Source organism: Streptomyces lothianensis, assembly GCF_047779955.1.
Classification (GTDB): domain Bacteria; phylum Actinomycetota; class Actinomycetes; order Streptomycetales; family Streptomycetaceae; genus Streptomyces.
The window spans coordinates 1-228017 of the sequence record NZ_JBLMKT010000074.1 but is presented as its reverse complement, the minus strand read 5'-3'; the positions used below and the strand labels follow the sequence as shown (position 1 = coordinate 228017).

At 71.4% G+C, this 228017-nt stretch carries 193 protein-coding genes, 3 tRNA genes, 2 pseudogenes and 1 riboswitch (1 of these 199 running past the window's edge); of the genes and pseudogenes, 117 read left to right on the top strand and 81 right to left on the bottom strand.

Features of this window, described 5'->3' with window-relative positions; translation table 11 throughout:
- From ACLF6P_RS26745 to ACLF6P_RS26730, 4 genes are all read right to left on the bottom strand, one after another.
- Window positions 1–206, bottom strand: the start of a protein-coding gene (locus tag ACLF6P_RS26745; RefSeq protein ID WP_415953656.1) for a TetR family transcriptional regulator. Its footprint begins 610 nt before the window's first position; 206 of the gene's 816 nt are visible here — the first part of the coding sequence; it begins with the start codon at window positions 204–206; the stop codon falls past the left edge of the window.
- 172 nt (window positions 207–378) lie between these two features.
- The gene (locus tag ACLF6P_RS26740; protein WP_415953654.1) at window positions 379–2169 is read right to left on the bottom strand and encodes a 3-hydroxyacyl-CoA dehydrogenase family protein; all 1791 of its coding nucleotides are present in this window, start codon (window positions 2167–2169) and stop codon (window positions 379–381) included.
- 437 nt (window positions 2170–2606) lie between these two features.
- Entirely contained in the window at window positions 2607–3188 is a 582-nt protein-coding gene (locus ACLF6P_RS26735) for a HEAT repeat domain-containing protein (protein ID WP_415953653.1), read from the bottom strand.
- Between the two features lie 228 nt (window positions 3189–3416).
- Window positions 3417–5021 carry an alpha/beta hydrolase gene (locus tag ACLF6P_RS26730; RefSeq protein ID WP_415953651.1) on the bottom strand — a complete coding sequence of 535 codons (1605 nt, stop codon included), beginning with the start codon at window positions 5019–5021 and terminating at the stop codon, window positions 3417–3419.
- An 827-nt stretch (window positions 5022–5848) separates the two neighbouring features.
- Here ACLF6P_RS26730 and ACLF6P_RS26725 point away from each other — a divergent pair.
- From ACLF6P_RS26725 to ACLF6P_RS26710, 4 genes are all read left to right on the top strand, one after another.
- On the top strand, window positions 5849–6112 hold the full coding sequence (locus tag ACLF6P_RS26725) for a hypothetical protein (RefSeq protein ID WP_415953649.1): 264 nt from the start codon (window positions 5849–5851) through the stop codon (window positions 6110–6112).
- Between the two features lie 85 nt (window positions 6113–6197).
- Window positions 6198–7526, top strand: a complete 1329-nt coding sequence (locus ACLF6P_RS26720) for a hypothetical protein (protein WP_415953648.1) — start codon at window positions 6198–6200, stop codon at window positions 7524–7526.
- Window positions 7523–9991, top strand: coding sequence for a lanthionine synthetase LanC family protein (locus tag ACLF6P_RS26715; RefSeq protein WP_415953646.1), 2469 nt, complete (start codon window positions 7523–7525; stop codon window positions 9989–9991). Before ACLF6P_RS26720 ends, ACLF6P_RS26715 begins: the two co-directional genes overlap by 4 nt.
- A gap of 293 nt (window positions 9992–10284) precedes the next feature.
- On the top strand, window positions 10285–10764 hold the full coding sequence (locus tag ACLF6P_RS26710) for a hypothetical protein (RefSeq protein WP_415953645.1): 480 nt from the start codon (window positions 10285–10287) through the stop codon (window positions 10762–10764).
- Window positions 10765–10807: 43 nt separating this feature from the next.
- On the opposite strand, the gene ACLF6P_RS26705 is transcribed toward ACLF6P_RS26710, so the two are convergent.
- Window positions 10808–11071: a hypothetical protein gene (locus ACLF6P_RS26705; RefSeq protein WP_415953643.1), complete on the bottom strand. Its 264-nt coding sequence runs from the start codon at window positions 11069–11071 to the stop codon at window positions 10808–10810.
- A 272-nt stretch (window positions 11072–11343) separates the two neighbouring features.
- Here ACLF6P_RS26705 and ACLF6P_RS26700 point away from each other — a divergent pair, with 272 nt between their 5' ends.
- From ACLF6P_RS26700 to ACLF6P_RS26655, 10 genes are all read left to right on the top strand, one after another.
- Complete coding sequence (locus tag ACLF6P_RS26700; RefSeq protein WP_415953641.1) at window positions 11344–11796, top strand: SRPBCC family protein; 453 nt, start codon at window positions 11344–11346, stop codon at window positions 11794–11796.
- 380 nt (window positions 11797–12176) lie between these two features.
- The gene (locus tag ACLF6P_RS26695) at window positions 12177–14741 is read left to right on the top strand and encodes a SpoIIE family protein phosphatase (protein ID WP_415953639.1); all 2565 of its coding nucleotides are present in this window, start codon (window positions 12177–12179) and stop codon (window positions 14739–14741) included.
- A gap of 199 nt (window positions 14742–14940) precedes the next feature.
- A complete protein-coding gene (locus tag ACLF6P_RS26690; RefSeq protein WP_415953637.1) occupies window positions 14941–15678 on the top strand; it encodes a class I SAM-dependent methyltransferase in 738 nt (245 codons plus the stop codon).
- Between the two features lie 154 nt (window positions 15679–15832).
- On the top strand, window positions 15833–17047 hold the full coding sequence (locus ACLF6P_RS26685; RefSeq protein ID WP_415953636.1) for an XdhC family protein: 1215 nt from the start codon (window positions 15833–15835) through the stop codon (window positions 17045–17047).
- Window positions 17048–17143: 96 nt separating this feature from the next.
- Complete coding sequence (locus ACLF6P_RS26680; RefSeq protein ID WP_415953634.1) at window positions 17144–17977, top strand: M55 family metallopeptidase; 834 nt, start codon at window positions 17144–17146, stop codon at window positions 17975–17977.
- Window positions 17970–19400, top strand: coding sequence for a M20/M25/M40 family metallo-hydrolase (locus ACLF6P_RS26675; protein WP_415953632.1), 1431 nt, complete (start codon window positions 17970–17972; stop codon window positions 19398–19400). Before ACLF6P_RS26680 ends, ACLF6P_RS26675 begins: the two co-directional genes overlap by 8 nt.
- A 4-nt stretch (window positions 19401–19404) precedes the next feature.
- The gene (locus tag ACLF6P_RS26670) at window positions 19405–21402 is read left to right on the top strand and encodes a dipeptidyl-peptidase 5 (RefSeq protein WP_415953630.1); all 1998 of its coding nucleotides are present in this window, start codon (window positions 19405–19407) and stop codon (window positions 21400–21402) included.
- Window positions 21399–22379 carry a S66 peptidase family protein gene (locus tag ACLF6P_RS26665; RefSeq protein WP_415953628.1) on the top strand — a complete coding sequence of 327 codons (981 nt, stop codon included), beginning with the start codon at window positions 21399–21401 and terminating at the stop codon, window positions 22377–22379. The genes ACLF6P_RS26670 and ACLF6P_RS26665 overlap by 4 nt, the downstream gene beginning before the upstream one ends.
- 128 nt (window positions 22380–22507) lie before the next feature.
- Complete coding sequence (locus ACLF6P_RS26660; protein WP_415953627.1) at window positions 22508–22747, top strand: lipopolysaccharide assembly protein LapA domain-containing protein; 240 nt, start codon at window positions 22508–22510, stop codon at window positions 22745–22747.
- Between the two features lie 89 nt (window positions 22748–22836).
- Window positions 22837–23382 (top strand): GNAT family N-acetyltransferase, encoded by a 546-nt coding sequence (locus tag ACLF6P_RS26655; protein ID WP_415953626.1) that lies wholly within the window; start codon window positions 22837–22839, stop codon window positions 23380–23382.
- A 117-nt stretch (window positions 23383–23499) separates the two neighbouring features.
- On the opposite strand, the gene ACLF6P_RS26650 is transcribed toward ACLF6P_RS26655, so the two are convergent.
- Window positions 23500–23751 (bottom strand): hypothetical protein, encoded by a 252-nt coding sequence (locus tag ACLF6P_RS26650; RefSeq protein ID WP_415953625.1) that lies wholly within the window; start codon window positions 23749–23751, stop codon window positions 23500–23502.
- On the opposite strand from ACLF6P_RS26650, the gene ACLF6P_RS26645 reads away from it, so the two are divergent.
- Window positions 23750–24655 (top strand): arginase family protein, encoded by a 906-nt coding sequence (locus ACLF6P_RS26645; RefSeq protein WP_415953624.1) that lies wholly within the window; start codon window positions 23750–23752, stop codon window positions 24653–24655. The two genes, ACLF6P_RS26650 and ACLF6P_RS26645, sit on opposite strands and share 2 nt — an antisense overlap.
- Window positions 24656–24682: 27 nt before the next feature.
- Here the strand turns inward: ACLF6P_RS26645 and ACLF6P_RS26640 are convergent, their stop codons facing one another.
- Window positions 24683–25039: a VOC family protein gene (locus tag ACLF6P_RS26640; protein WP_415953622.1), complete on the bottom strand. Its 357-nt coding sequence runs from the start codon at window positions 25037–25039 to the stop codon at window positions 24683–24685.
- 85 nt (window positions 25040–25124) lie between these two features.
- On the bottom strand, window positions 25125–25934 hold the full coding sequence (locus tag ACLF6P_RS26635) for a class I SAM-dependent methyltransferase (protein WP_415953620.1): 810 nt from the start codon (window positions 25932–25934) through the stop codon (window positions 25125–25127).
- Window positions 25935–26129: 195 nt separating this feature from the next.
- Between ACLF6P_RS26635 and ACLF6P_RS26630 the strand changes: the two genes are divergently transcribed.
- The 4 genes from ACLF6P_RS26630 to ACLF6P_RS26615 all read left to right on the top strand — a co-directional run bounded on the left by ACLF6P_RS26630 (window position 26130) and on the right by ACLF6P_RS26615 (window position 30864).
- Window positions 26130–27749: an ABC-F family ATP-binding cassette domain-containing protein gene (locus tag ACLF6P_RS26630; protein WP_415953619.1), complete on the top strand. Its 1620-nt coding sequence runs from the start codon at window positions 26130–26132 to the stop codon at window positions 27747–27749.
- A gap of 146 nt (window positions 27750–27895) precedes the next feature.
- Complete coding sequence (locus ACLF6P_RS26625; RefSeq protein WP_415953617.1) at window positions 27896–28540, top strand: hypothetical protein; 645 nt, start codon at window positions 27896–27898, stop codon at window positions 28538–28540.
- Window positions 28541–28573: 33 nt separating this feature from the next.
- On the top strand, window positions 28574–29821 hold the full coding sequence (locus ACLF6P_RS26620) for an aminotransferase class I/II-fold pyridoxal phosphate-dependent enzyme (protein WP_415953615.1): 1248 nt from the start codon (window positions 28574–28576) through the stop codon (window positions 29819–29821).
- Entirely contained in the window at window positions 29818–30864 is a 1047-nt protein-coding gene (locus tag ACLF6P_RS26615) for an MBL fold metallo-hydrolase (RefSeq protein WP_415953613.1), read from the top strand. The genes ACLF6P_RS26620 and ACLF6P_RS26615 overlap by 4 nt, the downstream gene beginning before the upstream one ends.
- Before the next feature lie 97 nt (window positions 30865–30961).
- Here ACLF6P_RS26615 and ACLF6P_RS26610 read toward each other — a convergent pair whose 3' ends face one another.
- Together ACLF6P_RS26610 and ACLF6P_RS26605 are read right to left on the bottom strand one after the other, a co-directional pair.
- The gene (locus tag ACLF6P_RS26610; RefSeq protein ID WP_415953779.1) at window positions 30962–31600 is read right to left on the bottom strand and encodes a DedA family protein; all 639 of its coding nucleotides are present in this window, start codon (window positions 31598–31600) and stop codon (window positions 30962–30964) included.
- Between the two features lie 2 nt (window positions 31601–31602).
- Window positions 31603–32370 (bottom strand): MBL fold metallo-hydrolase, encoded by a 768-nt coding sequence (locus tag ACLF6P_RS26605; protein WP_415953611.1) that lies wholly within the window; start codon window positions 32368–32370, stop codon window positions 31603–31605.
- A gap of 202 nt (window positions 32371–32572) precedes the next feature.
- Between ACLF6P_RS26605 and ACLF6P_RS26600 the strand changes: the two genes are divergently transcribed.
- The 3 genes from ACLF6P_RS26600 to dnaK all read left to right on the top strand — a co-directional run bounded on the left by ACLF6P_RS26600 (window position 32573) and on the right by dnaK (window position 37280).
- Window positions 32573–34687, top strand: coding sequence for a phage holin family protein (locus ACLF6P_RS26600; RefSeq protein WP_415953777.1), 2115 nt, complete (start codon window positions 32573–32575; stop codon window positions 34685–34687).
- An 89-nt stretch (window positions 34688–34776) separates the two neighbouring features.
- A complete protein-coding gene (locus ACLF6P_RS26595) occupies window positions 34777–35205 on the top strand; it encodes an OsmC family peroxiredoxin (RefSeq protein ID WP_415953610.1) in 429 nt (142 codons plus the stop codon).
- Window positions 35206–35393: 188 nt separating this feature from the next.
- On the top strand, window positions 35394–37280 hold the full coding sequence (gene dnaK / locus ACLF6P_RS26590; RefSeq protein WP_415953608.1) for a molecular chaperone DnaK: 1887 nt from the start codon (window positions 35394–35396) through the stop codon (window positions 37278–37280).
- Between the two features lie 7 nt (window positions 37281–37287).
- Here dnaK and ACLF6P_RS26585 read toward each other — a convergent pair whose 3' ends face one another.
- Window positions 37288–38265, bottom strand: coding sequence for an ArsR/SmtB family transcription factor (locus ACLF6P_RS26585; protein ID WP_415953606.1), 978 nt, complete (start codon window positions 38263–38265; stop codon window positions 37288–37290).
- 137 nt (window positions 38266–38402) lie between these two features.
- The gene (locus ACLF6P_RS26580; RefSeq protein ID WP_415953605.1) at window positions 38403–38573 is read right to left on the bottom strand and encodes a hypothetical protein; all 171 of its coding nucleotides are present in this window, start codon (window positions 38571–38573) and stop codon (window positions 38403–38405) included.
- A 109-nt stretch (window positions 38574–38682) separates the two neighbouring features.
- Here ACLF6P_RS26580 and ACLF6P_RS26575 point away from each other — a divergent pair, with 109 nt between their 5' ends.
- Window positions 38683–39084 carry an MFS transporter gene (locus ACLF6P_RS26575; RefSeq protein WP_415953603.1) on the top strand — a complete coding sequence of 134 codons (402 nt, stop codon included), beginning with the start codon at window positions 38683–38685 and terminating at the stop codon, window positions 39082–39084.
- On the opposite strand, the gene narI is transcribed toward ACLF6P_RS26575, so the two are convergent.
- The 4 genes from narI to ACLF6P_RS26555 are packed head-to-tail and all read right to left on the bottom strand — an operon-like array spanning window position 39033 to window position 45652.
- A complete protein-coding gene (gene narI, locus ACLF6P_RS26570; protein ID WP_415953602.1) occupies window positions 39033–39758 on the bottom strand; it encodes a respiratory nitrate reductase subunit gamma in 726 nt (241 codons plus the stop codon). The genes ACLF6P_RS26575 and narI overlap by 52 nt on opposite strands.
- A complete protein-coding gene (gene narJ, locus ACLF6P_RS26565) occupies window positions 39755–40324 on the bottom strand; it encodes a nitrate reductase molybdenum cofactor assembly chaperone (RefSeq protein ID WP_415953600.1) in 570 nt (189 codons plus the stop codon). The genes narI and narJ overlap by 4 nt, the downstream gene beginning before the upstream one ends.
- Window positions 40321–41967, bottom strand: coding sequence for a nitrate reductase subunit beta (gene narH, locus ACLF6P_RS26560; RefSeq protein WP_415953599.1), 1647 nt, complete (start codon window positions 41965–41967; stop codon window positions 40321–40323). Before narH ends, narJ begins: the two co-directional genes overlap by 4 nt.
- Before the next feature lies 1 nt (window position 41968).
- The gene (locus tag ACLF6P_RS26555; protein ID WP_415953598.1) at window positions 41969–45652 is read right to left on the bottom strand and encodes a nitrate reductase subunit alpha; all 3684 of its coding nucleotides are present in this window, start codon (window positions 45650–45652) and stop codon (window positions 41969–41971) included.
- A 335-nt stretch (window positions 45653–45987) separates the two neighbouring features.
- Here ACLF6P_RS26555 and ACLF6P_RS26550 point away from each other — a divergent pair, with 335 nt between their 5' ends.
- Window positions 45988–46422: a hypothetical protein gene (locus tag ACLF6P_RS26550; RefSeq protein ID WP_415953597.1), complete on the top strand. Its 435-nt coding sequence runs from the start codon at window positions 45988–45990 to the stop codon at window positions 46420–46422.
- A 36-nt stretch (window positions 46423–46458) separates the two neighbouring features.
- On the opposite strand, the gene ACLF6P_RS26545 is transcribed toward ACLF6P_RS26550, so the two are convergent.
- Window positions 46459–47238 carry a helix-turn-helix domain-containing protein gene (locus ACLF6P_RS26545; RefSeq protein WP_415953595.1) on the bottom strand — a complete coding sequence of 260 codons (780 nt, stop codon included), beginning with the start codon at window positions 47236–47238 and terminating at the stop codon, window positions 46459–46461.
- Between the two features lie 110 nt (window positions 47239–47348).
- On the opposite strand from ACLF6P_RS26545, the gene ACLF6P_RS26540 reads away from it, so the two are divergent.
- From ACLF6P_RS26540 to ACLF6P_RS26520, 5 genes are all read left to right on the top strand, one after another.
- On the top strand, window positions 47349–47654 hold the full coding sequence (locus ACLF6P_RS26540) for a 4a-hydroxytetrahydrobiopterin dehydratase (protein WP_415953593.1): 306 nt from the start codon (window positions 47349–47351) through the stop codon (window positions 47652–47654).
- On the top strand, window positions 47655–48410 hold the full coding sequence (locus ACLF6P_RS26535) for a class I SAM-dependent methyltransferase (protein WP_415953592.1): 756 nt from the start codon (window positions 47655–47657) through the stop codon (window positions 48408–48410).
- 223 nt (window positions 48411–48633) lie between these two features.
- Window positions 48634–49545, top strand: a complete 912-nt coding sequence (locus ACLF6P_RS26530) for a class I SAM-dependent methyltransferase (RefSeq protein ID WP_415953590.1) — start codon at window positions 48634–48636, stop codon at window positions 49543–49545.
- Between the two features lie 209 nt (window positions 49546–49754).
- Entirely contained in the window at window positions 49755–50381 is a 627-nt protein-coding gene (locus ACLF6P_RS26525) for a ClpP family protease (RefSeq protein WP_415953588.1), read from the top strand.
- Window positions 50382–50383: 2 nt separating this feature from the next.
- A complete protein-coding gene (locus ACLF6P_RS26520; protein ID WP_415953586.1) occupies window positions 50384–50989 on the top strand; it encodes a ClpP family protease in 606 nt (201 codons plus the stop codon).
- Between the two features lie 54 nt (window positions 50990–51043).
- On the opposite strand, the gene ACLF6P_RS26515 is transcribed toward ACLF6P_RS26520, so the two are convergent.
- The 7 genes from ACLF6P_RS26515 to ACLF6P_RS26485 form a co-directional block, all read right to left on the bottom strand.
- Entirely contained in the window at window positions 51044–51517 is a 474-nt protein-coding gene (locus ACLF6P_RS26515) for a helix-turn-helix domain-containing protein (protein WP_415953584.1), read from the bottom strand.
- A 201-nt stretch (window positions 51518–51718) separates the two neighbouring features.
- Window positions 51719–52552: an aldo/keto reductase gene (locus ACLF6P_RS26510; RefSeq protein ID WP_415953583.1), complete on the bottom strand. Its 834-nt coding sequence runs from the start codon at window positions 52550–52552 to the stop codon at window positions 51719–51721.
- Between the two features lie 241 nt (window positions 52553–52793).
- Window positions 52794–53567, bottom strand: coding sequence for an ABC transporter ATP-binding protein (locus ACLF6P_RS26505; protein WP_415953581.1), 774 nt, complete (start codon window positions 53565–53567; stop codon window positions 52794–52796).
- Entirely contained in the window at window positions 53564–56380 is a 2817-nt protein-coding gene (locus tag ACLF6P_RS26500; protein ID WP_415953579.1) for an ABC transporter permease subunit, read from the bottom strand. Before ACLF6P_RS26500 ends, ACLF6P_RS26505 begins: the two co-directional genes overlap by 4 nt.
- Window positions 56381–56391: 11 nt before the next feature.
- On the bottom strand, window positions 56392–57654 hold the full coding sequence (locus ACLF6P_RS26495; protein WP_415953577.1) for an ABC transporter substrate-binding protein: 1263 nt from the start codon (window positions 57652–57654) through the stop codon (window positions 56392–56394).
- 164 nt (window positions 57655–57818) lie between these two features.
- Window positions 57819–59645 carry an AMP-dependent synthetase/ligase gene (locus ACLF6P_RS26490; RefSeq protein WP_415953576.1) on the bottom strand — a complete coding sequence of 609 codons (1827 nt, stop codon included), beginning with the start codon at window positions 59643–59645 and terminating at the stop codon, window positions 57819–57821.
- 221 nt (window positions 59646–59866) lie between these two features.
- A complete protein-coding gene (locus ACLF6P_RS26485; RefSeq protein WP_415953574.1) occupies window positions 59867–60751 on the bottom strand; it encodes a LysR substrate-binding domain-containing protein in 885 nt (294 codons plus the stop codon).
- A gap of 214 nt (window positions 60752–60965) precedes the next feature.
- Here ACLF6P_RS26485 and ACLF6P_RS26480 point away from each other — a divergent pair, with 214 nt between their 5' ends.
- Window positions 60966–62072, top strand: coding sequence for a bile acid:sodium symporter family protein (locus ACLF6P_RS26480; protein WP_415953572.1), 1107 nt, complete (start codon window positions 60966–60968; stop codon window positions 62070–62072).
- Here the strand turns inward: ACLF6P_RS26480 and ACLF6P_RS26475 are convergent.
- Window positions 62008–63252, bottom strand: coding sequence for a DUF4185 domain-containing protein (locus ACLF6P_RS26475; RefSeq protein WP_415953571.1), 1245 nt, complete (start codon window positions 63250–63252; stop codon window positions 62008–62010). The two genes, ACLF6P_RS26480 and ACLF6P_RS26475, sit on opposite strands and share 65 nt — an antisense overlap.
- 289 nt (window positions 63253–63541) lie before the next feature.
- Here ACLF6P_RS26475 and ACLF6P_RS26470 point away from each other — a divergent pair, with 289 nt between their 5' ends.
- On the top strand, window positions 63542–65578 hold the full coding sequence (locus ACLF6P_RS26470) for an NAD(+) synthase (RefSeq protein ID WP_415953570.1): 2037 nt from the start codon (window positions 63542–63544) through the stop codon (window positions 65576–65578).
- A 29-nt stretch (window positions 65579–65607) separates the two neighbouring features.
- Here ACLF6P_RS26470 and fdhD read toward each other — a convergent pair whose 3' ends face one another.
- Window positions 65608–66471 carry a formate dehydrogenase accessory sulfurtransferase FdhD gene (fdhD, locus tag ACLF6P_RS26465; protein WP_415953568.1) on the bottom strand — a complete coding sequence of 288 codons (864 nt, stop codon included), beginning with the start codon at window positions 66469–66471 and terminating at the stop codon, window positions 65608–65610.
- A 7-nt stretch (window positions 66472–66478) separates the two neighbouring features.
- A pseudogene (locus ACLF6P_RS26460) lies at window positions 66479–66618 on the bottom strand (2Fe-2S iron-sulfur cluster-binding protein); the annotation flags it as partial.
- A gap of 162 nt (window positions 66619–66780) precedes the next feature.
- Here ACLF6P_RS26460 and ACLF6P_RS26455 point away from each other — a divergent pair.
- The 17 genes from ACLF6P_RS26455 (at window position 66781) to ACLF6P_RS26375 (ending at window position 89473) form a co-directional block, all read left to right on the top strand.
- Window positions 66781–67971 (top strand): ROK family transcriptional regulator, encoded by a 1191-nt coding sequence (locus ACLF6P_RS26455; protein ID WP_415953567.1) that lies wholly within the window; start codon window positions 66781–66783, stop codon window positions 67969–67971.
- Window positions 67972–68470: 499 nt separating this feature from the next.
- Complete coding sequence (locus ACLF6P_RS26450) at window positions 68471–69961, top strand: sugar ABC transporter ATP-binding protein (protein ID WP_415953775.1); 1491 nt, start codon at window positions 68471–68473, stop codon at window positions 69959–69961.
- Window positions 69958–71004 (top strand): ABC transporter permease, encoded by a 1047-nt coding sequence (locus ACLF6P_RS26445; RefSeq protein WP_415953565.1) that lies wholly within the window; start codon window positions 69958–69960, stop codon window positions 71002–71004. The genes ACLF6P_RS26450 and ACLF6P_RS26445 overlap by 4 nt, the downstream gene beginning before the upstream one ends.
- Before the next feature lie 137 nt (window positions 71005–71141).
- Window positions 71142–72188 carry a substrate-binding domain-containing protein gene (locus ACLF6P_RS26440; RefSeq protein ID WP_415953563.1) on the top strand — a complete coding sequence of 349 codons (1047 nt, stop codon included), beginning with the start codon at window positions 71142–71144 and terminating at the stop codon, window positions 72186–72188.
- A gap of 62 nt (window positions 72189–72250) precedes the next feature.
- Window positions 72251–73555 carry a Gfo/Idh/MocA family protein gene (locus ACLF6P_RS26435; RefSeq protein ID WP_415953561.1) on the top strand — a complete coding sequence of 435 codons (1305 nt, stop codon included), beginning with the start codon at window positions 72251–72253 and terminating at the stop codon, window positions 73553–73555.
- A 31-nt stretch (window positions 73556–73586) separates the two neighbouring features.
- Window positions 73587–74588, top strand: coding sequence for a sugar phosphate isomerase/epimerase family protein (locus ACLF6P_RS26430; RefSeq protein ID WP_415953559.1), 1002 nt, complete (start codon window positions 73587–73589; stop codon window positions 74586–74588).
- 335 nt (window positions 74589–74923) lie between these two features.
- A complete protein-coding gene (locus ACLF6P_RS26425) occupies window positions 74924–78646 on the top strand; it encodes a ThuA domain-containing protein (RefSeq protein ID WP_415953557.1) in 3723 nt (1240 codons plus the stop codon).
- A 202-nt stretch (window positions 78647–78848) separates the two neighbouring features.
- Window positions 78849–80039, top strand: a complete 1191-nt coding sequence (locus tag ACLF6P_RS26420; RefSeq protein WP_415953556.1) for an inositol-3-phosphate synthase — start codon at window positions 78849–78851, stop codon at window positions 80037–80039.
- A complete protein-coding gene (locus ACLF6P_RS26415; protein WP_415953555.1) occupies window positions 80036–81151 on the top strand; it encodes an SCO3242 family prenyltransferase in 1116 nt (371 codons plus the stop codon). Before ACLF6P_RS26420 ends, ACLF6P_RS26415 begins: the two co-directional genes overlap by 4 nt.
- Window positions 81148–82107 (top strand): sugar phosphate isomerase/epimerase family protein, encoded by a 960-nt coding sequence (locus ACLF6P_RS26410; protein ID WP_415953553.1) that lies wholly within the window; start codon window positions 81148–81150, stop codon window positions 82105–82107. Before ACLF6P_RS26415 ends, ACLF6P_RS26410 begins: the two co-directional genes overlap by 4 nt.
- Window positions 82104–82811 carry an EboA domain-containing protein gene (locus ACLF6P_RS26405; RefSeq protein WP_415953551.1) on the top strand — a complete coding sequence of 236 codons (708 nt, stop codon included), beginning with the start codon at window positions 82104–82106 and terminating at the stop codon, window positions 82809–82811. Before ACLF6P_RS26410 ends, ACLF6P_RS26405 begins: the two co-directional genes overlap by 4 nt.
- On the top strand, window positions 82811–83659 hold the full coding sequence (locus ACLF6P_RS26400; protein WP_415953550.1) for a TatD family hydrolase: 849 nt from the start codon (window positions 82811–82813) through the stop codon (window positions 83657–83659). Before ACLF6P_RS26405 ends, ACLF6P_RS26400 begins: the two co-directional genes overlap by 1 nt.
- 3 nt (window positions 83660–83662) lie before the next feature.
- Window positions 83663–84832 carry a metabolite traffic protein EboE gene (gene eboE, locus ACLF6P_RS26395; RefSeq protein WP_415953549.1) on the top strand — a complete coding sequence of 390 codons (1170 nt, stop codon included), beginning with the start codon at window positions 83663–83665 and terminating at the stop codon, window positions 84830–84832.
- 22 nt (window positions 84833–84854) lie between these two features.
- On the top strand, window positions 84855–86324 hold the full coding sequence (locus tag ACLF6P_RS26390) for an alkaline phosphatase family protein (RefSeq protein WP_415953547.1): 1470 nt from the start codon (window positions 84855–84857) through the stop codon (window positions 86322–86324).
- An 80-nt stretch (window positions 86325–86404) separates the two neighbouring features.
- Window positions 86405–87481 (top strand): sugar phosphate isomerase/epimerase family protein, encoded by a 1077-nt coding sequence (locus tag ACLF6P_RS26385; RefSeq protein ID WP_415953545.1) that lies wholly within the window; start codon window positions 86405–86407, stop codon window positions 87479–87481.
- A 233-nt stretch (window positions 87482–87714) separates the two neighbouring features.
- A tRNA-Leu gene (locus tag ACLF6P_RS26380) sits at window positions 87715–87802 on the top strand.
- 384 nt (window positions 87803–88186) lie between these two features.
- The gene (locus ACLF6P_RS26375) at window positions 88187–89473 is read left to right on the top strand and encodes a phosphatase PAP2 family protein (RefSeq protein ID WP_415953773.1); all 1287 of its coding nucleotides are present in this window, start codon (window positions 88187–88189) and stop codon (window positions 89471–89473) included.
- Window positions 89474–89504: 31 nt separating this feature from the next.
- Here the strand turns inward: ACLF6P_RS26375 and ACLF6P_RS26370 are convergent, their stop codons facing one another.
- Complete coding sequence (locus tag ACLF6P_RS26370; protein ID WP_415953543.1) at window positions 89505–90053, bottom strand: HAD domain-containing protein; 549 nt, start codon at window positions 90051–90053, stop codon at window positions 89505–89507.
- 88 nt (window positions 90054–90141) lie between these two features.
- Here ACLF6P_RS26370 and ACLF6P_RS26365 point away from each other — a divergent pair, with 88 nt between their 5' ends.
- The 3 genes from ACLF6P_RS26365 to ACLF6P_RS26355 all read left to right on the top strand — a co-directional run bounded on the left by ACLF6P_RS26365 (window position 90142) and on the right by ACLF6P_RS26355 (window position 92738).
- Window positions 90142–90708, top strand: a complete 567-nt coding sequence (locus ACLF6P_RS26365) for a GNAT family N-acetyltransferase (RefSeq protein WP_415953541.1) — start codon at window positions 90142–90144, stop codon at window positions 90706–90708.
- Between the two features lie 36 nt (window positions 90709–90744).
- A complete protein-coding gene (locus ACLF6P_RS26360) occupies window positions 90745–91875 on the top strand; it encodes a winged helix DNA-binding domain-containing protein (RefSeq protein ID WP_415953539.1) in 1131 nt (376 codons plus the stop codon).
- 137 nt (window positions 91876–92012) lie between these two features.
- Window positions 92013–92738 carry a class I SAM-dependent methyltransferase gene (locus ACLF6P_RS26355; RefSeq protein ID WP_415953538.1) on the top strand — a complete coding sequence of 242 codons (726 nt, stop codon included), beginning with the start codon at window positions 92013–92015 and terminating at the stop codon, window positions 92736–92738.
- 98 nt (window positions 92739–92836) lie between these two features.
- Here ACLF6P_RS26355 and ACLF6P_RS26350 read toward each other — a convergent pair whose 3' ends face one another.
- The 5 genes from ACLF6P_RS26350 to ACLF6P_RS26330 all read right to left on the bottom strand — a co-directional run bounded on the left by ACLF6P_RS26350 (window position 92837) and on the right by ACLF6P_RS26330 (window position 98405).
- Window positions 92837–93619 carry an N-formylglutamate amidohydrolase gene (locus ACLF6P_RS26350; protein ID WP_415953536.1) on the bottom strand — a complete coding sequence of 261 codons (783 nt, stop codon included), beginning with the start codon at window positions 93617–93619 and terminating at the stop codon, window positions 92837–92839.
- A gap of 99 nt (window positions 93620–93718) precedes the next feature.
- Window positions 93719–94828, bottom strand: a complete 1110-nt coding sequence (locus ACLF6P_RS26345; protein WP_415953534.1) for a DUF3048 domain-containing protein — start codon at window positions 94826–94828, stop codon at window positions 93719–93721.
- A 225-nt stretch (window positions 94829–95053) separates the two neighbouring features.
- A complete protein-coding gene (locus tag ACLF6P_RS26340) occupies window positions 95054–96043 on the bottom strand; it encodes a DUF3048 domain-containing protein (RefSeq protein ID WP_415953532.1) in 990 nt (329 codons plus the stop codon).
- A gap of 183 nt (window positions 96044–96226) precedes the next feature.
- Window positions 96227–97216, bottom strand: a complete 990-nt coding sequence (locus ACLF6P_RS26335) for an aldo/keto reductase (RefSeq protein ID WP_415953531.1) — start codon at window positions 97214–97216, stop codon at window positions 96227–96229.
- A 100-nt stretch (window positions 97217–97316) separates the two neighbouring features.
- The gene (locus ACLF6P_RS26330; protein ID WP_415953529.1) at window positions 97317–98405 is read right to left on the bottom strand and encodes an ATP-dependent DNA ligase; all 1089 of its coding nucleotides are present in this window, start codon (window positions 98403–98405) and stop codon (window positions 97317–97319) included.
- Window positions 98406–98566: 161 nt separating this feature from the next.
- On the opposite strand from ACLF6P_RS26330, the gene ligD reads away from it, so the two are divergent.
- The 3 genes from ligD to ACLF6P_RS26315 all read left to right on the top strand — a co-directional run bounded on the left by ligD (window position 98567) and on the right by ACLF6P_RS26315 (window position 101310).
- Window positions 98567–99583, top strand: a complete 1017-nt coding sequence (ligD, locus tag ACLF6P_RS26325; protein WP_415953527.1) for a non-homologous end-joining DNA ligase — start codon at window positions 98567–98569, stop codon at window positions 99581–99583.
- 143 nt (window positions 99584–99726) lie between these two features.
- Window positions 99727–100386 (top strand): pyridoxamine 5'-phosphate oxidase family protein, encoded by a 660-nt coding sequence (locus ACLF6P_RS26320; protein ID WP_415953525.1) that lies wholly within the window; start codon window positions 99727–99729, stop codon window positions 100384–100386.
- 138 nt (window positions 100387–100524) lie between these two features.
- The gene (locus ACLF6P_RS26315) at window positions 100525–101310 is read left to right on the top strand and encodes a VOC family protein (protein ID WP_415953524.1); all 786 of its coding nucleotides are present in this window, start codon (window positions 100525–100527) and stop codon (window positions 101308–101310) included.
- Between the two features lie 20 nt (window positions 101311–101330).
- On the opposite strand, the gene ACLF6P_RS26310 is transcribed toward ACLF6P_RS26315, so the two are convergent.
- The 3 genes from ACLF6P_RS26310 to ACLF6P_RS26300 all read right to left on the bottom strand — a co-directional run bounded on the left by ACLF6P_RS26310 (window position 101331) and on the right by ACLF6P_RS26300 (window position 104568).
- Entirely contained in the window at window positions 101331–101576 is a 246-nt protein-coding gene (locus tag ACLF6P_RS26310) for a WhiB family transcriptional regulator (RefSeq protein WP_415953522.1), read from the bottom strand.
- A gap of 165 nt (window positions 101577–101741) precedes the next feature.
- Window positions 101742–102716, bottom strand: a complete 975-nt coding sequence (locus ACLF6P_RS26305) for an acyl-ACP desaturase (RefSeq protein WP_415953521.1) — start codon at window positions 102714–102716, stop codon at window positions 101742–101744.
- A 211-nt stretch (window positions 102717–102927) separates the two neighbouring features.
- Window positions 102928–104568 carry an ABC-F family ATP-binding cassette domain-containing protein gene (locus ACLF6P_RS26300; protein ID WP_415953520.1) on the bottom strand — a complete coding sequence of 547 codons (1641 nt, stop codon included), beginning with the start codon at window positions 104566–104568 and terminating at the stop codon, window positions 102928–102930.
- 416 nt (window positions 104569–104984) lie between these two features.
- Between ACLF6P_RS26300 and ACLF6P_RS26295 the strand changes: the two genes are divergently transcribed.
- Window positions 104985–105812, top strand: coding sequence for an isocitrate lyase/PEP mutase family protein (locus tag ACLF6P_RS26295; protein ID WP_415953519.1), 828 nt, complete (start codon window positions 104985–104987; stop codon window positions 105810–105812).
- 54 nt (window positions 105813–105866) lie between these two features.
- On the opposite strand, the gene ssgD is transcribed toward ACLF6P_RS26295, so the two are convergent.
- Window positions 105867–106283, bottom strand: coding sequence for a spore wall synthesis regulator SsgD (ssgD, locus tag ACLF6P_RS26290; RefSeq protein WP_415953518.1), 417 nt, complete (start codon window positions 106281–106283; stop codon window positions 105867–105869).
- A gap of 414 nt (window positions 106284–106697) precedes the next feature.
- On the opposite strand from ssgD, the gene ACLF6P_RS26285 reads away from it, so the two are divergent.
- From ACLF6P_RS26285 to ACLF6P_RS26270, 4 genes are all read left to right on the top strand, one after another.
- A complete protein-coding gene (locus tag ACLF6P_RS26285; protein WP_415953517.1) occupies window positions 106698–107906 on the top strand; it encodes a beta propeller repeat protein in 1209 nt (402 codons plus the stop codon).
- A 72-nt stretch (window positions 107907–107978) separates the two neighbouring features.
- The gene (locus tag ACLF6P_RS26280) at window positions 107979–108830 is read left to right on the top strand and encodes an inositol monophosphatase family protein (protein WP_415953515.1); all 852 of its coding nucleotides are present in this window, start codon (window positions 107979–107981) and stop codon (window positions 108828–108830) included.
- 41 nt (window positions 108831–108871) lie between these two features.
- Window positions 108872–109624: an endonuclease V gene (locus ACLF6P_RS26275; RefSeq protein ID WP_415953513.1), complete on the top strand. Its 753-nt coding sequence runs from the start codon at window positions 108872–108874 to the stop codon at window positions 109622–109624.
- An 82-nt stretch (window positions 109625–109706) separates the two neighbouring features.
- Window positions 109707–110483, top strand: a complete 777-nt coding sequence (locus tag ACLF6P_RS26270) for a GNAT family N-acetyltransferase (RefSeq protein ID WP_415953511.1) — start codon at window positions 109707–109709, stop codon at window positions 110481–110483.
- Here ACLF6P_RS26270 and ACLF6P_RS26265 read toward each other — a convergent pair.
- Together ACLF6P_RS26265 and ACLF6P_RS26260 are read right to left on the bottom strand one after the other, a co-directional pair.
- A complete protein-coding gene (locus ACLF6P_RS26265) occupies window positions 110465–110605 on the bottom strand; it encodes a hypothetical protein (protein WP_415953509.1) in 141 nt (46 codons plus the stop codon). The genes ACLF6P_RS26270 and ACLF6P_RS26265 overlap by 19 nt on opposite strands.
- A gap of 73 nt (window positions 110606–110678) precedes the next feature.
- Window positions 110679–111872, bottom strand: a complete 1194-nt coding sequence (locus ACLF6P_RS26260) for a saccharopine dehydrogenase family protein (RefSeq protein WP_415953507.1) — start codon at window positions 111870–111872, stop codon at window positions 110679–110681.
- A gap of 287 nt (window positions 111873–112159) precedes the next feature.
- Between ACLF6P_RS26260 and ACLF6P_RS26255 the strand changes: the two genes are divergently transcribed.
- From ACLF6P_RS26255 to ACLF6P_RS26240, 4 genes are all read left to right on the top strand, one after another.
- Complete coding sequence (locus ACLF6P_RS26255; RefSeq protein ID WP_415953506.1) at window positions 112160–113365, top strand: CaiB/BaiF CoA transferase family protein; 1206 nt, start codon at window positions 112160–112162, stop codon at window positions 113363–113365.
- Window positions 113366–113388: 23 nt separating this feature from the next.
- Window positions 113389–114531, top strand: coding sequence for an acyl-CoA dehydrogenase family protein (locus ACLF6P_RS26250; protein WP_415953771.1), 1143 nt, complete (start codon window positions 113389–113391; stop codon window positions 114529–114531).
- 73 nt (window positions 114532–114604) lie between these two features.
- Window positions 114605–115819: an acetyl-CoA C-acetyltransferase gene (locus tag ACLF6P_RS26245; protein WP_415953504.1), complete on the top strand. Its 1215-nt coding sequence runs from the start codon at window positions 114605–114607 to the stop codon at window positions 115817–115819.
- Between the two features lie 177 nt (window positions 115820–115996).
- Window positions 115997–118189: a 3-hydroxyacyl-CoA dehydrogenase NAD-binding domain-containing protein gene (locus ACLF6P_RS26240; RefSeq protein WP_415953502.1), complete on the top strand. Its 2193-nt coding sequence runs from the start codon at window positions 115997–115999 to the stop codon at window positions 118187–118189.
- Window positions 118190–118265: 76 nt separating this feature from the next.
- On the opposite strand, the gene ACLF6P_RS26235 is transcribed toward ACLF6P_RS26240, so the two are convergent.
- Both ACLF6P_RS26235 and sph read right to left on the bottom strand, forming a co-directional pair.
- On the bottom strand, window positions 118266–119078 hold the full coding sequence (locus tag ACLF6P_RS26235; RefSeq protein ID WP_415953500.1) for a MerR family transcriptional regulator: 813 nt from the start codon (window positions 119076–119078) through the stop codon (window positions 118266–118268).
- A 309-nt stretch (window positions 119079–119387) separates the two neighbouring features.
- Window positions 119388–120392 (bottom strand): sphingomyelin phosphodiesterase, encoded by a 1005-nt coding sequence (gene sph, locus ACLF6P_RS26230; RefSeq protein WP_415953498.1) that lies wholly within the window; start codon window positions 120390–120392, stop codon window positions 119388–119390.
- Window positions 120393–120567: 175 nt separating this feature from the next.
- Here sph and ACLF6P_RS26225 point away from each other — a divergent pair, with 175 nt between their 5' ends.
- Window positions 120568–121893 carry a M14 family metallopeptidase gene (locus tag ACLF6P_RS26225; RefSeq protein ID WP_415953496.1) on the top strand — a complete coding sequence of 442 codons (1326 nt, stop codon included), beginning with the start codon at window positions 120568–120570 and terminating at the stop codon, window positions 121891–121893.
- Between the two features lie 25 nt (window positions 121894–121918).
- Here ACLF6P_RS26225 and ACLF6P_RS26220 read toward each other — a convergent pair whose 3' ends face one another.
- The 3 genes from ACLF6P_RS26220 to ACLF6P_RS26210 all read right to left on the bottom strand — a co-directional run bounded on the left by ACLF6P_RS26220 (window position 121919) and on the right by ACLF6P_RS26210 (window position 126705).
- Window positions 121919–122842 (bottom strand): FAD-dependent oxidoreductase, encoded by a 924-nt coding sequence (locus tag ACLF6P_RS26220; RefSeq protein ID WP_415953494.1) that lies wholly within the window; start codon window positions 122840–122842, stop codon window positions 121919–121921.
- 262 nt (window positions 122843–123104) lie between these two features.
- Window positions 123105–125558 carry a Tex family protein gene (locus tag ACLF6P_RS26215; RefSeq protein WP_415953493.1) on the bottom strand — a complete coding sequence of 818 codons (2454 nt, stop codon included), beginning with the start codon at window positions 125556–125558 and terminating at the stop codon, window positions 123105–123107.
- Between the two features lie 283 nt (window positions 125559–125841).
- On the bottom strand, window positions 125842–126705 hold the full coding sequence (locus tag ACLF6P_RS26210; RefSeq protein WP_415953492.1) for an SCO6745 family protein: 864 nt from the start codon (window positions 126703–126705) through the stop codon (window positions 125842–125844).
- A 111-nt stretch (window positions 126706–126816) separates the two neighbouring features.
- On the opposite strand from ACLF6P_RS26210, the pseudogene ACLF6P_RS26205 reads away from it, so the two are divergent.
- From ACLF6P_RS26205 to ACLF6P_RS26195, 3 genes and pseudogenes are all read left to right on the top strand, one after another.
- A pseudogene (locus tag ACLF6P_RS26205) lies at window positions 126817–127899 on the top strand (GlxA family transcriptional regulator); the annotation flags it as partial.
- 59 nt (window positions 127900–127958) lie between these two features.
- Window positions 127959–128594, top strand: a complete 636-nt coding sequence (locus tag ACLF6P_RS26200; protein WP_415953769.1) for a DJ-1/PfpI family protein — start codon at window positions 127959–127961, stop codon at window positions 128592–128594.
- A 149-nt stretch (window positions 128595–128743) separates the two neighbouring features.
- Complete coding sequence (locus tag ACLF6P_RS26195) at window positions 128744–129355, top strand: DJ-1/PfpI family protein (protein ID WP_415953490.1); 612 nt, start codon at window positions 128744–128746, stop codon at window positions 129353–129355.
- A gap of 22 nt (window positions 129356–129377) precedes the next feature.
- Here the strand turns inward: ACLF6P_RS26195 and ACLF6P_RS26190 are convergent, their stop codons facing one another.
- Window positions 129378–130133: an enoyl-CoA hydratase/isomerase family protein gene (locus tag ACLF6P_RS26190; RefSeq protein WP_415953489.1), complete on the bottom strand. Its 756-nt coding sequence runs from the start codon at window positions 130131–130133 to the stop codon at window positions 129378–129380.
- Between the two features lie 290 nt (window positions 130134–130423).
- Between ACLF6P_RS26190 and ACLF6P_RS26185 the strand changes: the two genes are divergently transcribed.
- The gene (locus tag ACLF6P_RS26185) at window positions 130424–130999 is read left to right on the top strand and encodes an HdeD family acid-resistance protein (RefSeq protein ID WP_415953767.1); all 576 of its coding nucleotides are present in this window, start codon (window positions 130424–130426) and stop codon (window positions 130997–130999) included.
- A 131-nt stretch (window positions 131000–131130) separates the two neighbouring features.
- Window positions 131131–131631, top strand: a complete 501-nt coding sequence (locus tag ACLF6P_RS26180) for an ATP-binding protein (RefSeq protein ID WP_415953487.1) — start codon at window positions 131131–131133, stop codon at window positions 131629–131631.
- A 131-nt stretch (window positions 131632–131762) separates the two neighbouring features.
- On the opposite strand, the gene idi is transcribed toward ACLF6P_RS26180, so the two are convergent.
- Window positions 131763–132356 (bottom strand): isopentenyl-diphosphate Delta-isomerase, encoded by a 594-nt coding sequence (gene idi, locus ACLF6P_RS26175; RefSeq protein WP_415953486.1) that lies wholly within the window; start codon window positions 132354–132356, stop codon window positions 131763–131765.
- A 133-nt stretch (window positions 132357–132489) separates the two neighbouring features.
- Window positions 132490–133425, bottom strand: a complete 936-nt coding sequence (locus tag ACLF6P_RS26170; RefSeq protein ID WP_415953484.1) for a cation diffusion facilitator family transporter — start codon at window positions 133423–133425, stop codon at window positions 132490–132492.
- Window positions 133426–133910: 485 nt separating this feature from the next.
- On the opposite strand from ACLF6P_RS26170, the gene ACLF6P_RS26165 reads away from it, so the two are divergent.
- The 18 genes from ACLF6P_RS26165 (at window position 133911) to ACLF6P_RS26080 (ending at window position 154559) form a co-directional block, all read left to right on the top strand.
- Complete coding sequence (locus ACLF6P_RS26165) at window positions 133911–135725, top strand: DUF5941 domain-containing protein (protein WP_415953765.1); 1815 nt, start codon at window positions 133911–133913, stop codon at window positions 135723–135725.
- On the top strand, window positions 135722–136459 hold the full coding sequence (locus ACLF6P_RS26160) for a phosphocholine cytidylyltransferase family protein (protein ID WP_415953483.1): 738 nt from the start codon (window positions 135722–135724) through the stop codon (window positions 136457–136459). The genes ACLF6P_RS26165 and ACLF6P_RS26160 overlap by 4 nt, the downstream gene beginning before the upstream one ends.
- A complete protein-coding gene (locus tag ACLF6P_RS26155; protein WP_415953481.1) occupies window positions 136447–137511 on the top strand; it encodes an iron-containing alcohol dehydrogenase family protein in 1065 nt (354 codons plus the stop codon). Before ACLF6P_RS26160 ends, ACLF6P_RS26155 begins: the two co-directional genes overlap by 13 nt.
- Complete coding sequence (locus ACLF6P_RS26150) at window positions 137489–138268, top strand: CDP-alcohol phosphatidyltransferase family protein (RefSeq protein WP_415953479.1); 780 nt, start codon at window positions 137489–137491, stop codon at window positions 138266–138268. The genes ACLF6P_RS26155 and ACLF6P_RS26150 overlap by 23 nt, the downstream gene beginning before the upstream one ends.
- A gap of 44 nt (window positions 138269–138312) precedes the next feature.
- Complete coding sequence (locus ACLF6P_RS26145; protein ID WP_415953763.1) at window positions 138313–139158, top strand: glycosyltransferase family 2 protein; 846 nt, start codon at window positions 138313–138315, stop codon at window positions 139156–139158.
- Window positions 139159–139283: 125 nt separating this feature from the next.
- Entirely contained in the window at window positions 139284–140231 is a 948-nt protein-coding gene (locus ACLF6P_RS26140; protein ID WP_415953477.1) for an ABC transporter permease, read from the top strand.
- On the top strand, window positions 140224–141018 hold the full coding sequence (locus ACLF6P_RS26135) for an ABC transporter ATP-binding protein (protein WP_415953476.1): 795 nt from the start codon (window positions 140224–140226) through the stop codon (window positions 141016–141018). Before ACLF6P_RS26140 ends, ACLF6P_RS26135 begins: the two co-directional genes overlap by 8 nt.
- Before the next feature lie 421 nt (window positions 141019–141439).
- Window positions 141440–142339 (top strand): squalene synthase HpnC, encoded by a 900-nt coding sequence (gene hpnC / locus ACLF6P_RS26130; protein ID WP_415953475.1) that lies wholly within the window; start codon window positions 141440–141442, stop codon window positions 142337–142339.
- Window positions 142336–143286: a presqualene diphosphate synthase HpnD gene (hpnD, locus tag ACLF6P_RS26125; protein WP_415953473.1), complete on the top strand. Its 951-nt coding sequence runs from the start codon at window positions 142336–142338 to the stop codon at window positions 143284–143286. The genes hpnC and hpnD overlap by 4 nt, the downstream gene beginning before the upstream one ends.
- Before the next feature lie 139 nt (window positions 143287–143425).
- Window positions 143426–144826: a hydroxysqualene dehydroxylase HpnE gene (gene hpnE / locus ACLF6P_RS26120; protein WP_415953472.1), complete on the top strand. Its 1401-nt coding sequence runs from the start codon at window positions 143426–143428 to the stop codon at window positions 144824–144826.
- A 179-nt stretch (window positions 144827–145005) separates the two neighbouring features.
- The gene (locus tag ACLF6P_RS26115) at window positions 145006–146088 is read left to right on the top strand and encodes a polyprenyl synthetase family protein (RefSeq protein ID WP_415953470.1); all 1083 of its coding nucleotides are present in this window, start codon (window positions 145006–145008) and stop codon (window positions 146086–146088) included.
- A gap of 468 nt (window positions 146089–146556) precedes the next feature.
- A complete protein-coding gene (gene shc / locus ACLF6P_RS26110; protein ID WP_415953469.1) occupies window positions 146557–148539 on the top strand; it encodes a squalene--hopene cyclase in 1983 nt (660 codons plus the stop codon).
- Window positions 148539–149189 (top strand): phosphorylase family protein, encoded by a 651-nt coding sequence (locus ACLF6P_RS26105; RefSeq protein ID WP_415953468.1) that lies wholly within the window; start codon window positions 148539–148541, stop codon window positions 149187–149189. Before shc ends, ACLF6P_RS26105 begins: the two co-directional genes overlap by 1 nt.
- Before the next feature lie 5 nt (window positions 149190–149194).
- Entirely contained in the window at window positions 149195–150217 is a 1023-nt protein-coding gene (gene hpnH / locus ACLF6P_RS26100; RefSeq protein WP_415953466.1) for an adenosyl-hopene transferase HpnH, read from the top strand.
- A gap of 177 nt (window positions 150218–150394) precedes the next feature.
- Window positions 150395–152284, top strand: coding sequence for a 1-deoxy-D-xylulose-5-phosphate synthase (gene dxs / locus ACLF6P_RS26095; protein WP_415953465.1), 1890 nt, complete (start codon window positions 150395–150397; stop codon window positions 152282–152284).
- Entirely contained in the window at window positions 152281–153690 is a 1410-nt protein-coding gene (locus ACLF6P_RS26090; protein WP_415953463.1) for an aspartate aminotransferase family protein, read from the top strand. Before dxs ends, ACLF6P_RS26090 begins: the two co-directional genes overlap by 4 nt.
- A gap of 75 nt (window positions 153691–153765) precedes the next feature.
- Entirely contained in the window at window positions 153766–154404 is a 639-nt protein-coding gene (locus ACLF6P_RS26085; RefSeq protein ID WP_415953462.1) for a helix-turn-helix domain-containing protein, read from the top strand.
- A complete protein-coding gene (locus ACLF6P_RS26080) occupies window positions 154401–154559 on the top strand; it encodes a DUF6126 family protein (RefSeq protein ID WP_415953460.1) in 159 nt (52 codons plus the stop codon). The genes ACLF6P_RS26085 and ACLF6P_RS26080 overlap by 4 nt, the downstream gene beginning before the upstream one ends.
- Before the next feature lie 52 nt (window positions 154560–154611).
- Here ACLF6P_RS26080 and ACLF6P_RS26075 read toward each other — a convergent pair whose 3' ends face one another.
- Window positions 154612–155409 carry a tyrosine-protein phosphatase gene (locus ACLF6P_RS26075; protein WP_415953458.1) on the bottom strand — a complete coding sequence of 266 codons (798 nt, stop codon included), beginning with the start codon at window positions 155407–155409 and terminating at the stop codon, window positions 154612–154614.
- 494 nt (window positions 155410–155903) lie between these two features.
- Window positions 155904–156065, top strand: a riboswitch (cyclic di-AMP (ydaO/yuaA leader).
- Window positions 156066–156069: 4 nt separating this feature from the next.
- On the opposite strand from ACLF6P_RS26075, the gene ACLF6P_RS26070 reads away from it, so the two are divergent.
- Both ACLF6P_RS26070 and ACLF6P_RS26065 read left to right on the top strand, forming a co-directional pair.
- Complete coding sequence (locus ACLF6P_RS26070) at window positions 156070–157170, top strand: M23 family metallopeptidase (RefSeq protein WP_415953456.1); 1101 nt, start codon at window positions 156070–156072, stop codon at window positions 157168–157170.
- A gap of 185 nt (window positions 157171–157355) precedes the next feature.
- Window positions 157356–158165, top strand: coding sequence for an SGNH/GDSL hydrolase family protein (locus ACLF6P_RS26065; RefSeq protein WP_415953454.1), 810 nt, complete (start codon window positions 157356–157358; stop codon window positions 158163–158165).
- Here ACLF6P_RS26065 and ACLF6P_RS26060 read toward each other — a convergent pair.
- The gene (locus ACLF6P_RS26060) at window positions 158162–158581 is read right to left on the bottom strand and encodes an STAS domain-containing protein (protein ID WP_415953452.1); all 420 of its coding nucleotides are present in this window, start codon (window positions 158579–158581) and stop codon (window positions 158162–158164) included. The two genes, ACLF6P_RS26065 and ACLF6P_RS26060, sit on opposite strands and share 4 nt — an antisense overlap.
- A 114-nt stretch (window positions 158582–158695) precedes the next feature.
- A complete protein-coding gene (locus ACLF6P_RS26055) occupies window positions 158696–159640 on the bottom strand; it encodes a pentapeptide repeat-containing protein (protein ID WP_415953450.1) in 945 nt (314 codons plus the stop codon).
- Between the two features lie 365 nt (window positions 159641–160005).
- Here ACLF6P_RS26055 and ACLF6P_RS26050 point away from each other — a divergent pair, with 365 nt between their 5' ends.
- Complete coding sequence (locus tag ACLF6P_RS26050) at window positions 160006–161157, top strand: MBL fold metallo-hydrolase (RefSeq protein ID WP_415953761.1); 1152 nt, start codon at window positions 160006–160008, stop codon at window positions 161155–161157.
- A 232-nt stretch (window positions 161158–161389) separates the two neighbouring features.
- The gene (locus tag ACLF6P_RS26045) at window positions 161390–163072 is read left to right on the top strand and encodes an alpha/beta fold hydrolase (protein WP_415953448.1); all 1683 of its coding nucleotides are present in this window, start codon (window positions 161390–161392) and stop codon (window positions 163070–163072) included.
- Between the two features lie 10 nt (window positions 163073–163082).
- Here ACLF6P_RS26045 and ACLF6P_RS26040 read toward each other — a convergent pair whose 3' ends face one another.
- Window positions 163083–164627, bottom strand: coding sequence for an HD domain-containing phosphohydrolase (locus tag ACLF6P_RS26040; RefSeq protein WP_415953447.1), 1545 nt, complete (start codon window positions 164625–164627; stop codon window positions 163083–163085).
- A 566-nt stretch (window positions 164628–165193) separates the two neighbouring features.
- Between ACLF6P_RS26040 and ACLF6P_RS26035 the strand changes: the two genes are divergently transcribed.
- The 5 genes from ACLF6P_RS26035 (at window position 165194) to ACLF6P_RS26015 (ending at window position 169310) form a co-directional block, all read left to right on the top strand.
- On the top strand, window positions 165194–167179 hold the full coding sequence (locus tag ACLF6P_RS26035; protein ID WP_415953445.1) for an ATP-binding protein: 1986 nt from the start codon (window positions 165194–165196) through the stop codon (window positions 167177–167179).
- A 167-nt stretch (window positions 167180–167346) separates the two neighbouring features.
- Window positions 167347–167775 carry a roadblock/LC7 domain-containing protein gene (locus ACLF6P_RS26030; protein WP_415953443.1) on the top strand — a complete coding sequence of 143 codons (429 nt, stop codon included), beginning with the start codon at window positions 167347–167349 and terminating at the stop codon, window positions 167773–167775.
- A 2-nt stretch (window positions 167776–167777) separates the two neighbouring features.
- A complete protein-coding gene (locus tag ACLF6P_RS26025; RefSeq protein ID WP_415953441.1) occupies window positions 167778–168155 on the top strand; it encodes a DUF742 domain-containing protein in 378 nt (125 codons plus the stop codon).
- Window positions 168133–168744 (top strand): GTP-binding protein, encoded by a 612-nt coding sequence (locus ACLF6P_RS26020; protein WP_415953439.1) that lies wholly within the window; start codon window positions 168133–168135, stop codon window positions 168742–168744. Before ACLF6P_RS26025 ends, ACLF6P_RS26020 begins: the two co-directional genes overlap by 23 nt.
- Window positions 168741–169310, top strand: a complete 570-nt coding sequence (locus ACLF6P_RS26015) for a GAF domain-containing protein (RefSeq protein ID WP_415953437.1) — start codon at window positions 168741–168743, stop codon at window positions 169308–169310. The genes ACLF6P_RS26020 and ACLF6P_RS26015 overlap by 4 nt, the downstream gene beginning before the upstream one ends.
- Before the next feature lie 200 nt (window positions 169311–169510).
- Here ACLF6P_RS26015 and ACLF6P_RS26010 read toward each other — a convergent pair whose 3' ends face one another.
- Window positions 169511–170785: an acyl-CoA dehydrogenase family protein gene (locus tag ACLF6P_RS26010; RefSeq protein WP_415953435.1), complete on the bottom strand. Its 1275-nt coding sequence runs from the start codon at window positions 170783–170785 to the stop codon at window positions 169511–169513.
- Between the two features lie 789 nt (window positions 170786–171574).
- On the opposite strand from ACLF6P_RS26010, the gene ACLF6P_RS26005 reads away from it, so the two are divergent.
- Both ACLF6P_RS26005 and ACLF6P_RS26000 read left to right on the top strand, forming a co-directional pair.
- Window positions 171575–171648: transfer RNA gene (locus tag ACLF6P_RS26005), tRNA-Pro, on the top strand.
- 166 nt (window positions 171649–171814) lie between these two features.
- Window positions 171815–172558, top strand: a complete 744-nt coding sequence (locus ACLF6P_RS26000; protein ID WP_415953433.1) for a cobalt-precorrin-6A reductase — start codon at window positions 171815–171817, stop codon at window positions 172556–172558.
- A 93-nt stretch (window positions 172559–172651) separates the two neighbouring features.
- On the opposite strand, the gene cobF is transcribed toward ACLF6P_RS26000, so the two are convergent.
- Both cobF and ACLF6P_RS25990 read right to left on the bottom strand, forming a co-directional pair.
- Window positions 172652–173416: a precorrin-6A synthase (deacetylating) gene (gene cobF / locus ACLF6P_RS25995; RefSeq protein ID WP_415953431.1), complete on the bottom strand. Its 765-nt coding sequence runs from the start codon at window positions 173414–173416 to the stop codon at window positions 172652–172654.
- A 4-nt stretch (window positions 173417–173420) separates the two neighbouring features.
- Window positions 173421–173909 (bottom strand): DUF309 domain-containing protein, encoded by a 489-nt coding sequence (locus tag ACLF6P_RS25990; protein ID WP_415953759.1) that lies wholly within the window; start codon window positions 173907–173909, stop codon window positions 173421–173423.
- Between the two features lie 111 nt (window positions 173910–174020).
- On the opposite strand from ACLF6P_RS25990, the gene ACLF6P_RS25985 reads away from it, so the two are divergent.
- Window positions 174021–174094 (top strand) — tRNA-Pro (locus tag ACLF6P_RS25985).
- Window positions 174095–174180: 86 nt separating this feature from the next.
- Here the strand turns inward: ACLF6P_RS25985 and araA are convergent.
- The 3 genes from araA to ACLF6P_RS25970 form a co-directional block, all read right to left on the bottom strand.
- A complete protein-coding gene (gene araA / locus ACLF6P_RS25980) occupies window positions 174181–175674 on the bottom strand; it encodes an L-arabinose isomerase (protein WP_415953429.1) in 1494 nt (497 codons plus the stop codon).
- 288 nt (window positions 175675–175962) lie between these two features.
- A complete protein-coding gene (gene araB / locus ACLF6P_RS25975) occupies window positions 175963–177654 on the bottom strand; it encodes a ribulokinase (protein WP_415953427.1) in 1692 nt (563 codons plus the stop codon).
- Window positions 177655–177783: 129 nt separating this feature from the next.
- Window positions 177784–178770: a LacI family DNA-binding transcriptional regulator gene (locus tag ACLF6P_RS25970; RefSeq protein WP_415953757.1), complete on the bottom strand. Its 987-nt coding sequence runs from the start codon at window positions 178768–178770 to the stop codon at window positions 177784–177786.
- A 402-nt stretch (window positions 178771–179172) separates the two neighbouring features.
- Here ACLF6P_RS25970 and ACLF6P_RS25965 point away from each other — a divergent pair, with 402 nt between their 5' ends.
- The 4 genes from ACLF6P_RS25965 (at window position 179173) to yjfF (ending at window position 183870) form a co-directional block, all read left to right on the top strand.
- Window positions 179173–180141, top strand: a complete 969-nt coding sequence (locus ACLF6P_RS25965) for an ABC transporter substrate-binding protein (protein WP_415953755.1) — start codon at window positions 179173–179175, stop codon at window positions 180139–180141.
- Window positions 180142–180284: 143 nt separating this feature from the next.
- Window positions 180285–181832, top strand: a complete 1548-nt coding sequence (locus ACLF6P_RS25960; protein ID WP_415953426.1) for a sugar ABC transporter ATP-binding protein — start codon at window positions 180285–180287, stop codon at window positions 181830–181832.
- Window positions 181833–181846: 14 nt separating this feature from the next.
- Window positions 181847–182860 (top strand): ABC transporter permease, encoded by a 1014-nt coding sequence (locus tag ACLF6P_RS25955; protein ID WP_415953424.1) that lies wholly within the window; start codon window positions 181847–181849, stop codon window positions 182858–182860.
- Window positions 182857–183870, top strand: a complete 1014-nt coding sequence (gene yjfF / locus ACLF6P_RS25950) for a galactofuranose ABC transporter, permease protein YjfF (protein ID WP_415953422.1) — start codon at window positions 182857–182859, stop codon at window positions 183868–183870. Before ACLF6P_RS25955 ends, yjfF begins: the two co-directional genes overlap by 4 nt.
- A gap of 144 nt (window positions 183871–184014) precedes the next feature.
- Here yjfF and araD read toward each other — a convergent pair whose 3' ends face one another.
- The 13 genes from araD to ACLF6P_RS25885 all read right to left on the bottom strand — a co-directional run bounded on the left by araD (window position 184015) and on the right by ACLF6P_RS25885 (window position 197185).
- A complete protein-coding gene (araD, locus tag ACLF6P_RS25945) occupies window positions 184015–184740 on the bottom strand; it encodes an L-ribulose-5-phosphate 4-epimerase AraD (RefSeq protein ID WP_415953420.1) in 726 nt (241 codons plus the stop codon).
- A gap of 271 nt (window positions 184741–185011) precedes the next feature.
- Window positions 185012–186205 carry a 4-hydroxybenzoate 3-monooxygenase gene (locus tag ACLF6P_RS25940; protein WP_415953418.1) on the bottom strand — a complete coding sequence of 398 codons (1194 nt, stop codon included), beginning with the start codon at window positions 186203–186205 and terminating at the stop codon, window positions 185012–185014.
- A 6-nt stretch (window positions 186206–186211) separates the two neighbouring features.
- On the bottom strand, window positions 186212–187546 hold the full coding sequence (gene pcaDC, locus ACLF6P_RS25935; RefSeq protein ID WP_415953417.1) for a bifunctional 3-oxoadipate enol-lactonase/4-carboxymuconolactone decarboxylase PcaDC: 1335 nt from the start codon (window positions 187544–187546) through the stop codon (window positions 186212–186214).
- Window positions 187543–189039 carry a 3-carboxy-cis,cis-muconate cycloisomerase gene (gene pcaB / locus ACLF6P_RS25930; protein ID WP_415953753.1) on the bottom strand — a complete coding sequence of 499 codons (1497 nt, stop codon included), beginning with the start codon at window positions 189037–189039 and terminating at the stop codon, window positions 187543–187545. Before pcaB ends, pcaDC begins: the two co-directional genes overlap by 4 nt.
- Before the next feature lie 34 nt (window positions 189040–189073).
- A complete protein-coding gene (gene pcaG, locus ACLF6P_RS25925; RefSeq protein ID WP_415953751.1) occupies window positions 189074–189652 on the bottom strand; it encodes a protocatechuate 3,4-dioxygenase subunit alpha in 579 nt (192 codons plus the stop codon).
- Between the two features lie 8 nt (window positions 189653–189660).
- Window positions 189661–190422 (bottom strand): protocatechuate 3,4-dioxygenase subunit beta, encoded by a 762-nt coding sequence (gene pcaH / locus ACLF6P_RS25920; protein ID WP_415953416.1) that lies wholly within the window; start codon window positions 190420–190422, stop codon window positions 189661–189663.
- 65 nt (window positions 190423–190487) lie between these two features.
- A complete protein-coding gene (locus tag ACLF6P_RS25915; RefSeq protein ID WP_415953749.1) occupies window positions 190488–191693 on the bottom strand; it encodes a thiolase family protein in 1206 nt (401 codons plus the stop codon).
- Between the two features lie 2 nt (window positions 191694–191695).
- Window positions 191696–192340 (bottom strand): CoA transferase subunit B, encoded by a 645-nt coding sequence (locus ACLF6P_RS25910; RefSeq protein ID WP_415953414.1) that lies wholly within the window; start codon window positions 192338–192340, stop codon window positions 191696–191698.
- 37 nt (window positions 192341–192377) lie between these two features.
- Window positions 192378–193142: a CoA transferase subunit A gene (locus ACLF6P_RS25905; RefSeq protein WP_415953413.1), complete on the bottom strand. Its 765-nt coding sequence runs from the start codon at window positions 193140–193142 to the stop codon at window positions 192378–192380.
- Between the two features lie 17 nt (window positions 193143–193159).
- Complete coding sequence (locus ACLF6P_RS25900; protein WP_415953412.1) at window positions 193160–193627, bottom strand: MaoC family dehydratase; 468 nt, start codon at window positions 193625–193627, stop codon at window positions 193160–193162.
- A gap of 97 nt (window positions 193628–193724) precedes the next feature.
- Entirely contained in the window at window positions 193725–195362 is a 1638-nt protein-coding gene (locus tag ACLF6P_RS25895; RefSeq protein WP_415953411.1) for an acyl-CoA synthetase, read from the bottom strand.
- A gap of 10 nt (window positions 195363–195372) precedes the next feature.
- Window positions 195373–196272, bottom strand: a complete 900-nt coding sequence (locus tag ACLF6P_RS25890; RefSeq protein ID WP_415953410.1) for an amidohydrolase family protein — start codon at window positions 196270–196272, stop codon at window positions 195373–195375.
- Window position 196273: 1 nt separating this feature from the next.
- Window positions 196274–197185, bottom strand: a complete 912-nt coding sequence (locus tag ACLF6P_RS25885; RefSeq protein ID WP_415953409.1) for an SDR family oxidoreductase — start codon at window positions 197183–197185, stop codon at window positions 196274–196276.
- A 136-nt stretch (window positions 197186–197321) separates the two neighbouring features.
- Here ACLF6P_RS25885 and ACLF6P_RS25880 point away from each other — a divergent pair, with 136 nt between their 5' ends.
- Window positions 197322–197735 carry a MarR family winged helix-turn-helix transcriptional regulator gene (locus ACLF6P_RS25880; RefSeq protein ID WP_415953408.1) on the top strand — a complete coding sequence of 138 codons (414 nt, stop codon included), beginning with the start codon at window positions 197322–197324 and terminating at the stop codon, window positions 197733–197735.
- On the opposite strand, the gene ACLF6P_RS25875 is transcribed toward ACLF6P_RS25880, so the two are convergent.
- Genes ACLF6P_RS25875 through ACLF6P_RS25855 form a run of 5 tightly spaced genes read right to left on the bottom strand, consistent with a single transcriptional unit; the run spans window position 197728 to window position 203084 of the window.
- Window positions 197728–198552 (bottom strand): ABC transporter ATP-binding protein, encoded by an 825-nt coding sequence (locus tag ACLF6P_RS25875; protein ID WP_415953407.1) that lies wholly within the window; start codon window positions 198550–198552, stop codon window positions 197728–197730. The two genes, ACLF6P_RS25880 and ACLF6P_RS25875, sit on opposite strands and share 8 nt — an antisense overlap.
- Complete coding sequence (locus tag ACLF6P_RS25870; protein ID WP_415953405.1) at window positions 198552–199613, bottom strand: ABC transporter ATP-binding protein; 1062 nt, start codon at window positions 199611–199613, stop codon at window positions 198552–198554. The genes ACLF6P_RS25875 and ACLF6P_RS25870 overlap by 1 nt, the downstream gene beginning before the upstream one ends.
- A gap of 5 nt (window positions 199614–199618) precedes the next feature.
- The gene (locus ACLF6P_RS25865; RefSeq protein ID WP_415953404.1) at window positions 199619–200488 is read right to left on the bottom strand and encodes an ABC transporter permease; all 870 of its coding nucleotides are present in this window, start codon (window positions 200486–200488) and stop codon (window positions 199619–199621) included.
- A complete protein-coding gene (locus ACLF6P_RS25860) occupies window positions 200485–201438 on the bottom strand; it encodes an ABC transporter permease (RefSeq protein ID WP_415953402.1) in 954 nt (317 codons plus the stop codon). The genes ACLF6P_RS25865 and ACLF6P_RS25860 overlap by 4 nt, the downstream gene beginning before the upstream one ends.
- Complete coding sequence (locus tag ACLF6P_RS25855; RefSeq protein ID WP_415953400.1) at window positions 201435–203084, bottom strand: ABC transporter substrate-binding protein; 1650 nt, start codon at window positions 203082–203084, stop codon at window positions 201435–201437. Before ACLF6P_RS25855 ends, ACLF6P_RS25860 begins: the two co-directional genes overlap by 4 nt.
- Window positions 203085–203224: 140 nt before the next feature.
- On the opposite strand from ACLF6P_RS25855, the gene ACLF6P_RS25850 reads away from it, so the two are divergent.
- On the top strand, window positions 203225–204385 hold the full coding sequence (locus tag ACLF6P_RS25850) for a LacI family DNA-binding transcriptional regulator (RefSeq protein WP_415953399.1): 1161 nt from the start codon (window positions 203225–203227) through the stop codon (window positions 204383–204385).
- Window positions 204386–204480: 95 nt separating this feature from the next.
- Here the strand turns inward: ACLF6P_RS25850 and ACLF6P_RS25845 are convergent, their stop codons facing one another.
- A complete protein-coding gene (locus ACLF6P_RS25845; RefSeq protein WP_415953397.1) occupies window positions 204481–206115 on the bottom strand; it encodes an amidohydrolase in 1635 nt (544 codons plus the stop codon).
- Between the two features lie 112 nt (window positions 206116–206227).
- On the opposite strand from ACLF6P_RS25845, the gene ACLF6P_RS25840 reads away from it, so the two are divergent.
- Together ACLF6P_RS25840 and ACLF6P_RS25835 are read left to right on the top strand one after the other, a co-directional pair.
- Window positions 206228–207049 (top strand): TetR/AcrR family transcriptional regulator, encoded by an 822-nt coding sequence (locus tag ACLF6P_RS25840; RefSeq protein WP_415953396.1) that lies wholly within the window; start codon window positions 206228–206230, stop codon window positions 207047–207049.
- Between the two features lie 129 nt (window positions 207050–207178).
- Complete coding sequence (locus ACLF6P_RS25835) at window positions 207179–208573, top strand: NAD(P)/FAD-dependent oxidoreductase (RefSeq protein ID WP_415953394.1); 1395 nt, start codon at window positions 207179–207181, stop codon at window positions 208571–208573.
- A gap of 56 nt (window positions 208574–208629) precedes the next feature.
- On the opposite strand, the gene fusA is transcribed toward ACLF6P_RS25835, so the two are convergent.
- From fusA to ACLF6P_RS25820, 3 genes are all read right to left on the bottom strand, one after another.
- Window positions 208630–210633 (bottom strand): elongation factor G, encoded by a 2004-nt coding sequence (gene fusA / locus ACLF6P_RS25830; protein ID WP_415953393.1) that lies wholly within the window; start codon window positions 210631–210633, stop codon window positions 208630–208632.
- A gap of 466 nt (window positions 210634–211099) precedes the next feature.
- A complete protein-coding gene (locus ACLF6P_RS25825; protein ID WP_415953391.1) occupies window positions 211100–211627 on the bottom strand; it encodes a hypothetical protein in 528 nt (175 codons plus the stop codon).
- A 103-nt stretch (window positions 211628–211730) separates the two neighbouring features.
- Window positions 211731–212858, bottom strand: a complete 1128-nt coding sequence (locus ACLF6P_RS25820) for a mechanosensitive ion channel family protein (RefSeq protein WP_415953389.1) — start codon at window positions 212856–212858, stop codon at window positions 211731–211733.
- A 628-nt stretch (window positions 212859–213486) separates the two neighbouring features.
- Here ACLF6P_RS25820 and ACLF6P_RS25815 point away from each other — a divergent pair.
- Both ACLF6P_RS25815 and ACLF6P_RS25810 read left to right on the top strand, forming a co-directional pair.
- Window positions 213487–215793 (top strand): ATP-binding protein, encoded by a 2307-nt coding sequence (locus ACLF6P_RS25815; RefSeq protein WP_415953388.1) that lies wholly within the window; start codon window positions 213487–213489, stop codon window positions 215791–215793.
- Window positions 215790–216188, top strand: a complete 399-nt coding sequence (locus tag ACLF6P_RS25810) for a hypothetical protein (protein ID WP_415953387.1) — start codon at window positions 215790–215792, stop codon at window positions 216186–216188. Before ACLF6P_RS25815 ends, ACLF6P_RS25810 begins: the two co-directional genes overlap by 4 nt.
- A gap of 43 nt (window positions 216189–216231) precedes the next feature.
- Here ACLF6P_RS25810 and rho read toward each other — a convergent pair whose 3' ends face one another.
- Entirely contained in the window at window positions 216232–217452 is a 1221-nt protein-coding gene (rho, locus tag ACLF6P_RS25805) for a transcription termination factor Rho (RefSeq protein WP_415953386.1), read from the bottom strand.
- A 392-nt stretch (window positions 217453–217844) separates the two neighbouring features.
- Here rho and ACLF6P_RS25800 point away from each other — a divergent pair, with 392 nt between their 5' ends.
- From ACLF6P_RS25800 to ACLF6P_RS25775, 6 genes are all read left to right on the top strand, one after another.
- Window positions 217845–219731 carry an ABC transporter ATP-binding protein gene (locus tag ACLF6P_RS25800; RefSeq protein WP_415953385.1) on the top strand — a complete coding sequence of 629 codons (1887 nt, stop codon included), beginning with the start codon at window positions 217845–217847 and terminating at the stop codon, window positions 219729–219731.
- Between the two features lie 158 nt (window positions 219732–219889).
- On the top strand, window positions 219890–220438 hold the full coding sequence (locus ACLF6P_RS25795) for a 2'-5' RNA ligase family protein (RefSeq protein WP_415953384.1): 549 nt from the start codon (window positions 219890–219892) through the stop codon (window positions 220436–220438).
- A 37-nt stretch (window positions 220439–220475) separates the two neighbouring features.
- Window positions 220476–221180, top strand: coding sequence for an RNase H family protein (locus ACLF6P_RS25790; protein ID WP_415953383.1), 705 nt, complete (start codon window positions 220476–220478; stop codon window positions 221178–221180).
- Window positions 221181–221417: 237 nt separating this feature from the next.
- Window positions 221418–222080 (top strand): DUF998 domain-containing protein, encoded by a 663-nt coding sequence (locus ACLF6P_RS25785; protein ID WP_415953381.1) that lies wholly within the window; start codon window positions 221418–221420, stop codon window positions 222078–222080.
- 645 nt (window positions 222081–222725) lie between these two features.
- The gene (locus ACLF6P_RS25780; RefSeq protein WP_415953380.1) at window positions 222726–223088 is read left to right on the top strand and encodes a hypothetical protein; all 363 of its coding nucleotides are present in this window, start codon (window positions 222726–222728) and stop codon (window positions 223086–223088) included.
- Complete coding sequence (locus ACLF6P_RS25775) at window positions 223085–223744, top strand: nucleotidyl transferase AbiEii/AbiGii toxin family protein (RefSeq protein ID WP_415953379.1); 660 nt, start codon at window positions 223085–223087, stop codon at window positions 223742–223744. Before ACLF6P_RS25780 ends, ACLF6P_RS25775 begins: the two co-directional genes overlap by 4 nt.
- A 724-nt stretch (window positions 223745–224468) precedes the next feature.
- Here the strand turns inward: ACLF6P_RS25775 and ACLF6P_RS25770 are convergent.
- Window positions 224469–225857 carry a hypothetical protein gene (locus ACLF6P_RS25770; protein ID WP_415953377.1) on the bottom strand — a complete coding sequence of 463 codons (1389 nt, stop codon included), beginning with the start codon at window positions 225855–225857 and terminating at the stop codon, window positions 224469–224471.
- Between the two features lie 478 nt (window positions 225858–226335).
- Between ACLF6P_RS25770 and ACLF6P_RS25765 the strand changes: the two genes are divergently transcribed.
- Complete coding sequence (locus ACLF6P_RS25765) at window positions 226336–227589, top strand: IS256 family transposase (protein WP_415953376.1); 1254 nt, start codon at window positions 226336–226338, stop codon at window positions 227587–227589.
- Between the two features lie 23 nt (window positions 227590–227612).
- Window positions 227613–227966 (top strand): hypothetical protein, encoded by a 354-nt coding sequence (locus ACLF6P_RS25760; protein ID WP_415953375.1) that lies wholly within the window; start codon window positions 227613–227615, stop codon window positions 227964–227966.
- Window positions 227967–228017: the final 51 nt, after the last annotated feature.

Genomic DNA, 228017 nt, shown 5'->3' with positions numbered 1-228017 from the left:
AAGAAGGTGCGGCGCGCGACCCCGGCCCGCGCCGCGATCTCGTCGACCGTCGTCGCCTCGTACCCCTTGGCCGCGAACAGCTCCATCGCCGCGGCCGCGAGCTCCCTGCGCATCTTCAGCCGCTGGGCGGCGGCACGACTGCCTGCGGGCGTTTCCGGCGCGTCCGCTGCGGAGGCGGACCTGGGCGTGTTGGCGGTACTGGGCATGGACCGAACGTACTGCATGGGCTCGGTCCGCTGCGCGGGAGATGGGTGAGGCTGCACGGGGGCCGCTCGGTGAGCGGCCCCCGCACCAGGGCGCCCGGAGGGCGGATTCCCGGCCGGATCGAGCAGCCCGCCCCAGTCGGTACCGACCTCGGAAGCCGTCGACGACGGCTTCTCAGCGCCGGGCATATTCGCGGAAGCCGCGGCCCGTCTTACGGCCGAGACAGCCCGCGGCGACCAGGTGCTCCAGGAGCGGCGCGGGGGCCAGGCCCGGGTCGCGGAACTCGCGGTGGAGCACCTTCTCGATCGCGAGCGAGACATCGAGGCCGACGACGTCGAGCAGCTCGAAGGGCCCCATCGGGTAGCCGCCGCCGAGCTTCATCGCCGTGTCGATGTCGTCGAGGCTCGCGTAGTGCTCCTGGACCATCTTGACCGCGTTGTTCAGGTACGGGAAGAGCAGCGCGTTCACGATGAAGCCGGCCCGGTCCCCGCAGTCCACCGGGTGCTTGCGGATCTTCGTGCAGACCTCGCGGACCGTGGCGTGCACGTCATCGGCGGTCAGCACCGTCCGCACCACCTCGACCAGCTTCATGGCGGGCGCCGGGTTGAAGAAGTGCATCCCGATCACGTCCTGCGGGCGCGAGGTGGCGCGGGCGCAGGCGACGACGGGCAGCGAGGAGGTGGTGGTGGCGAGCACCGCACCCGGCTTGCAGACCTTGTCGAGCGCGGCGAACAGTTGCTGCTTGACCTCCAGGTCCTCGGCGACCGCCTCGACCGCGAGGTCGACGTCGGCGAAGGCCTCGTAGGAGCCCGCGGGCGTGATCCGGGCGAGCGTCTCGTCCCGCGCCTCGGCGCTCATCCGTCCCTTGTCGACAGAGCGCGAAAGCGACTTGGCGATACGGGACTTCGCCTTCTCCGCCTTCTCCTGGCTGCGGGCGGCCAGCACGACCCGGTAGCCGGACTTGGCGAAGACCTCGGCGATCCCGGAGGCCATGGTCCCGGAACCCGCGACCCCCACGGAGTCGACACCGCGGCTCCCACCGGCCGCCGCGTCCGGGAGCGGCGTCAGGGCGTCGCGCACGACCTCGCTGCTGCCCGGCGCCTCGTAGGTGTAGAAGCCGCGGCCCGCCTTGCGCCCGGTCAGGCCCGCCTCGCTCAGCTGCTTGAGGATCGGGGCCGGGGCGTGCAGCCGGTCCCGGGACTCCGAGTACATCGCGTCCAGGACCGTACGGGCGGTGTCGATGCCGATCAGGTCGAGCAGGGCGAGCGGACCCATCGGGAGGCCGCAGCCCAACCTCATCGCGGCATCGATGTCCTCGCGGCTCGCGTAGTTCGCCTCGTACATGGCGGCGGCCTGGTTGAGATAGCCGAAGAGCAGCCCGTCCGCGACGAATCCGGGCCGGTCGCCGACCGAGACCGGCTCCTTGCCGAGCTCGTGGGCGAGCGAGGTGACCGCGGCCACGCAGGCCGGGTCGGTCAGCACCGAGGAGACCACCTCGACCAGCTTCATCGCGGGCGCGGGGTTGAAGAAGTGCAGCCCGAGGACCCGCTCCGGCCGGGTGGACTCGGCGGCGAGCCGGGTCACGGACAGGGCGTTGGTGCCGGTGGCCAGGATGGTGTCCGGGCGCACGATCGTGTCCAGCTCGCGAAAGAGCGCGCTCTTGAGCTCGTACGACTCGGGGATCACCTCGATGACGAGGTCGGCCTCGGCCGCGGCGGCGAGCTCGGTGAAGGTTCGGAAACGGGCGAGCAGCCCGGCCCGCTCCTCGCGGGAGATGCGCTCGCGCTGCACCGCGCGCTCGGTGGACGTCTCCAGCGCGGTGACGGCCTGCACGGCACTGGCCTCGCTGATGTCGATGCCGATGACCTCGCGGCCGGCGCCGGCGAGCACCTCGGCGATGCCGGTGCCCATGGTGCCGAGTCCGATGACGGCGATGGTGCGCAGAGTGGGTTCGGGACGGTCCATCGAGGACTCCAGAGAGGGTGAGTGACGACTGAGGGCGGCGTACGCGCTCTCGCCGAAGGGCGTGTGGCGTACGGGAGTTGTGTCGTGGTGTCCGGCCTGCCGCGCGCGGGCGGGGGCCGGTTGATCCGGACCGCGCGCACAACACGGGACCGGTGGGATCCGACGGGCCCTGTCCCGGGGCCGCGTCGTGAAGATGTACCGAACCGACAAGCTCTCGCCGACTGCGTCACCAGGTCGACGGGAGTGGATGCGGGGTGTGACCCGCTCGTCTGAGCTTAACCGGCGAGTAACGAGCGCGCCAGCCCCTGGTGTTTGTGGGCTGCCTCACGCGGAGAACCAAGGGCTCATGCGGAGAATCACGAGCGCGCGGGGAGAACCAAGAGGGCGCGGGGAGAACCAAGAGGGCGCGGGGAGAGCCGGGCGGCGCGCCGGCGGGCTCAGGTCGGGGCGATGCGCGCCAGGGCTGCCGTGGCCGCCGGGGCCAGGCGGGGGTGGGCGCGGGCTGCGGTGAGGGCGGGTGCGGCACGGGGGTCCGCGAGGGCGCCGAGGCCTTCCACGCAGGCGAGGGCCACGCGCCAGTACGGGTCGGCGGGGGAGGCGAGGCGGCGTTCGAGAACGGTGATGAGGGCGGGCGCGGATTCCGGTGCGCGCAGTTCGGTGAGCAGCCGGACCGGGTGGAGGGCGTAGGCGACGCGGAGCTCGTTGGTGGCGAGGGCGGCGGCCGCGCGGGCGGTACGGGGGTCGCCGAGCCGCGCCAGCGCGTGGGCGGCGGCCGAACAGCGCTCCGGATCACGGTGGTTGAGCAGGAGGACCAGAGCCTCGAAGGCGCGATGGTCACCCGCCCTGCCCAGCCGCAGGGCGGCGAATTCGCGGGCCCAGAGCGGCCGGTCCGGCTCGGTCAGGACCCGGGCCAGCGCGTCCAGGTCCCGCTCGTCCCGCAGCCGCTCGAATTCGGCGGCATCCTCATCCCCCGCCTCATGCCGCAACCGCTCCGCCACCGCGTGCCATGCCTCGTCCATGTCGGCCACCCTTCAGCATTCCAGCCCCTGCGGCGCTTGAGCAGATCCGAACGAGTTCGGATGCGGGGTCCGGGGCAGAGCCCCGGTTTCGGGAAGTGTGGGGTCTCCCCTGCTCAGGGGAGACCCCCTGCTCGAATCAGCTTGGGGGAGAAGTCGAGAGCTTGGGGATGGGTAGGGGAAAGGGGCCCGCCGCAGGCGAACCCGTACCCCCACCCACCCGTACCCGTTCTACGACCGGTACCCGATCAGCCCGTGCAACGTCGCCCCACTCCCGGAGGAAGAAGCCGACGCGGACGCCGACTCCGTAGCCGGGAACGGCTCAGGCTCCGGCAGCGCGGAGCATGTGGCATCCACACCGCCGCCCCCACGTGGCACGGTGCCGGAGGCGAGGTAGTCCGCGAGGTATCCGTCCAGGCACGCGTTCCCGCTCAGCGTGATCCCGTGGTTGCCGCCACCCTGCTCGACCACCAGGCTCGACCCCGCCAGCTTCTCGTGGACGACCACCGCGCCCCCGTACGGCGTGGCCGCGTCATCCGTGGCCTGGAACAGCAACACCGGCGGCAGCTCGTCGTTCGTGACGTCCACCGGCTCCAGGGACTTCGTGGGCCAGAACGCGCACTGCGCGTTGTACCAGGCGTTGTTCCACGTCATGAAGGGCGCCTTGTCGTGCGCCTCCCACATGTCCTGCCGCCACTGCTTCCAGTGCTTGGGCCAGGAGGCGTCCCGGCATTCGACGGCCGCGTACACCGAGAAGCCGTTGTCCCCGCCGGAGTCGACCGCGGCGAAGTTCTCGTAGGCCTCGACCAGCGGCGCGGTGTCGTTCTCGTTGACGTACGCCGCGAAGGCCTCGGCCAGGTACGGCCAGTACCCGTTGTAGTACCCGCCGGGGAGGAAGGTGTCCTCGAGCTCGCTGCCTCCGACCCTCCCGTCGGCCGGGTTCTTCGCGAGCGCCGCACGCATCGCGTACCACTCGGCCTCGATCTCCGCCGGGTCGGTGCCCAGCCGGTACGAGGCGTCGTGCTCGGCGATCCACGCCATGAACGCCTTGTGGCGGCCGTCGAAGGCGTAGTCCTGGTCGAGGTTGTCCCGGTACCAGGTGCCCGTCGGGTCGACCACCGAGTCGAGCACGGCACGCCGCACCCGCTGCGGGTACAGCTTCGCGTACACAGCGCCCAGATACGTACCGTAGGAGTATCCGAAGTAGTTGATCTTCTCGGCGCCGAGTGCCGCACGGATCCTGTCCATGTCACGCACGGAGCTGACCGTGTCGATGTACTGCAGCAGCTTGCCGTACTTCTTGCGGCAGGCCTTCGCGAAGTCCTTGGCCCGCTTGAGGTTCGCCTTCTCGATGCCGCGCGTGCTGGGCACCGAATCGGGCCGCGGCGGGTCGAAGTGGCCCGGCTTGCAGTCGAGGGCGGGCTCGCTCTTGCCGACACCGCGCGGATCGAAGCCGATCACGTCGTAGGTCGAGGCCACGTCCTCGGGCAGCGCCCCGGCCACATAGCCGGCCAGGTTCAGCCCGCTGCCGCCGGGGCCGCCGGGGTTGACCAGCAGGGGGCCCTGGTACGAGGCCTCGTCCGAGGTGTGCGGCACCCGGGACAGCGCCAGGGTGATCTGCTCGCCGTCGGGCCGCTCGTGATCGAGCGGGACCTCGAGCGAGGAGCACTGCAGACTCGGATATCTCTCGGTGGAGCAGTCCTTCCAGTCGAGTGCGGTGGTGCGTGCGGCAGGCGCCCGATCGGCCTGCGGTGCCCCCGCGGCGGAGGGGACCGCGCCGAGCAGTCCTCCCACCATCGCGGCGACACCGCACAAAGCGACGGAGCGTGTTCTCATCCGACCTCCCGGTCCGGAACGTCCGGGCCGCCTCCCGCGACCCGGCTGTGGACCGTGGATGCCACAGTCCACGCGGTATCGTCCCGGAAATTGATCCCGGAAGGACAAATTCTGCGGGGAGTTGACGAAATCGAGGGGGAACAGTCACAGAAGTGTGAGCCGCGCCGACTGGGACGGAAGCGGCCGATGGGGTACACGGGGCAGCGGTGACGAGGCGGCCCTTCGAGTCCGTGGGCGGCGGCCGTTGAAGCGGTCCCGATCCCGAACTCCGTTGCCGGCGCGTGGACATGACGGAGGATCCACTGCCTGCGCCACCGCGGCGCGTACGCCTCTTCGGCCTGGAGGAGCTCGTATCGTCGTATGAGATACGGGTGTTGCTGCTCCAGCCGGGTCATGCGCCACTCGCCCGTACCCGGGCGCAGATGGAGTACGAGTGGGGGCATCGAGGTGGCGCAGGCGGCGCCATCGCGCGCAGGGTCGCGCGGAGCCGCTCGGGCGTGTCGCCGAAGAACGGTGCACACTCCGGACGCTCGAACCCCTGGAACCCTCTGGAGGAGGCGAGGCCGGGTGTCAGGCTCCCGCCTTGCCGGTCATGGGCGCCCATGTGATCCTGAAAAGAGGTGGTGAGAGCCATGGGCCGCTTCAAGATCCGGGATCTGATGATCGACGTGAGCGGGGCGGACCCGCGAGCACGCGCCGGATGCCCACTGAACTCGTACTGTCCGAACAATTCGTGCGGCTGGACCATCATCCTCGATCCGCCGTGCGGGGGTATCACCCACGGCTGCGCGGTGTGCTCGTTGCGGCTGACCGACGGATGTCCGCCGGTGAGCGACTGCGGTCTCACGCCGTGCCATCCGGCCATCACGAACACCGGGCCGCTGGACTTCTTCTCGGCCGAGGACCTGGAGATCCTGAAGACCGAGCTGGGCCGCGAGCTCCGGCATGTCGAGACACGGCTGACCGAACGCGAGGCGGAGCTGCGGCCGCGGACCCTGGCCGAAGTCGACGACCTGGAGAGCAAGCTGACCGAGGCTCTGGAAGAGCTGCGGGTGCGGCGCACGGAGCTCGAAGAAGACCAGGAGGGGTGACCCGGGTTTCGAGGTGGTGGGCGTGGACGGTGGCGCATGGGGTGACCTCGCGGGGTGCAGGATGAGGGTCGGTTCCCACTGTCGTGTGCTGACACCGGCCGAACTGTCCGGGGCTGAGCGCACGCTCGTCACCAGGGCGAACCCCGACCTCGACATCGGCGCGCTGCTGCTGCCGACGGACTCGGGCGCGAGGTCGCCCAAGGTCGTGTGCGAGGCGACGGCCCGCGCCGTGGCACTGCTCCGAGAACCCCGCTCCTACGCCGAGTTGAGCCGGTCGCTCGCGGCCACCTCCGGGTTCGACGCGGCCACCTCCGGGTTCGAGGAGTTGATCGGGCTTGTGCTCGACGGGATCGTGGAGATCGAGTTCGGGCGGTCGTTCGTCTCGGGTGCCGCGGCTTACCGGGAGATCGTGAACCGTGACCGCGCGGGGGGTACGCCGGTGGATACGGATCCCCTGTCCAAGGCCGCGCTGCGAAGCGCCGCCGGGCTCGGACTGACGGACCCGGAAGCGCTCGCTGTCCGCCTCTACACAGCCAACTCCGTTCCCCTCACGCCTGGTTGGCTCGCCCGGTTTCCGGACCCGGAGGCGACCGAGCGCCACTTGGGGCTGCACCCCTCCGGGCGGACGCGGGGCCGGCTCGGGCGGCGCTGGCGTCGCGTGGCGGCGCCGCCGGCGGCCGACGTCTGGTCGCTGTGGCGTCCGCTCGACGAACACGGCGCGGGCAGGGCGGCCGGGCCCCAGTACAAGCTCTACGTGAGCCCCCGGCCGGACATGACATCCCGCTGTCTCGCCCTGGTCGTCACGGCCCTGCTCGACAGCGATACAAGCGGAACGGACGCCGTGCGGGACGACATGGGCGATACGCGTGGCGCGCGTGGCGCGCGTGGTGCAGGCGGTGCAGGCGGTGTACGGGTTTGGCTGAAGGCGGTACGGACACCGCGTGGCCTGCTGCGTCCTGACAAGATCGTCCTGTACTTGGCCTCGCCCGGTGAACTGCACCGGCTGGCCGCAGTACTCGCCGACCGGCTCGACGGACTGCCGGGCCAGGGCGTTCCGTTCGCGGCCCGGTTCGAATCCGAGCGCGTACTGCTGTCGTGGGGTGTCGACCCGCCGGACGAGCGAGGCGATGCGTCGCTGCCCCGGCACAGCTGGCGGTCCTGGCTCAGCGGACGGCTCGCCTCGGCACTCGTCCGGGCCCAGAACCTCGGCGTCGGCGCCGACGCGTGGAGATTCGCCCTGATGCGCGTTCGCTGTGACGGCGTCGACCCGGCCACCTGGCATCCGGCGAGCGACCTGTGGGCCCCGGCGAGCGGCCTGGCGGGTTCGGCTGGTGACCTGGCGGGTCCGGCTGGTGACCTGGCGGGTCCGGCGAGCGGACTTCGGGAGCCGGCACGGCGAGGGGGACGCAGGTGAAGGCGGCCGACCCGTTCGTCCTGCGGCCGGACGTGGACGTCGTCCCCGTCCGCGACCTGCCCGACGACATCCGGGGACGACTCGACGACGACGATGCCTACGCCGTCACGCGCCGGTACTCACGTACCCCGTCCAGCCTGGTGGACGCCGATACGGCGGCTCTGATCGGGCTCTTCCGGCAGCCGGCGACCATCGTCGAGGCGATCCTTCGCTACAGCCTCCCGCGTGGTGCCGATCCGGGGACCGTGCTCGACGAATCCCTGCCCGTGCTCTCCCGCCTGATCGCCGTGCACGACCTGGTGCCCCCGGACACCGACCTTGCCGCCGCCGTCGGCGCCACCCTGGAGACAGGGGATGTGGTCCACGGCTTCTCCGTCATCCGGTGTGTGCACCTGGTCGAGGACACCGAGGTCTACGAGGTGAGCGGCGCGGGCACCAGGGCGGCACTCAAACTCGCACGCGCGCCGAAGTCCCCGGCCGCGGCGGCACTGCGACGCGAGGCCCGGGTCCTGGAGCTGCTGGACGCGAAGGTGAGCCCACGCTGCCTCGGATCCGGCCTGCTGGACGGGAGGCCGTATCTGGTGACCGCGTGGTGTCCGGGCGTCGACAGCGAGACGGCGGCGCGAGCACTGCGGGAACGCTCCACCGGCGAGGACAGACCCGGCCTGCTGGCGCTGGTACGTGCCGTCGCCCGGGCGTTCGCGAGGGTGCACGAGGCCGGTGTCGTACACGGTGACGTACACCCGAACAACGTGCTGGTGGACGCCACGGGCAGCGGTGAGATCACCATCATCGACTTCGGGCTGGCCGCCGTGCCGGGAGACGGGCCGGCCGCCCTGCCCGGCGGCGAACGGGGCGACGAGCGCGAAGGTGGACCGGGTGACGTTCCCGGCGGCGAGCCGGGCGGCGAGCCGGGTGCGGCTCCGCGCGGGGGCATCGGCCCGTTCCTCGACCCCGGATACGTCACGGCGGCACTGGAATCACGGCCGCCCCCGCCGGTGTCGGCTGCGGCCGAGCAGTACTCGCTGGCGGCGTTGCTCTACTACCTCGTGAGCGGCACCCCGTACCGTGAATTCTCCCTCGAGCGGCGGGAGATGTTCCGGCAGATCGCCGAGGACCCGCCGCTGCCGTTCGCGCGGCGGGGGGTGGCGCCCTGGCCGGGTCTGGAGAACGTGCTGCGGCGGGCGTTGCGCAAGGAGCCCGGCGAGCGGTTCCCCTCCCTCACGCGCCTCGCCGACGCTCTCGACGGGGTGAGCGCTGACACGGGTTCGACATGGGACTTCCTGCGCACCGAGACGGGCCGCCGACGAGAAGTGGTCCTACGGGAGTTCACCGCGGATCTCGACATCGGCGGCGCGGCCCGCGCGCAGGACCTGGCCGGGCCGAGCGCCTCGCTGAACTACGGGGCGGCGGGCATCTCGTACGGGCTGTACCGCATGGCCCTCGCCGGGCAGTCACCGTCGTTGCTCGCGTCCGCCGACTACTGGTCGCTGCGAGCCCTCCACCAGATGGACCGGCCGGACGCGTTCGCGAACCCCGAACTGGACATCACTCCCGAGACGGTCGGCGCGGTGAGTCCGTTTCACACGGTGAGCGGCGTTCATGCCGTCCGCGCCCTCCTGGACCACGCCGGTCTCGATCCGACGGCGGAGGACAGCGGTGTCCGCTCGTTCGCCGCGGCCGTCCAGGCACCGTGCGACTCGGCCGACCTCACCCTGGGCAGGGCCGGTGCTCTCCTGGCGGCCGCCCTCCTGCTCGAAGCCACCCGGAACCCCGCGGCCGAAGCCGCAGGGTCCGCCCTGCGGCCGGAGCTCGTAGCCGAACTCGAGCACCCGGCCGCCATGGGCGACGAGTCGGCCCCCTGGCGGTACCTGGGCATCGCGCACGGATGGGCGGGCGCGCTGTATGCACTCCTGCGCTGGTGCCAGGCGACGCGGAGCCCCGTGCCCGGTGTCGTCCACGACCGTCTCGACGAGTTGTACGCGCTGGCCCGCCGCGACGGCGATCGTCTGCGCTGGCCGGTGAGCGCGGCCCCGGAGACGGAGGATGTGTCGATGCAGGGCTGGTGCCACGGCAGCGCGGGCCATGCGTTTCTGTGGACGCTCGCGGCCGAGGTCACCGGCCGCGCCCGACTCCTCGACGTGGCCGTGGGGGCGGCCCGGTCGGCGCTGGTCGGCGGGGGAACCGACCGCTCGCTGTGCTGCGGGCTCGCCGGGCGCGCCTACAGCCTTCTCGCCCTGTACCGCGCCACGGGAGACGACGTGTGGCTCGACGGCGCCTGGGCCCTCGCGGCGTATGCACTGCGCGCTCCCGGCCCGAGCCGGGCTCAGCGGCTGAGTCTCTACAAGGGCGACCTCGGCCTCATGGTGCTGCTCGCCGACCTGGCCGCGCCGCACCACGCGGCCATGCCCTTCTTCGAGCCGGAAGGCTGGCCCGCCGCCGACGGGCCCGCCTCGCCCTGCTGACGGGCCATGGATTCCGCGCCGTGCGCACGGGCCACGGCTCGAATGCCTGCTGGGCCTGACCTCCGTGGCTTCGCGGGCGCCCGACCTCTCTTCCCTGCCCTTCATGGCAAGAGCGGGGCAATTAGTAACGATTTGCTATTAATGGACGATTTCGTGCAAGGTGTCCCCGGATCCGTACCCGGCCCAGGGCGCTTCGCGCGACGAGAGCGCCATCCCCGTTCTCGGGTGCGGCAAGGCGGTGAGCCGGTGCCTGCCGGATCACGAGGCCGCCGAGGAGATGTCTGGAGTCGATCTTGCAGCCGCGTGCGACATTCGGTGTGGTCTACGGACTGGTGCAGGCCAGTGCCCTGCTGGCGGCGCTGCACTCGGAAGGCCAGGTGTACACACCGTTCGATGACGCCGCGTGGATCGCGGTCACTGCCTTCGCCTCCGTGCTGGCCCACGGCTACGCGCACCACATGTCCGCACTCCGGCGACGAGGCGGCGCGGTCGCCCGCCGGTGGCAGGGACTGGGCAACGCGATCGTGGGCGAGTGGCCGCTTGCGGCGGCCACCCTTCCCACCGTGCTGCTCCTGGTTCTGGCGGGGGTCGGCCACTGGGATGAGCCGCTCACCACGGCCATCGGCCTCGCCGTGAACACACTGCTCCTGTTCTGTTGGGGCGCCTGGGGTGCAGTCTCCGCGGGCTACGCTCGCCGTTCCGCCCTGCTCGTCGGAACGGGAGACGCGGCACTCGGCGTGCTCATCGCGGTGGCCAACGCACTGCTGAAATGACTGAGCCGTCAGCCGTCAGCCGTCAGCCGTCAGCCGTCAGCCGTCAGCCGTTGCTCCGCGGTCCCGGATCGTCGGCGGTGCAGGACTGACTCGACGGCGTCCTGGGCGACTTCGCCGTGCGGTCGCGCAGTAGCAGCCACTGACTCGCGTCCGCGCCGCCCGGGCGCGCGGCCGGTCCATGCAGCAGTACGGCGTAAGCCGTTCGCTCTGCTTCGCCCGGGGCGGCGTGCCGGGACGGCGCCTCCGGAGCCGGGAACGACTTCGTCATGCCTTTCCAGGCCTTGTCCGCGTTCGAAATGCTGAGCATCGGCCCTCCCGGGCTCAACGGCGCCATGCGGTGAAGTGCGCACAGAGAATAGAACATACGTTCCCTTGATCGTGCGAGGTGGAGCCGATCGGAGGCCCGGCGGCGTGTCGAGGGCCTGGTGACGCCGCTGGTGCGGCCCCGTGCTCCCTGTCAAGGCCGCCTCGCGGTGTTGCCCACCCGCGTACCGCTGCGTGTGCGTCGCGCGACACAATGGGGTGCCCCGGACGAATCGGCCGGGGACACCCCCGTGACGCAGCAGTGGAGGAAAGACCATGGCCCAGGTCGAAGCCGTGACCGAGCGGATCATCGCGGCGGAGCCGGACGATGTCTTCGATGCGCTCGCCGACTACAGCGGTACGCGCGCGAAGCTGCTGCCCGAGCACTTCAGCGAGTACGAGGTGCGAGAGGGCGGCGACGGCAAGGGCACCCTCGTGCACTGGAAGCTGCAGGCCACCAGCAAGCGCGTCCGCGACTGCCTCCTCGAGGTCGACGAGCCCACCGACGGGCAGCTGGTCGAGGAGGACCGCAACTCCTCGATGGTGACCACCTGGACCGTCACCCCGGCCGGCGAGGGCAAGGCGCGGGTCGTCGTGCGGACCGTGTGGAACGGCGCGGGCGGCATCGGCGGCTTCTTCGAGAAGACCTTCGCGCCCAAGGGACTCGGCCGGATCTACGACGCCGTACTCGCCAAGCTCGCCACCGAGATGGAGCAGCCCGCGGCCTGAGCGGGACGCACCCGCAGGGCGTGCAGGAGCGGTGCCCAACCGTGTACGGCGCGCCGACTGACCCACCCGAAAGGGTAGTTGCCCAAGTCACTGCTTCGGGTGGTTCCCGTCCGCGGAGGTGCCGTCGCGCCCCGGTGAGCGTGCAGCGCGCGAGACCCGGCTCGACGGCGCCTTCCGCTGTGTCGGCCCCTCCTCCGGGCAGAACCGACCGCAGTCGGGGGCAGTCGGGGGCAGCGGACGGCAGCGGATCCCGGGGGGCGCGTGCGCCCCTATTTCCCCGTTGCCGCACATCGCGAGGCGCCCTGGCCGTACCGTGGTTGATGTCGGCACGGATCTTCGGCGCCGCACGGCGTCGGCGGGAAGGGAGGGGAGCCCAGACGATGGACCGGTCCAGGGATCCCCTGCAGGGGCCCGGAGAGCACAGCGGACGCGATGCCGGGCACCGCAGTGGCGAGGGGCCCGAGGGTCAGCAGGCCGTCACCGGCCGGATCCCGCTCGCGGTGGTCGTGGTGGACGGTGCGGGTCTCGTCTCGCACTGGAGCACCGGCGCGCGCAAACTCTTCGGCCACCCTCGTGAGGAGGCCGTGGGTCACCCGGTCGGGGACCTGCTGCCGGTCTCCGGCGCACTCCCCGACCAGCCGGACGGCCGCGCCTACGCGGAGCCGGGTGCGGGTGTCCATGGGGAGCCGCCCGCCGGTGCCCACGCGGAGCAGGGCGGCGGTGCCCACGGCGCTTTTGACGCGTTCCACGAGCTGGGCCACGACCTGGAGTCCTCCCTCGGCGGCCACACCTCCTACCCGGCCGCCGGCCGCGCCCGCCTCGGCGAGCAGGGCGGGCAGCGCATCGACGTGCTCTGGTGGGCGTATCCGCTGGTCGGCCCGGGACCCGAGCGGCTGCTCGTGCTCGCTGCCGATGCGGCGGGGCTGCACCTTGACGAGGACGAGAGCGTCGTCGAGCGGATCGCGCCCGGATTCGCCCTGCACACGGAGTTCGACGGCAGCGAGGAGCTGGCCCGCCGACTGCCCGAGATCCTGCCGAGCATGAGCGTCGGAGAGAGCTCCCGCATCGTCTCCCAGGTACTCGAACTGGGGTATCCCGTCCTGGAGTTCAGCCAGAGCGACCGCGTCCCCGTCACACCCGACTGGGGAGTGCCGCGCCGCGAGGAGCGCAAGGCCCGGCGCCGCCGCGCCCCGCGGCAGGGCGTGATCCCCGGACCGCGCCAGGCGCCCGAGGAAAGCGAGGACGACCTCGAATACGCGGCCGTACGCGAACACCTGGAGTTCCTCAACGAGGTCTCCGGGCGTATCGGCACCTCCCTCGACCTGGCACAGACCATCATCGAGGTGAGCCGCGCCGTCGTACCCCGGTTCACCGATGTCGCCGGCACGTATCTGCGCGAACAGGTCGTCGCCGGCGAGGGCTTCCCCGACGGGGCGCCGGACGCCACCACCATGTGGCACCGCGTCGCCGTCGAACACACCGACGAGCCCGGCCGCTGGGACGATGTGGTGCCGGTCGGCGAGGCCATGCCGTTCCCCGTGCACACCCCGTTCTTCCAGTGCATGACCACCGGTCAGCCCGTCCTCGTGCCCCGGATCAGCGAGGAGATGGGCACCAAGATCGCGGCCCAGTTCGAGAAGCGGGACATCCGGCCGCTGATCAACAACCGCTCCATGCTGGTCGTCCCGCTCAAGGCCCGCAATGTGGTGCTCGGCTTCATGATCCTGCTGCGCCACCCGGAGCGGCCGGTCTTCAACGACATGGACCGGGTCACCGGCGCCGAACTCGCCGCCCGAGCGGGGCTCGTGCTCGACAACGCGCGCATGTACACGTACCAGGAGAGCGTCGCCGAGACCCTCCAGGACTCGATGCTGCCGCACATCGCCCCGCGCATGGCCGGCTGCGACATCGCCACCCGCTACCTGCCGGGCACCCTGCTCGGGCGGGTCGGCGGCGACTGGTTCGACTCCGTGAAGCTGCCCGGCTCGCGCACCGCGCTCGTCGTCGGCGACGTGATGGGCCACGGGCTCAACTCGGCCGCGATGATGGGCCAGCTCAGGACCGCCGTACAGACCATGGCGGCCCTCGACCTGCCGCCCGCGCAGCTCCTGCGCAACCTCGACGACCTCGCCCAGCGCCTCGGCGACCAGTACCTCGCCACCTGCCTGTACGCCGTGTACGACCCGATCGCCGGAGAGCTGCAGATCGCCAACGCCGGGCACATCCCACCCGTCGTCGTACGCGCCGAGGACGGCCGCAGCGACCTGCTCGACCTGCCCACCGGAGCGCCGATCGGCGTCGGGGGAGTGCCCTTCGAGACCGTTCGGGTGCCGGTGGAGCCCGGCGACCGGCTCGTGATGTGCACGGACGGCCTGGTCGAGATGCGCGGCGAGGACATCGGCGTAGGACTCGCGACCCTCTGCGAATCGGCCGCGCACCCCGCCGCCTCCATGGACGACGCCTGCGACACCATCATCCGCGCGCTCAACACCCGCGGCGGCCGCAAGGACGATGTCGCACTCCTGATGGCCCGCCTCAACGGGGTGACCGGCGAGGACGTCGCCCACTGGCAGCTCGCCGCCGAGCCGGGCGAAGTGCGCCGCGCGCGGCGCCTGGTGCGCGAACAGCTGGCGGCCTGGGGCCTTGCATCGGCACCCGTCGCCGACACCGCCGAACTGCTCGTCTCCGAGCTGGTCACCAATGCCGTACGGCATGCGGCACACGGCCTGCCGGTCGAACTGCGTCTGGTCCGCACCGACGTCCTGCTCGGCGAGATCGTCGACGCCGACCACACCCTGCCGACACTGCGCAGCGCCGGGCCCGAGGACGAGGCCGGACGCGGTCTGGGCGTCGTCGAGCGCCTCGCGCGGGAGTGGGGTGCGAGCCGGACCGCGGCGGGCAAGTCCGTATGGTTCGAGCTGGCGTTGCCGAGAAAGCGGCGCTGAGTACGGCGGTCCCTGGCCAAGCCGTGGCGCCGACACGGCGGCGCCGAGCGGCCGTTGGGCGGCGCAGAGGGGCGTGCGAAGGCGCGCGCAGGGCGCAAACGGCTCGAACGATCGGTGAAGGATCGCGCCGGGGCTTGTCCGCATACCCTCGCCGAGGGTAAACCGATCTCTACATGTGACAACCTGGGGAGAGTCGGTCATGAGTGTGACGAGCCGGTACAAGGATGCGTGGGAGGGCTTCTGGCGCGAAGCGCCGGAGGAGCAGGGCGCGGTCTTCTGGGACGCGGACCCCGAGGACACCGCGGTACGCCATCTGGCCCTGGCCGAACCGTACTTGGGGGCAGCCGAGCTGCCGATGATCGACCTCGGCTGCGGGAACGGCACCCAGACCCGGTTCCTCGCCGACCGCTTCCCGAGAGTCATCGGCGCCGACCTCTCGCCGGCGGCGATCGAGCACGCCGAACACGCCGACCGGGCCGTACCCGAGACCATCGGACGCGCGGAGTACCGGCAGCTGGACGCCGTCGACGCCGACGCCGTCGCGGAACTGCACGACGAGCTCGGCGACGCCCACATCTACATGCGGGGCGTACTGCACCAGTGCGAACCCGCCGACCGGCGCCCGCTGGCCGAATCCGTCGCCGCCCTGCTCGGCGCCCGCGGGCGCGCCTTCATCGTCGAGCCCTCCGAAAAGGCGGGGCCGATCATGATGGGCCTCGCGCAGAGCCCCCAAGGACCGCCGCCCAAGCTGCTCCCGGTGCTCCAACACGGAATCACACCGGTCGAGGTCGCCGACGCCAGCGTGCCCGGCCTGTTCGCGGCGGCCGGGCTCGACGTCCTGGCGAGCGGGGAGATGCCGCTGGTCACGACGGACTTCACGGCGGACGGGGAGCGGATCGAGCTGCCGTCCAGATGGCTGGTGGTGGGGCGGGCGTAGCGGCGCCTTCCCGGAGCACGCGATCGCGGCGAGAAGCGGACGGCTGTCCGGTATACGTTGGAGAGGACGGACAGCCGTCCGTCCTGCCGCTGAGCGGCGCCCGACGTCCGCCCTTCAGCGGCGCTCGTGGCGTACCCGACCGAGGCTGGTGCCGATGCTGGACATCGCCGCACAGTTGACCGGGTGGCTGGCCGAGGGACGCTCCTTCGCCGTCGCCACGGTCGTCGCTGCGAGCGGCAGCGCGCCTCGCGGGCCCGGAGCAGCACTCGCCGTGGACTGCGACGGCACGGTCATCGGCTCCGTCTCCGGCGGCTGCGTGGAGGGCGCCGTCTACGAACTCTGTGCGCAGGCGCTGGAGGACGGCGAGCCCGTGCTCGAACGGTTCGGCTACAGCGACGAGGACGCCTTCGCGGTGGGGCTCAGCTGCGGCGGGGTGATCGACATCCTGGTCACCCCCGTCGGGGCCGAGGCCCGGGAACGCCCCAGCTTCGCCGCCGCCGTCGAGGCGGCCGGGCAGGAGGAGGGCGTGGCGCTCGCCCGGGTACTGCGCGGGCCGCGAGGGCTGGTGGGGCGGGCACTGGTGGTACGGACGGACGGGACGTACGAGGGGACGCTCGTTGTCCGGGGCGGGAGCGAGGGGGCGCGGGGCGCCGACGATGCGCCCGAGGCGGGCGGTGCATGGGACGCGGGCGGTGCATGGGACGCAGACGGCGCGCGGGACGTCGGTGGCGTGCGGGACGTCGGTGGCGCGCTCGCGCGTACCGTCGCCGAGGAGGCCGGGGCGCTCCTCGGCACGGGACGCACCGGCACCGTGGAACTGTCCGAGGACGGCTCGCGCTGCCCCGGCGGGCTGACCGTCTTCGTGGAGTCCAGCCTGCCGCCGCCGCGGATGATCGTGTTCGGCTCGATCGACTTCGCGGCGGCCCTGGTGCGGGCGGGTAAATTCCTCGGCTACCACGTGACCGTGTGCGATGCCCGCGAGGTGTTCACCACGCGGGCCCGCTTTCCGGAGGCCGACACGATCGTGGTCGACTGGCCGCACCGGTACCTGGCCCGCACTCCGGTCGACGGCCGGACCGTGCTGTGCGTGCTCACCCATGACGCCAAATTCGACGTGCCGCTGCTCGAACTGGCGCTACGGCTGCCCGTCGCCTACGTGGGCGCGCTGGGATCGCGGCGCACGCACGAGGACCGGGAGCGGCGACTGCGGGAGGCGGGCGTCGAGGAGGAAGCCCTGGCACGGCTGCGCTCACCCATTGGGCTGGACCTCGGCGGGCGCACGCCCGAGGAGGTGGCGGTGGCGGTCGTCGCGGAGACGATCGCGGTACGGCACGGGAAGGACGGAAGGCCGCTGGGATCGGCAGGGTGAGCACGTCAACCCCTGTGGAAAGCCCAGAGGTCCAGTCCGGCGACAGTTGTCCACAGGGCTGGTGGGCCTCGCGGCCGAGCGCGTACGGTCTTCGGCATGAAGATCCTCATCAGCGCCGACATGGAAGGCGCCACCGGCGTGACCTGGCCTGCCGACGTGCTGCCTGGGCATGAGCAGTGGGAGCGCTGCCGTTCCCTGTTCACCTCGGATGTGAACGCCGCGGTGCTCGGCTTCTTCGACGGCGGCGCCGATGAGGTGCTCATCAACGAGGCGCACTGGTCGATGCGCAATCTGCTCCTGGAGCAGCTCGACGACCGGGCCCAGATGCTGACCGGCCGGCACAAGTCGCTGAGCATGGTGGAGGGCGTGCAGCACGGGGACGTGGACGGGATCGCGTTCGTCGGCTACCACACGGGCGCGGGCACGGAGGGGGTGCTCGCGCACACCTATCTCGCGAACTCCATCACCGGGGTGTGGGTGGACGGGGTGCGGGCGAGCGAGGGCCTGCTCAACTCGCATGTGGTCGCCGAGTTCGGTGTCCCCGTCGTCCTCGTCACGGGCGACGATCTCACCTGCGAGGACGCGCTCGGCTATGCGCCGGGCGCGCTGAAGGTCGCCGTGAAGGACCACGTCTCGCGGTACGCGGCCGTCTGCCGTACCCCGGCGCGGACCGCGGCCGACATCCGGGCGGCCGCCAAGGAGGCCGCCGCCCTGGCGGTGCGTCATGAGCCGGTGTGCGGCGGGCCGTTCACCATCGAGCTGGAGTTCGACGCCGAGCATCTGTCGCAGGCGGCCACCATCGTGCCGGGAGTCCGGCGCGCCGGAGAGCGCAAGGTCGCCTACACCAGCCCGGACATGTATGAGGGCATTCGTACGTTCAAGGCGGTCACCACCGTCGTCTCCGCCGCGGTCGAGGAGCAGTATGGCTGAGCACAGCACACAGTTGACGGACGGGACGGGCGGGACGGACGGGATGGGCGGCGCGGACGTCGGTGTCGGCGTGGAAGGCGCGGGCGGCGTAGGCAGCAGGGACGGTGGGGTCGACGCGACCGCGCTCGACGAGGTGGTGCGCTTCACCTCCGAGCTCATCCGCATCGACACCACCAACCGGGGCGGCGGCGACTGCCGCGAGCGGCCCGCCGCGGAGTACGCAGCCGAGATGCTCGCGGGCGCCGGGCTCGCCCCGGTGCTCCTCGAGCGCACACCGGGGCGGACGAACGTCGTCGCCCGTATCGAGGGCACCGACCCCTCGGCGGAAGCGCTCCTGGTGCACGGGCATCTCGACGTCGTGCCCGCCGAGGCCCGGGACTGGCAGGTCGACCCGTTCTCCGGGGAGATCCGCGACGGGGTGGTCTGGGGCCGTGGCGCGGTCGACATGAAGAACATGGACGCGATGATGCTCGCCGTGGTCCGCTCCTGGGCCCGTGAGGGCATCAGGCCCCGGCGGGACGTGGTCATCGCCTTCACCGCCGATGAGGAGGCGAGCGCCAAGGACGGCTCCGAGTTCCTCGCCGAGCGGCACGCGAGCCTCTTCGAGGGGTGCACGGAGGGGATCAGCGAGTCCGGAGCCTTCACCTTCCACGCGGCCCCGGGCATGTCGCTCTATCCGATCGGCGCGGGGGAGCGCGGCACGGGCTGGCTGAAGCTCACCGCCCGCGGCCGGGCCGGTCACGGCTCCAAGGTCAACCGGGCCAATGCGGTCACCCATCTGGCGCAGGCGATCTCCCGGATCGGCGAGTACGAGTGGCCGGTGCGGCTGACCTCGACCGTGCGCGCGGCGCTCGCCGAACTGGCGAGGCTGCACGGCGTCGAGACCGATGTGCACGCACGGGACTTCGACGTGGACGCGCTGATGGACAAGCTGGGCCGGGCCGCGGCCCTGGTCGAGCCGACCGTGCGCAACAGCACCAACCCGACGATGCTGCAGGCCGGCTACAAGATCAACGTGATCCCCGGTGAGGCCGTGGCCCATGTCGACGGACGGTTCCTGCCGGGCGGCGAGGAGGAGTTCCGGCAGACCCTCGATGAGCTGACCGGACCCGATGTCGACTGGGAGTTCCACCACCGGGAGGTCGCCCTGGAAGCGCCCGTCGACTCGCCCACATTCCGGAGGATGCGCGCGGCCCTGGAGGAGTTCGAGCCGGACGGACATGTCCTTCCGTTCTGTATGTCGGGCGGCACGGACGCCAAGCAGTTCTCCCGGCTCGGTATCACCGGATACGGCTTCTCGCCCCTGAAGCTGACCGAGGGCTACGACTACGGGGCGATGTTCCACGGCGTGGACGAACGGGTTCCCGTCGAGGGTCTGCAGTTCGGCGCCCGGGTTCTGAGCCGCTTCCTGCGAACGGCCTAGCGAAATGGGGGACTTCGTGCGTACCGAGCCTTACGGCCACTGGCCCTCGCCCATCGACGCCGCGCTCGCGGCCTCGCACGACGGGCGGCCGGAGTGGGTGGACTTCGTCGGCGACGAGGTGTGGTGGACCGAGCCACGCCCCGCCGAGTCGGGCCGCCGCGCCCTGGTGCGCCGCCGCGGCGACGGAGGCGAGGAACCGGTGCTCCCGGCTCCCTGGAACATCCGCAGCCGCGTCATCGAGTACGGCGGCAAGCCTTGGGCGGGCATCGCCCGGGAGTCGGGTCCGCTGATCGTCTTCAGCAACTTCGCGGACCAGCGGCTGTACGCGTACGAGCCGGACGCCCCTGGAGCACGGCCGAGGCCGCTCACCCCGGAGTCGGCTGTGGGCGGCGGGATGCGCTGGGCCGATCCGCGGATCCGTGCGGACCGCGGCGAGGTGTGGTGCGTGCTTGAGGAGTTCACGGGCGAGGGCCCGCAGGACGTACGCCGTGTGGCGGCGGCCGTGCCGCTCGACGGCTCGGCCGCCGCCGACCGCGGAGCGGTGCGCGAACTGAGCGACGGGCGGCACCGCTTCCTGACCTCGCCGCGCATCTCACCCGACGGTGCGCGGGCGGCATGGATCGCCTGGGACCATCCCCGGATGCCGTGGGACGGCACGGAACTGATCGTCGCCGATGTCTGCGCGCAGGGCACCTTTCAGGAGCCGCGGGTGGTGGCGGGCGGTCCCGAGGAGTCCGTCGCCCAGGCCGAATGGGCCCATGACGGACGCCTGTTGTTCGTCTCGGACCGCAGCGGCTGGTGGAATCTGTACCGCTGTGATCCGGCGGCCGGCCGGGCAGGTGCCGAGGCGCTCTGCCCGCGTGCGGAGGAGTTCGGCGGACCGCTGTGGAAGCTCGGACAGCGCTGGTTCGCGCCGCTGGAGAACGGCACCGTGGCCGTGCTGCACGGCGCCGGATCCGCCGTGCTCGGCATACTCGACCCCGCCACCGCGGAGCTCGTGGACGTGGCAGGGCCCTGGACCGAATGGTCCGCCGCCCTGGCCGCACACGGCTCCCGCGTAGTGGGTACCGCCGCGAGCCCGCGCCGCGCCGCCGAAGTGGTCGAACTCGACATCCGCACCGGCCACGCACGCGTTATCGGCGCCGCCCACGAGGACCCGGTCGACCCCGCGTACTACCCGGAGCCACAGATCCGCAGCTTCGGCGGACCCCTCGGCCGCGAGATCCACGCCCACATCCACCCGCCGCGCAACCCCGACCGCCGCGCACCGGACGACACGCTGCCGCCCTATGTGATCTGGGCCCACGGCGGGCCCACCGGCCACGCACCGCTCGTGCTCGACCTGGAGATCGCCTACTTCACCTCACGCGGAATCGGCGTCGCAGAGGTCAACTACGGCGGTTCGACCGGCCACGGACGCGCGTACCGCGAACGGCTGCGGGAGCAGTGGGGCATCGTGGACGTCGAGGACTGCGCCGCCGTGGCCCGCACCCTCGCCGAGGAAGGCACCGCGGATCCGGCGCGCCTCGCCATCCGCGGCGGCAGCGCCGGCGGCTGGACCACGGCCGTCTCGCTCGCCGCCACCGAGGTCTACGCCTGCGGCACCATCATCTATCCGGTCCTCGACCTCGAGGGCTGGGCGACCGGCGGAACCCACGACTTCGAATCGCACTACCTCGAATCACTCGTCGGCCCCATCGCCGAGGTCCCCGGTCGCTACGCCGAGCGGTCCCCCGTCTCGCAGTCCGAACACATCACCGCCCCCTTCCTGCTGCTCCAGGGACTCGACGACGTGATCTGCCCGCCGGGCCAGGCCGAGCGTTTCCTGGCGCGGATGGCAGGGCGCGGCGTCCCGCACGCCTACCTCGCCTTCGAGGGCGAGGGGCACGGCTTCCGCCGCGCGGACACCATGACCCGCGCCCTGGAAGCGGAACTGTCCCTGTACGCCCAGGTGTTCGGTCTGCGACCGCCCGGGATCGAGATGCTGGAGCTGAGCAAATGAGACGCGAGGGGGAGATCATCGTGAGCGGCTGGGACGATCCCGCACCGACCCGGGACGTGGCGCCTCTCACCCGGCCGCAGCGCCTGTCCCCCGGTGCCCGGGTGGCCGTCGTCGCGCCCAGCGGGCCGCTGCCCGAGGACCGTCTCGAAGCAGGCCTGGACATCCTGCGCGGCTGGGACCTCGAACCCGTCCTCGCACCCCATGTCCTCGCCACCCACCCGAAGCTCGGCTACCTGGCCGCCGAGGACCACGAGCGCGCCGCCGACCTCCAGGCCGCGTGGTGCGATCCCTCGGTGTCCGCCGTGTTCTGCGCTCGGGGCGGCTACGGGGTGCAGCGCATGGTCGATCTGCTCGACTGGGACGCGATGCGGGCGGCAGGGCCCAAGGTGTTCCTGGGATACAGCGACATCACCGCACTGCACGAGGCCTTCGCCCTGCGGCTCGGCCTGGTGACGCTGCACGGCCCGATGCTCGCGGCCCTCGACTTCCTCAAGAACGCCGGGACGCAGGAGCACCTGAAGGCCACGCTGTTCGCCCCGGAGACGGTGCAGACGCTCACCCGCGGCAAGGCGCTCGTGCCGGGGCGGGCACGCGGCACCACCCTCGGCGGCTGCCTGGCCCTGCTCGCCTCGGACCTCGGCACCCCGCACGCCCGGCCGTCCGCGAGCGGCGGACTGCTCTGCCTGGAGGACATCGACGAGGAGGACTACCGGCTCGACCGCCTGCTCACCCAGCTCCTGCGCAGCGGCTGGCTGGACGGGGTGGCGGGCATCCTGCTCGGCTCCTGGGAGGAGTGCGGCCCCTACGAAGGCGTGCGCGCGGTGCTCGCCGACCGCCTCGGCGGCCTCGGCGTACCCGTCCTGGAGGAGGTCGGCTTCGGGCACTGCGCCGGAGCGCTGACGGTCCCGTTCGGCATGCCGGCGATCCTGGACGCGGACGCCGGCGAACTACGGCTGGAGATACCGGCACTGCGGTGAACGGGCCGTGCTCCCTCACCCGTCCGGCGGACTCCGCCACCCGCAGGAGCACCGGCCGGGTGCGGGCCGGTGCTCGGCTGCCCATGCTGAGCCTGGGGGTGACGGCGGCACCGGACGGAAGGACCCCGATGGGCTCCAGCAAGACGAAGAGCGGCACCGAAGGCAGAACCGAGCGCTTCCTGACACCGGGACGTCTGGGCGTCGCCGCGATCGGCATCCTCGGCCTGGTCTTCATCTTCGAGAACACCGGCAGCACCAGGATCCGTCTGCTGATCCCGCAGGTGACCATGCCGCTGTGGATGGCGCTCCTGCTCACGGCCCTGATCGGAGCCCTGTGCGGAGCCTTCTTCATGAGACGACGGAAGTGACCCCCGGCACCTGCCCACACCCGGCACCTGCCCGCACCACGGGATCCCCGGACCACGGGTGGGCGCCGGACAGGTCCTAGGGTTCAGGCATGGACGGCAGTACGGACTACCTCGCCACCGGGCCCCGCGTCGGGATACGGCACCTCACCTACGCCGACGGTGCGGCCTTCACCGAGCTGGCCCGTGCCAGCCGCGAACTTCACCACCCGTGGCTCGCCCCGCCGGTGACCGCCGGCCAGTACTCGGTCTATGCGAAGCGCCTGATCGAGGACGACGCACGGGCCGGCTTCCTCGTCTGTGCGCGCGACGACGGACGGATCGCCGGTTACGTCAACATCAACAACATCGTCCAGGGCGCCTTCCAGTGCGGCGCCCTGGGGTACGGGGCCTTCGCGCACGCGGCCGGTCAGGGCCTGATGTCCGAAGGTCTGCGCCTGGTCATCGATCACGCCTTCGGTCCCGCGTTGGGCCTGCACCGCCTGGAGATCAACGTCCAGCCGGCCAACGCGAGGTCCATCGTCCTCGCCCGACGCTGCGGCTTCCGCATCGAGGGCTTCTCGCCGGACTTCCTGTACGTGGACGGGGCATGGCGCGACCATGAGCGATGGGCCCTCACGAGGGAAATGGTCCGGTAGGCGACGCAGACCGCGTTCGCCGCCGGAGGGCGGGCCGGGGGAGCCGGGGGAAAGGGCGTGCCATTGGGGATCGAGAAGATCGGCGGCGACGGCGGGGAGGTCAGTACCGAAATGGACCTACGGATGCTGGTGTTCTTCACCGGCAAGGAGCGCACCGCGGCCCAACTCGCCGAGCTGGCAGGTGAAGCGGGGCTGAAGCTGGTCGGCGTGCACCCGGCGGGGCAACTCGCCGTGGTCGAATTCAGCGCCGGCCGACTGGGCCGACCTGGCGGACCTGGCGGGCCTGGCGGACCTGGCCGACCTGGCGGGCCCGGAGAGTCGGCATACCCATTGAGCGATCAACCCCGCGTCGTCCAGGATGGCACCCATGCGACGCATCGTGGTCCTCGACGCACCTTCGAACCTGGGCCTGCGCCCACCGGCCCCCGGCACCGTCCCCGGCGTCTACAAGCTGGCCGGAGCGCTGCGTGAGCAGCGGATCGTGCAGCGTCTCGGCGCGCTGGAGGGCGGCGTGGTCGTCCCGCCGCGTTACGACCGCGGCGGTTGGAAGGAGGGCGACGGGGTCTTCAATGCCGAGGCCATCGCCTCCTACACCGTGCGGCTCGCCGACCGCATTGAGCACCATCTGCGCGCAGGCGACTTCCCCGTGGTGCTCGGCGGGGACTGTTCGATCCAGCTCGGCGCCTCCCTCGCCATGCGACGCATCGGACGCTACGGCCTCGCGGCGATCGACGGATCCACCGACTTCCGCCACCCCGGCAACTCCGAGCACGTCGGCGCCGCCGGCGGCGAGGAACTGGCTCTGGCGACCGGCCGAGGCCAGGCCGACCTGACCGACATCGAGGGACTGCGCCCGTACCTCGGGGACACGGACGTACGCCTTCTCGGCATCCGCGACGACGACCCGCAGCGCGAGGAACTGCGCGGCCTGCGGATCCCCAACGCGAGCGTCGGTGAGATCAGGCAGTGGGGCCCCGCCGAGATCGCGGGCGCCACACGCCAGACGCTGGAGATCGCCGAACTGGACGGATTCTGGGTGCACTTCGACGCCGACAGTCTGGATCCGAGCGTCATGCCCGCCGTCGACGCGCCCGACCCGGACGGTCTCCTGCCCGAGGAACTCGTCGCCCTGCTCGGCACGTTGGCCGCCTCCGGGCGTTGCGTCGGCATCAACGTCACCATCTACGATCCGGACCTCGACCCCGACGGTACCTGCGGCGCACTCCTCGCCGACCTCCTGGTCGACGCCCTCGCCGGTTCCGTGCCGTCCTGACGGCGCCGGGTTCCGCCCGCCGCCGTCTCAGTCGCGTACGGCCTTCTGGTCCGCGTACTCGAACACGGTGCCGTCCGGGTGGATCGCGATCAGGTTGCGGCCCGCCGGTGTCGGCACCGGACCCGCCACGACGTGTGCGCCGGAGGCGCTGAGCACCTGCTGCGCCTCGTCCACATCGGGCACCGCGATCGTCGCCGTGACCTTGCGCAGCACTTCGAGCTCGGCCTCGGGCCCGCTCATCAGCAGAAAGCAGCCGACCGCGGCGACCTGGACCCCGCCGCGCTCGAAGCGCAGCGCTCGGGCTCCGGTGAGCCGCTCGTAGAAGGCCACCGAGGCCTCCAGGTCCTCGACGCAGATACGCAGCGTGGTGCCCAGAATCTCCATGGCACCGAGGGTAGTTGGCCCTCGGCGCCGGGGAGATCGTTTCCGGCGAACGGAGCGGCGGCCGGTGAGGCCGGTCCGGCGGCACTCAGGCGCGGATCAGCAGCTCCCCGTGGAGGACGCAGAACCAGCCGTCCTCCGCCTGCCCCCAGGCCCGCCAGGCCGCCGCGATCCGCTCCAGCTCCGCTCTGCTCGCATGCCCGCCCTCGACGGCGATGCCCGCGTACGAGGAGGCCGTCGTGCGGTCCGCCCACAGGCCGCTCCACCAGGCACGCTCCTCGGGCGTGGAGTACGTCCAGGTCCCCGAGGTGGCGGTGATGTCCGTGCAGCCGGCCCGCAGAGCCCAGGACTTGAGGCGGCGCCCGGCGTTCGGCTCCCCGCCGTTGGCGCGGGCGACCCGCTGGTACAGGGCCAGCCACTCGTCCAGCACCGGCAGTTGCGGGTACCAGGTCATGGCCGCGTAGTCCGAATCGCGGACGGCGATGATCCCGCCGGGGCGGGTCACGCGGCGCATCTCGCGCAGCGCCTGCACCGGATCGCCCACATGCTGCAGCACCTGATGCGCGTGTACGACGTCGAAGCTGTCGTCGGCGTACTGCAGCGCGTGCACATCGGCCGGCTCGAAGCGGGTGTTGGTCAGGCAGCGCTCGGCGGCCGTGGCCCGCGCCTGCTCCAGGATGTCCGCGGCAAGCTCGACGCCCGTCACATGCCCTTCGGGGACCAGCGCCGCCAGATCGGCCGTGATCGTGCCGGGCCCGCAGCCCACGTCCAGGATCCGCTGGTCGGGCTTGAGCTCCGGCAGCAGGTAGGCCGCGGAGTTGGCGGCGGTGCGCCAGGTGTGCGAGCGCAGCACGGACTCGTGGTGCCCATGCGTGTAAACGGCGGTCTCCTCGGCCATGACCGGTCTCCCTCCGGCTGAGCACCAGGCGTCCCTGCCTGGCGCGTTGAGGGGAACCGTACGCGATCTCGCCAGATAGTGAGACCTGAATCTTGAGATGCGAGATGAGTGGGTGTCGGCGGCCAGGTGCGTCGGCGGCCAGGTGCACGGAAATCCATTTGCCGCGGCCCGAACCGGGACCGCAGAATCCGCTCCATGGGACATCTGGAAGCCGCGCACCTCGAGTACTACCTCCCCGACGGGAGGGCGCTGCTCGGCGATGTCTCCTTCAGGGTCGGCGAGGGCGCCGTTGTCGCCCTCGTGGGCCCGAACGGCGCGGGCAAGACCACGCTCCTGCGCCTCCTCTCAGGCGAGCTCCAGCCGCACGGCGGCAGCGTCACCATCAGCGGCGGCCTCGGGGTGATGCCGCAGTTCATCGGCTCCGTACGGGACGAGACCACGGTGCGTGACCTGCTCGTCTCCGTCGCCACGCCCCGTATCCGGGAGGCCGCGAAGGCCGTCGACGCCGCCGAGCACGCGATCATGACGGTGGACGACGAGGCCGCCCAGCTCCAGTACGCGCAGGCCCTGGCCGACTGGGCCGAGGCCCGCGGCTACGAGGCCGAGACGCTCTGGGACATGTGCACGATGGCGGCGCTCGGCGTGCCGTACGAGCGGGCCCAGTTCCGCGATGTCCGCACCCTCAGCGGCGGCGAACAAAAGCGCCTGGTCCTGGAGTCGCTGCTGCGCGGTACCGACGAGGTGCTGCTCCTCGACGAGCCCGACAACTACCTCGACGTGCCCGGCAAGCGCTGGCTCGAGGAGCGCCTGGCCGAGACCCGCAAGACCGTGCTCTTCGTCTCCCACGACCGCGAGCTGCTGGCCCGCGCCGCCGAGAAGATCGTCAGCGTGGAACCCGGCCCGGCCGGCGCGGACGCCTGGGTGCACGGCGGCTCCTTCGCCACCTTCCACGAGGCCCGCAAGGAACGCTTCGCGCGCTTCGAGGAGCTGCGCCGCCGCTGGGACGAGAAGCACGCCCAGCTCAAGAAGCTGGTCCTCACCCTGCGCCAGGCGGCCGAGAACAGCCCCGACATGGCCTCGCGCTACCGCGCCGCCCAGACCAGGCTGCGCAAATTCGAGGAGGCCGGACCGCCGCCGGAGCCGCCGCGCGAGCAGGACATCTCCATGCGGCTGCACGGCGGCCGCACCGGCGTACGCGCGGTGACCTGCGAGAACCTCGAACTCACCGGTCTGATGAAACCCTTCGACCTGGAGGTCTTCTACGGCGAACGGGTCGCCGTCCTCGGCTCCAACGGCTCCGGCAAATCCCACTTCCTGCGCCTGCTCGCCAACGGCGAAGTGGCCCACACCGGGAAGTGGCGACTCGGCGCGCGCGTCGTGCCGGGACACTTCGCCCAGACCCACGCCCACCCCGAGCTGACCGGCCGCAGCCTCCTCGACATCCTCTGGCGCGACCACGCCAAGGACCGCGGCGCGGCCATGTCACGGCTGCGGCGCTACGAGCTGACCCAACAGGCGGAGCAGAGCTTCGACCGGCTCTCCGGCGGCCAGCAGGCTCGTTTCCAGATCCTGCTGCTCGAACTGAAGGGCTGCACCGCCCTGTTGCTCGACGAGCCCACCGACAACCTCGACCTGGAGAGCGCCGAGGCCCTGCAGGAGGGCCTGGAGTCCTTCCAGGGCACGGTGCTCGCCGTCACCCATGACCGCTGGTTCGCGCGGTCCTTCGACCGCTATCTGGTGTTCGGCTCGGACGGGAGGGTACGGGAGTCCACCGAGCCGGTGTGGGACGAACGGCGCGTCGAACGGGTCCGCTGAGGCGCATCGGCGCCAGTCACCCGACCGGCCCCCGCCGTCCCGCGAATGGACCGTCGGCACAGGCGGGGGCCGAGGGCTCGGGGTTTCCATGAGGGCGCGGCACGAACTCCCGGCCGCAGCCGTCGGCCCCGAAGGAGCCCGCAGCCATGCGCAGAAGACCGGAATCAGGCTCCGAGTCCGGCCGGCCCGCACCCCGAGCGTGCGCCGGCCGGGCGAGCACAGCCACGCTCGCCCGGGTGTGCGCGGCCGCCGCGCTCACCGCCGCCGCCCTGGCCCAGGCCGCACCCGCGGCCCACGCGGGCGACACCGCCGCGGAGGTCAGCCCGCGTACCGCAGCGCCCGGCGGCACGGTGACCGTCTCCGTCTCCTGCCCCTATGCCGACCGCGGCATGTATCCGGAACACATCCGTGCGCGCTCGCAGGCCTTCGTGGGCGGCTCCGCCCGCCTGCGCCGGGTCGAGAACGCCGTGATCCCCGGCGTCGGCCCCGCCTACAGCGGCATGGCCAGGATCGCCGCCGACGCCGCCTTCTCCGGCAGCAGCCCCAACAGCGGCGTGGGCAGCACCTCACCATGGACGGTGGACGGTACCTGCCCCGGCGACGGCCGGTGGAGCGCGAGCTTCACCGTCACCCGCGACGCCCCACTCCACCACGGCGTACGCGGCGGCATCGGCGGCAGCTTCACCGACTCCCCGCAGACGATGCTGACCGGAGCGGCCCTGGTCCTCGGCGCACTTGGCGCCGCCTGCTACAAGATCCGCCGCCGCTCCTCGGACCTGGACACGCCCTAACCCCCTCACCCCGAACGAGACCACGGAGGCAGGATGCCGCGGACGGTCCCCGAGGGTCACGGCCCGGTCCGCTACGGACCGCCCGCCCCCGACCCCGGACTGCCCCCTCTCCCCGAACTCGCCGCCGTACTCGCGGCGGCCGCGGGCCGCGCCCACACCGAACCACCCGGCGGCAGCCCCACCCTGCGCGAGGCCGCCGCCGGCTACTGGCGGCGGCGCGGCATGCCGGTGGAACGCGACCGGACCGCCGCCGCACCCGGCGCCGCCCCGCTGCTGCTGGCCCTGACCGCCGCGACCGGCGGCGATGTGCTGCTGCCGCGCCCCTGCCCCGCCTGGTGGGCACCCCAGGTGCGGCTCCTGGGCCGGCAGGCCTTCCACGTGCCCACACCGCCCGAATGCGGGGGAGTGCCCGATCCGTACGCTCTGCTCGAAACCGTACGGAGAGTGCGCGCCGAAGGCGGCGACCCCCGGCTGCTCGTCGTCTCCGTCGCCGATGATCCGACCGCGACCGTGCCGCCGCCGGAAGTGCTGCACGAGACGCTGGAGGCGGCGCTCGGCGAAGGACTGCACATCGCCTCGGACGAGACCTGGCGCGACACCCTGCACCATCCCGAGGAGACCATTCTCATCGGCCCCGCCGAGATGCGGCCGCAGCACGTCACCGTCTTCGCCGATCTCTCCGGCGGCTACCTGCCGCCCGACTGGCCCGCCGCGATCGCCCGCTTCCCGGACACCGCGGAGGGCCTGATGCTCAGGGCCCGTGCGCTCGACGTCCTGACCGCGCTCGGCTCCACCGTCGCGGCCCCCGTCGCCGCGGCCGCGGCCCACGCGCTCGGTGAACCCGCCGAGGTCACCGACCGGCTGACCGCCGCCGTACGGCTGTACGCGAGGCTCGCCGAGACCGTGCACCGCATCGTGCTCGCCGCGGGCGCCTTCGGGCGCGCACCGGTCGCGGGACGGCACCTGTACGCCGACTTCGGGCCGCTGCGCGAAGCCTTCGCGCGGCGCGGCGTCACCGACGCGATGGAACTGGAGGACCACCTCACCGAGCACCTCGGCATGCCCGTGCCCGGCGGCCACCGCTTCGGCGACGGACTCGACGCCCTGCGCGCCCGCCTCCCGGTGGGCCCGCTGCTCGGCGGCGACAACGAGCAGCGCCTCGCCGCCCTCGCCGCGACCGACCCCCTGGAACTCCCGCATGTCCACCGGGCGCTCACCGGCCTGGCCGGCGCCCTCGACGCTCTGCGTGCCGACGCCCAGCCAACGGAGCCGCCCCGATGACCCAGGAGTCGCAGTCCCTCACCGCCCGAGCGGACCTCGCCACCGCCCCCGCCGCCACCGCACTGCGGCCGCTCGCCGAACGCCGCACCTGGCCCCGCTCGTTCGCCGACCGCCTCACCGCACCTCTGCCCGGCGTGAAGGCCCTGGCCCGCTTCGCCCGCGAGGGCGCCGTACGCCCGGACCGCGCGAGTCTCAAGGACATCCCGCAGCTGCCCTTCGAACCCGGTCCGCTACCGGAGGCCGATGCCGACACCCTGGCCGTCACCTGGGTGGGACACGCCAGCTGGGTGCTGCGGATCGGTGGCCTGACCGTGCTCACCGACCCCGTGTGGTCCCGCAGGATCCTCGGCACCCCGGCCCGGGTGACGCCCGCCGGCGTGGACTTCAGGGCGCTGCCGCCCGTCGACGCCGTCGTCATCAGCCACAATCACTACGACCACCTCGACGCGCCCACCCTCAAGCGACTGCCGCGCCACACCCCGGTGTTCGTGCCGGCCGGGCTCGGCCGCTGGTTCCGCCGCCGGCGCTTCGTCTGCGTCACCGAACTCGACTGGTGGGAGGCCGCCGAACTGCAGGGCGTGCGCTTCGACTGTGTGCCCGCGCATCACTGGTCCAAGCGCGCCCTCACCGACACCTGCCGCACCCTGTGGGGCGGCTGGGTGCTCACCGACCGCCTCGGCCGCAAGGTCTACTTCGCGGGCGACACGGGGTACGGCCACTGGTTCGAGCAGATCGGCGCACGCCATCCGGGCATCGATCTGGCCCTGCTGCCGATCGGCGCGTACGAGCCGCGGTGGTGGCTGCGCGATGTGCACTGCGACCCGGAGGAGGCCGTACGGGCGGCGGGAGACGTGGGTGCGCGGAGGATGGCGCCCATGCACTGGGGCACCTTCCTGCTCTCCGCCGAGCCGGTCCTCGAACCTCTGCAGCGGGTCCGCGCGGCCTGGCGCGCGGCGGGCCGGGCCCGTGAGGACCTGTGGGACCTGCCGGTGGGCGCATCCCGCGTCGTGGAACCCGCCCGGGACGGCCTGACACCGAGCTGAAACGGTCCCGCGGACCCCGGCCCGGGCTGCCTTCCACAGGGACCGCACCCGCAACCCCTGCCCCCGCACCTCGCCCGGCGCCGGACCGGCCCGCGCCTCACTGGACGCCGGACCGCACCCGCACCCGCATCCGCCGCCACACGGACGGCCCCGCACTGATGAGCACCGTCACACCGACCGCGGCGGCCACGCCCTGCCACGCCTCCGGGAACAGCGAGCCGCCCAGGATCCCGATCAGCTGATACGTGGCCGCCCAGGCCAGGCACGCCGGCAGATTGCCGCGGGCGAAGCGCCGCAGCGGCCACCGGGCGATCAGGCAGGCGAGCATCACCGGGATCCGTCCGGCGGGCACGAGCCGGGACAGCACGAGCACCGACACACTGTGCTCGTGCAGCTTGTGCTGCGCCTGTTCGAGCCGCTCCTGCGGGGCACGGTCGCGGATGGCCCTGAGCCACCGCGAGCCGTTGCGCGAGCGCATCCCGCGCGCGCCGAGCCAGTAGAGCACGGAGTCCCCGGTGAACGCGGCCAGCGCCGCCACCACGAACACGTACAACTGCGACTGCGGCGCCGAGTGATGGAAGGCGAGCGCCGCGGCCGAACTCACCACGGCCCCCGTCGGCACGACGGGTACCAGGGCGCCGAGCACCACGAGCAGGAAGAGCGAGGGGTAGCCGACAGCCTGCTGCGTGGTTTCCGCAGGTACGGACTCGGCGACGGAGCCGGCGAGGGGGAGCAGGCTCACCGTGCGACCTCCGGCCGCACACTCTCGCCCTGGTCCAGCAGATGCACCGCCACCTCCGGAGCCCGCCGAGCGGCCTGCCGTACGAACTCCGTGCCAGGCGTGTGGAACTCATGCGGCCGTACCGCGTCCATCCCGATCGGCCAGTACGTGCCGAAGTGCACGGGCACCGCACTGCGCGGCCCGATCCGGGCGAGCGCCTCGGCGGCACCTGCCGCGTCCAGATGCCCGGGCCCGAGGAACGGGCCCCAGCCGCCCACCGGAAGGAGCGCCGCATCGACCGCGCCGACCGCCTCCGCCATCTCCTCGAACAGCCCGGTGTCACCGGCGAAGTACGTCCGTGCGGCCCCTTCCACGACGAACCCGAGTGCGGGGGAGCGGTGCGGCCCGACCGGCAGCCGCCGACCGTCGTGCCGCGCGGCCACGACCCGCACACGCACCTTGCCGACCTTCACCTCGTCCCCGGGCACGACCTCGACGAACCGCAGCCGCGTCAGCTTCCGCAGCCCGGGCACGGCGTCCCTGGCCCCGCGCGGCAGCACCACCGTTGTACCGGCGGCGAGACATGCCAGCGAGGGCACATGCAGATGATCGGCATGCAGATGCGAAACGAGCGCGGCATCGGCCTCGGCGGCCAGCCGTGGCGGTACCTCACCGCGGCGCCGGCGCAGATGGGCAAGCCGCCGGGCGAACAGCGGATCGGTGAGCACGCGGGTTCCCGAGTCCTCCACCGTGCAGGTGGCATGCCCCCACCAGGTGATCTCCACCGACCGCTGCCTCCTCCGCCCGCACACCCGACTGCTACGACCATAGCCCTGCGGCCACGTTTCGCCCGGCTTGGCTGACTTCAGCCTGGTGGGCGACCGTCAGGCCTTCCGCCGCGGGCGCCACCCGCCCGCACCCCCACAATCCCCCCGCCTCATATGAAAACCTTGGCCCCGGGGCCCCTGGAACGATCGCGAGGTGACCGTGGCCGAAGAAGAGCACTGGCGCCGAAGACTCGGCACCCTGTGGCGCATCCTGGCCGTCTGGGCCGCGAGCACCCTCACGATGCTGATCCTCGCCGGTATCCTCCCCGACTTCCGTCTCCAGGCCGCCTCCGGCGACAGCGCCACCCGTATCGGCATCACCGCAGGCATCGGCGCCGCCGTCTTCGGCCTGCTCAGTGCCCTCGTCTGGCCCCTGCTCGTACGTGCCCTGCTGCTTGTCCCCGCCCTGGTCCTCGGCCTGCTCGTCTTCCTCCTCAACGGCTCCCTCCTGCTCATCGCCCTGCGCCTCATCCCCGACGGCCGCGGGGAGGCCGCCCTGGAGACAGCCGTGGTCGTCGCCGCGGTCATGTCCGCCGTGGCCTCCGCGACGGCCGCCGCGCTCGCGGTCCGCGACGACGACGCCTACCGCCGCAGGCTGTACCGGCTTGCGGACCGAAGACGCCGCAAACAGGTCGCGGCTGCGAAGGGCCCCCGCCTGCCCGGCACGGTCTTCATCCAGCTCGACGGCGTCGGCCACGGCGTGCTGCGGCGGGCCGTCGACGCCGGGCATCTGCCCACGATCGCCGCATGGCTCGCGGACACCCACCGCCTCACCCCGTGGCGCACCGACTGGTCGAGCCAGACCGGCGCCAGCCAGCTCGGCATCCTGCACGGCTCCAACCACGACGTCCCCGCCTTCCGCTGGTACGAGAAGGACACCGGCGAGGTGATGGTCTGCAACCGTCCCGCGAGCGCCGTGGAGCTGCAGCGCCGCGCCGTCGAACGCACCGGCGACGGCGGGCTGCTCGCCGTGGACGGCGCGAGCCGCGGCAACCTGTTCAGCGGCGGCGCCGACCAGGTCGCGCTCGTTCTGTCGGTCGCGGCCCGCCGCGGCAAGGAGAACCGTTCACGCGCCGGCTATTTCGCCTACTTCTCCGATCCCGCCAACGCGGTCCGTACCGCGATGTCGTTCATCGCCGAAGTGGGCCGCGAGATCTGCCAGTCCACGCGCGGCCGGATCAGAAGGACTCGGCCGCGCGTGGCGCGCGGCGGGCTCTATCCGCTGATCCGCGCCTTCGCCACCGTCGTCGAGCGTGATGTCGTGGTCGCCGCGGTGATAGGGGACATGCTGGTGGGCCGCACCGCGGTCTACGCGGATCTCGTCGCGTACGACGAGGTGGCCCACCACTCGGGTCCGGACAGCAAAGACGCCGCCCTGGTGCTGCGGCGCCTCGACCGTTCGCTCGCGCTGATCGCGAAGGTCGCCGAACATGCCCCGCGCCCGTACCGCATCGTGCTGCTCTCCGACCACGGGCAGAGCCCCGGCGAGACCTTCCGCTCCCGCTACGGCCTGTCCCTCGCCGACCTGGTGCGCGCCGGCTGCGGGCTGCCCGTGCCGCGCAGGGCCCGCGGCACCCGCAGCGGCGCCGAGGCCCGTGCGGCGGTGCGGGCCGCGATGCACCGGCCCGTGGAGGAGGGCCGGCACGAGCACCGGCCGCCGGCCGGCAAGGACCCACTCGTGCTGGCCTCGGGGAACCTCGGGCTCGTCTCGTTCCCCGATGTGCCCGAGCGGATGACACGCGAGCAGATCGACGCCCGCCACCCGGCGCTCCTCGCCACCCTCGCCAACCATCCCGGTATCGGCTTCCTTCTCGTACGCTCCGAACGCGGCCCGGTCGTTCTCGGTGCCCGCGGCGGCGAGCTGTATCTGGACGAAGCCGCCGAGGACGGGCGGGAACTGGGGCCGCTGAAGGACTTCGGTCCGGGCGCCCTGGAGGCCGTACGGCGCACCGACTCGTTCCCGCACACCGCCGACATCATGGTCAACTCGGCGCTTGAGGAAGGCGAGGTCCTCGCGTTCGAGGAGCAGATCGGCTCGCACGGCGGCCTCGGCGGCGAACAGGCCCAGCCCTTCCTGCTCTCCCCGCGCGCCCTGTCCGCCCCGGTCCCCGAAGGCTGCGAACTCGTCGGCGCCGAGCGCGTCCACCGCGTCCTGCGCCGCTGGCTGCGGGAGGCCGGTGGACCGCAGGTGCCGGTGCCCGAGCCGGACCCGGCGGAGCTGGATGCACCGGAAACGCTCCGTGTTCCGCGTGACCGTGCGTCGGATTCTGTGTGACCCGGGCGCGGACGGGCGTACGGATGTGGTCGGATGGGGGTGGACGTCACCCGACCGTCCATGGACGTCCCGCACAGGAAGGAACCGCCGTGGCCACCACGCGCAGCGCACACACCGTCTGGGAAGGCTCCCTCATGGAGGGTGCCGGCACCGTCACCTTCGACTCGTCCGGCAGCATCAGCCAGCAGCCGGTGTCCTGGCCCTCTCGCGCGGAGGAGGCGAACGGAAAGACCAGCCCCGAGGAGCTGATCGCGGGCGCGCATTCCAGCTGCTTCTCGATGGCCCTCTCGCACGCCCTGGCCGGCGCAGGCAACCCGCCCACCAGGCTGGTGACCTCCGCCGACGTCACCTTCCAGCCGGGCACGGGCATCACCGGCATCCACCTCACGGTCGAGGGTGAGGTCCCCGGCCTCGACGAGGCCGCCTTCACCGCGGCGGCGGAGACGGCGAAGGCCAACTGCCCGGTCAGCCAGGCCATGACCGGCACCACGATCACCCTCACGGCCAAGCTCGCCTGACACCTCCGCACCGCCGACGCCCCCGCACCCCAGGGTCCGGGGGCGTCGGCGTGCCCGGTTCCGCCCGGAGCGCCGCTTTCGACCGCTGCCGGTGCTTGTGCGGAGCACGCCACCGCTCGGGGCATTGACAACAGGGCGCCGCGGTTTTGTCCTGGGGAGTCCGGGGTGACGGCGGGAAGGGGTTCGGGATGGGGCGTGCGGTCGGGATCGATCTCGGGACGACGAACTCCGTGGTCGCCGTCCTCGAAGGCGGCGAGGCCACCGTGGTCGCCAATGCCGAAGGGGCGCGTACGACACCGTCCGTCGTCGCCTTCGCGAAGAACGGTGAGGTGCTCGTCGGTGAGGTCGCCAAGCGGCAGGCGGTCACCAACGTCGAGCGCACCGCACGCTCCGTCAAGCGGCATATGGGAGAGGTGAACTGGCGGTTTCCCGACCAGGGGACGATCGACGGCGGGCGGCTGCGGGCGCAGGAGCTGTCCGCGCGGGTGCTGCAGAAGCTGAAGCGGGATGCCGAGGCGTATCTCGGGGAGACCGTCACCGATGCGGTGATCACCGTGCCCGCGTACTTCGACGACACACAGCGCCAGGCCACCAAGGAGGCCGGTGAGATCGCGGGCCTCAAGGTGCTGCGGATCATCAACGAGCCGACGGCCGCGGCGCTCGCCTACGGACTCGACCGCGGCGACGAGCAGACCGTCCTCGTCTTCGACCTCGGCGGCGGCACCTTCGACGTATCACTGCTCGAGATCGGCGACGGCGTCATCGAGGTCAAGGCCACCAACGGCGATGCGTTGCTGGGCGGGGACGACTGGGACCAGCGGGTCGTCGAGCATCTCGTCACACAGTTCAGGAATGGGCACGGCATCGATCTCGCCCGGGACAAGATGGCCGTGCAGCGGCTGCGCGAGGCCGCCGAGAAGGCGAAGACCGAGCTGTCGAGCGCGAACGAGACGACCGTCAACCTGCCCTACATCACCGCGAGTTCCGCCGGTCCGCTGCATCTGGAGGAGAAACTCACCCGCTCCCGGTTCCAGGAGCTCACCCAGGATCTCCTCGACCGCTGCAAGCAGCCTTTCCACCAGGCCGTCAAGGACGCCGGCATCAAGCTCTCCGCCGTCGAGCACGTGATCCTCGTCGGTGGCTCCACCCGGATGCCCGCCGTCACGGAACTGGTCAAGGAACTCACCGGCAAGGAACCGCACAAGGGCGTCAACCCGGACGAGGTCGTGGCGGTCGGCGCGGCCCTGCAGGCCGGTGTGATCCGCGGCGATGTGAAGGACGTGCTGTTGCTCGACGTCACCCCGCTGTCCCTCGGCATCGAGACCAAGGGCGGCATCATGACCCGCCTCATCGAGCGCAACACCACGATCCCCACGCGCCGTTCGGAGGTCTTCACGACCGCCGCCGACAACCAGCCCTCCGTCGGGATCCAGGTCTTCCAGGGCGAACGGGAGATCGCCGCGCACAACAAGAAACTCGGCGTCTTTGACCTCACCGGCCTGCCGCCCGCGCCGCGCGGGGTCCCGCAGGTCGAGGTGACCTTCGACATCGACGCCAACGGGATCATGCACGTCTTCGCGAAGGACCTGGCGACGGGCCGCGAGCAGAAGATGACCGTCACGGGCGGCTCCGCGCTCCCGAAGGACGACATCGACCGGATGATGCGGGAGGCCGAGCAGTACGCGGACGAGGACCGCAGGCGCCGGGAGGCCGCCGAGACCCGCAACACCGCCGAGCAACTCGCCTACCGGACCGAGCAGTTCCTTGACGAGAACGCGGAGCAGATCCCCGCGGAGGCGAAGTCCGAGGTCGAGTCCGCGCTCGGCGAGCTGAAGGCCGTGATCGGGCGGCCCGCCGCGGACAGCGAGGAACTGCGGTCCGCCACGGAGAAGCTGGCCGGCGTCAGTCAGCGCATGGGGCAGGCGATGTACGCCCGGGCTCAGTGGCAGACTCGAGGCCCGGCCACCGAGGACCGTCCCCGGGAGGCGGCGGCCGAGCAGGACCGGCCCGCCGAGGACGTGGTGGACGCGGAGATCGTCGACGACGAACACGACCCCAGGGGCGGGGCCGCCTGAACCACCCTCAGCCGCGCGCGCCCGCCACGGAGTTCACCAGTTCCTCCGCCACCCGCGTCCGCGCGTACAGCACCACCCGTCCGGCCCGGTGCGCCGAGACCAGCCCGGCCGCCCGCAGCGCGGACAGATGCTGCGAGACGCCACCGGCACTCAGCCCGGTCCGCCGGGCCAGATCGGTGGTGGACGCGGGCTCCGCCAGTTCCGCGAGCAGCCGCGCACGCGAGGCACCGAGGACCCCGCCGAGGGCGGCCGACTCGGGCGCGGGCCCCGGCGACCACAACGCGCCGATGCCGCGCGGGGGGTAGCGCAAGGTGGGCTGGAAGGCGGTGTGCGTCTTGGAGAACACCCGCGGCCAGACGAACGCGGAGGGCACGAGCAGCAGCCCCTGCCCGTCGAGCTGCGGCACCCCGCGCCGGAACCGCAGGCTGACGTGCAGGGTGCCCGCGTCCCAGGAGAGCTGGGGGCTGAGGTCGTCGAAGAGGCGCCGGGTGCCGCCCTCGGCGAGGCGCCGGGCCCGGTACTGGATATCGGCTTCGAGCAGTGCGAGGATCCGCGGCCAGTACGGCGCCATCGCGAGCTCCCCGTACGCGCGGATCACCTCGGACAGGCGGGCGAGACCGTGCTCCGGGTCGGCCCGCAGCGCAGCCACCGCGGGCTCGGTCACTTCCGCGGTGGTCAGCAGCTGCTCGGGCGGGGTGGCCCGCAGTGCGGCGAGTTCGACGTCGAGGGACGGCAGCGGTGTGGCGGGCGGCGGGCACAGGAACGGCGGGATGGACGGCGCGCCGAGGTGCACCAGCGAGGCAAGCGGCGCGAGGTCGAGCTTCGCGGCGGCGATCCGCGGCCGCACCTGCTCCACCCAGCGCCGGTGCATGCCCTGGGTGTCCGCGCCGAGGAGGACCCGAAGGCCCGCGACGACCTCCCACAGAGGGGAGACGGCGAAACGGGTGCGCGCGACGTCCTCCGCCGAGAACTCGATCTCCAGCATCCGGCTCCTCCTCCCGCGGTGATGGATTCGGCTGAGACCAAAACATTGGCGCCCGCCTGCGGAAGCCGGGCACGGTGCAGCCCATGTCCAAGCAATCACCCTGGCGCACAGGCGATTTCCGCACCCTGTTCTCCGCATCAGTCCTCAACGTCCTCGGTACGAACGTCTCCTACGTGGCCGTCCCGATGGTCGCCGTCCTCGCCCTCGGCTCCGGTCCCGGCCAGGTCGGGCTGCTCGGCGCCCTGAGCACCGTGGCGTTCCTCGTCATCGGACTGCCCGCCGGCGCCTGGGTGGACCGGATGCGGCACCGCAAGGTCCTGGTCACCGCCGATCTGTGCCGCGGTGCACTGCTCGCCTCCGTGCCGCTCGCCTGGTGGCTCGGCTCGCTCAGCTTCTGTCAACCTGTGGGTCGCGCCGATGGGGCTCGTCGTCCCGCTGATCGACCGCGGTGCCTGGCTGTGGGTGGCCGCGGGGGCGTGGTTCCTGTTCACGTTCAAGACCGGGCTCGGCAATGTGCTCGGTGTGAGCCTGCGCCAGCGGTTGACGCCCGCCCGGCTGCTCGGCCGTATGAACGCCACGTTCCGCTTCATGTTCACCGGGTCGATGGCCCTCGCGGCAGCCGCCTCCGGCCTCATCGCGGAGTACGCCTCCCTGCGCGTGGCCGTCTGGACGGGCGGGATCTGCCTCTGCCTGAGCTTCCTGCCGGTGTACCTGTCACCGATCCGCGCCCGTCCGCACCTGCCCGACGCCCACGATGCCCGCGAGGACTACGACTCCGAGCGCTCCCAGCCGGGCCGGTCGGCCCGCGCCCCCAGCTGAGTCTCCTCGCGGCTGCGGTAGACCACGTACGGTCTGAAGAGGTATTGCACGGGTGCGCTGAACACATGCACCAGCCGGGTGAAGGGGATCAGCGCGAAGAGCAGCAGACCGATGACGGTGTGGATCTGGTAGGTGAGCGGCACGCCCACCATCCGGTCGATATCGGGCTGCAGCGTGAACAGCGAGCGGGCCCAGGGGGCGATCGTCGTGCGGTAGTCGTAGCCGTGGGAGGGCGAGGAGTTGGTGAGCTTGGCCCACATGCCCATCACGATCGCGGCGAGCAGGACGAGGTACATGACCTTGTCGTTGACGGTCGTCGCCCGGAACACGGGGGCCTTGGTGCGACGGCGGTACACGAGCAGCGCGATGCCGAGCAGCGCCAGCGCGCCCGCAGCCGTACCGGCGTACAGCGACAGCCTGTGGTACGCGGCCTCGTCCAGGCCGACGGCATCGGTCCAGGACGCGGGGACGAAGAGCCCCATCAGATGGCCGGCGAGCACGAACAGCAGCCCGTAGTGGAACATCGGCGAGGCGATGCTCAGCAGCTTCGACTCGTAGACCTGGGAGGAGCGGGTGGTCCAGCCGAACTTGTCGTACCGGTGGCGCCACCAGGTGCCCGCGATCAGTAGCGCGGCGGCGACATACGGCAGGACTCCCCACAGGAACGTGTTCATGAGGGCTCTCCCGTGCGTGTGAAGGGCTCCAGACCGACGGTCTCGGTCGGCGGACCGCACCTGGCCATCGCCATCGCCGCCGCCCTGTCCTTGGGGGAAGGGCCGGGCAGCGTCGCACATACCGCCCGCAGGATGCCCGCGTACGGTGTGCCGTGCTCGGTGAGCGCGAGGCGCAGCAGTTCGAGCCCCGGGCGGAACTCCAGCAGCAGCCGGGTGTCGACCTGCGCCGAGAACTCCAGGACCGCGGGCAGGAAGTCCGGCAGCTCCTCGCCGGTGAACTCCAGTCCGTGCTCGCGGTAGACCTGCTTGAAGCCGACGAGGCTCATCCCGCGCCGCCGGGTGTCGCCGTCGCGCCACCAGCTCAGATACAGGCTGTGCCGGTTCTTGAAGTCGAAGACCTGTACGTAGTGCGCGGCCAGCCGGGTGGCGTCGCTGCCCTCGGCGTACGTGAGGAAGTCCCGTAGCCCGGGCGCTGCCTCGCGCAGAAGAGGCAGCCGTGCACGGAACGCGTCGTCGGGATACGTCAGGCAGATCGAGGCCGCCTGATAGAGGACCGCGTTGCTCACTGCTGCTCCCTCACATCGGCGGGCTCCTCGTCGGAGGTCTGGCGTCTGCGGGCCGCGTGGAAGTTCTCGATGGAGACCAGCGGCAGCTGCTTCCTGCCTTCGCCCCCGCCGGAGTCCTGGCCGAAGGGTCCGTCGCCGCCCATGCCGGGACCGTCCTCGTAGTCGAGCGAGCAGGTGTCCGGGAGCGCCGACTCCTCCAGTGCCTTCGCATCGCTTACTGCGGCCGTCGGGATGACATAGCGGTCCTCGTACTTGGCGATGGCGAGCAGCCGGTACATCTCCTCGATCTCCTGCGCGCTCATGCCCACCGCATCGGCGATCCCCTGGTCGGGCCTCTCGCCGAGGTTGATCGCCCGCATGTGCGAGCGCATCGCGGCCAGCTTGTCGAGGCAGGAGCGCACGGGCGCGATATCGCCGGCCGTGAAGATCTCCGCGAGGTATTCGAGCGGGATACGGAGCGAGTCGATCGCGCCGAACAGGTTGCCCGCGTCCTCACCGTCGTGCCCCGTCTCACTGAGCGCGTCGACGACGGGGGAGAGCGGCGGGATGTACCAGACCATCGGCATGGTGCGGTACTCCGGATGCAGGGGAAGCGCCACCTTGTACTTGCTGATCAGCGCGTGCACGGGGGAGCGGCGGGCCGCCTCCATCCAGTCGTACCCGATGCCCGCGGCCTCGGCGGCCCGCTGCACCTCGGGGTCCTCGGGGTCGAGGAACACGCCCAACTGGGCCTCGTACAGCGCCTTCTCGTCCTTCGTGGAGGCCGCCCGAGTCACCTTGTCGGCGTCGTAGAGGATGACGCCGAGGTAGCGCAGCCGGCCCACGCAGGTCTCGGAGCAGACCGTGGGCAGGCCGACCTCGACCCGCGGATAGCACAGCGTGCACTTCTCGGCCTTGCCGGTCCTGTGGTTGAAGTAGACCTTCTTGTACGGGCAGCCGGTGACGCACATCCGCCAGCCGCGGCAGCGGTCCTGGTCCACGAGCACGATGCCGTCCTCGTTGCGCTTGTACATCGCGCCCGAGGGGCAGGAGGCCACACAGGACGGATTGAGGCAGTGCTCGCAGATGCGCGGCAGATAGAACATGAAGGTCTGCTCGAAGGCGAACTTCACCTTCTCGGCCGCCTGTTCGCGCACCTTCTCGACCATCGGGTCCTGCGGGCCGTGCTCGGTGGCGCCCGCCAGGTTGTCGTCCCAGTTCGAGGACCACTCGATCTTCATCGGCTTGCCCGTGATCAGCGAACGCGGCTCGGCCACCGGGAAGTCATCGCCGAGCGGGGCGTCGGTGAGGTTCTTGTAGTCGTACGTCCAGGGCTCGTAGTAGTCCTTGATCTCCGGCAGCTTCGGGTTGGAGAAGATCTGCGCGAGCTTCTTCAGCCGCCCGCCGTTCTTCGGCTTCAGCGCACCGCGCCTGTTCAGGACCCAGCCGCCCTGCCACTTCTCCTGGTCCTCGTAGCGCCGGGGATAGCCCTGCCCGGGCCGGGTCTCGACGTTGTTGAACCAGACGTACTCCATGCCGGTGCGGTTGGTCCACGCCTGCTTGCAGGTCACCGAGCAGGTGTGGCACCCGATGCACTTGTCGAGGTTCATGACCATGGCGACCTGCGCCATGACGCGTCCGACAGTCGCTTCGCGACGGGGCATCTCAGTACTCCACATCTTGCGAACGGCGACGGATGACCGTGACCTCGTCACGCTGGTTGCCCGTCGGGCCGAGGTAGTTGAAGGCCCAGGACAGCTGGGCGTAGCCGCCGATGAGATGGCTGGGCTTCATCAGGACCCTGGTGAGCGAGTTGTGGATTCCGCCGCGCCTGCCGGTGGTCTCCGTCTTCGGGACGCCGACCGTGCGCTCCTGCGCATGGTGCATGTACACCGTGCCCTGCGGCATCCGGTGTGAGACGACCGCGCGGGCCACGACCACACCGTTGCGGTTGACCGCCTCGATCCAGTCGTTGTCCCGCACCCCGATCGCCTCGGCATCCTGCGGGGACATCCAGATGTTCTGGCCGCCGCGCGAGAGCGACAGCATGAAGAGGTTGTCCTGGTACTCGGAGTGGATCGACCACTTGTTGTGCGGGGTCAGATAGCGGACGGTGACCTCCTTGTGGCCGTCCGCGCCGAGCCGCGGCTCACCGAACAGGCGGTGCATGTCCAGCGGCGGCTTGTAGCCGATCAGCGCCTCGCCGAGTTCGTGCATCCAGTCGTGGTCGAGGAAGAAGTGCTGGCGCCCCGTCAGGGTGTGCCAGGGCTTGAGATGCTCGGTGTTGAGAGTGAACGCGGTGTAGCGCCGGCCGCCGGACTCACTGCCGGACCACTCCGGGCTCGTGATCACGGGAACGGGCGCGGCCTGCGTGTCCGCGTACGTGACCCGCTTGCCCTCCGACTCCGCGGCCAGCTGCGCCATCTCCTGCCCGGTGCGCTCCTCCAGGGTGCGAAAGCCCTGCGTGGCGAGCCGGCCGTTGGTCGTACCGGACAGCGCCAGGATCGCATTGGCCGCCTTGACCGCGGTGTCGAGGAGCGGCCGCCCGTCCGCCGGGCCGCCGCGCACCGTACCGTTGCGCTGCTTCAGCTCCTCGACCTCCTGGCCGGGTCTGAGCGCGATGCCCTTCGCGGGCAGGCCCAGCTTCTCCACCAGCGGCCCGAGCGCCGCGAACTTCTCACCGACCGCCGCGTAGTCCCGCTCGACCACCGCCAGATTCGGCAGTGTCCTGCCCGGCACCGGCTCGCACTCGCCGCGTCTCCAGTCGAGCGCCACCCCGCCCGGCTGGGCCATCTCGCCCGGTGTGTCGTGCTGCAGCGCCGTCGCCACCAGGTCCTTGCGGGTGCCCAGATGGTCGCGGGCCAGCTCGCTGAACCTGCGGGCGAGCCCCAGGAAGGTGTCGAAGTCGGTGCGTGCCTGCCACGGCGGGTTCACGGCCGGGGTGAAGGAGTGCACATACGGGTGCATGTCCGTGGTCGACAGATCGTGCTTCTCATACCAGGTGGCGGCGGGCAGCACCACATCCGACAGGAGCGTGGACGAGGTCTGCCGGAAGTCCAGGGACAGCAGCAGGTCGAGCTTCCCCTCGGGAGCTTCCTCATGCCACTTCACATCGCGCGGCCGCACCTCGGGACCGGCCTCCTCGGCGCGCAGCGAGGAGTGCGTGCCGAGCAGGTGCTTGGTGAAGTACTCGGCGCCCTTCGCGGAGGAGCCCAGCAGGTTGGCCCGCCACAGCGTGACCACCCGCGGCCAGTTCTCGGGCGCGTCCGGGTCCTCGCAGGCGAACTTCAGGGTGCCCGCCTTCAGTTCGGAGACGGCACGCCCCACCGGATCCTCGCCCTCGCCGAGCTCCAGGGGGTTGCGGTCGAAGGTCGGATACGAGGGCATCCAGCCCGAACGTGCCGACTGGGCCAGGCAGTCCGCGCCCGTCATCCCCTCGAAACGGCCCTCACCGAGCGGCGAGGCGAGCACATCGGCCCGGAACTTGTCATAACGCCACTGGTCGGTGTTGAGGAACCAGTACGCCGCGCCGATCATCTGCCGCGGCGGTCTGCCCCAGTCACCGGCGCCCGCCAGGGTCGCCCAGCCGGTCGACGGGCGGCACTTCTCCTGGCCGACATAGTGCGCCCAGCCGCCGCCGTTGCGGCCCTGGCAGCCGGTCAGCTGCAGCAGGGCGAGGAAGGAGCGGTAGATCTGCTCCGAATGGAACCAGTGATTCGTGCCCGCGCCCATCAGGATCATGCAGCGGCCGCGGGACTTCTCCGCGGTCCGCGCGAACTCCCGGGCGATCTTCACGGCCTGCGCGGCGGGCACCGAGGTGTGCGCCTCCTGCCAGGCCGGGGTGCCGGGGGTGCGCGCGTCCTCGTAGGACTCGGGCCAGTCGCCGGGCAGGCCCTCACGGCCGACGCCGTACTGCGCGAGCAGCAGATCGAAGACCGTGGTGACGAGCGGCCCGTCCTGGCTGCCGAGCCGCGTCGCCGGGACCCCGCGGGTGAGGACCTCGCCGCGTCCCTGGCCGTGCTCACCGCCCTCGGTGTCGAAGCGCGGCAGCCTGACCGGGACACCCGTCGCGAACTCGGCGCCATGGAACGAGAGCCGCGGAGCGATCCCGCCCAGCTCGAGATTCCACCTGCCCTTGCCGGACTCCGTCCAGCGGAAACCCAGCGAACCGTTGGGGACGGCCGGCTGACCGGTGTTCTCGTCGAGGACGACGGTCTTCCACTCGGCTCCCTCTCCGCCCTGCCCGATATCGCAGGCCCGCAGGAACTTCGAGGGAACGTACCCGCCGTCGTTCTCGGTCAGCGTCACCAGAAACGGCAGATCGGTGTACCGGCGCACGTAGTCGTCGAAGAACTCCGTCTTCCTCTCGACGAAGAACTCCCTGAGGATCACATGCCCCATGGAGATCGCGAGCGCCGCGTCCGTGCCCGGATGCGGGTGCAGCCACTCGTCGGCGAACTTCGCGTTGTCCGCGTAGTCCGGCGCCACCACGACGACCTTCTGGCCGCGGTAGCGGGCCTCCGCCATCCAGTGCGCGTCCGGGGTACGGGTCACCGGGACGTTCGAACCCCACATCATCAGATACGCGGCGTCCCACCAGTCGCCCGACTCCGGTACGTCGGTCTGGTCGCCGAAGACCTGCGGGGATGCGACCGGCAGATCCGCGTACCAGTCGTAGAAACTCAGCATCGGCGCGCCGATGAGACTCATGAACCGGGCGCCCGCCGCATGCGAGACCATCGACATCGCCGGGATCGGCGAGAAACCGGCGATGCGGTCCGGACCGTGCTCCTTGACGGTGTGCACATGCGCGGCCGCCACGATCTCCAGGGCCTCGTCCCAGGACGCCCGCACCAGACCGCCCTTGCCGCGGGCCCGCTGGTAGGTTCGTCGCCGCTCCGGATCGTTTTGAACATCGGCCCAGGCAAGCACCGGGTCACCGGTCCGTGCCTTCGCCTCCCGGTACATCTCCAGGAGCACCCCGCGGACATACGGATAGCGCACCCGCGTCGGCGAGTACGTGTACCAGGAGAACGCGGCACCCCGCGGGCAGCCGCGGGGCTCGTACTCCGGGCGGTCCGGGCCGACGCTCGGATAGTCCGTCTGTTGGGTTTCCCAGGTGATGATGCCGTCCTTGACGTACACCTTCCAGCGGCAGGAACCGGTGCAGTTCACGCCGTGCGTGGAGTTCACGACCTTGTCGTGGCTCCAGCGGTCCCGGTAGAAGGCGTCGGCCTGTCGGCCGCCCTTCAACTGCACGCTGTGCTGATCGGGTGCGGCCTCGCCGCGCCGGAAGAACCTCCCGGCGCGCAGCAGCGCGGCGCCCGGCTCGGTCACGGGGTCGGTCACCGCTCGGCTCCCTCGGTCGGCGCGTGCGGGCACGGGTGTCGCGTGCGGACCGCCTGTCGCTGGCGGCCACGCCTGAGGCGACGGTAATTCCGCTGGTGGGGCACCACATGCCGACGGGGGCCGTACGGGCGGTGGCCCGGCCGCCGGGAGCGACCGGTACGGCGTCAGGCACCCGGCGGCCGACCGCCGGCCACCCGGTGCGCACGGCCATTACCCCGCAGGTAATCGACCGCCCCGCCGCCCGCGGGACATGGTGGACCCACCGGCCACCGGGGCGGCGCACTCCCTCCCGGCGGCCGGCCCAAGTGCTCGTTTCGGCGTCGGAGGTTGATCGCATGTCCGCTTCGTCCATGGTCCCCACCACCGGCCTGCTGCGTAGCCGTGAGCCGCGTGCGGCGCTCCGGCTGTTCCTCGGTCTCGATGCCGTCGTCACCGGAGGCAACGGACTCGCCTACGCCGTGGCCTCCGGCCCGCTCGGGCGGTTCCTCGGCCTCGGCCCGGGGCTGCTGCTCGGCCTCGGACTCACCCTGATCGCCTACGCCGCCGGGGTCGGCCTGATCGCCGCCCGACGGCAGCCGTCCGTGCTGCCCGTACGGGCCGTCGTCGAGGTCAATCTGGCGTGGGCCGTGCTGAGTCTGCTCGCCCTGCTGCTCTGGTTCGAGCCGAGCACCGTGGGCGCGGTGTGGATCGTTCTGCAGGCCGCCACCGTGGCGGCGTTCGCCGCGCTTCAGTACACCGCCCTGAAGGCGATGCTCAGCTCCTGGTCATGACCAGGAGCTGAGCATGACCAGGAGCTGAGGCCCGGCTCAGGGCAGCAGCGACTGCAGATACTTGACCGTCGCCGGGTCGGCCGGGAGCAGCGTCTCGATGGCCAGCTCGGCGACCGTCACATCCATGGGCGTGTTGAACGTCGAGATCGAGGAGACGAACGACAGAGTCCGCCCCTCGTGCTCGATGAGCAGCGGCAGGGCGACGAACGCGACGGGCGAGTCGTCGACCGCGCTCTCGCCCGGATCCGCCACCGGATACGCCGCCACCTCCCCGTACAGATCGCGCAGCGCATCCGAACGGCGCAGCGCGATCTGCCGCTCCATCTGGTGCAGCAGATGACCGCGCCACTCCGCCAGATTGCGGATCCTCGGTGCGAGGCCGCGCGGATGCAGGGTGAGCCGCATCGCGTTCAGCGGGGGCGCGAGCAGCTCCTCGTCGAGCCCGTCAAGGAGCATCGCGATCCCGCGATTGGCGGCGACGACGTTGTACGTGGCGTCCACGATCAGCGCGGGATACGGCTCGTAGCCGCGCAGCAGCTGTTCGAGGCCCTCCCGCAGGGTGCCGAGCTCGTCCAGCGGGGTCTCCCGGTAGTGCGGGGCGTAACCGGCGGCAAGCAGCAGCGCGTTCCGCTCCCGCACCGGAACATCCAGCTGCTCGGCGATATGGAGCAGGAACTCCTCACTCGGCCGTGAGCGGCCCGTCTCCACGAAGCTGATGTGCCGCGCCGACGAACCGGCCCGCAGCGCAAGCTCCAGCTGACTGATGCGCCGCTCCCCGCGCCAGGCTTTGAGCAGCGGCCCCACCCCGTTGGTCATACGCCGACAGTAAGGCATCCGCGAACGCCGAAGCATCCCTCGCCGCAGGTCTGTGGCAGGCTGAAACCGACCGGACGTGCTGTGATCCCCACCTTCGCAAGGAGTACGTGATGTCTGCCGAACCGCTCTCGCAGCAGGACATCGATGACCGCCTGCGCGACCTGCCCGGCTGGTCCGCGACCGAGGCAGGCCTCACCCGCTCGTACCGCCTCGGCTCGCATTTCGCGGCCACCGCGATGGTGGTCCACATCGCCCAGGTGCAGGAGGAGCTGAACCACCACTCGGACCTCACCCTCGGCTACAACACGGTCGCCCTCTCCGTGAACACCCACAGCGCGGGCGGCGCCCTGACCGCCCTCGACTTCGGTCTCGCCGAACGCGTCGAGGCGCTGGCCGGCGGTCACGGGGCGAAGTGAATGCTGGACTACACAACCGAAGCGGCCCACTACGACCGCACCCGGGGCGGCGTCCCGCGGGCCGAGGCATGCGCCGCGGCGATACGGGAACTGCTGCCGGAACGGACCGGCCGCCTTCTGGACCTGGCCTGCGGCACGGGCATCGTGACCGAGAGACTGACCGCGCCTGGTCGGCAAGTCGTGGGCGTGGACCCGGCGTTCGGCATGACGGCGCGGGCCGCCGAGCGGCTGCCCGGAGCGGTCGTCCGCGGCGACGGCACCCGGCTCCCCTTCCTTGATGCCACGTTCGACGCGGTGACCGCGGTCTGGCTGCTGCATCTGGTGCCGGACGCCGCGCCCGTGATCGCCGAATGCGCGCGGGTGCTGCGGCCCGGCGGGGTGCTTGTCGCCACGGTCGACAAGGTCGCGGGCCACGACACGGGCTCGGACATCGACGCGCTGCTCGGCCCGCACCGCGGAGGCCGGATCACGGATGAGAGAGACCACGTCCTCGGCCTGGGCCGCTCCCACGGGCTGGCGTTTCCGGCCGAGACCGCCTTCGACGGTCACGGTCAGGGCCGTACGCCCCGTGGTGTGGCGCGCGATCTACGCCGGGGGTGGTTCGCGAAGTCGCTGGCGCTGCGGGGAGCGGGGCTGGAGGCTCTGGCCTCCCGGATGGAGCACCTCCCGTCCCCGGACGAGCCCCGTGGGGATCCGAGGTTCCGGGTGGTGGCTCTGGTGCGAGACAGCGGCGACGTCCCGGCTGCGGCCGGTTGATCTTCCCCCATCCCGCCGGCGTTTGAGGACGAGCGCGTTGAGCGCGATGGGGGGGGCAGGGGGCGAAGCCCCAAGGGGGGTCCGGGGGCGGAGCCCCCCGGTTTCGGGAAGGGGGCGGGGTGGGGGAAAAGTTGCCGGAACCGCAAGCGCGCTTGCCGTCCGGCGGAACCGGAGCCCACCCTGGCGGGACCGGCAGACGGACCCGGAGCTTGCGGAGGCGGACATGACACATCACGGACACGGCACCCACGGCGGACACGACACGCACGACACCCACGGCCCCACCCACCACAGCAAGGACCACGACTGGTCCACCATGGCCGAGGCCCTCGAACAGCGTGCCTCCGTGTTCGCCCCGCAGTACACCCAGATCATCCAGGACCTGAGGACCGGCCTCCTCACCCAGGATCCCGCCCGCATCATCGACGCCGGATCCGGCCCGGGCATCCTCACCTGCCGCCTCGCCGAGGCCTTTCCGAAGGCCGAGACGTACGCGGTGGACGCCGCCCCCGCACTCCTGGAGCGGGCCCAGGAGCGGGCCAAGGCCAAGGGCCTCGACGCCCGGGTCCGCACCCACCTGGCCGAACTCCCCGAGGGGCTGGACGGCCTCCCCCCGGCCGACCTCGTCTGGCTCGGCCAGTCCCTGCACCACATGGGCGACCAGCAGGCCGCCCTCACCCGCCTCGCCGCCACCCTGGCCCCCGGCGGCACGCTCGTCCTGCTCGAAGGCGGCCTCTCCACCCGCTTCCTGCCCAGGGACTTCGGTTTCGGCCGCCCGGGCCTGGAGAACCGCATCGAGGTCGTCAGGGACAACTGGTTCAACGAGATGCGCGATTCCCTGCACGACGCCAAGCGCGAGACCGAGGACTGGCCCGCCCTCCTCGCCGCGGCCGGCCTGCGCCCCGCCACCACCCGCAGCTACCTCATCGACCTGCCCGCCCCGCCCACCGCCGAGGTCCGCGCGCACATCGCGGACACCTTCACCCGCAGCCGCGAGATGCTCGGCGAGCACCTGGACGCGGTGGACCTCGCGGCCCTCGACCGTCTCGTCGACCCCGAGGACGAACTGAGCGTCCACCACCGCGACGACATCTTCGTACTCGGCGCGCAGACCGCGCACTTCGCGCGGAAGTAGCCGGGCTCGCGCGGAAGTAGCCGGGCTCGTGCGGAAGTAGCCGGGCTCGTGCGTTAGCAGCCGGGCTCGCGCAGGAGCAGCCGGGCTCGCGGAGCAGGAGCCGGTGCTCTGCCCTGGGCAGATCTGCCCAGGGCCAAGATCTCTTACGGCGGCGCCCGAGTGCGCCGAAGGTGGAGTGACACGGCAGCCCACCACCGTAAGGAGGAGCGATGTTCCCGTACGCAGCCGACGGAGACACCCCGCCCAGCCGCTACGACGACCACCTCGCCGCCCAACTGCTCAGCCAGCGCATCGTGTTCCTCGGCACCCAGGTCGACGAGGTCTCGGCCAACCGGGTCTGTGCGCAGCTGCTGCTCCTGAGCGCCGAGGACTCCCGCACCGACATCAGCCTGTACATCAACAGCCCCGGCGGCTCCGTGCACGCCGGGCTCGCGATCTACGACACGATGCGGCTGATCCCCAACGACGTCTCGACGCTCGCCATGGGATTCGCCGCCAGCATGGGCCAGTTCCTGCTCTGCGTCGGCACCGCCGGCAAGCGCTACGCGCTGCCGAACGCGCGGATCATGATGCACCAGCCCTCCGCGGGTATCGGCGGGCAGACCTCCGACATCGCGATCCAGGCCGAGAATCTGGCGTATATGAAGCAGACCATGGAACGGCTCACGGCCGAGCACACCGGGCAGAGCGCCGAGACCATCGCCCGGGACGGCGACCGCGACCGCTGGTTCACGGCCGAACAGGCCAAGGAGTACGGGATGGTCGACCATGTGCTCGACTCCCTCGACGACGTACGGCCGAAGAGCACGAAGCCTCGTATGGGACTGGGAGTCTGAGCATGGGTCAGTACACGATTCCGAGCGTCATCGAACGCACCGCCCAGGGCGAGCGGGTCTCCGACATCTACAGTCGGCTGCTCTCCGAGCGGGTCATCTTCCTCGGCACGGAGATCGACGACGGCGTGGCGAACGTCGTCATCGCGCAGCTGCTCCATCTGGAGTCCTCGGCGCCCGAGCGGGAGATCGCCATCTACCTCAACTCGCCCGGTGGATCGTTCACTTCGCTCATGGCGATCTACGACACGATGTCGTACATCACCGCGCCGATCGCCACGTACTGCGTGGGTCAGGCCGCCTCCACCGCCGCCGTCCTGCTCGCGGGCGGCGACCCGGGCCGGCGCTTCGTCCTCGAACACGCCCGGGTGCTGCTCGGGCAGCCGGCCGCGGGCGGCTCGCAGGGCACGGTCTCCGATCTGGCCCTGCAGGCAAAGGAAATGGTGCGGATCCGCGAACAGGTCGAGGAGGTCCTCGCCCGGCACACCCCGCACGAGGTGAGCACCCTGCGGGCCGACATGGACCGCGACAAGGTGTTCACCGCCGAAGAGGCCGTCGCGTACGGGCTCGCGGACGAGGTCCTGAGCCGCCGGATGGTCTCGGCGGCCTGAACGGCCGATGCGGGGATGCGGGCATGCGGGAACGAGGGTGTGAGGGGGGCGAGGTCAGGCCGCGAGGCGGACCTCGCCCCGGGCCGGTGCGAAGACGTTCGTGGCGGAGCGCGCGGGCGCCGCGGAGGTGACGGCGGAGACGCTCGTGACCGTACGGGACGCGGCCGCCGAGGTGACTGCGGTGAGCTTGATGATCTCGCCCTGCACCCGGCCGAGCAGCTCGGCGAGGCTCAGGCCCAGAGCGCGGGCCGCGGCGGCGAGCACCTCGGAGGAGGCCTCCTTGCGGCCGCGCTCCACCTCGGAGAGATACGGCATCGAGATCCGCGCCTGTTCCGCCACGTCCTTCAACGTCCGCTCCTGCGCGAGGCGTTCACGGCGCAGTACGTCGCCGACCAGGTCGCGCCAGAGCGGCTCCCTGGGCGGGGCGGCCTGGGGGGCGGGCCGCCCCCCAGGCCGTTCCGTGGCCCGCGGTCCGGGCCTCAGCTGGATGACACGGGCGTTGTCCGGCGCGTTCTCGTGGCTGCTCACCTCTCCAGGCTAGGCGGGCGGGGCCCGGGTGGCGTGGCGGAGCGTTCTGCTGTCGGCAGAAGGGAACGCGGGACATGGGAAGGAATAGGGACGTATCGGGATGCTCGGGTACGTGGATGCGGGGTGATGCGCCGTGCGGACAACTCAGCCGCCGCCCCCCGCTGCTGCGGGGGACGGCGGCTGAACGGAGTGCCGAGGGAATCAGGCTCCGGTGAAGACGGCCGGATCCGGGCCCAGGCGCTTGCCCTCGTCGAGGGCGGCGAGTGCCGTGAGGTCCTCGTCGTCCAGCTCGAAGTCGAAGACGTCGATGTTCTCGGCGATACGCGAAGGCGTGACGGACTTCGGGATCACGATGTTGCCGAGCTGCAGGTGCCAGCGCAGCACGATCTGCGCGGGGGTGCGGCCGTGCTTCTGCGCGACCGCGACGATCGTCGGGACCTCCAGGAGACCCTTGCCGGAGCCGAGCGGCGACCAGGCCTCGGTGGCGATGCCGTGCTTGGCGTGCAGGGCGCGCAGCTCGGACTGCTGGAGCTGCGGGTGCAGCTCGATCTGGTTGAGCGCCGGGACGACGGAGGTCTCGTCCAGGAGGCGTTCCAGGGTCTCGGCCGTGAAGTTCGAGACGCCGATGGCCTTGGCGCGGCCGGAGGCGTGGATCTGCTCGAAGGCCTTGTACGTCTCCACGTACAGGTCCTTGGCGGGGACCGGCCAGTGGATCAGGTACAGGTCGACATAGTCGAGGCCCAGCCTGTCCAGTGAGGCGTCGAAGGCCTTGAGGGTGGAGTCGTGGCCCTGCTCGGTGTTCCACAGCTTTGTGGTGACGAAGAGTTCATCGCGGGGGATGCCGGAGGTGGTGAGTGCCTTGCCGGTGCCCTGTTCGTTGCCGTAGATGGCGGCCGTGTCGATGCTGCGGTACCCGGCCTCCAGGGCGGTGCCGACTGCCCTGGTGGCCTCGTCGTCCGGCACCTGCCAGACGCCGAAGCCGAGCTGGGGCATCGGGGCGCCGGTGTTGAGGGTGAGGGTGGGGACCTTGCTCACGGGCTCTTGATCCTTACGTGGTGGGGTGGTACGTCCTTGCCCAACCGGGCTGGGGTGTGATCCATTCCCGCGGCCCGTGGATTTGATTCTCTCCCCGCCCAGCTCGTTCCCGAAACCGGGGGCCCCACCTCCCCGGAGACCCCCGAAACCGAGGGCTCCGCCCCGGAGACCCCTGCATCCGGGCACCGCTCGGATCGCCTCGAACACCGGCGGGGCCGCGGAGTCGGGGTGGCGGGGCAGTTCAGACTGCCGTGCCCAGGTAGGCCTCCCTCACCCTCGGGTCTGCGCGGACCTCCGGTGCCGGGCCCTCGGCCAGGACCGTGCCCAGGTCGAGGACGACCACGCGGGCGCAGAGTTCCATGACGAAGGCCACGTTGTGTTCGACGAGGAGGACCGCGCAGCCCTCCACCTGCGCCAGATGACGTATCACGGCGGCGAGTTGGCCGCGCTCCTCGGCCGTCATGCCCGAGGCCGGCTCGTCGAGGAGCAGGGCCCGCGGCGGGTCGGCGAGTGCGCGGGCGAGTTCGACCATGCGCGCGCGGCCCACCGGCAGGGCGCCCGCGTAGTCCCCGGCGAGCTGGTCGAGGCCGCAGGAGCGGAGGACGTCCGCGGCCCGTTCGCGGCGGGCCGCCTCCCGCGTGCGGCGGGTCGGTGAGGCCACGAGGTCGGCGGCGAGGCCGCCGCCACCGCCGCGCCATTCCTGGGCGACGAGCAGGTTGTCGGCCACGGTGAGCTGTCCGAACAGCTGCTGGCGCTGGAAGGTGCGGCGCATTCCGTGCCGTGCCCGCCAGACGGGGGAGCGGCGGGTGATGTCGGTGCCGTCGAGCAGCACCCGGCCCTCGTCCGGCCGGCGGATTCCGGAGACCACGTCGAACAGGGTGGTCTTGCCCGCGCCGTTCGGCCCGATGAGGCCGCAGACCTCGCCGGGCGCGATCCCGAGCGAGACGTCGGCGAGCGCTGTGATCCCGCCGAACCGCACGCCGATGCCGGATGCCTCCAGCAGGTACTCCGTCACGGCCTGACCACCTCCGTCGAATCCCCGGACCCGCCCGGCTCGCCCCCGGGATCCCGGCCACCGGCCGCGGCCCCCGGACCTCCGGAGCCTTCCGGGCCGGTTCCGGGACCAGGCTCCCCGACCGCCGCCCCCGGCCCCCCGGGGCCTTCACGTTCCGCGATCCCCAGGTACGCCTCCGCGAGCCGTTCCGCCCGGACCTGGGAGCGTGGGCCGCACCAGGTCACCCTGCCCTGGGAGAGGTAGGCCACCGTGTCGGCGACGCCCAGGATCTCCGCGGCCTTCTCCTCCACCAGGAGCAGCGCCGTTCCCGCGTCGCGCAGTTCGGTGAGGAGCTGGAAGACCTCGTCGACCACCCGGGGCGCCAGGCCGAGGGAGGGCTCGTCGGCGATGAGGACCCTCGGCGGGGACTGCAGGAGCGGCGCGAGGGCGAGCATCTGCTGTTCGCCGCCCGACAGGGCCCCCGCCGGCACCCGGCGCCGTTCCGCGAGGCGCGGGAAGCGGGTGTAGACCGCTTCCCGGCCCGCCTTGTCCGGCAGGTGCAGCGCCAGGTTCTCCTCGATGGTGAGCGAGGGGAAGATGCCCCGGCCCTCGGGCGCCAGGACCACTCCGGCCCGCGCACGCCGTACGGCACCGTGCCGTGTCGCATCGCGCCCGGTCACGTACACCGTGCCGCCCTGCGCGGGCAGCAGCCCGGCGGCGACCTTGCACGTGGTCGACTTCCCGGCCCCGTTGGGGCCGAGCAGCGCGAGGATCTCGCCGGGGCGCACCGTGAGGTCGACGCCGGTGAGGACGGGCGCACCGTCGTATCCGGCGCGTACGCCCCGCAGTTGCAGCGCGCCGTCGTCCCCGGTCACGGCCGGGGACTCGACCGGGTGGCCGCCGGGCGACGCGGCGTCGGCGGACGCGGCTGCCCTGCGCCGGTGCCGGCGTACGGACACCGCCGCCGCGTACCCGTCCGGATCGTTGGCGAGCGCGAGGCCGGCCAGACCGAACAGGATGACCGGCAGATGCGTGGACTCGGTGACGTAGTCGCTGATCAGCGGCGGCATGACGGCGAAGACGAGCCCGGCCACGACCGCGAACTGCGCTCTGCGCACCCCGGCCGCGACCACCACCGCGAGCCAGATGAGACCGGTCATCGCGGTGAAGTCGGTGGCGGTGATCCGGGTCTGGTAGGAGGCGTACATGACGCCGCCGAAGCCCGCGAGCCCGGCGGACAGCGTGAACAGCATCAGCTTCGTACGCACGACGGAGACGCCGGAGGCCATCGCCGCAGCGGGCGCGGACCGCACCGCGAGCATCGCGCGCCCGGAGGGCGAGTGGCGCAGCGCGCTGACCGCGGCGATCGCCGCCACGACCAGGACCACCATGGCGACGCCCATCGCCCGGTCGTCCGTGAGGTCGACGGGCCCGAAGACGGGGCGGGGGATCTCCCAGCCGGTGTCGCCGTTGCGCAGCCAGCCCATCTGGAACAGCACCTGGTCCGCGAGGAAGGCCAGCGCGAGTGTGGCGAGCGCGAGGGAGCGTCCGCCGAGCCGCAGCGCGGGCAGCGCGACCAGTGCGCCGAGGGCGGCCGCCACGCAGGTGCCGACGAGGGCCGCCCCGATGAACGGCCAGCCGTGGCTCATCAGCAGCCCCGCCGTCAGGGCCGAGCCGGTGACGAAGGTGGCCTGGGCGAGCGAGACCATCGCGCCCAGGCCCGTGACCACGGTGAACGAGATGAACACGAGGGAGATCGCGAGGCCCTGGGCGAGGATCCCGCTCCAGAAGGGGGTGGTGACGGTGTAGAAGGCGAGCGCGAGGAGCACGGCGGCCGCCGCCCACGGCCCCCATCTGCGGATCCACGATTTGCCCGCCAGGTAGTCGATCGGCGGTGCGTCCGCCGCCGCGGTCCCCGCCGTCCGCTGCCGCCGGGTCAGGATCAGGAGCCCGGCGAAGAGGATCAGGAAGGGTACGGCGGTACGGAAGCCGGTGATGTCGTCCGCGAAGGAGGCGTAGCCCGCGACCAGGTTCTGCAGCACCCCGAGCCCGAGGCCGCCCGCGAAGGCGAGCGGGATGGACAGGAAGCGGCCGAGCACGGCGGCGGTCGCGGAGACGAAGAGGAAGAGGGTGAAATCGTGTGAGGACAGGCCGAGCAGCGGAACGGCGAGCACACCCGCGAGACCGGCCAGGCCCGAGGACAGCATCCAGGCGAGTGAGGAGAGCCGGTCGGCGCTGATGCCGCGCAGTTCCACGAGGGAACGGTTGTCCACCGAGGCGCGCAGTCTGAGTCCCAGCGGGGTGTGCCGCATCAGGATCCACAGGCCCACCGCGACCACCGCGGTCGTCACCCAGGTGATGAGCTGGTCGGAGTCGATGCCGACGCCGTCCATCGGCTGCCAGAAGATGGCGGGAGAGGGCCCCACCCCGGGCAGCCCGAACTGGTTCTCCGCGGGCTTCACCGAAGCGCCCGCCTCCTGCAGGAGGTCGACCACCCACAGGCCGAGCGCGGGCAGCGCGACGAGCAGACCGATCGTGGCGACGATCTGCGCCGTCTCGCCGACCCGGGCCAGCTTGCGGAACATCAGCCGGTCAAGACCCCAGCCGAGTGCGGGCGCGCAGACGAGGATGATGAGCAGCGCGGTCGGTATCGCCGGCCAGCCGAAGCCCGAGTGCAGTTCGTAGAAGCCGAGCGCGCACAGGTAGGCGGTGGCACCGTGGGCGAAGTTGAAGAGCCCGGAGGCCGAGTAGGACAGGACGAGCCCGGTCGCGAGCAGGGCGTACAGGGCACCCGAGACCAGACCGCTCAGCACGAAGCCAAGGAGGTCAGCCATGGACGGGGCCCCTACTGGAACGGGATCGGTTCGTAGCACTTGAACGGCGCCGACACCTCGTAGCTGCCGTCCTTCAGCTGCACGAGCGCCCCGCAGCCGAACGCCTCCTTCTGCCCCAGCGGTCCCGAACGGTCGCCGACGATGGTGCCGGTGTCCGCGTAGGCGGCGGCGGCCTTCTGGAAGGACTCCACGGTCAGGTCCTTGCCGGCCTTCTCGGCGATGGCGAGGAAGTAGTCGGCGGACATGTAGCCGGTCAGCATGTGCATGTTGAGCGGCACGTCCTTGCCCGCGGCCTTGCGGATGTCCTTCTTGAACTGCTCCATCTGCGCACTGCCCGATTCGAAGGGCTCGAAGGAGAGCAGCACATGGACACCGTCGAGGGCCTGCGCGGTCGTCTCCTTGGCGAGCAGACCCGGGTCGTAGTCCGTCGGGTCGGTCAGCACGCCCTTGTATCCGGCGCGCTTGAGTGCGGTGAACAGGCCGATGTTGTACGGGGTCTGCATCACGGAGACGACGACGTCGGGAGCCTTGCCGCCGTCGGCGCGCAGGATCTCCTTGGTGTAAGCGGACCAGTCGTTCGGCGTGGAGGTCGCGGGCACGGCGGCCTTCGCGTACGCCACCTCGAAACCGGCGGCCGCGAAGCCCTGCTTGTAGGTGCGTATACCGAAGGTGCCGGCGTCGTTGTCATTGGCGAGGATCGCCACCGACTTGCCTTCCGTACCGCCCAGGACGTGCCCCAGGCCTTCGGGCCAGGACTGGGTGATGGTGCCGCCCGGCATGGGCACGAGGCAGCCGTTGAAGCCGTAGATGTAGGAGTTGGTGCAGAACTGCGGGACCGTGCCCCAGCCGAAGGTGGGCACCTTGTTCTCCTGGAGGAAGTCGGCGCCGGAGAAGGTCACCGAGCTCATCGGCGAGACGGCGAAGACCTTGTCCTGCTGGACGAGCTTGCGGGCGGCGGCGAGGTTCCTGCCGGAGTCCTGACCGTCGTCCTCGGCGCCGATGTACTCGATCGTACGGCCGTTGATCCCGCCCTCTTCGTTGGCGCGGTCGTAGCGGGCCCTGGCGCCCAGGTCGGTGTCCTTCTTGCTGTAGCCGCTCGCGGTGGTCATGGAGACGATGCCGCCGACCTTGATGGAGTCGTCGGTCACTCCCCGTACCGTCGCCCCCTTGCCCGGACTCCCCGGGTCGTCGGTCGAGTGGGAAGCGGAATTGCACGCAGTGGCGAGCAGCAGCGCTGCAGACGCTGCTGCGATGGCGCGGAACGGTCGCAACACGGCCCTGTCCCTCCGTCGAAGTCACCGCATTCTGTGGGTGACCTGACGAACCGTCAATAACTGACGCATCGCCAATTGATGATCCGTCAAGAGTGGGCGGGTGCCGCAGCGCATGGACTGATCATGGGTTGTCGCGTGTGGTCAGCGCGGGGTGCGGGGGCGGCTCAGCCCTCGTAGAGCGCCTCGACCTCGGCGGCGTAGGCCTCCTCGATGGCCTTGCGCTTGAGCTTCAGGGACGGGGTGAGCAGGCCGTGCTCCTCGGAGAACTGGCGGGCCAGTATGCGGAACGTACGAATGGATTCGGCCTGCGACACCAGGGTGTTGGCGGCCACGACGGCCCGCCGCACCTCCGTCTCCAGGCTCGTGTCGTGCACGAGCTCCTCGGGTGCGAGCGCCGACCTGCCTCGCATGCTCAGCCAGTGGTCCACGGCCTCCGGGTCGAGGGTGACGAGGGCCGCTATGTAGGGCCGGTCGTTGCCGACCACGAGGCACTGTGCCACCAGCGGATGGTCGCGCACCCGCTCCTCCAGCTGCGCGGGCGAGACGGACTTGCCGCCTGAGGTCACCAGGATCTCCTTCTTGCGCCCGGTGATCGTCAGATAGCCGTCCTCGTCGAGCGCGCCGATGTCCCCCGTCGAAAGCCAGCCGTCCTGCAGGGCGGCGCCGGTGGCCCTGGGGTTGCCGAGGTAGCCCTGGAAGACATGGCCGCCGTGCAGCCAGATCTCACCGTCCTGCGCGATGTGGACCGTCGTGCCGGGCAGCGGCCGGCCGACCGTGCCGAAGCGGGTGCGCTCGGGCGGGTTCGCGGTCGCGGCGGCCGTGGACTCGGTGAGCCCGTAGCCCTCGAAGATGTGCACGCCCGCACCCGCGTAGAACAGGCCGAGCCTGCGGTCCATGCCGGAGCCGCCCGACATCGCGTGCCGCACCCGGCCGCCCATGGCCTCGCGGAGCTTGGCGTAGACGAGCCTGTCGAAGAGCGAGTGCTGCATCCGCAGTGCCGTCGAAGGGCCGGGGCCGAGCCCGAAGGCCTTGTGCTCCTGGGCCTCCGCGTACTTCACCGCACAGTCCACGGCTTTGTCGAACGGGCCTGCCTTTCCCTCCAGTTCGGCTCTGCGGCGCGAGGCGTGGAGGATCTTTTCGAAGATGTACGGCACGGCGAGGAAGAACGTCGGCCGGAAGGCCGCGAGATCCGGCAGCAGGGCCGCCGCGCTCAGCTCGGGCTGATGCCCGAACTTGACCCTCGCACGCACCGCGGCCACCTGCACCATCCGCCCGAAGACATGCGCGAGCGGCAGGAAGAGCAGCGTCGAGGGCTCGTCGCCGGGCTTGCTGTGGAAGACCGGCTCCCAGCGGCCCGCGATGGTGTCGCACTCGAACATGAAGTTGGCATGGGTGAGCACACAGCCCTTCGGCCGGCCCGTGGTGCCCGAGGTGTAGATCACGGTGGCGACCGAATCGGGTGTCACGGCCCGCCGGTGCCGGTGCACCACGTCGTCGTCGACGTGCTCCCCGGCCGCGGTGAGTTCGGCCACCGCGGCGGCGTCCAGCTGCCACAGGCGCTCCAGGGCGGGCAGCCGGTCGATCACCGAACCGATTGTCATCGCGTGGTCCTCGTGCTCCACGACACAGGACGAGACCTGCGCGTCGTGCAGCATCCAGAAGACCTGCTCGGCCGAGGACGTCGGATAGACCGGCACCACCTGCGCGCCGATGGTCCACAGCGCGAAGTCGAAGAGCGTCCACTCGTAGCGCGTACGGGACATGACGGCGACCTTGTCGCCGAACCGTACGCCCTGCGCGAGCAGCCCCTTGGCCAGCGCGAGGACCTCGGCGCAGAACTCGCCCGAGGTCACGTCCACCCACCGCCCGCCCACCTTGCGGCCGAGCGCGATGTGCAGCGGGTCCTTCCGGGCGTGCTCGAACACGGCGTCTGCCAGGCCGCCCACCGCGGGCGCCGAGGGCTCCAGGGGAGGTGAGGTGAACTCGCGCAAGTGGTTCTCCTTGTGGCGCTCCGTGGTGCGCCGCGAACGTACCCCAGACGAGGGCTTCGCGGGAGAGGGCGTTCCATCGCCGTCCACAGGGTGATACGCCCAGGTCAGCCCCCCTGAATGGGGTCACAAGGCGGGAGAACGGGGGCAGATTACTGACTCAGCGGTAAGTATCGGTGCCGTGATCTCCACCGAATGTGTACGGCACGGTCACCGCAACCCCCTCACCCGCGGCTGCGCAGCCGGTCCCCGCTCGCCAGGATCGCCGTGGCGAGCGCCCGCGCCGCCTCCTGTGTTCCGGCCCGGCGGTGGCGCCCCTCGAGGAGTACGAAGTCGACGGCGCCCAGTTCGGGCAGCCCCCCGCCCCGTACGCGTACCAGGCCGGGCGGCATCAGACCGCGCGCGTGCGCCATCACGCCGAGCCCCGCGCGGGCCGCCGCGAGCAGGCCGTTGAGGCTGCCGCTGGTGCAGGCGATGCGCCACGCGCGGCCCTGGCGCTCCAGGACGTCCAGGGCGCGGGCGCGGGTGATCCCCGGCGGGGGATAGAGGATCAGCGGCACCGGGCGGCCCTGCTCCAGGCGCAGCCCGGGTGCACCGATCCACGTCAGCTCGTCGCGCCAGACCATCTCGTCGCGCCAGACCATCTCGCCGTGCCGGTCGTCGGCCCGCCGCTTGGCGAGGACCAGGTCGAGCGCGCCGTCCGCGAGCTGTTGGTGCAGCGTGCCGGAGAGTTCGACCGTCAGCTCCAGATCCACCTCGGGATGCTCATGCCGGAAGGTCTCCAGGATCTCCGGCAGGCGCGTGAGCACGAAGTCCTCCGAGGCCCCGAAGCGCAGCCGTCCGCGCAGCCGCGTGCCCGCGAAGAACGCGCTCGCCCGCTCGTGCGCCTCCAGGATCGAGCGGGCGAAGCCGAGCATCGCCTCGCCGTCCTCCGTCAGCTCGACGCTGTGTGTGTCGCGCGTGAACAGCGCCCGCCCGGTCGCCGCCTCCAGGCGCCGCACATGCTGGCTGACCGTCGACTGGCGCAGCGTGAGGCGGCGCGCGGCCTGCGTGAAACTCAGGGTCTGCGCGACGGCGAGGAAGGTCCGCAGGTGCACCGGGTCGTACATGCGCCCAGCGTAGACGGTTATCGCGAACTGTGATGACAGTCAGTTCTGTATGCCGGATTCCCGATTTCGGTGATCGGGAGGACGATGGAAGAAGGCGCACCCCGTGCCCGGAGCGCCACAGGCATCACAAGCCGTGCCCGGAAATCCGGAAGCCGTGCCCGAAGATCCGCAAGGCCCGACCGACGAGCCGTCCGCACTCAGGAGTCTCCCGCAAGTGAAACGACCCGCCTGGCTGTCCCGCCCGCCGATCGATCCGTATATCCTGGCGCTCCTGGGCACCGTGGGCGTCGCCGCGCTGCTCCCCGCCCGTGGGACCGGCGCCGACATCGCCTCCGGGGGAGCGACGGCGGCCGTGGCGCTCCTGTTCTTTCTCTACGGGGCGCGGTTGTCCACGCATGAGGCGCTCGACGGGCTGCGCAACTGGCGGCTCCATCTGGCCGTCGTGGCCTGCACGTTCGTGCTGTTCCCGCTGCTCGGTCTGGCCGCCAAGGGCCTTGTGCCGTATGTCCTGACCCCGGCGCTCTACGGCGGTTTCCTGTTCCTGACCCTGGTGCCGTCGACCGTGCAGTCCTCGATCGCCTTCACCTCCATCGCACGCGGCAACGTGCCCGCCGCGATCTGCGCCGGCTCCTTCTCCTCGCTCATCGGCATCTTCCTGACGCCGGTGCTCGCGGCGGTGCTGATCGGCGGGCAGGCCGGGTTCTCCGCGGACTCCGTGGTGAAGATCGTGCTGCAGCTCCTGGTCCCGTTCCTCGCGGGGCAGCTGCTGCGGCGCTGGGTCGCGCCGTTCATCGCCCGGCACCGCAGACTGCTCGGCTATGTGGACCGCGGCGCGATCCTGCTCGTGGTCTACAGCGCGTTCAGCCTCGGCATGGTCGAGGGGATCTGGAGCCAGGTCACCCCGCTCAGGCTGCTCGCCCTGCTCGGCGCCGAGGCCGTACTGCTCGCGCTGATGCTGACCGTCACCTGGTTCGGCGCCAAGCGGCTCGGCTTCGGTCGCGCGGACCGGATCGCGATCCAGTTCGCCGGCTCCAAGAAGTCCCTGGCCGGCGGACTGCCCATGGCCAGCGTCCTCTTCGGGGCGCATGCCTCCCTCGCCGTGCTGCCGCTGATGCTCTTCCACCAGATGCAGCTGATGGTCTGCGCGGTGATCGCCAAACGGCGCTCGCGCGACCCGGAGGCGCAGGAACGCGAGCCGCAGGGGCGGGAACGCGAGCCGCAGGGGCGGGAAGGTGACGGCCGTGCGGGCCCCGGAGTCACTCCGGCTCCGCCAGGTGCAGCCTCACGAACCGCGGCCGGTACAGCGACACGTTCCGCGTGATGTGCGAGGCCGCCACCTGCGGGGTGGCGTCCAGCCAGTTCACGTCGTAGCTCAGCGCCAGCCCCTCGCCGCCCAGCTCCGGATGCACCTGCGGGTTGTACGCGGCCGTGTTCTGCGGCTCCGCCGCATCCGGTGGCAGCGGCGGCCGGAAGTCCCCGCCCGGGCCGTGCCAGGGGCCCTGCGGGGTGCAGGACCAGTACGAGGTGATGCTGCGCAGCCCCTCCGTCCCCGCGGCCATGGTGAACAGCACCCACGTGCCCTCGTGCCGCACGACCGTGAACGCACTGCCCACGCCCTTGCGCTCGCCGTCCCCGAGCACGGGCCTGGCCTCGGCCGCGGCCTCGCTCCAGCCCTCGCCGTCCCAGTACCGCCAGGCCTCGGGCTCGGCCAGCCGACCGCTGGGGGCCCGGGCGAGATAGGCCTGGGAGGCGGGGCGCCGGACCGCCTTGCCGTCGTTGCCCCCGTAGATGTACGTGAACCCGTCCAGGTGCACGGCCGTCGTGCCGTAGACGACGCGCTTCGCGGGATCCTGCACGGTGCTCTGGTCCGAGATCCGGACGATCCCCTCCAGGCGGAGGTCGGGCAGCGAGAGCGTCGCCACCTCTGTGGCGATCGGTGCCCCGTAGATCCACGGCGCCTCAGAGGCCGCCCGCGTCCACAGCACCACGCGCACGACCTGTGCGGACGAGCCCGGGGAACGCGGCTCCACCTGCGCCGCCACCGGCCAGCGCCACTGCTGCGGAGCCGGATCGGGGAACAGCGGGCTGGGCAGCGTCCGCTCCAGGCGGCCCCCGGGCCCCATCACGATCGCGCTGTTGCGGACGAAGGGGGACACGGGGTCTCGCCAGTCGTACCGCTGCCCCTGCAGGTTCGGCGGGCGGTGCACCTGGCCCAGATAGGTGTCCGAGAACAGCCACAGGATCTGCTCGTTGGGCAGCTGCACCGAATGGGTGCCGTCGCCGCCGGTCCAGTCGTCCGAGCGGGCGCCGTCGTTGCCGTAGCGGGCGAACTCGGCGGTGGTGTTCCCGTCCGGGGACCACGAGGTGACGGTGCGCGGCGTGCAGTTCGCGGTGGCGCGCCGGTACTCCTGCGGCCAGGCGAGGAGCAGCACGGCCGCGCAGGCCAGCGCGAGCACCATGACCAGCAGGGAACGCGTGCTCGGCTTTCCCGTGTCGGACATGGAAGGGGACGCTAGCTCCTGTCGCGGGCCGGGTCCATGGGAATTCGCACGCCTGCTTCAGCGGGGTGCCCCCGGATGGGGCCGCCGGGCGGGCCGGGGGAGGATGGAGACGGCTCGCCCGCGAGCCGCCGAGTGTCGGTGTCGCTACGAGCGAACCACCGAGTCACCGAACCACCGAGTCACCGAACCACCGAGCAACCGAGTCACCGAGCAACCGAGTCACCGAGCAACCGAGCCATCGAGTCGGTCGAGCCATCGAGTCGGTCGAGTCCGTCGAGGAAGGCGCGCCTTGAACTTCTGGTCCCTCTACAGCCAGGGCTTCGCACGTATCGCCGCGTGCACCGGCCATACGCACATCGCGGATCCGCATGCCAACGCCGCCGCAGTGCTGCGCCAGGCAGGGCAGTGCGACGAGGAGGGCGTGGCCGTCGCCGTCTTCCCCGAGCTGACCCTCACCGGCTACTCGATCGAGGACCTGCTCCTCCAGGACGTCGTCCTCGACCAGGTCGAGGACGCCCTCGCGGAGATCGTCGCCGGATCCGCCGGACTGCTGCCGCTGCTCGTGGTCGGCGCGCCGCTGCGGCACCGCCACCGCATCTACAACTGCGCGGTCCTGGTGCACCGCGGCCGCATCCTCGGCGTCGTACCGAAGTCGTATCCGCCGAACTACCGCGAGTTCTACGAGCGCCGGCAGCTCGCGGACGGCGATGACGAGCGCGGCGGCACGATCCGTATCGCGGACGAGGAGCTGCCGTTCGGCACCGATCTGCTCTTCGCCGCCTCCGACGTGCCCGGGCTCGTCGTGCACACGGAGATCTGCGAGGACATGTGGGTGCCGGTACCGCCCAGCGCCGAGGCCGCCCTGGCCGGGGCGAGCGTCCTGGTGAACCTCTCCGGCAGCCCGATCACCGTCGGCCGTGCGGAGGACCGCAAGCTGCTCTGCCGCTCGGCCTCCCAGCGCTACCTGGCCGCATACGTCTACTCGGCCGCCGGACCGGGGGAGTCCACCACCGATCTGGCCTGGGACGGCCAGACGATGATCTACGAGAACGGGGCACTGCTCGCCGAGACCGAGCGCTTCCCGGACGGCGACCGGCGTGCGGTCGCGGACGTCGACCTCGACCTCATCCGCCAGGAACGGCAGCGGATGGGCACCTTCGACGACAACCGGCGCGTGCACGAGGCCCGTACCGGGGACTTCCGCGAGATCAGCTTCCGGCTCGATCCGCCGGCCTCGGACCTGGGGCTCAAGCGGCGGCTGGAGCGCTACCCGTTCGTGCCCGCCGATGCCGAGCGGCTCGCGCAGGACTGCTACGAGGCGTACAACATCCAGGTCGCCGGTCTGCAGCAGCGCCTCGCCTCGATCGGCCAGCCGAAGATCGTGATCGGGGTCTCGGGCGGCCTCGACTCCACCCACGCCCTGATCGTGGCGGCCCGCGCCATGGACCGGGCCGGGCGGCCGCGCGCCGACATCCTCGGCTTCACGCTGCCTGGCTTCGCGACCGGCGACCACACCAAGGGCAACGCCCACCGGCTGATGAAGGCGCTCGGGGTGACGGCCGCGGAACTCGACATCACTCCGACGGCACGCCTGATGCTCTCCGAGATGGGCCACCCGTTCTCGGCGGGCGAGCCCGTCTACGACGTCACCTTCGAGAACGTCCAGGCCGGTCTGCGCACCGACTACCTCTTCCGGCTCGCGAACCAGCGCGGCGGCATCGTGCTCGGCACCGGAGACCTGTCCGAGCTGGCGCTCGGCTGGTGCACGTACGGGGTCGGCGACCAGATGAGCCATTACAACGTGAATTCCGGTGTGCCGAAGACCCTGATCCAGCATCTGATCCGCTGGGTGGTCAGCAGCGAACAGTTCGACGCGGAGACCTCCGCGACCCTGACGGCCGTCCTGGACACGGAGATCAGCCCGGAGCTGGTGCCGGGCGAGGAACTGCAGTCCACGGAGTCGAAGATCGGCCCGTACGCCCTGCACGACTTCACGCTCTTCCACGTGTTGCGCCACGGCTTCCGCCCCTCGAAGATCGCCTTCCTCGCCTGGCACGCCTGGCACGACGCGAAGGCGGGCGCCTGGCCGCCCGGCTTCCCGGAGTCCGACCACGTCGCCTACGGCCTCCCGGAGATCCGCCACTGGCTGGAGGTCTTCTGCAAGCGCTACTTCGCTTTCGCCCAGTTCAAGCGCTCGGCGATGCCGAACGGCCCGAAGGTCTCCCACGGCGGCTCGCTGTCCCCCAGGGGTGACTGGCGGGCCCCTTCGGACAGCACGGCCGCGGCCTGGCTGCGCGATCTGCGAAGGGTGGACGAGGCACTGTAGGGGGCGTCGGGCCCCGCAGGCGACACCCCTCAGCCCCTCGGGGCCCAGTCCCCGAGGGCGATCCGTTCCTCGCCCGCGTACACGTTCATGGACTCTCCGCGCAGGAAACCCACCAGCGTGAGCCCGGTCTCCGCGGCGAGGTCCACGGCCAGCGAGGACGGCGCGGAGACCGCGGCGAGCACCGGGATGCCCGCCATCACGGCCTTCTGCGCGAGTTCGAAGGACGCGCGTCCGGACACCAGGAGCACCGAGCGCGACAACGGCAGGTTCCCCTCCCGCAGTGCCCGGCCGACGAGCTTGTCGACCGCGTTGTGCCGCCCCACGTCCTCCCGTATGTCGACAAGTTCACCTTCGGTCGTGAACAGCGCGGCGGCGTGCAGGCCCCCGGTCCGGTCGAAGACCCGTTGTGCTTCCCGCAGCCGGTCGGGGAGGCGGGCGAGTAGTTCGGGGTCGAGACGGACCGGGGGAGCGCTGCCCCCCTGCGTGTCGTCGACCGGCCACCGCGCGGTGGTGCGTACGGCGTCGAGCGAGGCCTTGCCGCACAGCCCGCACGACGAGGTCGTGTAGACGTTGCGCTCCAGGGTGATGTCGGGCAGGGGCACGTCCGCAGCGGTCCGGACGTCCACCACGTTGTACGTGTTCGAGCCGTCCTCGGTCGCCCCCGCGCAGTACACGATCGACTGCAGCTCCTGCGCGGCCCCGAGCACCCCCTCGCTCACCAGGAACCCGGCCGCGAGCGCGAAGTCGTCGCCCGGCGTGCGCATCGTGATGGCGAGCGGCTTCCCGTTGAGCCGGATCTCCAGCGGCTCCTCGGCGACCAGGGTGTCCGGGCGCGCGGACACAAGCCCGCCCCGCACCCGGATGACCCTGCGCCGTTCCGTGACGCGTCCCATGTCGTGATCAGTCCCGGTTCTGTACGTGCTGGTGGCCGAAGCGGCCCTTGATGCAGCGATTGCCACGGGTCACCGGGTTGTCATGCGCCGAGGTGACCTTGACGATCTCATTCTCCTGCACGTGTGCAGCGTCAGATTGCAGCCCACTGCGCTCACGGGCGCACGGAGAACCGAGCGCCCTTTGTCCCGTGTGTGGAGAAAGTTGGACTGGATTCCTGCGCAACTTCTTCCCCCACAGGTCAACCGCTGCTACGTTCCCCTCGAAAGCCAGGGATGCCGGATGACGGCGGGAGGGGCGGCGTGAGACGGATGACGGCTCGACCCGCGAACGCGCACCAGGCGCGACTGCTCCGACTGCTGCGCGACGGCGGGCCGAACTCGCGGGCACAACTGGGCGACCAGGTCGACCTGTCCAGGTCGAAACTGGCCGTCGAGGTGGACCGTCTGCTCGAGACCGGTCTGGTCGTCGCCGACGGCCTGGCCGCCTCGCGCGGCGGCCGCCGCTCCCACAACATCCGGCTCGCGCCGGAACTGCGCTTCCTCGGCGTGGACATCGGCGCGACCTCCGTCGACGTGGCCGTCACCAACGCGGAGTTGGAGGTTCTCGGCCACGTCAACCAGCCGATGGACGTCCGCGAGGGACCCGTCGCGATCTTCGAGCAGGTCCTCGCGATGGCCGCCAAGCTGAAGGCCTCGGGGCTCGCCGAAGGATTCGACGGCGCCGGGATCGGTGTCCCCGGTCCGGTGCGCTTCCCCGAGGGCGTGCCGGTCGCGCCTCCGATCATGCCCGGATGGGACGGCTTCCCCGTACGGGAGGCGCTCAGCCAGGACCTCGGCTGCCCGGTCATGGTCGACAACGATGTGAACCTGATGGCGATGGGGGAGCAGCACGCGGGCGTCGCCCGCAGTGTGCACGACTTCCTCTGCATCAAGATCGGCACCGGTATCGGCTGCGGCATCGTCGTCGGCGGCGATGTCTACCGCGGTACGACCGGATCGGCCGGCGACATCGGCCATATCCAGGTCGAACCGGACGGCAGGCCCTGCGCCTGCGGCAACCGGGGCTGCCTGGAGGCCCACTTCAGCGGCGCCGCCCTCGCCCGGGACGCCGAGGAGGCGGCCACGTCGGGGCGTTCGCCCGAACTCGCCGCGCTCCTGGAGGCCGAGGGCTTCAAGGGCAGACTCAGCGGAGCCGACGTGGCCGCCGCCGCGGCCGCCGGAGACGCCCTGGCGCTCGAACTGATCCGTGAGGGCGGCAACCGGACCGGGCAGGTCATCGCCGGTCTCGTCTCGTTCTTCAACCCGGGTCTCGTGGTGATCGGCGGCGGGGTGACCGGACTCGGCCACACCCTGCTCGCCGCGATCCGTACCCAGGTCTACCGCCAGTCGCTGCCGCTCGCGACCGGCAATCTGCCCATCGTCCTGGGCGAGCTCGGGCCCGTCGCCGGAGTGATCGGCGCGGCCCGGCTCATCAGCGACCACCTGTTCTCGCCGGCCTGATCACCTGATCCACGGCCGACGCGCACCACCGGCAAGGCTGCACCACCCGGCACGCTGCACCACCCGGCACGGCCGCACCATCCGGCACGGCCGCACCGCCTTCACGTGCGAGAGCTTCCCCCGCACGTACGCGAACACCACGTTCCCGTACGAGAGCTCCGCGCGCACGTACGACAGCATCACCTGTCCGCGCTTGGGCGCCCCCTGCCCGTACGCCCTCACCATCCGCCCGTACGACACGCGCACCCACTACACGCGCACCCACTACACGCGCACCCACTACACGCGCACCCAGTACACGCGCACCCAGTACACGCGCACCCAGTACACGCGCGGCCGTCCGCACCCGGCGGCCGGCGGAGCCCGCCCCATCCGGACCGCGCCCGGTACGACGCGCGGCCCCGCCCTGCCCGCTCACCGGCAAGGAATCGCACCCGCCGAGGGGGAAACCGTCATGGCACCAGCGCAAGACCGAGCACCTGAGCCGCCCCTGCTGACGATGGACGGCATCGCCAAGTCCTTTCCCGGCGTCCGCGCGCTGGACGGCGTCGCCCTCGACGTGCTGCCCGGCGAGGTGCACTGTCTGCTCGGGCAGAACGGCGCGGGCAAGTCCACCCTGATCAAGGTGCTCGCCGGGGTGCACCAGCCCGACGGCGGCACGATCCACTGGCAGGGCGAGCGGGTCACGCTGCGCTCGCCGATCGCGGCGATGCGCCGCGGGATCGCCACGATCTACCAGGAACTCGACCTCGTCACCCACCTCTCCGTGGCCGAGAACGTCTTCCTCGGCCACGAGCCGACCGGTGCCGGCTTCGTCGTACGCGGCCGGGAGGCCAGGGAGCGGGCCGGGTGGCTGCTCAAGCGGCTGGGCCACCCGGAGATCCACCCGGGCACCCTCGTCGGCGAGCTCTCGGCCGCACACCAGCAGATCGTCTCGATGGCGCGGGCGCTGTCCCACGAAGTGCGCCTGATCGTGATGGACGAGCCCTCCGCCGCCCTCGACCCGGACGAGGTGGAGAACCTCTTCCGCATCGTCGGCGACCTGACCGCGGACGGTGTCGCCGTCGTCTACATTTCGCACCGCCTGGAGGAGATCCGGCGGATCGGCGACCGGGTCACGGTGCTCAAGGACGGTCGGGCCGTCGCGGGCGGACTGCCCGCGAGGACCACGCCCACCAGCGAGGTCGTCTCCCTCATGACCGGACGCAACGTGGAGTACGTTTTCCCCGAACGGCCGGCCGAACCGGCCGTCGGCAACGCGCTCCTGAGGGCCGAAGGCCTCACGCGCAAGGGCGAGTTCGCGCCACTCGACCTGGAGGTACGGCCCGGCGAGATCGTCGGCCTGGCCGGCCTCGTCGGATCGGGGCGCTCGGAGATCCTGGAGACCGTCTTCGGCGCCAGGAAGGCCGCCGCGGGCCGGGTGTTCGTCGACGGCCGGGAACTCAAGCCCGGCAGCGTACGGGCCGCCGTACGCGCCGGACTCGGACTCGCGCCCGAGGAACGCAAACACCAGGCGCTCCTGATGCTGGAATCCGTCACGCGCAACGTCTCCGTCTCCTCCATGTCCCGCTACGCCCGCGGCGGCTGGCTCGACCGGCGCGCCGAGCACCTTGCCGCGCGGCGGGCCGTACGGGAGCTGTCGCTGCGCCCCGACAACCCGGACGTGCCCGTACGCACTCTCTCCGGCGGCAACCAGCAGAAGGCGGTACTCGCCCGCTGGCTGCTGCGCGGCTGCAAGGTGCTGCTGCTCGACGAACCCACCCGCGGCGTCGACGTCGGCGCTCGTGCCGAGCTGTACGCCGTCATCCGGCGGCTCGCCGACGAGGGCCTCGGCGTGCTGCTCGTCTCCAGTGAAGTCCCCGAAGTGCTCGGTCTCGCCGACCGGGTGCTCGTCCTGCGCGAAGGGCACGTGGTGCACGAGGCGCCCGCGCGGGAGCTCGACGAACACCGCGTACTCGATCTTGTGATGGAAGGGAGCCCGGCGACATGACAAGCCCCGCCCCGAAGGCGGAACAGGAAGGCCCCAAGGCCCCGACTGTGCTCGCCGCACCCAAGACGCCCGGGAGGAAGGGCGCCGGGCCGATCGCGTTCCTCCGCGCCGATGTGCGCACGCTGTCCCTGGTCGGCGTGCTGGCCGTGCTGATCACCGTCGGCGGCATCACCAAGCCGGACACCTTCCTGGAGGTCAGCAATCTGCAACTGGTGCTGACCCAGGCCTCGGTCATCGGCGTGGTCACCGTCGGCATGACCTTCGTGATCATCAGCGGCGGCATCGACCTGTCGGTCGGCGCGATCGTGGCGCTCGCCTCGGTGTGGGCGACGACCGTGGCCACCCAGGAGTTCGGCTTCTGGGGCATCCTGTTCACCGCGGTCCTCGTCGGGCTCGGCTGCGGACTCGTCAACGGGGTGCTGATCTCCTTCGGCGGCATGGTCCCGTTCATCGCCACCCTCGCGATGCTCGCCTCCGCGCGCGGCTTCGCCCTGCAGATCACCGGCGGCAACACCCAGACGGTCAGCGTCCAGTCAGTCCTCGAACTCGGCTACAAGGACGCCTACATCCTGGGCATCCCACCGCTCGTGCTGATCTTCGCGGGGGTCGCGGTCATCGGCTGGCTGGTGCTCAACCGCACCACGTTCGGGCGCCGCACGGTCGCCGTCGGCGGCAACGACGAGGCGGCGCGGCTCGCCGGCATCGACGTCCGGCGGCAGCGGCTGTACGTCTATCTGCTCTCCGGACTGTGCTGCGGCATCGCCGCGTTCATGCTGATCGTGCTCTCCGGCTCCGGCCAGAACACCAACGGCAACCTCTACGAACTCGACGCCATCGCCGCGTGCATCATCGGCGGCACCCTGCTCAGCGGCGGCCGCGGCACGATCGTCGGCGCCGTGCTCGGGGTGCTGATCTTCCAGACGATCACCAACATCTTCATCCTCAACAACCTGGAGACGGCGACCCAGCAGATCGCCAAGGGCGCGATCATCGTCGCCGCCGTCCTGGTGCAGCACCGCACCTCGCGCAACCAGACCACCTAATGCCGCGCGGGGTCGCCGTCCCGCACCCAAGCGCGCCGCCCCCCCGGCACCCGAGCGCGCCGCCCCCCGGCACCCATCCGCTGTTCCCTCCCCGTACCCCTGTTCCCTCCCGTACCCCACCCACCGAAGGGTCCGTCATGCCAGAGTTCGCCAGCCGCAGAGGGCTGCTCTTCGGAGCCGCCGCCGTCTCCACCGGTGCCTTCCTCACCGCGTGCACCAGCAACGAGCCCAGCGGCGAGTCCGCCGACAACGACAAGACTTCCGACGCCCCCGCCGACGACAAGCCCGGCAAGGCCGTCACCATCGGCTTCGCCGGACCCCAGGCCGACCACGGCTGGCTCAACGCGATCAACGACAACGCACGCAGCCGCGCCGAGAAGTACCCCGACGTCACACTCGACATCACCGAGGGCTCCAACGACGCGGCCGCCCAGATCGGCCAGATCGACTCGCTGATCAACAAGAAGGTCGACGTCCTGGTGATCCTGCCGGCCGACGGCAAGGCCATGACACAGGCCGGCCTGAAGGCCATGCGGGCCGGCATCCCGGTCGTCAACCTCGACCGCGTCTTCTCCTCGCCACAGGCCTACCGCTGCTGGATCGGCGGCGACAACTACGGCATGGGCCTCAACGCCGGGCACTACATCGGCGAGAAGCTCAAGGACAAGGAGAACGCCACGGTCGTCGAGCTCGCGGGCATCGACAACCTGGAGCTCACCCAGCAGCGTACGCAGGGCTTCGACGATGCCCTGAAGAACTATCCGAACATCAAGAAGGTGGCCCGACAGGCAGCCGAGTTCACCGTCGAGTCCGGGCAGGCCAAGATGGCCGCGCTGCTGCAGGCGCAGCAGAGCTTCGACGCGCTGTGGAACCACGACGACGACCAGGGCGTCGGCGCGCTGCAGGCCATCAAGCAGGCGGGCCGTGACGACTTCCTGATGGTCGGCGGAGCGGGTGCGCTCAGCGCCATGGAGGCCATCGAGAGCGACAACAGCGTCCTCAAGGCCACGGTCCTCTACCCGCCGACGATGGCCGCATCGGCGATCGACCTGGCGCGGGCGCTCGGCCAGGGCAAGGGCATCGGCGGGATGGCCGAATTCGAGATCCCGTCCTCGGTCACCTTGTACTCGGCCGTCGTCGACAAGGCGAACGTAGCCCAGTACAAGCCCACCGGCTTCAAGTGATGCGGAGGACGGCGGCTGATACGGGGTCTGCCGCGCCGCACGCCGACGAGGAGGAAGGCTGTATGGAGGACGCGCAGGACAAGCACGAGCCCGCCGACGGGCTCGGTGTGGGCATGGTCGGCTACGCCTTCATGGGCGCCGCCCACTCCCAGGGGTGGCGCACCGCGGGCCGGGTCTTCGACCTGCCCCTCACCCCCCGGCTCGCGGCGATCTGCGGCAGGGATCCCGAGGCGGTACGGGCGGCCGCGGACAAGCACGGCTGGGCCGCCGCCGAGACCGACTGGCGTGACCTCATCCACCGAGAGGACGTACAGCTCGTCGACATCTGCACCCCGGGCGACAGGCACGCGGAGATCGCCATCGCGGCCCTCGACGCCGGCAAGCACGTGCTGTGCGAGAAGCCCCTGGCCAACACGGTCGAGGAGGCCGAGGCCATGCTGGCGGCCGCCGAACGGGCCGCAGCCCGCGGACAGCTCGCGATGGTCGGCTTCAACTACCGCAGGGTGCCCGCGCTCGCACTCGCGCGGCAGATGGTCGCCGAGGGCAGGATCGGCGCCATCCACCACGTACGGGTGACGTATCTGCAGGACTGGCTGGTCGACCCCGCCTTCCCGCTGACTTGGCGCCTGGAGCGCGAACACGCCGGCTCGGGGGCGCTCGGCGACCTCGGCGCGCACATCGTGGACCTCGCCCAGCACGTCACCGGATCGCAGATCACGGGGGTATCGGCGATCACCGAAACCTTCATCCGCGAAAGGCCGTTGCCCGCGGGGGCGTCGGCCGGGCTCTCCGCCACCGCATCCGCAGAGCGCGGACAGGTCACGGTGGACGATGCCGCGCTGTTCACCGCGCGGTTCGCGGACGGGGCGCTCGCCTCCTTCGAGGCGACCCGGTTCGCGACCGGCCGCAAGAACGCGCTGCGGCTCGAACTCAACGGCGCACAGGGCTCGATCGCCTTCGACCTGGAACGGCTCAACGAGCTGGAGTTCCACGACCACACCCTGCCCGCGGGCTCGGCCGGCTTCCGCCGCATCCTCGTCACCGAACCCGAACACCCCTACCTGGAGGCCTGGTGGCCGCCCGGCCACGGCCTCGGCTACGAGCACACCTTCGCCCACCAGGCCCGTGACCTCGTGCACGCCATCGCCTCCGGCAACGCGCCCGCGCCGTCCTTCGCGGACGGTCTGCAGGTGCAGCGGGTGCTTGCGGCGGTCGAGGAGAGCGCGGCGACGAACTCCGCGTTCACCGTCGTGGCCGCGCAGGAGACCACGACCACGACCGCAGCCGCGGCCGTACCCGCGCCCGCGCCCGTACCCGCGCCCGCGCCCGTACCCGCGACCGTGTCCGCGCGGGAGGGCCGGACATGACCACACACCGACCGGCCGAGGAGGTCCGGACATGACGCGTCCCTTCACCCTGTTCACCGGCCAGTGGGCCGACCTGCCACTCGAGGAGGTCTGCGCGCACGCCCGCGACTTCGGCTACGACGGCCTCGAACTCGCCTGCTGGGGCGACCATTTCGAGGTCGACAAGGCGCTTGCCGATCCCGCATACCTCAAGGGGCGCCACCAGCTCCTGGAGAAGTACGGCCTGAAGTGCTTCGCCATCTCCAACCACCTCGTCGGCCAGGCCGTCTGCGATGCCATCATCGACGAGCGGCACCAGGCGATCCTGCCCGCACGGATCTGGGGCCACGGCGAGAGCGAAGGCGTGCGACGGCGGGCCGCCGCCGAGATCGCCGACACCGCACGGGCCGCCGCGGCCTTCGGCGTCGACACGGTGATCGGCTTCACCGGCTCCTCGATCTGGCATCTGGTCGCCATGTTCCCGCCGGCACCGGAGTCGATGATCGAACGCGGCTACGAGGACTTCGCCGAGCGCTGGAACCCGATCCTCGACGTCTTCGACGCCGAGGGCGTGCGCTTCGCCCACGAGGTGCACCCCAGCGAGATCGCGTACGACTACTGGACGACCGTCCGGGCCCTGGAGGCCGTGGAGCACCGGCCGGCCTTCGGCCTGAACTTCGACCCCTCGCATTTCGTCTGGCAGGACCTCGACCCGGTCGGTTTCCTGTACGACTTCCGCGACCGCATCTACCACGTGGACTGCAAGGAGGCCCGGTGCCGCCTGGACGGCCGCAACGGGCGGCTCGGCTCGCATCTGCCCTGGGGCGATCCGCGGCGCGGATGGGACTTCGTCTCCGCGGGCCACGGCGACGTGCCCTGGGAGGACGTCTTCCGGATGCTCAACTCCATCAAGTACGAGGGACCGATCTCGGTCGAATGGGAGGACGCCGGGATGGACCGCCTGCGGGGCGCTCCGGAGGCGCTGGCCAAGCTCAGGGCGTATGACTACGAGCTGCCGACGGCCTCCTTCGACGCGGCCTTCGGGGGCGACTGAGCAGTCCGGCGGGAGACCGCCAGGCACTGCGTCCGCACCGGTGGGAGGTCTCGGGGGCTGTGCGTCCGCACCGGTGGGCGGGCGACGGGGCCGGGCACCGACGAGGCGCCCCGCCCCGCCCCCGCATGCCCGGAAACCTCTTTGTCCTGGTGCAGGAAGAAGTTCAACTTCCTTGCTGCACACCATCTATCGGAAGAGGACGAACCCGGCTACGGTCCCTGACACGTACAGGCCAGAACCACCCCGGGGTGACGGCGCACCCCGGCGCCCGTACCGCACGCAGCACGTCACTGCACCCGTTCCGTACGGCCCATTCCGTTTCCCGGAGGGACTTCGTGCACAGAAGCAGAGTTCTCAGTTCTCGGGCTCCCCGAGTCAAAAAACGCCGTGGACTCCGTGGCACCCTCGCCCTGTTCACCGGCCTGATCCTCACCGTGAGTGCCCCGGCGACCCTCGCCGGCGCCGCAGAGGCCCCGGAGCCTTCGGCGGCCGCCGAAGGCCGGTTCCAACAGGTGCCGCTGGCCAAGGGCGAGCCCGAGACCGGCGAGCCCATGTCGCTGTCCGTTCTGCCGGACCGCAGCGTCCTGCACACCTCGCGCGACGGCACGCTGCGCCTGACCGACCAGGCCGGCGTCACGAAGATCGTCGGCAAGCTCGACGTCTACAGCCACGACGAGGAAGGCCTGCAGGGCGTCGCCGCGGACCCGGACTTCGCGGACAACCGGGCGATCTACCTGTACTACGCCCCGCCGCTCGACACCCCCGCGGGCGATGCCCCGGAGACCGGCACCTCCGAGGACTTCGCAGAGTTCGACGGCGTGAACCGCCTGTCCCGCTTCGTCCTCAACTCCAACGGCACGCTCGACATGGCCAGTGAGCAGAAGGTCATCGACGTCCCGGCCTCGCGCGGGATCTGCTGCCACGTCGGCGGCGACATCGACTTCGACGCCCAGGGCAACCTGTACCTGTCGACCGGCGACGACACCAACCCCTTCGCCTCAGAGGGCTACACGCCGATCGACGAGCGCGAGGGCCGCAACCCCGCCTTCGACGCCCGCCGCAGCTCCGGCAACACCAACGACCTGCGCGGCAAGATCCTCCGCATCAAGGTCGCCGAGGACGGTTCGTACACCGTCCCGGAGGGCAATCTCTTCGCCCCGGGCACGGAGCAGACCCGCCCCGAGATCTACGCGATGGGCTTCCGCAACCCGTTCCGGATGAGCGTCGACCAGGCGACCGGCATCGTGTACGTCGGCGAGTACGGACCGGACGCGGGCACCGCGTCCGAGAGCCGTGGACCCGCCGGGCAGGTCGAGTTCGCCCGCGTCACGCAGGCCGGCAACTTCGGCTGGCCGTTCTGCACCGGCGACAACGATGCCTACGTGGACTACGACTTCGCCACGAAGGAGTCCGGCGAGAAGTTCGACTGCGCAAACCTGAGGAACACCTCGCCGCACAACACCGGCCTCACCGAGCTGCCGCCCGCGCAGCCCGCGTGGATCCCGTACGACGGCGGCAGCCTCCCCGAGTTCGGCAGCGGCTCCGAGTCCCCGATGGCCGGTCCGGTCTACCACTACGACCCGGAGCTCGACTCCAGCGTCAAGTTCCCCGAGTCGTACGACGGAGACTTCTTCGCCGGTGAGTTCGGCCGCCGCTGGATCAAGCCGATCTCGCAGAACGAGGACGGTTCGGTCAAGGAGATCAAGAACCTCCCGTGGAACGGTACCCAGATCATGGACATGGAGTTCGGCCCCGACGGCGCGCTTTACGTCCTCGACTACGGCGTCTCCTGGTTCCAGGGCGACGAGCACTCCGCGCTCTACCGGATCGAGAACGCCGAGGACGGCTTCTCGCCGCTCGCCGAGGTCCGCGCCGACAAGACCTCCGGGGCCGTGGGCCTCAAGGTCGACTTCACCGGCTCCGCCACCGACGCCGACTCCACCGAGCTCACCTACGCCTGGGATTTCGGCGACGGCACCACGGCCGAAGGCCCCACCGCCACCCACCAGTACAAGAAGGCCGGCACCTACAACGTGACCTTCACGGCCACCGACCCCGAGGGCAACACCGGCAGCGCCAACTCCCGGATCGTGGTCGGCAACACCGCGCCCACCGTGAAGATCGAGGTCCCCGGCAACGGCAGCATGGCCTCGTTCGGCACGCCCATCCCGTTCAAGGTGACGGTCACCGACCCCGAGGAGACCATCGACTGCTCCAGGGTCAAGGTCGCCTACAGCCTCGGACACGACTCCCACGCCCACGAACTGACCAGCGAAACGGGCTGCGAAGGCACCCTCAGGCCGCCGGAGGGTGACGGCGGACACGACCCGAACGCCAACATCTACGGTGTCGTCGGCGCCTCGTACACCGACGGCGGCGCGAACGGCCAGGAGGAACTGACCGGCACGGCACGCGCCGTGGTCCAGCCGCTGCACCGCCAGGCCGAGCACTTCACCACGCAGTCCGGCATCCGGACGTACGAGAAGGACGCCGCCCACGGCGGCCGGACCGTCGGTGACATCGACGACGGCGACTGGATCTCCTTCAGCCCCTACCGGTTCTCCGGCCAGAAGAAGATGACCGTACGAGCCTCCTCCGGCGGCGCGGGCGGCTTCATCGAACTGCGCACCGGATCGCCCACCGGCAAGCTGCACGGCTCCGCGTACATCCCGCCGACCGGCAGCTGGGAGACCTTCCAGGACATCGAGGTGCCGCTCCGCGGCCTGCCCGGCCGGACCACCGAGATCTACCTGGTCTTCAAGGGCGTCGACGGCGCGCTGTACGACGTGGACGACTTCGAGTTCTCCGACGAGCCGTACAAGGGCGGCAAGCGGGTCCTGGTCTTCTCCAAGACCGCCGGCTACCGGCACGGCTCCATCCCGGCGGGCATCGCCGCCCTGAAGGAGCTGGGCACATCGTCGAACATCACGGTCGACGCGACCGAGGAGGCCAAGCAGTTCAGCACCGCGAACCTCGCCAAGTACGACGCGGTGGTCTTCCTGTCCACCACGGGTGACGTCCTGAACGCCGAGCAGCAGAAGGCGTTCGAGGACTACGTGGCGGACGGCGGCGGCTACATGGGCATCCACGCGGCCGCCGACACCGAGTACGACTGGGAGTTCTACGGCGGCCTCGCCGGCGCCTACTTCGAGTCGCACCCGGCCATCCAGCAGGCCACCGTCCGCGTCGAGGACCACGAGCACCCGGCCACCGAGCACCTGGACGAGACCTGGGAGCGCACGGACGAGTGGTACAACTACCGCACCAATCCGCGCGGCACGGCGAAGATCCTCGCCACCCTCGACGAGACGACCTACTCCGGCGGCACCATGAAGGGCGACCACCCGATCGCCTGGTGCCAGAGCTACGGCGGCGGCCGTTCCTTCTACACGGGCGGCGGCCACACCGAGGAGTCATACGCCGACGAGGCCTTCCGCGGTCACCTGCTCGGCGGTCTGCGATACGCCTCCGGCCAGGTCAACGCGGACTGCAAGCCGGACAAGGGCTACCGGGACATCTTCAACGGCGAGACCCTCGAAGGCTGGAAGCAGGCCGGTCCCGGCCGGTTCGTCGTCAACGACGGCGTCATGGAGACCGAGGGCGGCATGGGGCTGCTCTGGTACCAGGCCAAGGAGCTCAACGCGTACTCCCTGAAGCTCGACTGGAAGATGGAGGGTGACGACAACTCCGGGGTCTTCGTCGGCTTCCCGGCCTCCGACGACCCCTGGTCCGCGGTGCACAAGGGCTACGAGATCCAGATCGACGCCACCGACGCACCGGACCGCACCACCGGCGCGGTCTACTCCTTCCAGTCGGCGGACATCGAGGCCCGTGACAAGGCCCTGCGGCCGCCGGGGGAGTGGAACACCTACGAGATCCGGGTCCAGGGAGAGCGCCTCCAGGTGTTCCTCAACGGAGTCAAGATCAACGACTTCACCAACGAGGACCCCGAGCGGAGCCTGACTGACGGCTACATCGGCCTGCAGAACCACGGCTCGGCCGACCAGGTCTCCTTCCGCGACATCCAGCTCAAGCAGCTGCGCCCACCGGGCGCCTGAGAGCGGCGCCGGGCGGCGGACGCCGGACCTCCGCCCGACGCCTCGGGCCTGCCCTCGCTCTCCCCCTGCGGGGAGCGAGCCGGCAGGTCCCGGCCGGACCGGCTGCCCTCGAATTGATCACGGGGGCGGCCGGGCCCGGTCCGCACAACCGGCGTCTTCCGGCATCTTCCGGCATTGGTCCGTGCACGACAGGAGGCTCCCTGTGTCCACGTCCGCATCCGCCCGGCAGCCGTCCAGCGCACCCGGAGTGGGGGTGTGGCTCATCGGAGCCCGGGGCTCGGTCGCCACGACTGTCGTGGCCGGCGCGGCGGCCGTCGCCGCCGGGCTGCACCCGGCGACCGGCATGGTCACCGAGACGGAGGCCTTCGCCGGCTGCGGGCTGCCGTCCCTGGGCTCACTGGTGTTCGGCGGCCATGACACCGCGAGCTGCCCCCTGCCCAAGCGCGCCGAACACCTCGCCGCGGGAGGTGTGCTGCCGCACGGCCTGCCGACCGCGGTAGGCGCCGAACTCGCCGCCGCGGACGCCGAGATACGCCCCGGCGGCCCGCTGCCCGGCGAGGCCCGCTCCGACGAGCAGCTGATCTCCGCCTTCGCCGCCGACATCACCGACTTCGTACGGCGCCGTGGGCTTGCCGGGGCGGTCGTGGTGAACGTCGCCTCGACAGAACCCCTGCCCGGCCCCGACTCCGGCGCCGATGCGACCCCGACCCCGCCCTCGGCCGCCGCTGGCGGCGCCGCGCGGCTGCCGGCCAGCTCGCTGTATGCGGCCGCTGCTCTGCGAGCCGACTGCCCCTACGTCAACTTCACCCCCTCCACCGGGATACATCACCCCACCGTGTCGCGCACCGCCGCCGCATCCGGGCTCACCTGGGCGGGCCGCGACGGGAAGACCGGCCAGACGCTGCTGCGTTCCGTACTTGCTCCGATGTTCCTGCAGCGCGCCCTGGACGTGCGGGCCTGGTCCGGTGCGAACCTCCTCGGCGGCGGTGACGGCGCGGCACTCGCCGACCCGGCGGCCGCCGCGGCGAAGAACGCGGGCAAGGAGCGCGTCCTCGCAGATGTGCTCGGCACCGCACCGCAGGGCGAGGTGCACATCGACGATGTGCCCGCGCTCGGCGACTGGAAGACGGCCTGGGACCACATCGCGTTCGACGGATTCCTCGGCTCACGCATGGTCCTGCAGACGATCTGGCAGGGCTGCGACTCCGCACTCGCCGCGCCCCTGGTCCTGGACCTCGCCCGGCTGCTCGTACGCGCCCGGCAGGCGGGCCTGAAGGGCCCGCGCCCCGAACTCGGCTTCTATTTCAAGGACCCGGACGGCGCCACCTCCTGTCTGGGCGAACAGTTCACGGAACTCCTGTCCTTCGCCGAACAACTGCGGACCACCCGATGACCGGCGCCACGAATCGCCTGGCAAACCCGGCACCCCTGGTGACCTTGGCAGGTGGGGAGGCGCTGCGGTCCCTTGAACCAGTACCACCAGCGCAGTCCCGGGCCCGCGTGAGCGACTGGGCCGAACTCCTGCGAGTACCGGCCCTGTTCACCCTTCCCGGTGATGCCCTCGCCGGTGCCGCCGCGAGCGGAGCGCGCCCCCGCGCACGGACACTCCTCGCCATCACCTCCTCCCTGTGTCTGTACGAGGCCGGCATGGCCCTCAACGACTGGGCCGACCGCCACGTCGACGCTGTCGAACGCCCCCACCGTCCGCTCCCTTCGGGCCGTATCACGCCCGTCGCCGCGCTCACCGCCGCCACCGGGCTGACCGCAGCCGGGCTCGGCCTCGCGGCCCTCGCCGGGCGGCGTGCGCTGACCGTCGCGGGTGCGCTGGCCGGCACGGTGTGGGCGTACGACGTGGCGCTGAAGAACACCCCCGCGGCCCCGCTCACCATGGCAGTCGCCCGCTCCCTCGACCTCCTCCTCGGCGCGGTCGTCACCACGGGCCGGATCCGCCCGGCCCTGCCCTCCGCGGCCCTTCTCGGGGCCCACACCTGCTCCGTCACCGCTGTCTCCCGCCGCGAGGCGGAAGGTGGCTCGCCCTTTGCCCCGTCGGCGGGCCTCGCGGTGACCGCCGTACTGTTCCGCACGCTCGTACACGACCGGACGCCTGGGGCAGGTACCGGACCACGTGGCGCGGAACGTAGGCCGTCGGACGGACTCGGCGCCGAGCCAGGCCGCCGTGACGCAGCGGCACCACGCGGCCCCGACGGACTCACGGCGGGCCGGGCCATCACCACCGCCCTCGGGCCACCGGGCCCCAGCGCGGCGACCAGCCTGCGCGCCGTGCTCGGCGCCGCATACGCCCGCACCGCCGCACAGCCCCTCTTCCACGCCGCCCTCAACCCCTCGCCCCAGCTCACCCAGCGCGCCGTGGGCGGCGGGATCCGCGCCATGATCCCGCTCCAGGCGGCCCTCGCCGCCCGCTCCGGGCGCCCCGGCGTCGCGCTGCTCACTGCTGCCCTCGTGCCCTTCGCCCGGAGCTTCGCACGGAAGGTGAGCATCACATGAGCCTCCGATTCGGATACGGCACCAACGGTCTGACGGACCTCCGCCTGGACGACGCCCTGGGGCTGCTCGCCGACCTCGGCTACGAGGGCGTCGGCCTGACCCTCGACCACATGCACCTCGACCCCATGGCCCCTGAGCTCGCGGCCCGCACACGACGCGTGGCCCGCCGGCTCTCCCGGCTCGGCCTGACGGCGACCGTCGAGACCGGCGCCCGCTATGTACTCGACCCGCGCTGCAAGCACGGCCCCTCCCTGCTCGATCCGGACCCGGGCCAACGGGCCGCCCGCATGGGGCTGCTGATCCGAGCCGTGCGCGTCGCCGCCGACCTCGGCGCCCACGCCGTGCACTGCTTCAGCGGCATCAAGCCCGACTCGACCCCGGACGACACCGCATGGCAGCGGCTCACCGAGGCGATCACGCCCGTCCTCGAGGCCGCCGAGGCGGCGGGCACACCGCTCGCCATCGAACCCGAGCCCGGCCACCTGCTGGCCCGCATGGCCGACTTCCACCGGCTCCGCACCAGCCTCGGCGAGCCGGCCGCGCTCGGCCTCACCCTCGACATCGGCCACTGCCAGTGCCTCGAACCCACGCCGCCCGCCGACTGCGTGCGCGATGCCGCGCCCTGGCTGCGGCATGTGCAGATCGAGGACATGCGCCGCGGCGTCCATGAGCACCTTCCTTTCGGACACGGCGAGATCGACTTCCCGCCCGTTCTCGAAGCCCTTGCCACCACCGGCTACCGGGGCCTCACCGTCGTCGAACTTCCCCGCCACTCCCACGCGGGCCCGCAGCTGGCCGAGGACTCCCTCGCGTTTCTCCGCCGAGCCGCGAACGCCTCCGCACCTCACGCGCCCCGGACACAGACCGCGCCCCCGCCCCGGGCTCCGAACGGAACTGCCTACGGAGCCCCCTTTGAACCCGCCCACCCCCGGCGCGCCGAAGGAGGCAGGCCATGACCCGCACCCCGTCCCCGGCCGCGCTCCGCGCCCGCCTCGAAACCGCCCTGGACGACAGCGCCCGCACCTGGCTGGACCAGGCCCTCGCCGAGGCCGCCGCACACCGCGAAGACACCACCGAAGGACCCGTCCCCGCCTGGGAACTGCGCTTCGCGCAAGCCGGTCGACGCTGCGGCGCCCACCACGCCGACGCCGCCCGGCTGCTCCTCCTGCACGCCGCCCGCGCCGACATCGCCACCCTCACCCGCCTCTACGGACAAGGCACCGCCGCCGAACGCCGCGCCGTGCTGCACGCCCTCACCTGCCTCGTCCCCGGCGACGAGGCACTCGGTCTCGTCCACGACGCCCTGCGCGCCAACGACACCTCCCTCGTCGCCGCCGCACTCGGCCCGTACGGAGCCGAGCACCTGGACGCCCACGACTGGCGGCACGCCGTGCTCAAGTGCCTGTGCACCGGTGTGCGCATCGACGCCGCCTCGGCACTCGCCGAGCGGGCCCGCGGTGACGCCGAACTCGCCCGCATGCTCGGCGACCACGCGCGCGAACGCACCGCCGCGGGACGCCCCGTGCCCGGCGATCTGCACCGCCTCCTCATGCTCACCGGCCCGCCTCCCGCCGCCGATGCCGAGCCCGCCGCCGCCGAGCCCGCCGCCGACGCCGGCCCCGCGCAAGCCGCGTCCGCCGCGTCCCCCCAGGAGAACTGATGCGCATCTTCGACCCCCACATCCACATGACCTCCCGCACCACCGACGACTACGAGGCCATGTACGCGGCCGGTGTCCGTGCCCTCGTCGAGCCGGCCTTCTGGCTGGGCCAGCCCCGTACCTCTCCTTCCTCCTTCTACGACTACTTCGATGCGCTCCTCGGCTGGGAGCCGTTCCGCGCCGCGCAGTACGGGATCGCGCACCACTGCACGATCGCTCTCAACCCCAAGGAGGCGAACGATCCCCGCTGCACCCCCGTCCTCGACCAGCTGCCGCGTTATCTCGTCAAGGACAACGTGGTCGCCGTCGGCGAGATCGGCTACGACTCGATGACCCCCGCCGAGGACACCGCCCTCGCGGCACAGCTGCAGATGGCGGCGGACGCGGAACTTCCCGCCCTCGTCCACACACCGCACCGCGACAAGCTCGCCGGACTGCACCGCACCATCGCCGTCGTAGGAGAATCCGCGCTCCCGCCCGAGCGGGTGCTGCTCGACCACCTCAACGAGACCACGGTCGAGGACGCCAAGCAGGCAGGCTGCTGGCTCGGCTTCTCCGTCTATCCCGACACCAAGATGGACGAGGACCGGATGGTCGCCCTCCTGAAGGAGTACGGCCCGGAGAAGGTCCTGGTGAATTCGGCCGCCGACTGGGGCAGAAGCGATCCGCTCAAGACCCGCAAGGTGGGCGAGGCGATGCTCGCCGCCGGATTCACCGAGGACGAGGTCGACCGGGTGCTGTGGCGCAACCCCGTCGCCTTCTACGGCCTCAGCGGCCGCCTCGACCTCGAGGTCACGGACATCGGCGCCGCCCACGAGGGCAACTCGATCCTGCGCGGCGGTGAGTGAGCCATGCGCTTCCGCCACCGCGACGGCTCCACCATCCACCTGTCCTACTGCACCAACGTCCACCCCGCGGAAACCCTCGAAGGCGTACTCGCCCAGCTCCGCGAGCACTGCGAACCGGTCCGCCGACGGCTCGGCCGCGACCGCCTCGGCATCGGACTGTGGCTGGCCCGCGATGCCGCACGCATCCTGACAGCCGACCCGGCCGCACTGCGCGGCCTGCGCACCGAACTCGACCGGCGCGGCCTCGAGGTCGTCACCCTCAACGGCTTCCCCTACCAGGGCTTCGGCGCCGAACAGGTCAAGTACCGGGTGTACAAGCCCGACTGGGCCGACCCGGAACGCCTGAGCCACACCACGGATCTGGCCCGGCTGCTCACCGCCCTGCTCCCGGACGATGCCACCGAAGGCAGCATCTCGACCCTGCCGCTCGCCTGGCGAACCCCGTATGACGACACGCGTACCAAGGCCGCCCGCGACGCGCTGCGCACGCTGGCCGAGCGCCTCGACGCCCTGGAGGAACTCACCGGCCGCTCCATCCGCATCGGCCTCGAACCCGAACCCGGCTGCGCCGTCGAAACCACCTCCGATGCCATCGGGCCGCTCTCCGCCATCGACCACGACCGCATCGGCATCTGCGTCGACACCTGCCATCTCGCCACCTCCTTCGAAGATCCCGGGGAAGCGTTTGCGGCCCTGGACGCCGCGCGCATCACCCTTCCCAAGGTCCAGCTGTCCGCCGCACTCCACGCCGAACAGCCCCGAACACCCGAGGTCCGCGCCGCACTGGCGGCCTTCGACGAACCCCGCTTCCTGCACCAGACCCGTACCAGGACCACCGAGGGCCTGCACGGCACCGACGATCTCGGCGAGGCGCTCGGCGGCCAGGCGCTGCCCGAGTCCGCGCCCTGGCGCGCCCACTTCCACGTCCCGCTGCACGCGGCACCCGCCGCGCCTCTCACCTCCACTCTCGATGTCCTCAAGGACGTACTGACCCGACTCGTGGGCGGCCCGGTCGCGCGCACCAGACACCTGGAGGTGGAGACGTACACCTGGCAGGCCCTGCCCGACGCCCTGCGCCCGCGCGGCCGCGCCCAGCTCGCCGACGGCATCGCAGCCGAACTCACCCTCGCCCGCGATCTCCTCGTCGACCTGGGACTCAAGGAGCTGCCATGACCGACGCCTTCAAGGAGCTGCCATGAGCGACACGGTCACCCCCTACACCACGAAGCCGGACGGCCCCACCCCGCTGCTCGTCCTGGACGTCGTGGGCCTCACCCCCCGTCTGCTCGACCACATGCCCCATCTGAAGGCGCTGGGCGCAGAGGGCTCCCGGGCCGCCCTCGGCACCGTGCTGCCCGCTGTCACCTGCGCCGCCCAGTCCACCTTCCTCACCGGCACCCTTCCGTCCGAGCACGGCATCGTCGGCAACGGCTGGTACTTCCGCGAACTCGGCGATGTGCTGCTCTGGCGCCAGCACAACCGCCTGGTCGCGGGTGACAAACTCTGGGACGCCGCCCGACGCGTGCACCCCGGCTACACCGTCGCCAATATCTGCTGGTGGTACGCCATGGGCGCGGACACCGACATCATCGTCACCCCCCGTCCTGTCTACTACGCCGACGGCCGCAAGGAACCCGACTGCTACACCCGCCCGCCGGCACTGCACGATGAACTCAGCGAGAAATTCGGCACCTTCCCCCTGTTCTCCTTCTGGGGCCCCGGCGCGAACCTCATCTCCTCGCAGTGGATCGTCGACGCGACCCGCCACATCATCCGCACCCGCCGGCCCGATCTGACGCTCTGCTACCTCCCTCACCTCGATTACGACCTCCAGCGGTTCGGCCCCGACGACCCCCGCTCACTGAAGGCGGCCCGGGACATCGACGCCGCCCTGGCCCCGCTCCTGGCCGAAGCGAAGGCCGAAGGGCGCACTGTGGTGGCTCTGTCCGAGTACGGCATCACCCGGGTCAGCCGCCATGTGGACATCAACCGCGCCCTGCGCAGGGCGGGCCTCCTCGACGTCCACACCCAGGACGGCATGGAGTACCTCGACACCATGGCCTCACGCGCCTTCGCCGTGGTCGACCACCAGCTCGCGCACATCTATGTGCGCAGCCCGGAGGACCTCGACGCCACCAGGGCAGCCCTGGACGGCCTGGAAGGCGTCGACCGGCTCCTCGACGACGAGGGCAAGAAGAGCCACGGCCTGGACCACCCGCGCGCCGGCGAACTCGTCGCCCTCGCGGAACCGGATGCCTGGTTCACGTACTACTACTGGCTCGACGACGACCGCGCGCCCGACTTCGCGCAGCTCGTCGAGATCCACCGCAAACCCGGCTACGACCCGGTCGAACTCTTCATGGACCCCCTCGACCCCTATGTGAAGGTCAAGGCAGCCAAGGCCCTGGCACGCAAGAAACTCGGCATGCGCTACCGCATGGCGGTCGTGCCCCTGGACCCGTCACCTATTCGCGGGAGCCACGGCAGGCTCCCCGACGATCCCCAAGACGGTCCGCTCATCCTCTGCTCCACCCCCCGCGCCGTCGGTGGCCCCCTGCGGGCCACCGATGTGAAGTCACTGCTGCTCAACCTGGCGGGACTGGGCCCGAAGGCCCACGCAGCCCCGCTGTCCGATCCACGACCCAACTCAACCAGGCGCCACTGACATCGCCCGCATGAATCCGGAATCCACCCGAATCGGCCGTACACCTCGCACAACGGCCCTGAGTCAGAAGGAGTTCCCGCATGGCCCGCACTTTTCGAACCTCCCCGGACCCGGAGCTCGCCCAGCGCCTCAGCAGACGCAATGTCCTGGGAGTCGCGGCCGGAGCCTCGGCGGCAGCCCTGCTCGGCGCGGCCGCCGCCCCAGCCTCCGCCGCCCCCGACATCTCCGCGTCCACGGCGGAGGCGCGGCCGCTCCGGGACGGACACGGCCGCAAGGTCCTCCCCGAGGGCCGCCTCGGCATCCAGCTGTACAGCCTGCGCGACAAGGTCTCCACGCTCGGCTTCGCCGCCGTCTTCGCCGAACTCCAGAAGTACGGCTACGACGAGGTCGAGTACGCCGGCTACTCCCAGGGCGAGGCGGGCCCCATCAATCTCGCCCAGCTCAAGCAGCTCACCCGTGACCACGGCCTCAACGCCATCGGCAGCCACGTCGGCTACTACTCCTCCGATCCGAACGCTTACACGTTCGCCACGAACCTCGACAAGGTGCTCGACGACGCCGAGGCCCTCGGCCTCAAGCACATCGGCACCGCCTCCGGCCCCTTCCGCTACGGCGACACCGTCGATGCGTGGAAGCGGGCCGCCGAGGACTTCAACACGTACGGCGCGCAGGCCCGCAGGCGCGGCATGAAGTTCTACCAGCACAACCACTCGGACGAGTTCAGGTTCGCCTCGGACCGGCCGGACGTCCGCCTCTACGACGTGCTCCTCGCCGAAACCGACCCCGACCTCGTCTTCCTGGAGATGGACATCTTCTGGGCGTACGCCGGTCAGTTCCGTTTCTCCGAGCAGGTCGACGGCACCCCGCGCCCCTTCGACCCGCTGCAGTACGTACTGAGGCAGCCGCATCGCTACCCGCTGTTCCACGTCAAGGACGGCATCAAGGACCCGACGACCACGTACGGCTACCGCATGACGGATGTCGGGGACGGCGACATCGACTACCGGACGTTCCTCGGGGAAGTGACCCGCAGGTCCCGGGGCGGCCGCCGCTACCACCACTGGCAGGCCGAGCACGACCGTCCGGCCGAGTCCTTCGCCTTCGCCCGCAGATCGAGCGAGCACCTGCACGCGCTGCGGGAGCGCTGCGGGGACTGATCGCGCAACCTCACCCCGCAGGTCGGGCACGGCGTGCCGTACGGCCACAAGCGTGATGCCCCGACCCCGGACCATCACACCGGGTGGTCGATCGACTGCGCAGGGCTGCACAGGGTCGCCGGTCCTGCGCAGCCCTGTCCCCGCGCCCGTATACGCAGGTGAAAGGCACTCCGAAAGCTTGGTATTGTTGTCCATGTCGCCGCGGGGAACGCCCCGCGAACGGCAGACACCTTGTCCGGGTGGCGGAATGGCAGACGCGCTAGCTTGAGGTGCTAGTGCCCTTTATCGGGCGTGGGGGTTCAAGTCCCCCCTCGGACACCAGCACCAGCAAGGCGCCGGTCGAGATCGCATCTCGACCGGCGCTTTCGTCTGTCCTCCAGCACCTGTCCTCCACCGCCTGCCTTCCACCGTCTCCCCTCCACCATGCGCACCGGCCCCACCACGGCCTCTTCCCGTTCTTCCATCACATCGTGGGCTTGTGACACAGGTGCTGCGCAGTCGGACGGCGGGCTCCGTTAGCATGTTCGACCCATCACGTTTACCTGCACAGTCACATCACAGCGAAGATGCGCAGGCGAGGACTGGCAGCGACCACTCCGTCCGTACCGAGCGAACTGGCCAGGGGAATTGACAGCGAAAACGGCACCGGAGCCGTCGACCGGAAGCAGCCGCCCGCGCGCGGCGGCGCCGTGGCGTCCGAAGACGATTCTGTGGGTCGCGGCCGGTGTCACAGCCCTCGGCTTCGTGATCGGCCTGGAAGTCGCCGCCCGCCACTACGGAGTCCCCGGCCCGCTCACCCAGCAGGCACGCGAGCTGGTCTTCGCGCCCGCCTCCGGGCCGCTGCTCTATGCCTCCATGGCGCTGATGATGGTGGTCCTCACCAAGCGGGAACGGCTGATCGCACTCGGCGCCGCCGTCGCGATCGACCTGGCCTTCTGGGCGGCCCGCTGGGCCCTGAACGCCGAGATGAACTTCGGCAACGGCGCCCTGTGGGTCATGGTCGGATGCACGGTCATCGCCCTGACCCGCCGCGAGGGCGCGGAACGGGTGCTGCTCCTCAAGGGCGTCGGGCTCGGGCTGCTCCTGGTCGCCGGGCGCAAGACCGGTGACGCCTGGCTGCTGATCACCTCGAAGACCAAGCCCGAGGTCCTCGACCCCTATCTCGCCACCGCCGACCATGCGCTCGGCAACCCGTCCTGGGTGGCCGGCCGGGTCGTCGAGGCCATGGGCCCCGTCGGCTCCCATGTGCTCGACTGGGTCTACGTGCAGCTCGCGGTCGCCGCCGTCGTCATCTCCCTGTACCAGCTGCGGAACGTATCGGCCGCACGCCGCTTCCCGCGCCACCACCTCGTACGGACGTTCCTGCTCATAGGCCTGCTCGGGCCCGGCATCTACATGATCTTCCCCGTGGTCGGACCCGTCTTCGCCTACGGAGTCGACGGCGGGATATGGGCCGCCGGCCAGGTCTGGCCGGACATACCCGTGAAGCTCACCGCACCGCAGCCGGTGCTCTTCGACCAGATCACCCCGCGCAACTGCATGCCCAGCCTGCACACCGCATGGGCCACCGCGCTGTTCATCCACTCCCGCAACGGGCCGCGCCCGCTGCGTTTCGCCGGAACGTTCTGGCTCGTCGCCACCCTCGCGGCGACCCTCGGCTTCGGCTACCACTACGGCGTGGACCTCGTCGCCGGTGTGGTGTTCGTGCTGACGATCGAGGCCGCGCTGCGCGCACAGGCGCACGGCTGGGACCGCAGCGCGCTGTGGCTCTCCGCCTACGGTGCGGTGATCTTCACCGGGCTGTTGTTCCTGTACCGCTTCCGGGCCGTCGCCATGTCCCAGTACCCGGCGCTCTTCGGGATCCTGATCCTGGGCGCGATGGGTTCGGTGATCTTCGGATATCTGCGGGTCAGCCGACGGTGGGAGCAGGTGACGCTCCCCGGGCAGCGCGGGGCGGCGGCATCCCCGGCGGAGCCCGCCCCCGTGCCGTAGCCGGGCCCGGGGCCCGGGGCCTGGGGCCGGGTCAGCATCGTGACGCATTCCTGCGCGAGGGGTGCAGAAGCCAGCGCCGTACGGTCTCCAGGTCGTGCGAAGTCAGCCCCAGCTGCGGTGCGACGAGGTGCAGCAGGGCCAGGCCCGGATGGGCCGCCGCCACCCACGTCCGGTCCTGCTCACCGATCTCGTCGTCGATCCACACGAAGGGCCGCCCGTCAGCCCACTCGACGATCGTCCGCGTTTTCCAGTGCAGCCGGGGCCCCGGGCCGTCGTCGGTCCAGTGGACCACGGGCAGGCGCGGCAGCCCGAGATAGGGGGCGACCTCCGCGTTGGCGTCCTCGCCCCATGACGTGGCCCAGACCAGTTCGCAGGGCAGGGCACGCAGCAGCGGGCCGAGTGCCGGATCGATCCGGGCGAGGAGCGGGTTCGTGCCCGGTTCCGGCCGGGTGGAGCCGTACACCCCGATGCTCGTACCGCCGAAGGGGATGAGCGGGCCGTCGACATCGAGGAAGAGGAGGGGCACGCAGGGCTCTGGAAGGTGCGACTTCTCTGCATTCGAGGGCTCGGGGGACTTCACGCGGGCACGGTAGCGCCCGTCCGCAGCGCACCGCACGCCACCGGAAAACCGTTGGGCTTCCCCGCCGCGCCTCAGGCATGATCGGCCGGTGGACACCTACCTGCAGACCGAACGCCTCGACCTCCGCCACTTCACCGCCGCCGACGCGGAGCTGCTGATCGAGCTGGACAGCGACCCGGCGGTGATGCGCTATCTGAGCGGCGGTGCCGCGACCCCGCCCGAGGTCATCCGCGAGCAGCACCTGCCGAGGATCCTCGCCGGCTACGAGAAGTGGGACGGCCGGCTGGGTCTGTTCGCCGCGCACGAGCGGGACGGCGGCTCGTTCATCGGCTGGTTCATCCTGCGCCCCGCCCAGGACGGCCCCCTCGACGAGGCCGAACTCGGCTACCGTCTGCGGCAGGCCTCATGGGGCAGGGGCTATGCCACCGAAGGCTCGCGGGCCCTGCTGCGCAAAGCCTTCACCCAGCTCGGGATACGCATGGTGTGGGCCGACACGATGGCCGTCAACCACGGCTCACGTCACGTCATGGAGAAGCTCGGCATGACGTTCACCTCCACCCTCCCCGTCGAGGAGGACGAGCGGAACGTCGAGGGCTTCGAGCGCGGCGGCGTACGGTACGAGATCACCGAGGAAGGCTGGAAACAGCAGCAGTAGGGGCGGGCGCGAGCAACGCAGTTGCATACTGCAGCCGTGACTCTCAGCCCGCGCCGCCTCGCGCTCGCCACCCTGGACCGCCAGTTGCTGCTCGAGCGCAGGCCCCTCGATGTCACGGAGGCGGTGCGCCGGCTCTGCGCCCTGCAGGCCCAGTCGCCCGCCTCGCCCTACCTCGCCCTGTGGAACCGCGTTCGGGACTTCGCGCCCCAAGACCTCGACGCCGCCTTCGCGGAGGGGCGGATCGTGAAGGCCTCCCTGATGCGGATCACCCTGCACGCGGTGACCGCCGAGGACCATCCCGCCTTCCACGCCGCGATGGTGAGCAGTCTGCGCGCCTCGCGCCTGTACGACCGCCGCTTCACCGACACGGGGCTGACGGCCGCGGACGCCGACGCGCTGCTCGCCGACCTCACCCCGTATCTTCAGGAGCCCCGCACCAACGCGGAGGTGGAGGCGGAGGTCACGGCACGCATCGGTGGCGACCGGCAGCGCGCGTGGTGGGCGCTGCGGACGTACGCACCCCTGCATCATGTCGCGACCGGAGGCGCCTGGTCGTTCGGACACCGCAACACCTACCGGCTCGCCCCACAGTCGCGGGACGTCACCGCCGATGAGGGTGTGCGGCGCCTGCTGCTCTCGTATCTACGGGCCTTCGGACCCGCCACCCCACAGGACTTCGCCCGGTTCACCCTGCTCACCGGCAAGACGATCCGGCAGGCGGTCGAGGAACTGGACGAACGCATCGTCCGCATCGCCGGTTCGGGACGCACGGCCCTGTACGACCTGCCCGACGCGACCGTGCCCGCCGAGGACACCCCCGTACCGCCGCGCCTGCTGCCCATGTGGGACAGCTCGCTCCTCGCGCACGCGCTGCCGGGCCGGTTCATGCCGGCCGAGTACCGGCCCGCGGCCGTCCGCAGGAACGGAGACGTGCTGCCGTGCCTGCTGGTCGACGGGCAGGTCTCGGGCGTCTGGCGGGCGGCCGAGGACGGACTCGAACTCACCGCGTTCCGCAGGCTCACGGCAGGGGAGTGGAACGGGCTGAGCGAGGAGGCCGAACGCCTGGTGAACTGGCTGGCCGACCGGGATCCGCGGGTGTACGGGCGGTACGGTCACTGGTGGGACAAGGGGCTACCCGGGGTGGAGACCAGGGTGATCAAGGCCTGAGGTGCTCCTGCCTTCGCCGCGGCACGCTCGTTCCGCACGGCTTGGCGGGTTCACGAGCGTGCCGCGGCCTGGACCGAAACGGACCTTGTGGATCGAACCCCACAGGCCGACGCCGGCTCCGGGCGTATCCTGCCCCGATGTTCGATCCCCGAGGACCCACCCTGCGCGAACTCACCGTCCAGGCCCTGTCATCCGTGGAACGCGGATACGACCTCCTGGCGCCGAAGTTCGACCACACCCCGTTCCGTACGCCCGACCGGATCCTCGAACCGGTTGCCAAGGTGCTGCACGCGCTCGGGCCCTTCGAGCGCGGACTCGACCTGTGCTGCGGCACCGGCGCGGGCACCGAGGTGCTGGCCGAGGTGTGCCAGGGGCCGGTGACAGGCGTCGACTTCAGCGCGGGCATGCTGGCCGAGGCCCGCGCCCGGCTCTCCGGGCGGGCCGACTGGGTCCGGGGCGATGCCCTCGCCCTGCCGTTCGGCGAGGCCTTCGATCTCCTCGTCAGCTTCGGCGCCTTCGGACATTTCCTGCCCCGGCAGCGCCCGGCCCTCTTCGCCGAGGCCTACCGTGTGCTGCGACCGGGCGGCAGCTTCGTCTTCCCGGTCGGCGCACCCCCGCCGGTACGCTCCCGCGCCTACTGGGTGCTGCTCGGCTTCGACACCGTGATGCGGCTGCGCAATGCCGTGTGGCGGCCGCCGTTCGTCATGTACTACCGCGGTTTCACACTTGCCGATGCTGCCGCGGAGCTGACGCGTGCGGGGTTCACGGTGTCGCTGCACGCCCTGCCGGAGCTCGGCCGGCGGCCGGACGGCTCCCCGCGCGCCCGGGTGATCGCGGCGAGGAAGCCGCACCGGGAGAGGTAGGCGCACCGGGAGAGGTGGCCGCACCGGGCGAGGAAGCCGCACAGGGAGAGGTGGCCGCACCGGGCGAGGAAGCCGCACAAGGCGGGCAGGCTCACGGGTCAGGAGAGCTGAGTCACCAGTTCGCCGAGCGCGGCGCCGAGTTCCCGCAGCACCGCGCCCGCGGGCCCGCCGGGTTCGCTCATGTACAGGTCCCGGCGGATCTCCACCATCAGCGCCTGCACCCGCGGCTCACGTCCGTGGAACGGCAGCGGCACATACGTGCCGGCGAACGGCGAGTCGACCGCCGTACCGCCGAAGCGGCCGAGCACCTTCTCGGCCAGGGACAGCAGCTCGGGCGGTGTGTGGAAGGGGTCCGTGCCCAGGCAGACGGGCGGGCGCGGGCCCTGGCCGTGCAGCTCGTAGGGGAGCGGGCGGGACGGGTACGAGTGGACGTCGAGCACGATGACGCGTCCCGCGGCCCGCAGCCGTTCACCGACCAGCTCAGTCATGGCCTGCGCGTACGGGTGGAAGTAGCGTTCGAGGAGCGGTTCGGCGGCGAAGCCCTCCGTTCGCAGTGGCTCGCGGTGCGTGGTGCGCGTGTAGACCGCGCCCATGCCGACCGCCCGCATCTCCTCGCGCTCGTCGGGGAAGCGCTCGGGGTCGACGACGAGGCGGGAGAGCCGGTTGACGAAGCGCCAGGGCGTGCCGCCGGCCGCCAGGGCCGCGGACTCGGCGAGTTCCGCGGTGTGCGCATCGGTGATGTGCGCGAGCTCGGCGGCGAGCGCCGCATCGTCGAGCAGGAGCTCGCGCCGGACGTCGTCGGGGATCACCCGCGAGCCGTGCGGCACGTGCAGCAGGACGGGCGAGCCGGCGGCTCCCGGGTGCACCTCGAAAGCGTTCATCGCCTCACCCTAGAGGGCGACGGCGACTGCGGACGGCGTCCTCCGCGGCGGCATCCTCCGCGGAGGGCAGCCAGACCTGCCTCAAGCGGGTGGCAGCGCTCAGGCGTCCTCGTAGACGATCCAGACCTGCCCTGTGGCGAACGGCATCCGCCTGCCGTCGTTCAGCGTGAAGGTGGTGCCGCTCTGTGCGTCCGGCCGTCGCCACGTCGTCTCGTAGGCCCTGCCGTCCCGCAGGACGGTCGCCCTGCCCTCGCCGACGGTCTTGATGTACGGGGTGGGGGCGCCGTTGACGTCGCGGTACTGCGAGGGCGGCATGTGCACCTTCTGGATCACGATCGTGCGCGCGCTCAGCTGCCCGCCCGTGGTCAGGCGTGCGGGCTCGCCGTCGAAGGAGATGTGCCAGCGCTGCTGGACGGGCGACCAGCGGAACGTATGGCTCGCGGCCCGGTAGCGCACCGTACGCGAGGCCGTCGGGGTGCCGCCCCGGGGTGGTGCCGCGCCGAAGCGGAAGCCGATGTCGTGCGCCTGCGAGGCACGCGGGGCGGAGTCGAGGACCGCGGCCGGGTTGACGAACAGGTTGTGCGGGGCCGAGCGGCCGGGCTCGCGGAAGTACGCCCCGGGCAGCTCGTGGTGCGGACGGATGTGGATCGGCGAGTTCTCCAGGTACTCGCGCAGTGCGCTGCGCACCCCGGAATAGGCGAGCGCGGGGCGGCCGAACTGCCGGAGCAGCTCGACATCCGACTCGCGGGCGCTGCGCACCGGGCCGATGCTGCGCGGGATCCGGCTGGAGTACACACCCATCAGGCGGCTCATCCCGCCCTCGACCTTCTCGACGTAGACGATATCGGCCTGGTCGAGGTTGTGATGGGGGCGGGCCCGCCGTGAGTTGTCGAACTTCACGGCGATCACCGGCCCCTGTGCGGCCACGCTGCCCCGATACGGCGATCGCCAGGGGCGCGTGACGGGTTCCGGCCGCACCGGGGTGACCGGGGCGACGGGAGTGATGGGGGCGATGGGGGTGGCGGGGACCTCGACGGACGGTCCGTGCGTGGGTACGGGACCGGTGCGGTCGGCGGCGGGAGCGGCGCCGAGCGTGAGGGCACCTGCGGCGAGAAGGGCGAGCACGGGCACCATCGCAGCACGGCGCCCGGTGCGGGGAGTGGACAACCCGGTGCGGAGAGCGGACAACCCGGTGACGAGAGCGGACAAAACGGGACTCCTGGGCAGGGCGCGCCCGCGGCGCGCGGCGGCTGTGCAGGCGCAGCTTCCCTCCACGGCGGCCGCTGTGAAGCGGTACGGACCGGGTGATCCCCTGAACGAGGCGGATGCTTAGCCGGATCCGCCGCCATTCCTGCTACTGATCAGACCGGTGCTCGGTCGATCGGACCGGTGCCCCCGCCCGCCGCACCGACGCTCACCGATCGGACCGGAGCCTCATCGGTCCGCGTCGGTGTGCACGAACCACACCTGGCCGTCGGCGAACGGCAGCGGCCCGCCGTCACGGTCGGTGAAGACCGTCGTGTCCTGCGCCGAAGGGCGGCTCCACCTCCCCTCGTACGCCCGCCCGCCCCGCAGCACGAGCGCTTCGCCGCTGCCCACGGTCTCGGTGTACGGGGAGACGTTGCCCCAGCGATCCCGGAACCGGGAGCTGCGTACGACCCCGTACTGCACGACGACGGTCGACGGCGTGAGCTCGCTGAGGCGGCCGTCCATCGACACGCGCCACCGGCCGCGCTCCGCCGACCAGGTGAACGTATAGCGGGCCGAGGGATAGCGGACGGTGTACGAGGCGGCGGCGCGCCCGCCGGACGGTGCCGCGCCGAAACGCAGACCCAGGTCGCTCGCCTTCGCCTTCGGATCGGGTTCCGGGGTCAGGCGATCCGGCCGCAGGTAGAGGTTGTGCGGGGCCGGGCGCGAGGACGAACGGTAGTAGGCACCGGGTGCCTCGGCAGGCGAGCGCGGATACAGCTCGGCCTTGTCGATCAGCGGCAGCAGCTTGCCCTGCGCACCGGAGAACGCCAGCACCGGCTTGCCGTACTCCCGCAGCAGCTCCAGATCGGTCTCACGTGCACTGCGCACCGGACCGATGGACGGCGGCAGGCTCCCGCCCAGATACACGGCGAGCAGCCGGGTCAGCCCCGCCTCCACCTGCTCGACATGGATCACTGCTGCTTCGCGCAGCCCGGTATGCGGCCGGGCCGGTCGTACGTTGTCGATCTTCACGGCGAGCACGGTCGGCCGTCGGACGGGACTCGGCCGCGGTGAGGGCGGCTCGGAGGTCTCCGGTGCGGAGGTCTCGGGCGCGGGGGAGCGCGTGGGCGGGGGAGCCGACCGGGTCGGGTCGGCCTCCCCGCCCCCGTTTCCCGAGGTGCAGGCGGCGAGGCCCGCGGCGGCGGGCAGCGCGAGAAAGGTACGGCGCCTCATGAGACGCGCCGCCCGGGGGACTTCGCCCGCGTCCGGGACGTGACCTCTGGCGCAGGCGTGACCCCCGGCGGGGGTGTCACACCTGCCGGGGCTTCGTCCAGGCCCGATGGCCGACAGGAATCCATAGGAATACGAATACCCGGTCCGGCCTCGAACACATACCTGAGGGGTGCCGAAGAGGGCTCAGCCCGCCAGCAGCTTCTCGATCCGAGCCAGCTCCTCCGCCGAGAACTCCAGGTTCCGCGCCGCCGCCACACTGTCGGCCAGCTGGTCCGCGCTGCTCGCGCCCGCGATCGCCGAGGCGACCGTGGGTTCGCGCAGTACCCAGGCCAGGGCCATCTGGGCGAGGGACTGACCACGCTCCCGCGCGAGGCCGTCGAGCGCCCGCAGCCGCATCACCTGCGTGTCGGTGATGCCGTCCGCGGTGAGGAACGGGCTGAGTCCGGCGGCCCGCGAGTCGGCCGGGATGCCGTCCAGGTAGCGGTTGGTGAGCAGTCCCTGGGCGAGCGGCGAATACACCACGGCACCGGCACCCACCTCGTCGAGCGCCGGCCACAGGCCGTCCTCCGGGCCGCGGTCGAGCATCGAGTACTTCGGCTGGTGCACCAGGAGCGGCGTGCCCAACTCGCGCAGGATGCGGGCCGCTTCGCGGGTCTGCTCGGGTGAGTAGTTGGAGATCCCCGCGTACAGCGCCTTGCCCCGGCGTACCGCCGAGTCCAGCGCGCCCATCGTCTCCTCCAGCGGAGTCCTGGGGTCGGGCCGGTGCGAGTAGAAGATGTCGACGTATTCGAGGCCCATGCGCTGCAGGGACTGGTCGAGTGAGCTCAGCACGTACTTGCGCGAACCCCATTCCCCGTACGGGCCGGGACACATGAGGTATCCGGCCTTCGTGGAGACGATGATCTCGTCCCGGTGGGCGCGCAGATCCTCCTGGAAGATCCGGCCGAAAGCCGTCTCGGCGGCGCCGGGCGGCGGACCGTAGTTGTTCGCCAGGTCGAAATGGGTGACGCCCAGGTCGAAGGCCTTGTGGATGATGGACCGCTGACGGTCGAGGGAGCGGTCGGTCCCGAAGTTGTGCCACAGGCCGAGGGAGACGGCGGGCAGCAGCAGCCCGCTGCGTCCCGTACGGCGGTAGGGCATGGACTCGTAACGGCCGGGTGCGGCTGCGTACACGGAAGGGCCTCTCTGTACGGTCGGAAGCGATCCGTCCAGCCTTGCCGCGGGCGGCCCCTCTGTCCAACGAAAGCGCGCGGAATGTCCGGCGCACGGCGCCTCAGGGCGAGGCATCGCCCGCCTGGCGGCGTCCCAGCACCTCGCTCAACTCGTAGCCCACGGGCTCGTCCAGTTGTCCGTACGTACAACTCTCGGGCCTACGATCGGGGCGCCAGCGGCGCCACTGCGCGGTGTGCCGGAAGCGGACCCCGTTCTCCATATGGTCATACGCCACCTCCGCCACCCGCTCGGGCCGCAGCGCCACCCACGACAGATCCTTCCCGCCCGTCCAGCGGCTGGTCGCGCCGGGCAGCCGGGCCGCCTCATGGGCGGACTCCTCGGCCCACGCCGCCCACGGGTGGCCCTCGGCCGAGTCCATACGCAGCGGCTCCAGCTCCTCCACCAGCTCCGCACGGCGCTTCATCGAGAACGCGGCACACACGCCGACATGCTGCAGCGCGCCCTGCGCGTCGTACAGTCCGAGCAGCAGCGAACCGACGACGGGGCCGCTCTTGTGCAGGCGGTAACCGGCCACCACCACGTCGGCCGTGCGTTCGTGCTTGATCTTGTACATGAGGCGTTCGTTCTGTCGGTAGGGCAGGTCGAGCGGCTTGGCGATCACCCCGTCGAGGCCCGCGCCCTCGTACTGCTCGAACCAGCGGCGGGCCAGCTCCCGGTCGGTGGTGGCCGGAGCGATGTGCACGGGGGCCTCGGCGCCCGCCAGCGCCATCACCAGCTTGGCGCGCCGCTCCGCGAGCGGCGTGTCGAGGAGGGATGTGTCGGCGAGCGCGAGCAGGTCGAAGGCGACGAACGAGGCAGGCGTCCGCTCGGCGAGCAGCCGCACCCGCGAGTCCGCCGGGTGGATGCGCTCGGTGAGCGCGTCGAAGTCGAGCCGGCCGTCCCGGGCGATCACCACCTCGCCGTCGACCACGCAACGCCCCGGGAGGTTCGCCTTCAACGACTCGAGCAGCTCGGGAAAATACCTGCTCAGCGATTTGCCCGTACGGCTTGCGACCTCGATCTCGGCCCCGTCGCGGAAGACGATCGCCCGGAAGCCGTCCCACTTGGCCTCGTACTGCATATCCGGCGGGATCCTGGCGACGGACTTCGCGAGCATCGGCTTGACGGGCGGCATCACCGGCAGCTCCATGCCTTCGATTGTGCTCGTTCGGCGGGCCGCGCGCCTGGTGTACGCGTGATGCACGCGTTGATGCACGCGTTGATGCACGCGTTGATGCACGCGTTGATGCACGCGTGGTGTGCGCACTCTTCCCCATGCACCGCCGGCCGCGCCCGCCTACCGTGACAGACATGGGTGGAGCTGCGATCGAGCTGGACGCGGGCGGTCGGAAGGTGCGGCTATCGAGCCCGGACAAGGTCTTCTTTCCCGAGACCGGCTATACGAAGCGTGACATCGCCGAGTACTACCTGACGGTCGGTGACGGCATTCTGCGCGCCCTGAAGAACCGGCCCACCACCCTGGAGCGCTACCCGGACGGACTCGGCGGCGAGTCCTTCTTCCAGAAGCGCGCCGCCAAGAACGCACCCGACTGGATGCCCACCGCGGAGATCACCTTCCCCAGCGGGCGCAAGGCCCGCGAGATCTGCCCGGACGAGGTCGCCGCCGTGATCTGGGCCGCGCAGTTCGGCACGCTCACCTTCCATCCCTGGCCCTCGCGCGCAGCCGATACCGACCACCCCGACGAACTGCGGATCGACCTCGACCCGCAGCCCGGGACCGACTTCACGGACGCGGTCCGCGCAGCCCATGAACTGCGCGCGGTCCTCGACGAATTCGGCTCGCTCACCGGCTGGCCCAAGACCTCCGGCGGCCGCGGCCTGCACGTCTTCGTACCGATCGAACCGCGCTGGGACTTCATCGAGGTGCGCCACGCGGTGATCGCCGCCGGTCGGGAACTGGAGCGCCGGATGCCGGACCTGGTGACCACGGCCTGGTGGAAGGAGGAACGCGGCGAGAAGATCTTCGTCGACTACAACCAGGCGGCCCGCGACCGCACGATCGCCTCCGCCTACTCCGTACGCCCGAAGCCGAACGCCCCCGTCTCCGCGCCACTCCGGTGGGAGGAGGTGGACGACGTGCGGCCCGAGGACTTCGACATCAGGACCATGGCCGCGCGCTACGGCGAACTCGGCGATGTGCACGCGGACATGGACGCCGAGCGGCACACGCTGGACGCCCTGCTCGAACTCTCCGCACGCGATGCGAAGGACCGCGGCCTGGGCGACCTTCCGTATCCGCCCGACTATCCGAAGATGCCGGGTGAACCGAAACGGGTGCAGCCGAGCAGGGCGAAGAAGGACGGGTAGGCGCGTGCCGGGATGGGGAGGCAGACGGCATTGTCAGTGGTGGCCGGTAGCCTTGAAAAGGGCTCGGCCCCCAGGGAGGGAGGGGACTGCCCTCGGGGCATAAGGTGATCAACGTCTTGATCACCAGAGGCCTGGGGGGCGTCATGAGCACAGCAGAAGTGTCCTCGTATCCGGAGCATGCGCAGTACACGGAGATCCGCACCGTCGAGGAACTGCGTGAGCTGATCAAGGTCCCCGACGCACCCGCGGCCGGCAAGGTGCGCAGCACCCTGCACGAGTACGACCGGGCATGGCTCGCCAGGTCCCCGCTGTGCGTGATGGCGACCGCCGACGGCAACGGCTGGTGCGATGCCTCGCCCAAGGGTGACCCGGCCGGCTTCGTGAAGATCCTCGACGACACCACGATCGCGATCCCGGAGCGCCCCGGAAACCGCCGGGCCGACGGCTACCTCAACATCCTGCAGAACCCCCGGGTCGGCCTGCTCTTCGTCATCCCCGGCCGGAGCGACACCCTGCGCCTCAACGGCCGCGCGAAGCTGGTGAAGGACGCGCCGTTCTTCGAGGACATGCTGGTCAAGGGGCACCGGCCGACACTGGCGGTGATCGTGGAGATCGAGGAGGTCTTCTTCCACTGCGCCAAGTCGTTCCTGCGTTCGGCCACCTGGAAGCCGGAGACATGGGAACCGGAGTCGGTGCCGTCCACGGCACAGATCGCCAAGGCGACGACCCGCAAGCACCAGGCCATCGAGGAGATCGAGGCCCACTACGGCGCCATCTACGGCGAGAAGCTCTACGAGGGCTGAGCGGCCCGCGGCACGGTCCGCGAGGCGTGGTAGGGGGCGCCGGCCCCGTACCGCCCCTCGCGGTGGCCGGGCGATTGTCAGTGGCCGGTGCAAGACTCGGTGGCGGTAGGGCGACAACCCCCCTCAAAGGAGTGGATCATGCTCACCACCGATTTCATCACCGGCTCCCTCGTCTGGACCGACCTCGGCACCCCCGATATCGCCGCCGCCAACGCGTTCTACGGAGGCGTCTTCGGCTGGGACGCGGAGACCTCCTCCGAGGAGTACGGCGGATACGTGACGTACCGCAGCAACGGGAAGGCCGTCGCCGGCGGGATGCAGGTCCCGCCCGAGCAGGCCGATCCGGCCTGGGGCATCTACTTCCAGACCCCCGATGCCGACGCGACAGGGAAGGCCGTCGTGCAGGCCTCCGGCACCGAGCTCATGGCGCCCATGGACGTGGGGCCGCTCGGGCGCATGGCGCTCTACGCCGACCCGGCGGGCGCCTCCTTCGGCCTCTGGCAGCCCGGTGAGGTGAAGGGCTTCGAGGTGGTCAACGAGCCCGGTGCGCTGAACTGGGTGGAGCTCTACACCCCCGACGTCCCCGCGGCCGCCGCGTTCTACGGGGCGGCGATCGGTCTGCACACCAGTGCCGTCGACTTCCCGGGCGGCTCGTATACGACGGTGCACCCGGGCCCCGACCCGGAGGGCATGTACGGCGGCATCGCCGACCAGGCCCAGGATCCTGGGCAGAGCGGCCGCGCGCACTGGCTGCCGTACTTCGAGGTCGAGGACGTGGACCGGTCCGTGGCCAAGGCGCGCGAGCTCGGGGCGAGCGTGCAGATGGAGCCCACGTCGATGGCGGGCGTCGGCCGCCTGGCGCAGCTCTCCGACCCGTTCGGCGCCCGCTTCGCCGTGATCAAGGGCGATCCGGACCAGGAGTGAGCAGCCGCGGCGGGCGCATCTCAGGAGCGCGTACGTCTGAGGGCGAGCCGTTCCTTCTCGGAGAGGCCGCCCCAGACGCCGAAGCGCTCGTCATGGGTGAGCGCGTAGTCGAGGCAGGCGGCGCGGCCCGCGCAGGAGAAGCAGATGCGCTTCGCGTCGCTCACGGAGCTGCCGGGCTCCGGGAAGAAGAACTCCGGGCCCGTCTGCGCACACAGGGCGTCCTCGTGCCAGTCGGGTGCGGGGTTGGCTGCGGTCGTGCTGGGCATGCCGTGAGCATGGCGGCCCGGGGAAAACGTTCGATCAACGCGTGATCAACGCCGTGCGGGCGGGCCCGGCCGATTCCGGCCGGACCCGCCCGTGACGGAGCACTCGTGACGGAGAATTCGTGACGCGGCCGTCGTGACGCAGCAGTCGCGACGGAGCGGCCGCGTCTACTGGACCGCGCGTGCCGCGAGCCGCGCCTTGCGTGCCGCGAGCTTCTCGTCGAACTTCCTGGCCTCCGCGTCGAGACCGCCCATGAACAGGCCGAGCTCCTCCTGGGCCTGCAGACCCTCGGGACCGAGCCCGTCGATCTCCATGACCTTCAGGAAGCGCAGTACGGGCGCGAGCACATCGTCATGGTGGATCCGCAGGTTGTAGACCTCGCCGATGGCCATCTGCGCGGCCGCGCGCTCGAAGCCGGGGATGCCGTGGCCGGGCATCCGGAAGTTCACGACCACGTCGCGCACCGCCTGCATGGTCAGGTCGGGCGCGAGTTCGAACGCGCTCTTGAGGAGGTTGCGGTAGAACACCATGTGCAGGTTCTCGTCCGTGGCGATCCGGGCGAGCATCCGGTCGCAGACCGGGTCGCCGGACTGGTGCCCGGTGTTGCGGTGCGAGATGCGGGTGGCCAGCTCCTGGAAGGACACGTACGCGATCGAGTGCAGCATCGAGTGCCGGTTGTCGGACTCGAAGCCCTCCGACATGTGCGACATGCGGAACTGTTCGAGCTTGTCCGGGTCGACCGCACGCGAGGCGAGCAGGTAGTCGCGCATCACGATGCCGTGCCGCCCCTCCTCCGCGGTCCAGCGGTGCACCCAGGTGCCCCAGGCGCCTTCGCGGCCGAAGAGTGAGGCGATCTCGTGGTGGTAGCTGGGGAGGTTGTCCTCGGTGAGCAGGTTCACCACGAGGGCGATCCGGCCGATGTCGGTGACCTTGGACTGGGCGGGGTCCCAGGGCTCGCCGTCCTCGAAGAGGCCGGGGAAGTTGCGGCCGTCGGACCAGGGCACGTACTCGTGCGGCATCCAGTCCTTGGTGACCTTGAGATGCCGGTTGAGCTCCTTCTCCACGACCTCTTCCAGGGCGTACAGCAACCGGGCGTCGGTCCAGCCGGTCGGACTGCCGAGGTGGGGCGAGGTGAGGGTCACGGGTGCTCCTGGGGGCTGGGGCAGGGGGAACGCGCAGGCAGGGCGAAGCACGCCCTACCTACGGACACGTAGGTTACGAGACCGTAGGTTAAGCGCCGCATAAAGGAGATCGCTGATCAGGGCCCTTCGCTGTCCGATTTGCTCTGATTCAATGTGTGCGGGGACGGCCGTGCGCGCGCCGCGCGCGACCGTCCCCGTGCCCCCTGCGGCCTCAGCCGTGCGCCATCAGTTCACGCGCCTCCTCAGCGCCGATGTCCCTCAACTCGCCGTCCAGCAGCAGCCATCGGGTGATGCCGGCCGATTCCAGGAACGGCAGATCGTGACTCGCCACGATCAGCGAACCCTCGTAGGCGTCGAGCGCGTCCGTGAGCTGGCGCACACTCGCCATGTCGAGGTTGTTGCTCGGCTCGTCCAGCATCAGCAGCTGCGGGGCCGGCTCGGCGAGCATCAGGGCCGCGAGCGCGGCCCGGAAGCGCTCGCCGCCGGAGAGCGTCGCCGCGAGCTGATCGGCCCGCGCCCCCTTGAACAGGAAGCGGGCCAGCCGCGCGCGCACCCGGTTGTTGGTGGCCTCCGGCGCGGCCTTCGCCACGTTCTCCGCCACGGTCAGCGCGCCGTCGAGGACGTCGAGCCGCTGCGGCAGGAAACGCAGCGGCACATGCGCAACCGCCTCGCCCGACACCGGGGCGAGCTCCCCGGCGATCGTGCGCAGGAGCGTGGTCTTGCCCGCGCCGTTGCGCCCGATCAGCGCGATCCGCTCGGGTCCGCGCAGATCGAAGCCGCCGCACACCCGGGCCCCGTACCTCAGCTCCAGATCGAGCAGGCTGAGCACCCGGCGGCCCGGCGGCACCGCCGTGTACGGCAGGTCGACCCTGATCTCGTCGTCGTCCCGGACCGCATCGGCCGCTTCGTCGAACCGCTCCTTAGCCTCCTTGAGTTTCTCCTCGTGCATGATGCGGTGCTTGCCCGCGGAGACCTGGGCCTCGCGCTTGCGGGCGTTCATGACGATCTTCGGTTCGCGTTTCTGTGCGTACATCTTGTTGCCGTAGCGCACCCGCTTCGCCAACTTCACATGAGCTTCGGTCAGTTCGCGCTTCTGCTTTTTCAGGTCGCTCTCAGCGACCCGCAGCATCCGTTCGGCCGCCTCCTGTTCGACGGCGAGTGCCTCCTCGTACGCGGAGAAGTTGCCGCCGTACCAGACGACGTCACCCGAGCGCAGCTCGGCGATCTGGTCGACCAGATCCAGCAGTTCACGGTCGTGGCTGACCACGATCATGACGCCCGGCCAGGCCTGCACGGCTGCGTAGAGCCGGCGCCGCGCGTACAGGTCGAGGTTGTTGGTCGGTTCGTCGAGCAGCAGGACATCGGGCCGCCGCAGCAGCAGTGCCGCCAGCCTGAGCAGCACGGACTCGCCGCCGGAGACCTCGCCGATGGTGCGGTCGAGGCCCACGTGGCCGAGGCCGAGCTGGTCGAGCAGCGCGATGGCGCGCTCCTCGACATCCCAGTCATCGCCGACCGCCGTGAAGTTCTCCTCGCTCGCATCACCCGCCTCGATGGCGTGCAGCGCGGCGCGGGTGGCGTCGATCCCGAGCACCTCGTCGACCTTGAGCGCGGTGTCGAGTGTGACGTTCTGCGGCAGGTAACCGACCTCGCCGGCGATCTTGACGGTTCCCTCGGACGGGTCGAGCTCACCGGCGATCAGTTTCAACAGGGTTGACTTCCCTGATCCGTTGAGCCCGATCAGCCCGGTACGCCCCGGCCCCACGGCCAGGTGCAGTCCGTCGAAGACCTCGGTCCCGTCGGGCCAGGTGAAGTCGAGTGCGGTGGTGGATACGGAGGTGGGGAAGGTAGACATACGGGCTGCCTCTCGAGGTCGCTCGGTGGGTGATGGGCGACGTACGAGACACCGCGGGCGACAGGCTCGGATCAGTGGTCCTCGCGGGACGGCCCGGGAAGGCAGGTCCGAGGGCAGAGAAAAAGCCCTGTTCCGCAAGAGGGACGGCTCGAAACGCCGAGGTCGCACACGACGCGCGCAGCGCACAGGCACTGCAGGAGGCGCGGTGTCTCAGGACCTCAGACGAGCAACGTCCTTCTCCAATCGGCGGCAACAGAAGCTCGTACACCGTAGGAGGGTGCCCGGTGGACCGTCAACGGATAATTTCCGGACACGCGAGGCGCGCTTTCCGGGCAGGTGAGGCGTGCTCCGCCGAAGTCGCGTACGTGTCGGAAACTCGCCAGCGCGCCGCACCGCTCCCTTGATTGAGTGGGCCCATGACCGAAACAGACACGCTCATCGCCAAGGCCCGCGCCCTGCACGCCCTGCACACCCCCGGAAACCCGCTCGTCCTCGCCAACGTCTGGGACCTCCCCTCGGCCCGCATCGTCCAGGAGGCCGGCGCCACTGCCCTCGCCACCACCAGCTCCGGGGTCGCCTGGGAGCTCGGCGCGGCCGACGGCGACCATCTGGAGCGCGAGCGCGCCATCGAGGCGGTACGGGCCATTGCCGCAGCGGTCGAACTGCCGGTGACCGCGGACATCGAACGCGGCTACGGCGAGCGGCCCGAGGACGTGGCGGTCACCGTGCGGGCCGTGCTCGGGGCCGGAGCGGTCGGCATCAACATCGAGGACTCGGTGGGCAGCGGGCTGCGCCCCGCCGAGGAGATGGCGGAGCGGATCGCCGCGGCCCGGGCGGCGGCCGACGAGGCCGGGGTGCCGCTCTTCATCAACGCGCGCACCGACCCGTATCTGCGGCAGATCGGCGCGGAGGACGGGAGGCTCGCGGAGACGTTGCGCAGGGCCGCGGCCTACCGCGAGGCTGGCGCCGACGGCATCTTCGTGCCCGGGGTGGTGGCACCGGGCCTGGTCAAGGAACTCGTCGACGGGATCGACGCGCCGCTGAACGTGCTGGCCGGACCGGGGGCTCCCGCGGTGGGTGAATTCGCGGGCCTCGGGGTCGCGCGGGTCAGCGTGGGCGGGCGGATCGCGGAGGCCGTGCATGGTCTCGTGCGCCGGGCGGCCGAGGAGGTCCTGGCCACCGGCGGCTATACGCAGATGGCGGGGGGCCTCACGTACGGGGAGCTCAACGAGCTGTTCGGCTGAGCGGGCCGCCGGGCCGCCGGGCCGACCGGCCGAGCGGGTCGCCCGCCTGGCCGGTCAGCAGGCGCCGCCGAGCAGTTCGGCCAGGTTCTGGTCCACGTCGAGATGCAGATGCTCGCGTCCGGCGGGGACCATGGCCGTGGTCCGCTTGAGGAAGCGGCGCAGTTCGCCCGTGCGTACGTGTACGACGGCCGTGCCCTCGGGGGCGTGGAACTCGAGCACGGTCCGCTCGTATCCGTACGGACGCACCCGCACGTCGCCCTCGCCGACCGGCGCCTCGATCCCGGTGCTGAGCAGCTCGCGGGCGAACCCCCATGACACCTCCACGCCCTCCAGCGTGGCCGGCGCGGGGAAGGTCATGCGCACGGCGAACGGATCACTGCGGTCATAGGCCAGCCTCGCGGGGATGGTGGGCATCCGCGGCGCGGCCGCGACGAGTCGTGCCTCGACGTCTTGCTCGATGACGGTGGACAACCCCTGGCTCCTTACGATGGCTGGCTGGACAGGCCTGCAGTGGGATAGACGACTCTGCGCCCCGATCCGTGCGCGCCGAAGGCCGTGACGTGTGTCACCGCACGCCGCGGCTCCTGTGCGCCGCAGAGCACGGCGTGTGTTGCACCGCACTGCGCGTGTTGCACCGCACGGCGCAACGCGGCGCTTGTCCGCCGCACCGCGGGCTTTGTCCGCCGCGCCGCGGGCTCGCGCGACACGCTAGGGCCGCGAGCCGGGCACCGCGACCGCCGCGCGGGGGATACCGCCGATTGACTACAGAGGTCCGCACCGTGTAGCGGAGGTTCAACACCCCTCACCCCGCATGACGTTGGGCCCGTACGGTGCTCGGGAGGGCCCTCTGGACGCCCCGGTGCGGGTCGACTAGCTTCGCCGCGCATGACAGCCATGAGGAAGTCGAGTCGGATGGTGGCCGCCGCGGCCTGTGTCGCGGCGGTGGCGGCAGTGCTCAGCGGTCCCGCACAGGCGGCCGAGGGCAGTGGGGCGGGCGGCGCGGCGGGTACGGGCCGTACGACGAGCGCGGCGGGCACAGGCCGTACGACGAGCGCGGCGGGTGTGGCCGACGCGGCCGGTGCGGCTGGTGCGGAGAACGTCGATCTGTCGACGTATGCGCGGCACCTTGACTGGGACCTCAAGCCCAGCGGCACCGAGGCACGCTTCCGCGGGCTTGCCGCCGTCAGCCGGAGCACCGCCTGGGTGGCGGGCTCCGAGGGAACCGTGCTGCGGACCACCGACGGCGGCAGCAGCTGGGCGGATGTCTCGCCGCCCGGCGCCGGTGAGCTCCTGTTCCGCGATATCGAGGCCTTCGACCGTCGGCGCGCCGTGGTGCTCGCCATCGGCCCGGGCGAGGCCTCGCGGGTCTTCCGCACGGAGGACGGCGGTCGGAGCTGGACCGAATCCTTCCGCAATGACGAGCCCGAGGCGTTCTACGACTGTATGACCTTCTTCGACCGGCGCAACGGCCTTGCCATGAGCGATCCCGTCGACGGGAAGTTCCGCATCCTGTCGACGGGCGACGGCGGCCGCAGCTGGCGGGTGCTGCCGAGCGAGGGGATGGTGGAGGCGCTGCCGGGCGAGGCGGGCTTCGCGGCCAGCGGGCAGTGCCTGGTCAGCCAGGGCCGCTCCGATGTGTGGCTTGCGACCGGCGGCGGCGCGAGGTCCCGTGTCCTGCACTCCTCGGACCGTGGTCTGACCTGGACGGCCGCCGAGACGACGATCCCGGCGGGCGAGGGCGCGCGAGGGGTTTTCGCGCTCGCCTTCCGCTCCCGTACGCAGGGCATCGCCGTCGGCGGCGACTACCGGCCCGATCAGGACTCTCCGCAGGCCGCGGCGGTCAGCGGCGACGGCGGCAGCAGCTGGCAGGCCGCCGCCGAACCCCCGCCGGCGTACCGCTCGGGCGTGACCTGGGTGCCGCATACGCGCTCCGTCGCGCTCGCGGTCGGCCCGACCGGCACGGACATCACCTTCGACGGCGGCCGCAGCTGGCACGTCTTCGACGACGGCTCCTTCGACAGCGTGGACTGCGCCCGCGACTTCGGCTGCTGGGCAGCCGGTGAGCAGGGGCGGATCGCACGCCTGGAGCGGTGAGGACTCGCCAGGCCGACCCGGGCACCCGCGGTCCGCACGGGAGCGGACCGCAGGGCCCGTTAAGGTGCACGCATGATCGATTCTTCCGCGGATTCGAGGCCGGGTGAAGCAGCCGACGCGGCCCGGAACGCCGAAGCCCGCACGGCCGATGCCGAAGTGGCTGTCGCCGCGGTCCGCGCCGGAGCGGATGTCGTACGCGGGATGTACGGGCGGGACCTGACCCGGATCGACAAGGGAGCCGGGGACTTCGCCACCGCCGCCGATGTCGCGGCCGAGGAGGCGATCCTCGGCGTCCTGCGCGCCGCCCGTCCCGAGGACGCGATCCTCGGCGAGGAGGGCGGCCGCCGAGGCGCCGCGGCCGCCGGCCGTGAGTGGCTGGTGGACCCGCTGTGCGGAACGCTCAACTACGCCTCCGGCGCCATGCTCGTCGCGGTCAACGTGGCGCTGCGCGGTGGCGCGGCCGCCGCGGTGGCCGACCCGTTCGGCGGCGAGGTCCACGCCACTGACGGCAGGCGCGCCTGGGTGCGCAGGGAGGGTGCGGACACCCCGCTCACCCCGACCGCCGCCACCTGCCTCGTCGACGTCAACCTCGACCCGCCCTTCCCGAGTGCCCCCGGATTCCGTGCGGTCGACCTCCTGTCCCACCCCGGGTTCATCGCCGGTTTCCGCCCGCGCGTCGTCTCGACGACCCTGGCCCTCGCCTGGGTGGCGGCGGGCCGGCGCGCGGCCTACGTGACGGACGGCGCAGACCTCTGCGGGAGCGTGCACTTCGCGGCCGGGATCGCCCTGTGCCGCGCGGCCGGCTGCGTGGTCACGGACCTCGACGGCGTTCCGATCGGCCCCGGGAGCCGGGGACTTGTGGCCGCGGCGGACGCCGACACCCATGCGCGGCTGCTGGCGATGATCGCCGAACCGACGCTCTGAGCGGCCGGGTGCGCGCGGAGCTCACGTACCCTCGACCCACCATGGAGCACCTCACGCACCTCACGCCCCCAGCGCCCCCGCCCGCCCCCGCGCCTGTCACCGCGCCCGTCACCGCGCCCGTTCCCGCCGACTGGCCCGGCACCGAGGCGCAGGCCCGTGCCGTGCAGGACCAACTGCGGGCGCGGGTCGTGCTCGACGAGGAAGGCCCCGAGCCGGGGCGCGGGCATGTCACCGGGGTCGACGTGGCCTATGACGACGCACGCGACCTCGTCGCCGCCGCGGCCGTGGTGCTCGACGCGGAGAGCCTCGAGGTGGTCGAGGAGGCCACGGCGGTCGGCCGGATCTCCTTCCCGTACGTTCCCGGACTCCTGGCCTTCCGTGAACTCCCGGCCGTCCGCGCCGCACTCGGCGCGCTCGACGCGGAGCCGGGGCTTGTCGTCTGTGACGGCTACGGTCTTGCGCACCCACGCAGATTCGGCCTCGCGGCGCACCTGGGAGTGCTCACCGGACTGCCGGCGATCGGCATCGCGAAGAACCCCTTCACCTTCTCCTACGAGGAGCCGGGCGCCGTGCGCGGTTCCACGGCGGCGCTGATGGACGGTGGCGAAGAGGTCGGCCGGGCCGTGCGCACCCGCAGCGGGGTGAAGCCGGTCTTCGTCTCGGTGGGACACCGGATCTCGCTGGCTCGGGCCTGCGCCCACACTCTCCATCTGACACCTCGTTACCGGCTGCCGGAGACGACCCGCCGGGCGGACGCGCTGTGCCGGCGGGCCTTGCAGCGCGCATCCGCGTAGCCGTCGCCGGACTCCGTACGGACAGCCGGACGCCGACCGAAAACCATTTGTGCGGCCCGCCCGCGGATGCTCCCCTTCCCGCATGGAACATCAGAAAGTACTCCGCCTGTTCGACCGGCAGATGCGACGCGAGGCGGCGCCGGACCACTCCGGTGTCCGCGTCGAGGACACCGGAACGGTGGTCCGGCAGAGCGGAGCAGCAGGGGACTGGAACTGCGTGGTGTGGTCCGGTCTCGACGAGTCGACCGCCGACGCGGTGATCGCCGAGCAGATAGGCCATTTCGGGGCGCTGGGCGTCGAGTTCGAGTGGAAGACGTACGGGCACGACCGGCCCGCCGACCTGGGGGAGCGGCTCGCACGAGCGGGCCTGGCCGCCGAGGAGCCGGAGAGCCTCATGGTCGCCGAGGCGGCCGAGCAGCCCGAGGCGGGCGCCCTCGGCGACGGGCTGCGCCTGGTGGACGCGACCGATGAGGCGGGTATCGCACTCGCCGCCGAGGTGCACCGGCTGGCCTTCGGAGCCGACAGTGACCGCCTGCAGCAGCAGCTGCTCGACCGCCTCGCCCACGCGCCGGACAGCTTCGTGATGACGCTGGTGATGGCGGGGCAGCGGCCGGTCGCCGCCGCCCGGATCGAGTTCACCTCGGGTGCGGACTTCGCGGGACTGTGGGGCGGCGGCACGCTCCCCGCGTACCGCGGCCGCGGCCTCTACCGCGCCCTCGTCGCCCATCGCGCCGCGCTGGCCTCGGCCCGCGGAGTCCGCTACCTGCAGGTCGACGCACTGCCGACCAGCCGTCCGATCCTGGAACGGCTCGGCTTCGAGCAACTCGACGTGACGGTGCCCTACGTCTTCACGCCCTGACGCGTTTTCACGCCCCGGTACACCTTCACGCCCCGGTACACCTTCACGCCCTGATCCGCCTTCACGTCCTGACGCGCCCCCAGGATGCGCCTCGCGGCGAGACCGGCGTCGGCGTGCGGCATGGCCCCCGGCCGCCTCGGCGGGTGTCCGGCGGATCAGACCCACGCGTCGGCCGCATGATCCGCCGGACAGGCCTCAGCGCACCGCCGCCACCCGGAATCGGATCCCCGCCGCCTGCAGCCGTGCGATGAGCGCATCGCCCATCGCCTCGGCCGGCGTCACCTGGCCGGCGGTCTTCGGCAGGTCGTCGAAGAGGAGCGCGAGGGCCGACTCCGCCAGGATCTTGGCGGTCTCGCCGTAACCGGGATCGCCGCCGGACACTTCCGTGTAGACCCGGCGGCCCCCTCCCTCGCCGACGAAGCGGACGGAGAACCAGCTGCGGGCGCGGCGCTCCTCGCTCGGGCCCTCGCCGGGAGCCAGCCTCGAGGACAACCAGTGCCGTACGGGCGGCACCTGGGCGGCCGCGAGCAACGAACCGAGCACCGCGACGGAGCCGAAGGCGACCGGCAGCGTCCGGACCGCGGCATAGTGGCGGTAGCGGAAGTCAGGCCCGTACTGTTCCAGGGCACGCGCCGAACGCTGCACGACCTGCGCGTCGATCGTCGGCAGCGGAAGTGCCCAGGCGCCGACCTCGCCCGCGTAGTGGGGCGCGCCGACCGGGGCGTAGGCGCGGCGGCCCACCAGACGGGGCTGGTGGCGGCGCCGGTCCTGGGCTGCGGCGGCCATCTGCGGTCCGCGGGCGAACTGGCCGAGTGCGGAGGCGAACGTGCCGCCGGAGAACATCGCCGAGGCCCGTACGTAGCCGTCGATCCGCAGCGGTACGTCCGCGGGCAGCTGCTTGACCGTGTAGTAGACGCCGAGGTCGTGCGGCACCGAGTCGAAGCCGCAGGCGTGCACGAGGCGGGCGCCGGTCTCGCGGGCCCGCGCGTCGTGCCGTACGTAGGTGACGTCCACGAACTCCGGTTCGCCGGACAGGTCCAGACAGTCGGTGCCCAGCTCGGCGCAGGCCGCGACCAGCTCGTGCCCGTACCGGACGTAGGGGCCGACGGTGGTGGCCACGACCCGTGCGGAGGCGGCGAGTTCCCGAAGGCCCTCGCGGTCACCGGAATCGACGGTGAGTACGGCGAGGTCCGCGGCCCGCGGGCCGGTCCCGGCGAGCCGTTCGCGCAGCCGCTCCAGCCTGCCCGTGCTGCGCCCCGCGATGGCCCAGCGCAGGCCCTCGGGTGCGTGGCGCGCCAGATACTCGGCGGTCAGTGTCCCGACGAACCCGGTCGCCCCGTACAGCACGAGGTCGTACATACGCCGCTCCGCCGCATCCCGCTCAGTCATCCCGCACCCTTCAGCCTGCCCCCGCGCCGATGTCGGTGGCCGAGGCTAGCGTGCGCGTCAGGGGCCGGTGCAAGGGCCCCGGCCAGGACGGGAGGCGGCCCGGCCCGGGAACGGGAGGTGCGCCGCTCGGCCGGGTCCGCCACACTCCGGGAAAATCAAGCGCTTGCTCGGGAAGCCTTGCCTTCGCAGGTCCCCGTTCCTAACATCGCTGATGTTACAGCAGTTGTGTCACAGTCGGAGCGGGCCGCATCCCCGCGACAACTCACCAGCGGACGCAGGGGGTTCGAATGGCAGGGAACGGCGGCAACGGCCCACTCGCGGGGGTCCGGGTGGTCGAGCTCGCGGGCATCGGCCCCGGCCCCTTCGCCGCGATGCTCCTCGCCGACCTCGGCGCGGACGTCGTACGGGTCGACCGGCCGGGCGGAGCGGGCATCGGCATCCAGGCCGAGTACGACATCACGAACCGCAACAAGAGGTCCGTGATCGTCGACCTCAAGTCCAGGCAGGGAGCGGCCTGCGTCCTCGACCTGGTCGAGCGCGCGGACATCCTCGTCGAGGGCTACCGCCCGGGCGTCGCCGAACGCCTCGGCGTCGGCCCGGAGCAGTGCCACGCCCGCAACCCCCGCCTGGTGTACGGCCGGATGACCGGCTGGGGTCAGAAGGGACAGCTGGCCCCGCGCGCCGGGCACGATGTCTCGTACATCGCCGTCACCGGCGCCCTCGGCATGATCGGCAAGCCGGACGAGCCCCCCGTCGTCCCCGCGAACCTTCTCGGCGACTACGCGGGCGGCTCCCTCTACCTCGTCGTCGGTGTGCTCGCCGCGCTCCAGCACGCCCGCAGCACCGGTGAGGGCCAGGTCGTCGACGCCGCCATCGTGGACGGGACCGCCCATCTCTCGGCCATGATCCACGGCATGATGGCGGCCGGTGGCTGGCAGGACCGCCGCGGCGTCAACCTCCTCGACGGCGGCTGTCCGTTCTACGGCACCTACGAGACCGCGGACGGCGGGCACATGGCCGTCGGCGCCTTGGAGCAGCAGTTCTACGAGGAGTTCATGCGGCTCCTGGGCCTCGCCGACGAAGCGCCCGCCCGCAAGGACCTCGCCCGCTGGGGTGAGCTGCGCGAAGCGATCGCGGCCCGGTTCAGGACCCGTACGAGGGAGGAGTGGACGGCCGTCTTCCAGGACTCCGACGCCTGCGTGGCCCCCGTTCTCTCCCTGCGCGAGGCCGCCGAGCATCCGCACCTCAAGGAGCGCGGGACCTTCGTCGAACACTCCGGCATCACCCAGCCCGCCCCCGCACCGCGCTTCTCCGCGACCCCCGGCGCCGTACGCACCGGGCCCGCCCTGCCCGGAGCGCACACCGAGGACGTGGCCCGCGACTGGGACATCCCGGGCCTGCGCCACGAGACCGCGCCTGGCGCCCATGCCGACGCCCACACCGACGCCCACGCCCCCGGCACACCGAGCAGCGACGAGAAGGAGCAGGCATGACCGGCCCCGCAGGACCCCAGCGCATGGAGCGCAGGCTCTACGGCGAGGAGCACGAGGCCTTCCGCACCACCGTGCGCACCTTCCTGGAGCGCGAGGTGGTGCCGCACCACGAGCAGTGGGAGAAGGACGGCATCGTCTCCCGCGAAGCCTGGCGCGCGGCCGGCAAGCAAGGACTGCTCGGGCTCGCCGTGCCCGAGGAGTACGGGGGCGGCGGCAACACCGACTTCCGGTTCTCGGCCGTGCTCGCCGAAGAGTTCACCCGGGCCGGCGCCTCGGGGCTCGCGGTCGGCCTGCACAACGACATCATCGGCCCGTATCTGACCTCGCTCGCCACCGACGAGCAGAAGCGGCGCTGGCTGCCCGGCTTCTGCTCCGGCGAGATCATCTCCGCGATCGCGATGACGGAACCCGGCGCGGGCTCCGACCTCCAGGGCATCAGGACGCACGCCGAGGACAAGGGCGACCACTGGCTGCTCAACGGCTCGAAGACCTTCATCTCCAACGGCATCCTCGCCGACCTGGTGATCGTCGTCGCCCGCACGACCCCGGAAGGCGGCGCCAAGGGACTCTCCCTCCTCGTCGTCGAGCGCGGTATGAAGGGCTTCGAGCGTGGCCGCAACCTCGACAAGATCGGGCAGAAGGCGCAGGACACCGCCGAGCTGTTCTTCCGGGACGTCAAGGTGCCCAAGGAGAACCTGCTCGGCGACCTCGACGGCGCCTTCCTGCACCTGATGACCAACCTCGCCCAGGAGCGCATGGGCATCGCGGTCGCCGCGATCTCCGCCGCCGAGCACCTCCTCGAGATCACCATGGAGTACGTGCAGGAACGCGAGGCCTTCGGGCGCAAGCTCGCCAAGCTGCAGCACATCCGCTTCGAGATCGCCGAGATGGCCACCGAATGCGCCGTCACCCGGACGTTCCTCGACCGCTGCATCGAGGATCACGCGAACGGCGTACTCGACCACGTCCATGCCTCGATGGCCAAGTGGTGGGCCACCGAACTGCAGAAACGCGTCGCCGACCGCTGCCTCCAGCTGCACGGCGGCTACGGCTACATGACCGAATACCGCGTGGCGCGCGCCTTCACCGACGGCCGTATCCAGACCATCTACGGCGGGACCACCGAGATCATGAAGGAGATCATCGGCCGGTCGCTGCTGCCGTAGAACCCGATGGGCCCGATGCCCCGATGGACCTGATGGACTCTCCCACAACCGCACCCCTGGAAGGGCTTGATTCGTGAGCACCGAAGCGTACGTCTACGACGCGATCCGCACCCCGCGCGGTCGCGGCAAGGCAAATGGGTCCCTGCACGGCACCAAGCCCATCGACCTGGTGACCGGCCTGATCAAGGAGATCCAGAGCCGTAACCCCGGCCTCGACCCGGCCACGATCGACGACATCGTGCTCGGTGTCGTCGGCCCGGTCGGCGACCAGGGCTCGGACATCGCCCGGATCGCCGCGATCGCGGCCGGGCTGCCGGACACGGTGGCCGGCGTCCAGGAGAACCGCTTCTGCGCCTCGGGCCTCGAAGCGGTCAACATGGCGGCGATGAAGGTCCGTTCCGGCTGGGAGGACCTGGTGCTCGCGGGCGGCGTCGAGTCGATGTCGCGCGTGCCGATGGGATCCGACGGCGGCGCCTGGTTCGCCGACCCGATGACCAACTGGGACACCAACTTCGCCCCGCAGGGCATCGGCGCGGACCTCATCGCCACCATCGAAGGCTTCAGCCGCAGGGATGTCGACGAGTACGCGGCGCTCTCCCAGGAGCGGGCCGCGAACGCCATCAAGGAGGGCCGCTTCGAGCGCTCGGTGATTCCCGTACGGGACCGCAGCGGGCTGACCGTCCTCGACCGGGACGAGTTCCCGCGGCCCGGTACGACGGCCGAATCGCTGGCCAAGCTGAAGCCGTCCTTCGCGGACATCGGTGACCTCGGCGGCTTCGACGCGGTGGCGCTGCAGCGGTACCACTGGGTGGAGAAGATCGACCACGTCCACCACGCGGGCAACTCCTCCGGGATCGTGGACGGATCCTCGCTGGTGGCGATCGGGTCGAAGGAGGCGGGGGAGCGGAACGGGCTGACGCCGCGGGCGCGGATCGTCTCGGCGGCGGTTTCCGGCTCCGAACCGACGATCATGTTGACGGGGCCCGCCCCGGCGACGCGGAAGGCTTTGACCAAGGCCGGGCTGACCATCGATGACATCGATCTGGTCGAGATCAACGAGGCCTTTGCGGCCGTGGTTCTGCGCTTTGTCAAGGACATGGGGCTGTCCTTGGACAAGGTCAATGTCAACGGTGGCGCGATTGCGCTTGGGCACCCGCTCGGTGCGACCGGGGCGATGATTCTGGGCACGCTCGTCGACGAGTTGGAGCGGCAGGACAAGCGGTACGGGCTGGCGACCTTGTGTGTCGGGGGCGGTATGGGCATCGCCACGGTTGTGGAGCGGGTGTAGGGCCTCCCGCCGTAGGGGCGGTTGTGGTTTGCCGCCTGCGGTTGGGGGCGGCTGGTCGCGCAGTTCCCCGCGCCCCTGAAGACAGGCGGCTTGGCCGCTGTCCCCTGCCCGGCGCCCAACGATGAGGCGCCTCCCGCCAACGTACTTTCGCACCGAAGACTTCACGGAGACCGAATCATGACGCAGAGCACCACCATCCGCTGGGAGCAGGGCGAGGACGGGATCGTCACGCTTGTTCTCGATGATCCCAATCAGTCCGCGAACACCATGAACCAGGCGTTCAAGGACTCCATCGCCGCGATCGCCGACCGGGCCGAGGCCGAGAAGGAATCCATCCGCGGCATCATCTACACCTCCGCGAAGAAGACCTTCTTCGCCGGCGGTGACCTCAAGGAGATGATGAAGGCCGGGCCCGAGGACGCCCAGGCGGTCTTCGAGACCGGCACCGGCATCAAGTCCTCGCTGCGCCGCATCGAGACCCTCGGCGTTCCCGTCGTCGCCGCCATCAACGGCGCGGCCCTCGGCGGCGGTTACGAGATCGCGCTCGCCAGCCACCACCGCATCGCCCTCGACGCCCCCGGTTCGAAGATCGGCCTGCCCGAGGTCACCCTCGGCCTGCTGCCCGCGGGCGGCGGCGTGACCCGTACCGTACGTCTCATGGGCATCGCCGACGCGCTGCTCAAGGTGCTGCTGCAGGGCACCCAGTACAACCCGAAGCGGGCCCTCGACAACGGTCTGGTGCACGAACTCGCGGCCACCCCCGAGGAGATGCTCGCCAAGGCCCGCGCGTTCATCGAGGCGAACCCCGAATCGCAGCAGCCCTGGGACAAGCCCGGCTACAAGATCCCCGGCGGCACCCCGGCCAACCCCAAGTTCGCCGCGAACCTCCCGGCCTTCCCGGCCAACCTCAAGAAGCAGCTGAACGGCGCCCCCTACCCGGCCCCGCGCAACATCCTCGCCGCGGCCGTCGAGGGCTCCCAGGTCGACTTCGAGAACGCGCTGGTCATCGAGGCCCGCTACTTCACCGAGCTGGTCACCGGACAGACCGCGAAGAACATGATGCAGGCGTTCTTCTTCGACCTGCAGGCGGTCAACTCCGGCGCCAACCGCCCGAAGGGCGTCGAGCCCCGCGAGGTCCGCAAGGTCGCCGTGCTCGGCGCGGGCATGATGGGCGCCGGCATCGCGTACTCCTGCGCCCGCGCGGGCATCGAGGTCGTCCTCAAGGACGTCTCCGCCGAGTCCGCCGCCAAGGGCAAGGGCTACAGCGAGAAGCTCTGCACGAAGGCCGTCTCCCGCGGCCGCACCACGCAGGAGAAGGCCGATGCCCTGCTCGCGCGCATCACCCCGACCGCCGACCCGGCGGACCTCGCGGGCTGCGACGCGGTCATCGAGGCGGTCTTCGAGGACCCGGCGCTCAAGCACAAGGTCTTCCAGGAGATCCAGGACGTCGTCGAACCCGACGCGCTGCTGTGCTCCAACACCTCCACGCTCCCGATCACCGCGCTCGCCGAAGGCGTGGAGCGCCAGGCCGACTTCGTGGGCCTGCACTTCTTCTCGCCCGTCGACAAGATGCCGCTCGTCGAGATCATCAAGGGCGAGCGCACCGGCGAGGAGGCCCTCGCCCGCGCCTTCGACCTGGTCCGGCAGATCAACAAGACCCCGATCGTGGTCAACGACTCGCGAGGCTTCTTCACCTCACGCGTCATCGGTCACTTCATCAACGAGGGCGTCGCGATGGTCGGCGAGGGCATCGAGCCCGCGTCCGTCGAGCAGGCCGCGGCCCAGGCGGGCTACCCGGCGAAGGTCCTCTCGCTCATGGACGAGCTGACCTTCACGCTGCCCCGCAAGATCCGCCAGGAGACCCGCCGGGCGATCGAGGCCGAGGGCGGCACCTGGGAGACGCACCCGGCCGAGGGCGTCATCGACCGGATGATCGACGAGTTCGACCGCAAGGGCCGCTCCTCGGGTGCCGGCTTCTACGAGTACGGCGAGGACGGCAAGCGCGGCGCGCTCTGGCCCGGGCTGCGCGAGCACTTCACCAAGCCCGGATACGAGATCCCGTTCCGCGACATGCAGGAGCGGATGCTGTTCTCCGAGGCCCTCGACACCGTGCGGCTCCTGGAGGAGGGCGTCCTCACCTCGGTCGCCGATGCCAACATCGGCTCGATCTTCGGCATCGGCTTCCCCGGCTGGACCGGCGGTGTCCTGCAGTACATCAACGGCTACGACGGCGGCGCCGGGGGAGGTACCGGCCCGGCCGGCTTCGTCGCCCGCGCCCGGGAACTCGCCGAGGCCTACGGCGACCGCTTCCAGCCCCCGGCCCTCCTGGTCGAGAAGGCCGAGAAGGGCGAGCGTTTCGCGGACAAGTAGCGGCTGACCGAGCAGCGCTTGACGGGATGATCCGTCTCACGGGAACTGCCCTGTACCGGGCGTTCGGTGAGACGGATCATCCCTGTTCCGTCCTCTGAGGCCCTTCGGCGTACCGGCTCCGCAGCTCGTCCTTCAGGGAACGCTGGAAGGCGGTGACCAGCGCCTGCACCACCATCGGCTGCATCTCGGCCGAGAGCGACTTCATCGCCTCGACGGCCTTGGGATCCGAGGCACGCTCGCGGTAGGGCGCCCACACCTCGTCCTGGAAGAGCCGCGTCAGCTCCTTGGCCGCCTGCCGCGAGTGCTCCAGCATCACATCGCGCGCGGCGAGGATCGTGTCGTGCGCGATCGGCACGTCGAGCAGCCGCAGACCCAGATGCAGCAGACCCGGGTCGATACGGAAGGTGTCGGGGTCCTCGGTGTGTTCGAGGACGCTCATCGCCGCGAGCCGGTTCACGTCGGAGTCCGTCAGCTCGCCGCCCGCGCGCCGGGCCAGCTGCTCCCGGCTCATCTCGGTGGCACCCTCGGGGATCCAGCTGGCCACGAGCGCACGGTGGATGGCCAGGTCGTGCGCGGTCATGTCGGCGGGCAGCTGCTCCATGTACCGTTCGATCGCCGCGAGCGTCATACCGTGGTGCTGCAGCTCCTCGATCAGCGCGAGCCGCGACAGATGCGCCGCCCCGTACCGGCCGACCCGGCGGGGCCCGATCGACGGCGGCGGCAGCAGGCCGCGGGTGCTGTAGAAGCGCACGGTGCGCACCGTGACGCCCGCGCGGGCCGCCAACTCGTCGACGGTCAGCGAGGGTTCGTAGCCCCGGCGCGGCGGCGCACAGCCCTCGGAGGGCGACGGGTGTGCCCCGGACGCCTCGTCCCCTGCCTCATCCCGCACGGGCTGCCCCTCGGCTGCCTCACCCCGTACAGGCTGCCCCTCGGCCCGGGTGGTCATTGCTCACGGCCTCGCTTCCGCCTCGCCTCGTCCTGTGCCCGGACGCGTACGGCGGATGTCCCCGCGGTGGCCCGGCACCTTGCATCACTGCGGTGCAACAGTATTGCTGTCTCACCACCGGTGCGAAACGGTCCCCGGCGACGCAGTGCGGGAGCGGGGGCGCCGGGAGCCGTACGGTCCGGGAGAAGCGCGCGGCCGGTCCCGCCCCCGCGGAAGGGGCAGGACCGGCCGTGCGGCACCGGCGTGGCGGCGTCAGGAGCCCGAAGCGACCACCGGGTAGTGGTCCGACAGGTTCGTGTACGTGTACGACGTGCCCCAGCTGCTCACCGTCCAGGGAGCGGACTGCTCCTTGACCACGTCGTTGGTCCAGCCCGCGGGGCGGGCGTGCCCGGCCCGGTGCAGCACGTAGTCCAGGTCCTCGCTGGCGTAGCCGGGGTAACGGTCCGCGGAGATGGAGTTTTCCGCGGTGTCGAAGGAGTACGGGTGCCCGGTGCGGGCGTCCGCCCCCACCAGGCCGCCGTCCGCGAGCATCGAGGCGTACTCGGCGCTGTGCGAGTCCACGTTCAGGTCGCCCGCGACGATCACCTGCTCCGAGGCGGGGATCGCCTTGGCGTCCAGGAACGCGTCGATGTCCTTCAGCTGGGCGCTGCGCATCGCGGCCGCCTCACCGGAGTCGCAGCCGGGATCCGTGGACTGCAGATGCGTTCCGACCAGGTGCACCCGGGTGCCGTTCACATCGAGGACCACGTAGGCGAAGCCCTTGTTGGAGTGCCAGTCCGCTCCGCAGGCGTCCGGGAAGACGTACTGCTCCTTGCGGACGATGGGCCACTTGCTGTACACGGTCACGCCGCCGTCCTCGGGCGTGAACACCGAGTAGCTGCCGCCCGTCGCGTCCCAGCCGGACTTGGTGCGCCCGACGACGGGCGTCTGGTACGGATACTCGGCGCGCGCGTTCGAGGCAAGTGCCTCGGAGGACGAGTTGTCGAAGGCCTCCTGGATGACCACGACGTCCTGCCCGCGGAAGAACGAGGCCTTGGGTATCTCGGCCGCGCGGTGGTCCTGACCCCAGTTCGGGTACAGCGTCTTGCTGAACAGGAAGGTGTTGTACGTCAGCACGTCGAGCGAGGGGGTGGCGGCTTCGCTCGCCGCGGTGGACGCCTGCGACTCGGACGCGGACGCGGCGGAGGCCGGCGAGGCCGCGAGCGGACCGGCCGCGGCGAGCAGGGCGCACAGCGCGGCGGCAGCAGTACGAGACATGGGAGGCAAGAGAGCTCCTGAGGTTGTGGGGGTCGAACGTGCGATCCCGCATATCCAACCAGCAGTAGTTACTTGCTGGTAGCCCCTGGGTGACAACGAATTGGCGTAGGTGAACACAGTCACCCGCCACAGCGGCCCTTCTCGCCGGGGCCGTGTCCGGGGTACCTTCCGCCGCATGGCCATACCTGCGCGGGTGCCCGATCCCGTGAAGCGCTCCCGCTCGCTGGCGGCCGCCGCGGCGCTGCTCGCGGCCGCGCTGGCCGCGCCCGCCCTCATCACCCCCGAAGGGGCGGCGGCGGCCACCAACGGCCCCCGCACCGGATTCGAGGCCTCCGGCGGTGCCCGCTGGACCACGCAGGCGCAGGAGGAGGCGTTCCTGCGCGGCATCGACCGCTCGACCGTGCGGATGCGCGTCGACCGGATCGGCACCACCCGGCAGAACCGGCCGCTGCAGCTGGTCCGCATCGGCACCAACGACCGCGCCCCGCTCACCGTGCTCGTCGTCTGCTCCCAGCACGGCGACGAACCCACCGGCCGGGAGGCCTGCCTGTCCGTCATCCGGGATCTCTCCCACGCCGAGGACCGGCGCACCCTGGAGCTCCTGGACCGCAGCGACATCCTGCTCGTCCCCGCCGCCAACCCCGACGGACACGCCGCGGGCACCCGGGGCAACTCCGAGGGCGTCGACGTCAACCGCGACCATCTCACCCTCGCCTCGGCCGAGGCCCGCGCGCTCGCCCGCATCATCCGCGACCGACGCCCCGACATTATCGTCGACCTGCACGAATACGCCGCCACCCCCGAGTTCTACGACCGGGACCTCCTCGACCTGTGGCCGCGCAACCTCAACACCGACCCGGGGGTGCGCGAAAGCGCCAAGGCGCTCTCCGTGCGCTATGTACGGCCTGCCGCCCTCGACGAGGGCCTGTCCACGGGCACGTACGGAATCTGGACCGACCCGGAGACCGGTGCGCGGATCAAGCAGACCGCGGGTGACGGGCAGGAGCGGATCCTGCGGAACCTCGCCGGTCTCAAGCACTCGGCCGGGCTGCTGATCGAGAGCCGTGTCGAACCGCTCACCGACGCCGAGCGCGCCGACCCGGCCCTCAACAACCGGCGCCGGGTGAACTCCCAGCTCACGGCGCTCGACGGGGTGTTCACCTTCATCCGGGAACGCGGCCTCGGAGTGGCCCGCACCACCGAGAGAGCCCGCCGGACCGGATACCTCGACGCCGGACCCGTGTACCTGGGCGGCGCCGACAACGAGGACGCGGGACCCACCGAGGTCCTCACCGACCCGCCCTGCGGCTACCGCCTCACCCCCGGGCAGTTCGCGGACCTCCGCGACGAGATCGACCTGCACGGCCTCACCGTGCGGCCCGACAGGGAAGGCGGTGCGCTCGTGCCCCTGCGCCAGCCGCTGCGGGCGCTCGTGCCGCTGCTCCTCGACGAGCGGGCTCGGCACAACGTGACGAACGGGCGGCCCGTCGACACCTGCTGAGCCACGGGACCTGCTGAGCCACGGGCTATGCGACAAGCTCCGCCACGCTGTGCGCGCATCCCCAGGCCGCGGTCACGCCACCGCCGCCGTGACCGTAGTTGTGCACGACCAGGGTGCCTTCGGCGGTCCGTGTACGTTCCAGCCGTACCGAGGGACGGACCGGGCGCAGGCCCACACGGTGCCCGATGACGCGGGCCGAGGCCAGCTCCGGGAACAGCCGTGCGCACCGCTGCACGATCCGGGCCGCCGTCACGGGGTCCGGTTCCTGGCTCCAGTTGTGCTCCTCTGCGCAGCCGCCGAGGACGACACCGTGGGGATGCGGGATGACGTACGCCTCGGTGCCGCCGACGAACCAGCGGTCGAGCCCCGGGTTCTCCACCACGACCAGCTGCCCGCGGACCGGGTACACGCTGTCGTCCGCCACGAGCGTGCGGGCGCCGAGCCCGGGGCAGTTGACCACCACGGGCGCCTCGGCGGCCGGTTCGGCGAGGTCGGTGACCGTACGTTCCTCGACCGCGCCGCCGGCGTCGAGCAGCCGCCGCGTGAGGTGGCGCAGATAGACCGGCATGTCGAGCACCGGGACCGTGGCCTCGACGCCGTGCTCGTAACCCTCGGGGAGGTGGGTGGCCTCCCGAACATCGGCGAGCGCGCCGCTCCACGCATCGGTGAGCGAATGCTCGGCCATCACCCCGGTGGCCATCCGCACCCCGGTCTCCGGCCCCAGCGCGGCGATCTGCTCGTACTCCCGCAGTGAGCGCACGGACCAGTCGACCGCCTTGTCCAGCGGTTCGATCCGGTACGGCCAGCAGATCGCCCCGGCGACCGCGGAGGTCGAGTGCTCGGCGGGCGTCCGCGCCCACACCCGCACCCGCCTGCCGCGCTCGGCGAGCACCACGGCCGCCGAGAGTCCGATCACTCCACCGCCGACCACGATCACATCCGCGTCCATGCGCCGAACCGTAGCCGACGCCCGCGCGCTGCACGCCGGGAACCGGCTTCGGACGGGGGTGATGCGCCTTTGACGTGTGGGAAGCGCTGGACGCGAAGGCGGAGGCGTACATCGTGGCGCGGACCACGGCCGGTGTGCCGGTGGGTCCGATGCCGCGCTGAACCGTCTGCTGCGGCGCACGAAAAGGGCGGACCCCACCATGAGGAGATCCGCCCCGTCCGCACGTTCGACTGAACGGCCGTTCAGCTGTACGCCCGGCCGCTCAGCGCTTCGGGTCGATCAGGCCCGCCTTGCGCAGGGCGTCCGCCATCGCGCTGTTCGCGGGCGCCGGTGCCGGGCGGCCACCGCCGCCGCCACCGCGCCGGTCACGGTTGCCGCCACCGCCGCGCTGCTGACGTCCTGCGCCGTCCCGCTGCTGCGGGGGCCGCCCGCCGCCCTGGCCACCGCGCTCACGGCGACCGCCGCCGCCCTGGCCGCTGCGCTCACGGCGACCGCCGCCGCCCTCCCGCTCGCCGCTGCCGCCGTCCTTGGCGGCCTCGTCGTCGAGGCGCAGCGTCAGGGAGATCCGCTTGCGCGGGATGTCGACATCGAGCACCTTGACCTTCACGATGTCGCCCGGCTTCGCCACATCCCGCGGGTCCTTCACGAACGTCTTCGACATCGCCGAGACATGCACCAGACCGTCCTGGTGCACCCCGATGTCGACGAACGCGCCGAACGCCGCCACGTTCGTGACGACGCCTTCGAGGATCATCCCGGAGGCCAGGTCGCCGATCTTCTCGACGCCGTCCTTGAACGTGGCCGTCCTGAACGCGGGCCGCGGGTCGCGCCCCGGTTTCTCCAGCTCGCGCAGGATGTCCGTGACGGTGGGCAGCCCGAAGGTCTCGTCCACGAAATCGGCGGCCTGCAGGGACTTCAGGGTTCCCGTGTCGCCGATCAGCGCGGCCACCTCACCGCCGGTCTGCTTCGCCATCCGCCGCACCACCGGGTACGCCTCGGGGTGCACGGCAGAGGCGTCCAGCGGGTCGTCGCCGTCGCGGATGCGCAGGAAGCCCGCGCACTGCTCGTAGGCCTTGGGGCCGAGCCGCGCCACGTCCTTGAGGCGGGAACGGGAGCGGAAGGGACCGTTGGTGTCGCGGTGCGCCACGATGTTCTCGGCGAGGCCCGTGCCGATGCCGGAGACCCGGGCGAGCAGCGGCGCGGAGGCGGTGTTCACGTCCACGCCGACACCGTTCACACAGTCCTCGACGACCGCGTCCAGGGAGCGCGAGAGCTTCACCTCGGACAGGTCGTGCTGGTACTGGCCGACGCCGATCGACTTCGGATCGATCTTCACCAGCTCGGCGAGCGGGTCCTGCAGGCGCCGCGCGATGGAGACGGCGCCGCGGATCGACACATCGAGGTCGGGCAGCTCCTGGGAGGCGAAGGCCGAGGCCGAGTACACCGAGGCGCCCGCCTCGGAGACCATCACCTTGGTGAGCTTCAGCTCGGGGTGCCTGGTGATCAGGTCACCGGCGAGCTTGTCGGTCTCGCGCGAGGCGGTGCCGTTGCCGATCGCGATCAGGTCGACCTTGTGCTCGGCGGCGAGCCGCGACAGCTTCGCCAGGGATTCGTCCCACTTGTTCGCCGGGACATGCGGGTAGATGGTGTCGGTCGCCACGACCTTGCCGGTGGCGTCGACGACCGCGACCTTCACGCCCGTACGGAAGCCGGGGTCCAGGCCGAGGGTCGCGCGGGTGCCGGCGGGCGCGGCGAGCAGCAGATCGCGCAGGTTCGCCGCGAAGACCCTGACCGCCTCGTCCTCGGCGGCGGTACGCAGCCGAAGCCGCAGGTCGATGCCGAGGTGCACCAGGATGCGGGTGCGCCAGGCCCAGCGGGCCGTGTCCTTGAGCCACTTGTCCGCCGGTCGGCCACGGTCGGTGATCCCGAAGCGGTCGGCCACCATCACCTCGTACGAGGAGGGCGCACCCTCCTCGGCGGGCTCCTCAGGCTCCAGGACGAGGTCGAGCATGCCCTCCTTCTCGCCACGGAGCAGCGCGAGCACGCGGTGCGAGGGGAGCTCGGTGAAGGGTTCGGCGAAGTCGAAGTAGTCCGAGAACTTGGCGCCCTCGCTCTCCTTGCCCTCGTGCACCTTGGAGACGAGCCGGCCGCGCGTCCACATCCGCTCGCGCAGCTCACCGATCAGGTCCGCGTCCTCCGCGAAGCGCTCGGTGAGGATCGCACGGGCGCCGTCCAGGGCGGCCCGGGCATCCGCCACGCTCTTGTCGGCGTCCACGAACGCGGCGGCTGCGGCGAGCGGCTCGACCGTCGGATCGCCGAACAGGCCGTCGGCCAGCGGCTCGAGCCCCGCCTCGCGGGCGATCTGCGCCTTGGTACGCCGCTTCGGCTTGTACGGCAGGTAGATGTCCTCAAGGCGGGCCTTGGTCTCGGCCGCCCGGATCTGCGCCTCGAGGGCCTCGGTCAGCTTGCCCTGCTCCCGTACCGAGTCGAGCACCGCCGACCGGCGGTCCTCCAGCTCGCGCAGATACCGCAGCCGCTCCTCCAGGGCGCGCAGCTGCGCATCGTCGAGCATGCCGGTGGCTTCCTTGCGGTACCGCGCGATGAAAGGCACGGTCGAGCCCCCGTCGAGCAGCTCCACCGCGGCCCTGACCTGCCGCTCCGCTACGCCGAGCTCCTCGGCGATCCTGCTCTCGATGGACAACGTGGGTGTCGTCACGATTCCCGTACCGCCTTCTCGCTGAGCTTGAGTCGGCCATTGTGGCAGGTGGCACGGACAGGCCGGGCTCAGGCCCGCCGGTCCGGCTCCGCGGGTTCGGCCCGGCCGGTCCGATCCCGCGGGCCCGTCCCGCCGGCTCCGTCCCTTCTGCCAGCGGTTCGCGCCGGTTCGTCCGCGCCGGTTCGTCCGCGCCGGTTCGTCCGCGCCGGTTCGTCCGCGCCGGTTGGTCCGTGTCGGTTCGTCCGCGCCGGTTCGTCCCTGCCGGCCTCGGTTCTTGCCGGTGTCAGTCCTTGCCGATGAGGTCCGGCGGGAAAGCGCCCGCCCCGAGCGCCGTCATCACGAAGCCGCCGGCCAGCTCCGTCAGCCGCTCCACCCCGGCCGCGCCCAGGTGCTCGTACGGTGCGGCGTCCATCCGGTCGGTCGCCAGCTCCAGCTCGCTGCGCAGCGCGGTGCCGGCCTCCGTCAACTCCCGCTCGGCGTCGAGCAGTCCCCGCTCCTGCAGCCGCTGGACGGCCACGTCCCATTCGGCGCGGGTCCAGCCACGCGTCTCCAGCGCCCACTTCACGGCGAAGCCCTTGCCCGTCGCCGTATGGCTCACCAGTGCTTCGAGCGGGCCGAGGTCGGCGGCGAGCAGTGCCGCGATATGCCCGTCCCCGCGGTGTTCGCGCAGCAGGGTGGCGGCGTGCCACAGGGCGAGGTGCGGCTCCTCGGGCAGAGGAAGGTCCGCGTGCGCCGCGTACAGCGGGCGGCCGGGCCGCGTGCAGGCCTCCGTGGCGGTGAGCGCGAGGCGGGCCGCCTCGGCCATCTCCGGGCTGTCCACCGCGTCCCCCAGCAGCCGCCGCAGACTGCCGTCGACGGCGCGCAGCCGCGCGGCGAGCGCGGCCTCGGGAGCGGCGGTCTCCCAGATCGCCGGGACGTGCTCCGCGATCAGCTCGTGCTTGAAGTTGTAGAACGTCGCGGCCACCGTGCCGGCGCCCACGGCGCCCAGCGCGGCCGAGCGGCCCGCGAAGTAGGGCGGGCTCCATCCGTCGAGGCCGATCGCACCCATCTCCTTCCCGTACTCCGGCGAGAAGTAGTGGGCGGAATGCAGCGGATTGAGCATGTTCTGGCAGCGGCGGCCGGCCTTGGGCGGCAGGGATGAGGTCATGAACGGCAGGTTACCGACGGGTCGGTATGGAGGGGAAGGGTGCGGAGCGATGGCAGGAAAGGTGGGGTACTCGGCATTGCAGACGCATGCCACGGCCAAAAGAATGAAGGCATGACTCACCCAGTCCGCCGTGTTCTCGTCGTGCTCTTCGACGGCGTGCAGAGCCTCGACGTCACCGGCCCCGTCGAGGTGTTCACGGCCGCCGGCCAGCTCCGCGAGCCCGCCGGTCACGAGGGCACCGGGCCCGCCGGTCACGAGGGCACCGGGCCCGCCGGTCACGAGGGCACCGGGCCCGTCGGCCCGCAGGGCTCCAGGCCCGCCGATGTGCACACTGCCGCACTGCCCGCCGCGTACGAGATCCGCACCGCCTCGCTCGACGGCCGGCCCGTACGCTGCTCAAGCGGTCTGACCCTCGTACCCGACGGACGCCTGGAGGACGAGGAGGCCCCGCACACCCTCCTGGTGCCCGGCGGCACCGGCACCCGGGCACCCGACGAGCAGCTCATCGCCTGGCTGCGCAGGCACGGCCCGCGGGCCGAACGTCTCGTCTCCGTGTGCACCGGCGCGATCCTGCTCGCGGCCGCCCGACTCCTCGACGGCCGCCGCGCCACCACCCACTGGGGCTTCTGCGAGACCCTGGCCCGCCGCCACCCCGAGATCGAGGTGGATCCGGACGCGATCTACGTACGCGACGGGCCGGTCGCGACCTCCGCCGGAGTCACCGCAGGCATCGACCTCGCACTCGCCCTCGTGGAGGAGGACCTCGGCCGCGACACCGCGCTCCTGGTCGCCCGCGCGCTCGTCGTCTTCCTCCGCAGACCGGGCAACCAGGCCCAGTTCAGCGCCCAGCTCTCCGCCCAGACCGCCCGTCGCGCACCCCTGCGCGACGTCCAGCAGTGGATCAGCGAACACCCGGCGGAGAACCTGGGCGTCGAGGCCCTCGCCGCCCGGGCCCGGCTCTCGCCGCGCCACTTCGCCCGTGCCTTCCAGGCCGAGACCGGCATGACGCCCGGGCGGTACGTGGAGCAGGTGCGTGTCGAGCAGGCCCGCAGGCTCCTGGAGGACAGCTGCCTCGGCATCGAGGAGATCTCCCGCGCCAGCGGCTACGGCACACCGGAGGCCATGCGCCGCGCCTTCCTCAAGCGCCTGGGCACCCCGCCGGCCGAATACCGCCGCCGCTTCCGCCCCACTCCCGCCTGAACGGCCCCGTCGACATCCCGGGCTTCCGCACCACCTGCCGTATGGAGACAGAGATGCAACTGGCGATCGTGCTCTTCGACCGCTTCACCGCCCTGGACGCCGTGGGTCCGTACGAGATCCTCAGCCGGCTACCCGGCACGGAGACGGTCTTCGTCGCCGAGCACACGGGCCCGGTGCGTGCCGACACCGGTGCGCTCGCCCTCACCGCCGACCGTACTTTCGGCGAGGTTCCGCGACCGGACATCGTCCTGGTGCCGGGCGGCCCCGGCCAGACTCCGCAGATGGACAACCCCGTCCTCCTCGACTGGCTGCGCGCCGCCGATACGGGCAGCACCTGGACCACCTCGGTCTGCACCGGATCGCTGCTCCTGGCCTCCGCGGGGCTGCTCGAGGGCCGCAGGGCGACCTCGCACTGGCTGGCCCTGAACGTGCTGCGCGGCCACGGCGTCGAACCGACCGGCGAGCGGGTCGTCTTCGACGGCAAGTACGTCACGGCGGCCGGCGTCTCCTCCGGCATCGACATGGGCCTCGCGCTGACCGGGCGGATCGCCGGGGAACGGGCCGCGCAGTCCATCCAGCTGCTTACCGAGTACGACCCGCGGCCGCCGTACGACGCGGGCGCGCCGCACAAGGCGCCGGCCGACCTCGTCGCGGAGTTCCGCGCAGCCTCGCGGCACCCGCAGAACTGACCCCCGCGCGAACCGCCGAACACACGCACACCCACCAAGGCAGCGCCACACCCACCAGGCCGAGACCACACCCACCAGGCCGAGGCCACACCCACCAGGCCGAGGCCACACCCACCAGGCCGAACACCGGCTCACCCCAGGGAGAACCCATGCAGATCGCGATCGTTCTCTTCGAAGGCTTCACCGCACTCGACGCTGTCGGGCCCTTCCAGACACTCGGCCCGCTGCCCGGCGCCGAGACCGTGTTCGTGGCGGAACGGCGCGGGCCCGTCCAGGACGACAGCGGCAGCCTCGCGCTCGTCGCCACCAGGACCTTCGACGAGGTCACCCGCCCCGGTCTCGTGGTGGTACCGGGCGGCCCCGACGTGCCCGTGGAAGACCGGGCGCTCCTCGAATGGCTGCGGGCCGTCGACGCCACCACGACCTGGACGACCTCCGTATGCACGGGGTCGATCCTGCTCGCAGCCGCCGGCCTCCTCGAAGGCCGCCGCGCCACCACGCACTGGCTGTGGCTGGAGAAGATCAAGAAGTACGGCGTCGAACCGACCGGCGAGCGGGTCGTCTTCGACGGCAAGTACGTGACCGCCGCCGGTGTCTCCTCCGGGATCGACATGGGCCTGGCACTGGCCGGCCGGATCGCGGGCGAGGACCACGCGCAGATCGTCCAGTTGATGACGGAGTACGACCCGCAGCCGCCCTACGACGCGGGCTCGCCCGACAAGGCTCCCGCCCACCTCGTGGAGATGCTGCGCGACCTGTGAGCCGCCCGGCCCGGGCGGCGGCTCAGGGGGCCCAGCGGAACTCCGGCTTCCTGCGCTCCAGGAAGGCGGCGACCCCCTCGGCGGTGTCGCCGCCCGCGCGCATCTGTGCGCTCCAGTGCTCCTCGCGGTCGGTGCGGCCGTTCGCGAACTCCTTCGCCGCGACCTGGGTGAGCAGCGACCTCGACGCCAGTACGCGGGCGAACTCGGCCACCCGCTTGTCCAGCTCGCTCTCGGCTAGCACCTCGTCCACGAGACCGGAGCGCAGCGCCCGTGCGCTGTCGATCAGCTCGCCCGAGAACAGGAGGTACTTGGCGGTGGCGGGCCCGACCAGATCGACGAGCCGACGCGTCGACGAGGCGGCGTAGACGATCCCGAGTTTCGCGGGCGTGATCCCGAACGTGGCACCCTCGGCGGCGAACCGCAGATCGCAGGCCGCCGCGAGCTGGCAGCCGCCGCCCACACAGTGCCCGCGCACGGCCGCGAGACTCGGCTTCGGGAACGCGGCGAGCGCCTCCTCGGCCCGCACGGCCAGCTCCCGCGCCTCGTCGGCGGACTGGACGAGCCCCGAGATGTCGGCGCCCGCGCAGAACGTGGCGCCCTGTCCGGTGAGCACCAGAACCCGTATGGCGGGATCGGCCGCGAGTTCGTCGAGCAGCGGCGGCAGCGCCCGCCACATGGCGTCGGTCATGGCGTTCCGCTTGGCCGGATGCGAGATCACCACGGTGGCGACGCCGTCGGCGCGGGCGTGCGTGAGCTGCGGCAGGGGATCCGAGGACATGCGCCGGATGCTACCCGCAGCCCCAGCTCTTAGGATCGGACCAGGGTCTGGTCCGATGAGCAGACCCCAGGGGGCGGCTCCGAGGAGGCGCGATGGGCACACCCGAGGACGGACGTACGGACGGACTCCAACAGGAATCCGCCGGAGGCACCGGACCGGGCACCGGCTCCGGGTCGGGAACCGACTCCGGTTCGGGCTCCGGCTCAGGGGCGGGCGGCGCTCCGGCGCAGGGCGCCGGTCGGGCGGCGGATGCCGGCTCCGCGGGCGGGCTGAGCGAACCAGGCCGCAAGATGAGCCGCAGTCTCGGGCTGATGGCCGCACTCGGCGGCATCCTGGTGCTCGGCGGTGCGGTCGGCCTCGTCTATGTCGGCGTTGCCACGCTCACCTCGATGATCCTCTTCGGCTGGCTGCTCCTGGTCGGCGGTCTGGTCGGCCTCCTGCACTCGCTGCAGATGCGCGGCTCCAACTACTTCTGGCTCGGCGTGGTCGTCGCCGCGCTCAACCTCGCCGCCGGCGTCGTGGTGCTCAGACACCCGGAGGGCACCGCCGAGGCGCTGACCATGTTCGCCGCGCTGCTCTTCCTGACCGGCGGGGTGTTCCGCCTGGTGGGCAGTGTCGTGGTGCGCGGTCCGCAGTTCGGCCTGACCCTGGTGCAGGGAGCGTTCGGCATCCTGCTCGGTGTGCTGATCCTGGCCGAATGGCCGAACAGCAGTCTGTACGTCATCGGCACCTTCTTCTCGCTCGCGCTGCTCTTCGACGGGCTCGGCCTCGTGGCCCTGGGACTCGGCGGAAGAAGAATCGTTCGTGCGGTAAGCGGAGCCGAAAGCTCCGAAGCGGCCAAACCCCCTGAATCCCCGACAGTTTGAATTGGGAACAAGTAGGCCACGAAGCAGTCTCCCAACTGACGCTGTCATACGCACCCGGTCAAATACCGTCGATATCCGACGAGTTCCGGTCAGCGATGAGGTGCGGTCCAGAACCTTCCCAAACTCGAAGCGTGGTGACTATCGAGCGTGAGGGCGGCGACCGGACGATGCACGGATACGGCAGGGTGACCCCCGCACCACCGACGGACGGTCCCCTGCCGTACGAAGGCGTCTGGAGGTTCACCGCGCCGTCCGTGGACGCCTCGGTGCCGCAGGCCCGCAGGGCGGTCCGTGAGCTGCTGGTCCGCCAAGGGGTACCGGCCGCCGACGACACCGTGCAGGGGCTGCTGCTGATCGTCTCCGAGCTGGTCACCAACGTCGTACGGCATGCGGCGCTGCTCTCGCCGATGCTCGCCGTGGAGGTGGCGGTCGGCGCGGAATGGGTACGGGTGTCCGTCGAGGACAACCACCCGTACCGGCCCAAGGCCCTGGAGGCCGACCAGGGGCAGACGGGCGGGCGCGGCCTGCTGCTCGTACGAGAGATCACCAAGGAGGCCGGCGGGGCCTGCGATGCGGAGCACACGGCGAGCGGCGGCAAGGTGATCTGGGCGGCGCTGCCACTCAAACCATAGGAGATGTCCGGCGGATCAGGCCCTGGGGGCTCGGGCCTCAAGCCCTCAGGGAGTGCGGGGCCTCGGACCCGGGAAGTGCCGGGCGGACCCGGCCGGCACTTCCCGGCCGGATCTGCCCGGCCCCCTCCGGCTCACCAGCCCGCGCCCGGACCCGTCAGCTCCCTGATCGCGGGACGTGCCGCGTCCAGCACGGTCATGAACCACGCCGAGAACGGCCCTTGCTCGTGGCGTACGAGCAGTTCCCCGGGCGTGACGAAGGCGGTCTCGCCGACCTCGTCGGGGTCGGGTCGCAGGGGGGACTGGACCATGCCGACGAACAGGTGGTTGAACTCCTGCTCGACCAGGCCCGAATCGGGGTCGGGGTGGTTGTAGCGCACCGTGCCCGCCTCGGCCATCAGCGAGGGGGAGACGCCCAGTTCCTCGAAGACTCTGCGGGCGGCCGCCGCGAACGGGGCCTCGCCCGGGTACGGGTGGCCGCAGCAGGTGTTGGACCACACCCCGGGGGAGTGGTACTTGCCGAGCGCCCGGCGCTGCAGCAGCAGACGGCCCTGCTCGTCGAAGAGGAACACGGAGAACGCACGGTGCAGTTGCCCGGGGGCCCGATGTGCGGAGAGCTTCTCCGCCGTGCCGATGGTGGTGCCGTTCTCGTCGACCAGTTCGAGCAGGATCGCTTCCGCGGAACCGTTCTGGGAGCCGTTGGCCGCGGTGGCTGGGGTGATCGGCATAACCATCCTTTCGGTTCGAAGCACCCAGTCTGCCGCAGTTTGCCGGGCTCCGTGCCCCGCCGCTCCGCTCCGGCCCCTTTCGTGGGCGCTCCACCCGTCCCCCGCCTGCTTCGCGACAGGGTGCGGGCCGGGCTCAGTGACACACCTTCGCCTCGTGATCCGCGTGTCCGCCGGGCTCCAGCTGGAACGTGCAGTGCTCCACGTCGAAGTGGTCGCCCAGGCACCCCTGCAGGTCGTGCAGGAGCTTCTCGTGGCCGATGGAGTCCAGCATCTCCGCGCTGACCACCACGTGGGCGGACAGGACCGGCAGGCCCGAGGTGATGGTCCAGGCGTGCAGGTCGTGGACGTCCTCGACGCCCGGCAGGTCCAGGATGTGGCTGCGGACCTCTTCCATGTCGACGCCCTTCGGCGCCGCTTCGAGCAGCACGTCCAGCGTCTCGCGCAGCAGCTTCAGCGTGCGCGGCACGATCATCAGGCCGATCACGATGGAGGCGATCGGGTCGGCGACGGTCCAGCCGGTGAGCAGGATGACCGTGGCCGAGACGATCACGGTCGCCGAGCCCAGTGCGTCCGCGACGACCTCGAGGAAGGCTCCTCGTACGTTCAGGCTCTCCTTCTGTCCCCGCATGAGCAGCGACAGCGAGACCACGTTCGCGACGAGGCCGATCGCACCGAAGACGACGGTGAGGCCGCCGTCGGTGTCGGCCGGGGTGATGAAGCGCTGGACCGCCTCGTACAGCACGAATCCGCCGGCCCCCAGCAGCAGCAGACAGTTGGCGAGCGCTGCAAGGATCTCGGCGCGGGCGAAGCCGAACGTGCGGTTGACGCTCGTCGGGCGGTTGGCGAAGTGGATCGCGAGCAGGGCCATGCCGAGCCCCAGTGCGTCCGTCGCCATATGGGCCGCATCCGCCGCCAGCGCGAGCGAGTTCGCCGCGATGCCGCCGATGACCTGGACGACCATGATCCCGAGCGTGATGCACAGCGCGATACGCAGCCGCCCCAGATGCGCCGCGGATGCGGTGCCCCCCGTACCGCCGTGTGTGTGCCCGTGGTCGTGCCCCGCTCCCATCGGCCCTCCCTCGCTGAGTCGTTCGTTGCGGATTCCGTAGGCGGATTCCGTGCGTGGATTCCGCCTACGCATTCCCTACGCGGATTGCGGAGGCGGATTGCCCGCGCCGCCGTGGTGCACAGCCCCCGATCGTGGGCCGGCGATCACAGTGAACTACGGGTGGGGGGTATCTGGCAACGCTGCATTGAACACCGTTGTCATGTGCCCTGACCTGCGTAAACGCACTGCAGGTCAGAGGCCTGCGGCGGCCGCCCGCGACACGGCCCGCCGCCCGCGCGGTTTGTCGTCACCCAAGCGCATCGACCAAGATGAACCCGGCGGCCGAATCCGGCGCATGCCACCTTGATCACGCCGTGAACGGGCGGTGAACGGCCGCTTCCATTCATCCGATAACCTCAGCCGACGTGCCGCCCGGCCCGCAGGCCCGGGGGCCCCTCTGCACGCAGTCCGCCGCCACGCGGCGGCCTCCCAAGGAGTGAGTTCGTCTGTCGACCGCCATCCTCATCGGATCGCCGGTGCCCGGCTCGTCGCTCGACGACGATCTGCGGGCCCTGGGCTTCGACGTGCGGACCGCCGCCGCGCCCGCGGACCTCGCCACGCTGCTGTCCGCCGCCCCCGCCGATGAGCGCGTGGCGCTCGTCGACGCGGATTTCATCGGGCACCGCCACGCACTCCGCCTCGGCCTGACCGACCCCCGCTTCGACGCCTCCGCCGTCCCCGGTGCCGTCTGCGTGCAGCCGCCCTCCCGTGCCGCGCTCGACCGTGCACTGGAGCAGGTCACCGGCGGGGCGGACGGCAGCACCGTCGTACGCGTGGAAGCACTCGCCGACCGCGTCGCCGAGGCCCTCGCGGCGGACGGCACCGAGCTGTACCGACCGGAGCTCGGCGAACTCGTCGCCACGGTCGCCGGCGACCCGCAGACGCGCAGTGAGGCCCGGCAGGCCGTCGCCGCCGTCGACGAGGAGGCCATCCGGCTGCGCACCGCCGTGAAGTCCCGCGACGGCTTCTTCACCACGCACTTCATCAGCCCGTACTCGCGCTACCTCGCGCGCTGGTGCGCCCGTCGCGGCCTCACCCCGAACCAGGTCACCACGGCCTCCCTGCTCACCGCGCTGATCGCGGCCGGCTGCGCCGCGACCGGCGAGCGCTGGGGCTTCGTCGCCGCCGGTGTGCTGCTCATCGCCTCGTTCGTCCTCGACTGCACGGACGGGCAGCTCGCCCGATACTCGCTGCAGTACTCCACGATGGGCGCCTGGCTCGACGCCACCTTCGACCGGGCCAAGGAGTACGCCTATTACGCGGGCCTCGCGCTGGGCGCGGCCCGCGGGGGCGATGACGTCTGGGCGCTCGCGCTCGGCGCGATGATCCTGCAGACCTGCCGCCATGTCGTGGACTTCTCCTTCAACGAGGCGAATCACGACGCCACCGCCAACACCAGCCCCACCGCGAGCCTCTCCGACCGGCTCGACAGCGTCGGCTGGACCGTCTGGCTGCGGCGCATGATCGTCCTCCCGATCGGTGAGCGCTGGGCGCTGATCGCGGTGCTCACCGCGGTGACCACCCCGCGCATCACCTTCGTGGTACTGCTGGCAGGCTGCGCCTTCGCCGCGCTGTACACGACGGCCGGCCGCGTGCTGCGCTCGCTGACCCGCAAGGCGCAGCGCACCGACCGGGCCGCCCGCGCCCTGGCCGACCTCGCCGACAACGGGGCCCTGGCCTCGTACCTCTCCAGGATCCGGCGCACGGGCGACGGCCGCAGGATGCCCTTCGCTCCGCTGATCCTGGCGCTCGTCGGCGCCGGCGCCCTCATCGCGAACGTGAGCACGGGCAGTGCCACGGCGATCGTCGTCGGCGCGGTCTTCTACACCGTGATGTCGGGCCTGGCCCTCGCCGCCCCGCTGACCGGCCCCCTCGACTGGCTGGTGCCGCCGGTGTTCCGGGCCGCGGAATACGCGACGATCCTGATCCTCGCCGCGCACGCGGAAGTGAACGGGGCCTTGCCCGCGGCTTTCGGCCTGGTGGCGGCGGTCGCCTACCATCACTACGACACGGTCTACCGCATCCGCGGCGGCAGCGGAGCACCGCCGCAGTGGCTGGTGCGGGTGACCGGCGGGCAGGAAGGCCGGACGCTGCTCGTAGCCGTCCTGGCCGCGTCGCTGTCCGCAGCAGATTTCACCGTCGCGCTCACGGCCCTGGCCGTGTTCGTGGCCCTCGTGGTGCTCACCGAGAGCATCCGCTTCTGGGTGATCGCCGCCCGTCAGGGCGCACCCGCCGTACACGATGAAGGAGAACCCGCATGATCGGCCTCGTCCTTGCGGCAGGCGCCGGACGGCGTCTGCGTCCCTACACGGACACCCTGCCCAAGGCGCTGGTTCCCGTCGACGGCGAGACCACCATCCTCGACCTGACCCTCGGCAACTTCGCCGAGATCGGGCTGAGTGAGGTCGCCATCATCGTGGGCTACCGGAAGGAAGCCGTCTACGAGCGCAAGGCGGCTCTGGAGGCGAAGTACGGCCTGAAGATCACCCTGATCGACAACGACAAGGCCGAGGAGTGGAACAACGCCTACTCCCTGTGGTGCGGCCGGGACTCCGTCAAGCACGACGTGATCCTCGCCAACGGCGACACCGTGCACCCGGTCTCCGTCGAGAAGACCCTCCTCGCAGCCCGCGGCAACGGCCGGAAGATCATCCTCGCCCTGGACACGGTGAAGCAGCTCGCCGACGAGGAGATGAAGGTCGTCGTGGACCCCGAGAAGGGCGTCCAGAAGATCACCAAGCTGATGGATCCGGCCACCGCCACCGGTGAGTACATCGGCGTCACCCTCATCGAGGGCTCCGCCGCCGCCGAGCTCGCCGACGCCCTGAAGGTCACCTTCGAGCGCGACCCCGACCTCTACTACGAGGACGGCTACCAGGAGCTCGTCAACCGTGGCTTCAAGATCGATGTAGCCCCCATCGGTGACGTCAAGTGGGTCGAGATCGACAACCACGACGACCTGGCCAAGGGGCGGGAGATCGCGTGCCAGTACTGACCCGGCTGATGCCGAGCCCGGTTGTCGTCGACATCCGGGCGGGTGCGCTGGACGATCTCCCCACGATCCTCGCGGATCAGCGCATCGCCCCCACCGGCAAGCTGGCGTTCGCGGTGAGCGGCGGTTCGGGCAGGGCGCTCAAGGAGCGCTTCGCCCCGCTGTTCCAGGGCGCGCAGTGGTTCGACGAGGCCGACGGCACCCTGGACGGTGCGATCGCCCTCGCCGATTCCATCAAGAGGTCGGGCCGCTACGACGCGCTGGTCTCGCTCGGCGGCGGCAAGGTCGTCGACTGCGCGAAGTACGCGGCGGCCCGCGTGGGCCTGCCGCTCGTGGCCGTCGCGACCAACCTCGCGCACGACGGGCTGTGCTCCCCGGTCGCCACGCTCGACAACGACGCGGGCCGCGGCTCGTACGGCGTGCCCAGCCCGATCGGCGTGGTCATCGACCTCGATGTCATCCGGGACGCCCCGGTGCGCTTCGTGCGCGCCGGTGTCGGCGACGTGATCTGCAAGATCTCCTGCGTCGCCGACTGGGAGCTGTCGAACAAGGTCAACGGCGAACTCGTGGACGGCCTCGCCGCCTCCATGGCCCGCCAGTCCGCGCACGCCGTGCTGCGCCACCCCGGCGGCGTCGGAGACGACGAGTTCCTCACCGTGCTCGCCGAGGCCCTCGTGATGTGCGGCATGGCGATGTCCGTCGCGGGTGACTCGCGTCCGGCCTCCGGAGCCTGCCACGAGATCAGCCACGCCTTCGACCTGCTCTTCCCCAAGCGCAACGCGCTGCACGGGGAGCAGTGCGGCTTCGGCGGCGCCTTCGCCACGTATCTGCGCGGCGACGAGGAGACCGCGGGCGAGATGGCCGAAGCGCTGCGCCGCCACGGGCTGCCCGTACTCGCCGAGGAGATGGGCTTCGGCCTGCAGGACCTCACCGAGGCCCTGCTCTTCGCCCCGCAGACCCGCCCAGGCCGCTACACGATCCTCGAGCACCTCGACTACAACGCCGATCAGATCAAGGACGCCTACGCCGACTATGCAAAAGCCATCGGTAGCTGAGCTGCGCCCGGTCGTCCACCCCGCCGGGGTGAAGGACCGCCGCAGCGGCGAGCACTGGGCCGGCCGGCTCTACATGCGCGAGATCTCGCTGCGCGTGGACCGCCACCTCGTCAACACCAAGGTCACCCCGAACCAGGTGACCTATGTGATGACCCTCGCCGGCGCCCTCGCCGCCCCCGCGCTGCTCGTCCCCGGGATCTGGGGCGCGGTGCTCGGCGTCGTCATGGTGCAGCTCTACCTCCTGTTCGACTGCGTGGACGGCGAGCTGGCCCGCTGGAAGAAGCAGTACTCGCTCGCCGGTGTCTACCTCGACCGTGTCGCCGCCTACCTGTGCGATGCCGCGGTCCTGGTCGGCTTCGGACTGCGGGCCGCCGACATCTGGGGCGAGGGCCGCATCGACTGGCTGTGGGCGTTCCTCGGAACGCTGGCCGCGCTCGGCGCCGTACTCATCAAGGCCGAGACGGACCTGGTCGGCGTGGCCCGGCACCAGGCGGGCAAGCCCGTGGTCCAGGAGTCGGCAAGCGAGCCGCGTTCCTCCAGGATGGCGCTGGCCCGCAAGGCCGCGGCCGCCCTGAAGTTCCACCGGCTGGTCCTCGGGATCGAGGCCTCGCTGCTCGTCCTGGTCCTGGCGATCGTGGACGCGGCGCGCGGCGACCTGTTCTTCTCGCGGCTCGGCGTGGCCGTGCTCGCGGGCATCGCGCTCCTGCAGACCCTGCTGCACCTCGTGTCCATCCTGGCTTCGAGCAGGCTCAAGTGAGCGCGGCGAACGGGCAGCCGAAGGTCGGCGCCGTCATCATCACGATGGGCAACCGGCCCGAGGAGCTGCGCGCGCTGCTCGACTCGGTGGCCAAGCAGGACGGCGCGCCCGTCGAGGCGGTCGTCGTCGGCAACGGTTCCCCGGTCCCCGAGGTCCCCGCGGGCGTACGGACCGTCGAGCTGCCGGAGAACCTCGGCATCCCCGGCGGCCGCAACGTCGGCATCGAGGCCTTCGGCGAGCGCGGCAAGGACGTCGACATCCTGCTGTTCCTCGACGACGACGGCCTGCTCGCCCGGCCGGACACCGCCGAGCTGTGCCGCCAGGCCTTCGCCGCCGACCCCGGGCTCGGCATCATCAGCTTCCGGATCGCCGACCCCGACACCGGTGAGACCCAGCGCCGGCACGTCCCGCGGCTGCGGGCCTCCGACCCGATGCGCAGCTCCCGTGTCACCACGTTCCTCGGCGGCGCCAACGCCGTACGGACGAAGGTCTTCGCCGAGGTCGGCACGCTGCCCGAGGACTTCTTCTACGCGCACGAGGAGACCGACCTGGCCTGGCGGGCCCTCGACGCCGGCTGGCTGATCGACTACCGCGCGGACATGGTCCTCAACCACCCCACGACCGCGCCCTCGCGGCACGCGGTCTACCACCGGATGGTCGCCCGCAACCGGGTCTGGCTCGCCCGCCGCAACCTCCCGGCGCTCCTGGTCCCGGTGTATCTGGGCGTCTGGATGCTGCTCACGCTGCTGCGCCGCCCCTCCCGGCCGGCGCTCAAGGCCTGGTTCGGCGGCTTCAGGGAGGGCTGGCGCACCCCGTGCGGTCCCCGGCGCCCCATGAAGTGGCGGACGGTATGGCGGCTGACCCGACTGGGCCGACCTCCCGTCATCTGACAAGCTCGTGTCTGAGAGCATGCGGGCCGACTGTATTTGCCCGGGGACACTCCGGACCCCGGGCGGCCCCAGTGCTCGCGTGCGCGAAACCCCCGGCGCAACCCAGAAGACGAAAGTTTCCACTTGTGAGTGAGACGACGCATGACGGCGGTGTCACGGTGACAGCGTCCTTGGGACAGGAGTCCCCTGACGACCGGCTCTCGCGGGCCGAACTGGCCGCGAAGTACGGCCTCGGCCAGAGCGGTGCCCGCCCCTCCCTCTTCGAGTACGTCCGGCAGCTCTGGCACCGACGGCACTTCATCATCGCCTTCTCGCAGGCCAAGCTGACGGCCCAGTACAGCCAGGCCAAGCTCGGCCAGGTGTGGCAGGTGGCCACACCGCTGCTCAACGCGACCGTCTACTTCTTCATCTTCGGACTGCTCCTCGGCGCCCGTGGCGGCATGTCGAACCAGACGTACGTGCCGTTCCTCGTCACCGGCGTGTTCGTGTTCATGTTCACGCAGAGCTCGGTGATGTCGGGCGTGAAGGCGATCTCGGGGAACCTGGGGCTGGTGCGCGCGCTGCACTTCCCGCGCGCGGCCCTGCCGATCTCGTTCTCGCTGCAGCAGCTCCAGCAACTGCTCTTCTCGATGATCGTGCTCTTCGCCGTGCTCATCGGCTTCGGGTACTACCCCGACCTGTCGTGGCTCCTTGTCGTGCCGGTCCTCGTGCTGCAGTTCGTCTTCAACACCGGCCTTTCGATGATCATGGCCCGGCTGGGGTCCAAGACCCCCGACCTGGCGCAGCTGATGCCCTTCGTCCTGCGGACGTGGATGTACGCGTCCGGGGTGATGTTCCCGCTGACGTACATGCTGGAGCGGGCCGATGCGCCGGCCTGGGCGGCCGACCTGATGCAGGCCAACCCCGCGGCGGTCTACATGGACCTGATGCGCTGGGCGCTCATCGACGACATGGGCAAGTACCAGGAGCTGCCCCCGCACGTCTGGGCCCTCGGCCTCGGCTGGGCGGTCGCCATCGGCGTCATCGGCTTCGTGTACTTCTGGAAGGCTGAGGAGCGTTACGGCCGTGGCTGAGACCCCAGAGATCCCACAGACCCGGGGGACGAAGATCCCCACCGTCATCGCGGACGAACTGCACATCGTCTACCGCGTCAACGGCGCCAAGACCGGCAGGGGCAGCGCCACCGCGGCCCTCAGCCGCATCATCAGGCGCGGCGAGGAGCGCGGCGTACGCAAGGTGCACGCGGTGCGCGGCGTCAGCTTCACCGCCTACCGCGGTGAGGCCGTCGGTCTGATCGGCTCCAACGGCTCCGGCAAGTCCACGCTGCTGCGCGCCATCGCGGGCCTGCTGCCCGCCGAGAGCGGCAAGGTCTACACCGACGGCCAGCCATCGCTGCTCGGCGTGAACGCGGCCCTGATGAACGACCTCACGGGCGAGCGCAACGTCATACTCGGCGGGCTCGCGATGGGCATGTCACGCGAGCAGATCCGGGAGCGCTACCAGGAGATCGTCGACTTCTCGGGCATCAACGAGAAGGGCGACTTCATCACCCTGCCGATGCGCACCTACTCCTCCGGTATGGCGGCCCGCCTGCGCTTCTCCATCGCGGCGGCCAAGGACCACGACGTCCTCATGATCGACGAGGCGCTCGCCACCGGTGACCGCAAGTTCCAGAAGCGCTCCGAGGCCCGCATCCGCGAGCTGCGCAAGGAGGCCGGCACGGTCTTCCTGGTCAGCCACAACAACAAGTCCATCCGCGACACCTGCGACCGGGTCCTGTGGCTGGAGCGCGGCGAGCTGCGCATGGACGGCCCCACGGACGAGGTGCTCAAGGAGTACGAGAAGTTCACCGGCAAGTAGGGGGCCTGGCGCCAGGGTCCGGATGTCCTGGCGGCAGGATCCTCCGACACGGCTCGGCGTTCCGAACGCAGCAGAGCCCCGCCGCAACCTCGGCGGGGCTCCTTGCGTCCCGGATGCTGTGGGCCCGTACCGTCCCCGCGCGGCCCTGACCGGCCGGGCGGGGGGCGTCGACTCCTGGCCAACTGCGTGACCCCCAGGGAAGGTTGACAGGAATCGGTGCTTTGTTGTGATGTGCAGAACACCCAGGCATTCCGCCCGGCGCTGTACAACGTAAGCTGGATCGGTCGGGCGGCGTGTCCGAAATAGAGCGAATTGCGTCGGCAGTGTAGAACGGGAGAGTGACGGCCATGGCTACGGAAAACTCCCAGCTCCGACAGTGTTCCGCCGTAGCTGCGCCGCTCGTCCCGGCGGGCGGTGGCCGATGACGCGCACCCCCGGCGTCCAGGAACGGGCGACGCTGGACAAGGCCGCGGCGGAGAACTTCCCGGTGGCCCCCTTCTTTCTGCCCCGGGCCTGGCGCGAGGACCTGATGGCGGTTTACGGCTTCGCGCGCCTCGTCGACGACATCGGCGACGGCGACCTGGCCCCCGGCGGCGCCGATGCCCTGGCCCTCGGCCTCGACCCCGCACAGAGCGACGACAGGCTCGCCATGCTCGACGCCTTCGAGACCGACCTGAAGAAGGTCTTCGGCTCGCGCCCCTGCCACCCGCTGCTGCAGCGCCTGCAGCCCACCGTGCGCCGCCGCGCGCTGAGCCCCGAGCCCTTCCTCGGCCTGATCGCCGCGAACCGCCAGGACCAGCTCGTCAGCCGCTACGAGACGTACGACGACCTCCTCGCGTACTGCGAACTCTCGGCCAACCCCGTGGGCCGCCTGGTTCTCGCGGTCACGGGCACCGAGACCCCCGAACGCGTCAGGCGCTCGGACGCGGTCTGCAGCGGCCTGCAGATCGTCGAACACCTCCAGGACGTGGCCGAGGACCTCGGTCGCGACCGCGTCTACCTGCCCGCCGAGGACATGGCCCGCTGCTCGGTGCGGGAAGCCGACCTGGCCCGGCCGCACGCGGGCGCCGCGGTGCGCGCCCTCATCGCCTACGAGGCGGAACGCGCCCGCGGACTGCTGTATGAAGGCACCTCGCTCGTGGGGAGCGTCCACGGCAGGCTGAGGCTCCTGCTCGCCGGCTTCGTGGCCGGCGGACGGGCCGCCCTGCGCGCCATCGCCGCCGCCGAGTACGACGTGCTCCCCGGCCCGCCCAAGCCCACCAAGCCACAGTTGCTGCGCGAGGTGGGCGCCGTCCTGCGATCCGACCGTGGAGAGGGGTGAGCGAGGCCGTGGAGGGGAACAACGCCGCAGGCGCCCCGGTGCTCGCCGCGTACAGCTACTGCGAGGCCGTCACCGGGCAGCAGGCCCGGAATTTCGCCTACGGAATCCGGCTGCTGCCCACGCCCAAGCGCCGTGCGATGTCCGCGCTCTACGCGTTCTCGCGCCGCGTCGACGACATCGGTGACGGGTCGCTTGCGCCCGAGGTCAAGCAGGCCCGCCTGGAGGACACCCGCGCGCTCCTCGGCCGGATCCGGGAGGGCCGCATAGACGAGGACGACACCGATCCGGTGGGCGTCGCGCTCGCGCACGCCTCCCGCGCCTTCCCGATCCCGCTGGACGGGCTCGACGAGCTGATCGACGGCGTCCAGATGGACGTCCGCGGCGAGACCTACGAGACCTGGGACGACCTCAAGGTCTACTGCCGCTGCGTCGCGGGCGCCATCGGCCGTCTCTCGCTCGGCGTGTTCGGCACCGTGCCAGGCGCACGCCATGCGGAACGCGCCGCCGAGTACGCCGATACGCTCGGCCTCGCCCTGCAGCTCACCAACATCCTCCGCGACGTACGCGAGGACGCCGAGGACGGCCGCACCTATCTGCCCGCCGACGACCTGGCCAAGTTCGGCTGCTCGGCCGGGTTCGCCGGCGCCGAGCCGCCCGCCGGCTCCGACTTCGCCGGGCTCGTCCACTTCGAGGTGCGCCGCGCCCGCACGCTCTTCGCCGAGGGGTACCGGCTCCTGCCGATGCTCGACCGGCGCAGCGGCGCCTGCGTCGCCGCGATGGCGGGCATCTACCGCCGCCTGCTCGACCGGATCGAGCGGGACCCGGAGGCCGTGCTGCGCGGCCGGGTCTCCCTGCCCGGACGCGAGAAGGCCTACGTCGCCGTCCGCGGCCTTTCGGGCTTCGACGCCCGCAGCATCGCCCGGCACACCACGGCCGGGAGGGGATGACCATGCGGCATGCACGGCACGCACAGGACGCACAGGACGCACCGGGGGAGCGGCAGGCAACCCTCCGCCCGCTACCGGCGTCCCTGACTGCGATGACCCACCAGGAGTTCATCCCGGGCGGTGGCGTGGGGGAGGGCGTATGACCGGGCATCAGGTGCGGGCGGACGGCGAGGCGCGTCGCTGTGCGGTGGTCGTCGGCGGCGGGCTCGCCGGGATCACCGCGGCGCTCGGACTCGCCGATGCCGGCCTGCGCGTCACCCTCCTCGAAGGCCGCCCCCGGCTCGGGGGACTCGCCTTCTCCTTCCGGCGCGGCGAGCTCACCGTGGACAACGGTCAGCATGTCTATCTGCGCTGCTGCACCGCGTACCGCTGGTTCCTCGACCGGATCGACGGCGCCGCGCTCGCCCCGTTGCAGGACCGGCTCGACGTCCCCGTGCTCGATGTCGACGCCCCCGACCCGCGGCTCGGCCGGCTGCGGCGCGCGGGACTGCCCGTACCGCTGCATCTCGCGCGGAGCCTCGCCATGTATCCGCATCTCTCGCTTGCCGAGCGCGCGAAGGTCGGCCGGGCAGCGCTCGCTCTCAAGGCCCTCGATCTCGACGATCCGGCGCTCGACGACGAGGACTTCGGCAGCTGGCTTGCCCGCCACGGGCAGTCCGCGCGCGCTGTCGAGGCGCTGTGGGACCTGGTCGGCATCGCCACCCTGAACGCTGTCGCCGGTGACTCCTCGCTCGGGCTCGCCGCCAAGGTGTTCAAGACCGGTCTGCTCTCCGAACCGGGCGCCGCCGACATCGGCTGGGCCCGCGTACCGCTCGGCGAACTGCACGACCGGCTCGCCGGCCAGGCCCTGGAGAAGGCCGGGGTAAGGACCGAACTGCGAGCCAAGGTCGCGGGCATCTCCCGGACCGACGAGGGGAGCTGGCGGGTCCGGATGGGCGGCGAGGACATCGAGGCGGACACCGTCGTGCTCGCCGTACCCCAGCGCGAGGCGCATGAGCTGCTGCCCGAGCACGCCCTCGACGCCAAGGACCAGCTGCTCGACATCGGCACCGCACCGATCCTCAACCTGCATGTGATCTACGACCGCAAGGTGCTCAGGCAGCCGTTCTTCGCCGCGCTCGGCACACCGGTGCAGTGGGTCTTCGACCGTACGGAGGCCTCCGGGCTCAGCGGCAGCGGGCAGTACCTCGCCGTCTCGCAGTCCGTCGCCCAGGACGAGATCGAGACACCCGTCGCACAGCTGCGCGAACGGTATCTGCCCGAACTGGAGCGACTGCTGCCCGCCGCGCGCGGCGCGGTCGTCCGCGACTTCTTCGTCACGCGCGAACGCACCGCCACCTTCGCCCCCGCCCCCGGCGTGGGCCGACTGCGACCCGGGCCGCGCACCAGGGCACCCGGTCTGTATCTGGCCGGGGCATGGACCGACACCAAGTGGCCCGCGACCATGGAGAGCGCCGTCCGCAGCGGAACAGCCGCCGCACGCGCCGCGCTCGGCAGCCTCGGCCGCCCCCACGAGCACCTGTTCGAGGAGGCGGCATGAGTACCGGCGGCACCACCGGAACCGCGAGCACAGCCAGCATCATCAGCGGCAGCGGCAGCGGCAGCACGAGCGATACATGGAGCACCGGCACCACGGGCAGTACCAGCACCGCAGGCAGTACCAGCACCGCAGGCAGTACCAGCACCACCAGCACCACCCCTGGAACCAGAGGAGAGACAGTGCCGACTGAGCCTTCGGCCGCAACGGCTGCCGATCAAGGGCAGGGAGAGCGCGTCGACGTGACCGCGCTGCTCGAGCGCGGCCGCACCCTGGCCACTCCGGTGCTGCGCGCCGCCGTCGAGCGGCTCGAACCACCGATGGACACCGTCGCCGCCTACCACTTCGGCTGGATCGACGCCGAGGGCCGCCCCGCCGACGGCGACGGCGGCAAGGCCGTACGGCCTGCCCTCGCGCTGCTCTCCGCCGAGGCCGCAGGGGCGGCCCCCGAGGTGGGCATCCCGGGCGCGGTCGCCGTCGAGCTGGTGCACAACTTCTCGCTGCTGCACGATGATCTGATGGACGGCGACGAGCAGCGCCGCCACCGCGACACCGTCTGGAAGGTGCACGGCCCGGCGCAGGCGATCCTCGTGGGCGACGCGCTGTTCGCCCTGGCGAACGAGGTGCTGCTCGAACTCGACACCGCCGCGGCCGGGCGCGCCGCACGCCGGCTCACCAGCGCTACCCGCGCCCTGATCGACGGCCAGGCCCAGGACATCTCCTACGAGCACCGCGAGCGGGTCACCGTCGAGGAGTGCCTGGAGATGGAGGGCAACAAGACGGGCGCCCTGCTCGCCTGCGCCGTCTCCATCGGCGCGGTGCTCGGCGGCGCCGACGACCGGATCGCCGACACCCTGGAGAAGTACGGCTACCACCTCGGCCTCGCCTTCCAGGCCGTCGACGACCTGCTCGGCATCTGGGGCGACCCGGAGGCCACCGGCAAGCAGACCTGGAGCGATCTGCGCCAGCGCAAGAAGTCGCTGCCGGTCGTCGCCGCACTCGCCGCCGGCGGGCCCGCCTCCGAGGAGCTCGGGAGGCTGCTCGCCGCCGATGCCAAGTCGAGCGACTTCGAGAACTTCTCCGAGGCGGAGTTCGCCCACCGCGCCGCGCTCATCGACCAGGCCGGCGGACGCGAATGGACCGCCCAGGAGGCCCGCAGGCAGCACGCGATCGCCCTGCAGGCCATCGAGAGCATCGCCATGCCTGCCACGGTCAGGGACCGGCTCGCGGCGCTCGCCGACTTCGTCGTCGTACGGAAGAGATGATCGCCATCGACCACCAGCGGAGTAGGGTCTGTTCGGCGGATCAGGCCGCCATCGGGCTGCGGCGCCTTGTAAGGCCTGGTGAGCGGGGGGCTGGTGCTTCCCCAAGCTCTCAACTTCGTTCGAGCAGGGGAGACCCCATTGATGCAAGGCGGAGGAGGGAGTCGACGCGGAGCGAATGGGGCCTCCCCTGCTCGAACGGAGCGCAGCGGAGTTGAGAGCTTGGGGAAGAGTGACGACAACGCAGGAGGTGGGCGTGCCAGGCCCCCGCGTCGGCGGCATGATCCGCCGGACAGGTCCTGGCAGCCGCATATGAATCGCAGTCGCCGGACGGTGCACAGGCAGCACTGAACAGCGCAGACTCGTCACTGACACAGCAGTCAGGACCGTCGGCGCCCCCAGCGCAGCCGCACCACCGTCCGACGGCGGACCCCAGCACAGCAGCAAGCCGAACTGCACGAAGGGGAAGCCATGACAGCGACGACCGACGGAAGCGCCGGGGCCCTGCCCCCCGGTGCTGCCGCGGCCACCGGATCCGTCCACGGTTCCGCCGCACCCGACGGGGTGCGGCAGGCGACCGAGCGGGCGATCGGGTATCTGCTCGACCGCCAGGACGCCGCAGGCTGGTGGAAGGGCGATCTCGAGACCAATGTGACGATGGACGCCGAGGACCTGCTGCTGCGGCAGTTCCTCGGCATCCGCGACGAGAAGACGACCCGGGCGGCCGCCCTGTTCATCCGCGGCGAGCAGCGCGCCGACGGCACCTGGGCCACCTTCCACGGCGGCCCAGGGGAGCTGTCCACCACCATCGAGGCTTATGTGGCGCTCAGGCTCGCCGGGGACGACCCCGAGGCCGAGCACATGGCGAAGGCCTCCGCATGGATCCGCGCCCAGGGCGGAATTGCCGCCGCCCGGGTGTTCACGCGCATCTGGCTCGCCCTGTTCGGCTGGTGGAAATGGGACGACCTGCCCGAGCTCCCGCCGGAACTGATCTGGTTCCCGAAGTGGTTCCCGCTCAACATCTACGACTTCGGCTGCTGGGCACGGCAGACCATCGTGCCGCTCACCATCGTCTCCGCGAAGCGCCCCGTACGGCCCGCGCCCTTCCCGCTCGACGAACTGCACACCGACGCCCGCGACCCCAGCCCGCACACGCCCCTCGCCCCGGCCGCCAGCTGGGACGGCGTCTTCCAGCGCCTCGACAAGCTGCTGCACACGTACCACAAGGTGGCCGTGCCGGGCCTGCGGCGGATGGCGATGCGCTCGGCCGGACGCTGGATCATCGAACGGCAGGAGAACGACGGCTGCTGGGGCGGTATCCAGCCGCCCGCCGTCTACTCCGTGATCGCCCTGCACCTGCTCGGCTACGACCTCGACCACCCCGTCCTGCGCGAAGGCCTCGCCTCGCTCGACCGCTTCGCGATCTGGCGCGAGGACGGCGCCCGGATGATCGAGGCCTGCCAGTCACCCGTCTGGGACACCTGCCTGGCCACCATCGCGCTGGCCGACGCGGGCCTGCCCGCGGACCACCCGCAGCTGGTGAAGGCCGCCGACTGGATGCTCGCCGAGGAGATCCGCAGGCCCGGCGACTGGACGGTGCGCAGGCCGCATCTGGAGCCGGGCGGCTGGGCCTTCGAATTCCACAACGACAACTACCCCGACATCGACGACACCGCGGAGGTCGCGCTCGCCCTGCGCCGGGTACGCCACCCCGACCCGGCCCGCGTGGACGCGGCGGTCCGTCGGGCCACGACGTGGACGTACGGGATGCAGTCGAAGAACGGCGCCTGGGGCGCCTTCGACGTCGACAACACCAGCCCGCTGCCGAACCGGCTGCCGTTCTGCGACTTCGGCGAGGTCATCGACCCGCCGTCCGCCGATGTCACCGCCCACGTGGTGGAGATGCTCTCGTACGAGGGCCAGTCCCACGACCCGCGCACCCGGCGCGGCATCACCTGGCTGCTCGCCGAACAGGAGAGCAACGGCGCCTGGTTCGGCCGCTGGGGCGTCAACTACCTGTACGGGACGGGGTCGGTGGTCCCCGCCCTGGTGGCCGCCGGACTGCCCACCGCACATCCGGCGATCCGGCGCGCGGTCGGCTGGCTCGCATCGGTGCAGAACGACGACGGCGGCTGGGGCGAGGACCTGCGCAGCTACGTCGACGCGTCCTGGGTGGCCCGCGGCGCATCGACCGCCTCGCAGACAGCCTGGGCGCTGCTGGCGCTGCTCGCGGCGGGGGAACGGGAGTCCAAGGCCGTCGAACGCGGGGTGGCCTGGCTGGCCGAGACACAGCGCGCGGACGGCAGCTGGGACGAGCCGTACTTCACCGGCACCGGCTTCCCCTGGGACTTCTCCATCAACTACCACCTGTACCGGCAGGTCTTCCCGCTCACCGCCCTCGGCCGATATCTGAACGGGCATGCCGGCCGGGCCCTCGGACACGAGGGGGGTTGATGAGCGCCTCCCACGAACCGGCACCGCCGCTGCTCGTCGCCTGCGCGCTGGGCATCGAGAAACTCGCCCTGCGCACCGGCGAGCGCGGCGGCGCCGCGGGACCGGTCACCGTGCTGCGCACCGGCATGGGGCCGAAGGCCGCACGGCGCGCGGTCGACCGCGGCCTCGCCGGGAGCGCGCTGCGGGACGCCTCCGTGATCGCCACCGGCTTCTGCGCCGGACTCGCGCCCGGGATGCATCCCGGCGATCTGGTCGTCGCCGAGCACACCGTCGACGAGCAGGGCAGCACCCGCTGCGACGGTACCGAACTCCTGGTGAAGGAACTGGTGAGGGCGGTGCCGGGCCGGACCGTGCACACCGGCCCGCTCACCGGCTCCGACCACGTCGTCCGCGGACACGAACGCGCCGAGCTGCTCGCCGCGGGATCGATCGCGGCCGACATGGAGTCCGCCGCGACCCTGCGCGCCGCCCGCGCCGCGGGTCCGGGTCCGCGTCCCGTTGCCGCCGTCCGGGTGGTCGTGGACGCCCCGGAACACGAACTCGTACGGATCAGCACGGTGCGCGGTGGAATATCGGCGTTCCGCGTACTTCGTTCCGTACTTCCCGCTTTTCATGAATGGCACCGTTCTTTGCTGCTCCCCCGGAGGTGAGCCAGATGGCCATGCCCCTTCGTCAGTCCATCAAGGTCGCGACGTATCTCGCCGAACAGAAGCTGCGCAAGCGGGAGAAGTTCCCGCTCATCGTGGAGCTCGAACCACTCTACGCGTGCAACCTCGCCTGCGAGGGCTGCGGCAAGATCCAGCATCCGGCGGGTGTGCTCAAGCAGCGGATGCCCGTGGCGCAGGCCGTGGGAGCGGTCCTGGAATCGGGTGCGCCGATGGTGTCGATCGCCGGCGGCGAACCGCTCATGCACCCGCAGATCGACGAGATCGTGCGCCAGTTGGTGCAGCGGAAGAAATACGTCTTCCTGTGCACCAATGCGATGCTGCTCCGCAAGAAGATGGACAAGTTCAAGCCCTCGCCGTATTTCGCCTTCGCCGTCCACATCGACGGAATGCGCGAACGGCATGACGAATCCGTCGCCAAGGAGGGCGTGTTCGACGAGGCCGTGGCGGCGATCAAGGAGGCCAAGAAGCGCGGTTTCCGGGTCACCACCAATTCGACCTTCTTCAACACCGACACCCCGCAGACCATCATCGAGGTGCTCAACTTCCTCAATGACGACCTGCAGGTCGACGAGATGATGCTGTCGCCCGCCTACGCCTACGAGAAGGCGCCCGACCAGGAGCACTTCCTCGGCGTGGACCAGACCAGGGAGCTGTTCAGGAAGGCCTTCGCGGGCGGCAACCGGCGGCGCTGGCGCCTCAACCACTCGCCGCTGTTCCTCGACTTCCTCGAAGGCAAGGTCGACTTCCCGTGCACGGCCTGGGCCATCCCCAACTACTCGCTGTTCGGCTGGCAGAAGCCCTGCTACCTGATGAGCGACGGATACGTGCCCACGTACCGGCAGCTGGTCGAGGACACCGACTGGGACGCCTACGGACGCGGCAAGGACCCGCGCTGCGCCAACTGCATGGCGCACTGCGGCTACGAGCCGACGGCCGTGCTCGCCACCATGGGCTCACTCAAGGAGTCGCTGCGGGCGATGCGCGAGACCGTCTCGGGCAACCACGGGTGACGTGCGGGAACCGTCACGCCGGGGATGCCGTCCGCGCCGGTCGGGAAGAACGGCGCGGCTCCGGAGCGGGATACGGGCGACGCCACCCACGCAGGTCCGGCCGACCCGGCCTGACCGCCAGCTGGAAGGCATGCATTCGAGCATGAGTTGAGGCACCGAACCGAGAGGGGGCCCGGCGTGACGATCCTGGAGACCATTCGGGGGCCGCGCGACGTGAAGGCGCTGGCCGAGGAGGAACTTGCCGAACTGGCGGAGGAGATCAGGGAGTTCCTGGTCCACGCCGTGGCCCGCACCGGCGGCCATCTGGGGCCCAACCTGGGTGTGGTGGAGCTCTCCATCGCGCTGCACCGGGTCTTCGACTCGCCCGTCGACCGGCTCGTCTGGGACACCGGCCACCAGAGCTATGTGCACAAACTGCTCACCGGCCGCAAGGACTTCTCCAAGCTGCGCGGCAAGGGCGGGCTGTCCGGCTACCCCTCACGCGAGGAGTCCGAGCACGACATCGTCGAGAACAGCCACGCCTCCACCGCGCTCGGCTGGGCCGACGGCCTCGCGAAGGCCGTGGAGGTACGCGGCGAGGGCGGCCATGTCGTCGCCGTCATCGGGGACGGCGCCCTCACCGGTGGGATGGCCTGGGAGGCGCTGAACAACATCGCCGCCGCCAAGGACCGCCCGCTGATCATCGTCGTCAACGACAACGAACGCTCGTACGCCCCGACCATCGGCGGCCTCGCCAACCACCTCGCGACCCTGCGCACGACGGACGGCTATGAACGCGTCCTGACCTGGGGCAAGGAGGTGCTGCAGCACACTCCCGTCATAGGCCGGCCGCTGTACGAGTCGCTGCACGGTGCGAAGAAGGGTTTCAAGGACGCCTTCGCGCCGCAGGGCATGTTCGAGGATCTCGGCCTCAAGTACGTGGGCCCGATCGACGGGCATGACATCGGCGCGATCGAATCGGCGCTGAGCCGCGCCAAACGCTTCCACGGACCGGTGCTCGTGCACTGCCTCACCGAGAAGGGCCGCGGCTACGAACCGGCGCTCGCCCACGAGGAGGACCACTTCCACACCGTCGGCGTGATGGACCCGCTGACCTGCGAACCGCTCGCGCCGTCCAACGGCCCCTCCTGGACCTCGGTGTTCGGCGAGGAGATCGTACGGATCGGCGAGGAGCGGCCGGACGTCGTGGCCATCACCGCCGCGATGCTGCACCCGGTCGGCCTCGGCCCCTTCGCCGCACGCTTCCCGGACCGCGTCTGGGACGTCGGCATCGCGGAACAGCACGCCACGGTCTCCGCGGCCGGACTCGCCACCGGCGGGCTGCACCCGGTGGTCGCCGTCTACGCGACCTTCCTCAACCGGGCCTTCGACCAGCTCCTCATGGACGTCGCGCTGCACAGGTGCCCGGTCACGTTCGTGCTCGACCGGGCCGGCGTCACCGGCACCGACGGCGCCTCGCACAACGGCATGTGGGACCTGTCCGTGCTCCAGGTCGTCCCCGGGCTCCGGGTCGCCGCACCGCGCGATGCCGGGCAGCTGCGCGCTCAGCTCAGGGAAGCGGTCGACGTGGACGACGCACCGACCCTGGTGCGCTTCCCGAAGGAGTCGGTCGGGCCCGAGATCCCGGCGCTCGACCGGATCGGCGGGCTGGATGTCCTGCACGGCGACGCAGCGCGGGACGTGCTCCTCGTCGCCGTCGGGGTGATGGCGCCCGTCTGCCTCAAGGCCGCCGAGCTCCTCGAAGGCCGTGGCATCGGCTGCACCGTCGTCGACCCGCGCTGGATCAAACCGGTCGACCCCGCGCTGGTGGAACTCGCCGCAGAACACGGCATGCTCGCCGTCGTCGAGGACAACAGCCGTGCCTCCGGCGTGGGTTCGGCCGTCACCCAGGCCCTCCAGGACGCCGAGGTGGACCTTCCCGTACGGAGCTTCGGGATCCCCGACCGGTTCCTGGCACACGCCAAGCGGGGCGAGGTGCTGGCCGATCTGGGGCTTACCGCCGTCGATATCGCCGGGCGGATCGGGGCCACCTGGGACCGTAAGCAGAAAGAAGGAAGCGAAGGATGACGGACCAAGCCAAGGGGTTCGACCTGGGCCGGCTCCTCGCCGAGCGTGGCGGCGAGCGCTACGAGTTGCACAGCCGCCACCTCAACCACCAGCTCCCGCGGATGCTGCACACCATCGGCTTCGACAAGGTCTACGAGCGGGCCGAGGGCGCGTACTTCTGGGACGAGGACGGCCAGGACCATCTCGACATGCTGGCCGGTTTCGGGGTGATGGGGCTGGGACGCCACCACCCTGTCGTCCGCAAGGCGCTGCACGACGTGCTCGACGCCTCGCTCGCCGACCTCACCCGCTTCGACTGCCAGCCGCTGCCCGGCCTGCTCGCCGAGAAGCTGCTGACGTATTCACCGCACCTGGACCGGGTGTTCTTCGGCAACAGCGGCACGGAGGCCGTGGAGACCGCGCTCAAGTTCGCCCGGTATGCCACCGGGAAACCCCGCGTCCTGTACTGCACCCACGCCTTCCACGGACTGACCACCGGATCGCTCTCGGTCAACGGCGAGTCCGGTTTCCGGGACGGCTTCGCACCCCTGCTCCCGGACACCGCCGTCGCCCTCGGCGATCTCGACGCCCTGGCGAGGGAGCTGAAGAAGGGCGATGTGGCCGCGCTGATCGTCGAGCCGATCCAGGGCAAGGGCGTCCACGAGGCGCCGCCGGGCTATCTGCGCGCCGCGCAGGAGCTGCTGCACCAGCACAAGGCGCTGCTCATCGCCGACGAGGTGCAGACGGGACTCGGCCGCACCGGCGCGTTCTACGCCTACCAGCATGCGGAAGGCGTCGAACCCGACCTGGTGTGCGTGGCCAAAGCGCTCTCCGGCGGCTATGTGCCGGTCGGAGCGACCCTGGGCAAGGACTGGATCTTCAAGAAGGTCTACTCGTCCATGGACCGGGTCCTCGTGCACTCCGCGAGTTTCGGATCCAACGCCCAGGCCATGGCGGCGGGCCTCGCGGTGCTCGCCGTCATGGAGGACGAGCAGACCGTCGCCAACGCCCGGGTCACCGGCGAACTGCTCAAGTCCCGGCTTGCGGCACTCGTGGACCGCTATGAGCTGCTCCACGACGTACGTGGCCGCGGGCTGATGATCGGTATCGAGTTCGGGCGTCCCGGCTCGCTGCGGCTGCGCAGCCGCTGGAGTGCGCTGCAGGTCGCCCGCAAGGGACTCTTCGCGCAGATGGTGGTGGTGCCGCTGCTGCAGAAGCACCGGATCCTGACCCAGGTCTCCGGTGACCACCTGGAGGTCATCAAACTGATTCCGCCGCTGGTCGTGGGGGAGCGGGAGGTGAACCGGTTCGTCGAGGCGTTCACCGCGGTGATGGACGATGCGCACAGCGGCGGGACGCTCATGTGGGACTTCGGGAAGACACTGGTGAAGCAGGCGGTGGCGAACCGGGGAGGCGGGCCGCGGTGAATCGCGGAGCCGCCGCGCCTTGCCTCTGAGGCAAGAAATTTGCCGGACAGGCAAAGCTCTGGCTGAATCGAGGGCATGAGTCCTGCCGACCCCGCGGCACCGGAGCAGAGCGAACCGCTGCTCGGTGTCGCACCACAGCTGAGGGCGCTGCGCCGCAGTGCGGCGCTCACCCTCGAAGCGGCCGCCGCCTCGGCGGGCCTGTCGCCCGCACACCTGTCCCGGCTCGAGACCGGCCGGCGCCAGCCTTCGCTGCCGGTGCTGCTCACGCTGGCACGTGTCTACGGTACGACGGTCAGCGAACTGCTCGGCGAGACCCCCGCCGGACGCCAGTCGGTGATCCGGGCCTCCGAAGCCGAACCGAACCTGGCCGGTGGCTGGACCTACCGCCAGGCCGGAGCCCCCGGGCGCGGTATGCAGGCGCTGCGCGTCCAGGTGCCGTACGGGGCGCAGGGCGACATCGTGCGTGTCCATCCCGGCGAGGAATGGCTGTATGTGCTCGACGGACGGCTGCGGCTGCACCTCGCCGACAGCGCGTACACCCTGGAGCCCGGCGACAGCGCCCACTTCGACTCGGCCACGCCGCACCGTATCGCGGCGGCCGAGCAGGCAGGCGCCCAACTCCTCTTCGTCCACACGCTGTTGCAGAGCTCGGTGGAGGCGCTGTGCCTCGGCGGCGGCGCCACTCACCCCCGTACGGCCGGAGGCAGCCGATGAGCAGCGGACCGCAGGACGGTGCGAAGGGGCGCCGTTCCATGGAGGACAGGTTCCCGCGCGGCCTGGCGATCAGACTGTTCGTCTACCTGGTCGTCGGGCACTTCTTCGCGTTCTTTCTATATCTGCTGTTCGAGGTCGGCGCGCGCGGCCAGTGACCCGCAGTCCGCGGCCAGTGACCCGGCAGTCCACTGCCAGTGACCCGGCAGGTCAGTCCAGGAGCTTGGCCCGCAGCCTCTCGCGGATCTCCGGCGTGACGCCCAGCCCCTTCTCCAGGTACCGCTCGACGGAGCCCCAGTTCTGCTCCATCTCGTCGAAACCGGCCTCCAGATACTCGGCGCGCGCCTCGAACAGCGGGCTGAGCAGCTCTGTCACCTCGGCCGATCGGGCATCGGGGGCGTCGCTGGAGCGGTGCACCTTGTAGCGGCGGTGCTTGGCGTTGGACTCCAGGTAGTCGGCGACGACCGCCTCCCGCTCGACCCTGACCGCGAGCAGCGTCACCGCCACCGACAGGCCGGCGCGGTCCTTGCCGGCCGCGCAGTGCATCAGCGCGGGGACGCTGTCCTCGGCCAGCTCCGCGAGCACGCGGGTGTGATCGAGGGTGCGGTCCCGGACGATCATGCGGTACGTGGTGGCCATCCGGGCCGCGGCCCTGCCCCCGCCGAGGATCTTGCGCAGCTCCTCGACCCTGCCGTCGCGCACCATCTGCCAGAACTCCGCGCCGTCGGCCGGGTCGGTGAGCGGGAGGTTCAGATTGCGCACCCCGGGAAGCTCCACATCCGGGCCCTCCTGCTGCTGGTCCGCCGCGTTACGGAAGTCGAAGATCGTGTGCAGCCCGAGCGAGGCGAGGAACTCGGTGTCCGTCGCGGTGGCGTGGGCCAGATGACCGCTGCGGAACAGCACTCCCTGCCGTACGCGCCGGCCGTCCACCGTCGGCAGGCCGCCCACGTCCCGGAAATTGCGCACCCCGGCGAGTTCCGGCTCTGTCGACGGGATGTGCTGTGTCACGGGGGCTCCTCCCACAGTGTTCGCCGGCGCCGACCGCCGGCGTGCTGCGCACTGGGTGCACATGCCAACGACGATACGACATGGGGTCCGGGGCAGGCGGCTGTGGAGCCGATGAGGGCGAGATCACCGGCGCCGCTTTGTGCCGGAAACAGCCGATTCTGGAAGCGAATCGTCGCGGCTCTGCCGGTTACATCGACTACGCCCCCGGTTCCCTTAATGCCCGATTCGCCACCTAAGGAGTAACTGGCCCTGAATTAAGGGCTGGTGAGTCGTGTGGCGTGAGCGGGATCATATTCGTGACGGTGTGTGGCGATCTTCTTCCGTGAATTCCTGCAGCTGTATGGAAATCGAAGATCGTTCATCCACGGAGCGTCATGGCATTTCCCGAAAGGGGTCAGGTCCTGTGTGGCCCGCGGGAATTGAGGTGTTTGTTTCCCGCCCCGCGCTCCCCTACGGTCACCGACAGCCGGTGGACGCCCAATCCTGCCGCCACCGGAATTCACCCGCACACCCTTGTACGGCAGGAGCGGGGGACCCATTGGCAAGACGCCGACGCCGGTCCCGACCGGAGCGGCTTGGGGTGAAGTCGCCCTCGGGCGGCCGGGCATCTCCAGCCCGAACCCGACAGCTCACCTCGCAGGCGCCGGAGAGGAATCCGTCATGCCCGCGAAGGGTAAGCATCGCCGTCCCAAGTCCACCCGCCTGACGCGCTCGTTCGCCGTCGCCGGTACCGGGGGCGCTGCCCTCGCGCTGCCGCTGTTCGGCGCCACGGGTGCGAGCGCCGCCACGCCGCAGACCGCCGCGCCGCAGGCCGCGAGCATCGCCCCGGTCCAGGTGAAGAGCGCGCCGACCGCCCTGGCGCAGGCTGCCCTGACGCAGGCCGCCGAGGCCCGGGCCGCCTCGACCGCCCCGGCCGAGGCCGCCGGGTCCGCCGGGTCCGCGGACAAGACGTACACCGTCGTCGCAGGTGACTCGCTCTCCGCGATAGCCGCCGAGCAGGACATCGACGGCGGCTGGAAGCCGCTGTACGCCGCCAACAAGAAGGCCGTCGGCGCCGACCCGGGCCTGATCCACCCGGGCCTCAAGCTCAAGGTCGGCGCCGTGGTGCAGGCCTATGCCGACTCGGCGGCCGCAGGGAAGGCCTCGGGTGCGGCCGCCGAGTCGGGCTCGGGCGCCTCCCGCTCCGGCTCCTCGGACTCCGGCTCCTCGGATTCCGGCTCCTCGGACTCTTCCGGCTCCTCGGACTCCGGCGCATCCGCGAAGTCCTCCTCCGAGGCGGCGGCCGACACCGCCTCCGCGGCCGCCCCGGCCGAGGCGGCCGCGGAGGCACCCCGCGCCGAGCAGGCCGCCACCGCCTCCGGCTTCACCCGCCCGGTCGCCGCCGGCGTCTCCACGCAGTACCGCACCGCCGGATCCATGTGGTCCAGCGGGTACCACACAGGCACCGACTTCGCGGCCGCCGCGGGCACGCCTGTCCGGGCCGTCGGCGCGGGCACCGTCGTCTCCGCAGGGTGGAGCGGCGCGTACGGCAACGAGGTCGTCATCCGGCACGCCGACGGCCACTACTCGCAGTACGCCCACATGTCGCAGCTCTCGGTCTCCACCGGCCAGACCGTCTCCGGCGGCACCCGGATCGGCCTGGTCGGCTCGACCGGCAACTCCACCGGACCGCACCTGCACTTCGAGGTCCGCACCGGCCCGGGCTACGGCTCTGACGTGGACCCGGTGGCGTACCTGCGCTCCCACGGCGTCTCGCTCTGAGGCACCCGTGCCGTCCGCACGCCCGGTGTCCGGTGTCCTTCGCGGCCCGGACACCGGGCGTCGACGTCCCGCGGCCCCTGGGGCGTATTCCGCATCCGGCGCGCCTTCTCGGTGGTCTATGTCACCCGTTGTCAAGGGTGGTTACGGTGGCGTAAGTCACGTCTCGGGGTGAAAAATATGCCGACGTGGCAGATGACTCGACGACCTCCGCAGACCGCGCCGCCGTGACACCGGCGGCTTTCGCCTCCTACGCGGCACTCGGTGACAGCTTCACCGAAGGTGTCGGCGACCCCGGACCCGACGGAACCTTCGTCGGCTGGGCGGACCGGCTCGCCGTCCTGCTCGCCGACCGTCATCCCGAGCACAGCTTCCGCTACGCCAACCTCGCCGTGCGCGGAAAGCTCCTGGACCAGATCGTCGAGGAGCAGGTGCCGCGGGCGAAGGAGCTGTCCCCCGAGCTGGTCTCCTTCTGCGCGGGCGGCAATGACATCATCCGCCCCGGCACCGACCCCGACGATGTGGCCGAGCGCTTCGAGCGGGCGGTCGCCGAGCTCACCTCCGCAGTCGGCACGGTGGTGGTGACCACCGGCTTCGACACCCGTGACGTTCCGGTCCTCAAGCATCTGCGCGGCAAGATCGCCACGTACACCGCGCACGTGCGGGCCATCGCCGACCGCCACGACTGCCCGGTCCTCGACCTGTGGTCGCTGCGCTCGGTGCAGGACCGGCGCGCCTGGGACGACGACCGGCTGCACCTCTCGCCCGAGGGGCACACCCGCGTCGCGCTGCGCGCCGCCCAGGTGCTCGGTCTCGCCGTCCCGGCCGACCCGGACCAGCCCTGGCCCGAGATGCCGCCGCGCACCACGCTGGAGGTGCGCCGAGACGACATCCAGTGGGCGCGCGAGTACCTGGTGCCGTGGATCGGGCGGCGGCTGCGCGGTGAGTCCTCGGGTGATCACGTCGAGGCCAAGCGCCCCAACCTCATGCCGCTCTAGGAAGCGTCCCGCGCCCCGCGGTCATCGCCGCCGCGGGTGCGGAGGCGCGGGTGCGGAGGTGCCGGAGGTGCCGGTGGCGCCGGCGGTGTGGGCAGGACGGGGACGGAGTCCGGTACGCGCAGGCAGTCGAGGACGCGCAGCACGGACGGATCGGTGCAGACCAGCACGATCGTGGCGCCCTCGCGGCCGAGCCGGCGGCGCAGCCGGTCGAAGAGGGCGATGCCGCCGCAGTCGAGGAACGTCAGCAGGCGCAGGTCCAGGACGAGTTCGGCCGTCGGCAGGCACAGCTGCCCGCTCAGCGGCTCCTCGATGTCCTGCGCCCCGGCGATGTCCAGCTCGCCGTGCAGCTCCACGGTGAGCCGGGTGCCGTCGCGGCGCATCACGGGCGTCGGCCCGTGGACGTAGGGAAACACCATCACCCCAGCTCATCGACTGCCACCGCCGCGGACACCCCTGGGTGTCGGGTGATGGCAGTCGATGAATCTAGGGCCCGTGCATACGACCGGGAGCACATGCCTGAGCACTGTCGCTCAATGGCGTGAACTTCTCCCGTTCCGCTTGACGCGCGACGGCTGTGAGGTCCAATGCGTCGGGTGGCGCAGTCCGTCCGGCACCCGGGTCGTGCCGTCGCCCTTGGCCGCGTCCAACTGGGGCTGCGTGAGGTAGACGGTCTCCCGCAGGTCCGCTCCGGTCAGATCGGCATCGCGCAGATCCGCGCCGATCAGGTCCGCCCGGCGCAGATCCGCGCCCCTGAGGTCGGCGGCGACGAGGATCGCCCCACGGAGGCTGGCCCCGCGCAGATCCGCCCCGGACAGACGCGCACCGAAGAGATCGGCGCCACGGTGGTTGCGCGGGCGGCCCGGCGCCTGGGCGCGGTGCAGATCTCCGGCGCACAGCAGCAGAGCGTTCACCTCCTGTCGTACGGTCGCCACATCCGTCGCGAGCAGAGCCTCGGGGGCCTGGCGGGTGAGGGCGTCGATCCTCTCGTACGCCTCGCGCAGGGCATCGCGGATCGGGCGGGCGGCGTCCAGCGTGGCCGCCTCGGCGACGTACCGCAGCAGCTCGTGCAGCTGACGCATCACAGGGAAGACGGCGGACATCTCGCGGGCGCCCTTCTTGGAAGTGCGCCAGTCGGTGCCGCCGAAGGTCACCTGGGAGACCTTCTGGCCTGCGCCGAAGCAGTCGAAGACGGTACAGCCGGGGAAGCCCTTGGCGCGCAGCTCGGCGTGGATGCCGCAGCGGTGGTCCGCCAGGAGATTGCGGCAGGGCGTACCGGCCGCCTTGTTCACGGCGAAGTCGCTGGACTTGCTGAAGGGGAGCGCGACGCAGCACAGGGCGAAGCAGTTGCCGCAGTCGGCCCGGAGGTCTGCGTGCGTGGGGTCGGGCTGATCGCTTCCGGGCTCACCGGGCTGTCGGGACACCGTGCGGGTTCTCCTGTCGTGGGGCGGGCGGCAGGCCCGGGGCGGAACCTCCATTCTCCACCCGCGCCACCTCTGCCCTTGCCTCTGCCCATGCCTTTGACTCTGCCCAGGAGCCGGGCCGACCGAGGCCCGGGGGACGAGCACACCGAGCGCACCCGCCCCCTCCGGAATCTTGTGGGCGGCTGCCACGTTGAGCAGGGCATGACGCCGACGAGCCGCCCGCGCCCGGTGCATCCCGGGGCCGTGCCTTCGCGCGCCCGTTTCGTGCCCGCGCGCGCTTATTCCGTGCCTGCGCGCGCCCATAATGAAGCCCCCGCGACCCCCACCCTGGAGCTGCCGTGACCGCCTCGGGTTCCCTGAGATCGTCCCTCCGCTCGCGCAGGCCCCTCGCATTCGGCGCGGACCCGGCCGGTGAGCGCATGGAGCGCATCCGCAGGTCGCCGCATTTCGCGAACGGCAGCTTCCAGAACCCCGGCGGCGGAGGTCCGGGACCGCAGGGTTCGCGGATCGAGTTCGCCAGGACGTTCTTCGACAAGGAGCGGCGCGCCCGCCGGGCTCCGTCCGGCACCCTCCCCGTACACCCGACCACCCTGGCCGATCTCGCGAAGCCGCCCGCCGACGGGTTGCGCATCACCTGGATGGGTCACTCCAGCGTCCTCGTCGAGATCGACGGGCGCCGGGTGCTTTTCGACCCCGTCTGGGGCGAGCGCTGCTCGCCCTTCTCCTTCGCGGGACCCAGGCGGCTGCACCCGGTGCCCCTGCCGCTCGCGGCGCTCGGCCCGGTCGACGCGGTGGTGATCTCACATGATCACTACGATCACCTCGACCTGCCCACGATCCAGGCGCTGACCGGCACGGACACCCTGTTCGCGGTGCCGCTGGGAGTCGGCGCGCACCTGGAGCGGTGGGGCGTGCCCGCGGACCGGCTGCGCGAACTGGACTGGCACGAGTCGACGAAGATCAACGGACTGAGCCTGACCGCCACCCCCGCCCGCCACTTCTGCGGCCGAGGCCTGCGCAACCAGCAGCACACTCTGTGGGCGTCCTGGGCCGTCGCCTCGGACCGGCACCGCGTCTTCCACAGCGGCGACACGGGCTACTTCCCCGGCTTCGCCGACATCGGCCGCGAGCACGGCCCGTTCGACGTGACGATGATCCAGATCGGCGCGTACTCGCAGTGGTGGCCCGAGAACCACACGGACCATACGCCGCTTCCCGGCGCGTGGCCGGACATTCACATGTCGCCCGCCGAGGGGTTGCAGGCACACCTCGACCTGCAAGGAGGCCGGCCGGGTGGGGTGCTGCTGCCGATCCACTGGGCCACCTTCAACCTGGCTCTCCACGCCTGGGCCGAGCCGGGTGAGTGGACGAAGTACGAGGCTGAGGAGGCCGGGCAGGCGGTGGCGTTCCCAAGGCCCGGTGAGCCGTTCGAGGCCTCAGGGAAGCTGCCTGTGGAGCCGTGGTGGCGGACTGTGTCGCATCCGATCGCTCACCCGTGGCGCCGTCCCCGGCCTGCTGCGGTCGTTGCCGAGCCGCGCAGCGACGATCTGGATCTCGCCGGCGAAGGGTGACGTCGACTGACGGGTGGCATCGACTGACGGGTGGCGTCGACTGAAACGCCCGTACTCCTGGGGCGAACTCGGGCCCGGTCCGTCGATTCCTCGGCGAACACCTGCGACAACGGCTGCGCGGCGCCTCCGAGATGGGTAGATCTGCCGATGCGCCGGCCCTGCTCCGCGAACAATGCTGGTGACCTGCTTCGAAGGTGCTTCGAAGGTTGCTTCGGAGAAGGGAGCGGTTGACATGTCACGCATCGCCGAGGACGCCGCCACAACGGCGGGTCCGATCGAGTACACCGAGGTCAACGGGGTGCGGATCGCCCACGAGAGGACGGGCCGGGGCAGTGTTCCGCTCGTGTTCGTGCACGGCAGCTGGGGTTCGCACCACAACTGGGACATGGTCGTGCCCGGCCTGGCGCCGGGGTTCCGTGTCGTCACGTACGACCGCAGAGGGCACAGCGACAGCGGGGGCAGCGCGGGGCAGGGCAGTTTCGCGCAGGACGTGGACGATCTCGCCGCGCTGATCGAGCGGCTCGGCCCGGCGCCGGCGTGGGTCGCGGGGAACTCCGCGGGCGCGTTCATCACGCTGCGCCTGGCTGCGGCCCGGCCGGAACTGCTGCGCGGGATCGTCGTCCACGAACCGCCGGTGTTCTCCCTGATTCCGGCGGGCAGCCCCGAGGAAGCCGCGTACGAGGCCATCGAGCGCGGGCCGCTGGCCGAGGTCGAGCGGCTGATCTCGACCGGTGACCACGAGGGTGCGGCGGAACTGTTCGTGGACGCGGTGGCACTGGGGCCGGGCAGCTGGGCCGCGATGCCCGAGGCGCTGCGGCAAACGCTCGTCACGAATGCCCCCACGTACCTGGACGAGCTGCGTTCCCCCGACGCCTGGACCATCGACGAGAGCGCGCTGGCCCGGTACGACGGGCCGGTCCTGATCACCTCCGGGGACCGCAGCCCGGCCCTGTACACACCGGTACTGAAACGGCTGGCGGAGCTGCTGCCACAGGCCGAGAAGGCCGTCTTCCACGGTGCGGGCCACATTCCGCACGTCACGCATCCGGAAGCGTACGTCAAGGAACTCCTGGCGTTCACCGGGCGACATGACACACGCCGGGGCGGGGCCGTGGAGAGTCTGGAAGTACGGGCGCCCGACGGGACACGGATCGCGGTGTGGGTCGAGGGGGCGGGGCCGCCGCTGGTGATGGTGCACGGGTCTCTGCAGGACCACACGATCTCCGCGGCACTCGTGGCGGAACTGCGCGCAGACCTCACCACGTACGCCGTGGACCGCAGGGGGTTCGGTGCCAGCGGCGATGGCGAGCAGGGCGGGCCCGCCTACGCGATCGAGCGCGAGTTCGAGGACGTGGCCGCGGTGGTCGACGCGGTCGCCGAGCGTACGGGCGGTCCGGTGGCGCTCTGGGGCCACTCCTACGGGGCGAGCGTCGCGATGGGCGCGGCCACGCTGACGGACCGGGTGCGTCAGCTGATCCTCTACGAGCCGAGTCTCGGCCTGGACTACCCGGAGGGGTGGATCGCGCAGGTCGAACAGGCCGTCGCCCGGGGCGACGACGAGGCCGCGATCATCCTGACGCTCCGGGACGTGCTCGAGTTCACCGACGAGCAGATCGACGCCGTGCGGGACGGCCCGGAATGGGCCCGTCGGGTGGCGGTGGCACGCACTGTGGCCCGGGAGGCCCTGGCGGAGGAGAGCTGGGTCTACCGGCCCGGCGGCTTCGACGCGGTCACGGCGGAGACGACCGTGCTGTCCGGGACCGAGAGCCCGCCGTCACTGAAGCGGGCGGCGAAGGCGGCGGCGGAGGCCCTTCCGGGGGCCCGGATCCACGTCCTCGACGGGCATGCGCACATCGCGCACCGGACCGACCCCGCGATGGTGGCGGCGCTCGTCCGGCAGCTCGTGGCAGCGTGACCGGGATGCCTCACCCGCGCAGCAGGTCGTGTTCCATGGCGAAGAGCGCGGCGGCGGCGCGGGTGGAGTGGCCGATCTTGTCGTAGATGTGCTGGACGTGGTGTTCGGCGGTGCGGCGCGAGATGACGAGCCGGTTTGCGATCTCTTTGTTGGACCGGCCGCGGGCCAGCAGCCGGATGACGTCGACCTCCCGGTCGGTGAGGCCCGCCGGCCGCCGGGGCCTGGGGTGCCCCGGTGCCTGCCCGGCGGCGACGACGACGGCGCCCACGCAGTCCGCGTCGAGCCGGCCGGCTGCCGCTTCCCGGGTCAGCAGCTCCGCCGCCTCGGCCGGCGACCGGGCGGGCCGGTGGGGCCGGTCCTGGGTGGCGCTCTGGAAGGTGTCGGCGGCGGCGAGCACTCGGGCCAGCAGGGGAAGCGCGGGTGCGGTGAGTCCGTGGTGGTAGCCGCTGCCGTCCAGGCGCTCGTGGTGGAGGCCCGCCATCCGTCCCAGCGGTTCCAGCAGTGGCGAGCAGGCCAGAATCCGCTCGGTGCGGTACGGGTGAAGACGGATCTGCTCGTGATCGTGCCGGGTCAGGGGGCCGGTTTTGTCCCAGATCCCGCTCGATACGGCTACGCGGCCCAGGTCGTGCAGGAAGGCGGCCACCCGCAGGTCCGCCACGACAGCGTCGGACAGGCCGAGCGTGTGTGCCGCGCCGTCGGCCAGCTCGGCCACCCCGGCCGAATGTCCCAGGGTGTACGGAGCCTTGAGATCGACCATGTCCCCGAAAGCCCGCGCCACCCGGTCCAGCTCCGCACGGGCGATATACCGCTCGGGCGAAGGCTCGGTCTCAAGGACGGCCGCCCACGGGTCCCCGGCGTCGATCTCGGCCAGCAGCCCGGCACCGTGCACGCGGAACGCCGCCGCGACCGACGGGTCGAACCATCCCCCGGCCCGCCGTTCCACCATGGCCAGGGCGGCGTCCGGTCCGCCTGTGCGATGGAACAGGACGGCCTGGGTGGCGACTTCACCGATTCGCGCCGCCGGCGAGATCTCCTCCCCGGCCAGCCGCCGCGGCGCCCCTCTGCCGTCCCAGCGCTCGAACTGCTGGTACAGGCTGTCCTCCACCTCCTGCGCCATGCCGAGCCGCCGCGCGAGCAGTGCGGCGGCCTCGCAGACGGACCGGAAGACGGTCTTTCCGTGCCGCAGGTCGCCCACCGCACTCCGTGCGATCAGGGCGGGCCTGCGCAGCCCTGTGCCCCGCCCCGTGCCGAGCATCAGCGCCAGCATCTCGTCGGCGCGGCCGAAGTCCGCCGGTTCGGCGGCCGCTCGTGACACCAGTTCGTCGCCCCCGTACAGGCGGGCCTCGACGGAGGCGGTGGCGGTGCAGCCGAGATGCCGCAGCAGCGCGGCGTAGTACACGTCTCCCACCTGCGTCCCGGGCAGTCGGAGCGATCGCGCGAGACCTGTGGCGAGCAGGCACGAGCGGACCGCCTTCTCCGGCGGCTGCCCCATCCCGAGATCGGTGGCAACCGACAGGGCGGCCAGCAGTTCGGCCAGTCGAAGCCGGTCCCGCATCGGCGCTCCTCGGCCCGAGTCCCAGGATCAGTTTCCCACCGGGACCGGTCGCACGCCTCGCGGAGGCCTCAGCCCGGTCGGTCGCACGCGCAGCGGCCGAGACCGCGCCCGGGCCGCCGCCAGCGGTGGCACCGGTGCCACCGCTGGCGGCACCAGGCCGGTGGGGTGGCCGGAATCGCACCTGTGCGCTCGGTGCAACCGGCTTCGTCCGGGGGCAAGTTGGGGATCGGTGCCGCGGGATGAGAGGGTGTGGCGCGTGAGACTCCGGTTAACCAGGCGAACGCACCTCGCATACCTTCGTTCACCAGTCCGAACTCCCATAGCAGAGCTCGGTGAGGTTCGCTCGACTTTTGCAACTGCACGGTGCACGTGATGCATCCACGGCTACCGTGTGTGTTCGCCGATCTACGCGCCGGACGCAAGCCAGTGCCCGCGCGCGGCGGCCGTGCGGTGCTGCCACATCGCACCCGTCCGCATGCCTTCCGGCAGCCGGACCGGTCCCTGTCGCACCATCGCGCGCTCCACAACTTGCTCCGGACCCAAGCGAATTCCACCCGAGGACGCTGATGTCGAATCCCCGCGAACCGGCCGCACGCGCAGATCGCCGTGAGGGCGGGCGGCACGGCAGGCAGCCGAGCCGCGCCGTCCAGCCTTCGCTGCCCGAGACGCACATACGCCGACAGCTGTTGCGGATCGCGGTCCTGCCCGCCGTCGCGGTGAGCCTGTGCGGCGCGGCCGCCGTCCTGTTCACCCTGCGCTCGACCGGGGCGAGCCCCGATGCGAAGCTGTGGGTCGTCCTCACCGGCGCCGCTCTGGTGGCCGTCGCCGGAGTCGCCGCGGCGGCCGTCGCCGCCGAGCGCTCGGCCAGGGCCGCCCGGGAGCGGCTCATCTCGCTGCGCAAGTCCAGCGCCCGCAGCCAGGCCGATCTGCGCCAGCTGGTGGAGCGGCTGCGCCGCGGCGAGGGACCGCCGCCCCGCAAGGCGCCCCCGCGGCCCAACCCGGACCCGGACGAGTTCGAGCAGCTGGCCGAGGAACTCGGCCGCGCCCACGAGATGGCGGTCACCTCCGTCGTCCAGGCCGCCCAGCTCTCCAGCCACGCGGGCAGTGAGCAGAAGGTCGAGGTCTTCGTGAACCTCGCCCGGCGCCTGCAGTCCCTCGTCCACCGCGAGATCCAGCTCCTCGACGAGCTGGAGAACGAGGTCGAGGACCCCGAGCTGCTCAAGGGCCTCTTCCACGTCGACCACCTCGCCACCCGCATCCGGCGGCACGCCGAGAACCTCGCGGTGCTCGGCGGTGCCATCTCCCGGCGCCAGTGGTCCAACCCGGTCACCATGACCGAGGTCCTGCGCTCCGCCATCGCGGAGGTCGAGCAGTACTCGCGCGTCAAGCTCGTCCCGCCGATCGACGGCACCCTGCGCGGGCACGCCGTGGCCGACGTCATCCACCTGCTCGCCGAACTCGTCGAGAACGCCACGGTGTTCTCCGCCCCGCACACCCAGGTCCTGCTGCGCGCCAGCCATGTCACGGCCGGCCTCGCGGTCGAGGTGGAGGACCGGGGCCTGGGCATGCCGGTCACCGAGCAGAACAAGATGAACGCGCTGCTCGCCGACCCGGACCAGGTCAACGTCGCAAGTCTGCTGTCGGACGGCCGGATCGGCCTCTTCGTGGTCTCCGCCCTCGCCCGGCGGCACGGCGTCGCGGTACGGCTGCAGTCGAACATCTACGGCGGCATCCAGGCCGTCGTCGTGCTCCCGCAGGGCGTGCTCGGCACCGAGCCCACCGCACAGCAGCCCGACCGGCAGCCGGCGGCCCCGAGCGGGGGGCCCTCCGGAGAGCAGCCGCCCGTCCGTACGACGCGGAGCGCGGAGCTCACCCCCGCGCAGGAAAGCGGCGCCGCCGGGCAGCCGCTGGCCGAGCCCGTGGCGCGCACCGGCGAGACGCCCGCGCTCCCCTCCCACGCCGCCCCGGCCCCGTCGCTCGGCCACGTACCCGAGCAGCAGCGCGACCGCATGCCGCAGCAGGACGCCTCGCCGCAACCGCAGCGCGCGGCCCAGCCGCAGCCCCGGCACGATGCCGGACCGCACCAGCCCCGGCACGATGCCCCACCGCAGCAAGCCCCGCCCGGCGCGCCGCCCCAGCTGGCCAACGACACGCGCCTGAACGGCAGTTCCACGCTTCCACAGCGAGCCCCCCACGGCGACCGCATCACGCCCGCTGAGGCAGTCCCGGGCATCCGGCCCCAGGAACGCGCCGCGGTCACCGAGCACCACAGCTCACCCCCGCCGGTGCAGGGCGCCGTACGCGGCACCATGGGCCGCCCGCAGCTGCCCAGGCGCCGCGCCCAGGAGCACCTCGCCCCGCAGCTGCGCGAGGAGCCGGCCGCACGCTCGGAGAGCGGGCACCTGGTGGGTCATGACCCGGGTCTGATGGCCGCGTTCCAGCGGGGCATCGGCCTCGCCGAGGCACAGGAGCCGGCGCAGGAACCGGCCCAGGTATCCACCCAGGAACACGAGGACGCTCTGCGCACCCCCGGGAGCGAACCCACCTCATGACCCCCGCACCCGCCACCACCGGCGCGGCCCGCGCAGGGCGCACCGAAGGCGAGTCCCACGGCAGCCGCCCGGCCCCGGCCACCCGCGCGGGACCCGCCGCCTCCGCAGCCTTTGCCACCTCCCTGATCCCGCCGCATGACCCCCGTAACCCAAGGAGTCGATCCCCCATGGCGAGCGATGTGCCGACCGGCCATGTCTCCGATCTCGACTGGCTGTTGAGCGGCCTCGTGCAGCGAGTGCCGCACACCCGCAGCGCGGTGCTCCTGTCCTCCGACGGCCTGGTGAAATCCGTCCACGGCCTCGACACCGACAGCGCCGACCATATGGCGGCCCTCGCCTCAGGCCTGTACTCATTGGGCCGCAGCGCAGGCGCCCGCTTCGGTGACGGAGGCGAGGTGCGCCAGGTCGTCGTCGAGCTGGCCTCCACGCTGCTCTTCGTCTCCACCGCGGGCTCCGGCACCTGCCTCGCCGTGCTCGCGGGCCGCGATGCCGACGCCGCCGTCCTCGGCTACGAGATGGCGATGCTGGTGAAATCCGTGCGGCCCTACCTGGTGACACCCGCACGACAGGCCGCCGAGTCCGGTCCGAGGCTCTGAACATGTCGGCCCCGCAGGACGGGCCGTGGCTCGACGACGCGGCCGGCCGCCTGGTGCGCCCCTACACGGTGAGCAATGGACGCACCCGGCCGACCGCCGCCCTTGATCTGCTCTCGATGGTGATGACCACCGGTGCCCTGCCGGTCGGTCAGATGGGACCCGAACACACCGATGCCCTCGGTCTGATCGGGTCCCGGCCCACCTCGGTGGCGGAGGTCGCCGCCCACTTACGGCTGCCCGCCGTGGTCACCAAAGTGGTCCTCTCGGATCTCGTCGACTGCGGGGCGCTCACCGCGAAGGCCCCGTCGTTCCGTACCCACAACCCCACCGACCGGTCGCTATTGGAGGCAGTGCTCGATGGCCTACGACGACGGCTCTGAGGCCTTCGCCCAGGACCCCTTCCCCACCGCGCTCAAAATCCTCGTCGCGGGGGGTTTCGGGGTCGGCAAGACGACGTTCGTGGGCGCCGTCAGCGAGATCGAACCGCTGAGCACCGAGGAGCTGCTCACCGCGGCCAGTATCGGCACCGACCGCCTCGAAGGGGTCGAGGACAAGACGACCACGACGGTCGCCATGGACTTCGGCCGGATCACACTCGACGCCCGCAACGTCCTCTACCTCTTCGGCACACCCGGCCAGGAGCGCTTCTGGTTCATGTGGGACGAGCTGTCCGAGGGCGCGCTCGGCGCGGTCGTCCTGGCCGACACCCGCCGCCTGGAGGACTGCTTCTCGGCCGTCGACTTCTTCGAACGCCGGGGCATCGGCTTCGTCGTCGCGGTCAACGAGTTCGACGGCGGGTTCCGCTACGAGCCCGAAGAGGTACGCGCCGCGATAGACCTGCGGCCCGAGGTACCGGTCGTCCTGTGCGATGCCAGGATCTCCTCCTCCGGGATCGAGACCCTGGTGACGCTCGTCCAGCATCTGCTCACCAAGACCACCCCTCAGCCGAGCTTTGGAGCCACGACATGACCTACGACCCGACCGGGCACCTGCTGCTCACCCCCGTCGACAAGGAGGCGCCGACCCGCGTCCAGCGACTGCGGGAACTCGGCCTCGGCGACCACCCCGAGCCGATCTTCGACTCCTTCGCCGACCGGCTCGCCGAGATCACCGGGGCGCCGTTCTCGATGGTCAACTTCATCGACGAGAACCGGCAGTTCTTCGCCGGACTGCACACCCCCACCGGCAGCCACTCCGGCACCGAACTGGGCGCGGCCGCAGCGAACTCCGGGGTGAGCCGCTACATGGCCCGCGACCACGGCTACTGCCCGCACGTCGTGGTGCGCCGCAAGGCCCTGGTCCTGGAGGACGTCTGCGACTACCCGCGCTTCGCGGGCAACCCCGTCGTCGACGAGATCGGCATCCGCTCCTACCTCGGTGCCCCGCTCCTCGACCGTACGGGCGTGGCGCTCGGCACGATCTGCGTCGTCGACACCGAGCCGCGCCCTTGGGGGAGGGCGGGGCTCGAGACGATCAAGACGATGGCCGCGGAGCTGATCGAGCAGATCCACCGCAGGGAGGATGGCCGCCTCTGACCGGTGGCCCGCGCCGGACACCGGGTGTCCCGTGCGGGACGGTGGGGGAGCGGCAGGTCCCGTGGACGCCAGGCCCCGGGAGCGGCAGGTCCCGTGAGCGGCGCGGCCGTTCGGTCGTCGCGCGCTCAGCGGCGCGTCTCCCGGATGGCGTGCGCCCGACGGCGTGCGCCCGACGGCGTGCGCCCGACGGCGTGCGCGGCTCAGAGATTGCGCGCGTAGTGCGTGCGCTGCTGCGGGACCTGGCCCCAGGAGCCCTCCGTCCAGGAGGGATCCTCCGCGGGATCGGCGGGCTCCTTGCGTACGATCTCGCTGAGCCGCTGCGACCAGGAGCCCTTCGACGCGCCCATGGCCACCTCGGCCAGACGCAGCAGCTGGATGTCGGAGGTGCCCGCGGGTGCGAAGATGTGGTGCGCGTCGCGCAGGTAGCGCTCGATGGGGCGGTCGGTGAACAGCCCGGCCGCCGCGTGGATCTCCATCGCATTGCGCGCCGAGTCGAGCGCCGACTCCACGTTGACCACCTTCGCATTGATCAACTCGGCGTCGCAGTCCGCCCCTTGGTCGAGCAGATGCACCGCGTGATAGGCCGCGAGCCGGGCGGTCATCAGCCGGGACTGCATCTGTCCCAGCTTGATCTTGACGTTGGGCAGCGCGTGCAGCGGCTTCCCGTACCGCTCGCGCTCCCCGCAGAAGCGGACCGTCTCCTCCACGAGGGCCTGGTGGATGCCCAGCGATACGGCGGTGAGGTTGGCCCGCCCGTAGAGGATGCTGGAGGAGTACGCGACGGACAGCCCGTCGCCCTCGTCGCCGAGCCGGTTGCCCGCCGGCACCCGGCAGTTGTCGAAGATCAGCTCGCCGAATCCGAAGCCGTGCAGTCCCATCGCCGGCTGCTGCTCGCCCAGCGAGAAGCCGGGGCGGTCCGCCTCCACGAGGAAGGCCGTCAGCCCTTTCGAGCCCGGTCCGGTCCGCACCACGACGCCGTGCAGATCGCCGACGTGGCTGTTTCCGACGTACACCTTCCGGCCGTTGAGGACGTAGTCGTCCCCGTCCCTGACCGCGGTGGCCGTCATGCCGAGGACGTGCCCGCCCGAATCGGGCTCGGTGACCGCGATCGTGGGCATGCACTCGCCGGAGGCCACGACGGGCAGCCAGGTCTTCTTCTGCTCGTCGCTGCCGAAGTGCACGATCTTGGCCACCCCGAGCTGGGAGGCCTGCACCATTGCGCCCATCGCACCGCTGACGCGGGAGAGCTCCTCGATGATGACGGTCTTGGCCACATGCCCGGCGCCCATGCCGCCGTACTCCTGGTCGATGGTGGCGCCGAGCCAGCCCTGCCGGGCGATGAGACGGGATATGCCATGCGCAGTGGTGCGCGACTCCTCCATGGCCGGGATCCGCGGGCGGACCTCGCGTTCGGCGAAACCTCTGACCTGTTCGCGGAGCTGGTGGTGGCGCCTGCTGGTGAAGTAGCTGTCCATCGCGAGCCTTCCTCCGTGAAAAGCCTGCTCGCAGGGTTGTTCGAGCAGGGTTTCTGCGAAGTGGTCCCGTTCCGAACAGACCACCACACCATCTTGTTGAAGCTTGAGGCAGCTTCAAGATCGTCTATCAAGTTTGGCGCAAAAGCGGGGAGTTGACGAATCATGGGTTTGGAGCAGGCGTGGCGGTCCGTCCGGTCCACGCAGGAGCATTCCCCTCGCCCATCCGCCTGCCACATGCCTGCGGCAACGTTTTCGGCGACATGTGGCGGACCGCGGCCGGAAGTCGTCGTGGAACGTTCAAAATGCCTCCGTCGACCGACAGGTTTCGGACACAGTCGCGCCGGTCGGGTCCGGATCCGGGCGCAAGGAATGCGTCAAACCGGGTCCGCATCCTGAGACGGGCTTGCGGAGTGCCGGGGTAGGTCCGGAGTGCCGGGGTTTGTGTGCCCGGACGCTGCTGTCGCGCGGCGCTGCCTGCGACTCCCGCGCCTCAGTCGTCCCGGAGGGTGCGCAACGGGGGCGCCTGGCCGGAAGGGCGGTGCTGTGGGAGCGGTTCTGTCATGGATGCGGGTCGGGGGTGCAGGGGGGCGTGTCAGGGCGCGAGGGGGCGTGAAGGGGGCGCATCGGTGAGAGGGGGCGCGTGGGAGCCGGTGAGGGAAGGCCTCGGATGCCGCCCGGTGTCGCCTGGCGCCCGCCCGGGGCGGAGAAACGGGTTCACGAGCACCGCCCCGAGTGCGGTATTGTTTCCGTGCACGTTCGGCCGGGGCGAAAGCCCAGGTCAGCGAGCATCGGGACGTGGCGCAGCTTGGTAGCGCACTTGACTGGGGGTCAAGGGGTCGCAGGTTCAAATCCTGTCGTCCCGACACTGATGTCGGAAGATTTCCGCAGGTCACGAGGTCGTCTCCGCGAAAGCGGCGGCGACCTCGCGGCGTTTGTGCACCGTTCTCCCGCGCTGTCCCCTCTCCCTGCCTTCCGCTTCCCCATGTATCCGCACCGTTCCGTCACGGAACGTGACCCTGTGGGCAGGTCATGACGCGCCACGTGCTGATCCTCGGCGGCACCACCGAGGCCCGAGCCCTCGCCGCCGCCCTCGCCGCCCGCCCGGAGCTCCGCGTGACGACCTCCCTCGCCGGCCGGGTCACCGCACCCGCCAGGCTCGACGGCGCGGTACGGACCGGCGGCTTCGGGGGCGCCGACGGCCTCGGCGCCTGGCTGCGCGCCGAGCGCGTCGACGCCCTGGTCGACGCGACGCACCCGTTCGCCGCCGCGATGAGCGAGCACGCCGCACAAGCGGCCGCGCGCTGCCGGGTGCCGCTCGTGGCGCTGCGGCGGCCGGGCTGGAGCGCGGGCCCCGAAGACGTATGGCATGACGTGCCCTCGCTGTCCGAAGCGGCCTCGCTGCTGCCGCAGTTGGGCCGCCGCGCGTTCCTGACCACGGGGCGGCTCGGCCTCGCCGCCTTCGCGCACCTGGACACCGTGAGTTTTCTCGTACGGTCCGTCGAAGCGCCTGAGCCGCCGCTGCCCCCGCACACCGACGTACTGCTCGACCGCGGCCCGTTCACGCTCGCGGGCGAGGCGGAACTGCTGCGCAGGCACCGCATCGAGGTCGTCGTGACCAAGGACAGCGGGGGCGAGGCCACTGCGGCGAAGCTGGTGGCGGCACGGAAGGCGGGGCTGCCCGTCGTGGTCGTACGGCGCCCGCCCCCGCCCGCGGGAGTACGCGCAGTGCCCGATGTCGAGGGTGTGCTGGCCTGGCTCGACGGTCTCAGCTGATTCGGCGGTCTCGGCTGATACTGCGGTCGGAGCTGATTCGACGGGCACGGCGGCGAGTGTGGCGGCACCCGGCTCCGCCGGGTGACGCGGGTGTCAGTCGCGGCGGCGCAGCAGATACGTGTCCATGATCCAGCCCTTGCGCTCGCGCGCCTCGGCGCGCAACTCCTCGATCCGCGGCCCCGCTTCGGCGATCGGACCCGAGACGAGGATCTCGTCCGGCGTGCCGAGATAGGCACCCCAGTAGATCTCCAGATCCTCCTCGGCATACGCCCGGAAGCTCTGCCGGGAGTCGAGCATCACCACGACATCGTCGACCCCCTCGGGGAACCCCTCGGCGAGCCGCCGCCCGGTGGTGATCTGCACCGGGCGCGCCACCCGGTTGAGCCCGGTGCGGTGCTTGGCGACCAGCGCGGAGACGCTGCTGATCCCCGGCACGACGTCGTAGGTGAAGCCGACCTGCCCGCGCTCCAGGATCTCCTCCAGGATCCCCAGCGTGCTGTCGTACAGCGCCGGATCGCCCCAGACCAGGAACGCGCCGGTCTCGTCCTCTCCGAGCTCCTCGGTGATCAGCCGCTCGTAGATCCCGGCGCGGCGCGAGCGCCAGTCGTCCACCGCCGGGGCGTACGCACCACCGCTCGCCTTGCGGTCCCGCTCCGGGTCGCGCGCCGCCACCACCCGGTACGAGCCCTCGGGCAGGTGCTCGTCGAGCATGCCGCGGCGCAGATCGGTCAGGTCGGCCTTGACCTCCCCCTTGTCGAGCAGGAAGAAGACGTCCGTCGCCTTGAGCGCCTTGACGGCCTGCAGGGTCAGATGCTCGGGATCGCCCGCGCCGATTCCTATGACATGGATGCTTCGCACCCGGTCAGTCTGCCGTACGGCCCGCGCGCCCCGGCCGGTGCCTCAGCATGGGCGCCTCCCGCGAGGCGTTCACAGGCCCGCCACGCTCCACGCGGCCCGCCAACTCCTCGGCCCAGGCGGTCAGTCCGGCCCCGTCGATCCCGTACGGCGCATCGGCGAGCCCGAGCGTGCCCCGGCGCAGCAGCCGCGCACCGCCCTTCGCGTTGCCGCGCGCCGCATGGGTCAGGCCCACGGCGAGCTGGGCCAGCCCCCGCCACAGCGCCCGCTCGTCCTGTGGCCCGGACTTCCAGGCGTCCTCGAAGACCTCGTGCGCGTGGAAGGGCCTGCCCGCGGCCAGGAGCGCCTGTGCCTCGTCGAGCGTCTCCTGCGGGGAGCGCACCACGCCTTCCGGCTGCCGCTCGACGCCCTCGGCCCCGTAGGGCAACGGCCGGCCGAGCCCGTCGCGGGGCCGTGCGTTGCGCGCGCGTCCCTCCGTGTCGCGGTCACGGTCCATGGCCGGCCGCGGTCTTTGCTCCGTCACGCTTCGATTGTGGCGGGGTGGGGGCAACGGCGCAGGTCCGGGGTGATGTATTGTTCTTTTCCGTGAGCGCGGGAAACCGCGCGACGGGACGTGGCGCAGCTTGGTAGCGCACTTGACTGGGGGTCAAGGGGTCGCAGGTTCAAATCCTGTCGTCCCGACAGTGATGTCGGATCTTTGACAGGCGTGGGGCCATCCTTCGGGTGGCCCCACGCCTGTTCCTCGTCTGTCGGGGCGGGCGGGCGGCTCAGGACAGGCCCTGGGCCAGGCGGCGGTAGGCCTGGTTCCACGCCAGCCGGTCGGTGAAGTCGTCGGTGGTCGTCCCCTCGTCGATCAGTACCAGCTCGGTGTCGGTCATGCGGGCGAAGTCCCGCAGTACGGCCGATGCGGCGCGGGTCAGCACCGTGTGGTGCGGCCCGCCCGCGGTCAGCCAGCACTCCGCGGACGTGGACAGCGACGGACGCGGCCGCCACACCGCCCGGGCCACCGGCAGGCCGGGCAGCGGCTCGTCGGGGGCGGTCACCTCGATCTCGTTCGCCACCAGGCGGAACCGGTCGCCGAGATCGGCCAGGCCGACGACGGTGGCCGGGCCGGGCGACGCGTCGAAGACCAGTCGTACGGGGTCCTCCCGGCCACCGATGGACAGCGGGTGGATCTCGCAGGACGGCTGCCCGCCCGCGATCGTCGGGCAGACCTCCAGCATGTGCGCGCCCAGCACCTTCGGCTCTCCGGGACCGAAGTGGTAGGTGTAGTCCTCCATGAAGGAGGCCTCGGGGCCCATCGCCTTGGCGGCGGCCAGCAGAGCCGCGGTCTTCCAGTCGCCTTCGGCGCCGAAGCCGTAGCCCTCGGCCATCAGCCGCTGCACGGCCAGGCCGGGGAGCTGGCGCAGGCCGCCGAGGTCCTCGAAGTTGGTGGTGAAGGCGCCGAAGCCGCCTTCGGACAGGAACCGGCGCAGGGCCGCTTCGATGCGGGCGGCGTAGCGCAGCGATGCGTGGCGCTCACCGCCGCGCGCCAGTGCCGGTGCGAGCCGGTAGAGCTCGGCGTACTCGTCCACGAGCGGGTCGATGGCCGACTCGGCCACGCCGTCCACCAATTCGGCCAGGTCGGTGACGCCGTAGCTGTTGACACTGACCCCGAACCGCAGCTCCGCCTCCACCTTGTCGCCCTCGGTCACGGCGACATCGCGCATGTTGTCGCCGAAGCGGGCCACCCGAAGGGTGCGCAGCCGCCGGTGGCCGAGCGCGGCGGAGACCCAGCCGCCGATGCGCTCGGCCACCCGCGGGTCGGACACATGCCCGGCGACGGTCTTGCGGGCGACTCCGACCCGGGTCTGGATGTAGCCGAACTCCCGGTCGCCGTGGGCGGCCTGGTTGAGGTTCATGAAGTCCATGTCGATGGTGGACCAGGGCAGCGCCCGGTTGAGCTGGGTGTGCAGGTGGAGCAGTGGTTTGCGCAGTGCGTCAAGGCCGGAGATCCACATCTTCGCCGGGGAGAAGGTGTGCATCCAGGCGATCACTCCGACGCAGGCCGGGTCCGTGTTGGCCGCTTCCATGGTCTGCCGGATGCCGGCCGAGTCGGTCAGTACGGGCAGCCATACGATCTCGGCGCCGATCCGGCCGGAGTCGGCCAACAACCGCTGGATGGCCCGGGACTGGTCGGCCACCTGCTCCAGGGTCTCGGTGCCGTAAAGGTGCTGACTGCCGGTCAGGAACCAGACCTGTGGTTTGGCGACGGTCGTCATCGGTGATCCCCTCGTGGGCTGCTCGCCCGTAGTCGTGTCGTCATTGCTCGTGCCGTCGGTCCGTCATGCCGGTCCGTCATGCCGGTCCGTCATGCCGGTCCGTCATGCCGGGCCGTCATGCCGGTCCGTCACTCCGGGCCGTCCCGGTCAGGTCCGTCAGGGTTCGTCCCGGCCCGGCCTTCCGGTCCGGCATGCCACGGGTGCGGACTCCCGGCGACGGCCTCGCGGGAGGGCCCCGGCATGCCCGGGCCGTTGTCACCGTCCCCGGGCACGGGACTGCCGGTGTCGTTACTCGGCCCCGGCCCCGGCCCCGGCTCCGGTCGTGGCCCTGCGGGTCGCCGAGAGCCTGCGCAGCACGTCGTTGCCACCCCGGCCGAAGTGGTCGTGCAGCGTGAGGTATTCGGCGAACAGCCGCCGGTAGGCCTCGGCGTCGGCCCGGTTCGGCCGGTACTCCGCGCGCCGCACCGAGCCCATGGCCGCGGCGGCGGCGCGGATGTCGGGGTGCGCGCCGGCGGCGACCGCGGCGTGCAGCGCCGAGCCCAGGGCCGGGCCCTGGGCGGAGCCGATGACTGACAGCGGCATGTCCAGGACGTCGGCGTAGATCTGCATCAGCAGGGGGTTGCGCAGCAGGCCGCCTGCGACGATCAGTTCGGTGACGGGGACTCCGGCCTCCTGGAAGGCCCCGACGATCACCTTGGTGCCGAAGGCCGTGGCCTCGATCAGCGCCCGGTAGACGTCCTCGGCCCGGGTCGCCAGGGTCTGTCCGAGGACGGCGCCGGTCAGTTCGTGGTCCACCAGGACGGAGCGGTTGCCGCTGTGCCAGTCCAGCGCGATCAGTCCGTGCTCGCCGACGCGCTGGGCGGCGGCCAGTTCGGTGAGCAACTCGTGTACGCCGATGCCGCGTTCACGGGCCTGTTCGTGGTAGCGCGGCGGGACCTGATGGTCGGCGTACCAGCCGAGGATGTCGCCGACACCGCTCTGCCCGGCCTCGTAGCCCCACAGGCCGGGGACGATGCCGCCGTCCACGACCCCGCACATGCCGGGCACCTCGCGCAGCACGTCACCGCTCATCACATGGCAGGTGGAGGTGCCCATGATGGCCACCAGCTGGCCGGGGCCGACCGCTCCGGCGGCGGGGGCGGTGACATGGGCGTCCACGTTGCCGACCGCGACCGCGATGCCCTCGGGCAGGCCCGTCCAGGACGCGGCCGCAGCGCTGAGCCCACCCGCGCGGTCGCCGAGTGCGGCGATGGGCTGGTCGAGCTTGTCGGCCACGAAGTCCGCGAAGTCCGGGTTGAGTTCGGCCAGGAAGTCCGGTGACGGGTAACTGCCGTCCTGGCGGATTCCCTTGTAGCCGGCGGTGCAGGCGTTGCGCACGTACCGGCCGGTCAGTTGCCAGACGATCCAGTCCGCGGCTTCCACCCAGCGGTCCATCGCGGCGTAGATCTCCGGGGCCTCCTCGAGGACCTGGAGTCCCTTGGCGAACTCCCATTCGGAGGAGATCAGTCCGCCGTAGCGGGGCAGCCACTTCTCCTCGCGCCGCCGGGCGAGGTCGTTGATCCGGTTGGCCTGCGGCTGGGCGGCGTGGTGGCGCCAGAGCTTGACGTAGGCGTGCGGTTCGCCGGCGTACCCGGGCAGGTCGCACAGCGGTGTGCCGTCCGCCTGCACCGGCACCATCGTGCAGGCGGTGAAGTCGGTGCCGACGCCGATGACGCGTGCCGGGTCCACCCCGGCGTCGGCCATGGCGGCCGGGACGGCGGTGCGCAGCACGTCGAGGTAGTCCTCGGGGACCTGGAGCGCCCACCCGGGCGGCAGGTTTCGGCCCGTCGCGGGCAGGGCCCGGTCGAGCACCCCGTGCCGGTAGTCGTGCACACCGGTCCCGAGCTCGGCACCGTCGCGCACCCGGACCACCACCGCGCGGCCGGAAAGGGTACCGAAGTCGATCCCCACCACGAGCGGGTCGTCTGCTGCGTCGGCCATGAAGCCACCTCCGAAGTGATCAAGATCGGTTCGTGTTATCGCTAACAATTCAGGGAAGCGTCCAGCGGTCGTGCATCCTGGCCGGGGCGGGTCCGCGGCGGCCGATGCCCCACGGGTGCGGTCGCGGCGTCAGCGCGGCGGGGCCGCCACGCTCTCCCGCTCGACGAGGACGGGGGTGAGGATCCGGCGTTCGGGGCCGGTCTCCCCGGCGGAGATCCGTTTCAGCAGCAGGGTCAGGGTCTCGGTGGCCACCGCGTCGAAGTCCGGCCGGACCGTGGTCAGCGGCGGGCTGAAGTAGGCTGCCTCCGGCACGTCGTCGAAGCCTACGATGCTCACCTCGCCGGGTACCCGCCGGCCGTGCTCGGTCATCGCCCGTACGATGCCCAGCGCCAGGTGGTCGTTGGCGGCGAACACGGCGGTCACCTCGGGCATACGGCACAGCATCTGGCCGGCGCGGTAGCCCGCGGCGGCGCTCCAGTCGGCCGGGGTGACCGGCGGGATCTCCGCACCCGCCTCCTCCAGTGCCCGCCGCCATCCGCGCACCCGGCCGGCGGCGTCGAACCAGTCGGGCGGGCCCGAGACATGCCAGACCGTGTGGTGCCCCGCGTCCAGGAGGTGGCGGGTGGCGGCGTAGGCCCCTGCTTCCTGGTCCACGGTGACCAGCGGCGCCTCGCGCTCGGGGTCGCCGTCCACGGTCACCACGGGGACGTCGGCAGGTACCTCGGCCAGTGCCTCGCTCGCCGAGGCGGTGGGGGCTATGACCACGATCCCGGCCACCCGCTGGTCGCGGTGGTGTTCCACCGCGGCGGCGATGGAGGGCCGGTCCAGCACCTGCACGCGCCGCACGCTCACCGAGAAGCCCGCCGCTCCGGCGGCCAGTTCGAAGGCGGCGAGCAGTGAGGCCGGACCGTAGAGGGTGGAGTTCTGTGCCACCACGCCGATCAGTTGGGACCGCCCGGTGACCAGGGTGCGGGCCGCGCGGTTGGGCCGGTAGCCCAGTTCGTCGATGGCCGCCCGCACCCGCAGCCGGGTCTGCTCCCGGACGTTGGGATGCCCGTTGAGCACGCGGGAGACCGTCTGGTGCGAAACGCCCGCGAGGCGGGCGACATCCGTCATGGCCGGAGCGCGCGCCGCCTGGCCGCCCTCTGAGGTGCCTTCCACCGGTACTCCCTGAGACGACGGTGATCTTGCTCGGACCACCGATTGTGAACGGAAACCGCACCCTGCGGCCAACCGGTCCGGCAGGCGATCCAGCGCGCGGTCAAGGGGAGTCTACGCAGTCCGCAGGCCTTGCCGAGGGCTGGTTGTGAGCCCTGTCCGTTCCGGGTCCGATCGTAAGTGAGCGCTAACATAGCCCAGGCCTGCGCAGGTAACAACAATGCGAGATTGTCGTTTCCCAGGGGTTGACGCCCCAATTGTGAGCGCTCACTCTTGGACGCCAAAAGAGCTCGGGCCATCAAGCCCGCTGCCGCGGGTGCGGACGGGTGTCGACACGGAGGATGCGCAGTGTTCAAGAAGATGACCAAGGCCGTCGGTGCCCTCGCACTGCTGGCAACCCTGGCCGCCTGCGGCGGGACGGATTCCGGCTCTTCCGGCGGTGGTGGCGGCAAGGGCGACTCCTCGATCACCATGGGCTTCGCGCAGGTGGGTGCGGAGAGCGGGTGGCGGACCGCCAACACCAAGTCCATCCAGGACGCCGCCGAGTCCGCGGGCATCGAGCTGAAGTTCTCCGACGCGCAGCAGAAGCAGGAGAACCAGATCAAGGCCATCCGCTCGTTCATCCAGCAGAAGGTCGACGTCATCGCCTTCAGCCCGGTCGTGGAGACCGGCTGGGACGCGGTGCTCCTCGAGGCCCGGCGCGCCGACATCCCGGTGATCCTCACCGACCGCGCGGTGGACTCCGAGGACACCTCGCTGTACAAGACGTTCCTCGGCTCCGACTTCGTGGAGGAGGGCCGCAAGGCGGGCCGGTGGCTGGTGGAGAACTCCGAAGGCCCGGTCAAGGTGGTCGAGTTGCAGGGGACCACCGGTGCCGCGCCCGCCATCGACCGCAAGGAAGGCTTCGAGGAGGCCGTCGGCGAACGGTCCGACATCGAGATCGTGGCCACGCAGAGCGGTGACTTCACCCGCGTGGGTGGCAAGGAGGTCATGGAGGCGTTCCTGAACTCCACGCCGGACATCGACGTGGTGTACGCGCACAACGACGACATGGGCCTGGGTGCCATCGAGGCGATCAAGGCGGCCGGCAAGAAGCCGGGCGAGGACATCAGGATCATCACGGTCGACGCGGTCAAGGACGGCATGCAGGCGCTGGCCGACGGCGAGATCAACTTCATCGTGGAGTGCAACCCGATGCTCGGCGGTCAGCTGATGGATCTCGCCGAGAAGGTCGTGGCCGGCGAAGAGGTCCCGGAGCGGGTGGTCACCGAGGAGGCCACCTTCACCCCGGAGCAGGCCAAGGCCGTGCTCCCCGAGCGTCAGTACTGACACAGCGGCGACGTCGGTCCCCGCCCCGCCCTCTCCCCGCCCCGGCAGCCCTCCGGCTTCCCGGGGCGGCCCTCCGGCTCGCCCGGAGGTTTGGGCCGCGGTGGCGGGGATCACCGCACCCACCACGATCGAAAGTACGGGTCATGACCGAATCCACAGAGCACGAAGGCGCTCCGGTGGTCGACATGCGTGACGTCAGCGTCGAGTTCCCGGGCGTCAAGGCGCTCTCGGAGGTCGACTTCCGGCTCCTGCCCGGTGAAGTGCACGCCCTGATGGGCGAGAACGGCGCGGGCAAGTCCACCTTGATCAAGGCGCTGACCGGTGTGTACCGCACGAGCGCGGGGGCCGTCCGCCTCAACGGCGAGCCGGTCTCCTTCGCCGGTCCCGCGCAGGCACAGGAGGCGGGGATCAGCACCGTCTACCAGGAGGTCAACCTCTGCGCCAACCTGTCCGTGGCCGAGAACATCCTGCTCGGCCGCGAGCCGCGCCGCTTCGGCCGCATCGACGGCAAGGCCGTTCGGGCCGCCGCGGCCGAGCTCCTCGACCGCATCGGCCTGGACATCGATCCCGCGTCCCAGCTGGGCGACCACCCCATCGCGGTGCAGCAACTGGTGGCGATAGCGCGGGCCCTGGCCGTACAGGCGCAGGTGCTCGTCCTGGACGAGCCGACCTCCAGTCTGGACGCCGACGAGGTCGCCGAGCTCTTCCGGATCATCCGGGTGCTACGGGACGAAGGGACGGCGATCCTGTTCGTCTCCCACTTCATCGACCAGGTGTACGACATCGCCGACCGGATGACGGTCCTGCGCAACGGGCGGCTGGTCGGGGAGTACCTGCCGGCCCGGCTGAGCCGGCTGGACCTGGTCTCCGCGATGCTCGGCCGTGAACTGGGCACCCTGGAGGAGGTGCAGCGCCGGTCCGAACGCCACGTCCCGGGCACCCAGGCCCTGGTGCAGGCCCGCGGGCTGGGCCGGGCGGGCGCCGTCGAGCCGTTCGACCTGGACATCCACGCCGGCGAGGTGGTGGGCCTGGCCGGCCTGCTCGGGTCGGGCCGCACCGAGCTGGCCCGGCTGCTGTTCGGAGTGGACCGTCCGGACCACGGCACCCTGGCCATCGACGGCAAGCCCCTGCGCCCGCGCGGCCCGCGCTCGATGATCTCCCAGGGAGTCGCGTTCTGCTCGGAAGACCGCAAGGGCGAGGGCATCGTCGCGGACCTCAGCGTGCGCGACAACCTGGTGCTGGCCATGCAGGCCGCCCGGGGCTGGGCGCGTCCGGTGCCGCGGCGCACCGCCGAGTCATTGGTGCACGAGTACATCGAGAAGCTCGACATCCGTCCGGCCGACCCGGACGCCGTCATCGGGAACCTCTCCGGCGGCAATCAGCAGAAGGTGCTCCTCGCACGGTGGCTGGTGACCAGGCCCCGGCTGCTGATCCTGGACGAGCCGACCCGGGGCATCGATGTCGGTGCCAAGGCGCAGATCCAGAAGGTGGTGGCCGAGCTGGCCGCCGAGGGCATGGCGGTGGTGTTCATCTCCGCCGAACTGGAGGAAGTGGTACGTGTGTCGGACCGGGTCGTCGTGCTGCGCGACCGGCGCAAGGTGGCCGAACTCGACGGCCACGACGTGTCCGTCGAGGACGTGATGACCGCGATCGCCGCGCAGGCCGGACCGGTGGAGACGGTGGCGTCATGAAACACGGTGGCGTCATGAAGCGGGGACAACTGCTCTGGCCGCTGGCCGCACTGGTCGGCCTGCTGGTGCTCAACGTGATCGTCACCCCGTCCTTCCTGGACATCCGGTTGCAGGACGGTCATCTCTTCGGCAGTACGGTCGACATCCTGCGCAACGGGGCGCCGACGATGCTCATCGCCGTCGGCATGACCCTGGTGATCGCCACCCGCGGCATCGATCTGTCGGTGGGTGCGGTGGCCGCGATCGCGGGCGCGGTGGCCTGTACCTGGATCGCCGACGGCGGCAGCGCCCTCACCGCGATGCTGCTGGCGCTGAGCGCGTGCGTGCTGCTCGGGTTGTGGAACGGCTTCCTCATCTCCGTCCTGGGGATCCAGCCGATCATCGCGACCCTGGTGCTGATGACCGCGGGGCGCGGTGTGGCGATGCTGCTCACCGAGGGGCAGATCATCACCGTCAACGACTCGGCGTACAGCAGGATCGGGGCGGGATTCCTGGTGCTGCCCGTGGCCATCCTGATCAGCCTCGCCGTGCTGGGCGGCGCCGCCCTGCTGACCCGGCGCTCCGCGCTGGGGATGCTGATCGAGTCCGTCGGGGTCAACCCGGAGGCCAGCAGGCTGGCGGGGGTCCGCTCGCGCACCATCATCTGGACGGTCTACGTCTTCGCCGCGCTGTGCGCCGGGGTGGCGGGCCTGATGATCAGCTCCAACGTCAATGCCGCCGATGCCAACAGCGCCGGACTGTGGATCGAGATGGACGCCATCCTCGCCGTGGTCATCGGCGGGACCTCCCTGGCGGGCGGCCGGTACTCGCTGGCCGGGACCCTGGTCGGGGCCCTGGTCATCCAGACCCTGACCACGACGGTGTACACCGTCGGGGTCCCCACCAACGTCACCCTGGTGTTCAAGGCACTGGTGGTGATCGCCGTATCGCTGCTCCAGTCGCCGCGCACCGCCTCCGTGCTGAGCCGGCGGCGGCGTGCCAGGACCTCCGTCTCCGTTCCCCGACCGCAGAAGGCGGGTGCCCGATGAGCGTTTCGGCTCCCTCGCGTTTTCCCGGACGCCTGGTCCGGATCCCCCTTCCGCAGCGCTTCCTGCCCGCGGTCGCCACCTTCGCGGTCTTCGTGGTCACCTTCGGCATCGGTTCGTTCCGCTACGAGGGCTTCGCCTCCGGACAGGTGGTGGCGAACCTGTTCGTGGACAACGCGTTTCTCATCGTCCTTGCGGTCGGGATGACCTTCGTCATCCTCACCGGGGGGATCGACCTGTCCGTCGGTGCGGTCGCCGCGCTGTCCACCATGATCGCCGCTGCCACCCTCCAGGCCGGCTGGCCGCCGGCGGCGGCGGTGCTCGCCGTGCTGGCGGCGGGCAGCACCCTGGGGCTGCTGATGGGGCTGGTCATCCACTACTTCGATGTCCAGCCCTTCATCGTCACCCTGGCCGGGATGTTCCTCGCCCGCGGCCTGTGCTTCCTGATCAGCGTGGAATCGGTGTCCATCCAGGACTCGGTCTTCCGCGACCTGGCGACCTCCACCATCGCGCTGCCCGGTGGCATCGTGGTGACCTGGAGCGTGGTCATCGCTTTGGTGGTGGTGGCCGCCGCGATGTATGTGCTGCATCTGACGCGCTTCGGCCGCACCGTGTACGCGGTGGGCGGCAGCGAGTCCTCGGCCCGGCTGATGGGCCTGGCCACCGGCCGGACCAAGGTCGGCGTGTACGTGGTGAGCGGCTTCTGCTCGGCGCTCGGCGGCCTGCTGTTCAGCCTCTACATGCTCTCCGGCTACGGACTGCACGCGGTCGGCATGGAACTGGACGTCATCGCCGCCGTGGTGATCGGCGGAACCCTGCTGGCCGGCGGCTTCGGCTATGTGGCGGGCTCGGTGGCCGGGGTGCTGGTGCTCGGCACCGTGCAGACTCTGATCTCCTTCGAGGGCACCCTCAGCTCGTGGTGGACGAAGATCGTCATCGGGGTGCTGCTGCTGGTGTTCATCGTGCTGCAACGCCTGATCGTCCGGAAGCCCTCCGGGCACGCCGGCCCATAGGGCCCGTCCGGCGGCACGATGCGTCGGACGGGCCGACGGGCCCGGCCACTGCATGACGGCACCGGCCACCACCGGGCCCGGCTCCCGCGGGAACACGCGGGAGCCGGGCCCGATGCGGTGGCCTGGGGAGGCGTCGTGGGACGGTCAGTCGCGGAGGTCGGCCTGGGGGTTGCCGTAGTAGGCGTCAGGTCCGTGTTTGCGGGTGTAGTGCCGGTCGAGGAGATGACGTGGCGGAGTGGCGGGCGGAGCCAGCTCCATGGTGCGCAGGGCCATTTCGGCCACGGCTTCGCAGATCACCGCGTGCTCGAAGGACGCGCGGGCTCCGCTGCCCCAGGTGAAGGGGCCATGACGGGAGACCAGGGCCGCGGGAACCTCGGTGGCGCGGCGGTCGTCGTTCTCCAGGAGGTCCACGATGACGCGGCCGGTGTTGTACTCGTAGTCCTTGGCGCACTGTTCGGGCGTCAGGTCGGACGTGCAGGGCACCGGACCGTTGAACGTGTCGGCGTGGGTGGTGCCGAGCACGGGGATGCCCCGGCGGGCCTGGGCGAAGGCCACCGCATGGGTGGAATGGGTGTGCGTGACACCGCCTATGGAAGGAAAGGCCAGATACAGGCAGCGGTGTGTCTCCGTGTCGGTGGAGGGGCGGAGCTCGCCGTCCACCACGGCGCCGTCCGACAGCCGGACGGTGACCAGGTCCCGTGCCGTGAGCCGGTCGTAGGAGACGCCGGAAGGCTTGATGACGAACACCCCTGCCTCGCGATCCACGCCGCTGACGTTGCCCCACGTCAGAGTGGCCAGCCCGGCTCCGGGAATGGCGAGGTTGGCCTCGAGCACCTCCTGGCGCAGGGCGTCCGGGACGGTGGCGATCATCCTGTGGTTCCTTTCCTCAGGCGGCAGAGTCTGTTATCGCTAACAACTGAAGAAGCGAAAGATTCGGGATGGATAGCTGCGATTCGCGAGTATGGGTCATGTGTGCGCTAACAACAAGAGGGTCGAGAGCGCGCCGCCGAGCGGGGACGTTCCGGAGAGATCCCAAACGGCCCGCTCGCTGTCGGGACGGGACGGGGCGGGATGAGGCGGGATGAGGCGGGATGGGTGGGGCCACGAGGGGGCCGGAAGCGACCGGGAGGGACCGGGACGGTCAGAACCGGTCCGTGGTGGTGCCGGTGTAGTTCTGCGCCAGCTCGGCGGCGGCGTGCGGTGACTGGGCGATGCGGTCCAGTTGGGCGAGCTGCAGACGGTCGTCGAAGGAGGACCGGCCGGGTGGGGTGTGCAGGGTGGTGGTCATGAAGTACGAGAAGTGCTCGGCCCGCCAGACCCGGCGCAGGCAGGTGTCCGAGTAGGCGTCCAGCGGGGCGGAGGTGCCGTTCCCGTACAGCTGCGCGAAGGCCTCGGCCAGCACCGTGACGTCGGAGGCGGCGAGGTTGAGCCCCTTGGCCCCCGTCGGCGGAACGATGTGGGCCGCGTCGCCGGCCAGCAGGATGCGGCCGTATCGCATCGGCTCGGTGACCGAACTGCGCATGGGCAGCACGGACTTGGCCGTGATGGGGCCGCGGTTCAGTCGCCAGTCGCCGTCCGCACCCAGCCTGAGGTCCAGCTCGTCCCAGATCCGCCGGTCCGTCCAGGCCGCCGGGTCCTCGCCGTTGGGGACCTGCAGGTAGAGGCGGCTGACCTCGGGCGAGCGCATGCTCGCGAGGGCGAAGCCGTGCTCGGAACGGGCGTAGATCAGCTCGTCGTAGACGGGCGGGGCCTCGGCGAGGACGCCGAGCCAGGAGTACGGGTAGGTCCGTTCGTGGACGCGGGTGGCGTCGGCCGGGACGGCGCGGCGGACCACGCCGTGGTAGCCGTCGCAGCCGACGACGTAGTCGCAGGTGAGGACGTGGTCCTGGCCCTGGTGGGTGTAGTGGACGGCGGGCCGTTCGGTGGCGGCCTGCTCGACGGCGTGGACCGGCGCGTCGAAGTACAGGGGCGGGCCGTCCGTGAGCTGGAGCGCGATGAGGTCCTTGACGACCTCTGTCTGGGCGTACACCCACACCCGGCTGCCACCGGTGAGGGAGGGGAAGTCGACGCGGTGCCTGCGGCCGGCGAAACGGAGTTCTATCCCGTCGTGCGGGATGCCCTCGCGGTGCAGCCGGTCGGCGGCCCCGGCCGCGCGGAGGGTGTCGACGGTGCTCTGCTCCAGGATGCCCGCGCGCTGACGCTGTTCGACGTAGGCACGGTCGCGGCTCTCCAGGACGACACAGTCGACTCCGGCCCGGTGCAGCAGCCGGGCGAGGAGCAGGCCGGACGGCCCGGCGCCGACGATGGCGACCTGGGTGTGGCGGGGACGGGTCATCTGTTCTCACTCCTCGGTGAGGTTCTCGTCCAGGACCTGCTGGGCGATGGCGAAGGCGGAATTGGCGGCAGGGACACCGCAGTAGACGGCGGTCTGCAGGAGCACCTCGCCGATCTCGTCCGCGGTCAGTCCGTTGGTGAGCGCCGCGCGGACGTGCAGGGCGAGCTCGGCGTGGTGGCCGTGGGCGACCAGGGCGGTGAGGGTGATGCAGCTGCGGGTGCGCCGGTCGAGTCCGGGGCGGGTCCAGATCTCGCCCCACGCGTAGCGGGTGATGAGGTCCTGGAAGGCGGCGGTGAACGGGCTGGTACGGGCGACGGACCGGTCGACGTGCGCGTCGCCGAGCACGGCCCGCCGGACCGACTCGCCCGCCGCGCGTACCGATTCACCTTCGCCCGCCGCACGGACCGATCCGCCCGCCGCGCTGTCTCCGATGGCCGAGGAGCCCGACTCGCCTGCTGCGTGCGCTCCTTCGTCGCCGAAGTGGGTGAGCAGGGCCGCCGTCACGGCATCGGGCCGGTCGACTCCGGCGAGGTGCGCGGCGCGCGGAATCTCCGTGAGCGCGGCACCGGGGATGCCGTCGGCGAGTTCCCGGGCGTGGGCGGGCGGCGTCGCGGGGTCGTCGCGGCCGGCGATGACCAGGGTGGGTGCGGTGACTCGGGACAGCTCCGCGCGCAGGTCGTACGAGGCGAGCGCGTCGCAGCAGGCCGCGTAGCCGTGCGGGTCGGCGGCGCCCAGGTCGCTCAGGAGCGCCTTGCCGGCGCGCGTTCCGGCGCGGGAGCTGTCCGCGAACCAGCGTTGTGCCGAGGCGTCCACGAGGTGCACGGTGCCCTCCGCCCGTACCCGCGCGGCACGCTGCCGCCAGGGGGCGGGGTCGCCGAAGCGGGCGGAGGAGCAGACGAGCGCCAGGGAGGAGACACGCTCGGGGTGGTGCGCGGCGATGTGGGCGCCGATCGCGCCGCCCAGCGAGATCCCCGCGTAGTGGAAGGTGTCCCAGCCGAGGTGGTCCGCGAGGGCGAGTACGCAGGTGGCCAGGTCGCCGACCGTGGTGGGATCGGTGCTTTCGGCGGCAGCGCTGCCTTCGGCCGGGCCGGTGGCCGTGATCAGCTCGCCGGAACCGGAACCACAACCGGAACCGGAACCGGGGCCGGGGCCGGGACCGGGGCCGGGACCGGGGGAGGCCCCGTGGCCGGGCAGGTCGAATCGGAGCACGCGATGACGACGGGTGAGGGCGCTGAGCTGGGGCTCCCAGACGGCCAGTGAGGTGCCGAGCGAGGGGCCGAGGATCAGCGGCGTGCCGCGGTCCGGGCCGTCGAACCGATGATGGAGCTGCAGCTGGGTCATGGGCGTTCCTCGGCGGGGTCGGTGAGGGCGCGGTCCACGAGCAGCGGGGCGCAGCCCAGGTAGCGCTCCGGAGCGCTGAGGCCGGGCCAGAACGACTGCGGGAGGTGGGCCAGTTCGGGCATCGCACGCAGGCGGTCGGTGAGCGGTGCCTTTCCGTGCCCGGCCGGTGCGGCGGCCTCGCGGTCCAGTGCACGTGTGCCCGGCTCCGTGCCGGCGTCGCAGCCGACCGGGCGCGGGTCGGCCTGCCCACCGGCTTCGCCGTCGGCCTGCCCACCGGCTTCGCCGTCGGCCTGGGGAGCGGCTGTCTGCGCGGCGGCCCGGGCGACGAGGGCGCGTGCCCTCGCCGCACCCACGTGGGGTGCGAGCGCGAGGGCCACGCGCTCCGAGACGATCAGGCCGTCGGTGTGCGCGAGGTTGCCGCGCATCCGGGCGGGATCCGGGCGCAGACCCGCCACCAGCGCGGCGGCGCAGCGGGCGGCGCCGCCGGTCAGGCGCAGGGCCTCGCGCAGGGTCCCCCACTCGGCGTGCCAGGCTCCGGCCGGTCGTTCGTCCTCGGCGGCGAGCGATTCGAACAGCACGGAGGCAAGGGCGGGCACCTGGCGCGCGGCCGAGGCGATCAGTACGGCGGAGACCGGATTGGCCTTGTGCGGCATGGCGGAGGATCCGCCGCCCGATTCCTCGCGCACCTCCGCGACCTCGGTCCGGGCCATGACGAGCACATCGGCGGCGAGCTTGCCGAGCGCCCCGGCCGTGAAGGCGAGGGCTCCGGCGAGATCGGCCACCGGCGTACGCAGGGTGTGCCACGGCAGTACGGGTTCGGCGAGGCCGGTCTCGTCCGCGTAGGCGGCCATGAGTTCCAGGGCCGTGCCCGGATCGGACAGCTCGGTGAACGCGGCGAGCGTACCGGCCGCGCCGCCCAACTGGGCCGGGAGCCCGTCCCGTACACACGTGAGTCTGCGCACCGCGTCGGTGGCGAGGCGGTGCCAGCCGGCTGCCTTGAGCCCGAATGTCGTGGGCACCGCGTGCTGGGTGAGGGTACGGGCGGGCATCGGGGTGTCCCGGTGCGCCCGTGCCAGGCCGGCCAGCGTGGCGGCAGCGCGGTCCAGATCGGCCACCACGAGGGCGAGGGCACGGCGGGCGACCAGCATGGCGGCCGTGTCGAGGATGTCCTGGCTGGTGGCACCGCGGTGCACATGCTCGGCCGCCACCGGACCCACCGCCGCCCGCAGGGCGGTGACCAGGGGGACGACCGGGTTGCCGCCCTGGCGGGCCTGGACCGCGAGGTCCCCGAGGCGGTAACGCGAGGCGTCGGCGGCCGCGTCGACGGCCGCCGCGGCGGACGCCGGTGCGAGGCCGAGGCGCGCCTGGGCGCGGGTGAGTGCCGCTTCGGCGTCCAGCATGCCCTGGAGGAACGCGAGGTCACCGGTGGCACGCTCGGCGGGCGAACCCGCCCGTACCGGGGCGAGCAGCCCGAGGTCGGCGCCGTCCAGCAGGCCGGAGAGGTCAGCGGCGGTCTCGGCGCGGTTCTCATCGAAGTTCAAGGAACACCGTCTCCTCCTCGCCCTGCAGACGGATGTCGAACCGGTACAGCCGGTCCCCGTCCCGCGCCGCGAGCAGCGTCGCGCGACGCTCCGGCGGCAGGGCGCCGAGCACCGGGTCGGCGGCGAGTGCGGCGGCGTGCTCGGGCAGGTGGATGCGGGTGTGCAGGTGGTGGAGCAGCCCACGGGCGAAGACGACGACCGCCAGGCAGGGGACGGCCCCCTCGGCGTGCGCGCCGGGCGGGAACGTCCGCACGGACCAGTGCCCGTCCGTGCCCGTCGCCACCCGGCCGTATCCGGTGAAGTGGACGCCGTCACGGCCCGCCGCCCGGCCGGTGACCGGGTCGTGCCGCAGTGAACCGGGCGCTCCCGCGGTCGAACCGGTCGGGTCGGCCTGCCAGATCTCGACGAGCGCGTCGGGCACCGGCGCCCCGGCGCCGTCGTACACGAAGCCGTGCACGGTGATCGCCTCCGGGTGTCCGGCGGGGGCGATGTCACCGCCACCGGGAAACGGCAGGGCATAGCCGTAGAAGGGGCCGACGGTCTGGGAGGGCGTGGGCGGCAGCATCGGGCGCATCAGTCGCGTCCTTCCTCGCACCAGGTGGCCGACGGCCCGTCGAGGACGATGTCCCAGCGATAGCCGAGTGACCGTTCCGGCACGGACAGGTCGTGGTCGTACGTGGCGACGAGCCGCTCGCGCGCGGCCTGTTCGGTGACGGACTGCAGGATCGGATCGTGGGCGAACAGCGGATCGCCGGGGAAGTACATCTGGGTCACGAGCCGCTGGGTGAACGCCTCTCCGAACAGGGAGAAGTGGATGTGCGCGGGCCGCCAGGCGCCCTGGTGGTTGCGCCAGGGGTAGGCGCCGGGCCTGATGGTGGTGAAGGAGTAGGTGCCGTCGTCGTCGGTCAGGCAGCGGCCGGAACCGGTGAAGTTCGGGTCGAGCGGCGCAGGGTGCCGGTCGAGCCGGTGTGCGTACCGGCCGGAGGCGTTGGCCTGCCATATCTCCACCAGCTGGCCGCGCACGGGGCGCCCACGCCGGTCGAGCACCCGCCCGGTGACGGTGATGCGCTCGCCGAGCGGTTCCCCCGGGTGCTGCGCGGTGAGATCCCGGTCCAGGGCGGTCACGTCGGCGTCCCCGAAGACCGGTCCGCTCAGCTCCACCGCCTCCGGGTCCTTGAGCACGACAGGCGGCTGTACGGGGTGGCGGAGCGCGCTGCTGCGGTACGGAGGGAAGTCGCGCGGCGGGTGGTCGGGGGACGTGGCCGCCGCCTGGGCCAGGGCCACGGCGGCGTCGACCTCCCGCTGTGTCATGTTCTCCGGGAGGAGTCTTGTCATGCCTTCCTCAGCTTTCGTCGGGGGTTTTCGCCGGCCTTCACATGCTTCTCGGCGGTGGTCACGGGTCAGCGTTCGAGTACGAGGGCGAGGCCCTGGCCGACGCCGACGCAAAGAGCGGCCACACCCGTACCCGAACCCCTGCGGGCCAGCTGATGGGCGACCGTCCCGACGAGGCGGGCACCGGAGGCCCCGAGCGGATGTCCGAGGGCCAGGGCACCGCCGAGCGGGTTGAGCACGCCCGGGTCGAACTCGGGCCATTCGGCGAGGCAGCCGAGTACCTGGGCGGCGAACGCCTCGTTGAGTTCCAGGACGCCCAGGTCGTCGAAACCGCGCCCGGCCTTGCGCAGCGCCCGGTGGACTGCCTCGACGGGGCCGAGTCCGAAGTAGTGCGGCTCGATCGCCGTGACCGCACTTGCTCCGATCCGGGCGAGGGGCTCGCGTCCGCAGTGCCTCAGTCCCTGCTCGTCGGTGAGGAGCAGGGCGGCGGCGCCGTCGTTGAGCGGTGAGGCGTTGCCCGCCGTGACCGTGCCCCCTTCCGTACGGAACACGGGCGCGAGCCTCGCCATCGAGCCGGCGGAGGCGTCCTCACGTACGCACTCGTCATCCGCGACCAGGACGGGATCGCCGCCGCGGCGCGCCGGGAGCGGGACGGGGGCGATCTCTGCGGCGAACCGGCCCGCGGCCCGCGCGGTGCTCGCCTTGCGGTGCGAGGAGAGCGCGAAGGCGTCCTGCTGTTCGCGGGTGATGCCGTGCTTGTCGGCGACGAGTTCGGCCGACTCGCCGAGCGGGACGGTCCACCGCGGCTCCATCGCGGGGTTGACCATGCGCCAGCCGAGCGTCGTGGAGTACATCTCGGTGTGTCCCGCCGGGAAGGCGCGCTCCGGTTTCGGCAGCACCCAGGGGGCCCGGGACATGGACTCCACACCGCCGGCCACGGCGATCGAGGCGTCCCCGCAGGCGATGGCCCTGGCGGCCTGGATCACGGCCTCGAGGCCGCCTGCGCACAGCCGGTTCACCGTGACACCGGGGAGCGTCACCGGCAGGCCGGCGAGGAGGGCGGCCATCCGGGCGACGTTGCGGTTCTCCTCCCCGGCGCCGTTGGCGTTGCCCAGGTACACGTCGTCGATCCGCGCGGGGTCCAGGGCCGGTGTGCGTGCGGACAACTCCCGCAGCGTGTGCGCCGCGAGGTCGTCGGGGCGCACGGAGGCCAGGGCGCCCCCGTACCGGCCGAACGGGGTGCGGACGGCGTCGACGACGTAGACGGTGCGCAGGGTCATCGCAGCTCCCGGGGAATGCGGACCTCGGCGGCCGTGGCGGCCAGGATCCCTGCCGTGCTCACACCGGGGGCGCATTCGACCAGCGCCAGTCCGCCGTCGGTCACGTCCAGGACGCCGAGATCGGTGATGATGCGCTCGACGCAGGCCCTGCCGGTCAGCGGGAGGTCGCAGGCGTCCACGATCTTCGGGCTGCCGTCCTTGGCCGTGTGGGTCATGGTGACGATCACCCGGCGCGCCCCGTGGACGAGGTCCATCGCGCCGCCGATCCCGGTGACCGTCTTCCCGGGCACCGCCCAGTTGGCCAGGTCTCCACCCGCGGAGACCTGCATGGCGCCGAGCACCGCCGTGTCGATGTGGCCGCCGCGGATCACGCCGAAGGACAGGGCGGAGTCGAAGTACGAGGCGCCGGGCAGCACGGTGACCGTCTCCTTGCCCGCGTTGATCAGGTCGGGATCGACGTCTCCCTCGCACGGGTACGGGCCGGTGCCCAGGATCCCGTTCTCGGAGTGCAACACCACCTCGACCCCGGCGGGCAGATGGTCGGGGATCAGCGTCGGCAGTCCGATCCCCAGGTTGACGTACTCGCCGTCGCGCAGCTCACGGGCCGCGCGCGCGGCCATCTCCTCGCGTGTCCAGGCCATCAGTGCGGCGCCTTTCGTGTTTCGCGGATCCGGGCCATCAGCCCCGCGCCTTTCGTGTGGTGCGCTTCTCGACGCTCTTGTCGGCGGCCTGCTCCGGGGTGAGCGCGATGACGCGCTGGACGAAGACACCGGGGACGTGCACGGCGTCCGGGTCGAGTTCGCCGGGTTCGACGAGTTTCTCCACCTCGGCGATCGTGACGCGGCCCGCCTGGGCGGCCAGCGGATTGAAGTTGCGGGCGGACTTGGCGAAGGCGAGGTTGCCGTGCCGGTCCCCGACAGCGGCGCGTACGAGTGCGAAGTCGGTGCGGATGGCGTGTTCGAGCACGTACTCGACACCGTCGAAGACCCGTACCTCCTTGGCGGGTGAGGCCACCGCGACGCCTCCCGCACCGTCGTAGCGCCAGGGCAGCCCGCCGTCGGCCACCAGGGTGCCGATGCCCGCCGGGGTGTAGAAGGCGGGGATTCCGGCGCCTCCGGCCCGCAGGCGTTCGGCGAGAGTGCCCTGCGGGATCAGCTCCAGCTCCAGTTCCCCGGCCAGGTACTGGCGCTCGAACTCCTTGTTCGCGCCGATGTACGATCCGGTCACGCGGGCGATCCGGCGCTGCGCGAGGAGCGTGGCGAGACCCTCGCCGTTCGCACCGCAGTTGTTGGAGACGACCCGCAGCCCGCTCGTGCCCTGCTCGGCCAGCGCCTGGATGAGGACCTTCGGCACTCCGCTCAGCCCGAAACCGCCCACCGCGAGGGATGCGCCGTCGGGTATGTCCGCCACCGCCTGTGCGGCGGTGGCCACGACCTTGTCCATGGTGTCCCGGTGTCCCCTCAGGCGTAGTGGCGGTAGACCGCCTGGGCCACACAGGCCGGCTTCTCGCTGCCCTCGACCTCGATGGTGAACGTGAGCGGCATCTGCACGCCGTCGCCCTTGATCTCCTCAACGGTGCCGACCGTGCCGTGCAGGCGGATCTTCGCGCCGACGCGGACGGGGCTGGGGAAACGCACCTTGTCCAGACCGTAGTTGACGCTCATGGAGATGCCGGTGATGTCCAGGAGCTCGCCGAACATCGGGATGATGAGGGAGAGCGTGAGGTAGCCGTGCGCGATGGTCCCGCCGAAGGGGCCGGTCCCTGCCCTCTCGGGGTCGGTGTGGATCCACTGGTGGTCGCCGGTGGCGTCGGCGAAGGTGTTCACCCTGTCCTGGGTGATCTCCCGCCAGTCGGTGCGGCCGAGATCGGCTCCGCTGAGGGAGAGGAGGGCGTCGAGGCCGTCGGCGGTGGTGGTGGCGGTGGGCATGGTGGTCGGGTCCTTTCGTCGGTACGGGTACGAACAGGCTCCGGGAGGGCCTGTTCCGAGGGAAGTGGCTTGCACGTGGCGCTGGTTCGGATGGGGCCTATGCGCGTGGCGGGCCTTCGGGACGGTCCGCGTAGCGGTCGCGCACGGCCGGCTTGACGATCTTTCCGGAGGCCGTACGGGGCAAGGCGTCCGCGAAGACCACGGACTTGGGGATCTTGTACTTGGCGAGCCGGCCCCGGAGGTGGCCGATCAGCTCGTCCTCGTCGGCACGCGTACCGGGCCTCAGGACGACGACCGCACGGCCCGTCTCGCCCCAGACCGGGTCCGGCACCCCGATGACGGCACACTCGTCGACGGCGGGGTGGCCGAGCAGCACCTCCTCCACCTCGGCCGGGTAGACGTTCTCGCCGCCCGAGACGAACATGTCCTTCACGCGGTCGACGATGTACGCGTATCCGTCGGCGTCGAGCACGGCGACATCCCCCGTACGCAGCCAGCCGCCGTCGGTGAACGCTGCCTCCGTGGCCTCGGGCCGGTCCCAGTAGCCGGACATGAGGTGGGGACCCTGGACGAGGATCTCGCCGCGCTCCCCGGGGCGGGCTTCGCCGCCGTCGGGCCGTACCACGCGGGTGTCCGTGAAGAAGTGGGGCTTCCCGGCGGACCCGGCCTTGGCCGAGGCCTCGTCGCGGCCGAGGAAGAGGACACCCGGGGATGCCTCCGTCATGCCGTATCCCTGGCTGAACGCCAGGCCGCGGTCCAGGTACGCGGCGATGGTGCGCGCCGGGACCGGAGCGCCTCCGCAGTTGAGGGTGCGCAGGCTCGACAGGTCCGTGGTCGCCCAGCGGGGCCGGGCGGCCATCGCGTCGTACATCGTCGGTACGCCGAACATGTAGGTGACGCCCCGCCGTTCGACGGTCTCCAGGACCCGCTCGGCGTCGAAGGCGTCGTGCAGCACCACCTGACCGCCCTTCAGGAAGGTCGGCAGACAGGTCATGTTGAGGCCGGCGGTGTGGAACAGCGGGGCGACGACGAGGCTCACCTCGTCCGCGGCGAGGTCGGTGTCGACGAGGACGTTGAGGCTGTTCCAGACGATGTTGGCGTGGGAGAGCACGGCGCCCTTGGGGCGGCCCGTGGTCCCGGAGGTGTACATGATCATGCAGGGGTCGTCGGGGGCCACCGCCTCGTCCAGCGGCTCGGTCCCGGCGCCGGCCAGCAGTTCCTCGTATCCGAGCGAGCCGTCATCGGGCGCGTCGTCATCGGGCGCGTCGTCATCGGGCGAGCCGTCACCGGGCGAGCCGGCACCTGGCAGGCCGACGCCGGGCACGCGACCACCGTGCGTGGCGAGCGCGATCCGGTGCCGCACCACACCGGCCTCCTCGGCCGCGCCACGGGCGGCCTCGGCCTGTTCCGGCGCGTGTACGAGGAAGCCACAGCCGGAATCGACCAGGTTGTACGCCAGCTCCGGGGGTGCCAGCCGGGTGTTGAGCGGGACGAACACCGCCCCGAGCGCACCGGCGGCGAACAGCGTTTCCAGGAACGCCGGGTGGTTGGGCCCGAGGAACGCGATCCGGTCACCCCGCGTCATGCCCAGCTCCCGCAGGGCGTGGGCGAGGCGCAGGACACGCTCATGCAGCTCGCGGTAGGTCAGCGTGCGGTCCTCGTGGACGACTGCCACCCGGTCGGGGGTCCTGCGGGCCCGGCGGGCCGGCCAGGAGCCGATTCCTTGGTTCAGCACGGCGTCTCCTTCAGTCCGTGGTCAGACCGAGCAGGCGGGCGGCGTTCTCCTTGAGGATCCTCGGCCGGACTTCGGGCTTGATGTCGAGCTTCGCGAAGTCGGCTCGCCACCGGTCGGGCGTGATGACGGGATAGTCGGAACCGAAGAGGACCTTGTCCTTGAGCAGGCTGTTCGCGTAGCGCACGAGCTGCGGCGGGAAGTACTTCGGCGACCAGCCGGACAGGTCGATGTGTACCTGCGGCTTGTGGGTGGCCACCGCCAGCGCCTCGTCCTGCCAGGGGAACGAGGGATGGGCGAGGATGATCCGCAGCTCCGGGAAATCCACGGCGACATCGTCGACCAGCATCGGGTTCGAGTACCTCAGCCGGATGCCGCCGCCGCCCGGGACGCCCGCACCGATCCCGGTCTGACCGGTGTGGAACAGCGCGGGCACGCCGAGTTCCTCGATCGCCTCGTACAGCGGGTAGGCGAGTCGGTCGTTCGGGGCGAAGGCCTGGATGCTCGGGTGGAACTTGAACCCGCGCACCCCGTACTCCGTCACCAGCCGCCGCGCTTCCCGTACGCCCGCGCGGCCCTTGTGCGGATCGACACTGGCGAACGGGATCAGTACGTCCGGGTGGGCGGCGCAGCTCTCCGCGATCTCCTCGTTGGAGATGCGCGGATGGCCCGTGGCGTGCTCCGCGTCGACCGTGAACACCACCGCCGCCATGGCGCGTTCCCGGTAGTGGGCGGCCATCTCCTCGATCGTCGGCTGCCGGTGGCCGTGGGCCTTGAAGTACGCCTCGGAGGCCCCGAAGAGCTCGGGGCTCAGCGCCCCGTGGCCGTCCTTGGACATCTCGGCATGGGTGTGTACGTCGATGGCGGTCAACCGGTGCAGGTCGAGCGCGAGTTCGTATGCACGGTCGCTCATCTCAGGCCTCCGGGGCCTGCGGCGCGGGGATGCCGTAGGTCTCGGGTTCGGCGCCGATGCCGGCGGGCCACCGGTCGGCGATCGCCTCGGCGCTCCAGCCGCCGTCGGCGAAGTCGACCGCCTTCTCCTTGGGGTGCGCCCACAGGGCGAGGCGGTCGCCGCCGATGCCGATGGCCTGCCCGGTCACGTCCTTGGCGGCGTCGGAGGCCAGGAAGGTGACGAGCCCGGCGACGTCCTCGACGGTGCCGAGGCCCTCGCGCTTGCGCAGCCAGTCCGGCAGCGGGGTGCCGGTGCGCTCGGACTCCTCGATGGCCGGGGCGAAGGCCGGAATGGTCTTGGTCATCTCGGTGGCGGCTACGGGGACGACGGCGTTGACGGTGATGCCGGCGCGGCCCAGTTCCATGGCCCAGGTGCGGGCCATGGCGACGATGCCGGCCTTCGCGGCGGCGTAGTTTGTCTGGCCGAAGTTGCCGCGCTGTCCGGCGGGCGAGGAGACGAGGACGAGCCGTCCCCCGGTGCCCTGTTCCCGCATGCGGACCGCGGCCGCCCTGGCGCAGGTGAAGGTGCCGCGCAGATGGACCCGGACGACGTCGTCGAAGTCGTCGTCGGTCATCTTCCAGAGCACGCGGTCGCGCAGGATGCCCGCGTTGGTGACGAGCACGTCCAGGCGCCCGAACTCCCGTACGGCGGTGTCGACGAGCTCCTGCGCCGCCGCGCTGTTCCCGACGGCCGCGACCGCCCCGGCCGCCGTGCCCCCTTCGGCCCGGATGGCGGCGACGGCCGCGTCGACCGTCTCCCGGTCGACGTCGTTGACCACGACGGCGGCGCCGGCGGCGGCGAGGGCGCGCGCGTATCCGAGGCCGAGGCCGCGTCCGCTGCCGGTGACGACGGCGACTTTTCCGTGCAGGTCCATGGAGGGTGCCTCTCGTGAGCGAAGAAGGGATCGACAGGAATCCTGATGAATGAAGTCTTGATGATCAACAGGATTCCTGTCAATGGCCTAGGGTGTGTATTTCCCGGCCACCCGCCATCACCACAGGAGGACGAACGTGAGCACCTCACTGCTCTACCTGGTCAAGCGGACCGAACTGGCGGTGCGCGCCCGCCTGGAGGAGATGGTCCGCCCCGCGGGCATCACCGCCCTGCAGTACACGGCGCTCACCGTCCTGCAGCACCACGACGGGATCTCCGCGGCGCAGCTCGCCCGCGACTCCTTCGTCACCGCCCAGACGATGGCCGACATGGTCCGCGCCCTGGAGAGCCGCGGCCTGATCCACCGCGAACCCAACCCCGACAACCGCCGCGAGCGGCTCATCCTCCTCGCCGACGCGGGGAGACGGCTGCTCGACGAGTACGCCGAACCGGCCCGCGCGCTCGAGGAACGCATGGTCGCCGACCTGACCCCGGAGGAGATCGAGGCCTTCCGGCAGGCCCTGCACCACGCCTGGCGCGCCCTCACCTGAGCTCCGGCGTCCACCCGCGCCTCGGCACCGAGTCCAGGAGCAGCCGGGTGTACGGGTGTTCCGGCGCGTCGAGCACCTTCTCCACGGGGCCCGACTCCAGCACCGTGCCCGACCTGAGGACGAGCACCTCGTCCGCGATGTGCCGTACGACCGCCAGGTCATGGGTCACGAACACATAGCCGATCCCGGCCGCCGCGCGGATCTCGCGCAGCAGGTCGAGGATCTGCGCCTGGATGGACACGTCGAGCGCGGCGACCGCCTCGTCGAGTACCAGGACCCGGGGCTCGACCGCGAGGGCCCGCGCGATCGCCACGCGCTGGCGCTGCCCGCCCGACAGCGCGCGCGGCAGGGCGGCCGCCTCGCGGGCGCCGAGGCCCACCTGGTCGAGGAGCCGGGTGACCCGGGCGCTGCGGGCGGGGCCGTCGAGGCCGGTGTGCAGGCGGAGCACCTCGTCCAGGCAGCCGCTTACCGTGACCCGTGGATCGAGGGACAGATAGGGGTCCTGGAAGACCATCTGGATCTCCCGGGCCCGTGCGAGCCGTTCGGCCCGGCCGTGGACACGGGTTGAACGGTTCCGGCCGTCCAGACGGACGGTGCCGCCGTCCGCGCGCTCCAGGCCCACGAGCATCCGGACCGTCGTCGTCTTGCCGCTTCCGGACTCGCCCACGAGCGCGAGCGAGCCGCCCGGCGGCAGGGTGAACGACACCCCGTCGACGGCCGTGTGATCCCCGTACCGCTTGCGCAGGCTCTGGACCACCAGCCCCTCGGCCGCCTTCGCTCCGGCCGCCGGTTCGTCCCGCACCGGTTCTACGGTCATCACAGCGTGATTCCTTCCTCGGTGCGCAGGCAGGCGGCCGACCCGTCCCCGCACGGCGTGAGTTCGGGCCGCTCCCGGGAGCAGCGCGGCAGCGCGTGCGCGCAGCGTGCGGCGAAGGCGCAGCCGGTCGGGTCCTCGGCGAGCGAGACGGGCAGGCCCGGGATCGGCCGGGGCGCCGGCGCGCCCGGCTCGATGCGCGGGGTGCAGGCGAGCAGCCCCGCCGTGTACGGGTGCCGGGGGCGGTCGAAGAGCTCGTCCGTGGACCGGTTCTCGACGATCCGGCCGGCATACATCACGTACACCCGGTCGCAGACCGCCGAGGCCAGCTCCAGGTCGTGGGTGACGAAGAGCATGCCGGTGCCGCGCTCGGCCCGCAGCCGGGCCAGGATCGCGATGACCTCGGCCTGGGTGGTGACGTCGAGTGCGGTGGTCGGCTCGTCGGCGATGAGCAGGGCCGGTTCGGCGGCGAGAGCGGCCGCGATGACCACCCGCTGGAGCATGCCGCCCGACAGCTGGTGCGGGTGGCGGCGCAGCGTTCCGCGCGGGTCGCGGATGCCGACGGCGTCGAGGAGTTCCTCGGCGCGGGCGGTGGCGCGGTCGGCACGGGTGCCCGCGGCGCGCAGCCCTTCGGTGAGGAAGTCCCCCACGCGGCACAGCGGGTTCACACTGGCCCGCGGGTCCTGGAAGACCATGGCGACCTCGCGGGCCCGCAGCGCGGTGAGTTCTCGTGCGGGCAGGCTCAGTACGTCCCGCCCGGAGACGAGGACCCGTCCACTGGTGCGGGCGCCCCGGGGCAGCAGTCCCAGTGCGCTGCGGCAGGCGACCGACTTGCCGGAGCCGGATTCGCCGACCAGACCGACGGTCTCCCCGGGCCGTACGGTCAGGCTCACTCCGTCCAGGATCGGCCGGGCGGCCGCGTCACCGGGGAGCCGTACCCCCAGCCCGTCGATCTCCAGGACCGGTGATGCCGAAGCCGAAGCCGAAGCGGAGACCGAAGCGGAGGCCGAAGCGGAGGCCGAAGCGGAGTCGGCGGGGGAGGTCTTGCTCGATGGGGTGTTCATGGCGCTCACTTCTCCCGCCGCGCGATCCGGTCGGCGAGCCCCTCGCCGACGATGCCGAAGGCCACCACCGCGAGCACGATGCACACGGACGGCGCGAGCGCGGGCAGCATCGCGCCCTGCAGGACGGCGCCCTGGCCCTCGTTGATCATGGCGCCCCAGTCGGCGGCGGGCGGCTGCACGCCGAAGCCGAGGAAGGACAGCGCCGCCAGGTCCATCAGCGCGTACCCGAAGTTGATCGCGGACTGGGCGAGCACGGTCGGCGCGATGTTCGGCAGCAGGTGGCGCAGGCAGACCGTCCAGCCGGACCAGCCCTGCACCCGGTACGCCTCGACGTACGGCCGCGCCTTCTCCTGCCGCGCGAGGCCGCGTACGAGCCGGCCCGCGTACGGGGTGTACGCCACGGCCATGGCGATCACCGGCGCGGTCATGCCCGGGCCGGTGACCGACACCAGCAGGATCGCGAGCAGCAGGCCCGGGATCGCGAAGACGAGGTCCATCGAGCGGGACAGGACCGCGTCCGCCCAGCCGCCCCGCCACGCGGCCACCACGCCGATCACGGTGCCTAGCAGCGTGGACGCGCCGACCACGAGCAGCGGTCCGAGCAGCCCGGTGCGGGCGCCGTGCAGCAGCCGGGACAGGATGTCGCGCCCCGACTGGTCGGTGCCGAGCAGGTGTTCGCCGGAGGTGCCGACCAGGCTCGCCGACAGGTCGAGCGCCTCGGGGTCGTACGGGGAGAGCAGGGGAGCGAGCACGGCGACGAGGACGAGCACGGCGAGCACTGCGACCGAGACCGCGAACAGCGGTCCCTGGCCGAACAGGCGCAGTCCGCGCAGTCCCGGTCTGCGGTGCACCGCCGGGGCGAGGGTGGTGGTCATGCGTGGCCCTCCTCGGGGGAGAGACGTGGGTCGATGAGCGGGATGAGCAGATCGACCGCGAGGGTGACGAGGACGAAGGCCGTCACGCTGAGCAGCGTGATCGCCTGGACCACGGCGAAGTCCTGGGCGGTGACCGACTGCACGAGCAGTGAGCCGAGCCCCGGGACGTCGAAGGCCGACTCCACGATCGCGGTGTTCACGAGCAGCCCGGCGAGCATGGTGCCGCCGACCGTGACGACCGGGCCGAGCGCGTTGCGCAGCACGTGCCGACGGACCACGGTCCGTTCGGGCACCCCGCGGGCGCGCGCCACCTCGACGTGCTCGCGGCCGAGTTCGTCGAGCATCGCGGAGCGGGTGACGCGGGCGAGCAGGCCCGCGAAGGTCAGGGCGAGGGCGAAGGCGGGCAGGGTCAGCTGGTGGAACCGGGCGCCGAGTCCCTCAGCCGCGCCGCCGCCCGGACCCGGGAACCAGCCGAGCTGCACCGAGAAGACCGAGACGAGCGCGATCGCGGAGACGAAGGAGGGCGTGGCGGTGGCCATGCCCGTGCCGATCAGCACGGCCCGGTCGAGCGGTCCACGGCGCAGCGCGGCGACGATCCCCGCGCCGACGCCGAGGACGGCGACGAGCAGGGCGGCGTAGCCGACGAGCAGGGCGGTGCCGGGCAGCCGGGAGCCGAGCAGTGCGGTCACGTCCTGGTGGTACTGGGCGGAACGCCCGAGGTCGCCGCTGAGGACGTCGCCGAGCCAGCTGACGTAGCGGACGGCGATCGGGTCGTCGAGGTGGTGCTCGGCCCGGAGCGCGGCCACGGTCTCGGGGGTCGCGGGCCTGCCGTGCAGCAGCAGGCTCACCGGGTCGCCGGGGGCGAGATGGATGGTGCCGAAGACCACGACGGAGGTCACGAGCAGCACCGTCACGAGCCCCAGGAGCCGTCCGAGGAGGAAACGGGTCATTTCCGTGCGGCCCCGATCGTCGCGGCCCACGGGTAGTAGAGCTGGGCGATGCCGGTCGGCGCTCCGGTGATCCGCTTGCTCAGGAAGACCGAGTAGGGCGCCTCGTAGAGCGGGATGACGGGCAGTTCGTCGAGCGCGATCCGCTGCAGCTCAGCGGTGAGCTCGGCGCGCTTCGCCGCGTCGTACTCGGCGTTGGCCTGGTCGAAGGCCGCGTCGTACTCGGCGTTCGACCAGTTGCCGTAGTTCCCGAAGTCGCCGGTGCGCAGGTACTGGTAGAACTCCAGCGGGTCCGGGGTGTTGTCGTAGCCGTTGGTGATGACCAGGTCCAGGCCCTTGCGCGCGGCGGGGTCGACGAAGATGCCGCTGTACGCGTCCGGGGAGACGGGCTTGAGGCGGACGTCGAGGCTTATCTCGCGGCCCGCGGCCTGCACGGCGTTGGCGACGACACTGATCTCGGGGGCGAGCGAACTGGTCGCGAGGGTGATGGTGCGGCCGGAGGCGCCGGCCTCCTCGATGAGCTTCTTCGCGCCCTCGATGTCGTACGCGGGCTCGGGCAGGGCGTCGAAGACGGCTTCGGTCTTCTCGGGGGCGAGCGCCCAGGCGCCCCGGGCTGCGGGGGCCTTGGCGGGTTCGCCGATCCCGCCGGCCGCCGCCTTGACGATGTTCTTCCGGTCGAGGGCCATGGACAGGGCTCTGCGCACCCGGAGGTCGCCCAGCGGGCCGTCGAAGTCGAGGACGGCGAGGTTCGCGGCGGCGGTGTTGGGGCCGAAGTGGACGGTGCCCTTGCTGCTGCTGCGGAGCTGGGCGAGCGAGGAGGAAGGCACCATGTAGCCGCCGTCGGCGGTGCCGGAGAGGAAGGCGTTGGCGCGGGCGGCCGCGTCCTCGATGAACGTGAACTTCACGGACTGCGACTTCGCCTCGAGCTGCTTGTCCCAGTACGCGGTGTGCTTCTTGAGCGTGATGCTGTCGCCCTGGGCCCAGGTGTCCAGGGCGTACGGGCCGGTGCAGTTCAGCTTGCCCTTGGGCGTGCCGTAGTCCTCGCCGGCCGCGGCGAGCGAGGCGGCGCTGACGACGGTGCCGGGCGAGGCCGCAAGCAGCTCGTGGAAGAGGACGTCGGGCTTGGAGAGGCGGATCGTCACCTCCAGCGGCCCGGACTTCTCGATCGAGTCGACGTTCTTGAAGGCGGAGCCCCAGGGTGAACCGGTGGCCGGGTCCGTCTGCCGCCTCAGGGAGGCGACGACATCGTCCGCGGTCATCGTGGAGCCGTCGTGGAAACGGACGTCCGGGCGCAGGGTGTAGACGAGCGTGCGCGGGTCGGGCCGCTCCCACTTCTGCGCCAGTCCGGGCTCGATCCTCAGCTCGGGGGTGACCCGCAGCAGCTGCTCGCAGACGTTCGCGAGGACGGTGTTGGGCGGGTAGTCGTACGCGAGGGCGTAGTCGAGGGTGTACGGCTCGGCGTACAGCGACCAGGTGAAGGAGTCGAGCGTCCCCTGTGCGGGCGGCGAGGTCGGGGTGACCTCGTAGTCGGCGCCGCCGTCGGCATCGGCTCCGGGCCGGGTGGCGCCGGAGCAGGCGGTGAGGGAGACGGCGAGGGAGACAGCGAGCGCGGCCGTACCGGCGTACCTGGCGAATCTGGGTGAAGGCATGCAGAGTCACCCCTTTGCGGGCGTTGTGGCTGGTGCTGGGGATGGAGCGAGTATGGGTGCGGGAACGTTCCCGCACAAGACTTCCCGGGACTTCGCGGGAACGGTTTTGCAGAGGTGAGGAGGGTGGCAGCATCGCTGACATGACCGAAGCTTCAGAGCACAGCACGACGGCGGGCAGCACGACGGCGGTCGGCGCGACGGCAGGCGGCGCGACCGCAGGCAGTACGACCGCAGGCAGTACGACCGCGGGCAGCGCGGCGCCCCCGGTGCGTCAGGGGCGGCCCGCCCCGCCCGCCCCGAGGATCCGCCTCGTCGACGTGGCCCGTGAGGCCGGCCTGTCCAAGACCACCGTCTCGGCCGCGCTCAACGGCACCGGCAGACTCTCCCCGGCCGTACGGGAGAAGGCCCGCGAGACCGCGCGCCGCATGGGCTACCGGCCCAACGCCACCGCACGCCAACTGCGCGCGGGACGAGCCCGGCTGATCGGATACGTGGTCGGTGAACTGGCCGACGCCCCCTGGCGGTTCCTGGAGTCGCCGTACTTCGCACGGCTCACCGGGGCCACCGCCGCCACCGCGCTCGAACGCGGCTACGCGTTGGTGCTGCTGCCCGCGGGCTCCCTGCACAGCGAGTGGGCCGAACTGCCCCTGGACGCGGTGGTCGTCGCCGACCCCGTCGCCGACGACCGGATCGTCGAGGACCTCCTCGCGGCCCGTATCCCGGTCTTCAGCGACCGGACCGTTCAGGGCAGGCCCGGGGCGCACTGGGTGGATGTCGACGCGGAGGCCGCCGTTCAGCTGGCTCTGGACCACTTCCTGGCCGAGGGCGCACGGCGGCCCGCGCTGGTCCTGCCCGACAGCACCACCCGCTTCCACCGCGAGGTGTTCGCCTCCCATCACGACTGGTGTGCCGCACACGGGCTCCCCGAACTGGCCGTACAGGTCGCGGAGCCCGGCAACGGGCCGGTGATCGAGGCCGTCGAGAGGGCCCTGACGGCCGGGCCGGAGCGCCCCGACGCCCTCCTCGTGGTCGCCGAGGCCAGCCCGCCGCTCGTCCTGGACGCCGCCCGCCGCCATGGCCACGACGTCCCCGGCAGCCTGCTCCTCGCCTGTGTCAGCGAGGACGAGACCGCCGTGCACACCGATCCGCCGGTGACGACACTGAGCCTGCGCCCGGACGCGGTCGCGGAAGCCGGCATCGAACTGCTCGTGTCCGTCCTCGAACACGGCCGGCAGGAGACCGGCGGTGCGCTCGTGCCGGTCCGGCTCGACGTCCGCGCCTCTTCCCGGCGGCCGTCGTAGGACGAGCTGCGCCTGACGGCTGCCGTAGGGGTGGCTCCCGCACAGGCGGCTCCCGTGTGGGCCACTTCCGCAGGCGCGGCTGCCGTAGGACACGCTCATCGCGCGTGGACGAGTTCGCCGCCCACGTACGTGCGTTCCACCCCGGCCGCCGCGATCTCCTCCTCCGGCGCCGCCAGGATGTCCCGGTCCAGCACCACGAGGTCGGCGAGTCGGCCCGGAAGCAGGCTGCCGGCGTCGTCGTGGCCGTTCACATGGGCGGCACCCGCGGTGTAGGCGGCCAGTGCGGTCAGCGGGTCGATGCGCTGTTCGGGCAGGAACACCCGCTCGTCCGCGGACCCGGGCTCCCGCCGGTTCACCGCGACATGGATCCCCGCGAGCGGGTCGGGGCTGGAGACCGGCCAGTCGCTGCCCGCCGCCAGGGTGGCCCCGGCCCGCAGCAGGCCGCCGAACGGGTACTGCCAGGCGGCACGTCGCGGGCCGAGGAAGGGGATGGTCAGTTCGTCCATCTGCGGTTCGTGTGCCGCCCACAGCGGCTGGATGTTCGCGACGGCGCCGAGCTCCGCGAAGCGGGGCAGGTCGTCGGGGTGCACCACCTGGAGATGGGCCAGGTGGTGGCGGTTGCCGCGTCGCCCGTTGGCGGCCACGGCGGCCTCCACCGCGTCAAGCGCCTCCCGTACGGCCCGGTCGCCGAGCGCGTGGAAGTGCACCTGGAAGTCCAGCGCGTCCAGCTGCGTGACGTAGCCGCGCAGCGCCTCGGGATCGACGAAACTGAGACCCGTATTGGCCGTGGCGCAGCCGCATCCGTCCAGGTACGGGGCGGTCATCGCGGCCGTGAAGTTCTCCGCGATCCCGTCCTGCATGATCTTCACCGATCCGGCCCGGAACCGGCCGTGCGTCAACTCCTTTCGGCGGGCGACGAGTCCGGGTATCTGCTCGTCGCCCCGGTCACGGTCCCACCACAGGGCTCCGGTCACCCGGGCGGTCAGCGAACCGTCCCGCGCCGCCGTCAGATATGCGTCCGAGGGGTCCGGCATGCCGTTGAACGAGCCGAGCAGCGCGTCCTGCCACCCCGTGATGCCCAGAGAGTGCAGCAGCCGCTGTGCCCGCAGCAGGCCCGCGATCCGGTCCCGTGGCGTGCTCGGCGGCACGAGGCGGGCGACAAGGCCGGTCGCGCCTTCCTGGAGCGTCCCGTTCGGTGTGCCGTCCGCCTCCCGTTCGATCCGTCCGTCACCCGGGTCCGCGGTGTCCGCGCCGATCCCGGCGAGTTCCAGGGCCCTGGTGTTGACCCAGGCGCCGTGGTGGTCCCGGTTCGAAAGGAGTACCGGGCGGTCCGGCACGACCGAGTCGAGCAGCTGCCGGGTCGGCAGCCCCCCGGCGAAGCACTCCATCGACCAGCCGCCGCCGGTGATCCACTCCCGGTCCGGGTGCGCCTCGGCATAGGTCCGGACCCGCCGCAGGCAGTCCTCGACACCCGTGGCCTCGGTCAGGTCGCACTCCGCCAACTCGACGCCGCCGCCCACCGCGTGGACGTGTGCGTCCTGGAACCCGGGCAGCAGCAGCCTGCCCGTCAGGTCGACGACCTCGGTGCCGGGGCCGATCAGCTCCCGCACCTCGTCGTGGCCTACGGCCGTGATCCGCTCACCGGTGACCGCGAGCGAACTCGCCCGCGTCCGGGCCGGATCCATCGTGAGGACGGGGCCGTTGGTGAAGACCAGATCGGCGTGGGGCATGCGGCGGCTCCCTCTGCGTACGGACGCGCCGGCGGGCGCTGGACGGGTGATGGGCGTCATCGAAGCCCGCGGGCCGTTTACACGTCAATGGTGTTGACGTAAGGTCCCGGCCATGTCAGCCACACCGGACAGGTCAGCACCACCGGACAGGTCAGCCGCACCGGCCGTGTCGGCCACACCGGACGGCCCGGTCACGCCGGGCAGTCCCGTAACTCCGGAACGCGTAGCTCCGGAACGCGTAGTACCTGAAGGCGGCCGGAGGCGCCGCCGCCCGACCAAGCAGGGGGCCGTACTCTCCGAACGGCTCATCGTCGACACGGCGCTGCGCCTGGTCGCGGAGCACGGCGCCGACGCCCTCTCGGTCCGGAGACTCGGTGCAGCTCTGGGTGCCGACCCCAGCGCCCTCTACCGCTACTTCCGCAACACCGACGCCCTGCTCCTCGCGCTCGCCGACGAGCTCATCGGCCGCGCGCAGGAGGGCTGGGAGGCCACCGGGGACTGGCGGGCGGACCTGCGCTCGATGGGTCTGCGCATCCACTCCTCCTACCTGTCCCAGCCGCAGGCGGCCCTGCTCGCCGCGCACCGCACCACAGGGCGTCGGCACGAGACCCGGGCCGTCGAGACGATCCTCGGCATCCTGCGCGACGGCGGCTTCCCCGACGCGCTCGCCGTGCGGATCTACCACGCCTTCGTCGACCAGGCCCTCGCCTTCGCCGCCCAGGACGCCGCCGCCTCGGCCCTTCCGCGGGCCGCGGCGGTCGCCGACGCCGAGGTCTGGCACGCGGTCTACGGGCGCCTCCCCGCCGACACCCACCCGAACATCGCGGCCACGTACGGGTTCCTGGCCGCCGACATGCGCGACAGCGGCTACCCCTTCGCCCTGGAACTGATGCTCACGGCGGTCGAGGCCCTGCATCCGGCGGCGCGGCGGTAGCTCCCTCGGGTCAGGCCTTCCTCACCTTATGTCAACACCATTGACCAGCCTGTCCGCGGCCGGTTCTCATGGGCGGCACCTCGGACGAAGCCCCGCGCCCGGCTTCTCCCGCCACCCGAAGGAAGACCCATGGACCCCCTGCTCTCGCTCCGGGACGCCGCCTCGACCCCGTTCTGGCTGGACGACCCGCGCCGCCCGCCGGCCGCCCCGACCCTGGTCGGCCCCACCACCTGTGACCTGCTCGTCGTCGGCGGCGGCTACTGCGGCCTGTGGACCGCCCTCGTCGCCAAGGAGCGCGACCCCTCGGCCGACGTCGTCCTGGTCGAGGCCGATGCCTGCGGCGGCGCCGCCTCCGGGCGCAACGGCGGCTTCTGCGAGTCGAGCCTCACCCACGGGCTCGCGAACGGCCTCGCCCGCTGGCCCGAGGAGATCGGCACCCTGGAACGCCTCGGCCGCGAGAACCTCCAGGCCATCGAGGACACCCTCGCGCGCCACGCCGTCGACTGCGACTGGGAGCGCACGGGTTCCCTCGTCGTCGCCACCGAGCCCCACCAGGTCGACTGGCTCGCCGAAGAGGCCGAGACGGCCGCCCGGTACGGGGCGAGCACCACCCTGCTCGATGCCGAAGCCGTCCGCGCCGAGATCGACTCGCCGGCCTTTCTCGGCGCCGTCTGGAACAAGAGCGACATCGCCATGGTCAACCCGGCGCGCCTGGCCTGGGGACTCAAGCGCGCCTGCCTCGACCTCGGCGTCCGCATCCACGAGCGCACCCCGGCGCTCCGTCTGGACGAGCACGGCACGGCCGTCCACGTCCGCACCCCCTACGGGCGGGTCGCCGCCCGCCGCGTCGCCCTCGCCACCAACGCCTACCCCTCCCTGATCCGCCGTCACCGCCGCTACACCGTGCCCGTGTACGACTACGCGCTCATGACCGAGCCGCTCAGCGAACAGCAGCTCGCCTCGGTCGGCTGGCGCAACCGGCAGGGCTGGGCCGATCCCGCCAACCAGTTCCACTACGTGCGGCTCTCCGCCGATCACCGCATCCTGTGGGGCGGCTACGACATCGTGTACCGCTACGGCGGCGGCGTCCGCGCCGAGCACGACCGGCGCCCCGAGACCTACGCCACGCTCGCGCGCCACTTCTTCGCCACCTTCCCGCAACTGGAAGGCATCCGCTTCAGCCACGTCTGGGGCGGCGCCATCGACACCAGCACCCGCTTCTGCGTCTTCTTCGACACCGCCCACCACGGCAAGGTCGCCTACGCCGCGGGCTTCACCGGACTGGGCGTGGGCGCCACCCGCTTCGGCGCCGAGGTGATGCTCGATCTGCTGGCCGGCGCACGTACCGAGCGCACGGCCCTCGACTTCGTACGACGCAAACCGCTGCCCTTCCCGCCCGAGCCCCTCCGCTCCCTCGGCATCGGCATCACCCAGCGCTCCCTCGCCCGCGCCGACCGCAACGAGGGCCGCCGGAACCTGTGGCTGCGCTCCCTGGACCGTTTCGGCCTCGGCTTCGGCAGCTGAGGCCGCCGGAAGCCGGAGCCTGGCCCTCTCCCCGTACGAGGGGAGAGGGCCAGGCGCTACGCGGGATCGGGCGCCGGTGCGTAGCCCAGCGGCCGGGCGGTGAACGCACCACGGCCCTGCGTCCGGCTGCGCAGCCGCGTCGCGTAGCCGAAGAGCTCCGCGAGCGGGACGGTGGCGGTCACCACCGCCGTGCCCGTACGGCTCTCCGAGCCGCGGACCCGGCCGCGGCGCGCCGCCAGATCGCCGAGCACGCCGCCGACCGAGTCCTCGGGCACCGTCACGGTGACCTCGACGACCGGTTCGAGCAGCCTCATCCGGCAGGCCCGCAGCGCCTCGCGCAGGGCGAAGCGGCCCGCGGTGCGGAACGCCATCTCCGAGGAGTCCTTGACATGGGTCGCCCCGTCGCTCAGCGTGACGGACAGCCCCGTCACCGGGTGCCCGCCCAGGGGACCCTCGGCGAGCGCGTCCCGGCAGCCCGCCTCGACCGCCCGCACGTACTCCTGCGGCACCCGGCCGCCCACGACCGCGGAGGCGAAGGCGAAATCCTCCTCCGACGGCCGCACGTCGAGCACGACCTGCGCGAACTGGCCCGCGCCGCCGTCCTGTTTGACATGGCGGTACGTGAAGGAGCCGACCCCTTCCGCCACCGTCTCGCGGTAGGTGACGCGCGGGCGGCCCACCGACACCTGAAGGGACTGCTCGCGGCGCAGCTTCTCCACCGCCACCTCCAGATGCAGTTCACCCATGCCGGACAGCACGGTCTGGCCCGTCTCCTCGTCGGTGCGCACGCCGAGCGAGGGATCCTCCTCGACGAGGCGCACCAGCGCCGCGGCGAGCCGGCCGCTGTCCGCCCGGCGCACCGCCTCGACCGCCACCGAGACCACGGGGTCGGCGACCGGGGGCGGTTCGAACCGGACGGGCGCACCGGGCGTGCACAGCGTGGTGCCGACGCGCGCGGACTTCAGGCCCACGAGTGCGACGATGTCGCCCGCCACCGCGCGATCCACATCCGTGTGCCGGTCCGCCTGGACGCGCAGGATGCGGCCCACGCGCTCGGTGCGGCCGGTGACGGCGTCGAGCACGGTGTCCCCCTTCCGCAGTGTTCCCGAATACAGCCGCAGGAAGGTCCTGCGGCCGGTCGCCGTCGACTGCACCTTGAACGCGAGCCCGGCGAACGGGCCCTGCGGATCGGCCTGCCCCTGTGCCGCCACGTCCAGCGGCGACGGCAGATACGCCACCACCGCGTCCAGCAGCGGCTCCACGCCGAGGTTGCGGTACGCGGCGCCGCACAGGACCACGACACCGTCCCCGGCGGTGGTGATCTCCCGCAGCGCGCCGCGCAGCGTCCGCTCGGACAGCGTCCCGGAGGCACAGAACTCCTCCAGGGCGCCCGCGTGCAGCTCCGCCACCGCCTCGTCGAGCAGCCTTCGCCTGCGCGCCGCCTCGGAGCGCAGCCCCTCGGGCACGTCCTCCTCGGTGCAGCGCTCATCGCGCCAGGACAGCGCCCGCATCCGAACCAGATCCACCACACCGCGGAAGCCGTCCTCGTGCCCGATCGGCAGCTGCACCACGAGTGGCACGACTCCCAGACGCGTACGGATCGACTCGACCGCCGCGTCCAGTTCGGCGCCCGCGCGATCCAGCTTGTTCACGAAGGCGATCCGCGGCACGCCGTGCCGGTCGGCCTGCCGCCATACCGACTCGCTCTGCGGCTCCACGCCCGCGACCGCGTCGAAGACCGCGATCGCACCGTCGAGCACCCGCAGCGAACGCTCCACCTCGTCGGCGAAGTCGACATGGCCCGGGGTGTCGATCAGATTGACCCGATGGCCGTCCCAGTCGCAGCTGACGGCCGCCGCGAAGATGGTGATGCCGCGGTCGCGCTCCTGGGAGTCGAAGTCCGTGACGGTGGTGCCGTCGTGGACCTCACCGCGCTTGTGCACGGCACCGGTCAGGAAGAGCATCCGCTCGGTGACGGTGGTCTTGCCCGCGTCGACATGGGCGAGGATGCCCAGATTGCGCACGGTGGCGAGGGGGTTCGTGGTGAGACGGGTACGCATGGCCGATGGCCTTTCGGAAGCTTCCGGAAGTGGTCGGCGCGATTCACCGTGACCGGGCGGAGGCGGACGCATGTCTGCCTGGGCGCGTCCGTGCTCCGCGGGGAGTGCTACGCCACGGTGTTCCGGTACGGGCCGCGCAGCCTGCACCGGAGGGGCGAGGACACGAGCATGACCTCGAAGCCGTACGAGGAGACGGCGCACACGGTGTGCTCACGCATGCTCGTCTCCTTCCCGAGTGGGCCGGTGTGGCCCTGTGTTGTGCCGTGACCCGTCCGAAGTCGCGGTGCCGGCACGGCTTTCCGTGGCGATCACAGGTGAGTGTAGGGAGCCGGGCGGGCGGGGGCATCCGATTAACCGCAAGGAGGGGCGATCAACGCGGGGAGGCGTTCGACGCAGGGAGGCGTTGAACGCAGGAGGGGGGCCGTCGACGACGACGGCCCCCCTCCTCACGTACGACGCACGCTGTTCACTCCTCGAAGTACGCGTCCAGCGCCACGTCGAGTTCGCCCGACCAGCGGGTCAGGGTGGCGCGGTCGGGGGCCTGGACCTCGTTGGGGTACCAGCGCTCGCCCTTGGTGTGCACCGTCACCGTGAGGCGCTTGGCGAAGCGGGGCGTGGAGTGCTCGACCGCGACGACCTCGTCCCAGGTGAAGTCCGTGGCCTGGTCGTCGAGCGTGAAGCCGATGCCTTCGGCGTTCACGGTGATGGCGCCGCGGTGGTCGCGGGCCTCGAAGGCGGGGCGCTTGCCGCTGTCCTCGGTCTCGTCGGATGCGTCGGATGCCGGGGCCTCGGTGTCCGATGCAGCCGTTCCGGTCTGCTCGGTCTCCTCGGCGGACTCCTCCGCGGCTCGCCCCGAAGCCGCCGAAGCCTTCGCAGCCTCCGAATCCTCCGCCTCCCCGGCCCGCCCGCCCGGCGTGATCCCCGGGATGAGGCCTGGATCCATCGAGGCGGCCGTGTGCAGGGGAGAGTCCTTCTTTCCTATGCGCTGATCCACGGTTGCCTTTCCTGCGATGCTCACTACTGGCCGCTCTCTGCTCTCGGTGCGCAGTATGGCCGACAAAACTGTGCCGGCCCAGTCGGGTAGGGGTCCGGCACGGTCACATGGGGCCCGGTTGCGGCACCGGACCGGCCGGCCGCAGCGAGCCGAGCTCCGGCGAGGCATCGCGCTGCTGCGGAAGCACAGCCGAGGGGCCGGGCCCGGAAGGGTGCAGGGTGACCGTACGGGCGGGGGCGGGGATCCGGATGCCCTCCGCCCGGAAGCGGCCGTGCAGCCGCTTGATGAACTCGTGCTTGAGCCGGTACTGGTCGCTGAACTCGCCCGCTCCCAGGATCACCGTGAAGTTGATGCGGGAGTCACCGAAGGTGTGGAAGCGCACGGCCGCCTCGTGTTCCTCGACGCCGCCGTCGACCTCGGCCATCACCTCGTCCACGACCTCCATCGTGACCCGCTCGACGTGGTCGAGATCACTGTCGTAGGCCACCCCGGCCTGCACGAGGACCGTCATCCGCTGCTCGGGCCGGGTGTAGTTGGTCATGTTGGCGGAGGACAGCTGGGCGTTGGGGATGATGACCAGGTTGTTGCTGAGGTTGCGGACCACGGTGTTGCGCCAGTTGATGTCGACGACGTAGCCCTCCTCGCCGCTGCTGAGCCGGATGTAGTCGCCCGGCTGGATCGTCTTCGAGGCGAGGATGTGCACCCCGGCGAAGAGGTTGGCGAGCGTGTCCTGCAGCGCGAGGGCGATCGCGAGCCCGCCGACGCCGAGCGCGGTGATCAGAGGCGCGACCGAGATGCCCATGGTCTGCAGGATCACCAGGGCGCCCATCGCGAACACCACGACCCGCGAGATGTTCACGAAGATGGTGGCCGTACCGGCGACTCCGGTCCTGGCCTGGGTGTACGCCTTGATCAGGGCGGCGATCACCCGGGTCGCGGTGAGCGTGGCGAAGAGGATCAGGGCCGCGGTGAGGGACTGCGTGACGATCCCGCGTACCCGGTCGGTGAGCGGCAACGCCATCGCACCGACCGCCGCGCCGGCGATGGTTGCGGCCCATGGCACGAGGTGGCGCAGCGCGTCGACGAGGACGTCGTCGCCGCTCCACGCGGTGCGCTTGGCGTGCTTGCCGAGCCAGCGCATCGTGAGGCGGAGCAGCAGGCCCGCGACGATGCCGGCGGCGAGGGCGATGCCGGCCACGAGCCAGTCGTTCCAGGTGACCTCGGACCTCACCGGTGTACCTCCAGGCGGGAGTCGCAGGCGAACCTGCGTGCGAGTGCGAAACAGGCGACATCCTGCCGCATGGAGGAGGGGCTCGGGCACCGGACCCCGTCGCAGTGAAGGAGAGGTTCCGGCACCGGTCGCCCCACAAGTGCCGTCGGCAGCCCACGTGTCCACGGGGTGTCGGGGGAGCGGGGTGGGAGAAGAGAGGGCGGCCGACACCCCCGGCACCGGGCGCTCCGCTGGCCCGCGGCCCGCAGGACGGGGCGGGAGGGGGAGCGCGGAGAGACGCCCGGGCGGGGCGCTTCGGCCGGCTGGCTCACCGACAAGCCAGCCGGCCGAGTTCGTGATGTACGCCCGCGGACCGCTCGTGGCGTACGGGTCCACTCTGCCTGCCGGCAAGCGCTTGTCGCACCGCCGCGGCACGGTATGCGTATACCGAACTTCGGCGCGCCCGGGCCTAGGTATACCGAGGACGCCGGACCTGCCGACGCGTATCGTCAACGGCGGCGGGGAAGAGGTGGGAGCCGCTCACCCCGCACGCGCCGCAAGCCGCGAGTCGCACGACCGCAGCCGACCGCAGCTGTACGACCGCAGCCGTACGACCGCAGGCCGTACACCGCTCGCCGTGAGGATGGGAATGACGTTGGCTCTTGTCCGCCGCAGGCCGGGGGAACTGCCGGTGGAGGTGACCGGTTTCGTCGGTCGAGCCAGGGAACTGGCCCGGGTCGACGAGGCGTTGCGCCAGGCCCGTATGGTCACCGTGACGGGGCCGGGCGGCGTGGGCAAGACCCGGATCGCCCTGCGCGCGGCCGCACGGCTCGCGGGCCGCTACGGACACGGCGTCCGCCTCGTCGAACTCTCCGACCTGCGCGACCCCGAACTGCTCCCGCACACCGTGGCCGGCTGCCTCGGACTGCCCGAAGGGGATCCGCGCCCACCGCTCGACGCCGTGCTCGACCATCTGCGCGAACGCTCACTGCTGCTCATCCTCGACACCTGCGAGCATCTCGTGGACGCCTGCGCGATGCTCTCCGACATCGTGCTGCACGAGACCACCGGGGTCTCCGTGCTCGCCACCAGCCGCCAGCCGCTCGACGTGCCCGGTGAACACATCTGTCAGATCGCCCCGTTGCCGGTACGGGACACCGGCGGCGACGCCGTCGAACTCTTCGCGCAGCGCGCCAGGGCCGTGGACCCGGGCTTCACGGTGCACGACGGGAACCGGGCCGATGTGACAGCGCTCTGCCGCCGTCTCGACGGTATGCCGCTCGCCATCGAACTCGCCACCGTACGGCTGCGGGTGCTGCCCCTCGACCAGCTGGTGGCCCGCCTGGAGGACCGCTTCCGGCTGCTCACCGGCGGCCGGCGCACCGCACTGCCCAGACACCAGACGCTGCGCACCGCCATCGAGTGGAGCCATGAACTCTGCACCGCCCAGGAGCAGTTGCTCTGGTCACGGCTTTCCGTCTTCGCCGGCAGCTTCGACATCGCCGCCGCCGAAGAGGTCTGTTCGGGCGGCCCGCTGCCGCGCGAGGAGATCCTCACCGCGCTCGTCGGGCTGGTCGACAAGTCCGTGGTGCAGCGAGAAGGCGAGGGCGGCTCGCGCTACCGGATGCTCGACACCCTGCGCGAATACGGTGCCGAGCACCTCGAACGGCGCGGTGAACAGAGCCGGATGCGCGAACGCCACTGCGCGCGCCACCTGCGGCTCGCGGAGGACTTCGACCGTCATTTCCTCGCCGACGAGCAGATCCGCCGCTACCACGCCCTGCGCGAGCAGCACGCCGACATCCGCCTCGCCATCGAGTACGCCCTCGTGGCGCCCGGCAAGGACAGGGAGGCCGCCGCGCTGGTCGGCTCGCTCTGGCCGTACTGGCATATCGCCGCGCTGCACACCGAGGGCCGCTACTGGTACGCGAAGATCACCGACCGCTTCCCCGGTGCCGTACGCGAGCGGGCCTGGGCGCTCGCGCAGAGCGCGTACCTCGGCGCGTTCCAGGCCGATCCGAAGGCGCTGGAGGAAGCCCAGGAGTGCGTACGGATCGCCGACGCGCTGGACGATCCGGTGCTCGCCGGGCGCGGGCGCGTCTACCTCAATCTGTCGCTGACGTTCATGGAACGGCACGAGGAGGCGGCCAGGGCGGCGGACGAGGCCCACCGGATCCTCGAGGAGGCCCAGGACGTCGTCGGGCTCGTGACCCTGGAGACCCAGATCGGCTATATGCGCCAGCTCGGCGGGCAGTTCGACGCCGCCGTGGAAATTTGCGAGCGAGGCCTCGGGCGGCTCGGCGAGCACTCCCGGGAGGGCTGGGTGCGCGGCTATCTGCATTTTGTGATCGGCGTGTCCCGGTTCCGCCGTGGTGCATACGGGCAGAGCCGCGCCTCGGGTGTCACGGCGCTGCGGATCAAGCACGAGCTCGGCGATGCCGTGGGTATGGGGTACTGCCTGGAACTGCTCGCGTGGCTGGCGGGACACGAGGGACGGCACGAGGAGGCGGTCTGGCTGCTCGGCGCGGCCGATCCGTTGTGGGCGGGCGCCGGTGCGCGGCTCGGCGGCACCTCGCGGATGGAGGAATGCCACCAGGACACGGTGCGTGCGGCGCGCGAAGCGCTCGGGGAGAAACGTTACGCCGAGCTGCGTGCCGACGGGGCGAAGCGGCCGCAGGACGAGGTCGTCGCGCTTGCCACCGGGCAGGAGACGAGGGTCCTGATCCCCGCGCCGCGCCCAAGGTGCCACGACCTCACCCCACGCGAGCGCGAGGTGGCGCTGCTCGCCTGTGAAGGCCTCTCGAACCGGGAGATCGCGGAGCGTCTCGTCATCTCGAAACGCACGGTCGACGCCCACCTGGAGCGCATCCTCGCGAAACTCTCGGTGCCCTCGCGCGGCGAGATCGCGGCCCGCCTGGGGGAACTCGACGGCAGCGATTACGATCCAGAGCCATGAACGCATCCGATCAAGAGGCCGCCCCGACCGAGGGCCGCGCGCAGGCGGACGGGGCCACGGGCGAAGCGGACAGGAGCGTGGCCGAGGCGGGCGCGACCACGGGCGAAGCGGAGGGCGAGGCCACCGGCACCGGCCGTTCCGGCCTGACCCCGCGTCAGGCGCGCCGCCTGCGGATCACCGCGGCCTCCGCCCTGATGGTGCTTGCCGCCGTGGTCCTCGCGATCCGGCTCGCCAGCCGCTCCTCGGTGCTCGTGGTCGGGGTGTACGGCCTGCTCCTTGTGCTCTGCGGCGTCGTGATCGAGCTGAGCCGACGGGGGCGTACCCGCCTGGGAACGTATCTGCTCGGTACGGGACTTGTGGCGGCGCTGCTCGGGGACTGGGTCGTGCTGCCCTGATCGTCGCACCGGCCCCGCCCCCCGTCCCGGCCGGCGGGCAGACCTATGCGCCCGGCACGGTCTGCTTGACCTGGCGCAGGAAGGACGGATTGTCGGGCGTCCTGCGCAGCTGCTCGATGAGCGCCTCGGTGGCCTGCCCGTTGCGTGCCCGCAGGGCTCGCCGCAGGGCCCGCATGGCCGTCAGTTCGCCGTCCGGCACGAGGAGTTCCTCGCGCCTCGTACCGGAGGGCGTGATGTCCACGGCGGGGAACACCCGCTGACCGGCGAGGGCTCGGTCGAGACGGAGCTCCATGTTCCCGGTGCTCTTCAGCTCCTCGAAGAAGTAGTCGTCGGCGCGCGAGCCGGTGTCCACGAGCGCGGTGGCGAGGATCGTCAGGGAACCGGCCTCCTCGGTGAGCCGTGCCGCGCCGAACAGCCGCTTCGGACCGAGCAGCGCGGCCGCGTCGACGCCGCCGCTGAGGGTGCGGCCGCCGGCGGAGGCCGCCGTGTTGTGGGCGCGGCACAGCCGGGTCAGCGAGTCGAGCAGCAGCACCACGTCGCGGCCCTGCTCGACCAGGCGCTTGGCGCGTTCCACCGCAAGCTCCGCGAGCGCGATGTGCTCCTCGGCGGGCCGGTCGAACGTGGCGGCGAGCACCTCACCCCGTACCGAACGGCGCATGTCGGTGACCTCCTCGGGCCGCTCGTCGAGCAGCAGCACCATGAGGTGCGCCCGCGGATGGTTCTCGGCGACCGCCCCGGCCAACTGCTTGAGCAGCATGGTCTTGCCGGTCTTCGGCGGGGCGACGATCAGTCCGCGCTGGCCCTTGCCGACGGGCGCGACGAGATCGACGACGCGCGGCGCGACACCGCCCGCGCGGTGCTCCAGGGTGAGCCGCTCGCGCGGATGCAGCGGGGTGAGGTCCTTGAAGTGCGGGCGCGGACCGAGGTCCTGCGCAGGCCGCCCGCCGACCCGGGTGACGGAGCCGAGGGCCCGGCTCTTCGCGGCCCGCGCGAGGCTCCCTTCGAGCATGTCGCCGCGCCGTAGCCCGAGGCGGCGGATCAGAGCGGCCGGTACGTGCGGATCACCGGGGGAGGGCAGCCCGCCCGCGGTGCGCAGCACGCCGTTGCCGTGGGCGGCGAGGTCGAGGATCCCGCGGGCCGTGGGCGACTTCGGGGCGGATGCGGTGGGTTCGAGTGCGGTGCCGGTCGCCTTCGCGGCGCTCGGCTCGGTGGTGGCGGTGGCGGTGGCGGTGGCGGTGGTTGTGGTTGTGGTTGTGGTCGTCATGCTGGTGTCGTCCTTTCGACGGACGGGAGTCGACATACGGGAGGGAGGGATCGGCTCGACGCGACGGCAAGGCGGGGCGCCCACAACGGGGCGCGCACCGCACGTCGGCGGAGCGGGAGAACCGGCTCGTACGCGGCTGACGGCGAGCGCCGGCTGCGGGAGCGCGGTGGGATACGGACAGCGGCTGTCCGGACGGCCCGGCAGAAGCGGGCGGACGGGCCCGAGCGCATCGGGCGGAGAGTGGAACGGCACCGGCGCCGGGATACCCAGGCGTACACAAGTGCCGTACGCACTGTAGCAGAGCCGTCACCGGGGTCGCGGCGGAGTGGGGATGTTGCCGTTCCCGGGAAAACAGTTGACCTCAAGCAAGCTTCAGGTTCTAGCTTTCAGGCATGAGCATGGAAACCACAGCCTGGACGCAGTTGCACAGCGTCATGAACGCACAGCAGGACAAGCGTCCCTTTGCCCGGGCCACCCTGCGCCGGATCTCCGAATTCGCCCGCCCGCACCGACGAAGAATCGGCCAGTTCCTGCTCGTGAGCGTGGCCATGGCGCTGCTCGCCGTGGCCACGCCCGTCCTCGCCGGCCGGGTCGTCGATGCCATCGTCGCCGGCGGCGACTCCGGCACCGTTGTGCGGCTCGCGCTCCTGATCGCCGCGATCGCCGTGGCCGAGGCCGGTCTGGGGCTGGTCAACCGCTGGCTCTCCGCGAGCCTCGGCGAGGACCTGATCCTGTCCCTGCGCACCGCCGTCTTCGACCATGTGCAGCGGATGCCGGTCGCGTTCTTCACCCGCACCCGCACCGGCGCGCTCGTCAGCCGCCTCAACAACGATGTGATCGGCGCCCAGCGCGCCTTCTCCAACACGCTGTCCGGCGTGGTCTCCAACGTCGTCACGCTGCTCCTCACGCTCGCCGTGATGCTCAGCCTGTCCTGGCAGATCACCCTGCTCGCCCTGGTGCTCCTGCCGGTGTTCGTCGTTCCCGCCCGGCGGATGGGTGCCCGGATGGCCGGGCTGCAGCGCGAGGCCGCCGCGCACAACGCGGCCATGGGCACCCGGATGACCGAGCGGTTCTCGGCGCCCGGCGCGACCCTGATCAAGCTCTTCGGGCGCCCCGAGGAGGAGTCCGAGGAATTCGCCTCCCGCGCCCGCCGGGTGCGCGACATCGGGGTGCGGACGGCGATGGCGCAGGCGAGCTTCATCACCGCGCTGACCCTGGTCTCGGCCCTCGCGCTCGCGCTCGTCTACGGGCTCGGCGGCTGGTTCGCGATCCGCGGCAGCCTGGACGCGGGCTCCGTGGTCGCCCTCGCCCTGCTCCTCACCCGCCTCTACGCACCGCTGACGGCGCTTGCCGGTGCCCGGGTCGAGGTGATGAGCGCGCTGGTCAGCTTCGAGCGGGTCTTCGAGGTACTCGACCTCAAGCCGCTCATCGAGGAGAAGAAGGACGCCACCGTGGTGCCTCAGGGGCCGGTCGCCGTCGAGTTCGAGAACGTGCGCTTCGGCTACCCCTCGGCCGACAAGGTCTCCCTCGCCTCCCTGGAGGAGGTGGCCTCCCTGGACACCCGAGGCGGCGAGGAAGTGCTGCGCGGCCTGTCGTTCCGCGCCGAACCCGGGCAGACCATCGCCCTCGTCGGCTCCTCCGGCGCCGGCAAGTCGACGATCGCCCAGCTCGTGCCGCGGCTCTACGACGCCGACGAAGGTGCCGTACGGATCGGCGGCGTCGACGTACGCGACCTGAGCGCGACCGCGCTGCGGCAGACGCTCGGCATGGTCACGCAGGACGGGCACCTCTTCCACGACTCCGTACGCGCGAACCTGCTGCTCGCCAGGCCCGGCGCCAGTGAGGAGGAACTGTGGGACGCGCTGCGCCGGGCCCGGCTCGAGGAACTGATCCGCTCGCTGCCGGACGCGCTCGACACCGTGGTCGGCGAGCGCGGCTACCGGCTCTCCGGAGGTGAACGCCAGCGTCTGACGATCGCCCGGCTGCTGCTCGCCCGGCAGCGCGTGGTCATCCTCGACGAGGCGACCGCACACCTCGACAACACCTCCGAGGCCGCCGTGCAGGAGGCGCTCGCCGAGGCGCTGGACGGACGGACCGCGCTGGTCATCGCGCACCGGCTGTCCACGATCCGATCGGCCGACCAGATCCTGGTCGTCGAGGACGGGCGGATCGTGGAGCGCGGCCGCCACGAGGAGCTGCTCGCGGCGGACGGACGGTACGCGGAGCTGCACCGGACGCAGTTCGCCGGGCAGGAGGAACAGGTGGCCGAGGCGGTGTGAGGGCCTCACCGGCCGGTCGACGCGGCCCCCCCGCGCACCCCCGGCACCCCGCACTCCCGGCACCCCGCACTCCCGGCCGCACGCACTCCCGGCCGCACGCGGGGCCCCGCGCGACCGGGTGCGCGGCGTCCGTGGCACCGTGTCCCCGTGATCGACCGATGAGTGCCCGGGCGGGCCAGGGGTGGGGCCATGCCCTGGGGGACACCGCCCTGACGATCCTGATCCCCGAGGCCGATCCCCTGATGCGGGAGCCGTTTCCCGCCCATGTCTCGGTGCTGTTCCCGTTTCTGCACGAGAGCCGGACCGACGCCGTCGTGCGCCGCAGGCTCGGGGAACTGCTGCGCGGCCATGAGTCCTTCGAGCTGACCTTCGCCGAGTTCGGCCGCTACCCCGGTGTGCTCTACCTGGAGCCCTGGCCCGCCGACCCCGTCACCGCGCTCACGAAGAGCGTCGTGGCGGCCTGGCCGCAGTGTGCTCCGTACGGCGGGATCTTCGGCGAGGACGGGCTGCGGCCCCATCTGACCCTCGCGAACAGCGCCGCACCCGGCAGCGGACAGGCGGCCGCGTACGACGCCCTCGAAGCCGAGCTCGCACCCTGCCTCCCACTGACCGTCACCGTCCGCGAGGTGACCCTCGTCACCTGGAACGGAACCGCGTGGCACCCGACCCGGCGATTCGGCCTGGGGAGCGGGGCGGCCCCCGGCTGATTACGGATGGATGCCGTACGACTGGCATCATCGAGGGATGTCCGACTTGATCATCGCCGCCTGTGACGGTGCGGCCAAGAAGAATCCTGGACCCGCCGCGTGGGGCTGGGTGATCGCCGATGCCGCCGGCACCCCGCAGCGCTGGGAGGCGGGCCCGCTCGGCGTCGCCACCAACAACGTCGCCGAACTGACCGCTCTGGCGGAGCTGCTGGCGGCCACCGACGCCGCGGTGCCGCTCGAGGTCCGGATGGACAGCAAGTACGCGATGCAGGCCGTGACCACCTGGATCAAGAACTGGAAGCGCAACGGCTGGCTCACGGCCGCGAAGAAGCCGGTGGCCAACCGTGAGCTGGTGATCCGCATCGACGAGCTGCTCACCGGGCGTGAGGTCACCTTCCGCCATGTCGCCGCCCACCAGGCGGACGGCGACCTGCTCAACGCCATCGCCGACATCGCGGCCAGCGACGCCGCCGAATCGCAGCAGCCCGCAGGGACCGCACACGGCATGGCGGAGATCCCCGCACCGCGCGCCGACCGCATCACGGCCGGACCGGCGGCCCGGAAGGCATCGGCCCCGCGCAAGGACGCCTCGCGCAGGAGCGGGTCCGCCGGGAAGAAGGCGCCCGTCATCAAGGCCAAGTTCGCGGGCCGCTGCACCTGCGGACGCTCGTACGCCGCGGGCGAGAAGATCACCAAGCTCGCCTCGGGCAGCTGGGGCCACGAGGCCTGCACCGGCGCCTGAGCACGTTGTGGCGCGCCTCACGTCGAGGTGCCGGGCCAGATGGGCCAGATGCCGGGCCTGCGGGGCCGGGGTGACGCCTGCGTCGGACGGCCCGGCAGCCGCTACCGAGCCGATCGGCTGACTTCGTCGGAGTGCGGTTCGCGGCGCACGGGTCAGGGGCGGTATCGGGGCGGGCCCAGGGTGGCCTCAGGGTCGATCCCTGATCCGCGTCGGCCGACGCGAGCCCGAAGATGAACCATGCGCATTCCCGCTCTCCCCATGCTCTGCCGCCACTTGGCCCCTGCCGTGTGGACCACCGTCGTCCTGGCGGTCGCGGCCGCCCTGTGGACACCGTCCGACACGGACCCCGGACTCAGCCCCTTCGCCCTGACGGTCAGCGACTTCGCGGCTCTGGACCGCGGCGGCCCGATCGAGACGACGATGGCCCTGCTCGGCGCGGTTTCCCTGGCTCTGCTCCTGGTCGCCCGCACCCGCCTTCCCGCGCTCAAGGGCCTGCCCTCGTCCCTTCTTGCCCTCTGGAGCCTGGGCCTCCTCACCGCCTCCGTTCTCCCCACCGACCCTCTGACGACGAACCTGAGCACCCCGGCCCTCATCCACCGCTATGCCTCCTGCGCCGCTTTCCTTGCTCTCCCGCTGGCGGGTCTCCTCCTGTCCCGCCGCCTGCGCCCGGACACCAGTCCACACATCCGATGGATCCGATTTCTGTCCTGGACGGCCCTGGCGGGTGCTGCCCTGATGGCCTTTTCGGCGGGCCCCGGCGGCCGCGAACTCATCGGCCTGATCGAGCGGGTGCTGCTGTGCAGCGAGGTCGCGATGCTGGGCGTACTGGGGGCATACGTCCACCACCCAGGCCGCCGGAGTGACGGTGATCACGGACGCCCTTCACAGGATGCTGCGTAGGCTTGTGCCGTCGTCGCGGTGGAGTCGGGAAGAGCGGGCGAAGTTCTCCCGCGGTCGCCTGGCGATGTGTCGGAAGAGTCAGCACGTGGTCAGCATGAGTCCTGGGAAACCTGGGGAACACTGTCCGGACATGCGACTCGTTGTAGGGTAGGAGAACAGCACTTGACCTGCAAAAACGCAGGCAGGGAGCCGATGTCCAGGAGTGCCTCGATGATGCGTACCATGTTCAAGTCCAAGATCTAGCATTTGGGTTTTCTCGCAGGTCAGAGGCTTTATGGCCTCGCTCAGGTCAGCAAACGGTCAGCATCGGGCGCGGGAGCGTCCCAGCTCACTGACGGGTGGCCGCCATGACGGGTGACCTCGACAGGTATCTGGCTCCCACCGGGCCGCGGCCGGACCCACCACGGCGGCCCTCCGCGTGACCTGCTGCGTCATGATCGCCCGCGCCCACGATCTGCGATGGCTCCGGGTCTGCAGGGCCGCTGGTTGCCGCACCACCTGGGGGCCGGCACGGGTAGGCGATGTTGCGCTGAGCGCCCACCGGGGCAGATGTCCGAGTGAAGGGCGGGCAGCCACCCGACCCGTACGTACGACAGGGGCCCCGTATCCGCCATGCCGCCGCCTCCCAGCAGCGATACTGGATGCATGGACGCGACGATCACCGCCCCCCGCGCCGAGGTGCTGCGGGACCGCTACCGCAGCCGACTGCCCGAGCGCTTGCAGGAGCTGGCCGGCCCCGTCGAGGGCAACGTGGACCTGCCGCTCCACATCGTCTGGTCCGGGCGGACGAGCTACAGCCTGGACCGTCCGAAGTCCCGCATGACGCTCTACCGGACCGTCCTCGCCGAGGGACTGCGCGAGGACCTGGTGGCCCTCCTGCACCACCGGCTGCTCACCGAGCAGTGGCCCGTGCTGCGGCGCCTGGTCAGTCCCTACATCCGCGCAGTCTGGGAGGATGCCTTCCCCGAGCTGCTCCGCACCGCTCCGGCCGACACGACCGCCGCGTGAAGCTCACTCCGCTCCACGAGCGTCTCCTCGCCGACATCCTCGACCTCGGCTCCCCCTACCCCCTGGTCCTCACCGGCGGGTACGCCGTGCAGGCCCACGGCCTGGTCGAACGCTTCAGCCGCGACCTCGACGTCGCCACCGAGAACCCCGCTCCGATGCAGGAGATCGTCGCCTCACTCACAGCAGGTCTCGGCGCGCGCGGATGGCGGACCACGCACGTCCAGACCGATCCGCTCAGCGGCCGGTTCCTCGTCACCGATCCGGACACCGGCGAGGAGTGCGAGGTCGACGTCCTCAAGGAGGCGTTCTGGGCTCCGCCCGCCCAGACCCCCTACGGCCCCGTTCTTTCCCTCGATGACGTGATCGGCACCAAGGTCCGTGCCCTCGCCGACCGTGGCACCGTCCGCGACCTCATCGACGTCCAGGCTGCCTCCCGCCACCGCTCCACCGCCGACCTCGAATCCCTGGGCCGCCGTCGCGCCCACGACGAGTTCAGCCTCGAAGACCTCAGGGACCGGCTGATCGGCGCGGACTGGTACGAGGATGAGGACTACACCGCGTACGGGCTCACCTCCCGGCAGATCGAAGAACTCAAGGCGTGGGCGCTGGAATGGGCGGAGGATCTGGGTGCGCGGATCCATGACGAGAACGCCTGAGAGGCGGTCATCGCGTCCACCCCCTTTACCGCCGTTGCAACGAGAGGATGCGGTGTAGCCAGCAGGTGTTCCAACCCGGAGTCGTCCAAGGTGGGTGGCTGCCCTGCACGACGGACTTGCATGGCGGCCGAGCGATAGCCCGCAGTGGACTCACGGCGAAACCGGGGTGTGGTAACGGTCAAACACTGCATCCCGCTCCCACTCCCAGGTCCAGTCCGGGTCCCGACGGTGGAACTCGGTAACAGCCAGCTCGAAGAATTGGTCGGAAGGCTTCCGGCTGGATCCATTGACTACCAGCATCGATCTTGCACCCGCAGTCCAGCACGCCTCGTTGCGATGCGCGGGCTGCGCGGAATCCGCTTGTCGTCCGACTCGGTCCACCGGACCGGTGCACATGCTCGATCAGTCCTGTCCGCTGCACATCGTGCTTGATGCCGTGAGCCTTGGCGTATTCGTCCAGATCGTCGATCACGAGAAGGCGGCTGGACCACTCCCCGGGCCATACGGCGTACAACGTGGACTCGCAGGCCACTGCCCGCTCGTACGCCGCTCGGTCACTGCCGTGGGTGACGCTGCCGTCCTTCGGGGCGGGTGAGCAAGGCCATGCTCTGTATCGCCCGCGCCTACACCGTCACCGCGAGTCGAGGCCGATGCTCCTGGCCGTCATGTGGTTTGGTCGTCCGCCCAGAGGCCGTCCGGACGGACCTGTCGTCTCAGCGGTGCGTCAGCGAGACGAGCACGCGCAGGGTTCCTCGTTCTGCCCCGGCAGCAGCCGCAGGGCGAAGACGGAGCCGTCGGCGTGGACGGAGACCGGACCGCCCCAGTCCTTGTCGAACGTGAGGCGGGGGCGGACGTGGCGGCTCGCGTGGACGAGGGCGCGGCACTCCTCGATGTCGCCCCTGGCGAGGAGTCGGAAGACCTCCTCGTCCACGCCGGAGAACGCCTCGACGCGGGGGCCGTTGAGGCGGAAAACGTGGTCGGTGCCGACGTACTCGTTGCCGAAGAGGGTGTGGACGGCGTCCTGGATGCTCATGCTGGCCGCGTGTTCGAGACCGGTGTAGCGTTTGCGGCCCTGCCGGTCGGTCAGGTGGCGGGCGGTGGCGTGGCCGGAGCCGGTGAAGGCCATGAGGCCCGCCGCGGTGGTGTGGGCCAGGGACTCCTGGAACCAGGCGTAGTCCTTCGGCTGCACGTGGCAGCCCCGTACGGGCTCCGGTGCCACCAGGCCCTCGGCCGGCGGATGGATGTCCGGCATCACGTTCGCCTGGAACGGCGGGGCGTTCCGGTTCGCTTCCCGGCCCTCTGCCGGGGACAGCCGACCGCCACTGCCCGGCGCCTGGAGGGCGTGGACGGTCATCGTGCCGCCGTCCGTCGGGAGTTGTGTGCTGAACAGCAGGCCGGGGGTCTCGTTCCACGCGCCAATGTGGACCGCTTCGACGTGGGCCGAGGCGGAGGCCAGTTGCTCGGCGGAGGTGGCGGAGTCGCTGTGGTTGCCCTTGCAGGCGAGGGGGATGGCAAGGGACGGCTCGCCCGGCCGCCAGACCTCGGCGAAGTACTGGGGGCGATAGCGGTACTTCACCTTCTCGCCCTTGTCCCTGCTGGTGAGGGCCCAGCCCGCGCGTAACGCCGTGTCGGCGGGGACGATCGTCACCGAATGGTCGGGGAAACGGCTGCGCAGCATGTGCTCGGCGAGCGTGAGCGCGAAGCCGATGCCGAGCTCGCTGGACTGCAGCGACTTGTAGTGGTCCGCGATGCGGTGGCCTTCGTCGGTGAGGCCGAGGAAGGAGTCACGACCGCCGGCCAGGGCCTGGGTGTACTTGAGTGCGCCCCAGTGCTCCGCCAGCCCCCGGCCCGCACCGCGCCACGACAGGGCAGTGGCCCGGGCGAGGGTGTGGAGCACGTCCCAGAGGGTCACTTCGAACTGCCGGGGCAGCTCGGTCGGCAGGATCGGGACGAGGGCGGGCTTCCGGCGGAGCGGCTCGTCCTCGTTCTCCTTCCGCTTCTCGTCGTCCGCCGTGATGGCGGCCTGCACCTTCCCGACGAGCGCGTCGTCGGAGTGGACGGAGACGTTCGAGGACTGGGTCAGGTCCTGGAGCACTTCCTCGGTCGGCTTCAACAGCTCTCCTTCACGGTGTGCGAGGGCGGTTCGCCATCGGCTGGACCGTACGGAAGGGACGAGCGGCGCACGCAAGTGCGCACGGGCGCGTGACTTGGACTTCGGCTTGGGCGGGCCGAAGTCGGCGCCTTGGCCCCGCCTCGCTCGCGAGTCCCGCGCTGCCGAGGGGCCTCCGACGGGCGGCAGGCAGCGAGCTGGCTTCCGGGGCGGTCGAGCGTCGACCGGTCGATGTCCACAGGGAACCGTGTTCCACGAACCAGAGCGATGTCGGTGCCCGACAGGTCGGTGCGTGGAAGCACGTCGTCCGTGTGAGAGGAGCTCTTCAAAGATCTCCCACCGGAGGGGAGCAATGCTCAAGACCTGTGGATCGGGCTCGGGAGGGGTGCCTCGCGCAACGCGGAGGGCGTACCTTCCCGAGTGATCGACTTCTGGTCATCGAGTAGGCCCGCGTTGCAGCGCGGGTCGGGAAGGCACGCCCGTGCTGAGCGTAGTCAACGAGGACGGCACCACCCAGAGCGGCTCCCTGATGGACGACATCGTCCGTGAGGGCGTCCGTCGGATGCTCGCTGCGACCCTGGAAGCCGAGGTCAACCAGTACATAGCTGAGTTGGCGGGCGAGCGGGACGAGGGCGGTCGCCGTCTGGTGGTCCGCAACGGCCACCACCGCGAGCGGACGGTGACCACCGCCGCCGGGCCGATTGCGGTGAAGGCGCCGCGGGTGAACGACAAGCGGGTCGATGGCGAGACGGGCGAGCGCAAGCGGTTCTCGTCCAAGATCCTCGCCCCCTGGTGCCGGAAGTCCCCGAAGATCAGCGAGGTCCTGCCCCTGCTCTACCTGCACGGTCTGTTCTCCGGCGACTTCGTGCCCGCGATGGAGCAGTTCCTCGGATCGGCCGCTGGGCTCTCGCCGGCCACGGTGACCCGGCTGACCAAGCAGTGGAGCGACGACCACTCCGCCTTCCAGGACCGGGACCTGTCCGGATCCGACTACGTGTACGTGTGGGCCGACGGCGTCCATCCCAAGGTCCGCCTCGGCCAGGTCCGCTCCTGCGTCCTGGTCCTCATGGGCGTGCGTACGGACGGCAGCAAGGAGCTGACCGCGCTCGCTGAGGGCCTGCGCGAGTCGGCCGAGTCCTGGGCCGATCTCCTGCGGGACTGCCGCCGGCGCGGCATGCGCGATCCTGAGCTCGTCGTCGGCGACGGAGCCATGGGGCTGTGGCGGGCCCTGGCCGAGGTGTTTCCACAGGCCAGACGTCAAAGGTGCTGGGTTCACAAAACCCGGAACGTGGTCAATGCCCTGCCGAGATCGGCCCAGCCCGGCGCGAAGAAGGCGCTGCAGGAGATCTACAACGCCGAGGACCGCGATCACGCCGAGAAGGCGGTGAAGGACTTCGGGCGCGCCTACGGCGCGAAGTGGCCCAAGGCCGTCAAGAAGATCACCGACGACGTCGATGAACTCCTGGCTTTCTACGACTTCCCGGCCGAGCACTGGGTCCACCTGCGCACGACGAATCCGATCGAGTCGACCTTCAGCACGGTGAAGCTGCGGACCAAGGTCACCCGCGGGGCTGGCAGCCCGGCCGCAGCCCTGGCGATGGTGTTCAAGCTCGCCGAGTCCGCCCAGGCCCGCTGGCGCGCGATCACCGCACCCCACCTCGTCGCCCTCGTCCGCAACGGCGCACGCTTCGAACGCGGCGTCCTGGTCGAGCGCGAGCAGGAGGCTGCGGCATGACGCGGAAAGGAAGAGTGTCCGCGATGGCAGCACAAAGACGACAGGTCTTGCTCGACCTCGTCAAGTGCACCGGCCGGATCGACGACCTGATCGCAGCGGCCCGCATGATCCCGGAGAGTGAGTGTTCCGCAGTGGTGGTGCTGGACCGCGCGGGTGCCCAAGTCGCTCTGCGCAAGGTGCTCGCCGGAGAAGCACTTGCCGGCGACCTCACCACGTGGACCGAGCAGCTGCACATGCGCGAGGACATCGACGTCGAGCCAGGGCATGAGGACCTGCTGACCCGGTTCCTGTTCGAGATGTCCACACCCGAACTCTTCGAGCCGATCACCCGCGAACTCTGCAGCCGGTGGCTTGACGAACTATGCCCAACCACCTAGTGACCTGAGTCGGAGATTCGTCGTTAGTTGGGTATGAGTCGTCCGGGTCCG

Excerpts from the sequence above, each read along its gene's own strand:
- ACLF6P_RS26740 (WP_415953654.1), bottom strand. The coding sequence starts at position 2,169 with ATGGACCGTCCCGAACCCACTCTGCGCACCATCGCCGTCATCGGACTC.
- ACLF6P_RS26735 (WP_415953653.1), bottom strand. The coding sequence starts at position 3,188 with ATGGACGAGGCATGGCACGCGGTGGCGGAGCGGTTGCGGCATGAGGCG.
- ACLF6P_RS26730 (WP_415953651.1), bottom strand. The coding sequence starts at position 5,021 with ATGAGAACACGCTCCGTCGCTTTGTGCGGTGTCGCCGCGATGGTGGGA.
- ACLF6P_RS26705 (WP_415953643.1), bottom strand. The coding sequence starts at position 11,071 with ATGCTCAGCATTTCGAACGCGGACAAGGCCTGGAAAGGCATGACGAAG.
- ACLF6P_RS26700 (WP_415953641.1), top strand. The coding sequence starts at position 11,344 with ATGGCCCAGGTCGAAGCCGTGACCGAGCGGATCATCGCGGCGGAGCCG.
- ACLF6P_RS26695 (WP_415953639.1), top strand. The coding sequence starts at position 12,177 with ATGGACCGGTCCAGGGATCCCCTGCAGGGGCCCGGAGAGCACAGCGGA.
- ACLF6P_RS26690 (WP_415953637.1), top strand. The coding sequence starts at position 14,941 with ATGAGTGTGACGAGCCGGTACAAGGATGCGTGGGAGGGCTTCTGGCGC.
- ACLF6P_RS26685 (WP_415953636.1), top strand. The coding sequence starts at position 15,833 with ATGCTGGACATCGCCGCACAGTTGACCGGGTGGCTGGCCGAGGGACGC.
- ACLF6P_RS26680 (WP_415953634.1), top strand. The coding sequence starts at position 17,144 with ATGAAGATCCTCATCAGCGCCGACATGGAAGGCGCCACCGGCGTGACC.
- ACLF6P_RS26675 (WP_415953632.1), top strand. The coding sequence starts at position 17,970 with ATGGCTGAGCACAGCACACAGTTGACGGACGGGACGGGCGGGACGGAC.
- ACLF6P_RS26670 (WP_415953630.1), top strand. The coding sequence starts at position 19,405 with ATGGGGGACTTCGTGCGTACCGAGCCTTACGGCCACTGGCCCTCGCCC.
- ACLF6P_RS26665 (WP_415953628.1), top strand. The coding sequence starts at position 21,399 with ATGAGACGCGAGGGGGAGATCATCGTGAGCGGCTGGGACGATCCCGCA.
- ACLF6P_RS26660 (WP_415953627.1), top strand. The coding sequence starts at position 22,508 with ATGGGCTCCAGCAAGACGAAGAGCGGCACCGAAGGCAGAACCGAGCGC.
- ACLF6P_RS26655 (WP_415953626.1), top strand. The coding sequence starts at position 22,837 with ATGGACGGCAGTACGGACTACCTCGCCACCGGGCCCCGCGTCGGGATA.
- ACLF6P_RS26645 (WP_415953624.1), top strand. The coding sequence starts at position 23,750 with ATGCGACGCATCGTGGTCCTCGACGCACCTTCGAACCTGGGCCTGCGC.
- ACLF6P_RS26650 (WP_415953625.1), bottom strand. The coding sequence starts at position 23,751 with ATGGGTGCCATCCTGGACGACGCGGGGTTGATCGCTCAATGGGTATGC.
- ACLF6P_RS26640 (WP_415953622.1), bottom strand. The coding sequence starts at position 25,039 with ATGGAGATTCTGGGCACCACGCTGCGTATCTGCGTCGAGGACCTGGAG.
- ACLF6P_RS26635 (WP_415953620.1), bottom strand. The coding sequence starts at position 25,934 with ATGGCCGAGGAGACCGCCGTTTACACGCATGGGCACCACGAGTCCGTG.
- ACLF6P_RS26630 (WP_415953619.1), top strand. The coding sequence starts at position 26,130 with ATGGGACATCTGGAAGCCGCGCACCTCGAGTACTACCTCCCCGACGGG.
- ACLF6P_RS26625 (WP_415953617.1), top strand. The coding sequence starts at position 27,896 with ATGCGCAGAAGACCGGAATCAGGCTCCGAGTCCGGCCGGCCCGCACCC.
- ACLF6P_RS26620 (WP_415953615.1), top strand. The coding sequence starts at position 28,574 with ATGCCGCGGACGGTCCCCGAGGGTCACGGCCCGGTCCGCTACGGACCG.
- ACLF6P_RS26615 (WP_415953613.1), top strand. The coding sequence starts at position 29,818 with ATGACCCAGGAGTCGCAGTCCCTCACCGCCCGAGCGGACCTCGCCACC.
- dnaK (WP_415953608.1), top strand. The coding sequence starts at position 35,394 with ATGGGGCGTGCGGTCGGGATCGATCTCGGGACGACGAACTCCGTGGTC.
- ACLF6P_RS26585 (WP_415953606.1), bottom strand. The coding sequence starts at position 38,265 with ATGCTGGAGATCGAGTTCTCGGCGGAGGACGTCGCGCGCACCCGTTTC.
- ACLF6P_RS26575 (WP_415953603.1), top strand. The coding sequence starts at position 38,683 with ATGGGGCTCGTCGTCCCGCTGATCGACCGCGGTGCCTGGCTGTGGGTG.
- narI (WP_415953602.1), bottom strand. The coding sequence starts at position 39,758 with ATGAACACGTTCCTGTGGGGAGTCCTGCCGTATGTCGCCGCCGCGCTA.
- narH (WP_415953599.1), bottom strand. The coding sequence starts at position 41,967 with ATGCCCCGTCGCGAAGCGACTGTCGGACGCGTCATGGCGCAGGTCGCC.
- ACLF6P_RS26550 (WP_415953597.1), top strand. The coding sequence starts at position 45,988 with ATGTCCGCTTCGTCCATGGTCCCCACCACCGGCCTGCTGCGTAGCCGT.
- ACLF6P_RS26545 (WP_415953595.1), bottom strand. The coding sequence starts at position 47,238 with ATGACCAACGGGGTGGGGCCGCTGCTCAAAGCCTGGCGCGGGGAGCGG.
- ACLF6P_RS26540 (WP_415953593.1), top strand. The coding sequence starts at position 47,349 with ATGTCTGCCGAACCGCTCTCGCAGCAGGACATCGATGACCGCCTGCGC.
- ACLF6P_RS26535 (WP_415953592.1), top strand. The coding sequence starts at position 47,655 with ATGCTGGACTACACAACCGAAGCGGCCCACTACGACCGCACCCGGGGC.
- ACLF6P_RS26530 (WP_415953590.1), top strand. The coding sequence starts at position 48,634 with ATGACACATCACGGACACGGCACCCACGGCGGACACGACACGCACGAC.
- ACLF6P_RS26525 (WP_415953588.1), top strand. The coding sequence starts at position 49,755 with ATGTTCCCGTACGCAGCCGACGGAGACACCCCGCCCAGCCGCTACGAC.
- ACLF6P_RS26520 (WP_415953586.1), top strand. The coding sequence starts at position 50,384 with ATGGGTCAGTACACGATTCCGAGCGTCATCGAACGCACCGCCCAGGGC.
- ACLF6P_RS26500 (WP_415953579.1), bottom strand. The coding sequence starts at position 56,380 with ATGGCTGACCTCCTTGGCTTCGTGCTGAGCGGTCTGGTCTCGGGTGCC.
- ACLF6P_RS26485 (WP_415953574.1), bottom strand. The coding sequence starts at position 60,751 with ATGTACGACCCGGTGCACCTGCGGACCTTCCTCGCCGTCGCGCAGACC.
- ACLF6P_RS26475 (WP_415953571.1), bottom strand. The coding sequence starts at position 63,252 with ATGTCCGACACGGGAAAGCCGAGCACGCGTTCCCTGCTGGTCATGGTG.
- fdhD (WP_415953568.1), bottom strand. The coding sequence starts at position 66,471 with ATGGGACGCGTCACGGAACGGCGCAGGGTCATCCGGGTGCGGGGCGGG.
- ACLF6P_RS26455 (WP_415953567.1), top strand. The coding sequence starts at position 66,781 with ATGACGGCTCGACCCGCGAACGCGCACCAGGCGCGACTGCTCCGACTG.
- ACLF6P_RS26450 (WP_415953775.1), top strand. The coding sequence starts at position 68,471 with ATGGACGGCATCGCCAAGTCCTTTCCCGGCGTCCGCGCGCTGGACGGC.
- ACLF6P_RS26445 (WP_415953565.1), top strand. The coding sequence starts at position 69,958 with ATGACAAGCCCCGCCCCGAAGGCGGAACAGGAAGGCCCCAAGGCCCCG.
- ACLF6P_RS26440 (WP_415953563.1), top strand. The coding sequence starts at position 71,142 with ATGCCAGAGTTCGCCAGCCGCAGAGGGCTGCTCTTCGGAGCCGCCGCC.
- ACLF6P_RS26435 (WP_415953561.1), top strand. The coding sequence starts at position 72,251 with ATGGAGGACGCGCAGGACAAGCACGAGCCCGCCGACGGGCTCGGTGTG.
- ACLF6P_RS26430 (WP_415953559.1), top strand. The coding sequence starts at position 73,587 with ATGACGCGTCCCTTCACCCTGTTCACCGGCCAGTGGGCCGACCTGCCA.
- ACLF6P_RS26415 (WP_415953555.1), top strand. The coding sequence starts at position 80,036 with ATGACCGGCGCCACGAATCGCCTGGCAAACCCGGCACCCCTGGTGACC.
- ACLF6P_RS26410 (WP_415953553.1), top strand. The coding sequence starts at position 81,148 with ATGAGCCTCCGATTCGGATACGGCACCAACGGTCTGACGGACCTCCGC.
- ACLF6P_RS26405 (WP_415953551.1), top strand. The coding sequence starts at position 82,104 with ATGACCCGCACCCCGTCCCCGGCCGCGCTCCGCGCCCGCCTCGAAACC.
- ACLF6P_RS26400 (WP_415953550.1), top strand. The coding sequence starts at position 82,811 with ATGCGCATCTTCGACCCCCACATCCACATGACCTCCCGCACCACCGAC.
- eboE (WP_415953549.1), top strand. The coding sequence starts at position 83,663 with ATGCGCTTCCGCCACCGCGACGGCTCCACCATCCACCTGTCCTACTGC.
- ACLF6P_RS26390 (WP_415953547.1), top strand. The coding sequence starts at position 84,855 with ATGAGCGACACGGTCACCCCCTACACCACGAAGCCGGACGGCCCCACC.
- ACLF6P_RS26385 (WP_415953545.1), top strand. The coding sequence starts at position 86,405 with ATGGCCCGCACTTTTCGAACCTCCCCGGACCCGGAGCTCGCCCAGCGC.
- ACLF6P_RS26355 (WP_415953538.1), top strand. The coding sequence starts at position 92,013 with ATGTTCGATCCCCGAGGACCCACCCTGCGCGAACTCACCGTCCAGGCC.
- ACLF6P_RS26350 (WP_415953536.1), bottom strand. The coding sequence starts at position 93,619 with ATGAACGCTTTCGAGGTGCACCCGGGAGCCGCCGGCTCGCCCGTCCTG.
- ACLF6P_RS26340 (WP_415953532.1), bottom strand. The coding sequence starts at position 96,043 with ATGAGGCGCCGTACCTTTCTCGCGCTGCCCGCCGCCGCGGGCCTCGCC.
- ACLF6P_RS26330 (WP_415953529.1), bottom strand. The coding sequence starts at position 98,405 with ATGGAGCTGCCGGTGATGCCGCCCGTCAAGCCGATGCTCGCGAAGTCC.
- ligD (WP_415953527.1), top strand. The coding sequence starts at position 98,567 with ATGGGTGGAGCTGCGATCGAGCTGGACGCGGGCGGTCGGAAGGTGCGG.
- ACLF6P_RS26320 (WP_415953525.1), top strand. The coding sequence starts at position 99,727 with ATGAGCACAGCAGAAGTGTCCTCGTATCCGGAGCATGCGCAGTACACG.
- ACLF6P_RS26315 (WP_415953524.1), top strand. The coding sequence starts at position 100,525 with ATGCTCACCACCGATTTCATCACCGGCTCCCTCGTCTGGACCGACCTC.
- ACLF6P_RS26310 (WP_415953522.1), bottom strand. The coding sequence starts at position 101,576 with ATGCCCAGCACGACCGCAGCCAACCCCGCACCCGACTGGCACGAGGAC.
- ACLF6P_RS26300 (WP_415953520.1), bottom strand. The coding sequence starts at position 104,568 with ATGTCTACCTTCCCCACCTCCGTATCCACCACCGCACTCGACTTCACC.
- ACLF6P_RS26295 (WP_415953519.1), top strand. The coding sequence starts at position 104,985 with ATGACCGAAACAGACACGCTCATCGCCAAGGCCCGCGCCCTGCACGCC.
- ACLF6P_RS26285 (WP_415953517.1), top strand. The coding sequence starts at position 106,698 with ATGACAGCCATGAGGAAGTCGAGTCGGATGGTGGCCGCCGCGGCCTGT.
- ACLF6P_RS26280 (WP_415953515.1), top strand. The coding sequence starts at position 107,979 with ATGATCGATTCTTCCGCGGATTCGAGGCCGGGTGAAGCAGCCGACGCG.
- ACLF6P_RS26275 (WP_415953513.1), top strand. The coding sequence starts at position 108,872 with ATGGAGCACCTCACGCACCTCACGCCCCCAGCGCCCCCGCCCGCCCCC.
- ACLF6P_RS26270 (WP_415953511.1), top strand. The coding sequence starts at position 109,707 with ATGGAACATCAGAAAGTACTCCGCCTGTTCGACCGGCAGATGCGACGC.
- ACLF6P_RS26265 (WP_415953509.1), bottom strand. The coding sequence starts at position 110,605 with ATGCCGCACGCCGACGCCGGTCTCGCCGCGAGGCGCATCCTGGGGGCG.
- ACLF6P_RS26260 (WP_415953507.1), bottom strand. The coding sequence starts at position 111,872 with ATGACTGAGCGGGATGCGGCGGAGCGGCGTATGTACGACCTCGTGCTG.
- ACLF6P_RS26255 (WP_415953506.1), top strand. The coding sequence starts at position 112,160 with ATGGCAGGGAACGGCGGCAACGGCCCACTCGCGGGGGTCCGGGTGGTC.
- ACLF6P_RS26250 (WP_415953771.1), top strand. The coding sequence starts at position 113,389 with ATGGAGCGCAGGCTCTACGGCGAGGAGCACGAGGCCTTCCGCACCACC.
- ACLF6P_RS26240 (WP_415953502.1), top strand. The coding sequence starts at position 115,997 with ATGACGCAGAGCACCACCATCCGCTGGGAGCAGGGCGAGGACGGGATC.
- sph (WP_415953498.1), bottom strand. The coding sequence starts at position 120,392 with ATGTCTCGTACTGCTGCCGCCGCGCTGTGCGCCCTGCTCGCCGCGGCC.
- ACLF6P_RS26225 (WP_415953496.1), top strand. The coding sequence starts at position 120,568 with ATGGCCATACCTGCGCGGGTGCCCGATCCCGTGAAGCGCTCCCGCTCG.
- ACLF6P_RS26220 (WP_415953494.1), bottom strand. The coding sequence starts at position 122,842 with ATGGACGCGGATGTGATCGTGGTCGGCGGTGGAGTGATCGGACTCTCG.
- ACLF6P_RS26210 (WP_415953492.1), bottom strand. The coding sequence starts at position 126,705 with ATGACCTCATCCCTGCCGCCCAAGGCCGGCCGCCGCTGCCAGAACATG.
- ACLF6P_RS26200 (WP_415953769.1), top strand. The coding sequence starts at position 127,959 with ATGCAACTGGCGATCGTGCTCTTCGACCGCTTCACCGCCCTGGACGCC.
- ACLF6P_RS26195 (WP_415953490.1), top strand. The coding sequence starts at position 128,744 with ATGCAGATCGCGATCGTTCTCTTCGAAGGCTTCACCGCACTCGACGCT.
- ACLF6P_RS26190 (WP_415953489.1), bottom strand. The coding sequence starts at position 130,133 with ATGTCCTCGGATCCCCTGCCGCAGCTCACGCACGCCCGCGCCGACGGC.
- ACLF6P_RS26185 (WP_415953767.1), top strand. The coding sequence starts at position 130,424 with ATGAGCCGCAGTCTCGGGCTGATGGCCGCACTCGGCGGCATCCTGGTG.
- idi (WP_415953486.1), bottom strand. The coding sequence starts at position 132,356 with ATGCCGATCACCCCAGCCACCGCGGCCAACGGCTCCCAGAACGGTTCC.
- ACLF6P_RS26170 (WP_415953484.1), bottom strand. The coding sequence starts at position 133,425 with ATGGGAGCGGGGCACGACCACGGGCACACACACGGCGGTACGGGGGGC.
- ACLF6P_RS26160 (WP_415953483.1), top strand. The coding sequence starts at position 135,722 with ATGATCGGCCTCGTCCTTGCGGCAGGCGCCGGACGGCGTCTGCGTCCC.
- ACLF6P_RS26150 (WP_415953479.1), top strand. The coding sequence starts at position 137,489 with ATGCAAAAGCCATCGGTAGCTGAGCTGCGCCCGGTCGTCCACCCCGCC.
- ACLF6P_RS26145 (WP_415953763.1), top strand. The coding sequence starts at position 138,313 with ATGGGCAACCGGCCCGAGGAGCTGCGCGCGCTGCTCGACTCGGTGGCC.
- hpnC (WP_415953475.1), top strand. The coding sequence starts at position 141,440 with ATGACGCGCACCCCCGGCGTCCAGGAACGGGCGACGCTGGACAAGGCC.
- hpnE (WP_415953472.1), top strand. The coding sequence starts at position 143,426 with ATGACCGGGCATCAGGTGCGGGCGGACGGCGAGGCGCGTCGCTGTGCG.
- shc (WP_415953469.1), top strand. The coding sequence starts at position 146,557 with ATGACAGCGACGACCGACGGAAGCGCCGGGGCCCTGCCCCCCGGTGCT.
- ACLF6P_RS26105 (WP_415953468.1), top strand. The coding sequence starts at position 148,539 with ATGAGCGCCTCCCACGAACCGGCACCGCCGCTGCTCGTCGCCTGCGCG.
- hpnH (WP_415953466.1), top strand. The coding sequence starts at position 149,195 with ATGGCCATGCCCCTTCGTCAGTCCATCAAGGTCGCGACGTATCTCGCC.
- ACLF6P_RS26090 (WP_415953463.1), top strand. The coding sequence starts at position 152,281 with ATGACGGACCAAGCCAAGGGGTTCGACCTGGGCCGGCTCCTCGCCGAG.
- ACLF6P_RS26085 (WP_415953462.1), top strand. The coding sequence starts at position 153,766 with ATGAGTCCTGCCGACCCCGCGGCACCGGAGCAGAGCGAACCGCTGCTC.
- ACLF6P_RS26080 (WP_415953460.1), top strand. The coding sequence starts at position 154,401 with ATGAGCAGCGGACCGCAGGACGGTGCGAAGGGGCGCCGTTCCATGGAG.
- ACLF6P_RS26070 (WP_415953456.1), top strand. The coding sequence starts at position 156,070 with ATGCCCGCGAAGGGTAAGCATCGCCGTCCCAAGTCCACCCGCCTGACG.
- ACLF6P_RS26060 (WP_415953452.1), bottom strand. The coding sequence starts at position 158,581 with ATGGTGTTTCCCTACGTCCACGGGCCGACGCCCGTGATGCGCCGCGAC.
- ACLF6P_RS26055 (WP_415953450.1), bottom strand. The coding sequence starts at position 159,640 with ATGGAGGTTCCGCCCCGGGCCTGCCGCCCGCCCCACGACAGGAGAACC.
- ACLF6P_RS26050 (WP_415953761.1), top strand. The coding sequence starts at position 160,006 with ATGGAGCGCATCCGCAGGTCGCCGCATTTCGCGAACGGCAGCTTCCAG.
- ACLF6P_RS26045 (WP_415953448.1), top strand. The coding sequence starts at position 161,390 with ATGTCACGCATCGCCGAGGACGCCGCCACAACGGCGGGTCCGATCGAG.
- ACLF6P_RS26040 (WP_415953447.1), bottom strand. The coding sequence starts at position 164,627 with ATGCGGGACCGGCTTCGACTGGCCGAACTGCTGGCCGCCCTGTCGGTT.
- ACLF6P_RS26035 (WP_415953445.1), top strand. The coding sequence starts at position 165,194 with ATGTCGAATCCCCGCGAACCGGCCGCACGCGCAGATCGCCGTGAGGGC.
- ACLF6P_RS26030 (WP_415953443.1), top strand. The coding sequence starts at position 167,347 with ATGGCGAGCGATGTGCCGACCGGCCATGTCTCCGATCTCGACTGGCTG.
- ACLF6P_RS26025 (WP_415953441.1), top strand. The coding sequence starts at position 167,778 with ATGTCGGCCCCGCAGGACGGGCCGTGGCTCGACGACGCGGCCGGCCGC.
- ACLF6P_RS26020 (WP_415953439.1), top strand. The coding sequence starts at position 168,133 with ATGGCCTACGACGACGGCTCTGAGGCCTTCGCCCAGGACCCCTTCCCC.
- ACLF6P_RS26015 (WP_415953437.1), top strand. The coding sequence starts at position 168,741 with ATGACCTACGACCCGACCGGGCACCTGCTGCTCACCCCCGTCGACAAG.
- ACLF6P_RS26010 (WP_415953435.1), bottom strand. The coding sequence starts at position 170,785 with ATGGACAGCTACTTCACCAGCAGGCGCCACCACCAGCTCCGCGAACAG.
- ACLF6P_RS26000 (WP_415953433.1), top strand. The coding sequence starts at position 171,815 with ATGACGCGCCACGTGCTGATCCTCGGCGGCACCACCGAGGCCCGAGCC.
- ACLF6P_RS25990 (WP_415953759.1), bottom strand. The coding sequence starts at position 173,909 with ATGGACCGTGACCGCGACACGGAGGGACGCGCGCGCAACGCACGGCCC.
- araA (WP_415953429.1), bottom strand. The coding sequence starts at position 175,674 with ATGACGACCGTCGCCAAACCACAGGTCTGGTTCCTGACCGGCAGTCAG.
- araB (WP_415953427.1), bottom strand. The coding sequence starts at position 177,654 with ATGGCCGACGCAGCAGACGACCCGCTCGTGGTGGGGATCGACTTCGGT.
- ACLF6P_RS25970 (WP_415953757.1), bottom strand. The coding sequence starts at position 178,770 with ATGACGGATGTCGCCCGCCTCGCGGGCGTTTCGCACCAGACGGTCTCC.
- ACLF6P_RS25965 (WP_415953755.1), top strand. The coding sequence starts at position 179,173 with ATGACCAAGGCCGTCGGTGCCCTCGCACTGCTGGCAACCCTGGCCGCC.
- ACLF6P_RS25960 (WP_415953426.1), top strand. The coding sequence starts at position 180,285 with ATGACCGAATCCACAGAGCACGAAGGCGCTCCGGTGGTCGACATGCGT.
- ACLF6P_RS25955 (WP_415953424.1), top strand. The coding sequence starts at position 181,847 with ATGAAGCGGGGACAACTGCTCTGGCCGCTGGCCGCACTGGTCGGCCTG.
- yjfF (WP_415953422.1), top strand. The coding sequence starts at position 182,857 with ATGAGCGTTTCGGCTCCCTCGCGTTTTCCCGGACGCCTGGTCCGGATC.
- araD (WP_415953420.1), bottom strand. The coding sequence starts at position 184,740 with ATGATCGCCACCGTCCCGGACGCCCTGCGCCAGGAGGTGCTCGAGGCC.
- ACLF6P_RS25940 (WP_415953418.1), bottom strand. The coding sequence starts at position 186,205 with ATGACCCGTCCCCGCCACACCCAGGTCGCCATCGTCGGCGCCGGGCCG.
- pcaDC (WP_415953417.1), bottom strand. The coding sequence starts at position 187,546 with ATGACCCAGCTGCAGCTCCATCATCGGTTCGACGGCCCGGACCGCGGC.
- pcaG (WP_415953751.1), bottom strand. The coding sequence starts at position 189,652 with ATGCTGCCGCCCACGCCCTCCCAGACCGTCGGCCCCTTCTACGGCTAT.
- pcaH (WP_415953416.1), bottom strand. The coding sequence starts at position 190,422 with ATGACAAGACTCCTCCCGGAGAACATGACACAGCGGGAGGTCGACGCC.
- ACLF6P_RS25910 (WP_415953414.1), bottom strand. The coding sequence starts at position 192,340 with ATGGCCTGGACACGCGAGGAGATGGCCGCGCGCGCGGCCCGTGAGCTG.
- ACLF6P_RS25905 (WP_415953413.1), bottom strand. The coding sequence starts at position 193,142 with ATGGACAAGGTCGTGGCCACCGCCGCACAGGCGGTGGCGGACATACCC.
- ACLF6P_RS25900 (WP_415953412.1), bottom strand. The coding sequence starts at position 193,627 with ATGCCCACCGCCACCACCACCGCCGACGGCCTCGACGCCCTCCTCTCC.
- ACLF6P_RS25890 (WP_415953410.1), bottom strand. The coding sequence starts at position 196,272 with ATGAGCGACCGTGCATACGAACTCGCGCTCGACCTGCACCGGTTGACC.
- ACLF6P_RS25885 (WP_415953409.1), bottom strand. The coding sequence starts at position 197,185 with ATGGACCTGCACGGAAAAGTCGCCGTCGTCACCGGCAGCGGACGCGGC.
- ACLF6P_RS25875 (WP_415953407.1), bottom strand. The coding sequence starts at position 198,552 with ATGACCGTAGAACCGGTGCGGGACGAACCGGCGGCCGGAGCGAAGGCG.
- ACLF6P_RS25870 (WP_415953405.1), bottom strand. The coding sequence starts at position 199,613 with ATGAACACCCCATCGAGCAAGACCTCCCCCGCCGACTCCGCTTCGGCC.
- ACLF6P_RS25865 (WP_415953404.1), bottom strand. The coding sequence starts at position 200,488 with ATGACCACCACCCTCGCCCCGGCGGTGCACCGCAGACCGGGACTGCGC.
- ACLF6P_RS25860 (WP_415953402.1), bottom strand. The coding sequence starts at position 201,438 with ATGACCCGTTTCCTCCTCGGACGGCTCCTGGGGCTCGTGACGGTGCTG.
- ACLF6P_RS25855 (WP_415953400.1), bottom strand. The coding sequence starts at position 203,084 with ATGCCTTCACCCAGATTCGCCAGGTACGCCGGTACGGCCGCGCTCGCT.
- ACLF6P_RS25850 (WP_415953399.1), top strand. The coding sequence starts at position 203,225 with ATGACCGAAGCTTCAGAGCACAGCACGACGGCGGGCAGCACGACGGCG.
- ACLF6P_RS25845 (WP_415953397.1), bottom strand. The coding sequence starts at position 206,115 with ATGCCCCACGCCGATCTGGTCTTCACCAACGGCCCCGTCCTCACGATG.
- ACLF6P_RS25840 (WP_415953396.1), top strand. The coding sequence starts at position 206,228 with ATGTCAGCCACACCGGACAGGTCAGCACCACCGGACAGGTCAGCCGCA.
- ACLF6P_RS25835 (WP_415953394.1), top strand. The coding sequence starts at position 207,179 with ATGGACCCCCTGCTCTCGCTCCGGGACGCCGCCTCGACCCCGTTCTGG.
- fusA (WP_415953393.1), bottom strand. The coding sequence starts at position 210,633 with ATGCGTACCCGTCTCACCACGAACCCCCTCGCCACCGTGCGCAATCTG.
- ACLF6P_RS25815 (WP_415953388.1), top strand. The coding sequence starts at position 213,487 with ATGACGTTGGCTCTTGTCCGCCGCAGGCCGGGGGAACTGCCGGTGGAG.
- ACLF6P_RS25810 (WP_415953387.1), top strand. The coding sequence starts at position 215,790 with ATGAACGCATCCGATCAAGAGGCCGCCCCGACCGAGGGCCGCGCGCAG.
- rho (WP_415953386.1), bottom strand. The coding sequence starts at position 217,452 with ATGACGACCACAACCACAACCACAACCACCGCCACCGCCACCGCCACC.
- ACLF6P_RS25800 (WP_415953385.1), top strand. The coding sequence starts at position 217,845 with ATGAGCATGGAAACCACAGCCTGGACGCAGTTGCACAGCGTCATGAAC.
- ACLF6P_RS25795 (WP_415953384.1), top strand. The coding sequence starts at position 219,890 with ATGAGTGCCCGGGCGGGCCAGGGGTGGGGCCATGCCCTGGGGGACACC.
- ACLF6P_RS25790 (WP_415953383.1), top strand. The coding sequence starts at position 220,476 with ATGTCCGACTTGATCATCGCCGCCTGTGACGGTGCGGCCAAGAAGAAT.
- ACLF6P_RS25785 (WP_415953381.1), top strand. The coding sequence starts at position 221,418 with ATGCGCATTCCCGCTCTCCCCATGCTCTGCCGCCACTTGGCCCCTGCC.
- ACLF6P_RS25780 (WP_415953380.1), top strand. The coding sequence starts at position 222,726 with ATGGACGCGACGATCACCGCCCCCCGCGCCGAGGTGCTGCGGGACCGC.
- ACLF6P_RS25760 (WP_415953375.1), top strand. The coding sequence starts at position 227,613 with ATGGCAGCACAAAGACGACAGGTCTTGCTCGACCTCGTCAAGTGCACC.